Genomic DNA, 161942 nt, shown 5'->3' with positions numbered 1-161942 from the left:
TTGTGCCCGCGTTGGGCCGTTGAAGGGTGATAGTTTCAACAGGATACGCCGCCTTTTTTCATTCAATCAAGAACACGACTTTCGATCATATCTCTCAGTTTCCATCTGGAGAACAAGTCTCGTAGCCACATTCGGATCGTCCCCGAGGTAGTGTGTCCGATGTTTATGGAGGTTAGCATTCTGACTCTAGCGAAAGAGAACTCTCGCGTTTTCACTTCCCTGGTGGCTTCATTCGAGTATGCGATTTGCTGCCGCATTTTGAGCAGCTGGATTGAACAGGGGTTAATCGATGACTACGAGGTTCCAAAGACTGTTTCTAAAGAACTAGACAATGGAGAGTTCGATTTCGATGATGGATTGCTCGCTTTTTTCGACGACTTGATTGCCGCGATTGAACAAAGGGATGAGCGACGTTGGAGAAAAATCTCTAAACGCAAGAAAGAGGTGTACTCGTTTTTGGAGTCGAAATGCGAGACTAAACGCCAGGAGTTTACAATCCTTATCGATAGTATTGACGATTCTTGGGACGGAACAGATGAAGCCGTACTTTTCTTAAGAGCACTTATGCATGCTTGCGTCGAATTAAATGCTAATTCGAGAGCTGCTAGACCGTATCTATTTTTACGTGAGAACATGTTTGATCGCGTTCGCGAAACTGAAACCGAATTCGCTAGGCTCGAAACGTGGGTTGAGTCTCTGGAGTGGAGCAACCCTAGCCTTTTAGCCATGATCGAAAAACGTCTCAACAGGCCTTTGAATACCAAGTTGCCAATCGACGGGACTACCTGGAACCACTTTTTTGAGAAGATTGAAGACGAGCCGTCATGGAAAAAAGTGTTTAGCTTTTGCCAGACAAAGCCGAGGGATGTGCTAGCATATTCGGAATTCGCGATCGAGTTAGCTCAACATAGAAATAATACGCGAGTCAAGATAGAGGATCTCCAGGAAGCCCGCAGGCGATTTGCCGATAATCGGTTAAAGGACTTGGCCGATGAATACTCCGAAAACTTCCCACGTCTCGACTACATCTTGAACTTGTTTTTCGGTCTCGGCGACAAGTATACGATCAATGGACTTGTCTCACTTATTGCGAAAATAGTTGCAGACCCAAAAGTTGGTCATTTGTGCCCCTGGTTCTTCGATTTCGCGACACCAGAACGATTTGCCGAGCTGCTGTATCGGATTGGATTCGCCGGGCTCCTAAACGAAGGAAAGTTAATGTCTCGATCGATGGGATCGTCGGGATCGAAAGTTCCTGAAGTGACATCTTCAACACTTGTCTGTGTTCACGAGACCTTTTCGTTAGCCTTAGGCCTTCAAGAGCTAGTCATCGATAGGTTAGAGGATGAATTTTCACTCAAGCAAACCGGGATTATTACTGACGTGCCCGGAGGAGTTTCGTTTGACGAGTATGTCCGCAGCCTGGATGAAGCCAAGCATAAACTTGAACTAGTTCAGCCCGGCGACGATCACTGCGAGGACTTCGAAGAAGTTGTTGGTGAAATTCTAAAGCTCTGCTTCTTCAGATGGTTAGGAAATCCAGAGCCCAAATGTCGTAACCACAGCGGGCGCGTAATTCGAGATTGGCTTACATCGAACATCGCACGCGGCGGATTCTGGGAAGCGATGCGGCAAAGATACAACGCACTAAGTGTCTTGTGGGAGTGCAAGAACTATGAAAAACTCGCTCCAAGTGATTTTCTTCAAACAGCAGGGTATCTTACCCCAGAGCTCGGTGGACTCGGAATAATCGCCTTCCGTGGTGATCGATCAGAGAAGAAGCACTACTTCGAGCATATCCAGAGAGCCTCACACCAAAAACAAGGGAACTGTATCATTCTCCTGGTAAACGACCAAGACCTGAAGACTTTCGTCCGACAGTCAATTCAGGGGCGATACACAGACAATCACATTCGTGCGATTTATGACGAGGTCGTACGTCATATTTCATGATATCGAACATCGCACGAGAGACTCCGGTTCCATCGCCCAGCTGGTCAGTCACTTGCGAACTTCTGACTGCAGCACGGACACTCGCAGTCGATCCCGCGCAGCGCCCCCGTAAATGCAGAGGCTGAGGAACCTTCATGATTGCCTTGAACGCGAGTGGATCGCGGTCAGCGTAGTGTCTTTACGTGACTTCACCGACGGAATGCCCAATAATTTCGATCGACGACTCTGGCATGTGCTCGTCGTAGTAGGTAGAGCAGGTTTTCCGCAGATCCTTGACGCCCCCGGGCGTTCTTCGCCCGTTTCAACATCTTGTCTTGGCTTGACACCCGCCAAATGGCACAAAAACTGGAACTGCTGATTAGGTCGTGATGTGCCAGCATGGAACACACCACAATCAACGTCGATCGTTTCCGTCCGAATGTTCTTCAAGTGCGTATGCACAACGCAGTTCATTGGCCGATAGAACTGCTTTTGCATCTTGACTCTGCGATAGTACAGCCAGCCATATCGAGAATCCTTGCCCTGGCCATTCGGCGGTTCTGGCCTCCAGGTCACATGTCGCCACAAGATCGGTTCATGGAATCCAGCACATTTGAAAACCGTCCCGGTATCGACGCCGTAGCTGAAGAATACTACAAGCGCCGCTCGCCGGTGGTGGCCAACAGTTGCAGGTTGCTTCCAACCGCGAGGTCTCGGCAATTGGTACGTGGCGAAATACAGGGCGTTCAGATCGGACTTGGTAAGGTAGTGACGACCGGCAACATCGCGTTGCTGTTTTGGTCTCGGAAATCTGGGTAGCTTTTCAATGAAATCCTGCTCCCATGCCCACGAGAGGATAGCCTTGAGATGTTCTCTTGCTTTGTTTGCAGTTCTGCCAGGGTTCGTCCCTCCACTCTCGACAGCGTTCGTGTAAACCTGATCCAGAAATTCCCGAATATGGGTTCGGTCGATTCTGTCAATGTCGACGTGACGGTCCCAGGCAATCCATTTGGTGACCGTAGAACGGTATTCTTTTTGCGTCCCCCGTGAAAGGTTTTTCGCTTCAAGGTACTTCACGACAACGGATTCGAGGCTGCTAGACATGGTGACAACTCCTGGCCGTCGACCAATTGCTTCCTTGCAGGCTCCTTCACTGGCCGATAGCTGGCTGGAAATGGCTTCTTGCTAGGCTTCGTGCCGCTCACGAGACAGACGAAGCAGATGAGGATCTTCACACTTCCCCAAAAATAGCCCAAAATTCCTGCAAACTAAGCCGCAAGATCCACGTGCAAGTCGCGCTGGACGATGCAACCTCGGCGTGATCTGACTCCAGCCAACATGCATCGGTGTGCCGTCAGATGCTTTCGGGTGTCAACCGCCAGAACATTCCCTTGATCACTGGATAAGAGCGGCGGCGTGCCTTCGTTTGGAACGTGCAAAATCCTACGCTCGCAAACGCGATTCTGCTTCAGTCCGCGCCGAACGAGTCAAGCGAATACATTTGGCCATTTACTAGCAAGCGAATTTAACGAGAGGTTCCAGACCCAAACACGTACTACCTAACCACGTTGATTGTATCCCCGCCTTATCTAAGCAGGTTGACGGCAAAGGGAAACTGCGTGACTTTTGGTTGGTGAGAAATGTGCCCGCAAACCGATTGCCAGAACACACATTTAATAGGCGGTTCACGAGCCGTTGCCCGGGATGCAGAGGTGAAACAGCAACGTGTCACGGATGCGAGTCTCAGCATATTCAGCGTTCGCACACTTTGGACACGCTGAGTTTTGTTGCTCGTGAAGCTCAACAACTTCCAAAAAACTGCTGCCGCATATCTTGCAACTGTATAGACGTAATTCACCGACGCGAGGATCACCGATCTCGATGTCATCGATGAAGAACTTAATCGGTGAAGGCGCGCGAGATAAGAGCTCAGCCCTTTCCTTGTAAATGATCACGTCCTTGTACGAATCACCCTCACATTTGGGACATTTCCCGCCCTCGGTCGCCAGATCATCGGCTAGCTCGACGTGTTGGTGTTCACACTTTCGGCAGAGCACAAGGACAAGTTGACCCGAACGTATCTCGGCGTCGTTCGGTGCATCGGCAGCAAATACGCGAATATGTCTCATATGAATAAGTATCAGCGACATCCACCTATACGTAAACCCTCGTCGGTGCTTTCGCCAAAAGGTGTCTCGCCGCTTGATGGCCAAACGTCTGCTAGACGAACCTCAATGACCAACCCGGACTCTGTTAACATATCGAGATTCGTTCTTAGGAGCAAAGATGAGCGTACAAGAAGACCACGAGCGGCGCGAGGCGTATTTCACGTCACGCTACCTGAAGATTGCCGAGCATTGGTTCCACAACAACAATCGTGTCGAGCTTCGCGACCACGAAACGGAGGTCAACCGCCTGTGCCGCTTCTGTGGTCGTGGTAGACCGGAGGTCCAGTTCAGGAAACTCGCACACGCCGTTTCCGACTTCCTCGGTAACCGATCGATAATCTCGATGAACGAATGCGACGAGTGCAACGTGTTCTTCGGCGATGGCTGCGAAGATCACCTTAGTAAGGCCACGATGCTGCACCGCACTCTCGCTGGTATCCCTCGGAAACACGGTGTCGAGTCGACGTTTAAGGACCGAATGCACGACGAAAAGCTCCGTATCGACTCGAAACCAGGTGCGGTGAACATTCGTGTCCCCGAGCCAAACTCAGTCAACGACCTTGTCGTCGACGGCGAGTTGCCTGAGACAATTCCGCTGCGCGGCGACCTACGCTCGCAACCGCACTCTCCGATCGAAGCCGCTAGGGCGCTCGTCAAGTTTGCGTGTTCGATCTGCCCGAAGGGCGAGTTGAGCCAGATCCAGTGTGCCATCGAATGGGTACGTGGCGGCCGAGAGGTTCGATTCTCACAATTCCCGGTCGGTTTCGCATTCACGCCGGGGGCCGAGGCGATAGGAGAAAAGGCGAGTCACGTCATGCTGCTCCTCCGGCGAGACGATGGCCCAGAGCCATACCTGTGGTTCCTCGTTCAGTTTCGGAACTTCCGCTTCCAGATCCCATTACCGTTCTGCCCTGCCGACGACGGCGTTGCACGGTCAAGAATGGAGCATTTCCAGTCGCTATTCCCGCCGTCTTGGCCTCGTGGTGAGACGACTTTCCGGTGGCTCAACTGGTCAGGAACTGAGAAAGTTCGGACCTCGTGGAACGTTTCGCACCACTGCGTAGAGTCGATTTCCATCACTCGGCCAGCGGATCGAGTGTCGTGAAAGTCATCACGAGGGTTTGGTGAGCGAGTTAGCGCGAGAACTATGGCGAAACAGAATGCTTTGATAACGCATCGTGCGCGGTTCACGCATGAAACTCGTTTCGGCTGGACAATTCGCTGTTTCGAGCAGATGGGTAGATTGCGAGCGGGGAAATCGACCGAAGCGGTCCAGGACTGAATATGCGTCGGTGCCGTTGACCTACCTCGATTTCGGCCTGAGCTGAGAGCTGGCGATCGATGCAATCGACGCGAGGACCAGGCATCGTCAACGCGCATCGGTGTCTTGATCTTAGAATCAACAACAACTCTTAACACCTGAGATCTTAAGCATGGAGATCGACGACGCGGAGGGGTCGCGTTCGCTGGGGCAAGTTGATCGAATTCTGGAGAAAGCAGATGCGGCTGATACTAATCGCCGACTCGCCAAGCACCAAAAGGACGAAGAAGACATGAAAGAGTCGGTTTGCCAGCCATGAATGGACGGCTCGAGTTGTTCCGACAAATGGCAACCGTGATGGAGTAATCGCCATCGTTTCACGGCGAGACATACAGCACGAACTAAATTCCATTACGATAGAAATTCGCCTCGTAGCCTGAGACGCTCAGAATTGGTAGAAAAGGACAGAGAAATTTTTGATCAGGGCCCGTATCTGCACGTGAGGTTATCCATGTCGAACATTGAACTGTCAGACATGATTGTAGGACTGAGAAAAGAAATCCAGGAAGCGCAAATCAAAGCGGAAAGTGAGTCGCTGCGATTTCGGATCGAGAGTGTTGACGTGGAGGCTCAAGTTGCGGTCTCTATTGAAGCCGGGGTTGAGGGCAGCGCGAAATGGAAGTTCTGGATTCTAAGCGAAGCCGAAGGTAAACTCGATGCAGGGGTCTCAGAAGAGAATTTGCAAACGATACGTCTCCGTCTAATTCCTGTCCTAGATGGTGGACCGATAGAGGTTGCTCGAATAGGCCACAAGCCAGATTAATCAGGCCCGTTTGGAATGGAGAAGAAAGACCTAATCGTTCAACTGTTTGTGCCCAAGTGTGCCGATAACGGACGGATAGGCACCGCATACCCTGTCGCGAAGAATGTCTTGCTGACCGCAGCTCACGTTGTTGGCGATCAACCAGGGACCAGCGTTGAGGCACGATGGTGGCATCAAGAGAACCCTGAATGGATAACTTGCGGAGAGATCCTTTGGGACGGGCGTATTCAGTCGCCCAGCTTCGATGTCGTACTTCTCCACTGTGATTTTCCGAGGCGCGTTTCCAGCAATTGGGGGCTCTTAATAAATGCTCCACCGAGAGACAATTTGATATGGGCTGGCGAGGGTTTTCCTTTAGTGGGCGGCAAAGCGACCAATGCCGTGCCATTGCAAGGAAGCATGCACTCGATGGGGAACTCGTCAAAGTACTTTCATCTCTCCGTGACCGCAGGTGCCGAAATCGACGAAGGATGGCTAGGGGCGTCCGGGAGTCCCGTCTTTCTGGATGACTATATTATCGGTGTCATCGTACGTGCACCTCGCAACTTCAGTGCCGCTCGATTCGAGGCCGTTCCTTCCTTCAAACTCCTCGAGAATCGTCAGTTTCGAGCACATGTCAACTTCTTTGAGCCTGAGGCGTGCCAAGAGCTTGCCAGGGATTTTGCTCATCCGTATGGGCAGCCTTCGCGACAAGGTTTGGTTGAGAGTGGGAAGCGACTACTGCACACATCAAGGCCCGCATCGGATCAGCTGTTCGCAGATTCAAACGCGTTGGTTGGTTATCTGACACGTGTTAGAAATCGAATGAACTGCGTCCCTTGGCCTTGGTTACAAGATAACGACAGCAATGTATTCTTTCAGAACCTGCATGTACAAGTGCGAGTCAGCGATCAGCCTCGCGATGTTGAGGCAGTTAGTGACGACAAAATCGAATTTGGAGCTCCACTGCGTAAAGAAGCAGAGCTGCGCGACTACGCAAGCAATTCGGATGAGAGCCGTTTTTCAACTTTCCCCCAAACTTGGTCCTCATTACGCTCTCGAATCGGCGAGGCGGTGGTGCTTGGAGACCCTGGTTCTGGCAAGACAACACTGTCGCGATACGAGGCTTGGCTCGTCGCGGGCGAGCAATTGACTCGGATTCAAGATGACCCTAGCTCCGTCCTGAATGCTGAAATCCCAATATATTTGAGACTCGCCGACATCGCCAAGGCGTTGCACAACGATCCCACGATTGACCGCGCAACGTTGATCAGGAATTTGGTCACAAGCGACGTCACGGGCTTTAGCTGTTCCCCAGCTGAGCAGTCGATAATTGACTGCAAACTGCGCGAGCAGCAATTCTGCCTCATTTTGGACGGATTGGACGAAGTCCCATCTTACCACTACGACGACCTAATTCGCTGGCTTGACACCTGGACCACGCGAAGAACTCGTCGCATGTACATAACCTCACGCATCGTCGGCTATCGTGGCCTTCCGTCACATGTGTGTCAGAACGAACTCGAACTAGTTGCATTCTCACCTCTGGAGATTCGAAATTTTGTCGATGGCTATTTCGGTACAACTCGGGATGTCGAAACGGGAGTCCTCCTTTCTCGTTGCTTCTGGAACGACTTGGTAGCTCGTCCGCAACTTGTTGGTCTGGCGCAAACACCACTTATGCTCCAGATGATGTGTCTCGCGTATGTCAATGCCGCAGGTCCGAACCGTATGCCGAATGATCGGATCCAATTATACAAAAAATGTATTGAAGGAATGCTAGGTGGATGGCCGAATGCGCGGCGAACCAATGTTCATCAAGACCTTACGCCCCCGGAGCAGCGACTAGTTAACCTTTCGGTCAAACTGCTCGCCGAACTCGCTTGGATCCTTGGCGAGAAAGATCCCGACCATACGTTGTTTTCGCCGGTGGAGATCTTCCGTGCGCTCGAGTCCGAGCATTGTCTTTCTTTATCAAAGCGGTTGGGCTTGACTACACAACAGTGTCTCAATCATCTCACAATTGAATGCGGCGTTCTGATTCGCAACTCTCTCGGTGATGAGGCTCCATTCTCTTTTCTTCACCGTTCGTTCTACGAGTACCTTTTAGCAGTCGCGATATCAAGCCGTTCAAACTGGCTACAGCTGGCAGTCGAAAGATTCTATGACGACAGATGGAGCGAGCCACTGAGCATACTTGGATCGGTGTTGGAGACAGATGATTTACTTGAGGTCGACCGAAATCCGACTAATCGCGTTGCTCGTTACATTAATACACTTGTTGAAGAGTCGGGTAAGGACATGCTCTTGCGCCCCCTGGTTCTGCTGTGCCGCGTTGCTGAGAATGTTACCTCAATAGGAAGCTCATCACGCACGGATCTCGCAAGCATACTCTTGAACCTAATTCAAGAATCTGCAATCTCGGACGAACGACCTCTTTCCGTAGTTGCTTACGCATCACCCGCGTGGATGGCACTCGGGTTTTTGGATGCTCCACTTGGAACGCATGCATCCAAAGTGTCCGTCCAATTGATCAGTGCACTAGACACAGCCATTGGGCCAACCGCTGGCCAAAATGACGCAGTTATTTCTGCGCTCCGACGCAGTCGAAGCCTTCGACGTGTGTTGATCAATGCGTTCGATTTACCCGATGCTTCTATTCGAGAGCGCGCCGCAAAGTTGTTATTCTTGCTTCCACTGCTTTACGACGACGAATGCGAAACGCTTCAGAGCTTGATGGTGGGTGAAAGGTCAAGGAGTGTCAGGCTTTTTATCGGAGCAGCCCTGGCAAAGCACGAATGGGTGACCACTCCGGTCCTTGACGCTCTTGTGGCTAGCATGCCTTCCGATTCGACGGTCTTGCAGCATGTTGTGGGAGCTCTATCTTTAGCAGGAAGGGCGATCTCTGAATACAGCTCTGCCAGGTCAGTCAACAGTGATCACGACACGCAAATGTATTTGTTTGTGGATAACGCTCATCCGAGGTATAAGAGAGTTCTGATTCGGCTAGTTAGCTGGCTCCTAGAATCAGATGACCTGTCTTCCTGTCGTCTGATTGCGCGAGCGGTGCGAACGATTTCGATCGATGCCAATGACATACACGACATCGCGTGCAATGAGTTCGCCCATGCGATTGTGGGAGACCAGAAGGCCATCGAACGATTGACGCAAATTTCGCCGGCACTCGCTCTTCGAGTTGGGTGTTCCGTCATGCGCAGCGCCGGAGGTTTTTCATATATAGATCTGTACGGCGGCCAATGGTTGATAAGTGGAATCTCCAACGGACCGCAGCCATTTGCAATCGACGATAGGACGGTCGCCCAGCTGGCAAGTCTCTCACAGAATAAACAGAGAGCGGCGCAAGCGTTTGTCGCACAAGCGATCTCATTAGTTTCCTTCGTTGCTGAGCCTCCGACTGACGCCGCTCGTATGATGCTTTCCAGCGTTTCAGAACACGTGAGGTCGGCGATGGCGATGCAATTAGTGCGTCTTCGTGGTAGAGGTGCGCACGTAGATGACAAGATCTGGGATAGTGTTATGCATCTCCGCCAAGATTCCAGCGAAAAAGTAAGGCTTAGCATCGTAGAAACGTATCAGGCGTTCCCTTATGCATCGCAGCTAGATCCTGGCGATTTACAAGATCTGGTAAACGACGATTCACTCTTTGTTAGATCATTGTCCGTATGCTACTTAAAGCGGAGTGGTGTAGAAGTAGGATCCAAGATGGACGAAGTTGTTGCGGAACTTATTGACTGTTTTCTTCAGGAATCGCAACCGAGAGAAGGTATTTCTTATTATTCAGAATTCGATCACTTCGATTTCGCTAAATTTTTTTCTCCTGATTCCGCCGCGTGGACAGAGGAGGAGACGTTCGCGCCTGGGCAGAACGGAGCCTCGCCCAGCCGTTCCGAGTGCGTTGATCTTCTAGGTCAAGTTGCCGTGCATTCGACGCGCGCGGAACAGTTTTTGTGCGATGCACTTTGCAGCGACGATTACAGATGGATGGTCATTGAAGAGCTGGCCGCTCAAGAAAATCTACCATCATCACTTGCGAACATCATGTCGGAATATGAGCACGATCAAAATATGTATGACTTGCTTGTCGAAGAGGAAGACGACTATCGGTTTCCAACACGACCGAGCCTGGAGTTCATTGAAAACTACACGGACCGTGCCTATATGGTGAAGCAGGATCTGTACGAGAATTATCAAATGGATTACGATTCAGACGAAGGTGTAGCTCGAGCACTATTGACACACGAGCAGGGGGCAGTGCGACTGGAAGCCGTGGATTGGCTTTTGCAACGCGAACACATTTCTGATAAGACGGTGAAACAATTGTTGGTTGTTTTTGACAACGAGAATGATGCTTGGGTACGCCGCAACATGTTGGAGTTGATTCGACCGCTCAGCTTGGATCATAGTGAGTTTCTTGATTTGCTATTGGAAAGGGCGAGACATACCTCGTCGGTAGATGAAGTGTTTGAGCATCTGCGAACAGTATTCTATGCAATTCAGGACCCTCTCGAACCTGGGCACCTGTGTTCAGCACTCAGGGATTTGCATTCTAGTACAACGAAGCGTTTGAACGAGCTTGCCTGGTTCCCTCCCAATCCTCATCGCAAAAGTTAGACGGGGCAGCCACTACTTTTTTCGCTTGGTCTCGCCCAGTTCATTCTGTGGTTGATCGGGAAAAGGACTTGGTGCGTTCCCACAATACTTGATATGCATACTATCCATTTTGATTCCAACTGTTGGTGGCGGTTCGCGTCACCCTTTGTGCAGCGCTAGTCGACCACACCGAAGCGAGTTCGCCCCGATTTGGACGACGCGAAGTTGGACAAACCGCTGGCACATTGACAGCATCGCTTTTTGCGTCGGTCTATAACACCGATGCAGTTTTCGCTTGGTTCGCATCACCGTTATCGATTTCGCTGTTTTTGATTCCAGCCGAACTTCAGGTACGCAGCGATCGACTTGCTCCGGCAGGGTTGCAGTGCCTCAAGATTCGTCGCTAAGTGATTAATTCAAAAATCGTCATGACGGCATCGTGGGCTTTTTTTCTGTCAGGCCTCTGTGGTACGAGCGATGGATGTTGTCGCTATCTTCTAATCCTTTTGCCGATGGGTGTTTTTGCGTCGGCGTTCAAGCGGGACTTGAGTGCGTTCGGTTCGCTAGGGATCAATCGTTGTCACCTCGGGTCGCGATTGGTACGGGCGTCATAACACGCTGCGATTGGTATGGTACGCGGCCCTATTTATAGGCCGCGTACGTACCATCGCGTGTGTTTTGGTTTGCCAATGGTACGTACCAAAAATCCGATGCGGCATACCAAAAAAACTACGGAAGAGGATCGTCAGAAATTCGCTCAACACCGTCGACAAAGATGTTCCGATACATCGGGATCTCTTCCCCATTCTTCTTTGGATTCTCCACATCTTTCCGCGAGACCATTTTCTTCTCGAGCAATCGACAAAGAGATCGCTCTATTCGCTGCTGCCCGTAGACTGTATTCCGACGAATCGAACTGACCGACATCCAGTCGTTTTTCCCTGCAAGCACCTCAAGAACTTTGTTTTCAGTTTCCGCATCACTCTTTGCTTGTCGCAACTCGGACGGCGAAGGTTGACGTTTCAGCTTTGGTTCAATCGCTACCGGACGCCAAAGCGGGAAATCGAACTTGATCGTCGTCGGTTCAGGGCTTGGATTTGAACGACAGACCGCCTCAAGCACAGCACATCCGTCTTGCTCGTGAGGACGCAGGATTAGGTGCGAATCACAGGCTCGAGTCATTGCGCCAGCCCCGGCTCCCACGTCGGTCACGTTTTTGGATGATTGGTCACCTTTGCTGGTGTGGTGGTTCAAGATGATCGTCGCGTTCTGTTTTTGCGCGATGGCATCCAGCGTGTTGTAGAGTGACGTCATTTGGCTGTTGCTGTTCTCATCAACGTCATCAGGAATGAAGCGATAAAACGCATCGAGAAAAATGACGTCGTAGTTCTGCTCGTCGTATTCATCATTCAAAATCGAACACAACTTCACCAGGCAGACGAGGTTTCCTCTCAATGGGTCAATGGTGAGATTATCGGAAACGTCGGCAACGGGGATCCCAAGTGCATCAGCTACAGTCTGCAATCGAAAAGCGAGCTCCGTTCGATGGATCTCGTTGTCAAAGACCAACACGCGGGATTTATGAACTTTTCGTCCCAGCCAATCGCGACCTGAACATAGGCAAAACGCAAGCAAGTAGAGAAACCAGCTTTTACCCTGCTTTGGAGAACCGATAATATTGACGACCTCTCCGCGGCGGCAAACTCCCTCGATGATCTCTTCGTGCCGTTCAGGGAAGTTCTCGATCAGTTCGCTGAGCGACCATCCACCCTTCTGCCTTTCCGTTGAAGGCTTCTCACTTTCATCCTGTCGATCTAAATCGATTGGTTCAACCGAAACCGGTTCGGGATCATCGCGTTCTGGATCAGCTTCGTCTCGCTCAATTTCTTGAATCGTTTCGGTCGGGAATTCAATCACCGGAAGAATACACGCCATGTCCAACAGCTCATTCGTTGTCCCGCCCTGCGCGAAATAGTCATTCAAGTCATATCCTTTCACTTCATCGGGATTTGGAACGATCAAATTCCGCGCGGGGGATCCGTGTTGGACAAGCCTCTGACACCATCCATAAAGTTTGTCATCTTCGGCCAATGGGTCACCGATTGCGGATCGCTGTCCTGGCTCGTCGCAGTCATGGATGACGATAGAGTTAACTCCTTGGAACAGGCGAAAAATCCATGGATCGTCTCGATAGGTCGCATTTTGCTTGTCACAGCCGAACGGGTTAGTCCATGGGATCACGTCATCCGAGCGATCATCTCGAAGTAACAACGCGAGATAATCAGAGCAGCCTTCGGTCTTGCAGGCGGTCAACGAACAGAGATCTTTCGAGCGAAGAAGCTCGAACGCATTTTGCGGGATTGCAATGCCGGCGTGAGCACCATGTTCGCGTTTCATCGTCAATGTGGATTTTGGACCTTTGCTAAGCGGCCATTTGAGTCCACTCGCAGGCATCACCATCCAATTGACCGGCGTCCCTTTTTCCAGCGACTCGCCGAAGACTGGAACAGCGATTGCATTTTCCCAACGTTTACCAAACTTGAATTTAGAAAATCGAATTCCGGCATTGATCAATCGATCGACGTTGTCGGGGTTCCAACCTTTCTTCAGCAAAAACATCTGAGCCAAACGTTTTGCGCCATCATCCCAATCCTGAATTTTCAAATCTGGAAATGAAGGTTTAGACGACTTCACATCTTCATAAACTGGCTCTCGTTTTGATTCTCCCTGGAGAGTAATCAAGTTCGAAGAAGCCGAGGGCATATGCCTGCCAGAACCGATTCCAAGAATCGAGGCAACTTCGTTGATCTGAACTCCGTGCAATTTGGCGAAATCAATCCAGTCTTTCCAGTCAATATCCTTGCCATTGACCACGCCTTTGCCGCGTTCGGGATTGAAAAACCGAGCTTTTGGCTTTGTTGTGGGGCAAAATTCTGCAATGAATGGTTGGCCCTGAAGTATCGAGTCGGCCCCTAAGTAACCGAGATAAATCAGCAATGTCTGTCGAGCGGAGATATCTTCAGACAGGCATTCACGAACGAGAGTGAATCTATCCGATCGATTGTTCGATGAGGTGCCTTTCGTTTGAACACTATTGGGCGACGATTCCCCATTCAGTTTTTCCTGTGATTCTTCGATGAGTTTAAGAGTTCTCATTTTCTGCCCTCATTCACAGGGGACTTAAAATATCGAAGAGTGTTGAGATGATCCTGTTGCGACATTTCGGCATTTAAAAACATTCGCGGCGTTCGGTTGAGAAGATTCAACGGTGTCAAACTGGCTGACTCCGAAGGTTCAAAGATCGCTTGACGGCAAAGAAATAGCCGGTCGCCGAATCGAATTTCGATCCGCGATACCGGCTGTTGGTGGAAGCCATCTGTTGTCGTATCTAGAACGGCTGTTACGCGTTGGCAGTTCTGGCCGTGATAAAGCGAGTGAGAGCTTGCCGGCTTGTTAAAATCCGATTTCCAATTCGGACATGTTCAAGACGTGATCCGTTGACGCCACGCAAACACCAACGATAGAGAGTTGTCTTGTCGGGTCTTTTACCCAGTAGTTGCCGGAGTTCTTGGCGGGCATCTTGAAGAGTCAGAACGTCCTCGGTCAGGATCTTCTGAACGTTTTGACTGGCGAAATCGGTATTGCATGACATTGTAAACTCCTGCGTTTGGGGACTCGACTTGCAACGCGTGGGAGTATGTACTGACATTCGAACGCTTTTCCGGAAGCTGCCGAATTCTGCTGAATTTCGCACGTCCTGTGATGAGGCTAGATTCTCTTGATGTCGTTTCGGTATTTCTCCGGAAACTGGTCAATGTTGAAAACGAATCTGTTCGGTCCGATCATCTCGCAGTCGTATTCCCCGGATTCGATCATCACGTTGAGATAGTCTCGTGCTCCTCGTTCACTCGTGATGATTGGTGGCGTCCCAATCAGCTGAATCGCGTCCGCCTTGCTCATTGCGACCGTTCGCTTTTCCCATGGGATCTTCATTTGAAGCGTCGCGAGAGAAACGGTTGGGACAACATCCTGCTTACTCAAGCGACACATGAGATCGAGGAAATCGCTAAACGCACGAAACGCACAGCGGAGGCTAGTGGCTTCTGATTTGCAGTATTGCCAATTCAGATCGCCAGATCGACGCAGGGTTTCTTTGATCCGTATGACTGCCAGGGCAGCTATTCGAAATCCCTGTTCAAAACTTGCGAATATTTGGTAGTTGCGAAAGCCATCCAAGTTTGCGCGGGGGCCATTCTCGCGAGCGATATGATCTCGAATATGACGAAGCTCATCCGCTAGCGTGGTGATCAACTCATTGGCCTGCTTTATCTTCGATGCCGAATCAATCGAGATCTTTGTGGAAGCGAGCTCATCGATCAAAATCGCCGCCGGAAGCAGTTTTTGCCGGCACTTGATTGCAGACTGGATCCGTACTTCATAGTCCAGATCGTTCGGTTGAAATTCCATCGCCGCTGCTTCTCTTCTGTTGGATACCAATGATGTTTTCCAAGATGAACGATATTTCGCGTCTGCCCCGAGCAGGCAAACGGCGAAGTGTCTTCAATCTGGCGATGAATCTAGTTGTTAGAGCTTGGGGGCTGCATTCGCGGCACGCGTCGCTGCTTCTTCGCTTTCACGGGCGTAGTGTTCAGTCATCAATGCGGTAGAGTGCCCCAGCAATGCCTTTGCATCCTCGATGCCAAGTGCGGCCCTGACTTCCGTCGCTGTGAGATGTCGAATTTGATACGGAGTCCATTTTTCGACGTTTGCGACAACGATCGCTCTCGCAATTGCTTGGCGATAGGATGCAGAGTCGTATCGCTCCCGAGGTAGACGCTTCGGAGTCTTTTTTCGATTACTCCCTGGTCGATTCCCTTGGTTTTTCGGTGTCTTCCGTCGCGCTGCTGCTTGCGCATGTCGCCACGCCATCGCTTCCTTGGGAGAGAAGCAATAGCTTTCGGGAGATCGTTGCAGGAACTCGGTCACTGCTTCTCGAGCGTCACCGACAATGGGTATTGCCTTATCCTTCCCGCACCATTGGGTCTTGTGTTCGCTAGGACGGTAAATCCAGACCTCGCCTTTTCGATCGATGTCGCATGGTCTCATCATGCACAATTCCTTTGGGCGCATCCCGGTCGCGACTTGAATCCGCAACATCGCTTTGATGATGGGCGAGAGATGCTCCGTTGTTTTGCGTACCGTTTCGAGGGGCACCGGTGCAGTTCTTTCTTTTTCGGGGGCTATTGTTTGGCCTTTGCGTAGCGGTTCGAGCGTCCGCAACCGTTCAAAGACGTTGACTTCGACGAGCTCGCCCGCGACAGCATGTTTAAAGATGCCAACGACACAGTTGGTCAAGCGATTGATGTATTTCCTAGAAAGCCCTTCGTTGACCAGCATGGCTCGAAACCCCTTCAGCCTTACCGGACCGAATTGATCTGCAAGGATGTCGGCAAACAATTCATCGACCTGATCGCATAGCCGAAGATGCCGATGCTTTTCTTGCTTCGCGTTTTGGTACTTCTCATTGACATGCTCGCGATACAGAGCGGTGACGTGCCGGACGAGCACTGTTGTGTCAGCTTGGTGCTGAGGAGCTGAGATGCCACCGAGAATGACCGCGACCTGAGGATCCAACGAAGCGAGCTCGAATCCAGCAGGGAGTGTCAGATTGCCCTGTTGATAAATGGCGACTAGAGCGGCGTACCTTGCGATCGATTCAGGTGAATCATGCGTGCCGAGGTAGAAATCACGCCCTGCGATCGTGACGACAGATTGGCCGCTCATGTGGTAGCGGCGTGCAGGTGCTTTGGCTTTCGGTCTAGCCATTAGAAGCGTCTCCCGTTTGGAATCCGACCGAGTTTTTCGGTACAGATTCAGATTTGAAACGGGGCCGCACACCAAACAGGTGGTAACGCCGATGGGCGTTCCGGCCGGTAAATTGCAGTGTTATTCTACAGCACGCCCAGGAGGATTCGAACCTCCGACCGTCGGATTAGAAGTCCGATGCTCTATCCAGCTGAGCTATGGGCGCTTGTGGGGATTGCGTGTGCTACATGTCGCTATTGCTGCACCGAAGACGAGCTTTTTTCGGGACTGGGATGCGTATTCCCACTGTTTTGGTGCTCACCTTTCATTCGTCGCACGCTTTGCGAGATTGTATTCCATTGCCACTCTATTGGGAAGCGAACTTTGCGCCCCATGACGGCGGCCTCGTACGACTCGCCCTAACCGTGTATTGATTTTCAGATTGATTTCTCTTACTGTCGCCTTCTTCTCCGCAAAAGCAGACGCATGAACGCTACTTTCGCAGAGCGAAAGGCGACGATAGAAACTTGACAGGCCCTCAACTGCGAACCAGTCCGCCGGAGTGACTCGCGAAGTCCCATTCGAAAGGATTGCCCTGCTGGAGACTTGCCCTACCGACCCTTTGCCCCCCTGACCGATCTGTGGTTGAGTGCCATCAGACGCTCGCGCGGGCTTTAATCTCGCGGTACAGCTTTGCCGTGTGGCCTTCGTCGTCAAAGATCCCGGTCAAGGCTTCTTCAAGTGTGTCGTATCCATTGTCGGCAGGATCGATCGCCTCGAACCACGCCGCCGATCGCATAAAAAGTTCATCAAGTTGATCTTCTGAAATCGGTTGCTCGAAGGCTCGGTCAAGGTCCTCGAATAGTGACGCGGTTTCTCCCCCGTCGCCGTACACCGACTCAAGGTGCTCTCGCTTTTGCTGCGGGCTGAACTCCTCCGGAAACTCGTTGTCGAACCAGGCGCACATCAACGCCAGACGACGCCCGTCGTTAAGAAGGTTTTGCCGGGTTTGGGGGTCAAGGGATGCCATGGGCGTCACCGAAAGACTGAGAATTTGATCCGATTTGGACGGGGGCAGTGCGGATGAATCTTAATCGAGTCGTTCCCAATTCAACACACCCCACCGATTGGCTCCAACGGGTATCGAGACTCGACGCTCGCGCATCGACTTGCAATGGCGATCGAAGTGTTTGGTATCCTCGATTTCGTCCTCTCAAATCGGAATTGATCCGTGTTTGGGCAAGTGGAGACGGGCCCTCGGCGCACGAAAAAACCCGTTTGTCGCGGCCAAGGTAAAACCACGACAAACGGGCAATATCTCGCGATCAAAGGATGATCTCGAGTGGGGAAGCTGACCCATAAGCGTCAGCCCGCCGACTGGGTCTACGGGTTACTTCCCCGTTGGCTAGTACAGCAATAATCCACTTGATCACCTCCTTCACTTTGATGGTTAGACGCGTCCGGCCCCTTGCGCCAACAAGAGTGGTGCCGGCGGCGTTCGGAGTTAGTCCGTCGCACCGCGTTAGTGCGACCCGACAAACAGATTATCGTTGCCAGGCAAGTCGAAGGCAAGTTTGATCTGTTAAGAAGAGGGACACCGGGGTGGCAGATGGGTTCGGAGGGTGGCCGTTTTTTTCCCTGATGGCGTGTAAAGCCAAGCCAGACGCCCGTTCCGGCGGCACGACAATCGCCACGGTCGAGTGTCCGTTGGGGACTCGACACTTGGTACGTCTAAGTAGCGAACGGTGTCTTCGCCCAAAAAAGGCATGTCGTCGGTAGCCGCTCGTGACGAAAGCTCCCCGAATCGATGGCGAACCTGGCGCGAGCGAAGTCGATCGCAGACGCCATTTCGAAACACGACTCGCAGTGTCGGCGCGATGGGGTTCCGGCGCCGGATTAGGTATTCCGTCTAGCCCGGTGGTTCGGCTCGGCTTACCAACCGACGGGCGCTAGCCGGAGACGTTGTACAGGAACCGTGGCAAACGCCATTCGGCTGATTGTGATTTCAGATGTTGATGAGACGCCCGCCCTCCCCGGCCGCTTAAACGTCCGCCCCTCCCGCAAGCGGAAGGGTGATTTCGGAGATGCAGGTGATTCCGAAACCCTTGGCGGCCATCTGATTTAGCTGTAGTCGCCTTTCATTCCGTGAAAGCTGCCTACGTCATCGCTACTTTTGCGGAGCACAACGCGACTATGTTCGTCGCATTTTTGACTAATTCGACAAGCCGTCGGCAAGTTCCGCTACCTTAGTTCAAAAGTAGGCGAAGGGTTAAAACCAGCCCTCGTTTTCGTCTGGTTCCCACCCGGCGAGTGCTTGATCGAAGGCCTCTGGTTCGGCGACCTGCTGACGCGCTAGGTGATTGATCACCCGGAGGGCATCCATCGGTGTGGCAAGCCCGTCACCGTTGACGTCGAAGTACGGCGCGGGGCCAACCTGGTCGGTGATTTCGACAAAGCGACGGGTGTCCGGATCGAAAACGCTTCCCAAGGCAAGCTGGTTGATCACGACCAACGCATCCAGAGGTGATGCCGATTGGTTGTCATCAACGTCGTACTGATTGACCGGATTTTGCCAACCATTGGTGGCATCGAGTCGGATGTTACTGATCTGTACTTGGCTTTCATCTTCGCCAAAACCAATCAAGTCATACATCAACGTGGTGACGTCGCCGCTCGCTTGTTCGGGCAAACTGACGACGACATTAAAAGGTTGACTCAAATCGATCTGGCCGCCGCTTCGGGTCACGCCCTGCACGCGAACTCCATCAGCATAATGAATCGTTCCGTCGGGCTGAACGTTCAGAATCGCATCGCCGCCCGCAAGTGGCTCAATCATGTTCAGCACACTCGATCCTGATGCGCCATCAATCAAACCAACCTCGAACGCTTCGGGCGGATCGACCGCGTCGCCAAACTGAATCCCGGAGTCGAGTTGCAGACCATCTACCGTAAATGAAAGCGTGCTTCGTCCTGTCGGCAGGACGAACGATTGGGAAAGGCTGGCCAACATCCCGTCTGATTCACGCAATGTCACTTCCCCCGAATCGATGACGACCGGAGCCGTCGTTGTCCACGCGAAATCGCTTGACATGGGGTCCGATTGGCTGAAGTTGCGATTTAGCAATCGGTTGTTTACCTGCGGTGGATCGACAACCGGCAATTCGACAAATTCGGGCTCCGCTTGAATTGATCCTCGACCGTTGTTTAACGACGAAGCGTCAGCGAACGTCGACGAATCCGTTGTTCGCTCGAGGTTCCACACCGCGGCGACGGGAACGATATCAGCCTGCGTAAGTCGCTTGACGACACCGGGATCGATCCGCCCGCTCATCACAGCCGACTGGTGAAACGCACTCTCCAATTCGCTGCCATTACGTTCAAGTCGGAATGAACTCGCCAATCCGTTGTAGACCAAGCCATCCGAATCGCTGTCGACGTAGTGGGCAAACTGTGGTGTGAAGGCATCGAATCCGATGGCATGTCCGACTTCGTGCAGCAGCACCGAACTGAGATCGAAGCCATCGAACGACCATCCCAAACCACCGGCATTTTCGTCAATCGAGATTACCGCAGTCGCAGGTCGCCCGTACGAATCCCGCTGTGTGATTTGCGTCGCTCCGAGAGAGTGACCGCTGAGGTCTTTCACCTCGAACGTGATCTCAACCGCCGGTGTGTACCCGATCGCTTGCCCCCAAGTTTGCAGCGCCCAATCGCCACACGCATCGAGATTGGTGATCAAGTCATGCTCGGTACAAGCGGGCGAGTTGACTTGAACAGGATCGAACGCGTCATCAAACATTGCCGGCAACTGCAATGGGCCATAAACGGTCGAAGCCATTACCTGCAACGGTGCGGGGATGAAGTAGTCATCATCGAGAATGATCTTTTTCGTCTCGCCGACGAACGCGCTACCGAGGAACTGAACACGTTGCTTGACCGTGTACTCGGGATTCAGCCGGTTGTAGTGTTTTCCGAGAAAAGTCGAGGAGGTGAGCTGACCGAGTTTCGCGGCGAAAGGGAACGAGAACTTTCGCTTCGTCGTGATGATATAGCCGTGGGCCCCTTTCTTGATCGGATGGCCAGCGTCAAACCCATCTCTGACGAGCAGCTCAAATTCGGCGGTATCTTGTTTATACAACTCCACGAGATCGTACTTGCGATTGGATCGCTCATACGTATCGAAACTTTCACGCAATGTCTGCAATTCGCCGGCCAGTTCGAGCTCGTTTGCTTCGTTCGCGCGTTTAATTCGCAGATCGAGTTGATTCTTTGCGAAGTCATAGAACTCATTGATCACCTCCGCACCGACGATCTTCTTATCGACAATCGCCCCTTTCTTGCCCGTCACATCATCGATCGCATCTTTGTCAAAGACCTTTTCAACTTTCTTCGCGATCAGTTCTTCGTATTGCTTTAGCGTTGCCGTCGTAAAATTTAAGTCGAAGTCACTGAGTGGCCCCAGCGGCGTTTTGAATAGGTCGGAAACGATTCGCCAGGCATACGTGTAACGCTCACCTTGAAGCACACTAAACGGAGTGGCTTTTCCGGTGATAATCTCTGTGACCCAATCGGCACGGAAAAGAAACTGATCGATCGAAGCGCCAAAGGAACCGCGTTCGAAAACGCCGTTGATCCCAAATTTCCCACCGTGCTCCGGAGAGAGCGCGAACTGCGCGGTGATCTCTGTCATGACGGGGTTACGGACTGACTTTTGATCGACGCGACGCACCACTTCCGCAGCCTCCGCGGGCGTCAGTCGTGCGAGTTTTTCGCTGACCGTTCCCTGACCTGGTTTGACCGAGTTGACCGCGTCATTCATGACTTCGTTCAGCTTGTTCCAAACATTGGGAAGTCCGATCCGTCCCTTTTGTCCCATAAATTGGCTAAGTGACTTTGAGAACTGTGCCAACCGTGGATCGAGCGATGAAGAAGCGAGTTCTTCCAGGTGCTTGGCAACCGCACTTGCTTCGCCGATTTGCTTCTGCACGTCGGGATCTTTCAGATCCTTCATGCGTTTGACAAGGCCGTCGGTTTCGTGGAAGAGGTAAGCTTCCGGTCCCGGTGCATCTGGCTTGATGACCTCGTAGTAGTTCGGTCCGATTGGTTCTTTAATAAAACGCGACGACTCGATGGTCTTCGCAACATCCTTGAGACGCTGAATTTCAGCGGGGGTAAAATCTTTCAGTCGATACTTGACATCCGCTCGACCGAAATAGCTTTCCACTTCGATCTCGACTTTGTCGAAGTCGTAGTTTGCGTCCTTGAGTTGATGTTTCAGATCTTCAAATCCGAGCGCGTTCTTTTCGGCGGCCGCTAGGATGTCGAGCGCCTGATGCGTGGTGTAGGGGTTGCCGAGTAGCGAATCGATATCGATCGACCGTGGCCCGCGACTTTCGAACAATCGCAATACCCTGCCTCCCGCACGAACGAGGCCCGCCGTGATGGCTTTGGCACCAGGGGCGGCGACGAGTTCTCCGATCGTTGAGAGCACCTGAGCTTGTTCGGTCGCGTCGTCGGAAACGATTTGACTCGGCAAATCCATGATCGCATCGATCGCAGACTTTGCAACCGCGAGGGCGCCTTGCTGCTGTAGGGCCATCGAAACTTTCGAATAGCGTTCCCGCTGGGCGCGCTCGCTGGGCAATCCATAGCCTTCCATCGAAATCACGGCGGCATCGGCGAGCATCCCGCCGACTTCCATCAATTCCTGGACTACGGTGAGGTACGTCGCCGCCGTGACTGCAGATAAATAACCCAAACGATTCATAATCGCGTCGCCCCAAGGGATGGGGCGGTAGGGATCGTAGAGTTCGACTTCGCGATTGAGTCCCTTCGAGTCAATCGAGATCGCTTTCAAGTCGAGATCGATCAACTTTGACTGCTGATTGGTGTACCGCCCCAACTGGTTGAGTTTTTGATACCCGGCCTGATAAACATTCTCGACCGACAAAGAAGTGACCGACTTGGGCGACGTAAAGACACCGACGGCGAGTGACGCATAGAATCCCGTCAATTCGATCGCCGGCTTCAAATCCTTTGCGATCGCGGCGTTGATGTTCGTGGTGTTCTGGGCGATCGAAAGTTCAAACTGGCGGGCTCCGTTGCCCAGCGGATTGGCGACACCGCTGCCCCAGACACTGGCGACTCGACCGCCATGGGAATTGGAAACCGCACTGGTGACCTCAGAACTACCGACCGGGACAGCTTTTAATCCGTTCGGATCGCGGTTGTTGATTGGATCGCTACCGGCATATCGGTAAAGGTTTACGTCACCGCCCAACAATCCGCTTGGGTCAGTCGATAAGAATCGACCGGTGCTGGGATCATAGAACCGAGCTTGGCTGTAGTAGAGATTGAGCTGCGGATCGAATTCACCGCCTGAATATAGAAAACGTGAGGTAACTTGATCCGTCAACGCCGAAATCACTTCACCATAGGCCCCGTAGTCGAACCGGTTCAGGACTGCGCCATCGGCGTCAACGATCAGTCGCGTTGAATTCTGCCGATCGTGAAGCAACCAATTGAAGTCTCCGCTACCAAAATCCTGTGCATGAACCAAGTCAGTCTCGGCGTCACTGAGATAGACGACGTCGATCGCGGCATTTTCACTTGAGTCGATCAAGATTTCGCCGATTAACTTCGCCCCGTCGTAGATGAAGACACGTTCTTCGGAAATCGCAAGCGGCTGCCCTTGTTCGGACGTTTGAATCGTCTGCTTCACTCGACGATCAAGACCGTCGTACACGTAATCGACCTGCCACAAAACTTGATCACCCGAATCGGTCATCACCACACCGACGAGGCGGTTTCGATGGTCCCAACGAAGTTGTTTGCTTTGGCCGGTCGATTGGTCATCGACACGGATCAAGTTTCCTTCGTTGTCGTAGGTGAGCGACAAATCGCCGTTCGATTCAAGACGATTCCCGTCACCGACCGTGAAACCGTCATCGAGACGGTTACCGGTATCGTCATAGGCATATCCTTCATCGGTCAGATCCGATGCCCCATATTGCACGCCCGTCAATCGATTGGCGTCGTCATACCCATAAGTGACCGTACCGGCCGAGTCGGTCGTCGTTGCGAGTTGTCCGTCGGTGTAAAACGCGTAGGCAAATGACTCCAGGGGCCCACTACCGGATTCATGTGCGATCGATTGAACCAGGCCTCGAGCGTTGCGACCGATGGTTGTCACAATTTCGGCAGACGAACTTGATGAGCGTCGGATTTCCGAAAACGCATTCGGAAGCGTCAGATCGTCTGTCAACGTGATTGTCTTGTCACTTACAAACGTCCCCGTTTGGTCAACCCCGGATAGCCGATGAGTTTCCGGATCGAAGTTGTAGTCATTGACGACAAACGGAGATTCGCTACCGAGTGAAACGGCCGTTTGTGTCACACGCCCCAGCAGATCCGTTTGATGATCGATCTCAAGTTGAAGCGTCCCAATGGCAAGCTGTTGCTGTTTTAAACGGTCTGACGCGTCGTCGGTCAATGACAACTGAACCGAAGTCTCGCCACTATCGATTTTTGTGACGCGTCCGATCGCGTCGATCTGAAACTCGATACCACCAAGCTGATCATCGTTCGAGTCGTACCATGACTCGGCAATCAGGTCGCCAGCGAGGTTATGTTCATAGGTCGAGCGGCGACCATTTCGATCCACCATCTCGATTTGATTGCCTTGGGCATCGTAGGTGTATTGACGCGTTCCAAACTGGGTCGTTTCACTTAGCTGGCGATTTTCGGCATCATAGGTGTAGGACGTGATTTGATCACTAGGATCAATCATTCGAGCCAAATTCCCGGTGGCGTCGTACTCGTATCGGCTTGAATTTCCGATCGGATCGATGACTTCGACCGTTTGATTACGACTATTGAATCGATACTCGGTCGGCGGAGCATTGTCGGCTTCAAAGAAGAATCGCAAGTTGCCGACGGCGTCAAATTCGTAGCGCCGTGTGTTCCCATCGGCATCGGTCGTCTGACTGAGATGGTTTCGCGCATCGTATTGATGTGTTTCGGACCATTCGCCGATCACCTCCGATTTCAGGTTCCCTGATGCATCGTAGGTAAACACTCGATCGGGCTCGCCCGCCGTTTCAATCCTGCTTTGCCGTCCAGCTTTATCAAAGTGCATGACTTGGGCGATCACGCCAGTCGCATCAATGATGGAAATGGTGGGTCCGTCGTCCGTTTGAGCGTATTGCCAAGACTGCGTTAAATCCCCGCCGGCTTCTTCGGAATGGGTTCGTTTTTCGGTTTTTCGACCGACGAAGTCATACGCATAAGTGACCTGATTGCCCAACGCGTCGACGATTTCCAATAAGTCTCCGTTGTCGTTGTACGCCATTCGCGTCACGCTTTCGCGAGGTTGATCCACGGTACCGGTGTTTCGTTTCACCTCAACGACTTGATCGGAATGGTTGTACGCATAGTCAATCGCATAAGCCTCTCCACCGACCGGAACCTCGCGGACGACGTTGCCGACCGTATCGTAGAAGTACTGCGTCACGAGGGCGTCAAAACCTGGAGTGACGGGGACATCCGATTGGAAATCCGGGGTCGCGGCCGATCGGCTTGATTGGGTCAATCGCCCCAGCCCGTCGTACTGCATTGTCGTCGCGAAAAACTCGCCCGTTATGTCTCTTGGGTCTGTCTGCCCGATCTGTCGTCCAAGCAGATCGTATTGGAATGTGATCGTCGATTCGGAATCACTTCCCACTCCGACGGTTTGCACGATCGGTAGCGAACGTGCTTCGTAGGACGTTTCGTGAACATTGCCGACCGCATCGACCAGTCTGATCAGATTACTAACTTCGTCGTAATCGTAGGACGTCACGCCTCCGAGTGGATCCGTGATCGTTTTGATTCGTCCCAGTCCGTCGTACTTGGTGACGGTTTCATTCCCGCGTCCGTCACGCGTCACCGTCGTATTCGGATCGGGGTACAACGTGTATGACGTTTCCCCTTCGCCGTTGGTGACCGACGTTTCACGGTCCATCCCGTTGTAGGTTCGAGTGGATGTTCCAAACTTGTCTGTGGCAATGACCAGATTGCCATAGCGATCGGACGTGTATCGGATTTCATCGCCCACGGCATCGATGATTGCGGCGGGGTAATTGAGATCGTCGTATTCGAATTGAGTGACGTAGTCCGCGCCGCCGAACCCTTGTTCTTCGATCAAGTTACCGGACTTGTCATACGACATCCGCTTCGTCAGTCGCTTCGGATCATCGTCGGTGCCTCCGAGAACAGAGGCTTCGACCAAAAGGCCGCTCGCATCGTAGACGAATGCTTGGCGATACTCGTCCCCTCGAGGATCAACGTAGGAAGCACGATAGCCGGCGGCATCATAAGTCCAGCGTTCGACTTCTCGATCGGAATCGAGAAGCGTTCGACCGCTAAACCGATCCACCGTCGCGACTTGTTGATCGACGGTGTAGGTGTAGACCGTCGCGTAATCCGCACCGCGTGGATCAATCTCGGTCATCGTTTGACCGGCGTTTCCATAGCTGTACTGCGTCGTTGCGATCGGCCCTGGCTGCAGTTCAGTCCCCGTGGGAGTCGATTCCACGACGAGACGCCTGATTCCGTCGTAGAGGTATTCGGTGGTGTAATAGTCACCGCGTGGGTCGGTCATTTTGACGAGGTTACCAGCCCCATCGTACTCGTACCTGGTGACATTGCCCTCTCCGTCACGAGTACTGCGAACGCGATTCGCCGCATCATACGTGTTCTCGAAACGAATCGTTTCACCGGCCAAGTTTAACAACGGTCCGACGGTTGCCGTGACATTGCCGATCGCGTCGTATTCTTTCTCTACCGTGAATCCTTCGGCATTGGTCGTCGAAACCAACCGATCATTCTGGTCAAAGGTATGCAGGATCGTACGTTCGGCCGTGTAGGCATCCGCCGCGTAGCGTTCACGGATGACGTTGCCATTGTCGTCAAAATCAAAGGTGCTCTCGTTGCCGGCCGGATCAATCCGCCGAAACTGTCGCCCCGCAGCGTCATAGTTGTACGTGGTGCGTAGAAGCTCGCCATCGGCCCCTTCCCGTGGTCCTTCGGTGACGATCAGCCGACCGACATTGTCGTAGATATACGATTCGACAGCGGATTCGAGTGGTGCCGAGGGAATGCCACGCGGCATTTCGACTTCGACCTTACGATTGAGTTCATCGAAAGTCGTTCGCGTCGTGAAGTACTCACCTCGCGGGTCTTGCCGAGCAACTTCGTTGTTGTTCTTGTCGTAACTGTAGACCCACGTTGCGACCGGCCCCGGCGCTTCAGGAGTTCCCGTATTCGATGTCCGCGTGACGACGTTGTTCGCGCCGTCGTACGTCGATCGGCTATTGAAAAATTCGCCGCGTGGGTCGTGCGTTTCGACGACATTGCCAGCGGCGTCATAATCGAATCGAGTTGTCAGAATTCCGAAGCCGTCGAATTGCCCTGTTCCATCGCTCGCACCGGGGACGGCAGTTTCCTGATGAATCGCGATCCGACGGTTCAACGGATCGTAGTCGTAGCTGACCGAGACGTCCCGAGGATCCGTTTCAACGGTCAGGTTGTCGTTCAAGTCGTATTGATAGGTTCGTTTGAGCGATTCGTCGTTGCCATTGAGACCAGAAGGTTGAACGACTTCCAAAAGGTTCCCACGGGCGTCATAGCTCATCGTGGTGGTCCAGAGCTGTGGATCGTCTTCGGCCCTTGGGTCGATGATTTCGGTTGTTCGGCCAGCCGCGTCGTAGGCGTAACCGGTCGTATTGCCTTCGGCATCAGTCGAGGCAATCAAACGGTTCGCGTTGTCATACTGCATCAGGCTTGTATGAGTCAGACCAATCGCATCCGAAAGAGTAACTCCAGAACAGAACGTCAGCCCGGCATTCGGGGCAATCTCGGCAGCGACATTCCCGGCACCGTCGTACACCGTGCAGTTGGTGTTTCCCAATGCGTCACTTGATCCGATCAAGCGATTGAGACCGTCGTAATAGAAGGTTTGTTGATGTCCTTGTGGATTCATCACGGACGTTTGGTTATTCGCGTCGTCGTATCCGTAGAACCACGTGTGTCCCTGGGCATCGGTTTTCGACTCGAGACGCCCTGCGGAGTCAAAGGCGTATGATGTCGTCCAATTGGGGTTCCTTGCATCGTATTCCTTGACGATGTTGCCGATTCCATCGTACTCGAACACCGTCGACGCCAATCCGTCGCCCGACGGCGCGATCCGCTGAGTCTGGCGATTGAGCTTGTCATAGACAAATTCTGTCGCGGTAACTTCGGGACGTGGATCCGATTGCAGCACTAAGTTCCCGGTGTCATCGTACGTCGTCGTGACAGAGATCTCCGAAGCGGTTTCGAAAGCTTTGGTCGTCGTCTTGAGGTACAACCGGTCGTCGTATTCGTAGCGAGTGATCGTTCCTTTTGCATCGACAAACATTTCGATCTTGCCGACGTCGTTGTAGTACCGACGTGTCGTCGCTGGACCTTCAGACCCTGCGCCTTCGGTCTGAGCAACCAATCGGTTGAGCTTGTCATACTCCCATTTCGTGTGAACGTTGGTTCCAACCTTGCGTTCTGAGAGTTGATTGCCAAGCGTGTCGAAGGTCTGAACCAATTCAACTTTACGATCGTCACCGACATCGTTGCTAAGCGGAATGGTTGTCGTTTGACGACGTCGATCACTGGACCACGAGTTTGTGACGACATAGGTCGAATCAGAATCACCTTGGTCTTGACCGGGTATCGGACGACGAATGGTGGCGACGGCGTCGTACGCGTCATAGGTGTATTCGGTCTCGTTGCCTTCGGGATCAACGATATTAACGACGCGCCCGATCACATCGTACGTCGTTTGCGTGCTGTATTCGTTTCCGATGGCGAGGGTGTTTCGTGGATCGATGACTTTGGTGCGTCGGCCGAGTTCGTCATATTCATAGGTGGTCGTGCGGCCTTCCGGATCAATTTCCTGAACCAACCGTTTTGCGCCGTCATAGACAAAACGGAAAACGTCGGTCGTCGCACGCGCGTCGTCAACTTCCAGAATTTGCCCTTCGCCACTGTAGGTCGTCTTCGTAACGCCACCCTCGGGGTCAAGCACTTCGACAATTCGGCCGAACTGATCGATTGTATGCGTTGTCGTATAACCGCGCTCGTCGGTCGACGTTCGAAGCTGGCCTTCGGGATAGTAAGTAAACGTCGCTGCTTCCGCGGCGCCACGTTTCTCGCTAACCAATCGATCTCGATCGTCGTACTCGAACTCACTTCGGAATTCCTCTGCGGTATCGGGAGCTAAAACGATTGCCGTGCGGTTCCCGTTGGCGTCATACTCGTAGAGCGTCTGTTGGTCTTCGGCATTGGTCCGGATAGCGACCTGATTGAACATGTTGTACTGGAAACGAGTGACCTGGTTTCCGGTGGTGTTATAGATCGTGGTACTGACCGGTCGATCCGCATGGTCATAGACGGTATCGGTCCGCATGTCTGGCAGCGGTCCCGATTCCGATGTCACGCGTCCACGCGCATCGGGAGTCTTGGTGATCACGCCGCCGTGATGAAGGATGACGGACGTCGTCCGGCCGGCGTCATCGAGGACGTAAGTTGTCTTACGCCCAAGCTGATCGTAACTGGCGACGGCCTCGTTGTAGGCGTTGTAGACCGTTGCGATCGCTTCACCGTCCGGCTGCCGGATGATGTGGACGTCGCCACCGGATTCCCCTGCGATGGCATAGTCGGTACTGAGTTCACCAAGTGCGTAGGCATATTCAGTCTTTAGATCCAACTCTCCGACAGCTTCGATTCGCGTCTTCTGTCGGTCCATGACGTCCCACTGGGTCGTCGAAATCACATCGTCGGCGTCAACCCTTCGGACTTCGTTGCCATGCGCATCGAATTCATAGTGACGTGTGACCTCCGCTTCGCCGGGCAGACCACGTTTGATTTCTTTGGTGATCCGGTTCATCGGATCACGGACATATTCCGTCTCGAAGCCGTTGGCATCGGTGACGGTTTTGACGTGACCCGAAGGATAGTAGGTGTAGCTTCTCACCCCATCTTCAAAGATCATTTGGCTGATCAAGCCTTGGGCGTTGTAGTTTCGGTCGATCTGATTGCCCAGCGCGTCGGTCGCGATATCCGGCAGATATCCGTGAGCTTCGTCGTAAGTAAAGCTTTGCGTCGTCGTCGAAGGGCTTCCCTCGGGTGCACGTGGATCGGTAATGACCGTTTGAAGAATGTTCCCGTTGGGGTCAAGCGAGTGCAGCGTGACGCGTCCGACCGCATCAACGGTTTCCACGGGAATGTTGTACGATTCCGAATAGCCGAACCGAGGGTCATAGTCGTAGGTGATCGTTTCGGTTGCGGCTGTCCCGTCGGGAAAATCGGTTTGTGAGACGACGTTTCCAAATTCGTCGCGGACATAACAGATCAAATTGCCGACCGCATCTTTCTCGACTTCGACCCGACCACCGTTTTCACCACGGCCGACTTGTTTCGTTTTGCGTTCGTCGTCTCGCGAGTCGTGATACTGACCAAACTTCGTCATCTTGAACTCGCGTCGAGTTCCCTTGAAATCCGTGTGGACGGCTTTGGCGGTGTAGCTGGTCTCCGACGATTCCTTCGGTTCGCCACCACATTCGTCGATCAGGTTTTCGCTGAGCTCGGCCGTCGCGGGGCTCGACAAGATGTGCAGCGTCTCCGATTCAAGGGGATCGTGAAGCTTTTCAGGGTCAGCCAAATACAGGAGTTGCGCCGGGGTCAACGTGGTGGTTTTCCCGTCCACCCGCTCTCCACTGATGAAGCGTCCGCTCAGCTCGTGGTATTCGTACTCGTCCTCGAAGGATGCTCCGAAAGAGTCCGTCGGATCGTTCCCACGAGGCAGCCGTTGACCTGTCATCAGGTGCACGCCGATCTCTGGATCTTCCTTGTGCGTATAGTCGTACTCGAACGTGTGTTCGGCGTCGTCGGGATGAGTGATACTGATTAGATTGCCTTCAAGATTCCTGAACCGTGTGATACGGTTGGCGGGATCAACAATCGAGGAAAGGAAGTCACCGGAGTATACCAATTCCGTTTTCAATCCCACCGGGTCGATCACTTCGATGAGCTTGCCACCTTCATGGATGAACTGGGTCGTATTGTCGTTGCGGTCGGTTGACGATTCGAGGTAACCGTCTTTGTCGAAGACCTGGACGGTCCCGTCGCGCATCCGGCGATAGAACCGGTCGTTCTCGAAGCGAAGTTCCGCGTAGTCCTCGACCGTTGCGGTGTATAGATTCGTCCCGTCTTCGGGAGCCAGGTAAATGTGCTCCAGTCCGTTACCATCGACGAGTAGGACGCCGGCATCTCCGGGATACATCCGCATGTACCCTTCGATATTCCAACCGCCACCGAACGGACTGTCCTTCTCGTTCACGACGGCTTCGATCGAGGTCTGCGAAACCACGCGTCCGTCGAATGTCTCGCCGCTGCGGCGCATCAAACCATAGCTGACTTCGAACGTGTAGAGACCTGTCGGTGCGTCGGATAAATCGACCTGCAGCCCGACACCGTAGGTATGCTTGGCTTTCGCTTCGGGCAACTTAAAGACGGCGTAGCCTTCGGGCAAGTCATAGCGATTGGCGGTGTCGAGATCGATCCCTTCGCTGGAATAACGTTTTCCGTCGGCGCCGATTGCGGTGACTTGATACACAAGCCGGTCGTTGGCTTCATCGTAGTTTGCTTCGTCAAGCGCGGTCAGATTCAGGTGATGAATCGGCCGCGGGTCGGCGCGAAGGGAATCGTAGTGCAACACCAGACCGCGATCCGTTTCCAAACTGCGGTAAGTGACCAACGGGACACGCTGCTGCACCGCACCGGAATGGACCTCGACCATGGCATTGATACCCGCTTCGACTTCCAGCGGACGAGCGGGAAAGCCCAGCGCGGAAGGCGTTTGGTTGTACGGCGTTGGCGCGAGCGCAAGTAGGTCACCGGAAGCCGCAGGCTGGACCGATATACCACGCGGAAGATTGCCGCCGGGAAGCGGTGCATACGTGTTGGGAGAATTGCCATCGGGACCAATGTTTGGCACCCCGTAGGCCAGAATTCGATCGCCGCCGACCGGAATCGCATGGAAACGATAGTCGGCTGCTTCGGCAAGTTTTGGATCAACGCGATCGATCGGCAACGTCGAAAGCGGCCCTCGCAGCAAACGCGAAAGCGGGCCGCTGGCAGCAGGGTCTTCGCCAATCTGACTCCAAGTTGGAACGGAATCCCCCTTCGCTTCATCCTCAACGAGCTTGATCATCGAAGAGAGATCATAACCGGTGACGATGTCTTGCGCCTGTTGGGGCGCCAGCACCATTCCGCTTTGCAGGGAGACCGCGACGTCATCGGTAAAACCATTGACGATCGGCGTGGTCGCGGCGATCAAGCGAGGCTTTGTCAACGGATCGTCGAAGCTTCCAAGGGGATTTCGAATCAGTCCGATCGTTCCGCCGGCGGCGATCAATTCAAACTGAGTCAATCCTGACGCGTCGGTCTGATAGGCGTTGTAGGCAAAGAACGGCCCGAGTCCGGGGTCATGCTTTGGGTCCCCTTGGACAAACTGACGAAAGCCCGAGACAACGGCGTACGCAGGGTGCTCACCGATTTTGTCTTCGAACGCGTTGGCGGGAATGTACTCGACGCCTTGCGCGTTGCTGACGCCATGGACCTGCGTCCCGCGGCCTTCGACCAGTCTTGGGATTGCCCCATAGCCTTGGAATTCGACGTTCTCATACTGCCATGGTCCTTCCTTTTGCTCCCGAATTACCGTCAAACCATGAGAATCGGCGACGCGGTCGGCGATTAACATCACCTTGGGATCATCGGTCGCGGAAATCTCGTATGGTCCCGGCCCAACAACGGTCACGGCCTGTTCGTCCTTACTGGGATCGAACACCAGGGTCTCCAAGAAGTTGCCATCCTCGTCGCGCAGCGGTAGCGAGAGGACGACGCCTTCGGTCCCGCCTCGAACGTTGAAGAGATCTTCCTTCGGAGCAGTGACGAAGAGTCGATTTCCGTTGTTGTCGACCGCTAAGCCACGCAAACCGATCAGTCCGACCAAACCGACGCCGGAGACGGATCGTGGAAACGCGATCGTTTGAATCGTCGTGTTGTAGTTTGGTGAGTACGGATCGGTATCGACGACATACACGTTGGCCTTGCGATAGTCGGAGACATACAACCGCCGGCCGGTTGGCGCGAAGGTGAGGTCAAATGGCTTGGCACCTGCAGGCAATTTGATCGCATTGACACCGAGCGTTTCCGGTTTGTCTTGCACATCCGGAATTGTGTCGATTTGCTGTAGCGCGACGGTATCAACAACGGCAATCGCACCTTGCTCGAGTGTGACATAGAACCGCGATCCATCCGGTGTCGGCGTGGTCTTGCGAGGTGTGAGCTTGTCACCCGATTCACCATCGACAAGGGTGATGGCCGCCCTGGTAAATGGATTGAGTTTTGTTTCCGAATCTGGCTCCGGTACTTGACAAGAGAGATCCAATTGCCCATCGGTCAACGTCGCACAGATGTCATAGACGAGGACCTTTCCGTCGGCGCCCGATGCAACCATCGCGTAGCGCTGATCAGGCAGAAACTGAACCGGATTGCTAGTCAATTCTTGGCGTTCGAAAACATTGTCGGTCGGTAAGTCCATCGGGCGAGTGACGGTGATGATCGCACCGGCGACCTGTGCCCCGGCAGGAATCTCGAAGCTCAAGATTTCACCATCGAGCGTTAGCTTGTCCCCCGGAATGACGATATCTTTTCCGCCTAGGACCAACCGAGACCCATCGGTATTGAACGTATCTCTTGCACCGATTTCCAGAGTGACGTAGAGGTCCTCGACTTTGGTCCCAAGTGTCGAACCGTCAAGGAGCGGCGAACCCTTGTAGGGGTTCTCCATGACGAAGTCTTTGCCTTTGATTTCGATTTTGAAGGATTCATCACCCGACGGCGAAACCAATTTCGCATTGGACAGTGACGGCGGTGTGTTTCGGCTTTGAGACCGTGGGACCGATGGCAGAATGATGTTGGGGATCGTCCCGGTCTGGATCGAAACATTTTCGTTTGCCGTTTCGACCAGACCACCCGGTGTCGTTCGGTACTGTGTGAGGACATAATCGATCGAGTAAACCGCGGGAACGAGGAAGGTGCCAAAGGCATCGTTCGCCGCGTAGTACTTCGTCGAACCGTCAGTCGCGTCGTCGATGGCCGCGTCCATACTGACGACGGAATTGCCGAACTGGGCATCACCCGACGTCGTGATCCGAGTGCCCAGATCGGACATGGCGCCCAACGCCGTGAACAAGCCCGGCGCGGCGGCGAACATCATGCCCGATGAACTGAACTGAAACAGGTTGTTGTTTCCATCAAGGATTCGTCCCGATACACCAACGTTCGGGGGACTGGTGGTGTGCATCTGGCCGTCGTCACCGACCTTCATCACGTCCACGATCATCCACGTCGTCAACGTTCCGCCGTCTTCACGCAGCACATCCACTTCACGGAACAAATAGGTCACGTCGCCTTCGTTTAAGCCCGCACCTGCCGGCATCGACAGTTGCAAGGGATGATTTGCTTGATCGGGAACTCCCAGAATCTGAGCCCCGCCGGCGAACGAAAATCCAGGTGGAAGCGAGAACGGCAGATCGGACTCCGTCGCTGAATCGATTGTGATGTCAACGACCTGATCAAAGGCCATCGAGGGAATGCCCACCGTGATCCCATCCTGGCCGGCAATGATTCCTCCGCTCGGTCCGACTTCGGTATCGGTAGAAGGTGCGGTGACGTGGAACGTCGTTTCAAAAGTTTTGCCGCCGCGAACGACCGTGACCTTGGTTGTCCCGGTCGCCAGTGCTGTCAATCGACCGGATTGATCGATCGTGGCAATCGAAGCGTCTTCGACGAAGTAATGTGTTTGATCGTCTGCGGTCACATCAAGCACATCTTGTGCGAGCCGTTGGCGGACGATGAAGTCGCGATCTTGTCCCGGTGAGAGAACATAGCTATCGGGATAGACATCGATAAATTCCCGGGGTGCCCCACCGACGTTGACCGCCGTACCGGTGGAAATGCCAAAGGCACTGACGCGCAGCGCCCCGTTCCCGACACCGCGACCGACCACAAATCCCAAGTCCGTCACCTGAAAAAGATCAGGCGACAGTGACTCGAATTCGATGTCCCCTGGCGACAATCGCTCCCGCGTTCCATCGCTCAAGATGCCAAAGACACCGATTTGAATCGACTGTCCGATCCGTAGTGACGGATCGAGTCGATCGAGAATCAGCGATGTGTAAGCATCCGATTGGACCTCAATGGTTTGGGTTGCGGCAAAAGATTGCAACACCCCGTCATCAGAGGTCATCGTCAGTGTAACGTTGCCTTCGCTTACCGACGGCGTGACGAGAACCAATCCGCCACCGAGTGCCTGAACCGATGCATTGTCCGCAGACGAGATCGTCGTTAGACGTTCGTCGTTCTCAGCGTCTTCCCATCCCTCGTCGATCGTGGCGACAAAGCTCGAGGTAACTCGTCGAGAAGTGAATGCCGGGCCGACAAATTCTGGAGCTTGGTTCAGCTGTGCTCCGAAATTCGCTTCCAATGCGGACCGATCAACGTCGTCGACCAGACCGTTTCGATCAACATCTGCGGCCGCGACATAACCGTTCTCGCCAGTAGCCGTTCCGAAAGCGTTGTTGAGAAGTGAGCTGTCGATCGCGTTTACTGCGCCATCTTGGTTAACGTCGGCAACCAGATAGAAACGCAAATCAAAGGCGGCACCATCACCGCCTTCGATGACGACTTCATAAGTACCTGCAGACTCAATCGTGTAGGTTTGAACCTGATGGCCCGCGTTGTTCGTTGTGGTTCCGGCGACGAGCCCACGGATTTGTCCGGTCGCATTCTGGACATCCATTCCAATGGTTAGACCACCCGAAGCAGGCATTCGCAATTCGCCCTCGGTAATCGTGAAGGCGTAAACGTTCGGGGTCTGGCCCAGTGTGCCTGAGATCGGCGATGCAATCAGCTGGCGGGATCCGCCCAAATGAGATTGCACCTCGTTGACGATGAAGGAACCGTCTTGGTCATATCGGTAGGAACGCCCGGCCGATCCGGTGCCACTGATCGACGTCAATCGATTGGTTGTGTCATAGCCATAAAAGACGCGTTCGTTGCGCTTCGCATCAAGCGTCAGCGTTAACTTTCCGTCGTCGTCATAACGATAGAATCGGTGTTCGCCGTTTGGCCCGACGAGTTCGCTGGTTTGGCCTTCGTTGTTGCGGACGATGGTCAAACGTTCGCCGTTGGGCGCGATGATACCGCTGTCGGTGACCCGGAGTGAGGTCAGGCCGTTGGCAGAGCTGATGCGATGCAAACGATATCCACTTCCCCGTTTGGCTAGCGAGTGGCGTTCGCCGGTCGGTGAGACAAGTGTGAATGCGATATCTCCTTCGGAGACCAGCCCAGGGTTGTACGGCAAGCCACTGCCAACCGAATAGTAACCATCGCCTGCCTGACGTAGATTCGCATCGCGTGACTCCAATTGCCACGCCACACCGCTATCGGCGACCCAACGTGGTGTGAATGTTTCGATGCTACCGACCATTTGGCTGACCGGTGCAAACGTAAATCCGACGCGTTCGCCTGACGGTAAGGTCACGTAAACTCGTCCGGCATCCGTGATCGCCTGGAACTCATTCCCAGCAACTCCGCCGACGTTCAGTGAAAGCTGCGGATCAAGTAGCGGCAACGACCACTTGGTTCCAAACGAGGAACCAACCGACGTCATCAGCAGCGAATCATAGACGCGCGTGATCGGCACATCGATTCCCGCCAAGGTCAACATCATGTCGTCGGCTGTTTCAATCAAGGCCGCCGTTTTCGTGGCGGAATTGATCTCGATCGCATGGTTGTATTCGGACTCAAGACCTCCGAAATCGCTCGCAGTGACGCGGAGGGTATAGAAACCGTTGGCAAACCTGCCGGGATCGATTTCGATGTTCTGCGTGATGCTGGTGGTGCCTTCGGCAATCAACAGCGCACCGCTACCACCGCGCGGCAGCAACTCGATTCTGTAGTCGGCAAGCCCAACGTCAGAAATGTTGACAATGATGTCACGCGGTTCGGTAAAGACGGGCGGTGCGAGTTGGAGGACTTCGATCCTCGGAGCACTCAAGTCCGACGGGTCACGCACATAGAGCGGCCGAGTGACAGTCGTCGTGCGGCCTTCCGCATCGGTGACGACCGCCGTGATTTCGAATCGCCCCGGATGATCGGACACAAATGTCGCGCGTCCGAGAGCGTCAAGCTGTAGTACTCGCCCGTCAATCGAAACGCTCGCGCCGGATAGCTCGACATCACTGTCGGCAATCGGCTCGATCGTGATCGGCTGGCCCGGTGTCGCGGGGAAACTGGGGGTGGTGACGATTTGAACTTGAGGACCGGCGGGTTCGATCGACGCGACGATCGTGATCGGTCGCTCGGTTTGTAAGTCCCCGTCATCGGCCGTGACACGAACGGTGTATGTTCCGGCCTGGAAACTTGCCGCGGTCCAGCGAATCACATTGTCGGCATCCAATGTCGCCCCGGCGGGTAGGTCATCCGCCGAAACCGTGACCGCATCGCCATCCGGGTCGGTCGCCAACAACGGAATCTCAAGCAGCTCACCAATCTGAGCTTGTCGCAGCGACGGTAAGGCGAGCACCGGCGAACGGTTGGTCGAAAGGACGCGAACGTTGACTTCCAACGAATCGCGAGCCCCGATTGGATCGCTGACCTTGAACCGCAGCGTGTACTCGCCCGCTGACTGATAGTCGACGTCCCAAACCACCGTTCGCGAAAGCGGATCAAAATTAAATCCGCTTGGCTTCGTTCCTTCAAAGGAATAGGTCAACGACTCTCCGTCGGCGTCCCCGGCGTTGACGGAAAAGATCAGTTGGTCGCCTTCACGAGTGAATAGTTTCGGAAGCGTACTGAAGGAGGGTACTTGGTTTGTATTGGTGACCGTCACAAAGACGTCTTCGCTGCGTGCCCCGGCCCCATCGGTTGCGGTCACGCGGATACGATACGTCCCCGATTGAGCCAGCGATGGCGTCCATTGAAATTGTCCGCTTGCGCGATCAAAGGTAGCCCCGGTTGGCAAAGGTGCTGACTGACCGCCGGCAATCAATGCGGCTGAATAGGAAACCACATCGCCGTCGCCGTCACTTCCCATCGCGGTGAACGTCAGCGTTTCGCCTTCGGCAACCGTTTTCTGACCGATCGGATCAAGGTTCGGGCGCGTATTGCTTTCACGAACATTTAACGTGATCGACTGTGTCGTGGTGAGCTGATTGGCAAGGTCGCCGTTACCGCTGTCTTTGGCGGTGAACGTGATCGTGTGCTGACCTTGATCGGCGATCGTCGGAGTCCAGGTGAATTGGTATCGACCATAGACGCCGGTGTCGATCAATTGTGCGTTCGCGGGTAAGCCCGTGGCAGTGACATCGAGGGTATCTTGATCATCATCTTCGACGAGGACATTGACGACGAATTGATTGCCGACGACCGCGACGCTTTCAAACAAGGGGGCCAGCTTCGGTGGTTCGTTCTCGCTGGTGACTTGTAGTGTGAACTGCGACTGCGAAGTCAGCGGCAGCGGACCGGTCGTCTCGCTCGCGATGATCGTCACCAGGAGATCGCTTCGATCGCCCGGCACCGGGGCTAGTTCCAACAGCCCCGTTCCGTCGCCGTTGTCGGTGAAATTTGCGAAGTCCGGCAAGACTGTCGATTCGCCAAAGCGAATATCAAGGGAAAGCGGTACACCTTCAAAATCGGAGACACTGACCGGGATTTGCAACGTCTCGCCGACCGCGATCGTTTGGGCGTCGATCGATTCGATGACCGGAGGGAAATTTGCATCGGCAACCTGCAGCGAAACCACCACGGTATCGCTGGTCGGAGTCCCCGTTCCATCGCCGTCGTCGGTTGCCGTGAACGTGATGTCGTAGTTTCCGGAATCGTTGAATCCCGGTGTCCAGGTCAACAATTGGCGTTCTTCGTCGAAACTTGCCCCGCTGGGCAGACCGGTGACCTGATAGGTCAACGTCGGTAGGAATGATTCATAATCAACGTAGAAATCTCCGGTCGTTGCGACAGGACTGGTGGGGGCGACCGGGGATTCTGGATCGAACGCGGCGACACGTAGGTTAAACGTCTGGCCTTCGAAGATCTCCGTCGGATCGATGGTTGGGAAGCGCACTTGCCCATTGATGTTTTCAACCGTGATGGTCGTCGATTGCTGCGTCGTGATTTGACCGTCGTCGACTAAGAAATCCAAGTCGTAAACGCCGTGTTGATCAAAGCCTGGAGTCCATTCGAAGATGCCCGTGTTCGGATCTAGAAACGCACCTGGCGGAAGACTCGGAGCCAGGTAACGCAGCGAATCACCATCTTCATCCTCGGCGAACAGCCGAATCGAAATCTCGTCGCCTTCGTTGATCGTCCTTGGCGAAACCGGTTGCAGTGTCGGCGAGACATTGTTTGCGGCGACCACCATTTCGAAAGTGACGCTGGATTCGACAAAGCCATCGCTTGCGATCAACGTCACGTTTTCATAAACACCGGCGGCATCGCCATCGGGACGCCAGCGTAGTTTTTGGCTGGCCCAATCGAATACGGCGCCGGGTGGAAGCTTGTCAGCAAAATAGATCAAGTCGTCACCGTCGGGATCGAACGCGCTGACCGGCACTTCGATAAGATCGCCTTCGGTCGCAAAGACATCCTCGATCGGGGCGAGTATCGGTGCGTGATTCGCTCCGCTGACGTCCACGATCCACTGTTGTCGCTTGTACGCACCTCGCGCGTCATAGGCACGGACTTCGAATTCGACTTGCGGCGTCGCTTGCTTGCCGGGCGTCCATACGATCTGTCCGGTGTCCGGATTGAACTGTGTTCCTTCGGGAGCCGCCGCCAAGACATAATCGATCGTCGCCCCGTCGGGATCACTGGCTTGGGCAACGTATTCATATTCCACATCAAACGCCGCCGCTTGCTGCGGAGTGGAACTAAACAGCGGCAACTGATTCGGCGGAAGTGTCGCTAGGATTCGCGGATCAAAGTTGAGATCCAACAAATTTGGATTCGCGATCGTAATCGTTTGCGGCGCGGAGCTCGAGTTGGCCTCCAGCACACTTCCGTCGCCGAGAACTTGATAGCCATTGGCGTCTGTCGGCGCCCCATCGTTACCGAAGAAGACAACCGATTCGTCACCGAGTTGGTTGAAGATTACATTGATCGGACCGGCGATATCAAAGTCGGCGTCATTGTGGACGATGACATCGAATAGCACGGTTCCGTCGGCACGATTAATTCGAGTGTTCTCGTAGGAAACCGAGGTCGAGATCGAAACATCTTCGAAGACACGGAAGGTAGTCGCGAAGCCATTGCCGCCGATCGCGATCCCTTGCTCGCTTTCTACTTCAGGCGAAACGGTCAGCTCGTACTCGGCCGGCGATAGCGATTCGAACAGCAAGCTGGATCGTTTCGAAGCCTCGTCATAAGCGACCGCACCGATCGTGACGCTTTCCCCGGTATCGAGGTTACGCAGACCATAGTTCGCGCGGTTGTTTCCGGCCGCCGGATCACTCGTCGATTGCAACAAGGCAACGTCAAAGATCAATTCGGCTTGATTGCTGCCTTCTTTCAAACGGGTTTCGATCACGCGTGGCGCCGCGACGGTGAAGAACACGTCAAGCTGTGCTCCCTGTGTCGCAAGAAAACGCCCGCCAGAAATCGGCTGTAGTCCTTCGACACGTCCGTCGCCACCGCTTGCGACCACGGTTTGTCGCAGCGACAACGGGTCGACGACTGAGATCACACCTCTGGACTCGTGCCCGACCAGGAGTGCGTCTTCGTAGAGTGACCCAGCCGGACCGATGGCTAACGATTCGGCGCGGCCTTCGACGGTGACCAACGATTCCGCGCGGCCGCGAAAATCAAAACGCAACACCTGCCCGCCTTCGGGCCATGCGGTTCCATAAAGTGTTCCGTCACTGGCGACCGCCATCGCATCGACGCGAATGTCACTGAAGGGAATCAAACGCCGAGTCGAGGTATCGAGTCGACTGATTCCCGACGTCGTCGAGACATAAATCTCTGCCGCACCCGGAATGGCGGCTAGTCCCAAGGCGACTCCCGCTCCGATTCGGTCCAATACCGCGCCGGTATTTGGATCGAGTTGCAATAAACCTTCGCCACCGGTCGATGCCCAAAGTTGACCGGAAGCATCGAAAACGAGATCGTAGATTGGTGTCGATGTCGGTAGGGCGGTCAACCGCTGAAGTGAACCAGCCGGATTGTTCACCGACGTGATCTTGTAAAGTTCATTCCGTCCCACGCCGCCGCTGACATAAACCGCACCCGCGGGACCGACCGTCAGTGCAAGCGTACCGATTCCGGCGCCACTGACACCGGGTATCTCGACGAACTTCTCGGCTGCGAAAGGTCGAATGACTCGACTGAATTCGCTGGGTTTCGAAGCGCTCGTTTTCGAAGGAATCCCAAAGGCAGCTTCTTCGAACAAACGATCGGCAACGGTTTCCGGCTGAGCCGTTGCGATCGGCAGGTCAACCTTGGGGACCACCGTGACCGTTGGGGCCGATCCGAGGTTGATTTCGGGAACCAGTCGCGGAACACGTACACCGGCCGGAACCGGCTCGATGTTGCCCGCCGCGTCGATCGAACGAACCAAGAATTGCGGTCGCTGTCCCGGTTCCGCTTCGTAAACGAACGAGGTTTCGTTGGTACGGTACAACACACTGCGATAGCGACTTCCACCATCGAGCGAAACGAGCAGTGAATGTGTTGCGACGCCACTGCCACCGGCATCATCGGTCGCCGTCCATTGAACTTCGTAAGCATCACCACCGAGTGGCAGAACGCTGACCGTACTCGTAGGCGCGACCGCATCGACGGTCGCCGTGATCGTTTCGCTATCGACTGGTGCCGCATCATCGAAGATCGATCGAACCGTCATTTCGATCGGATCGCCGGTTGCAATCGGGTTCGAACCACCAGCAGCATCGACGTCGTTCACCGCAGCCCAGAACCCGACCGTGACTGTTTCTCCGGGTTGTAGCAACCCGATCGCAGGATCGACCGGCGGCAATCCGTCCCGTCCGTCGACCGCTCGCAACAAGTACGATGCGACACGCGTGTTCGCATCAATGCCGGCGGTGACTTGCAGCACATAGCCTTCTGTTTCTGTCAGATCAAATTCACCGACAAAGTTCGGTCGCCCGGCTGGGAGCTGGATTGATTGATCGCCCAGCTGGATATCGGCAAGCTGGAAACTGCGTTCGTCAAGAGTGTCGTCGAGCGGAATGAGAATCCGCACTTGACGGACCGCATCAACGGAAGATGCGTCATACGTTGCTTTGGCGGTGTATGGCAAAGGCGTTTCGATGGGAACAAAGTTGTCAACGCCAACTCCCATCGGACCGGTCAATTCCACCGACTCATCGGCGCCATCACCGAAGCCATTAAAGTCAAACGCGATTTGATCCGGCACTTCGCCGAAATCGAAAAGCGGTGGCGGTCCGGCGCGCAATTCGAAGCTTACAAACGACGTCGGATGACTGGCACCAAGGTCATAGTCGGAACGATCAGGAACCTGATTTCCACCGCTAGTCGCATCGGGCGTGTGCCCATCGAAACGTCGCATCAATTCGACCAACCAAGTCAGATTCTCCCCCGCTTGACTCAGTTGCTGCTCGGCTTCGTCCAGGATCCCTTGACCAGTTTCGCTGCCGAGAAGCCCGCCAATGATCGAAAAGAATCCGCTGATATTTTCTGCCGATGCGTCTGCAACCGGTGGCTGATCTTCCAATCGCAACAAGCCCTGATCGACGAGTGCTTGCAGGTAAAGACCGGTAAAGGAATCTGCATCGCCGGCAAAGGTTTGCAATGATTCGAGGGCGAGCCGTTTAAATGCTTCGCCGGCAACCGGAGTATTCTCGTCGTCATCCTCGTCGCGTTCTTCCTGCAGGATCGCTTCGATATCCGTGGCAAGGATTTCATCGCGCAAACGACTTGCTTGTTCTTGCTGATACGCGATGTATTCGCTCGATGTCATCGGTGTCGCCGCGGCAGCGACATAGAAATCGAATGCGAGGTCATCGAGGTCAAACGGGCTGAGTTTCTTCAGAAAATCCGGATCCTCTTCGATCTCGGCACGCAATCCGGGATAGATGCTGACCGACGATCCGATTTCGGTGACACCTTGATTCGGCAAATCGATCGCGACGCCGCGGGCGGTCAGAACGCCGTCAAGGTTCAATTCGGGAGCGATACTTGACGAATCGAACGTACTGATCGAATCAAACAGAGGCGCGATCGTCGTTGCGTCACCTCGCAAACCCGCCTGGAAGACAATCGCGTCGCCACGGATCAATTCCGGACGTCGGTTTTTGACCTTGGGAAACGCGAATTCGAACACCGTGTAGGGCGTGTCAACGTTCGCCAAGTTTTCGATCGCGAAACCATAATTGCCCGTCGCTCCGAGATCGATTTGGCTAGGACCACCGACACCAACATTAGACTCGAATACGTCGGCCGCTTCGACTTGGAAGCGGTACGGGTCGATCGCCAATCGCCCATCGGGATGCAACACTTGGACGTCATACAATCCATGTGGCGCATCGCGAAGATCAAACACGGCAACGATCTTGGTCGCATCGATGCGTGAAACGCTCACGGGCGCAAATTCGGCCAACGTCGGCCGGATTAAACGCACAGCAGCCTGCTCGGGGAACTCGGCCCCTTCGATGGTCACAGTGACGTAGCGATCGTCACCGCCGGAATCGGGCGAAACGCTGGAGATTCCGAACGGGATTCGTGTGGCATTGAGCTCAACGTCGTACTCCGACCGAAGTGTCGGATCATAGGTCCCGTCTTCGGTGTCGATCCGAACGCCCGCGCGGGCCATGATAAAGTATCGACCGCCCAGGGTTTCCGGGATCACCAAGGTCTGGTCCGGCGCGAGGTAGCCTTCGTAGGCCGCGTCGTAGTCCAACGGCGATGGCAGCCGTTCGTACGCCGCGTACAATTCATGCGATCCGATGTCGCTGAGACTATCGAGTGTCAATTCGATCGTTTGGCCCGGCTCTGTATCGAGCTGAAACAACCGGCTGACACCTTGCGCCAATTGCTCTTGAAGCGGCAGATCCAAACGCAGCAACGGAACCGTCACGCCGACCTGATCGGCAGACGTCAAATTATTGTTTCGGTTGTTTTCGCCTTCGACAACATCGTCAAAGATATCGGTCCGCACGATGATCCGATAATCATCCGGAAGCACGGCGGGGACTTCAAAGTCGAGCGTCGACGTGTAAGAAGCGCCCGGTTGAACCGTTCGTACGCCGGCCGATTCGACTCTTCCGAGCAGACGATCGCCAATGTCCCAAACGTTATCCGCCGAGAGATAGACTGCGTCTGCGATCCTGGCCTGCGCCTTTTCTTCGCCTCGATTTTCAACCGTCCAGGAAACCGTCGCGACATCACCGACGCTTGCCGACAGCGGCGCCACGATGCTGGTCACTTGTAAATCGGAGGGCGGCGGCTGGACGATCAACACCGGCGTTGTCGATATCGTGACGTTATTCAGCTCGTTCGATTCAATGACTTCGCCATTCGGACGCGCATAACGTTCGATGTCCGATTCAACGATCAAGAAGTAGTCGCCCGTGATACCGCGTGGCAACCAAGCCGACGAGTCAATTTTGATCGACTCGCCAGCGGCCAACGGTGTGTTATGCTGAATTTGTTTGATGTAGTGATCGCTTCGTGGGTCAAGCAATCGATCACGCGAGAGATACACACGGTCGTAAAACGGGGTCTGAGAATCCGGGATGACACCGCCGTCGTTGCTGAGTGTGTACGTAAAGTGAATTTGGTTACCGACTTCGATGACGTTTGTTGGCGGCGTGGATTGACTGACATGGTCGATCGTGTCGACCACCAAATCCGGTGCTTCGACAAACTGAACCGACAACTCCGTGATCGCTTGGTTATCACCTTCGTCGTTAAATTCGGCGACCGTATCACTGGTCCCGTACAGCCGCAAACCGCCTTCGGCGATCGGGTAAGGAAGTGTGTAAGCAGCAGACTGCGGTGCGAACACTGCGTCCGTTTCGGCGATGACGTAGAACGTCCCTCCGATGTTGTTCGGCAAACGAACTTGCAATTCCACGTCGTAGCTTTCACCAATGTCCAGACTCTCATCACGGGTGAAGTTTCCGAGTCCGATGTCGTATCCATCGGCCGAGGTATCGGTCGACAAATAAACGCGGTCGGACCATCGGGACTGACGCGTCATCCGTGTTCCACTGTTGGTAACAGTGAATGAGACATCCATCAAAGAACCGCTTTCGGGATCAACGGGAACGGCGGAGAGGTTCGAGATCACCAGGTTCGGTTCGGCATACTCGATCTGAATTTCGTTGGACGTTCCTTGGTTGTTCTGCTTTTGTCCGTCTTCCCAAACGCGTGATTCAAAGTAACTAGGCCAAGCGGGAAAACTGCTTTCTGAGAAAGAGTTAAGAACAGGTTTACCACGATACAGCGCAATGTTGACGAACACGTGCGCGTACCACTTGCCACTGCTTCCAGCCGGTGAGTGGACGATTACACCGTCGTTGTACGTTTCACCGACCTGAAGTGGTTGGTCGAGTACATGCGTTTTCGAAGCGGCAAGGAATGCTCGCGATGCATCGAAGATGGGATCTTTCGAAAGAAAGACATACTGAGCCAAGTTCCGAGTTTCGGCATACGTCGCATCGTTACCGGTATTGCGAATCGTCCAGTTGACGCTGATAGGCTCGCCGGATTGACTCGTCGGCGAAGCGGAAACGGATTGCACCTCCAAGTCGGAGGCCGCATCGTTAACCTCCGCAGCCACCGAACCCACGTTGTTCTCGGTAAACGGACCTTCGTAGACTTGGACGAGCGTGTTCGTCGGTCCGGCAAGGATCGCGCGCAATTCCGATTGTGAAAACTGATTGAGGTCGCCGATTTCCGTGTCCCCGATCGGTTTTCCTGTCGCCGTTTCGATCCGTTTCAGGACCGCCGCGACTTCGGCCAAGAACTTTGCTTCATCGGTCATTGCCAACCGCGGGTCGGCATTCGTGCGAACGAGAAAATGCTGCCCTTCGGCCGACGGTGGTAAGGTGAATTCGGCTTCCTGGCTGTATTCGTCCCCCGAAAGCAATCGACCGGCGTGTGGAAGTGCAAAAACGAGCTGGTCGCCGGAGTCTAAGACGTCGTCATCGGAAAGGTAAATCGCATCGGCCCAATTCTCGCGATCCGTTGCGGCGGGCCCGATATTGTCGACCGTCCACGACAAAGAAACCTTTTCACCACCCTTGATCGGTGTCGCGCTATTGACGTTGACCTCTCGGACACGCAAATCGGCTGGCGGCGTCAACAGGATGTTGATCGGTGTGGTCGCGTAGTTGTTGCCGTCCAGATCGTTTGGTGCGTCCGGATTGGTGTTTTGATCGAATGCGACTTCGTAAACACCCCGATAGCCGTCGGCATAGACCATCAGGAAATACTGTCCGGTCAGCCCTTTAGGAATCCTGACCGTTGTTTCCGCTTCGTACGATTCACCGACTTCCAGGACTCCGCCGTGACGGTGGGTCCCGACCAGGCGATCGCCTCGGCTGCTCTTGGGACCATCTTTGCCAAGCGTTAACCAAACTTGATCGGTCCAGGCACCGGGGTCGGTCACTCCCGTTCCACGGTTGGTCACCTTGTAGCGGACCGTAAACGATGAGTCATCAAAACTATCGGCGGGGCCGTTGATAAAATCGGCGACCAAATCCGGCGGTGGCACCGGATTGGCATCGATCGCGATCGCGGCGGCGGCGCGATTGTTTCCGTCGTTGGGAAATTCATCGACGCGATTCCGCACATCGGTCTCGACCAAGACGAAGTAATTCCCAGCGAGCGCACGTGGCAACAAGAAACTCGCTTGTGTCGTGTATTCGGTGGAACCGCCGTTGGGTGAACCGGCATAGGCAAGCGCCGATCCGTTTTGCAATTCACCAAGAAGGATCGCCCCTGAAGTGCTGCTTGAAGACGACGACAACCAGACTCGATCCGACCATCGACTTCCGCCCGAGGGTGTGTCCGCGGTTCCTGCGTTACGGACGGTGAACTGAACATCAATCGATGTCCCGGCGGTGATCGGATTGGTGTACTGGCTATCAACGGTGACCTGCAAATCCGCTCGAGGCCGAAGATTCAAGTTGAAGGGAGCCGACTTTCCTTCGTTATCATCCTCGATCGCCTCTTCGACCGAATCGTAGTAATCGGTGATCACGACGACTTCGAACAATCCGCTCGCCCGCGGTAAAGTCACCAATTCGGTTCGATCGATCGATAAGCCTGGGCCTAAACTATCGGTCGCGTTGAACGTGCCCAGCAAATAAGACTGTGATTGGTCAGCATGCGAACGCAAGTAAACGCGGTCGGTCCAGCCCCCTTCGGTCGCACCGTTGCCATCGAGTGCATCGTTCTTGATCGTCCAACTCACTTCGATTTGGGTACCGTCGTCAAATCCTGCTGGAGAGTTGGGGATGGTGACGGCTTGATTTTCGACGACCAAATTCGACGTCGGAGGAACATAAGTGACATCGAATGCTTCGCTTCGGCCTTGGTTTCCGCCGAAGTTGTCATAACCACCGTAAAGAAATTCGTACGGACCACCGGTACGGACATAGATGTAGGTTTCACCGTCTAAGTCACGAGGCAACTGCAGTGTTTCCGTTCTGCTATACGAACCATCGACCGGCAGGGCACCCCCATGGGTGCTGTAGCCGATCAGCCGCAAGCCACTGCCATCGTTTGAATCGGAAACGTAGATGTAGTCTGTCCAAGAATCGCGATCGGTCGTCGCGATGCCACGGTTGCCGACCGTCCACGTCACTTCGATCGGTTGCCCCGCGGTGGGAACCGTCTGGTCACTGACGGTCACGTTATCGACGAACAGATCACTGTATGTTGATGTCGCGACGTCAACCGGATGGGCCGGCGCCGCAACGTTGGACGCATCGCCGGCAAGTTCATACACGGCATCGCTGGCATCGGTTTGGACATAAAGCGTGAATCGCCCGCTGGTTCTGGCGGCCAGGGGGATGATCTCGGTACGTGTGTACGACTGGCCGACAGGAACAATGCCATCATGCTGATATTCCCCGATCAGTCTATCGTCGGCATCGCCAAAGGTTTCGTCGGTGGAAAGGTAGACGCGATCGATCCAGGATGACTCTCTGCCGGCACCTTGCCCTACGTTTTCGACCGTCCATGAAACAGTCAAATCGACGGGGTCACCGATCAATAATTCCGGGGCAGTCACATCCGTAACGGTCAAATCGGCATAGGGATAGCCGGCCACTTCGATCGGCAGTGCGAGCGTTCCGGTTTGCTCACCGCTGCCTTCGTCAACTTGATTGGCGGCATCGGGAACGACGATCAGGTGATAGCTACCGGAGATTCCATCGGGAAGTGAAACGACAGTCTGACGTGCGGCGCGATCGGTGACTCCCAGGCTGCCATTTGCGGTGACTTCGCCAAGCAGCACGTCGTCGTTGGAATAAGCGTCATCGCTCGACAAGTAAACACGATCTACCCACGGCGACTCGGCCAGCGCGGCACCTTGATTGACATCTTCCCATCGAACTTCGAGCGTTTCACCGCTCGTCGGGATCGCCCCTGGAGCAAGCGTGATCGCTTCGATAGCTAGATCGGGAAGCGGTTTGACCTCGACAGTGATCAGCGTCGAGCTTGCGGTCACATTGTTGTCTTCCACGGTTGGTTCATAGACAACACGTGTCGCATCGGTTTCAACGAGAACGTACCAGTCGGTAGTGTCGACATGGTTGGGAATCACGAATGATTGCGTGGTGGTGTAGGACGCGTCGGAATCGAGTGCACCTTGGTGTGTAAAGCTACCGAGAAGAACATCGCCGCCACGAACTTGGTCGTTACTCAGGTAAACTCGATCAACCCAAGAGGAGACGGTCGTCGTCGAGATACCGTCGTTGCGGACACGCCACGTCACATCGATCGTCGATCCTCGGTAGCCAAGTGCGGGAATACTGATCCCATCGACGATCAGATCGGCCGGCGGAGAAGCTTCTTCGATCGTCAGCGTGATCGAAGAAAGGTTGTCTGCTTCGTTTTCTTCGAAGACTTGATTGGCACGATCAACCACTACGAACAACGTGTACTCACCGGCGTCGACAAACGGGACTTCGTATTCGATTGTCGCGTTGTAAGTTTCATCAACCGCAAGATCGACGGATCGATTCCGTGTCGTGATGACGATGTCGTCGCTATCGCCGTACACCGTATTGGCCGAGAGCACCAGGCGATCGGACCATGGTTCGATCGCAATCGAAGCGCCGTCGTTGATCACGGTGTAGTCGACGGAAATTGTCTCGCCATTTTGCACCGCCGCGGGGACATCGAGAATTGCAACGGCAAGATTGGGTGCGTTGAAGTGAACCACACCAGAAGACTGGTCGTCGGACGCTTCGCCGCCGATCCCGTCGCCATCTTGGTCCATCAAGTTGCCGACAAGGTCGGTGATTTGGGGACCGAGCAGGAAACTGTATTCTCCAACCGCGGTTTGCTTGGCAAAGGAGACACGGAAAGTGCGAGTCGACATCGCGACAACTTGACTGATCGTGACCGCACCGGTGGGCCCCATCACCATGATGTCCTGCGGCGTGACGGATGCGGGATTGATCGCTTCATCAAACGTAAAGTCGATGTAATCGTACGGCCGATTGACAAAGTCGGGCTCGTAACTGGACAGCATGGGTCCGACCGCGTCGATAACGAAGGAATCTGAATACACATCCTCAGACGCTTCGCCAGAGATTCCGTCACGATCTTGGTCCATCGCCAAGCCGCCGAAGTCGTTGATCGCCGGTCCGATGTCGATCGTGTACTGACCGTCGGTTGATTGAGCCGCGAACGTCAATTCGTAAACACGATTGCCGATCGCTTGAATCGTCTCAACGGCGATCGGACCGCCTGGCCCAACCAACACAACGTCGGCGGGAGTGAAACTAGACAGGCGCACGGGCTCGCTAAAGGTGACTTGAGCAGCGGAGATCCCTGGTGCGATCGTCGCTTGCGGCGAGAAGTCGGTGACATAAGGACCACCGCCTGCCAATTCAAAGGAACCGAAGTAACGGTCTTCCAGTTCTCCGCCGATCGCATCCCGATCACTGTCCATGCGATTGCCGGCGAGGTCGGTGATATCCGGTCCGATCGAAAACTGATAGACGCCGTCCTCGGTGGTGCGTTCGACGACGACGCGAAACTGCGTCGGACTCAGTTGAACAATATCCGTGACAGTGACTTGGCCACCCGGTCCAGTCACCTTGGCGTCGCTGGTCGCAAAACTATTCGGATCGATCGCGACATTGAACGTCACGTCGAACTGGGTCAGTGCGCCATTGATTGCTCCGGTCGGAGATTGGGCGACGACTCGAAGCGGGTCCCGCGTGACGGTGATCCTACTGGAGTAGCGATCCTCGATCGATTCACCACCGTTGCCATCGGCATCTTGGTCCAGCAGGTTGCCTTGGAGGTCTTTGAAGACCGGATCGATGACAAATTCGTACTCGCCTTCAAAGGGTTGCGGGGTAAAGTCAAATCGAAAGCTGGTGTTGGTCGCGTCGGTTGGCGTGATCGCAAAGACCGGCAAATACTGATTGGGCTCGTGCAAGGCCGTCGCGATTGACAAACCACCGCCATCGATATCACCGACAAGTTTGAAATCGTCATCAAAGGCAGCTTTCTCGCCGGCCGCGGCTGACAATTCCAACCCCGTCCCACCGGTGCCTTGGAAATAGATTACCCGCAGCGGATAGTCACCGGGCTGTGGAAAGTCGAATACTGCCAAGTTGGTCGCGAAGGCACGACCATAAAAGTACTGCGTTGTCTGATCACCGATTTCCAAACGGAAACCGTCATCCGATCCGATCGCGAAGGTCCATTGACCGGCGGCCGGAATGCGAATCACTCCGATCGCTTCCAGCGCGACGTAGTTTCCTGAAAAGGCGAGCGTTGAGTCTTCGCTGAAGTTGCCGGCGGCATTGCCAAAGTTCAACGTCGAATGGCGTTCGATGTCGTCTTGCAACGAAATGTCATTCGACTCAAGAACTGCGATCGCTTCGTCGACCGTCGAGACGCCACCGTTTGATTTGACCGTCCGAACGCTGAAGCCCGGTTGCACGTCATTGGGGTCGTATGCATCACGAGCCAAAACCGCGTCAGGCAGATACAGCCGAGCCGCTGTGGCAGAAATCGACGCCGGGTCGATTGGTTCGTCAAAGGTCACTTCGATCGAACTGAGGACTTCCGAACTGGTTCCGCTCGGTGTTTGCCCAATGATTCGAGGACCGGTCTTGTCGACGCCTAGTGAACTAGTGAAGACATCATCGATCGGTTCGCCGGCGATCCCGTCGGCGTCCTGATCCATTTCCGAGGATGCGTTACCGCCGATCGCCGGACCGATCGAGACGTTGTACTGGCCTTCGGTTTCAAAGTCGCGTGACAATGTGACGATCGCCGATCGATCATTCACCGGAGTGACGTCGAGCACCGACAGACTTTGCGGGCCAGTGACCGTCACGTCCTCGATCCCAAACGAGGTGAAATCAATCACGCGATCAAAGTCGACTTGCAGTTGAGCTTGTGGAACGAAGGGATCAACGGTGTTGCTGTCGCGTAGCGTTACCACTTCACTAGCACTGACTGCCCTTTCGACAATTGAGATCGAATCGAGGCGACCGATGAAGTAGTTCCCGCTGTTGTAATACGATCGTCCGATTTGGGTGCTGACCGCCGTCGGCGCATACGCCGTTCCGATATCCACACTGTTTCGCAACGTTCCATCGACATAGACCGACAAGGTGGTCCCTTCTAGCGTCGCCGCCACGTGACTCCAGACGTTTTCCGATGCGGCGACGCCGCTGTCGAGCAATTCGCCGTTTCTATAACGGGCAACGAAATTTCCGTCGTGAATCCCCAGCCCCCAATCGCGTTGTTGCGCTGCTCCGCTGACAATCGCGTGATGGGCTCCCGGTGTGATCGTGGTCGGGTTGACCCAAGCGGACACCGTCCAATCGGTTGCGGGTGCCCAAGCGCCAAGATTGATGTAGTCGCCATCGCCATCAAATTCGAATGCCTGCCCGCCCGATCGTCCTGTTTGGTAGGTTACATCGCCGCCGATCGTTCCGTGCCGTGTTCCCCATTGATCGAGCGCGTTGCCTTCGGCTTCATAGCGATGATGCGGAGGCTCCGTCGTCGGCGCCAAACGCGTCAAACGAACGACTTGGGGACCGATCGCTAGATTAGGCCCCGTCGTCAAGAAATTGGAATAGTCGACGTAGTCGGAGACCGCTTGACCGTCGGGGTTGACGTTGGTGAACCCGTCGGCAGCCGATGGGTCATGGGGACCACCGGCATCGCCCCACCAATTGTTTTGAAATACAGCGTTGGCGGCATTCGTGCCTCCATGACTGACCGCGGTGCCATTGCCCAAGAACGCACTACCGGTCACTGACGCGATCTGCCCCGTCGCGACATAAACACCGACATCATTGCGAATCAGTGCGATGGAGTCGGCGATCAACTCGCCATCGACAACCTCGATCCCCGATCGTGAATAAGGGCTGGTGGTGGCCGATTCAATTCTGCCACCGCTAACCTGGACGATCGCGTCATTCTGAATCGCCAAACCCGCACCGAACGATTGCTCGATCACGACACCATCGAGCGTCATGTCCGAACGGACGATGATCGCGGGGACACCGCCGCCACCGATGCCGTCGCCATTGTTGTCACCGGCGTAGCGGACATGCACGTTGCTAAGTTCGTTGTCAGAACCACCGAGCAACAACCCTTCCCAGTAGCCGGGATAGACACCGGTCGCGCCATCCGCAAGTGAATCACCACCGACGGAATCGTCGGCGAGAGCGGTGAAGAAAATTGGCTCCGCCGGCGTTCCGATTGCTTTCAGTGACCCGTCAGCCACGTTAATCAGAGCGCCACGATCGAGCTTGACGACGGTCCCCGGTGCAATGGTCAGTTCCACCGGATTGGATTCCTGATCCGGTCCGATCCTCAACTCAGCACCACTTAAATGGATCGGCAAATCGCCATAGTTCCAATCACGATCCGACAACAAGGTGCCTGTCGTGACAATAATCCGATCGCCACCATCGTTTCCTTCGCCAGTCAGATTGGTAATGCTGGGGTTGGTATTGAGCGCAAACAGGTATGCCGCACCGACGTTGTTGATCGCACTGACATTTTCGAGCGTCGGAGCCCCGGACGACAGATTGACCGCATGCCAAAAACCATCGCTGACGGTCACGTTGGTCAATCGAGTTTGCTTGTCGACATCCGTTCCGCCGTAATTCAGCTCGATCGCACCGGTCGCCCCGCCGCCGATCCCATCGCCGTTGTTATCGCCCGCGTAGCGTACCTGAACGTGTTCGAGAACGTTTCCCGGACCGCTTAACTCAATCGATTCCCAATATCCGGGATAGGGCACTGAGTTTGCGCCGTCGCCATTGGTATCACCACCGGCGGTGTCGTCGACCGCAGCGGTAAAGATGATCGGATCGAGCGCCGATCCGATCGCTTTCAAGGTCCCGCTAGAACTCCGAACCTGGTACCCGTAGCCAACCTTGACGATCGTTCCGGAAGCGATTTCGAGTGTCGTCGATGTCCCATCGTCAGCTTCGGCGATTACCAGATCACCCGGTGTCAGATGAATCGGCAAGTCACCATAATCCCATCGACGATCGGACTTTAGCGTTCCGGATTGAATTGCGATTCGATCTCCGGCCAGATTGTTTTTCGCGGTCAGTCCGGACGTGATGGGATCTACGTCGAGTTCGAAGTAATAGGGCACGCCGTTGACGTCTTCGACATGAACGTTTTGCAGGGTGGGCTTCCCGGCATAGAGCTCGATTCCATTGCCGAACGCATCCGCGATTTTGACCGCGGTCAATCGAGCCTCTTCGTCTTCGATCCCACCGGGGTAATCAATCTGGACGACGCCCACCGCGCCGGATCCAATCCCATCGCCGTTGTTGTCACCGGCGTTGTGAATCTCGACATGTTCCAAGACGCTGTTGGGACCGGTCAGTTGGATCGATTCCCAGTACCCCGGATATCCGGCGGTCGCCTGACCATCACCGTTGGAATCCCCACCGAATCGATCATCCGTCCATGCGGTGAACACGATCGGATCGGCAGGCGTTCCCACCGCATGCAAGGTTCCGCTGACCGCATCGATCGTCGCGCCGGAGGCGACTTTGACCGTTGTTCCCGGTGCGATATCAAGCGTCACGGGGTTGCCATCACCGTCGCTCCCAATCACAAGGTTTGTCGTGAGGTGCAAAGGCAGGTCACCGTAGTTCCAATTTCGGTTTTCCTCGAGTGAACCGCCTTCGACCACGATGCGATCACCCGATGAATTGCCCAACGCCGTCAACTGGTTCGTTTGTGGATCCGAATTTAAATCGAAATAGAACGGATAACCATAGGAGTCGCCAACATGAACCGTATCCAGAATAGGCGCTCCCGCATTGACGGCTACACCGTGCGAGAATCCGTCCGTGATCCGAACATGTGACAAACGGTTTTGTAGTGCAGGTGTTCGGTCGTCGAAGTTCAACAAGACTCCGCTGACCGCACCAGCTCCCCTTCCGTCACCGTTGTTGTCACCGGCGTAACGAATCTCGACATGCTCGAGTACGTTCTCGCCGGTGCGAAAATCGATGTTCTCCCAGTAACCTGGATACGCGGTCGATGCATCTGCGTCCCCGTTGGAGTCACCTCCCACGGAATCATCGATCGCCGCTGTGAACACGATCGGTTCGGCAGCCGTCCCGGTCGCGTCGAGCGTCCCCGACGACACCCGCAATAGACTCCCAGAGGGCATCTTGACGATAGTGCCTTTGGCGATCGATAAGTCGACCGGATTCGATTCCGCATCGGGACCGACTTGCAGATCAGTAGTCAACGCGATCGGCAAGTTACCGTAGTCCCAGACGCGGTCTTGCTGAAGCGTTCCGCCTTGAATCAAGATTTTGTCACCGTCGGCGTTGCCCGACGCATCAATGTTTGTGACCTGGGGGTCGGCATCGAGTTCAAAATAGAAAGGTGTGCCAAGCGAATCGTTGACGTTGACTTCGGTCAGCTCCGGCGCCCCACCAAGGATGCTGACGCCGGTTGAATAACTTCCAGAAACAGCAACATGATCGAAAGTGTTGCGTTGCGCCGGATCATGATCACTGAAACTGTCACGCAGGGTGGGGACAGCGCCACCGCCCACGCCATCACCGTTGTTATCGCCGGCATAACGAATCTCAACATGCGAAAGAATGTTGTTGCCGGTGTAGAAATCGATGTTTTCCCAGTAGCCTCGATATCCGGTCGTGGAATCACCGTCGCCGTTGGAATCACCTCCGGCCGAATCATCAATCGCCGCGGTGAAGACAATCGGTTCGGCAACCGTTCCGATCGCATTGAGAGTCCCCGAAGACACTCGTAAATATGCTCCCTTGGCCATTTTCACGACCGTTCCTGGGGCGATCGTCAAGTCGATGGGATTTGATTCCGCATCGGGGCCAACTTGAAGGTCACTGGTCAGTGCGATCGGCAAGTCTCCGTAATCCCAAACACGATCTTGCTGAAGCTGCCCACCTTGGATTTCGATTCTGTCACCGGCCGCGTTGTCGGTCGCATTGATGCCCGTGACTTGAGGATCGGCATCAAGTTCGAAATAGAACGGCACACCATAGGAACCTTCGACATCCACTTCGGTCAGAATCGGCGCCCCACCAAGGATGCTGATCCCGGTGGAGTACGAATCAATCACGGAGACATGATCAAGCGTGTTCTGCAGGCTAGGGGCGTGATCATCAAAGCTAATACTGATCGCCGGGGTCGCCCCGCCGCCGACGCCGTTTCCGTCATTGTCGCCGGCGTACCGCACCTCGACATGCGACAGGGTGTTCAATCCGCTGCGAAATTTCAGGCTATCCCAGGCACCGTGGTACGGTGTCCCTTCGCTGTCCGGAGTCAGGTCATCACCGACGGTATCGTCAAACATCGACGTGAAGGTGATCGGCGCTAGGGCCGTTCCGATCGCCTCGACTACCCCATCGGAAAAGATTTCACGACCGGCCGCAAACTTGACGACCGTCCCCGGTTCGATTTGCAGCGTCACCCCGTCGGAGATTACCACATCACCGGTCACATGTACCGTACCGGACCAGACTTCGTCTTCGCTGATCACCCCCGAAACGACTTCGGGCGAGCCGACCGGGGCGTCGGAAACAAGCAACCGACGAGCTTCGAGTTGCTCGGCCAGCGATCGCCGTTTGCGCCGCTTCTGAGCAGCTTTCGAGGGAGACTTTCTATTCCGGAACGGCCACTTCCAGTCGCGTTGATTGCTCATCGATGCAGCGATAAACGAGGTTAGACAACAGATGCAAAAACCTGACGCCCGCCACCGGCGAAGCCCCAACGCCTGAGGGGAGCGAACGAATCTCCTAAGAGTAGCAAGGATGAACGCTTGCAGAGTGTGCAAATTTCCACACCTGTGGGGATTTTTCACCCAGATTGCCAGTGGTTGGCCCCACTCGCCCCTCGCGGGACATCAGCGTCTAAGAAATTGGTCGATTTTCGTCCAGGAGATGTAAAATTCCCAGCGTTCAATCGACGTCGCACGAAAGCAGATCGAGTCACCGCAGAAGCATTCGCGAGCCTCACTAAGCTCGAAGGCGACTCAAGACGAAGTAAACTTGATCGATGGCTTCGCAGTCACTCCCCGCACGGTCACTCCTCGCGCGATTACTGCCTTTTCGGTCACTCGCCGAGTTGTTTGCGGAGCGCCTTCATGCCTCGGTGCAGGAGGCCGGCGATCGCGCCAGTGGATTTGCCTAACTCGTCGGCGACTTCACTCAACTTCATCCCTTCGAGGTAATGCAAACGCACCGCGTCCGCTTGGGGGTCTGGCAACCGTGCGATCGCTTGACTGATTTGCACCACGCTCTCGCCGAGCACTACGTTTTGACTGGGCGTTTGGTCACTGCCGGCGAGCAGGCCTTCCAGACGCATCGAGGACGCAGTCAGTTTCTGCTCCATCGACTGCTCTCGTCGGATGTCACGTTTGTCACGATGCAGGTCACGATCGAGGTGGCAAAGGTGATGCGCCAGAATCTTTCGCAGCCACGCCATTAACTCGGCTTCGGTGCCGCCGCGAAAACCATCGAATCCGGCGACTGCTTGCATCATCGCTTGCTGAACCATGTCCGATGCACCGATCTTCGCCTGATAGGCTTGCCGCATCCGTGTGCGTGCCAACATTCTCAAGTAGGGTTCGTACTTGGCGATGATCGCAGGATCCGAGACGTCGATGGGGGCTGAATTCGCTGAAGATTCGCTCATGACCAAGATTTAATCTGCAAGGACGCGCCGACGAGAATGGAGGTTTCGGGTAAAACAGGGCAGACAATGTAAACCACGTGGAATTGCACGGACGGAAGACCAAATGGCTCGCGAGGCAGTCTACCAACAATCGGATCCCCGAGACCCCGGTGACCAGGACGCAACCCCCGAAAAACTGGGTGGCTCGTCCGCAAAATCGATGGATACCCCCGATCCCCCCGACACGCCGGATGGTTCCGATGGGCTGAACCCTTCGCCGGACGAGAACGACGGCAAATTACGGCCGACGCGTCTGGACGAAATGGTCGGACAACGCGACGTCATCGAACGATTGAAAATCGCCATCGGAGCCGCGATGCGTCGCAGCGAACCACTCGGTCACGTGCTTTTTGACGGACCGCCGGGGTTGGGCAAAACGACATTTGCGACGGTCATCCCCGCAGAGATGGGAACGACGATCCAAATGGCAAACGGCGCCGGGTTAAGCGCCCCCAAAGACCTGCTGCCCTACCTAACCAATGTTTCCTCGCATAGCGTGTTGTTCATTGACGAGATCCACCGCGTCCCCAAGGCCGTTGAAGAATACCTTTACACGGCGATGGAAGACTACCGGATCGATATCGTCCTCGGCGAAGGCGTCAACGCAAGAACTCTGAATTTCGAACTGCAACCGTTCACACTGATCGGCGCGACAACCCGCGCAGGGATGTTGAGCGCACCGCTTCGTGATCGATTCCAAATCCGCGAACACCTGGGCTGGTACTCCGAAAACCAGCTCACCGATCTGGTGCTTCGTAATGCCAAGAAGCTTTCGATCGAAGTCGAGCAAGCCGCCGCGGCCGAAATCGCGCGACGTTCGCGGAGCACTCCGCGACTGGCCAACAACCGTTTGCATTGGGTTCGAGATTATGCCCAAGTCCGCGCCAAAGGGATTGTCACCATCGGCGTCGCTAGAGACGCGTTGGACATGATCGGCATCGATCGTTTGGGGCTCGACAAACAGGACCGAAACTACCTGGAAACCTTGATCCGTGTGTTCGCCGGCGGACCGAGCGGATTAGAAGCAATCGCGCACACCATGAACGTCAGCAGCGATACCCTGGAAGACGAAGTCGAACCGTTTTTGTTGCGAAGCGAATTGATCGTCCGAACGCGAAGGGGACGTATCGCGACGACCAAAGCGTTTGAACATTTGAAAATGCAACCGCCGCTGAACTCGTAAGTTTCCGATTCGACGATGCTTAAGAAAGAACGTGCCGCTCGAGTTCTCGAGCGGCTCGAAGAACTTTATCCGGAAACGCCGATCCCACTTGATCACGCCGATCCATTCACGCTGCTCGTGGCCGTCGTGCTCAGTGCACAGTGCACCGATAAAAAGGTCAACGAAATCACGCCGGAACTCTTCCGGCAAGCGCCCACCGCAAAAGCGATGTGGAAACTTGGCGAACAGCAAATCCTGGAGATCATTCGTCCGCTGGGGCTTTCCAAACAAAAAGCGAAAAGCCTGGCCCGCCTATCCGAGATCATCGAGACCGAACACAATGGCCGCGTCCCGGAAACGTTCGAGGCGCTCGAATTACTGCCAGGCGTTGGCCACAAAACGGCCAGTGTCGTGATGAGCCAAGCGTTCGGTCACCCGGCATTTCCGGTCGACACACACATCCATCGACTCGCACAGCGTTGGGGCCTGACTAATGGAAAGAATGTCTCCCAAACCGAAGCCGATTTGAAGAAACTGTTCCCCGAAACGTCATGGAATAAACTTCATTTGCAAATCATCTTCTATGGCCGCGAGCACTGTACGGCACGAGGATGTGATGGCACGCGATGTGCGATTTGTCGCGAACTGTACCCCAATCGCAAACGGCCGGTCGAAACGAAAAAGGCCTAGTGCTTCGTTCCAAATCGATTTGCAGGTTTAGCCGCATGGCGTTAGCCACAGTTTCGGTGCGATCACCGGGGCTAACGCCCGTCGGTTGATGCCCTGAACCCGTATGTTCAAACGATTGGGCACTCGCCCTGTTCTGTTTACACCAATCACGAAGAACCAATGTCAGCCAACTGGGACGCCGTTGCCACCAAACTTGCCGAAGCCGACACGCCCGACATCGTCGTCCAGATTTTTCGTCAGCACTACGACCATCTTTGTAGCGGAGAGGAAGCGACGATCCGCGAAGCCGACATCGAACCGGTCGACTCGGTCACCGACGCCGATGCCCTGGACGCCTCGTTGGAATCGTTCGGCCGCGACCACCTCGCGTCGACCGCCGTGCTGAAGTTAAACGGTGGGTTGGGAACGTCGATGGGGCTTGATGGTCCAAAATCGCTGCTACCTGTTCGTGGCGACGACACATTCCTGGAATTGATCCTTCGTCAAAATCAATCGCTCGGCATTCCTCTGGTTTTGATGAATAGCTTTTCAACCGAACAACAAACGGCCGCTGCCGTCAACGCATTTAGTGGCGACGTGGACGTGATCTCTTTCCTGCAGCACCAGGTTCCAAAGATTGATGCGGAAAGCTTGATGCCAGCGGAATGGCCGGACGATCCGTCGATGCAATGGTGCCCGCCGGGGCACGGGGATATCTACGCCGCGCTCGTTACTAGCGGGACGTTGCAAACGCTGCTCAAGCAAGGCCGGCGCTATCTGTTTGTTTCTAACGCCGACAACCTTGGTGCGACGCTTGATCTGCGAATCCTTGGTCACTTTATCCGCAGCGGAGCGTCTTTCATGATGGAAGTCGCCGATCGCACCGCCGCCGATCGCAAAGGTGGCCACTTAGCACAGGATGCCGACGGAGGTTTGTTGCTTCGCGAGAAAGCGCAGTGCCATCCAGACGAAGAGGATCAGTTCCAAGACATCACACGACATCGCTATTTCAACACGAACAACTTGTGGATCGACCTGCACCAGTTGAACGAATACCTTGAGCAAGGCGACGGCACCGTCTCGTTGCCGACGATCACCAATCGCAAAACGGTCGATCCCAAGAATGCTCATTCGACCAAAGTTTTCCAATTAGAAACCGCGATGGGCGCGGCGATCGAAACGTTGCCAAACACCGACGCGATCCGTGTGCCACGATCTAGGTTCGCGCCCGTTAAGACCACCGGCGATCTACTCGCCGTCCGTAGCGATGCTTACGAAGTTCACTCGGATCACTCTGTCGGTCTGATCCAATCACGCCAAGGGGCTCCGCCGGAAATCAAATTGGACGATCGATACTTCAAAAAGATCGCCGATCTTCAGGAACGCATTCCCGTTGCGCCATCGCTGAAAAACTGCGAAACGCTCACTGTCGAGGGTAATCTATCTTTTGAATCCGACGTCATCATCGATGGCAACGTCACGCTGACAGGCTCGGAATCGCTCGCAACCGTGAAAGCAGGGACGTACAACGGCAAACACGCGATCTGAGATGCGGTATCATAGTGGTTTGGAATCACTTTCCGAACCGCACGCATTTCCATCGTCTAGATCATGCAGTCACAATGCCCTCCCGCGAACGTTGACTCAGGATTCACCGTCGTACTACGTTGTCTGATTTGTGGCGTTGCGATTTGTGTGATGCTCGAGGGTTTTGCACTGGCTGCCGATTCCCCAACCGATGCTCCGTCGCTCGCCGATCTTGCCGAGCGATCTGAGTGGGTGAATCTCAAGCTAAAGCTGCGAAGTGGAGCCGATCCGAATGTCCAACAACCCGATGGCACGACGGCGCTTCACTGGGCTGTCTACCATCAGGATCAACCCAGTATCGATGCGTTGATCGAGGCAGGCGTCGAAGTTGATGTTCCAAATAAATACGACGTCACGCCACTCGCGATCGCTTGTCGTTACGGGTCGTATGCGACGGCAAAGAGACTCCTCGATGCCGGCGCCAACGCAAAAGGAGCCACCGCGGGCGATGAAACATATCTGATGCATGCGTCACGCCTTGGCGATCATGCGTTGGTTCGAGCATTGATCGATCGCGGTGCCGATGTCAATCAAAGGCAGCGTGACAAACAAACCGCATTGATGTGGGCAGCCGCGGCAGGGCACGAACCGGTCGTAGACGCTTTGTTAATCGCCGGAGCGGAACTTGATGTGAGATTGCGTAGCGGTTTCACCGCCCTGCACTTCGCCGCCCGGCAAGGCCACTCCGACGTCGTGCACCGATTGCTGGACGCCGGGGCGGATGTCAACGACCGCATGAACCCGATAAACGCTTCTGGCCGCGCCCCTCGTAAGGGAATGTCCCCGCTCATGTTGGCCGTTGAAAGCGCGCACTTTCAACTGGCGATCGAACTGATCGACCGTGGCGCCGATCCGAACGACCAACGGAGTGGTTTTGCACCGCTTCACGCGCTCAGTTGGGTCCGTCGTCCTCCGCGCGGTGACAACCCCGACGGTGACCCTCCGCCGGTTGGCTCGGGAACGCTGGGTAGTCTCGCGTTTGCTAAAGAGTTGGTCGCTCGTGGTGCCGACGTCAATCTTCAACTCGAACGTGGGCGATACGCCAAAGCCAAGCTGAATCCCAAAGGCGGCACACCGCTGTTGTTCGCGGCGTTCACCAATGACGTCGCGTACGCCGATGTACTCGTCGGCTTGGGCGCCGACGTAACCCTCGCGAACGCCGATGGCACCACACCGATGTTAGCGGCCGCCGGCGTCGGGGTCTTTGTTGCCGACGAGTATCCCGGTTTCGAAGATGAAACATTGGCGATGATCGATCGTCTAGTCCGTTGGGGTGCGACGATCGATGACGTCGATGCCCACGGTGAAACGGTCATTCACGGCGCGGCGTACCGCAGTTTTGCCCGAGTGGTGGAGCGATTCATGGAACTCGGTGCAGATCCGCACCGGTGGAATCGAAAAAACTCGCTTGGCAGCACCCCGCTGCAAGTCGCCCAGGGGAAGCGTCCGGGATCCTTTAAACCGAACCAATTGACCATTGCCGCAATCTCGCGCGCCCTGGAGTCAGCGGGAATCAAGCCTGAAATGTGGACCCGTTCGGGTCCGGCTTGGTCGGACTGAATCGATTATTCGTCTTGGCGGACGCGATCCTGATTGCCAGTTGATGAAACAATCAATGAATTCGGTCTGGCTAAAAATGCTTGACCGACCGAGCGATTGGCTGCGTGCTACGGTTGGCAACTAGCTTCAAACTTTCTGCCGCCAGAGATTCACTCATGTTACTGATCGGCTTGATCGCAGGATTGATCGTTTACAGTTTCTTTCGTTGCGGGGTAGGCGGATTTTATACCGTCAGCCCCGACCAGCGCGCCGTCGTCACCAGTTTCGGAAAAGCCGAACGACTTCGCGAAGTCGCTTCGACTGAGCTTGGAGACGACGCGATGACTAGCGAAGAACAGCACCGCTATGAATACCCGCAAGTTCGTGTCGTTGGCCCCGGCGGACCTTACTTCAAATTGCCTTGGCAACAAGTCCACAAAGTGAGCGTCGCGACCCAAGCGGTGGACCTGTCGTGGGACCCGTCCAAGGCTCAAGATACGATCGAAGCGGTCACCAAAGACAACTTGACGACCGGCATCAACGGGCAACTACGTTACCGCGTCAGTGAAAGCAACTTGTATCCCTATCTATTTGGCGTGACCAGTCCGCTAGAACATGTGATGGGGTACTTTGTTTCGGTGCTTCGGGAACGCGTCGCAAACTTTGTCGACCCCAAAGGCCAAACCCTTTTGGCCGATGAAGAACTGGAAGCGGCCGACGGTGAATCCTCCGGACCGGCCGTCGACCTTTCCGAGGGTGTCTCGATCAACGACCTGCGTAAGAACTTGCCTCTTCTCAATCAATACATGGAAGAGCAATGTCGCTCGACGACCGCCCGCTATGGTATCGAGCTTGACGCAGCGTTGATCACCGAGATCGACCCACCGACCGAAGTCGACCGGGCTCTTTCGGCAATCAACAGCACTCGCAATCAAGTCGCCGCCGACTTGAGCACCGCCCGTGCCGACAGCGAGCAGCAGATCACGATGAGTGCTCGTGCGGTCGAAATCGCGACCAACAACGCACAAGCGGAAGTCGCGCCACTACGCGAATTGGCCGGCACGTTGAGCGAAATAAAACAGAACGGCGGCTCGCCCGCGCTGAAAGCCTATGTCCGCAATGCGAAGATCCCGTTGTACCAAGCCGCACATCGCGTGGTGCAGACCATCGATAGCAATGCAACAAAGTAACGCCCGGTCGACGGTTTGAATTATCGCAATCACACAGAATATTTATTAGAAGGACGAGACAATGGAATGGTTTGGTGGTGGATTCATTTTGGGGCTGATCGCAATCCCTGTATTTTTGGCGTTCGCCCGTTTCTTTGGGCTTTATGCCTGTGTCGGCGAATGTCAAGCACACGTCTTCACGCTGTTCGGCAAAGTAATTGGAACGATCGATGAACCGGGTCTTCAAGTTCCGGTGATGAAGTTTGGACCGCGAGCATTACTGGTACCGTTCTTTGGAAAATCGTACGTGGTCAGCACGGCACTCCGTCAGCACTATTTGCGAAACCAAATGGTCAATTCCGAAGAGGGCACGCCGATGGGGGTTGGGATTTGGTACGAAATGCGAGTGACCGATCCGGAAAGCTACTTGTTCACCAATGCCAACCCAGATGGCTCGCTCCAAGCGAATGTCACCAGCTCGACAATTTCAACGCTTAGCAATCTCGAAATGGAAAAAATGCTGGAGGATCGTCATTCGCTCAGCCGAACCGTTCGTGCGACCGTTTCTCCGCTGTCAGAAAAATGGGGTTACACACTGGGATCGGTCTACATTCGCAAGGTCGCTTTCACAGACCAAGTGATGGTCGACAACATCACCGAAAAAGTGGTCAAGAGACTGGTCCAGGTCACCAGCGCGATGAAGCAAGACGGCGAGAACCGTGTCGGATTGATCAAGAGTGAAACGGCCTACCGGGTTTCGCAAAAGATGGCGGAAGCTTCGGCGGCCCGCCCAATGATCGTCGGTAAGGCGCTCAACGAGATCTCGGCGGCCGATGACGAAATTCTCGAAACGGTTCTTTCGGTAATGGAGATCGACACGCTTCTAAAGTCTGAAGCCTCGATCGATCTGCTACCTTCATCAGGCAATCTGTTACTGCAAATTGGTCGCTAGAGCTTCGTCAACATTCGAAATTCAGATTAGCCACGCCAAGCCAAAAAGGGGTCAGGACTCAATAACGAGCGCCGAGAGGTCAACAGTCGACAAGTCCGAATGACTCTTCGAGTGCTACACGTTATTGAGTCCTGACCCCTTTTCACGGTTCTTTACCGGCCGCTATATTTCTGATGACCCTAGTTTGTTTGCAAAACCCTTGCAGGATAGTGATCGATGGCCGATTGGTTAGAACCAGGTAGCAAAGCTCCCGCGTTTACACTCAGCGATGACTCTGGCAACAAAGTCAAATTGAGCGACCTGAAAGGCAACCCCGTGGTGCTATTTTTCTACCCCCGCGACGATACACCGGGCTGCACCAAGGAAGCGTGCGCCTTTCGCGATCGCTACGACGAAATGAAGTCGTTGAACGCTCAGCTTTATGGTGTCAGTGCCGATTCGGCTGAAAGCCACACCAAGTTCCGCGAGAAATACTCACTCCCGTTTCCACTGCTCGTCGACGAAAAGCACACCATGATGGAAAAGTACGGTGCTTGGCGTGAGAAGAACATGTACGGCAAGAAGTCCATGGGAATTCAGCGCAGTACCTACCTGATTGATGCGGACGGCAAGATCGTCAAGGTTTGGAAACGAGTTCGCGTCGACGGGCATGACCAGCAAGTGATCGACGCATTGACGGCGCTTCAACCATAGTCATCCTGCGCTATGCCCCGAACGTTTCGTGGTGTCGTAGCATTGCGACGTGTCCGGCTTGACGACCGTGCTCGATTAATGTTTCCGGTTGGGTAAAGTCGTACCAGGGATGATTACCGACGTCAGGACGAATGACGACATCAGCCAACGAGAGTGCTTGCCGGCGACAAATCACCTCGCCGATTTCCTCCATCCGCATCATAACATCGACGGTGGTTCGAAATGAGTCGTGACGACGCAAATCGCTGCTGACATCGATCGCAATGGTTCGGCCCAGCCCGTACGACAGGGCGGATTGAACGGGTATCGAATCCAACACGCCGATATCGGTCAACAACAGATCGTCCCACTCAACGGGTGGGAAAAAACCCGGAATCGACATCGACGCTAATATGGCTTTCCGTAGTGATCCGTTCTCGATGATGATCCTTTGGGCGCTTTTCAGATCCGCCGCAACGATGCTAAGTGGCACTTGCGTCTCGGAAACGTCGATGTCGGGTATGAGCAATTCGATAGCCTCTTCGAGTAACGTGTTGGTAAGCAACGATGGTCCGGCGATCATCCGCGACAACCGATGACCGTGACGCATCATGCGTTCCAGTCGACGATACCACGTTGCAAACCAATCAAATGGCCCTGACGTGCGGTCTAAGCTGGGCGTCTGCTTGGTCATCCTTTCGGCATGCTCCATTAAACTTTCGCACTTGGCAGAAAAGATCGGCGAGTGCAAAAGTCCAATCGCTTTGGCCTGCACCGCTTTGATGCCTGGTTCGAGCGCACAAAGACTACCCACCAGACTTCCGATGCTGACTCCCACGATTCGCTCGGTTTGAACTCCTGCACCGCCGATCGCCTCCATGACACCAAGATGAGCCAGTCCCCGTGCTCCGCCGCCACCCATCGCCACGACCACACCGTTGTCCCGTCCTCTGGAATGAATCGGAATCGAAGTACCGACATTCGTTTCGCGAAACGCAGAGGCATGCATCGTTGACTCCTTGTGGTAAATGAAACTCGGGGCGTTTTCTATTGTCTTCGATGTATTGCCATTTGCGCCGGCTTTTTCTGACTGCGGCCCGGCGCTAGCCCGTTCGGCTCACGGATTACAGTGAACATAGTCGCTTCATGCTCTGCAAACGTTGCGAATACTTACGCGACTTTCACAGAGTGCAAGACGACTAAACCTAAATCAACAAACGCTAGGCGAGATCCGCTCGCGTTGAATCGATCGATGACGCAGGCCTAGTACGACTGAAGAATCGTTGCTGCCACACTTCCGTCGAGTTCGTGCCAACCCTCGTCGGCGATCCGCTGCCCCAGCCGTGTCATCTGCCGGAAGTCGGCGTCCGTGGGATGCCCTCCCACGATGCGTCGCTGTAAATGCCGACAGATCGCATCGGCGGCAATTCGATTGATCTCATCCACTTGATCCGATGCCGCTTGAGCCGTGACGAGGATCGTGATCGCGTCTTGAATCTGGGCGGACAGCGCCGACATACGACACTGTCGGTCTGCCAACTTCAACTGATATTTTCGCATCGCATCACTGATCCGGATGCCACTTGCCGCAAGATACGTCTGTGCGAATCGCAAGTGCTTTTGTAAAGACGCTGGCATCGACGTTGATGAAGGTTCGTTGACCCAATGTGTCGATCGCAACTTCTTTCCGGTGTACCACTTCGCATAGCGAGTCATTGGATCACGAAGCGCCCACAAGTGACTTGGATTGGCCAAGCTGGGCTCGGTGACACCAAGCTCATGAAGCGTTCGACCGATCGGTTCGAAATAGCGTTTTCCGTGATCTTTGACGAGCGATTTGAAAAATGCCATCCCCAGCATCTCGCCTTCGCCTTCGTAAATGCATGGCGCCAAGAAATCATGCACGTTATCACCGAAGAGGTGACCTTGGAGGAACGACCGACCGCCGTGCGTCTTCATGAACAACTCGATCGCGGCCTCCTTCTGGGCTTCGCTACCAAAGATCTTTGCGATGATGCACTCCATCTCCCCGCGGTAGCCTTGATCGAGTAGCCCAGCGCACCAGTTCGTCAACGCATCGGCAGCCACGATCAATCCGGCCATGTGTCCTACCCGACGCTGAACTAATTCGCGCCGATCGATCGCCTGACCATAGGTTTGTCGAAAGGAAGCCCAAGGCAGCATTTCAGACAGCATCATGCGCATGGTTCCCGCGGCGTTCGCACACAACGAGACACGCCCCAAATTCAAGCCGTGATAGGCGATTGTCAACCCGTCTCCCTGTGGCGGGCGAAGAAGATTGGTGGCGGGTACGCGAAAGTTCTTAAAGACCAATCCGTTATTCTCCGCATGCCGTAGAGCGTACAGACCATAACGGTTCAGATGGAAATTCTCCGTCTCTTCGCCGGGAAGCTCAGCGATTAAGACACTTGGCCTGTCGTCGATCTTACAGACCAATCCAACCGTTCGACCAAATGTCGCATTGGTAATGAACAACTTCTCGCCATTGACGATGTAGTGGTCGCCTTCTAGATGAGCGGTAGTTTTCAAGGCCGTGAGATCACTTCCCGCGCCTGGCTCGGTAAGCGCAAACGCTGACAAACGCGAACCATCGGCCAGCCCGGGTAGGAAACGCTGCTTTTGTTCTTCGTTACCAAACGATCGAAGCGGATCGACCGCACCAATACAACCGTGTACCGATGCTAGTCCTGCGACCGTTGGATCGATCATAGCCATACGCGTGATCACTCGGGTAAACTGACGCATGCTCGCGCCGCTACCACCATACTCTTTTCCGACGAGCAATCCCCAATAGCCGGCAGCCGCCAGGGACTGAAAGACGTTTTGACTGATCTTTCCGCGCTCGTCATAGAGCGTCCCATTGTCTCGGGCGTCGCGTACAACCTTCAGCGATCGCATCGAGACCGCGGCAACGTCGGTATCAAGGTGGGCCGCTTTGGCACGAAATAAATCGGTATCAACGGTCGTGTCCCAAACGGCACGGTGCACCGGACTGCTTACCGTTTTGTATTGCTCGGCGAACAAGTCTTCGACCTGATCATCGGCGGTGTCTATCGCACCGGTACGTTTTGCCTCGTCAGCCGACGCGCCCCCAAGACGCAACGCAACTTCGGCGAACGATTCGCCTCCGCTTTCTGTTCCCGCCGCCCCCGTTTCGGTTGAATCTCGTCTGGTTGAAACACTGTTTTCAGCCGCAGGACTTGAAGGGACCGGTGTCTGTGGAACCGAGTTGAATGAAGGTTCAAAGTCAAGACTCATGATCGATCTCCCTGTTTCTGAAGCTGTGAAAATCCTGACGAAGTTGGCGTGATAGCATCCGTGTCTGCAAATCGGTCACCCAATTGCAGGTTTAACCGAGCCAGGTTTGCATGAAAGTGGGCCATGCCGATACTCGATAGCACTTGCATCGGCCCGCCGCGATGTGGTGCGAACCCGGTCCCAAGTACCATGGCCAAATCGATCGCCCAACCCTCTTCGACAACGCCCTCGGCCAAACATCGTTTGGCTTCCAAAAGCATCGGATAGACCAATCGACGTTGCATGGGTTCAAGCCCGTCGTCGATGAAATCAATCGATGGCGGTGGCTGAACAAAATACCGCAACAGCTTACGCCCCGATCGTGGTCGCGGTCGTTTATGTGAGTAGTCGTAAAACCCCTTTCCTGTCTTGTTTCCAAGCTCACCGCGATCGACCAAGTCACTCAATATCCCGATCACCGAGGACACCGCTGGCATTGTCGATTGCAGCGTTCGCGCGACATGCAAAGCGACGTCCAAGCCGACCTTGTCGAGCAATCGCAACGGCCCCATCGGCATTCCGAACGACTTCATCGACGAATCGATCTCTTGAATGCCGTCGCCCTGCTGGACCATCAACATCGCTTCGCCGAGATATGGGAACAGGATCCGGTTGACAATAAAACCCGGAGAGTCCTTCGTCACGACCGGAGTCTTCCCGAGGGCTTTGACGAAGCCCACGAGCTTTGCGACCGTTGCGTCACTGGTCCGTTCGCCACGAACCACCTCCACGAGCTCCATTCGCCCGACGGGGTTAAAGAAATGCAGCCCTGCGAAACGTTCGGGGTGCTGCATCGAACGAGCCATCTCGGTGACTGACAGGGCGGAAGTGTTCGTTGCGACAATCGCCGCGTTCGACACGAATTGCTCAACTTGGTCGAGCACCGCGGTCTTCACATCCATCCGTTCGACGACAGCTTCGACAACACATTCGGCATCTGAGAACGCGATCGAGTCGGTGGTGAACTTGACCGATGAAAGCAATCGTTTTGCGGCATCGGAATCCAAGTGTTTGTGTCGAACATATTCGCCCACCAAGCCTTCGATGCGTTTCCTTGCATGGTCGACGGTCGATGGATCGACCTCTTTGATCATCACATTAAATCCGCGCGTGGCAGCGCAATGCGCGATCCCCGCCCCCATCACTCCTCCACCAACGACACCTATCTTGCGAATCGGATGATCATGAATCACATGGTCTTGCTTTGGTGTCCAGGTATGACGTTGACGAGCTTTTTCACGAGAGAAGAACAATCTCAACAAGTTGCGACACGTCGGAGTGAACAACAGCTTTTTAAACTCTTCGCGTTCGGTGTCATAGCCGGACGAGTCCGAACGGAACGAGTCCGCTATCGCATGGACCGCGGCTTGCAGAGCCGGGTAGTGCATGTTTTGCTTCGTGGTTACCCGACGAGCCACCGCAAAGATTTTGCGTCGTACTAGTTCACTGTGCTGTACCGCTTTGAACAAACGCCTTCGCACGTTCACCCTGCGACGAAGTCTTCGACCGCGAGAAAGTTGATCGATGATCCGAATCAGTTCGTCTCGCCAACGATCGGGATCGATCGCACGATCGACCAACCCGATCTCGGCAGCATCCTTCGCGTCTAAGTGAGTTCCTTTTAGGATCAAGTCCAAAGCCGATTTCAAACCGACAAGTCGCGTCAAACGCTGCGTCCCTCCCCAACCGGGGATCAAGCCGAGACGAATTTCAGGTAATCCTATTTTCGTGCTGCTGTTGTCACGAGCGATTCGGTAGTCACAGGCCAGCGACAGTTCCAAACCGCCGCCTAAACACGGCCCATGAATCTCGACGAGCGTCGGAACAGCCAGCCGTTCGATTCGATCAAATAAACGTTGTCCGGCGAGGATCAGCTGATCGGCCTGATCCTCTGTTTCGATACCTTCGATGATTGAAACGTCCGCTCCGGCGAAAAAGCCGCTTTCTTTACCGCTTTTGAACACCACCAAACGTAAGTCATCGCGATGTTCAATTTCGTCAAGGACATGATCGAGTTCCTTCATGACTTCCGCATCGATAATGTTCAACGGTCGTCCGGGAACATCAATCACGATCCGCATTACGCCGGCATCGTCGCAGTTGACGGTCATTGTTTTAAAAGTTTGCATCGTCATGAGTTAGCCCTCCAGTTCGGTTTCGACCATCATTGCCACCCCTTGTCCGCCGCCGACACACAACGTCGCCAAGCCTTTCCGCAATCCCCGTTTCCGCAGCGACCGCAGTAGCGTCAGTACCAATCGTGTGCCCGTCATCCCTACCGGATGCCCCAATGCGATCGCCCCACCGTGAACGTTCAGCCGATCGTCATCCAACTCGCCAATCGCCATCGATCGACCTAATTCTTCGGATGCAAACCGTTTTGATGCGAAAGCTCTTTGGCAAGCAATCACTTGCGCCGCAAAAGCTTCGTTTAGTTCCACCAAATCAAAATCATCGAGTCGCAATCCGGTCTGGTCGAGTAGCTTTGCCGTCGCGTAGACTGGCCCAAGCCCCATCCGATGTGGATCGCAACCGGCAACCGCGTACGCGCTGATGTATCCAAGCGGCCGATCAAATCGCAGCGACGTTTCGATACTGGTCAGTAGCATCGCCGCCGCACCGTCAGTTAGGGGGCAACTGTTCCCGGCCGTAACAGTTCCCGATCGATCAAAAAACGGACGCAATTTGGCAAGCTGTTCGAGCGACTGTTCGTCACGGGGACCGTTGTCTTTCGAGATCGTTTTCTCGCCGATCATTAACGATGCGATCTCACCGGAAAGGAAGCACTCCTTTCGAGCCGCCGCCGCTTTCTGATGGCTGCGGAGCGCAAACTGGTCCTGTTGTTGACGTGTGATCTCGAATTGTCGGGCCAGTAATTCTGCTGTCTCCCCCATATTCATCCGGCTGACCGGATCGGTCAGACCGAGCTGAACGCCGATGATCGGCTTGAAGTGACTCGGTCGGAATTTTGCGAGTGTTGCGATCCGCTGCTTCCAAGTACGACATTTCGCTAGCCGCATCCAAAGCTTTGCGGCCTTCGGTGAAACCAACATCGGAATCTGGGACATCGATTCGGTACCGCCGGCGACCACAAATTCACTGCGTCGTGATTCAATTCTCTGCCAAGCACCGATGATCGATTCCATGCCTGACGCACAGTTCCGATTAACGGTGTGCGCGATTCGGTCTTTGGGGATTCCAGCAGACAATGCAATCACTCTGGCAATGTTTGCCGCATCGGGTGGTCCGGCGACATTTCCCATGATCACTTCGTCAACTTGCCGATAGTCAAAACCATCAGCTTTGCGCATCGCTCGCTTCAAAAGCGCTCCGACGGCATGAGTTCCTAGTTGCACCGCCGACTGATCCGAAAACGTCGTGAAGGCTTTCGCCATTGGTGTGCGCACGGCATCGATCACGGCGATGGGCGTTTGCCTATTCATCTTCGTCACCTCCGTCAAAGGATTCACTTGATTCGTTTGCCCCCTCGGGTTCACATCGCAACTCGCGCCGGATGATCTTGCCAAGGAAATTGCGAGGCAACGGTTGCTTGCGATGACTAAAACGCTGTGGCCGTTTATGGGCGGAAAGCTCCTGCCGACAAAATTGATCGAGCGCGACAAAATCGGGGGGCGAGCCATCCCGAGTAACGATGACCGCGTGTACAAGTTCGCCCCGACGTTCGTCAGGCGCACCGACAACGGCAACCTCTTCGATCCCCGGATAGCGAGAAAGTGTTTCTTCGACTTCGGCCGGGTAGACGTTGTATCCCGATGTGATAATTAAATCCTTTTTACGGCCAACGATTTCGAAGTACCCGTCTGGGTGCCGGACCGCTAAATCTCCGGTATGCAACCATCCGTTTTCGATCGCATGGCCGGTCGCTACTGGGTCGTTCCAATAGCCCAGCATCACCTGGGGTCCACGGATACAAAGTTCACCAACCATCCCGTCATCTAACGCTTCCCCTACATCCGAGATGATCTTGCATTCTGTTTCTGGAAGCGGCAGCCCGATCCGCCCATACCGCGGTGGCTCAAACAAGTGTCCGACATGGGTGACCGGTGACGACTCGCTCAAGCCGTAGCCCTCGACCACCGTCGGGCCTTCCAGAGAATCATCGTTCGAACAGTTTTCGGTGAACTCAAGCGCAACCGACTCCTCTAGCGGCGCACCACCGGAAATCACCCAGCGGATCGAATCCAATCGTTCACTCGGATAACTCCGCAGACGTTCATTCATCGCGTGCAGCATCGCCGGGACGGCATGAAATACCGTCGGTCGGTGCCGCTCAATCAACTGAATTGTTTTGACGGTCTGGTAGCGGTGGTGCAGTACCAACGTTGCCGCCATCGCCGCGCCTCCCATTACGGTCGCTGACATCCCATAACTATGGAAAAAGGGCAGCACACCGAGCATGATTTCACGCCCGAACGATCGATCGGTCCACGCGTACTGCTGCCACGCGTTGGCAACCATGTTTTGATGACTTAATGTCACCGCCTTGGGGAGCCCAGTGGTTCCGCCGGTCGGTAGGATATAGGCAGGATCATATTGTGGGTCGATGCTGATCGGCTGCCAACTTCGATCGACTTGGTTGATCTCTTCCCAAAACCACCCCACACGGCTGCCATGGCCTCCGGGGCGATGCCGTAGCCACTGATAACCGCGTTTCAGTAGATAACCCAATTGCTGATGGGCCGGCAGATGTTTGCGAATGGAAACGAGAAGCGTCGTTCGGTCCACGCCGTCGGTCGTGGTCCCGTCGGCAAGCAGATGAGAAAGCACGTCCAAACAAATGACATACTTACACTTGGTCTGTTCGAGCAGTGATTGAACTTCGCTAGCGACCATCAGTGGGCTGATCGCAAGCACGATTCCGCCAGCTCGCCAAACCGCGTTAGCGCTGATGATGTATTCCGGTACGTTCGGAAGCAGCAACCCCACTCGATCGCCCGGGCTGACCCCGAGACGCTGAAGCATTGCCGCGGCACGAATCGAGTCCGCATTCAGATCCAGGTACGTCCAGCGGTCATCGCCATAGACAATCGCATGACGCATGGGCAATTGTTCGGCCGCATGTTGAAGCAGACCGAACGCCGGAACATCACGATAGTGATCGAGTCCCTTGGCCGAGCGTTGATCGTTCGCCAAATTGCTACCCTGCGATCGCAAGGATGCTGTTGACCTTGGAGATTCAACCGAGCTAACTTCGCGATTGAAGTTTACCTGAGGATTCGAACCTGACTGGCTGGCAAATCGCCACCAACGGTTGTTTTCAGGACGCGAAGGTCGGTTTTCAGCTGGCTGTACCACGGGTGGTCTCCGAGCAGAAAACGTACGCCATCCATGATCGGATTCGCGGTATCGACCGAGAGGCCGAGACGACCGCTCCAACAAACCAAGCCGAACCGGTCGCCCGATTGGGATCGCCAATCGTCGACCGAAATTGACCGGTCGCTAAGGCTCGAAGAAGAGGGTTCGCTTCGCCCGCTCCCAGCGGGGCGATCGCTCGCGATCCGAAACGAAACCTGGCGAGTAAAGGATTACATGCGCACGGTACACGCACGCCAGCCAGCAGTTGGCTGGTGCCTTGCAATGGTCGATCCGACGCCTACCGAGCCGAAGACGCCGATCACCGATTGCACTCTATCTTACCCTCAAAAGCCTCGAAGGCAAGTCATTTTCACTTTATTAGCAAATAAAGGGCTCGATCCACCCCTTGAGCGTTTTCGGACAAACGCCTTGCCCCAAGAGCGTTGATCATAAGCCTGGCTTTCTGGCTTACACTCACTGTCTGCTCAAAGCGACCGTTGCCCCTCATCGCGATCGCTTCACCGTCGGCGTCAGCATCCGGCTAAAGCGACTCATTTGCCTGGTCGATACGAGCCAAACCCGGTCGGTTGCATTGCGACGAGCGGTGCAGGCGTTGGGGAATGATCGTGACAGCTGACTTGAGGTGGCTCGGTGGGAACGAAACGAATCGGTATCATGCAGCCGTACTTCTTCCCGTACATCGGCTACTTTCATTTAATCAGTGCTGTCGATGTCTTCGTGATCTATGACAACGTGAAGTACACCAAACGTGGTTGGATCAACCGCAACCGTTTTCTTGAACAAGGTGCGGCGAGCACTTTTTCGGTGCCCGTTAAGAAAGCGTCTGATTCGCTAAACATTGACCAGCGTGAAGTCGCCGATTCTTTCGATCGTCAGAAGCTACTTCGGCGGCTGTCCCAGGCCTATCGAAAAGCGCCACAGTTCGACACCACTTTCGCTCTCGTGCGAGACGCAGTTTTGCATTCGAACTCGAACCTGTATGACTATATCGAGAACTCGCTGCGGTGCCTGCTAGAGTACCTGTCGATTGAGAAAACGATTCTTCGCTCGTCGTCGGTTGAGATCGATCATTCGCTACGTGGACAAGACAAGGTCATCGCGATTTGCTCGGCACTCGATGCCACCTCTTACGTTAACGCAATCGGCGGGACCGAACTGTACGACACAGACCACTTCCAAGATCATGCTATTGAACTTCGCTTTGTCGAATCCCATCTGCGAGTGTATGAACAGTTCGACCAACCATTTGTTCCTTGGCTTTCCATCTTGGACATGCTGATGTTCAACCCAGTTAATGTCGTTCGAGCCGATGCGTTGGAAGGATATTCGCTGATCCCTAAGCCAGCTGCAGTCGTATGAGACAAGCTCCGTATCGATGGACCAAGTTAGGAGTCGTTTTTGATCCGACTCGTTCGGCAGTTCCCGGCGCGAAATGGATCAAGGAATTCGCCCAAGCGCCTTCGGTCATCCTTAAAGACGACGTCGTTCGCATCTACTTCTCATGTCGCCCCGCACCGGACGAACGCGGGCAGTACACCAGTCACTGCACCTTTCTAGATGTCAATCCCGATGACGTCACCGAAGTCATTCGCGTTCACCATCGCCCGATCCTGCCGCTCGGCGAGCCCGGAACGTTTGACCAATTTGGTACGTATCCAATTTCCGTAGCCGCGTTCGAAGATCGCTTTCGTGCTTACTACGCGGGATGGACACGTTGCGAATCGGTACCGTTTAATACCGCGATTGGCGTCGCCGAAAGCAACTCCGATGGTGAGCAGTTCGAGAAACTCGGGCCGGGACCGGTGATCCCGTATACGCCCGATGAACCGTTCGTCCTCAGCGGTCCGAAGATCCGCCGATTCGAAGACCGTTGGTTCTTATACTACATCGCCGGACGAAAATGGATCATTGATCACGGACGCCCCGAACCGGTTTACAAAATTCGCGTCGCAACTTCAGACGATGGTTTGCAGTGGAAGAAAGAAAACCGTGATTTGATTCCGCCTCGCATCGAAGATGACGAAGCACAAGCGAGTCCCGACGTTATCTTTTCGAATGGCCGGTACCACATGTTCTTCTGCTATCGGAGAAGCAGGGATTATCGTGGCCACGCTGGTGGCTACCGGATAGGCTATGCTTCATCGCACGATGCGCTTCACTGGGAACGTGACGACACCCGTGCCGGGATCGATGTATCTGAGACAGGCTGGGACAGTGAAATGATCAGCTATCCTCATCTCGCCGACATCGACGGAACGACCTACATGTTTTACTTGGGAAACCAAGTTGGAAAACATGGTTTTGGGGTAGCGAGATTGGAGGGTGAACTATGACGCGGCTTGCACCAATCTGGAAAAAACGCGGCCTGATCTTTGATCCATCGGAACACGCGCTACCGTTGGGTTGCGAACAATTCGCTCAGTCGCCGCAGGCGCTGATTGGCGAAGGCTACATCCGCATTTACTTTTCGACTCGATCCAGAGATACCAAAACCGAAAAGTACCTCAGCCATGTATGCTACGTCGATTTTTCGAACGACTTTCAAGACATCTTACGAATCGCCCAGCACCAGGTGATACCACTTGGCGAACTGGGTTGCTTTGATGAGCACGGGATCTTCCCAATCAACGTCGTACCGGTTGGCGATCAAGTCTATGGTTACACGTGCGGTTGGAGTCGGCGTTCCGCGGTCAGCGTCGAAACGGGGATCGGCTTGGCGGTCAGCCATGATGGCGGGCGAACATTCCAGCGACGCGGGTCCGGTCCGGTGCTCTCGGCATCGCTGAACGAACCCTGCCTTGTCGGCGATGGATTCGTCAGACACTACCAAGATCGATACTATATGTGGTACATCTACGGGTTGCCATGGAAGCACTTCGAAGGCACTTCGCAAGCCGAGCGGATTTATAAGATTGCATACGCGACTAGCCATGATGGTTTGACTTGGAAGAAGGCATCGCGGTCCCCCTTGATCTCCGATGCGATTGGCGAAGACGAATGCCAAGCGTTGCCGACAGTTATCGAATACCAAGGGCGATACCACATGTACTTCTGCTTCCGCTACGCGACTGACTTTCGTACGAATCCCGATCGTGGCTATCGGCTCGGATACGCCTATTCCGATGACTTGCAAACATGGACTCGTGACGATTCATTGGTTGGAATCTCAAAATCCGGCAATCCGAATGACTGGGACAACGAAATGATGTGTTACCCCCATGTTTTTAGCCACTCGAATCAGCTGTACCTGCTCTACAACGGCAACCAGTTTGGTCGGTACGGCTTCGGTCTCGCAGTTGCCGAGTAACGTTCGATGCAGGATTCTCCCGTCGCCCCCATCATCGTCAGGTGCAATACGTCGACTGAGACCGCGATTTACACGCATTTGCTCGAATGTTCCGATCAGTTCATTCCCCCGCTTGGTGACCGAGTCGACCTTGGCCGGTATGCGAATAAACTCTATCGACTTGCGTTCCGTCACGAGGCATGGCACAAGAAGAGCCTCGTTGGTCTGGTCGCCGTTTACCTTCCTGAGGAAGGCCAAGTCCCAACCGCTTTCGTCTCAAACGTCAGCATACTCAGCTCATACCGTCGTTATGGAATCGCCAAACAGCTTTTGGCAGATGCACACATTAATGCGGCAACGGCTTTAGTCGAGAAAATCTGCTTGCAAGTCTCTTGCGAAAATACAGCTGCCATCAATCTTTATCAGTCGATCGGGTACCGCCAGAGCGAACGCTCCGATGACCAATTCACCCTCTGCCTTGACCTAGGAAGTAAAGATGTCACACGAACGTGACGGTGCGATCGACGCGACTCGCAACTACGACGCCGAACTCCGGGACAATGCGGGTCGCAAATATGCATACAACTTTGACTTGGACGTCATGCACCCTTTCATGGTGCGATCATTTATTCCATTTTTCCAAACTGGCAATTGTCTGGAACTGGGCAGCTACCTCGGCGACTTTACAAAGCGGTTGCTGAAACATTTCGACCAAGTGACCTGCGTTGAAGCCTCCGGTGATGCGGTCGCTCATCTTGAATCCACACTCGGTGATGCGGTGCGATGCGTCCATGCGACTTTCGAAGATGTCCAACTCGACAGACATTTTGAGAACATTGTTCTGACACACGTCTTGGAACATCTCGACGACCCCGTTCTTGTTTTGCGACGTATCAATGAGGAGTGGCTGACGGACAACGGTCGACTGCTGTTGGTGTGCCCGAACGCCAACGCCCCTTCACGCCAGATCGCCGTCAAGATGGGTTTGATTCCTCACAACGCTGCGGTGACAGATGCCGAACGACAACACGGGCACCGGATCACCTATTCGCTTGACACCCTTGAACGCGACGCCCGCGCCGCAGGATTGAAAGTGATCCACCGTAGCGGGATTTTCTTTAAAGCGCTCGCCAACTTTCAGTGGGATCGTTTGCTCGCGACCGATATCATTTCGCAAGATTACTTAGAAGGTTGTTACCAATTGGGACAACTGTATCCCGACCTTTGCGCGAGCATTTTCTTGGTCTGTGAGAAGGCAGGGTAACGGTAATGACTTCTTTCGCTGCATGACTCAAGCCGGGAAGCAGTTTGACCCTGCCGGCTAATACCTTGCCGCTCCGCAACCCTGACGCCGATTACTGTGTAGAAGCCGTACACCGGCGGCTACCGAATTCATTGACAGATACCCATTTTGCTTTGGTTGATGGTGTTGACCACGGTATCAATGCAATCACGGCGTCTAACGCCCGTCGGCTGATGAGCCAAACCTCGCTTCCTGGGCGTGCCCTGACCGATGCGCTCCAGATGAGGGAAAACATTCAACGTGTTCGGCGGTGTCTAACGACAAAGACGGTTTTAACGTCCAGGAGCTTCTCGACGACGGTCGAATAAAGGGGAACCGAATCGCCTTGCAAGTGAAGAGCTGGAATGTCAACCGCGCACCCCACACATCATCTGAAATCAAACGACAGCGTCTCCGGCCGCATGCTTCACGTGGGAGCTCCAAATGTTGGCGACCGACGACGCTTCAATGAACTCGTCGACGAGATTTTCCAAAGGCGTTGGTTTACCAACAACGGCTGTGTGGTTCAGGAACTCGAACGCGAGATCGCTGCATACCTTGATGTCAAACACTGTATCACGGTTTGCAACGCAACTGTTGGCTTGCAACTCGCCTGCCATGCACTCGACTTATCAGGCGAAGTTGTTGTCCCATCATTCACTTTTGCCGCAACGCCGCATGCGGCCCAGTGGGAAGGCCTGACACCGGTCTTTGTGGATATTAGTCGCCAATCGCATTCGATTGACCCAGAAAGCATCCGAGCATCGATAACGTCCGAAACGAGTGCAATTCTAGGGGTCCATCTTTGGGGAATCCCTTGCCAAACCGATGCCATTGATGAAATCGCGAAGCAGTATGGTCTCGCCGTCATCTACGATGCCGCTCACGCATTCGGGAGCCAGAACGGTGACCGCATGATCGGTAACTTCGGCAATTGCGAAGTGTTCAGCTTTCATGCGACGAAGTTTTTCAACACCTTTGAAGGTGGTGCGATCACAACAAACGACGACGCATTGGCCGAGCGACTGAAGCTAATGCGGAATTTTGGTTTTGCGGGAATGGACCACGTGATCCATCTTGGCACCAACGCGAAGATGCCAGAGATCTGTGCCGCGATGGGGTTATCGCTATTGCCTTGCCTGGAAAAAATTCAATCTGCCAACCAGTACAAGCATTCGCTTTACCGAGCTCACCTCGATACTGTCGACGGACTTCGCGTGCTGTCATACGATCACTTGGCAAAAACTAACTGGCAATACGTTGTCCTTGAAGTTGACAGTCAAGTGTTTGGCCGAACCCGCGATGAGCTAATGGAAGACCTGCACCGGCAAAACATCCGTGTACGGCGATATTTTTATCCGGGATGCCACCGGATGGAACCGTATCGTTCGCAGCCCCAGAATCAATCGCTAGAGCTGCCAAATACAGAGCGTGCCTGCCAGCGAGTTTTATGCCTGCCCACAGGAAGTGATATCGATGAAGGCGATATCGACCGTGTATGCCAGGCGATACGCGGCTATTGATGCCGTGATAAAAAGATCGGGCTGTCGCTGGCTCCAGCGAAACGCCCTTTGAAATATTGTCTCTTTCGGACACGGCGGACGGCAACGTTGGGAAGGACGCCCTCGACCAAACGTACGATCAAGTCTTTCGCCTAAGCCAAATGTTCGGGGGCGACTCATCAGCCGACGGTCGTTCGCCCCGATGACTGCGCGGAAACCGAGGCTAACGCCAATCGGCTAATCCTCTTTTCAGATAAACATAGCACTCGCCATTAAGCGATCGATTGAAACGAATCGGAGTCTGGCATCGGAGAGATTTCTCCGTTGCGTTCCATTTCGTTTGCCTGATCAGCGATTTGCGCAAAGCTGTTTCGGATCTGTCCGAGAATTTTCTGACACGAATCGAAGTGACGCTCGTCGAACGAGAAAAGGACGAATTCCAGCAATCTCGCGATGTTGTAAGCGACTTCGTCTTCATCGGGCTGAAGCCCTGAGATGATCGCAACGAGTACTTTGCGAGCCTGGATCTCATGCTTGCGAAAAAGTGCGTCATCACCGACTTCGTTGGCAATCTGACAGGCCTCGACCGATGCAAGTGCTTTGTCATATAGCATCAACAGCATTTCGACGCGTGTCATTCCGCTGCTGATACTTTTGCGTTTGTACTGATCGAGTTGCTGCATCAAATTGCCCCCGCAGTGTGATGATTAGTTAGGTGTGTGGTGTGAATCTCTCGACCGAAAGACCGATCTCGTTGTTTTGGTGACCCGACGAATCGCCGGTCTATTTCCCGCCATTGCTCTTGAAGGCGCTCAGCGAACTCAGCTGGCTGGAAATAAAGTTGCCAGTATTTTGTAGCTCATTGATAATCGATTCGAGCGCGGCGAATTCTTCGAGGAGATATTGCCGTTTGCTTTCGGTGATCTCTTCAACCTTTTCGATGGATTGATCGATCGCTTCGAGTCGCGACGTGAAACTATCGTTGACCGTTTTTAGTAAACCGGTTTCGGCGTCGAGCACTTCACGGATGTAGTCATTCAGTTGCCCCGTGATCCCTTCGGTCACGGTCAACTCCGCCTCGGCACCGGCAACGACATCGCCCGGCCCCAGCGTGACTTCAACCCGCAGGTCGGCGGTGTTTTCGTTGTCAGCGTCACCGGTCAAGATGCGCCCGATTCCTTTGGCGACTTCTTCGACACCGTCGACGACAAAACTACCGGCGACATTGACCCCGGCAGCGGTTTCGGAGCTATCGAAGCCGAGAACCGATGCCGCGGTTCCGTTTAGATTCGAGAGGTTTGCCGCAGTCCCGTATGCTTCGGTCTGAATAACGAAGTGGTTGCTGCCGTCGACACTTACCGATACATCGTGAACGCCCAGTTCGGACGAGTTATTGATGACGCTCTGCAGCTCGGCGGCAAGTTCTTCAGTGGTGTAGGTTCCTTCGGCCAGTGTCAACGTTTCACTGGTTGTGCTATCGACCGTCAACTGAAACTCGTTGTTCGAAGAATCAATCACAATGGATGCCGCGGCGGCATTGGTCGCGGTAATTCGTGCCTGCTCTGCAGCCTGCGTGATGTTGACTTCGTAAGACGAATTATTCGATGGCTGCGTTCGCAGCGTCCCACCGAGATAACGGACACTTGCATTACTGGATTCGCCGTTGAGCCCGAACAGCTTTCGCACATCACGGGCGTCGACATTGTCAAGTTCACCGCGAAGCGCCTGTTCCAGTTTTGTCCCATCGACCGACAGTTGGCCTCGCGAATCGAGGTCGACGCCGATTTGGCTTAGTCGAGCCACGTCGACTCCCGGGACGTTCCCTGACACCAACGTCAACAACTGGTTTTTGATGGTGCTAACCGAACGATCACCGAGCAGCGGACTGGATTGATTCGTTTCGGGGTTGAAACGAGTCTGCTCGTCGATGAAAGACATGATCGTGTTGAAATCGTCCACAAAGCTGTTGACAGCTTCCTTTGCAGATTCAACATCTTCCTGCACGTTAATCGTGATCGTGCTTCCCGGATCCGCCTTGTGCAACTCTAACGTCACATCTTCGATCAAGCCATCGACGGTGTTTGATTGATACTCCGCCTGGATGGCCCCTACCCCAGACCCTAACGTGACAACGGCATTCAGCGGAGGCTGCACCGCCGGTCCGGTGAAGTCTGGGAGAACACCTTCGAGGGGATTGAGATTGTTCGTGACCGTGATCGCGTTGTCTGCACCGGTGTGCTTGGATGTCAGCAGAATCCGATGGGAGTTCGACGCTTGATCAAATACCAAACTGGCATTCAGATCATCCACTTGTTCGTTGATCGTGTTGACGAAGCCCTGCAGCGTGTTATTGCTACTGTCGATTGTCAGCGTTTGCGCTGCGCGATCGCCGACTTTGAAGGTGATATCGCCGGTACCGATTTGTTCGGAAGTCGACGCAAATCCCTGGGAGGCGATTTGATGGGAGGTCGCCAGTTGGTCGACGCTTAGCTGATAGTTGGTCGCAATCGCACCGTTCCCGGCGGTCGCGGTGATGACATCCTCGTTGGTCGATGACGCCGTTCGCGCGTCAAAAACGGAGTTGGTCGCACTATTGAGCCGACCTAGCGAAGATTGCAGCGTGATTAACTGAGCTTCGATGCCCTTAAAGGACGTCTGCTTGGTGGTAACTTCAGCTTTGCGAGAGTTGAAGGAATCAATTTGCTGCTGCTGAAAGCCTAGCAGACTTTCGATGATATTGGTCGTATCGAACCCTGATACGAGCCCGTCGATACTAGCCATTTGCGTTGCCCTGCCACTTAAATTGCGCCTAACCCTATGTCCCGACCCTCGCCATTGAAGACTCTACGACTATCGCTTCGGAGACGTCTACTTGATCACTTCTCAAAGTCGGTAAACCCTCACCAGACTTACTCGTCACCATGCCAAACTATGAGGTATTGGGATGACTTAGGCTAATGGTCTCGAGTCAGTTCCCATCTGGATTCCGTGAGTCGAACGCGCTCGCGCCCGACCGACGGCCGGTGCCATTGGCTTCAAAGCCGACGGACATCGAATTCCAGAGAGGTTTTCACTGAGACCTAAATTTCCGGGGCAAGCATCGGAGCGGATCCGACTACTTCGCTAGGATTTCTAATCGCAATAAATCCAGGCGAAGGAATCGTCGCACTGACACTCTGACCGAAAAAAGGCCGTCGAAGCGACCCAAAATCAAGACCAACGGAAAGGGCGAAGCCAACGCCCGCCCTCTCCGGGTCCGATTACTTTGTCGACGCTTACTGCAGCAAGGACAGAATCGACTGCGTCGTCTGGTTGGCACTCGAGAGTACCGACGTACCGGCCTGAACCAGAATCTGGTTGTTGGTGAATCGCGAGATTTCTTCGGCGAAGTCCGTGTCACGGATGACCGACTCGGCGTTCACGGTGTTTTCCAACGTCGAACGCATGTTGCTTGCGATCGATTCCAGCGTGTTGGACTGGAACGCACCGAGTTCACCACGAATGTTCGACAGTTCGTCGATCGCGGCGTCGATGACTTTCAACGCATCTTGAGCGTTATCGAACGAGGTCACGTCGATTTCGTTCAAGCTGTTGAACTTCGTTCCCGTCACTGCGACGCCCAACGCATCCGCGTTGATGTTCTGCATCGCAATCTGAGCCGTTTGGTTTTGGTTCGCACCGATCTGGAAAACCAACGCGTTGTTCTGGATCGAAACGTTACCTTGAGCACCGGTTTCGGTCAGAGCTGCATCGGTACCAAGTTCACCAACGCGAACAACAGTCCCTTTCGATGCACCAGAAATACTCGTCAGCGTGTTCCCTTTACCGGAGGCGGCGACTCCATCAATTTCACCGGCAATATTCACACCCGCGTCGGTATCAAGGGTCGTGCCGAAACCGGACGAGCTAGCAGCGGCGGCGGTATCGGAAACCACGGTGACTTCGGCATCCGATCCATATTCGATCGAACGCAGGCGGGTACCGCCGTTGATATCTTCGGCGACGACACCGGTTTGGTCCGTGAATTCGTTGATTCGGGCGACAACGCCCGCTCGCGACAGTCCGGAGTTCAAGGTGATGCTGACGCCATTGACAGACAACACTTCGTCGGCGGCCAGACCAGTGTTTTGCGACGTGCCGGCGGTGATGTTAGCTCGTTCACCTTGAGTGGTGACTTCAACGGTGTAGGTTCCGTCGCTGGTGTTGCTGCCACCCTTCAGGAACGTGACGTCCGCATCGTCCGTCGTGCCAGTCACGCCGGCCGTACCATCGAGGAGCGACTTTTCACCGAACTGGGTGTTGGCAGCGATTCGGTTGATCGTGTCCAACGCGTTGTCGATTTCAGCTTGGTTGGCAGCAAATGCGTCGGCGTCGTTGACACCCGAGTTAGCCGAATCCAGAGCCAATGATCGCACTTTGATCAAGATACTGTTGACCTCGTTCAAAGCACCTTCAGCCGTTTGAACGACCGAAATAGCCTTGTCCGTATTGTCAATCGCAGTTTTCAGGCCGGCGATCTGAGCACGCTGCTTTTCCGAAATTACGAGGGCAGCAGGTCCGTCGGCACCACGATTGACTTTGAAACCGGTCGACAATCGTTCGATCGACTTGTTCAAAGCATTGCTAGAACGGGCGAGGTTGTTGCGGGCGTTCAATGCACCGACATTGTTTTGTATTGTTAAGCTCATCTCTTGCTTACTCAGTGTTTTAGGGGATCAACGAAACGTCCATGTCAATCAGTGCATCCGTGGTGCCTCGGCGAAAATCGAGATCACACGAGATCTACAAATCGAGAATGGACCTGGCCGTATTGAGTGCAGCCTCTTTGGTCAGGTATTCACCGGTTTGTATTTTCAGTTTGACATCCTCTACCACGGACTCTCGTACATCAGCTGCTTGCTCGAGGACCTGTGACAGTTCGCGAATGGAATCCAATTGAATCGAAGTCGCCGATGTCGAAACATTGGCGGCGGACGCATCGGCTCGCGAGACCGATTGCCCATTGGGACCTTTGGAATCGAGCCGCTTAATATCAGACGGCAGCGAGTTACCAGTTGGATTGATTCTCATTTGGATTTCTCCGCAGGTGAGTGACTGCAAGTGGTTGTCGAAAGGTCCAGTACCAACTTGCGTACAAAATCTTCAAGCCCCAAAGCTTTTTTCGTCGATACACCCGTAGCGATTACAGGGACCAGGAAAGATATTCCGATTACGACGGTTCCGAGGTGATCGCAAGGTTCGTCAACTGTGAAACGAACAGTCTTCAAACGGGGCTTTTACTGGTGTTTCGAGCAGAAATCGTCTGGATAACCGTGTTTCTCACGGTCGGTGCGATCGGAGGCCTGGTCTATAACTGGCCGTCGAGTACCGAAGATCCTGCCGCACAATCGATCGACGAAACCATCGATCCGGCCGACGTGTTGGCCGAGCAAGGTGACGAAATCGACGATACATGGCCTTTCACAGACGAAACGAGGGAAAACCCCCAGTCGCCGACCGTACAAGAATCAGAGTCACAAACCGACCTTGCTGCCGACCCAATCGATGACGTTTGGAGTGAGATCAGTCCGCCGATGAAACGCACCCAAAAAATAGACTCGGCGGTTGTCGAACTCGGCGACCGTTTGTTGCTCGGTGGGAACTACGAAGGTGCGATGAAGCACTATCAGAAACTATTGCAGACAGCCGATGTCCCCACCGACAACGGCATCCTAATACGACTCGCGCTCGCATCTGAATTGGCACATGAACACGATGATGCGATCAAACATTACCGCAGCGCGATCCGCGTTGTTGAAAAAGGTTCCGTCGCTCAAGCGAATTGCCTGCTTGGGATCGCGCGTGTCTGGGAGAATCGCGGACAATTCAATGATGCCGCTTCGTTGCTCAGTGAACTGTATTTGATCTATGGCGGAACGAAGTATCCGCAGTTACTTCGGGCACAACTAGTTTCGCAACTTTCTGACTGCCTTCAAAAGCGTGTCCTTTCAAGTCAGATCGTCATAGACGCGTTGCAGAACGAACCGATGGAATATTACTGGCCAGCCGTTACAGTTGATCATGTGCTTGAACTCGTCGACTGGGAAGCACCTGTCGATGGTCTGTCGACGCCGCCGAGCCAACTTCAAGTTCTGCAGTCCCCCAACAAAGACGCGTCGGTCGTCTTGGTCGGAGCGAACGTTCGTGGGCTGAGTGTTCTGGGCCTGCTAACCGAAATCGAACGTGGTTCGGGTATGGTGTTCAACCTCACCGAAAAGGCGAAGACAGACCTTGTCGGCCGAATGACGAACGTTCAGACGACGGCGATGCCGGTGTCATTCTTGCTTGATAGCGTTTTGGAGTCGATGGCGCTGACCTGGAGCCAGTCCGAAGGCGAAGTCTCCGTCATGCATCGCGAAGAACTCGCCGATCGTGACTTGGCTTCTTACGACCTTGCCCGGACCCAGCGCATGTTGCGTCAGGTTCAACTGGAGGTCGAACCGGGGCCACGGCGCACGGCAGCGATCATGAATGAAGGCAACAACTCACGTCTCGCCGGTGGCTGGGAAGAAGCTCGGACGAAATATCAGATGGCACGGGAACAAACCCCGATGCATGAATTGAGTGCAAAGCTGTATTTCAACGAAGCCTCGCTGCAGCTCGCCGATGGCGAAAAACTTGATGCGCTCAATGCTTGTTATATGGCACTTGACCAGACGCTCACCGCTTCTCTTGAGGGCGACGTCTACGCCATGATTTCTGAGCTTGAACTGGAGCTCGGCCAAACCGACAAAGCGATATTGGCGGGCTCGCGTGGACTTCGACGTGCCACGGAACCGGCCGTCCTCAGCCGCTGTGCGATGATGCTCGCACGTGCATACCTACTGACAGAAGATCCCGATTCTGCTAACCAAGTTCTCTTCGATCAATCGCCCCACATCGTAGGAGATGCGACTCAGCGAGTCGCTAGCGTTTTCTCTTCATTCGCCCGTTTCCAGCGCAACCCGTCGCGTGGAGGACTCCAAGACGAGGGGCAACGATTAGTGATGGCCCTCGCGACGCTAAAACCCAATGATCCTGCGGGTTTTGCCGATGCATTGATTGTCTCGCAGGCCTATGCTTCGGTCGGCATTCGAAACAAAGCTGTTGAGAGCCTGAAAGAATCCCTGGCGAAAGCCCCAAAAGGATTTTGGTCCGAACGAATTCGCCTTGAACTCGCCCGAGCGCAGTATGGTGCAGGACACTTCGATGCGGCAGACGAAACGATCAGTAACTACGGACAGGTATCCATCGATTTGCTCCCGACGGTGTTACTACTTCATGCCAAGATTAAGTTTGATGCCGGCAAGCTAGAACAATGCGAATCCATTTGCCGGCGTATCGCCCGCCTGGAAGTTGACCAAACGGTCCAAGCCGAAGCGCTCAACACGCTCGGCATGGTGCTAAACGAAAAGGGTCAGCACTATGCGGCGACGCTTTGCTTCGCTGGCGTGCTCCCCGAGCCAGTCGAGACAACTTCGAGTCATGCTAACCAAGGAGTCGTTGTTCCATGATTGAACAAGCTCGATTCAGCCCTCTCACTCTCTCAAAAACACAGAAGTGGCCAAGCAAGAGCAGCCAAACGATGCTTTTGATGATGGCCGCTCTTGTTGTGTATTGTTCCAAGCCGGCATATTCGCAAGATGCCGTAGCGATATCGGACGCGCCCGCAACCACACTTGAGCAGTTGCCCGGCGACCCGGCCAACGAGCTCGAGTCACGGCTAAAGTCGCTGATGGATGCTACCGAACGCCTGCGACGGATGCGAAACTTAGATACGACCGAAAAGACGAACCCGAATTCCAACAGTACGGCCGGCGCGCGAGCACTTGCCCAAGGGTCGGAGTCTGGAGGAATGGCGGGGGCCCCTAACGAAGTCCTTGACGTGTTGACCGGACTTCAACCCGACCCCGCGAGTGAATTGAAAGAGATTCGTGAGCGCATTCGCGTGCTGCAGAAGCTTCGCCGCGATCCGCAGCGATCGATACCCTCGGCTGCGGCGAACACTGATACGCCACTCCATCCGCTTCCGGCTATGGAAACTGTTACGCCTGCACCGACGCAGCCTCCTAAAGTTCACCCTGCCGTTGACCAATCTCTTGCCGCCGCGGATCAGGTCTCTGCGAATAACCAAACTGATTCCGGCGATCCTGAATTTGGCAACCCAGACGTCACCGGGACACAGCTTCTTCCCGTTCCCGTCAATACGCTGGCGTTAGGGGAAAGCCTCTATCGCACAGGCAATTACAAGGCAGCGCTTCAGGCGCTGCAAAAAGTCGATACCCAGAGCATGCCACAATCAGACCGGATGTGGTTGGATTTGTTGCTCGCGCTCTGCCAGCAAAAACAAAAACAGTTCGAATCTTCAATCGGGACGTTGCGAGACATCGCGAATGAGACGTCTCCTGACTACCCGGTTCAAGCCGCTAAGTGGTACTTGAAATACGCCGAAACGGAACAAAAAAACGTCGAAGCGTTGGATCAATTAAGTAAGGAAATCGAGTTGATCGTGGAGAGGGTTGAAAATCATGTCGGAAACAAATGAAACACAGCTGCTCAGTTACACCAGCGAATTGAAGCAACACTATGAACGATTGAATCAAATCATCGAACAGTATGCCGATGATTCTCATCACGCCGTCGATCCGATACGCGAGCAGATGGCGTTGGTCAAACAAACCGAAGATAAGCTACGACCGCTGCGCCAGAGCTACCTGGATCAGTCGAATGAGCTATCAGGCCCGTTAAAGACCCTTACCGATGAGACGATCGAACTGGTTCAATCCTTGATGCCGAAGCTTGCGCAGCTGGAAAAGTCTTCCGTTGACTCACTGAGGCGTCTGTTCCCACGGATCCAGGGCAGCGTTCGAGGGATCCAAATGCAAAATGCCTACCGTGTTAACAATCACAGTTAAACGGTAAGCCAACAACAATTCTAGCAACGTTCGCCGCAATCCGCTTTCAGGATCCCGGCGAGTTTGATCCGTCTAGCATCCTTGGGGCAAATGGGGATGATCATCACACAATCACCAAAGGTTGAGGCGTTAATTCAGTTCGCAAAACGTGCAGCCCGATCAGCGGCTCCCGTGTTACTGACCGGCGAAAGTGGAACTGGAAAAGAACTTTTCGCCCAATTGGTGCACCAATCGAGTCCTCGTGCGACGCAACCGTTTATTCCAGTCAATTGCGCGGCGATCTCGGAAAACCTTTTTGAAAGTGAACTCTTTGGCCACGAAAAAGGCGCTTTCTCGGGAGCGATCGCGACACGAGAAGGTCGTTTCGAAGCGGCCAAGGGCGGCACCCTGTTCTTAGACGAAGTTGGTGAGATCCCACTGTCATTGCAGTCGAAATTGCTTCGTGTTCTCGAATCGAAAACGTTTGAACGAGTCGGTAGCAGTACCTCGATCGAACATGATGTACGTATCGTCGCAGCCACCAATCGTGACCTGAAACAAGCCGTTGATGACGGCGACTTTCGCCTGGACTTGCTGCATCGTATCAACGTGCTCACGCTCGACATTCCACCGTTGCGTCAACGCGTCGCTGATATCCCCGTATTGGCATTGCATTTCGTTGACGCCTTCCGAAATGAAAGCGAGATAGCGATTGAAGGCTTCGATTCAGCGGCGATGAAGCTTCTCGCCAAGTACGATTGGCCGGGTAACATTCGAGAGCTTCGCAATGTCATTCACCGCGCCTGCGTCCTCACCGATCAACCCCGGATCTCAACGGATCATCTTGGGATTGAATTGGAACGCAAAGGTGATTCGCCACAACAAGGCCCTCCAAGTGAGAACGCACGACTTCCCAACCAATGGCTACACATGAACTTGGATGAAGTCGAACGCCAAATCATCACTGCCGCGATTAAGGCGTTCGGAAATCGTCAAGTCGTCGCCGAAAAACTTGGAATTTCGCCACGGACGCTTACCAACAAGATGCGTCGCTATCGCGAAATCGAATCTGAATCCAAAGCGGCTTAAAGCTTAGCCGATCTCTGAACGTTGAATACGCGGCGTGTGGCATTCACACCCGTCTTCTCTCGATGAGCGGGGAATTTCTGACCGCCCTCTTCTTCTCTGCTAGCGTCTTTCGGTCGATGCTCAACTCGCCCAAATGATCGCAATCAACTGTGACTCAATCAGTGGTTGCAAGTGGAAAGCGACATCGATGTGGGAAAGAGTTGCTCTGCTTGCAAAGCAATTCTTTCCTTCGATGGACTTGAGTCTTCTTCGAAAAAGTCCGGTTGTCGGACTTGTAGAATTAGGTCCATCTGAAAACCGCTAAATGAGACGCGGCGTGCAATTGGCACGGCGTTTGCCTAAGTGGCGGGAATCGATTTTTTGAGACCGATTCCCATACATTCACCCCCATGTCTGATCCATTCGCTTTGTTGCTCGGTGCTACCGGCGGGGCAGGTAGCCTTACCTTTACCCACTCCGACACCAACAGTCATTCCGGTGGTATTGGAGGTGACGTAACTCAAACATTCGAGTCCTTCATCGCACAAGCGTCGACCGGCGAAACCGATGGACATGCCGCTGCCGCTTTACAAAGCAACCATGTCGGTGCAGATATCGAGACGTCCCTCAAGACAGCCGATGTTGCATCAGACGACGTTGCACCGTCGCCATTGACCGAAGCCGAACTCCAGTCTGACATAGATGCTGTTGATGCAGCGGCGACGCTTCTAAACGCAACGTCGAGCGCTGACGCAAATGGCACTAACAAAAATGCGACGCTAAATCCACTGATAGAAACCCTTCCTCAAACGAACCCTGAGTTAGACGAAGAGTCATTGTGGCTTGAGAGTGAGACTTCAACCGCACTGCAAACTCACCAATTGCAAACCTCGCTGGTTTCACAAACAGCCGATGCCGATGCGATTGATTCTCACCCGATTGATACCAACTTGGTGAGCGAAGCAGTCAAGGATTCGACACTTCAGTCGACGGTGACGATCGACATTTCGGCGGACAACAATTCGCCAGAAACGATTCAATCGATCACCGATCATACGCTGCGTCAACACGTCGGCCGAGCAGTGACGAACACCGCTGCCACCGAGAACATTGCAGTCACAGAAGTTACTGCTCAACAGATCGCGAACCCAACCGAGCCGAGCGAATCTAACGCGAACAGTTCGTCACCCAATGATCCCCAATCCGATCGGTCTGTATCGTTAAGCGAAGAACTCAGTTCAGCGAATGATCATTCGACTTCCACATCTTCAATCGGGGTTTCTGCCGAGGTTGCCGAGCCTGCGAATTTGACTCCGGCTGTTACTGATCCAAATGCGTTGAATGACCATACCGAAGCTTCTCAGGAACTAGATGATCACGGTATTTCAGAAGATGCGCCGAATCTTTTGGTCGACTCCATAAACGATTCCCCCATCGCCGAAAGTCCGGAAGCCACCGCTGTCGATTCCGAAAGCCACCCCCATTCAAAGCGCAGCGGAATTGACTCGGCAACGAACAGTGCTGAAGCGATCTCGTCAGAGCTGACGAACGACGCTGCCATCGACACAGCGCGCCCGGAGGTTGATGCACCGGATGCAAGAAATGAATCGAACGGTGACATTGATCTGGTAGTGGACCAAGCGATTGATCTCCACAACGGTTTTCATCGAGATTCCGGCGATGTCGCCACCGCTGAAGTTAGCGAGCAGCCAACGCTTTCGGTTGCCGCAGCAGTCGAAGAAGCTGACAAGTACCGATTAGCACGAGAAGCAAACCTAGAAACAGCCGCCACTGAAGGCGACACAGCTGCCGACGCAACGGCCGATCTCGCGAACAGCGATCTAAACCAAGATACCGGTAGTAATTCGAATACCTTTGGGACCACCTTGGCTTTAGAGACGTTGCGACTTCAGTCACGTCAAGGCAACAAACCCGGCTTGGGATTCGAAGTACAGGTTGATCGTGCGTCATTGGAATCCGATCAGGTAGCCGCGATCAATGCCAGCGGGACATCACTTGCTGCGGCGGAGATACCGACGGAGTTTGACGGAAGCATTTCTCTTGAAGATCTGCTGACCGGAACTGCCGATGCGACTGCCGTTGGCTTGGTCAGCGAAACGATCGGTGAGGCAGTCGAGAGTGCCGTCACTGACAACAAGTCGGTCTATTTGGAAATTCATCCGCAGGAATTGGGATTTCTGACGATCGAAGTCTCGCATGTCGAAGATGCGGTCGAAGCAAAAATCATTGCCAGCGAGATGGTGACCAGCGAGCTATTGATGAGCCACCGAGATCAATTGGTTCAAAGCCTGCAAGAGCTGGGTTATGAATCATTGGACGTCGACATCTCGTTTGACCAGCATGCATCGAACGACGCCCAATCGGAACAACAAAACAATCGCCCTTCGTTCGGACAACCACGAATGGCGCAAGCGACCATCCCCATGAACACTGACCGCACGGACCGACCGAGCGGTTTAGATATCGTTGCCTAGAGGAGAAGAGTGTGGACGGAATCTCATCGTCAACTGCAAGAACTGACTACCTGCAACTACTGACGGTTTCGTTGAAGAACCAGGATCCAATGGATCCGGTTGACCAGGAAAAGATGGTCAACGATTTAACTCAGTTTTCGATTCTTGAAGGCATCGAGAATCTGAATTCTTCGTTCGGCCAATTCATGCAAATGCAACAGTTGTCAGAAAGCGTTGGAATGATCGGGAAGTCGGTTGAGTACACGCATCCGATTACTGGCGAATTGCAATCCGGAACCGTTTCGGAGCTTTTCACTTCTGGTAACGAAGTCCGCTTGATGGTCGACGGAGCCACCGTCGGCATGGACCAGATCACCCGAATTAGTGAAGCGGCCGCCTAGTCAATTTGCCATTCCCACCGGCGACGCCGTGGCGTCGTCACCACGACGAACCAATAAGTGTTGCTCATCGGCATAGCGTTGCCGAATGAATCGGCGCTAATGCTGCTGATCGGCAGCGTCCATCAGACATAACACCTATCGACAACTTCACTCAATTTAGAGTTTCCATAAGGGGCAAAACGAATGTCACGAGCTTTGATGACCGGTATTACTGGACTTCGTACTCATCAAACTAAACTTGACGTGGTGGCCAACAATTTGGCCAACATGAACACGGTCGGTTTCAAGTCACAATCGACCGTGTTTAGCGACTTGGTCTACAACGTCGACCGAAGTGGTTCGGCATCATCAGACACCGCCGGCGGTATCAACCCTCAGGCGATTGGAACCGGTGTTCAAACCGCCCAAGTCACACGAAACTTTAGCCCAGGTACACTTGAAACGACGACAGGCGATTTTGATTATGCGATTCAGGGTGAAGGCTTCTTCACACTCATGACACCGACCGGCGAGCCGGTCTTTACACGTGCGGGTGCATTTGCCCTGGATGATCGAGGACGATTGGTCGATCCGGCAACCGGATACCTCGTTCAACGAATCGGCAACCTGGGCGAAGCGAGTGACGGTGGAGTTCAATTCCAAACCGAAGGCGACGACACGATCTACATTCCCATCGGTTCCGCCATACCGGGTACGCAAACTGCCAACATCGATTTCACCGGTAACTTGCCCTCCACTTCTTCGCCGCCCGAAGCCGAGGTGCTATCGTCTTTCCGTGGGTTCGAAGATGGTGGCGGAGCAGCCACCGGTGCGACCTTGATCAACGATCTGACGATCAACACGACGCCTTACGCACCAGGCGATACGATCGAACTGGTCGGAACCAATCCCGATGGATCATCGTTTACCGCGACTCTGCCTGCCGACACCGCAACGATGCAAGATGTCGTTGACACGCTCAATGCAAACCTTGTCGACGCTGCCGCAGCACTACAACCCGATGGAACGCTCACCGTGACCGCGGATGACACCGGCGAAGCGCTGTTGAGCCTGACGTTCCGAGACGTGGCGGGAAACACGGGCGCGACGAATTTCTCCGGAAATTCGATGTTCGTCGACACCGAAGGCTCGAACGGTGATTCGTTTGATGTCTCGATGGACATGTTCGATGAGCGGGGCGAAAGCCACCGAATGACATTTTCGTTTACGAAAGACACGATCAATACCTGGTCGGTTACCGCGAGCATCCCAAGTTCTTCCGGAACGATGATCGACGAACAAGTCCTCAACCTAACGTTCAACGAAGACGGTAGCTATGCGATTGCCGGCATCAACGGGGTCGGCGACGCTAATATCGAAATTCAGATCAACGGAATCACCAACCCTCAGACAATCGAACTCGATTTCAGCGACATTAGTCACCTCGCGGCCGACTACACGATGACGCAAGTCCAAGACGGGATTCCGCCGGGAGCTTTGTCTTCAGTCGCCGTATCGACATCGGGGGAATTGACCGGACTTGCGTCAAACGGTCGAGCACTCCCACTTGCTCAATTGGCCATTGCGAGTTTTCCCAACTCCGCAGCATTGGAAGCCGTTGGAGCCAACTACTTCCAAAAATCAATCAGCAGTGGCGACCCGGCTTTGGGACTGGGCGCAACCGGTAGTCGAGGCCAGATCATGGGTGGTCAGCTAGAACGATCGAACGTTGACATTGCGTTGGAGTTTACCCAACTGATCGTCGCCCAACGCGGTTTTTCTGCCAATGCGAGAACCATCACTGTCGCTGACGAGATGCTGGAAGAACTGACCAACATCATCCGATAGCGTTAAAAACCCGCAGTAAGTTCGTCCACCTTCCCGCTCGCGGGAAGGTGTTTTTGTTGATTACCATCCGTTCGATCAGTTTTGCGGCAACCACAGCGAGTGCCACTGACCGCCCTCGGTCTATCTGACATGTGAAAAAAGACGATGTCGGACAGACACTATCGATTGGCGCAGACGAAACGGCACGGACGCTATTGAACTCGTGGAAGATACCAACTCGAATTCAATGGCGTCCGTGCCGTTCATGACAACCCATGAGCTCGACCGGAACGTGATGCCAGTTCCGGCAGAAACTCTGGCTTTCTCTTCAAGCACACCCGTTCAGAAGCAAAGCGTCTAAACGCAGATGCTACATGATGCCGCCGTGTGTACGGATCGGCGTCAAGTGACTTGGTTGGTCCAAGAACCAGAACCGCTCCCATTCATCCAAGATGGATCGCATGTCTTCTGACGTGTAGAGCAATTGCTGAACACGGCGTTCGGGTTTTGGCGAGTAGATCGGCAACATGCAACCAACGGTGCTGCCGACGCAAACCGCGAGCATAGTAATCTGGAATAGACGACGCATGGGACGTTCCTCCGTGAACGTTTCTCGTTATTGCAGTGCCGGTGTTCGGACGCTGTTCAATCCTCGTCCCAGCGACCGGAAATTTTGTTGGAAGGGTTCGTGGATCCCAGCGGTGCGGCAGGCTCCTCAGCCGAGCCCAGTGTTTCTGGGTGGTCGAGATCAGCTTCCTGCACTCGGGCTTCCATGTATTTTCCTGGCTTGAAGGTCACAACGTGCTTTTCGGGCACGATCACCTCGTCACCTGTCCGCGGGTTTCTCGCTCGGCGAGCCGCCCGTGGCTTGACTTCGAACACGCCAAAATTCCTCAGCTCGATCCTTCCGTCACGCACAAGCGTATCGATGATGGAATCGAACGTCCTTTGGACAATCTTCTTGGTCTGTTGCTGTGTGAGGCCTACTTCGTCAGAAATGGTTCGGACGATGTCTTTCTTGGTCACTCCCGACTCCCGTTATCGCTACACCTGTTCCCATTGGGCACGGGCGAACGATGTAACCCTTTGCCGCCCTTAAGGTTAAGGATGAAAGCATAGGTTGACCGAAAGCCGTCGTCAAGCCACCGCTACGGCAGACTTCAACGACGGAGAACCAAGGCCAAAGACCTCTCACGGTTCTTTCATCGACGATCGAGGCCGGTTTCTTGATACATTCGGAAGAACCCGCAGAATTTGTCGAACCGAACCCGGGCCCCAGCGATGCCCGAAAACGCAAACAAGGCCGACGCGGTACGTCGACCTTGAATGCTCATCGGATGATTGCACGCCTAGTGCTTCGTTCCATTTGAGAATACGGGTTCGAGTCATCAACCGACGGGTGTGAAGCAGTTGAACACGAAAGATTCGGCTTAAGTCATTTCACTCTCCCACTGGGAGAGTCGGGCCTTCAGGCCCGGAGAGGGCACCCTCCCCGGCCGTTTGCTCGTCCGACCCTCCCGTAAGCGGGAAGGTGTTATCCAGATGTTTAAACCCAAAGACTCGTGTTTGCCTGCTTAGCCCGGTTATTGCATCGCAACCGTGGCTAACGCCATGCGGCTAATCCTAAAATCGCTTTGGAACGAAGCATCATGGCGCCGAACGCTTAGCGAAGGGCGCTGTACAGACTGCGTTTGCTGGCTTTCGGTACGGCGATCGGTGCCGGCTGGACGTCAAATGGGATCATCGCGACATGGTTGGCCATGTAGGCCTTGCCGCCGTTGAGCGATCTCGAATTGGGTGCGTTCAAGGCGCTGAACTCCGTCATCACTCGCTTGATTTCCGGGCTGTACTCGAAGTGGCCACCGATTTCTCGGCCAAGTGAATCAAAGCTGCCGATCGTGACAATCGACCGATCACGATCATGGTACTGATATGCTTCATGGCCCTGCTTTCGAAGCGCTTTGACCATCTTCCCTGCCTGCCTAGCGAATTGATCCATCCGTTCGGCACTGGGCTTGAACTTTTCCGAATTCTTTGCGCCGGCGATTGTCCCGCACGCACCAAACGTACGAACCACCACGGTGAACTTTCCTTTGCTTTCGAGCAAGCTGTAATCCATTCCTTCGTTGAGTTCCTGGACGAAGGAATCGACTTCCGGCTGTTGGAAGAAATCTTCCGGCAACATCGGATTGCGAGTCAAGAAGGCAGTCGCCATTGGATTGCGAGCCTTCCCTTTGGCATTCATGAACAGCTTTTGACCGAAGGCCTTGATCACCGATGCAGGACTTTCGGTGTTGTATTCATCTGCCATTTCATTGGGGTCTTTGAAGACATCCAACTGAACGGTTTTTAGTTTTTCCAAATCACGATCAATGCTCTCGTGATTGACCGAATCGTATTCGCCAACCAAGACCGCGTAAGCTTCATACTGATGTGGGTTGGCATACCGCATTCGACGCCCGGTCTGCGCATCGCGGTCGACAGTCCCGGTGAAATTGAAGTCTTCCTGGTAGATGAAGGCTGGCAGCCGCAGTTTCGAACGAATTTCTATCGCTGCCTTTTCCGCTCGCTGCTTTGCGTTTTCGCCAACAAACGTTGTCGCCAGCAGCAACCAGGGACCATCTTCTTCGGTCAGCACATACGAATCAGCTTTCTCAATCGGCTTGGCCTTCCCGAACAGACGCATCAAACTGGGCGGAGCGGCAACGGCGGCTGGCCCAGCGAAAACGGCGCACAGACACGCCAGCGTCATAAGGGTAAGCGTTCGTCGTGAGGGACGTAGCATCGGAGGATCCCCGAAAACGAGTTGAAGGATTGGCAACTCGTTCACGCAGTACCAAATCGAGAAGGTACTGCGAAAGACCGTTCCGAAGAAATCGCCACCGGCTCTTTCCCCACACGGTGCTCTTCACCCACACGGTGCGACGACACGATATCAAACCGGCGTTTCCGCGGCCAATCCACATGCCGCCAGCGATCGAAAACCGCTTTTCCGGCGTTGTCCCACTTGGAAGTATGGGTGCGAGTCTTCATCCGACGGGCGTTCGCACCGGTCATTGCTCCGAAGCCGCGGCAAATGCCATTCTGCTGTTGCAAGGACTAAACTGAAACAAAGCACAAGGATGGCGTTGGGAGGAACATCTCACCAAGCCTGGCTACAGTTTTGGAATCGGCCGCTGGGGAGCCTTCTTTTCGAGCATTCGTTTTTCGTCGTCGCGCGGCGGGCGTGGATTGTTGTTGTTGTTCCCTGGGCGTCGTTGCGGCGGGGGCGAGAGGTCCGTAAACTTCTCAGTCCACTTCCAACCGATCGGCACTTCCAATTCTTTCGATGCCAGTAGTGCCCACGGTGTCCCCGGGTGATCACTGACGACGGACTCGAGCAACATTCGAGCGGTTTCGGCTTCTCGTTTCCACTTACTCCCGACAGACACTTCGTCGCTCGGTTCGAGTAACCACGTGTTGTTTTTCTCTTCTTTGAAGGCCATGCCTAACTTCGCCTTCGCCAGCATTGCGTTGTAGGTCTCGGTGCGAACCTTTTGCGCGAGTACTCGGCCCATTGCGAGGTCGTAGCCCGCTTTCCAGCGCGGGCTATCTTCTTGATCGCGGAACTCCATGCCGGGCTGAAGCGTGAACGCCATCTGGACCAGCGGCTGCTCCAACCGCGCGGCTTGCTGCTGTGCTTGCGTTAACAACGTCGACAACCGCGCTTGATCGACGCCGAGAAACTCCAATCGTGGTTTCGTGATCCCGGTGGTGGGTTTCATTTGAGCCGCAGCGACCAGTGATTTACGAAGCGGGCTGGACTGGACCTTCGTCATGTAATCGCGAGGCGAAAGATAATCGGGGCGATACCTCGACATCGCGACTGGATCGAAGAAGTACTCCATTTCCGAAGCGTAGGCGGCGACTTCGCGACGACGGACTTTGCGGGCGACATTGCGATTGGGGTGAACGTTGAAATAGATTCCGCCGGTTTCGTAACTCAGTCGTGTCAGGGCATAGGGACCGAAACCGCTATCGATCGTTGGCTCTTGACTAAAATCAGCGGTGAATGGCAACTGAACCCGCTCGGGCATGAACGATTCGGGACCTTGGTCGACCGACGCCCAACGTGGCGTTTGATCGTATTCGGGGTCAGGATCGACATATTTGACCAACGTTTCGGCTCGCCCAAACGGTGCCGGAACTCCGATCACGTGCACTGGCATGCCGTACTTACGACAGACTCCGATCGCGTCCTCGACGTGCATGTCGTCGTCCCCTTTCTCGTCGGTCACAACGATCAACAGTACATTGCGTTGCGGACCATTTCCTCCACGACTGACTCGCAACGACTTGTACTCATCGGCCGCACTCTTAACAGCTGTAAAGACACGTTCAACGCCGGACGTGTCGGTTTCGATCTGATCGACAATCGATTTGATCTCAGCGATATCCTCGGTCGGAGTCTCGGTGTAGAGCGTGATTTTTTCGCCGAATCCAATCACGGAGTTGAGCAACTGAGCGTCATGATTCATTCCGCGAGGCTTTTTGGAGGCAATTTCGTCGTCTGCGCTGCTTTCAGAATCCCCCAGAATCCCCAGCTCATCATAGATCCGGTCAAATCGATCACGAATCTCTTTGCGCTGGCGATGAAGTGAACCGCTTTGGTCAAACAGCCAAACCACCAGTGTGGGGCGTTCTTCCATCGACTGTAGAATTTCGTAGGTCAAACGGTCGACAGCCCCCGAAGCTCCTGTGGTTCCCTCACCGACGTTTCCTTTGCGATCCACCAAACGGTCCATCGGAGCCATCGGCTGGGAAAAGATCCGGTTAACCTCGATGTCGCCGAGATCAGATTTTTCCAGCTCCACCGGGCTCGGAATCTCGGCCATTTCAGCGAACATTTCCGCCGAGGCCTCCGCCATCTCTGCTTCGGCAGTGCTGTTTGCTCCCGGCGCAAGTTCTGGAATCTCGCTATAGACGACTTCCTCGATGATCGGTTCGGTTTCCGATTCGACCGGAGGCGACACGATGACGACCGCTTCTTCTTCCTCAAAGAGCTGGGTCGGCATGATCGCTAATGCGACAATGATCAGAATGTGGACGGCCATGCTACCGAACAACGCTGCCGATTCATCGGTCTGTAAAACCGCCTCCTCTTCCAGCTCTTCTTCGCTCCACGCGTCGACGTCACCGTCGGCAGCGTCAGACGGCCCCTGATGACCGGCAAGTGACCGAGAATCGTTAACCGAACGTGGCCGGGACGCGGCAGAATCAAGTGTCTTTTGTTCGGGCGAGTCCAGATCGGTCGAATCCGATTGCGAAAAACTCATTGTTGTTCCGACCTCTGATGTCCTTCTTAGGCGACTCGCATGACACGTCGGCGATCGTGGCGGCGTTTTTCGACGCGTACATCGTCAACGGTAACTATTCTAGCTTAACGGGTAAACGGAGACGACCATTCGCATGAGGTCGCTGTTAGCGTAAAAGCCACCGAAACTCAACTGAGAAACGACCTTACGCCGGATCGCGTGCCACCGACCAACCATCCCCTTGGGGGGAATCGTTGGGTCGACAGTGGGCCCGAATTCCGGCCGTTCACCCGCCTATCCCCAAAACGCGGGAATTGTTCCAATTGTACACAGCGGCTGTGCATGCTTTCGAGACTTCGCTTCAGACAGCCCGAACAGACATCAAGCTCCCCACCCTGTTGGCTAGGTTAAATCTGTGAGTGAACGGCTCATTGCGATCGGCGATATCCACGGCTGCCGATTGGCACTGGAACGGCTGATCGAGGCGATCAATCCTCAACCCAGCGACACCGTTGTGACGCTCGGTGACTACATCGACCGTGGCCCCGATTCGCGCGGAGTCATCGATGTGTTGATCGAACTGGCCAATCACACCCAATTGGTCGGCATCCTCGGCAATCACGAAGAAATGATGCTGGAGGTTCTCAATCACGGTGGCGCACATCACGCATGGCTACGGCACGGCGGCGTCGAAACGCTTGAAAGCTATGGATTTGACGGCGACTTGGATTTCCTTCCCGAACCGCACAAAGAGTTCCTCGATTCCCTCGGCGACTTTTACGCCCACGGCGAGTTTTTCTTTACCCACGCCGCGTACGATCCCGAGGCCACGTTCGAAGAACAAGAGATCGAGATGTTGCGATGGTACTCGTTGACTAACGGGATCCCGTCAAAACACATCAGTGGAAAAACTGCGGTCGTGGGTCACACCGCCAATCGCGACGGCGAAATCCTTCACGCCGGACATCTGATCTGCCTGGATACCTATTGCTACGGCGGCGGATGGTTGACGGCAATGGAAATGAACACTCAAAAGATTTGGCAAGCTGATCGCCAAGGACGCCTCAACGAACAGTTCGCATAGCCGCCAAAATTAATCGAGTGCTTCGTCGACGGATGAAGTGACGATGAACCGTATGACGTTTGCCACGGTTACTGGCTCAACATCGATGCGGCGAAAAGCGTACGGCTGATCATTGCAATCGACTGGGAATGACAGGATCAGCCCAATGGCGTTAGCCACGGTTTTCGCGTAGTCAGGGACCTACCGGCTGCCGCCGCGTTCCGCGACGTGAAGCTCGATTCGAAAAAGCTTCAATGACGTCTTCGACGTAAGACAAACCCCGTGGTGGCAATTGCCAATAGCCCTAACGTGCTTGGCTCGGGGATTGCGGTGATCGTCACCATTCCCGAAGTCGTACCGGCAAGATCGACAAAGACAGGATCGCCGGCGGCGTTAAAGAACTCGGTGAAGTCCGTGTTCACTGCAATTTCAAATTCATCGCCGATCACATTCGCAATCGATTCACCGCCGAGCAGGTGTTCCAACTGAATCGTTGCCAAGACTTTCCCTGGAGATGCTAACTCATTGTTAAAGTCGAATGTCAAATCAAAGAATTCAACGACCTGACCAAACGGACCAACAGTCGCGACAGGGTCGCCGGGATTTAATACGACGTCACTGTTGTCAAAAAACACGTAGTCGGCTTCTTCCAAGTAGGCCTCTGATTGTGGATTCACAAAGTTCAACGAAGAATCCCCGACGTCGGTCAGTGGTGTGATCTCTAGAACGAGCGCCATCTCCGCTATCCCTTCCGTTGGCGAAGTGTCTGAAACAACGACGTCCAAGGAGAGTGCCCCGCCGGCTTGCATCGAGCCACTGTTGACCGACAAAATCACGTCCGCCGACGCCCGTTCGGCCACTAATCCGATGAGGCAAGCCGCCGCCACCCCGGCAATCCGCAATACTACATTCGTCATCGCACCAACTATCCAGAAGAGAAGACGCCCAGGACTGAGCGGCCCGAGCGCGGGGATACATAACTGCTAGAATACTCCAACGTCTGTCGAATTGGAGTTTTTTCCGAAACGCCCCTCACCATGCCCTCTCGCATCATGCCATTGAACCTGAGCCGTTTTCTAAAGCAAAGCGGCATTCCGCTTCTGTTCAGCCTTGTGATCGCTGCTTTGATGGTCCCGCCGGCGCGGGGAGGCCTGAGCAGCGAAAACGTGATCGTGGTCGTCAACGGCGACTCGACAATTTCAAGAACGATCGCCAATCATTACGTCGACCTGCGACAGATTCCGCTTCAAAACGTTATTGTCCTCGATGATGTGCCTACCGACACGGCGATCGAACTGGAGACATTTCGCGACAAAATCCTCAAACCGGTGCTTGCCCAACTTGATGCTCGAAAGCTCTCCCCGCTCGCTCGCGTGATCGCATACTCGGCAGACTTTCCTCACGCGGTCAAAATCAAAGCCCATGCCGATCAGCTCCCCGAAGGTACCGAAAAAAAATACCAGCGTCCCACCGCATCTCTCAATGGGCTGACCTACTTCTATCGCTTTGTTCTCACCGACAACCCAGGCTATTTAAGCTTCGGGTCAAATCTATACGCACGGGGTAAATTTGATCGCCACTTTCGCAATCCTTTCTCTGGTGAGCTGAAAGAGATGTTCGAAGCCGCCAGCAAGCTCGATCAAGAACAAAAGCCTGCCGAGTCGGCAAAGGTCTGGGAAGAACTTCAGCAAAAGCATCCCGAGATGCCGGCACTTGCACTCAACGCGGCCAAAGCGTTTTCGTTGTCTGACGAAGACGACAAAGCCGTCGAAATGATCAAAGCAGCGATCAAAGTTGGCTGGTGGTCATCGAGCTATCTCAAGGACACGCCCGAACTCGACAAACACCTTGATGATCCGGAGCTTCAAAAGGCGTTACCGTTGATGGACGACAGCCCGATTGCATGGCAGGGCCCGATCGGATTCTCGGGCGCCGTTGGTTGGGCGACCACCGGTCGGCGCGTCAGCATTCAACAGGGTGGCACGCCCTACATGATGTCGTGCATGTTAGCCGTGATCCACCAACGTGGTTCGACGACCAGTGATGCGGTGCGAATCCTCGAGCGAGCCAGTCAATCCGATCGAACGTTTCCGAAAGCACGCTTCACCTTCGGGGCCAACTCTGGCGTTCGCGCGAAGACACGTTTTAGCGGAATCGCTGACGCATCCGTTTACCTACAAGAACACGGTTTCGAAACTGAGATTTTTCGCACCGTCATCCCGGAGCGTCCCGGAAAAATCGCCGGTAGCATGGTCGGTGCGGCAACCGTCCCGTTCAATCGCACGCCGCTGAATTTGGTGCCCGGGGCGATCGCCGAAAATCTAACCAGTTACGGTGCCGCGTTCGACAACGCCTCACAAACGAAACTGACCGACTTTCTCACTGCCGGTGCCGCGATGAGCAGTGGCACCGTCGCCGAACCGTATTCTTTGCCTTTCAAATTTCCGTCGCCGATGATGTACGCCTACTACGCCCGCGGACTTTCGGCGATCGAAGCGTTCTATCAATCTGTACTCTCACCGTACCAATTGCTGATCGTCGGCGACCCGCTCGCACAACCGTTCGCAAAAGCGCCCGCCGAAATCGTTGACATCGAATACCTTGAAGGCGAAAAGGGTAAGCTTCGGATCAGTCGACGTCCCTTAAATTTGGACGTGCCGAAAAGTCCGGCAGCGACGGTTGAGCTATCGATCAACGGAAAACCAATTCGTACCATCCCGGCCGCTCAAAACATCGACATCAATTGGCCTGCCGATGCGTCGGGCGTCTTTGATATTCGTGCGACAATCACCGGCGTGGAGCGGACCGAACCGAGGATTTCGTTTGCGGCAGAAATCGAGACCCCGGGACCACTTGCCACCCCGAAGGCAACGATCGTTCAAACACGCAAAAACGTCGACGGACTAGCCAACGATGGATCACTCGCGACGCCAATCAAAATGAAAGTCGAATGCGAAGGTGCCGATCGCATTGAAATCGAACACTTCGGATCCGTCGTGGCCTCGACTGACCAAACGAGTGCGGAGCTTACCATCGAAGCGAATAAGCTTGGTGGCGGCCCACTACGATTTCGCCCCGTCGCGGTTTATGGCGAGCAGCGTGTGCAGGGAAAGGTCTTAGTCGATCGGCCGTAGTGACCGCGCCGATGATCCGTGGGGCGTCGAAGGATGATTCCCTCGGGCGAATTCTTTGGACTACGCTACCCGCTTTGACATGCGGCGTAATCAGCGATCGCCGATTCAATTTCCGCAGTGACCGATTCGACCGGTTGGTCAGCATTAATAACAACGGTCGCGTCACTGGACTGAGGCAACTGCTCTAAAAATGCCTGACGGACTCGCTCCAGGTAGCCTTCACCGCGCGATTCCATTCGATCACGTGGGCCTTTAATGCGTGCAAGTGCCGCGGCCGCGGGCATGTCCAGCAAGAGAGTTAAATCGGGCTGAATACCACCGTTGGCCAATCGCCCTAATTTCCAAAGCAATTCTGGATCGACCATCTCTGCTCCCCCGTCGCCGATGCTCTGATAAACCACATTGGCGAGTAGAAATCGATCAGAGATCACAGACACCCCATCGCGAAGGGCCGGACGGATGGTGGATTCAACCATCTCACAGCGACTGGCCATGAATAGCATGGCCTCGGTACGTCGGTGCATCGTGAGGTCACTTTCCAATAACAATGCCCGCAATCGCTGTCCAATCTCAGAAGTCCCCGGATCTCGGGTTAACAAACAGCGATGCCCTCGGTCGGTTAATAGTCCGCTCAGAGAGGCGATTTGCGTAGACTTGCCGACGCCATCGATGCCGTCAACGGTGATAAAAAGCGGTCTGTGACTGGACATAAAGCGGACTTGCAGGAAAATTCCTACAACTTTCTGAACGACGGGGAGGTCGGATCGACCCCGCAAAACACGGGGTCTAAAGCAGCCTGCCTGGGCATGCGTATAGCCACCGATTTGCGATTTGGTAATTTTAAGCTTGATAAAGGGCAATTGTAGGGATAGATTTTTGCCCTAACAGCCTTCTTTGCGACGGATACTAAAATAGGAGTGGCTGATGCAATCTAACAGTCTGATTCGATTCACGCGATCGTGCCCAACCTGCGGGCGGCGAATTCAGATCCGTGGGTCTCTGCTGGGACGCGAAGTCTGCTGTCCGCACTGTAACGCGAGATTCGTTGCCATGGCAACCGACGATTCGGCTGGCAAAGTTGACGACGCACAACGGTTACTCGACCGCGTCGACACGATGCTCTCCAAAGTCAGCCAACCGCCGGTCACGTCCTGACGCTCGGCAGCGCTGTCAAGACGAGTCTTAAGACATCCCGGACGCTAAAACCGTGGTCAATGCCCGGAAATTGGTTCAGCCCAATTGGCGTCGTCCACGTTCACCGTATAGGAACCGTGGCTTAGGCCAATCGTCTGATCGGCAAGTGAGAACCACGGTAGACGCGAATCGGCTGATCAGGCGCGAGAGAGTCCTGGGGTGTCATGTCGCGTTTCGGTTTCGAACTTGGTCACTAAAATGCGACGATTTCGCTTTAAGCGGCCTCACCTTCGCTAATCTCGCCGTCCTCACTGACATCTTCGAATCGGATCGACACCCGTTTACTGACTCCGGATTCTTGCATCGTGACACCATACAAGGTGGTCGCGGCTGTCATCGTTTTCTTACTGTGTGTGACGATGACAAATTTGCTGTGATCGAGGAACTCATTGAGCACCATGACAAATCGGCCGATGTTGGCCTCGTCAAACGGCGCATCGACTTCGTCCAACACACAGAACGGACTTGGGCGATACTGAAAGATCGACATCAACAGCGCGACTGCCGTCAGCGCCTTCTCGCCACCGGACAGCAATGAGTTGCTGAAACTCGGCTTGCCGGGCGGCGTCGCGACGATCTCCACGCCGGCTTCGAGCGGATCATCGGACTCTTCGAGCACCAAATCTGCGTGTCCGCCACCGAACGATTTTCGGTAGAGCTTCTGGAAGTTCTGCCGAATCGCTTCGAGCGTGTCGAGGAACAACCGTCTGCTATCCGCATTGATTCGACCGATGATACGCTGCAACGAATCCTTCGCGGCCGCGAGATCCTCGTATTGACCGCTAAGGTGATCGTAGCGTTCTTGCAGACCTTCGAGTTCCGCGAGCGCTTCCATGTTGACGTTACTGGTGCGCTGCAGTTGCTCGCGTAGTCGATTGATTTCCTCGTCCATTTTGGCGCGGTTTTCAATCTCCGCCAGTTCCTCGGGCGGCTCGTCGTTTTCAAGATCGATCTGGTAATCCTCGGCAATCCGCTCTGACAACGTTCCGCGTTTCATTTTGGCAGCGTCACGCCGACTGGTGACCGCATGAACGCGTTCGTTGGTTTCGGCAGCGCTCTTGATCACCGCTTCACCGGCTTCTGCGATCGCACGATTGGATTGACGCAGTTGCTGCGCCTTTTCGGCGAGCGAGTGCAGTTCGATTTGCTGTTGATCGGTTTGCCGTTTGAGATCGGCAAGCTGAGTGACCGTTTCTTCGATCCGCTGCTTGAGTTCGGCTTGGCGGGCGTAGCCGGACTGTGCCGTCACACTTGCGTTTTCGACCGAAGCTTGACGCTCTTCTTGCTCACGGCGCTGCGATTCGATTTGTGCGGCGAGGGCTTCTTGCCGCTGCTCGGCGCGGGCAAGTTCGACCGACGCCGTCATGACCGCACTCGATGCAGACTGCAACGCCTGCTGCGTTTCGGACAACATTTCTTCTACTTCCGCCGCATCACTTTCAAGTCTTTCGATAACTTGACGCGATTCCTTGATCGACTCAGATAGCTCGGCCGCTTCCTGCTTAGCCCTATCGCGCTCCATTTCAGTGGACTGAAAATCGCTCGTCAACTGATCGTGTGCCGACTGCCGAGCCTGGTTCCGCTCGATCGCGTGACGCAAATCTGCTTCGGCCGCCGCCTTTTCGGTCTCTAAGTTTCGGTGGCTGATCTCCATCCGCCCCAATGTGTTGGAACACTCATCGACCAATGCCGCCAACTCACGAATCGCTTCGTCGTTTTCAGAAATTTCAAAAGTGAACTGTTCGATCTCTTCGGCGGCGGCGTTCATTTCGCTTCGTCGGCTAACCAACGCCGCGGTGGCACCAGCGGGACCGACGATCATACTGCCGTCGCCCATCAGCACTTCCCCGTGACGGGTCACGATCTGCTGATCGGGTCCGCAGAGTCGACGCACGCGGGTGGCCGTCTCCAGATCTTCGACCAACCATGTTGAACTCAGGAGATGCCCAATCAGTTTCGCACCTTCGCCTTCGCTTTCGATCACACGATCGGCGCGACCGATCACCCCCTGAAAACCGTCCAATTGAATTCGGTTTTCACGAGGGGGCTCGGGAAGATGATCCATCCGAATGATCCCGACGCGGCTATCGATTTCGATGTCACCGCTAACGATCGCATCGGAAAGTTGGCCGTCACGGGTGACAATGAATTGCGATCGCTCACGAAGTGCGGCGTCGATCATTGGAGCCTTATCAACGTCCACGTTGACCAGTGTCGCAACCATCCCAAGCACGCTATCGGCCAACGGATGGTCCGGGTCGGCGACGTGCTGCAATACCGCGCGCACGCCACCGGCGACGCCTTCGTGCCGTTTGACCAAATCTTCCAATACCAAGTAACGCTGCCGAACACCTTCTAGCCGTGTCCTCAGCGTTGCCGTTTCTCCGCTGCGTTTGTCCAGCACATCGCGGTGCTGTTCTGTTTTCGTCTTTTGAACCTGCAACTCGGCATCGGAAGCTTTAATTTGCCCTTCAAGATCATCCAAGCGTTCCTGCGCGGCTTTCGATTCCGACTCTGCCTTGGCAAGCAATTGCTGTGAATCATCTAATCGTTTTTGCAGGCTCTGTAGTTGCCGATCCGACTCGGACAATTGCGTTTCCGATCGCTGGATGCGAACCTCCATTTCGGACACACGGCGGATCGCATCGAGGTGCTGCTTGGAGATCGCCTCGCGTCGCTGCAGGATCTCATCCGTCTCTGCTTGGACTTGGTTCCGCTTTGCTTCCAGTTCTTCGTTGCGGACCCGAATCTCTTTCAGTTCGGTCGCACCACGGGCGTGATCGGCGACGGCTTGCTCAAGATCCTCGTCTGCCTTTCGAGCTTGGCGTTGAAGCGTGCGACTACGACGCAAAGCATCGGCGATCGACATTCGTACTTCGCCGACCGATCCATCGTCCGCGTCTTTCCGGCCGGTCAACGTTGCCGCCTGGGCAAGCAACTCGTGCCGCTGCTGCTCTAGTTCACGCGCCTGATCGGCGATCGTTTGAAGCTCTAAATCGGCGGCTTGTCGTTTCGCGTTGATCTCTTCCCGTTCACTTTCCAGTTCACGGAGACGCTTGTTCGACTCAGCAAGTTCGGTCTCACAGGCCTCAAGTTCTTCGTTCAAATTCGCCCAGTCATTCCAGGCGATCACGGTCCGCAATTCCTTCAAACGCTCCGTGGCTTGTCGATAGCGTTCCGCCTTAGCGGCTTGACTGCGAACACTACGCAATCGTGTTCCCACCTCTTCGACGATATCACTCAGCCGCGTCAGATTGGTTTGAACACGAGCAAGTCGACGTTCCGCTTCGAGCTTCTTCGCCTTGAAACGGCTGATCCCAGCAGCTTCTTCAAAGATGGCTCGGCGGTCTTTCGCGTTCGCCTGCAACATCCGATCGACCTTGCCCTGTTCGATCAAACTGTAGGCATCGATCCCGATTCCGGTACCGCGAATCAAATCGCGTACATCTTTCAAGCGAACGGATTCACCGTTAATCAAGAACTCGCTTTCGCCGCTTCGATAAACCCGACGTGTGACGTGAACTTCGGGGGCGTCGATGGGCAGGTTGCCCTGCGAATTGTCGAACACAATCGTCGCTTCGGCGGCACCGGCTGGCGGTCGCGTCTGCGACCCTTTGAAGATGACATCTGACATCTCCTTCCCGCGTAGACCTTTCGGACTTTGCGAACCCAGCACCCATTTCATCGCGTCAACGATGTTCGACTTTCCACTACCGTTGGGACCAACGACGACGGTAATCCCATCGGGAAAATCGAAACGCGTCCGATCCGCAAAGCTTTTAAAGCCGGCCAGTTCGAGAGCTTTCAGCATGCGAGGGATCGGAACAACGAACGAGGGGGAGTGTCAATATGCCGACACGGATGGTTGAACAATCAGAGCGTCGGTGCAGCGTCTCGCCCCACTTTTCGGGATCGGCTTATCAGCCGACGGGCTCTGGCACCCATAATCGCACTGGCCCCGATGATCGCACGGATTCCGCTCTTGCACGGAAAACGTGGCTGACGCAAATCGCCTGATCTCAAATTAAAAACGAAACACCGCACAAGGCGCAAGCTGTTTGAACTCAGTTTCACGCAGTTTCGGCAGACCTCTAGCCTAAATGAAACGCCTGCCAGCGGGTAGCTGCTTTTATTGTCAAACAGCGGGTTCTGCGGGCCCTGGGGAATTCCCCAGGCTCGATTCTGGGCCGTCAAGACAGCGTCTCGGCTTGCGACCGAAACGACTTTTCCGGTAATTCAGGTTATTCCGATTTTACCGGCCTGTCATGCACGAACTTCAAAACAACCGCTTCCCCCAAACGAAGTCCGAGCCGTCCCCGGAACACGGGGCTTGTCCGCCCTGCTCTCCGGCGACTGGTCGTGATGGCGGCTGCGCTTCGAATCAGGACCGCTATTGGCGCCCAAGTGACTGGCCAGAAAACAGCCCCACAAGAGACGGGATCGGATTGGAGATGCGAGATTCGCTGTCTCATCACTGGGATCAATCGATCCCATTCCCGTCGAGCCCCACCCCGCTACCGGCGCTCTCGACGCTGTTGACCCTACTCGCCTGTATCGCAATTGCCGCGACACTTGTATTTGCGCCGCGGCTATCGGCGGCACCGCAAGAGCCAAGCAAGACCAACAACACCGAGGACGAACAACCAGCCGCCCACCCCGCGGCCTCGTTGGACGTCAAAGAAACGATCTCTGAAATACGGCGTCTGCGGCAAGCGAAGGAATTTGCCTCCGCGGCTAACTTACTGCGAAAACTTGACGGCTTCGTCACCGAGCATCATCCAGGGATCATCCAGCTCGCCGCTGACTACGTTCTGCTCGCTCGTGGCGGACAAGGCGACCTCGACCAACAGGACATCGACGAACTCTTCGCCGCGGCATACGACTGGCTATACCGGGACGATGCGCCACCGATCGAACTGCGACAGCGCATCGTACTCGCGACTGCAATCGCGACTCACGACGCGGCCGGTGGACAAATAAAGCTCGCAGCCGACAAGCTGTTGGAAATTTGCGAGCACTTCCTCTCTGCCGCCGCAGATTCACGCGAAACGATCACACCAGAAATTCTTCTGCCGGCACAGTCGTTAGCGATGCGAACCGCCTGGAGTGCGATGTCATCCGGACTGGCCGAAGACGCCGAACGGTTGTACCAAACACTGCTCGAAACCCACGCTGATGAACGCATCGACGAAACGCTAAAACTCTCCCCCTCACACCTCGCGTTATGCCGACTTGGTCTCGGCTGGTCCATCGCCCTCCAGCCGTCTCGGAACACCGATGCCGCAGAAAAGCTGACGCAGTTTCTTGATCAACACGATGACCACACGGACGCACCGAAAGCCTCTGCGTTGCGAGTCCGGTGCTTAATTGATCAAGCCAACACCGAGCAGGCGGTCGACGAACAACGCCGTTCATCCATCGAATGGCACTTTCAGCGCTATCCCGATTCAGATGAAGCTCCAACGCTCGCACTCGAGATACTAAGATCGAGTGACGCGATTGAGCTACCGCTGAAGGAATGGCTGATCGCGAACATCGATTCAACTAACTGGCCAAACGAATTGCGATCGCGCGTCATTGTCTCGTTTGGAAACGAACTCCCCCCTGCCGACTTTGATCAGTTGGTCACTCGGTTGACGTCACTTGATCGCGGCGGATCTTGGACAGCCCAAACGCTGGAAGAGTGCGATCGGAACGACCAGTCGGCAATTTCCGAACTGATCGCCGCGGCAGTGATCGGCGGACGCATCGACGAAGCAACCGAACGATCGGTTGAGGCGGCCGCACGATGGGCAGGCCGGACCGAGCGATGGTCGATGCTACAATTGGCGGCCGAAGAAGTCGACTTAGACACCGATCCTGAGAAACGCACGATTCATGTCGACCGCTTATTCGCCGAAGCGATCTTTCGTTCCGGGCGAAAAGAAAAGGCACTTCAATTCTGGAATCACGTCGTGGACCGACGCGGTGCCGAGGACTTCACCACGCTCTTGCGCTGTGCGGAATGCGCCGTCCAAGTCGACGAAATTGCGAAGGCCGAACGTCGACTTGGTCGCGTGCGTGAACTAATTGACCAAGACGAATCGCTTTCCGCTCAACAGAAACCGCTCGTCGACCTGCTCGAAGCCGACCTCGCGATTCGCAAGTTGGAATTCGATCGAGCCCGCACACAACTCGAATCCGTCGTCCGTTCGGCAGAATCGTCCGCGATGCTGCGAGCACGCGCCCAATGGATGATCGGCGAAACGTATCTTCTACAAGAAAACTATGGCGATGCAATCGATGCCTATCGGTTGGTCGAAAACCTTGACCCGGGTGGGCCTTACGCTGCCGCGGCGTTGGTCCAAGCCGGGAAAGCTTTCGAACAATTGGGGCGGACACGCCAAGCCAGCGTTTGCTACGGAAGCCTATTAGAGCGATTTGCGGACAGTTCCTACGCCAAGGAAGCACGTCACCGTCTGTCCGCACTCCCCGACCAAACGACACCGAGCACACGACGCTGATCCGTCACGGTGCGATCGCCCTCATCCGAATCATAATACGATGTCACACGAGAAGCCTCACGTTCGCTCCTCCATCAAACTACAACCCGCTCGCCCGCGACGGCATTTTTTGGGCCTGATGTCGCGGATGCTGCCCGCCTTTGTACTGGCCATCGGGATGCTGGTTTTGATGAGTGTTCTCGACCAGGCCCAAGCGCAGTACCCGCCCCAGCAACAGACCTATCCACAGGGCTTTCCCGCCCAATTTTCGCCCGCCCCCTCGGCTCAACCCGAATACCGCGTGGCGGATGCAAGCAGTCAGATCGGCGCGCAAAACTACCAAAGCGGCATCCCCGAAGTACCGGCACAACCTTCAACGGCGACCGATCAGATTGGCGGCGAGGCAGCGAATCCTGGCAAAGACGAAGCAAGTGGTGGCAGTTGGTTTCAAACGCCGGATTTTGTGACCAAGATCATGTCGGGCGGATGGCTGATGCTTCCGCTAGCGATTTGCTCACTTGTCGTCCTCTCGTTGTCACTTGAACGTTTGATCGCGCTAAGACGCAGTCGCGTCATCCCTAAACCGTTTGTACTTCGCTTCACCGAATGCGTCGAAGACGGCGTACTCAGCTATGACGAAGCGACTGAACTTTGCAAAGAATTCGACTGCCCGGTTAGCGAAGTTTTTCGCGCCGCCTTGAGGCGCTGGGGACGGCCGATGTTTGAGATCGAACAAGCGGTGATGGATGCCGGTGATCGTGTTGCCGAAGGCCTTCGAAAATACCTTCGTGTCTTCCATGCGATAAGCAATGTCGCTCCACTTATTGGGCTGCTGGGAACCGTAATCGGAATGATCGATGCGTTTGAGATCATTAGCGATCAAGCTTCCTTGGGCCGTCCTGAACTTTTGGCCAGCGGCATTAGTATGGCGTTGATGACCACCGCCGGAGGGCTATCCGTCGCGATTCCCGCCTATCTAGCCTACATGTACTTCAGCAGTAAATCCGATCGTTACTTAGTAGAGATCGAAAAACTGTGCCAACGCGTGATCGATTGCATTTCTGCCGAAGGACTTGAAACGACCAACGCATCACGAAGCAAAAGGCGAAAGGCGGCGTGATGGGAAAACGCAATCGATCCAACGAAGACGTCACGATTAATTTGACGCCCATGATTGATGTGGTGTTCTTGCTGGTGATCTTTTTTATGGTCGGCAGCAAGTTCAGTGAATCGGAAAGTGCGATCGATGTGTCGGTCCCCGCGGTAGGGCCGGCCAATCCGATTTCACGCGTGCCCGATGATCGCGTCGTTTCGTTGACCCGAGACGGACAAATCATGCTGAACGATCAACCGGTCACCAAGGACCAATTGGTCCAGCAACTTACCAACGAATTTTCACAGTACCCTGCGTTGAATGTCATCGTCCGCGCCGACAGTGACACGCCGATTCAACAATACGCTTCGATCGCCCTACTCGTCCGCCAATCGGGAGTCAAAAAGATTGCCATGGCCGTCAAAGTCGATCAAAGCGGAGGCGTCCATCGTTGATCTTTGCCAGCAGCATTGACACTATCTGGTCGGATCCCAAAGTCGTCTATGCGGTCGCCGTGGCTGCGGTGGTGCTGCTGGTCATCACGATCTGGCTTTTTCGCCGCGCGAAACGCGAGGGCCGCGCCGCCGGAACAATCTGCTTGGTCCTATCGGTAATCTTGCATGGGGTGCTGATTTGGTTGGTTCCCTATAAACCAGAATCCTCGGGCGGTGGGCAGTCCGATAGCGATGACGACACAATGATCGGACTCGAATCGATCGAGATGTCGACCTTTGATCCGAACCTGGACTTTGACTCCAACGCCGGCACCGCAAACGAAACTCCCTTCCTGCCACTGCCCGTCGATGACGTTGCCGACATCATTGACACGGCCGAGTTAGCCGACGCACCGCTCGACGAACCCGAAATCACGATGGACGAGGCGGCCCCCGAATCGCCGGCCGTTCCCGAGTCGCTCGATTCGCCGATCGAAGATCACTCCAGTGAACTGTTCGCCGAAATCGAATCTGCTCTCGACGCGAACCTGGATGACCTGCTCGTTTCCGAGCTGGCAGCCGAAGATGGCGAGCTGCAATCGAAGCCGGAAACCGATGTTGCGAATAAAGCCCCCACCACCGAACCCGCCGGGCCATCGCCCGCGGAAACCGTGATGGAGGAACAACCGACACAACCACCGGTGACGCCAAAAGCTCACACCGCAAGCGTCCGAAGCTCGGCCGCGCCGCAATCGCCCCCGGCGGCATCGAACACAAAACCAGCAAACATTGCCGGTCCCGTCGCGGCCAATTTTGCCAACCGTGTTGGCATGGCTAAACGGATCGCGATTGAACAAACCGGAGGAGACGCGCAGACGGAAGCGGCAGTCCGAGCGGCGCTACGATTTCTGGCCGACGCGCAGAACGAGGACGGAAGCTGGGACCCACAATCGTCCGGTGCCGGCGAAGAACGACGCCCACTTGGCGAAGAACGTTTCGGTGCCGGGAAACGGTGTACGACCGCGCTGACAGGTTTGTCACTGCTTGCGATGATCGGCGCCGGCAACACACATCAACGCGGCGAGTTCTCTGAAAACGTTTACCTCGGATTGTCGTATCTGATCCAAAACCAGCATCCGAACGGGTCACTTGAAGGCAACGCGACGCTCTATGCGGCCAGCTATTGTCATTCGATGGCAGCCCTCGCCGTCTGCGAAGACGCCGTAATGACCGGCGATCCGTCGGCCGTCGAATGCGCCCGTCGGGCACTCGCGCATACCAAACGAATGCAACATCCAGTGACTGGGGGCTGGCGATACACACGTGGCGATCCGGGCGACCTTAGTCAACTTGGCTGGCAAGCGATGGTGCTGCATGCGGGAAAGAGAGCCGGCGTCCCTGTCGAGCAAGAAACATTTGCCGGCGTCGATCGATTTTTGCGAAGCGTTCGCGTCGGCCGAGGTGGGCTGGCGTGCTACCGTCCGGGCGAACAGATCAGTCGCACGATGACCGCGGAAGCATTGGCCATCCGATTACTCAACGGTGAAGCCGTTCCGCCGGCCGAAGTCGACGAAGCCGAACGCTATCTGCTTCAGCGTCCACCGGGTGTCGGGCAAGACAACTATTACTATTGGTATTACGCCACGATGGCACTGCATCAACTGCAAGACGATGCCTGGTCGCAATGGAATACGGCGCTGAAACAACGCGTACTCAGCACCCAACGTCCTGACGGTAGCTGGCCCAACACCTCGTTGTGGGGCGGGTATGGGGGGACGGTGTATTCAACCGCAATGGCAACGCTGTGTTTAGAAACCTACTACCGACATACCATCGTGCGTTAGCCTTGGTTCACATCAGCCGAATGGCCTTAGCCACGGTTAGCAATAAACCACCTGCCGACTTCCGGGATACACAAACGTCATCTGCGCCAAATCCGCAGACGTCAAACCTGTCTTCCCTCGCCGGGTGAAACGCGGGTCCAATACAAAACACAGGACTAGCCGGCACCGTCGGCTAAAAAAAATCTGAACGCTTCGTTATAGAAAACGTTCGAAAAGCGACTTCGTGGTTCCGTTTAGTGCGTCAACACTGAACCGGCCGAGTGAATATACCGGCCGCAGGGGGCAAATGCGGCAAGGTTTGTCGTGCGTCATCGTGATAGCCGGGTCGCTGGAATAGCCGTCTGGCGATTGCCACGGTTCACCCACACCCGCCGGGGCAAATGCCCATCGGCTAGCTGAACGAACCCGACGATCAATCACAGACCAAATACCTGGACGTACTGGTCTTAGAGCAAGCCTTCCTTTTCAAGGATCTCGCGGTACTGATCGCGTTCACGGCGAGTTGCCTCGAGATCAAAGACCAAGTACTTCATGTCCAATCGCAATTGCGAGAGCGCTTCTTGGACCAAATTCAGAATTCGCCGCCGGCGAGTGCTGCACTCAACCGCCCGTTTCAAGGCCGGTGCGACGGTGTCACGATAACGAGCGGGGAGTGCGTCGATCGCGTTGCTCAGCTCACGCAATTCTTGAGGAACTTCGTCGTGCTGTTTGTTGTTCGATCCGATCGTCGTCTTTTGCATGCGCCAGGGCTCCGGAGAGTGAAACTTGGGGTGATTTGGTTGATAGCCCTCCATTGCATTCACGATGCCAGATCCTCGTGGCCCGTTTCCAACCGACAACGTAAGTGTTTGCTGTCTTTCGACTTAGGTTGATCGAAACTCTGATGATGTCAAAACAAAACGGTGCAAAAAAACCACACCATTTCGCCTAGCCTTCCGTCTCTAAATCTTGTTATAGCAACACCTTACGGTTCGAGTTGCGGGTTGCGACGGGATGTTGATTTTTTTACACATCGTCGCGTCAACCGCACACTCTTATGACGAGTTCCCGGCTGGTCGTCGGTTCAATCGCCGACGACACCGATGCCTTCCCCGTTGCTGCTGTGATTGTTTTGCCAGAACGGTATTGGGTCAATCATTGATGAGTCAGTTCAACCGCGTCCGACAGTTTTTCCCCGCAGTCATTCGCTTTCGGCAAACCTTTCCGCTTCGGTTCTCGATCACGAATGGTCCGGCGATTCACGGCTTCGCCGGTCGTCTGGCTTGGATGATCGTCGTCGCGATTGGGATGACCGCCAATGTTTTCCTGCGCGCCGAATTCTACGATCGTCTGGATGCCTTTCCGCCCCGTTGGCAACTGGACACTTCTGATTGCGATGCCCGCTTCATCGAACACAAGGTCTTGCCATCGAGCGGACACGATAACGGTGGTTGTGAAACGATCACCTTTCGGGCCGCCCTTGGAAGCGAAGCGGTGATCGCTTATCAGATCGAACCGGTCCACGCGATCGACGACTTGAACGCCAACGTTTATGTCCTCAGCGCACGACGTGGGGCACGTGTTGGGTTACGGGTTCGGTTTCCCTATCAGCGTGATCCGGAAACACGCCGCCCGCTTTCGACGGTGCTCTACGGCGCAACCTACGAACGGCCCGGAAAGTTCCAACGTCTTGGCGTCGGCAAAATCGAAAGCGACCTGCTGGTTCGGATCGCGAAACTGCGACAACAGCTCGGAACGGAAGCGAACCTAGCAGACCCGTATGTCGATGCGGTCGCGATCAACGCCTACAGTGGCGCGGGATTGACGACGCTACGGCTCGACGATCTATCGGTTTCCGGCATGGTCAACGTCGGCGAACATGCGCGTCTCAGCGGTGTGCCACCGGTAACATTGTCGACAAAACTTGGCGATTCCGAAATCACGCCCAGACGACAAATGTTGTCCGCACCGAAACTCGTCCGATCGCTGCCCTCGGTGCAATCGCCCGCGACCGTCGGAGAGGTTGAATCGGCGCGATCGGCGTTTCCTCAAACGTCCATCGTTCGCATCCTTGAGCATCGTGGTGAACCACTGACGTGGCTGCGTTCACTCGGTTTTGACGCAGTACTGCTGGCCAAACCTCCCAGCGCGGACATTTTACGGGAAGCGATTCGCACGGGAATGATGATCTACGCACCACCGCCGATCGCCCCAGACCCGGAGTTGCAATCGCTGCTCGATCCGGTGATGGCATGGTACCTTGGCGGAGGCGTCGCGCTCGACCAACAACGGATCGAGCAGACCGATCGAACCGTTAGCCGGCTGCGGCGATTTCCGTCGGTTTGGCAACGCCCAATTGTCATCGCCCCTGTCGAAGCGATGAACCGCTACGCGGCCTTTGCCGATGGCATCGTCTTCGACTCAGCTACTCGGTCGCGGGGTCTAACGGCGACCGAACAAGTACAATCCTATTCGATCGCTTGCTCACGGATCGTCGATCGAATCGATGTCGCGGTCTCGCTGGAATCGTCGGTGCCGCAACGTCTGTTAGAAATGAATCGTGCGATCGCAGATCAAAACGGTGCGCCGGAAGCCAACCTGTTTCGTTGGCATAGCTTACTCGTCCAACTTTACCAAACACTCGAACATTCGCCCGCGGCGATTGTCTTTCATTCCCCCGAGGCGCTAACATCGGGGACAGCGATCGCGCATCAGCGTTCGCTCGCCTTGAGCTATATCAACCGCACCGTTGCGATGCTCGCTCCCTGGATGGCCTGGGCAGAACGGAGCAATCCTTACACCGTATCCGGTGCACCCTACCACTGCGGTGTGTTGCAAAGCGATCGCGCTCAGTTGCTTTTACTTACCAGCAATGTCGGTGTTCGCGATCAATTGCTTGCCGGCGACGGTTCATCAATCGAAATTCAACTTCCGCCCGAAATGGCCAGCTACACCGCGTGGAGGATGACGGATTTTTCGACCGAGCGAATTCCGATTCAAACAATCAACGGTCTGACGCAACTCCAAATCGTCTCTCCTGATGTCGCCGAGTTCATCGTGATCAGTCCTGACGCGCGATTGGGGGCACAGCTCTCTCAAGCGGCACGCACCCAAGTCAAACGCGCGGCCGCCGATCGTTGGCAGCTCTCCGGGGAACAAGTTCAACACGCACAAGCGGACTGGCAATACGCGGTAAGTTCAGGTGCGACCGAGGCATTAATGCCGGTCGCCCTCGTCAACGCTGCCGTCGACACCCACTCGCGTGCCGAAGATGCCTATCGGAGCGGTGATTTTGAAACCACGCTACGACTCGCCCGACGCGCCGATGCCTGGGCGACCCGAGCTAACGTTCAACTTGGCCAGAGCTTGCTTCCCAATGACCTGCGTCAAGACATTCGCTACCTTAGCGTGCCGCCACTAGACGAAGGAAACCTGCCGCTACAAACCGTCTGGCGACCGCTGATGGATGATCGCGGCTGGAGTCGTAACTTGATCGCCCTCGGCGGCCTTGATCAGCCCCAAGCGATCGGCCCTGACAATTGGACGTTCGGCAAACGCAAGCTCGACCGAGCCGAAAGCGATCTTGCCTGGATCTCTCGCGGTTTTTTCAGTGGAGCAGGCGCGATTAGGATGTCAGCGGCATCAACGACGGGCGAACCGCTCGGCGGAGGCTATGCCGGTACGATCGCCATGCTCTCTAGTCCGGCGGTCAGGATCGAAGCACAGCAGACGGTTCGGATCGACGTCATGGTTCGCACTCTCGGGTTCGGCCAACCACATCAAGGACTGCTGGTTTACGACAACTTGGGCGGTCAAGAAATGGGTGTGTTGGTCAACGATGCGACGCAATGGAAACGCGTGCGACTTTACCGCCACAACTCAAGTGACCGACAAGTCAAAGCGATGTTTGAAATTATCGGTGATGGGGAAGCCGTCATCGACGAAGTCACCATCCAGGTCTGGGAACCAGATGAGCTCGCAAAGCTTCCCGACCTCGACGTTCGGTAAGCTAAGCAGGCAAACACGAGTCTTTGGGTTTAAACATCTGGATAACACCTTCCCGCTTGCGGGAGGGTCGGACGAACAAACGGCCGGGGAGGGTGCCCTCTCCGGGCCTGAAGGCCCGACTCTCCCAGTGGGAGAGTGAAATGACTTAAGCCGAATCTTTCGTGTTCAACTGCTTAGTCCCGGTTGGTGCACCGAACCCGTGGCTCATGCCGATCGGCTAATCTAAATTTCAGATGTTGACGACGCAGAAGTGTTTCGGCCCCATTGCAACTAGATTGTGCGGATTTAAGGTCGAACGATCTCCTGTGTATACATCCTTCTTCCCCTTTCAGAATCGGGTATAGCTCACGAAGGCACGGTCTCTCGATCGGAAAAGTCAAGCAGAACACACGTGTTCAAAACTGATACGTCGGCTCAAGATTGCCTGTTTGCTCTTGCTCGCGATCAGACCTTTCAGACTCTCAACTAGACATACGATTCGACCAACCATACGACACGGCTGATGCGGTCTTTGATAGGATAAATATCTTCTGATCGCCTTCCTCTTTCCCCGCGGGGCTCGCCATGGTCACTCGACGAACCGTTATTAAATCCGCTCTCGCTGCATCGACGTCTGCGATAGCCGTCCACTCGGGATTGTCACCGCAAACCGTATCGGCGGCGGCAAATGAACGTATCCGGCTTGGGGTTGTCGGCATCGGACCTCGCTGCCGCTACGTGCTTGGCGGAATGCTCAAGCATGCCGATGTGCAATGTGTTGGAATCGCAGATGTCCAATCATCACGGCGGGAAGAAGGCAAACAGCTAGTCGATTCGATGGCTGGCAACGCAAACTGTGAAACGATGATCGATTTTCGCCGCCTGCTCGATCGCAAGGACATTGATGCGGTATTGATCGCGACCGGCGATCGTTGGCATGCAAGTGCGTCAATGCTGGCGGCGGAAGCTGGCAAAGACGTATATAGTGAAAAGCCTTGCGGAATCACGATTGATCTTTGTAAGCGACTTTCCGAAACGATCGAACGGACCGGACGAGTTTTTCAAGCAGGCACCCAACGACGAACCGTCACGAATTTCCGCCAAGCCGTCGAACTCGTCCACACGGGAAAGATCGGTAAGCTGAAACAATTACACGCAACCGTCTATCTCCCTGAGATCAAAACGGAATGGCTGCCCGGTCAACCGTCTCCCGATCCACGACAATGCGACTGGAACCTGTGGCTCGGCCCCGCTCCCTGGCGGCCTTACAACGAAGCCTACGTGAACGGGCGATGGCGAGGTTACTTTGATTTTGACTCCGGCGCTCGTCTGCTTGATTGGGGTGCCCACACGGTCGACCTCTGCCAATGGGCCAAGAACGCCGACGACACCATGCCAGTAGAATACACGGCCGACGGGAATGGCATTACCTGCAAGTATGAAGACGGAATTCCGCTACGGATTCATTTTTTGGAAACCCCTTTCGGTGACCGTCCCGGTTGGATTCAGTCGCTCGGGACCTGCCCGGTGCGATTCGAAGGGACAGCCGGTTCGGTCGAAGTCGGAGACAGCGGAGGTTTAGTTGCGAAGCCGGAATCGATCGCCGCCGACTTGCCAGAGTTGCCTAAAAAGGAACGCGGGTTGGATGTCGAAGCGCACTCACGCAACTTCTTGGACTGCATCAAGTCTCGCAAGATGCCCAACGCGAACCACGTCGTGATGCGCCGTTCGCACACCGCATCGCACGCCGCCGCACTCTCGTGGATCCTCGGACGGACGCTGCGACTGGATCCAAAAACGGAGATGTTCGTCGGCGATGAAGAAGCCAACCGGCTGCGCGAACGTCCGGAAAGAGATTGGTCATAGACGACCGGCCAGTTCAATTGGTTGTAAGCCCCGTGTTCCAATCGGAATGCGTGGTTCCAATCGGATTGCGTGTGCGGCACATTAACGTGAGGTGGCGATCCGAATCAAGACTTCGCCGCAAACGTGACGGTCACCGCCTTACCGCCTACCTGACCAGCGGTTGTGTTACCTGCTGCGGCAAAACAATCGTTTGATGCAACGGTGCCGACGCGCACCATTGATTCCAGATTTTGCGATAGGCCTTCTCGACTTCGGTCACAAAACGCTGTTCGTCGGCGATCGTCCTTCGAGTCTGCTCGCGCAGCGTTTGACGTAGTTGAACGAGCCGCTCTTGGTCTGAAGCGAGTGACCTTACTTTTTCGGCATACTCCCGTTCGTCATGGGCTACCCAATCCGGATATCCCAGGTGGTGCACGATACCAGCGGTACCACGGGAGGGCCGGTTGTTACCGTAGATCGCGATCACCGGAATGCCCATCCACAGTGCCTCCATCGTCGTCGTTCCGCCGGCCCACGGCGTCGCATCGAGACCGATGTCGATTTCGTCGTATACACTCAGATACGAATCGCCCCGATAAGTATTTCGAATCTCAATCCGATCACTTTCTATCCCACGGTCCACCAACGCGGCACGCAGCTCGTGCTTGGTACGATCGTTGAACCATGTGTTAAAGGCAATCAACGTCGCCTCCGGACACGCGTGAAGTGCCGCAGCCCAATGGTCGTGTGTTTTCGATGAAACCTTGAAAGGCCGATGAAATGATCCGAAAGTCACGTGTCCTTTCTTGAGCAACGGCGAAGGACTTAGTTCGGGTGCATTTTCCGGCGGACGAAACGAAAACGATCCCCCCGGTAACCGCAGCAACTGCTCGGTGTGATAACTCGGCTCGTCAGGCGGGTTCATGATATCGCAACTGAAGGTATAGTCGATCGCCTCGACCCCGCTTGTGTTCGGATAACCCAGCCATGAAATTTGAATCGGCGCGGGCTTCATCGACCATGCGACGAGGCGATTGCCCGAGGTGTGTCCCGACAGATCCACCAGAATATCGATCTCGTCATCGATCACCTGCTGATTCAGTTGCTGGTCGGAATAGCCAAGGCTTTGTCGCCAATGATCCGCCATCGAACGCAGCTTCTGCGTCACACGATCGTTGATGCCACATTCGTAATAACAGAATGTTTCGAATCGATCTTTATCGCGCAACCGCACCAACGGTTCAAAAAAGACCGCGACGGCGTGTTCACGAAAATCGGCAGACGCATAGCCGATTCGTAGTTTTCGATTCGGGTCGCGATTGTTCGCATGATTGACCTTGGGATGCCGACTCGAATGACGCTTCCCCCATCGCACATGAGCTTCATACAACTCCTGTGGGTTGATACTAGGGTCACCGGTCATAAGGTACAACAAACACTCATCCGCTTCACTGAAAGTCGGATCGATGCGTACCGCCTTCGCCATGCACTCTAATGCGTCGGCACGGCGGTCAGCGGCGATATGTGCAAAGCCCATCGTGCACAGCGTGTGAGGATCGTCGGGTGAGAGCCGCAACGATTGTTCGAGTTGAACCTCGGCTGCGGAGACGTTCCCGATCTTCATCAGCGTCTCCCCGAGATAATGATAAGCTTTGGCGCAGTTTGGAAAGTCTCGTACGATGGTTTCCAAGGCCGACTTGGCTTCTTCGAGGCGATCGAGTTTCGAAAGTGTCCGAGCATGGGTCAGGCGTGCGACTTGATCAGTAGGGCAGCCTGCAACTACTTTTTCTAGTACCTCGAGTGCTTCCTCCCAGCGACCTTGCCGGCGCAAACACTCACCCAGATTTCCCATCACGTCAAAAGCCTGTGGGTTCTCGCGAATCAATTCGCGATACAACGGTTCGGCGTCATGCAGGCGATTAAGTCGTGAAAGCGCATTCGCCAAATTCATGATCGCTTGTCCATAACCGGGACGCAGTTCGATCGCTTTCTCGAAACATTGTTGAGCTTGACCAGCGTCACCGCTTTCGAGCAACAAAACACCAAGGTTATTGAGAGCCTCGGCATCGGTCGGATCTGCTTCGACGACCGCCGCCATCAACTTCACCGCTTGCGCGGACTGTCCGAGGGCATGGTGAACGAGAGCAAGATGTCCGATCAAGTCAACGCGATCTTCGCCAAACTGACGAGCCTTCTGCAGGCATTCGAGAGCCTCATGGTACGACGCGCCACTATAAAGCGTCATGCCCAGCAAGTGCCACGCATCTGCATTGGTCGGGTCCTGAGCCAGAACCTCGCAATAGATTCTCTTCGCGGCTTCCAGTTGCCCACCACGCTGGTATCGCAACGCAGTCTCGATCCGCCCCGCGAGATTGCCTGACGCTCGCGATGTCGGAGTCGTTTGCCGGTCGGAATATCGCTGCGTGGATTTATCTTTGGCGCGCGTTGACTTGGAGAGTTTTCGTCGACGTTGCTTTGCAGAGGAATTTTTGGACATGACCTAGTTCTATGAACGATGACTCGGACCGTTTCTGAATCCATTCGGTAATTCGGTATGACCTATCAGCCGACGGGCGTTCATCCCGGTTACGAATTTCCATCAACCGTGGCTAACGCCATTCGGCTAAACATCCGATTCGACCGGTCTCCCGAACGTCCGTGCTTGAACAGTTTCGGCAACCGGTCGCATTGGAATCCAAACGATTGAACACGGATGCCTGCGATCGCATCGATTCGCCTAGACCATGACTCCGGCAACCTTGTCTTCCCTCAACCTTGAGTCAGGCTGGAGAGGAGACGCGACCTAGCCTGGAGGGTTTACCGTCACATCGTTCGCGGAACGGACTATCGCGAGAGATTGTGGCAGAGACGCCGGATCGATCTCGCGGCAGCCGAATCCATGGCCAGTCCCTGCACAGGAAAAAACTTTTCAAATTCCCTTCAGGTGTTTTCTGCGGTTCTACACAGGTACTGGTGAGAAACGAAATCGGCAAATTAGCCGACCCAACCTCCACCTTCCCAAAAGGGAACTCACCATGTCGCTGCTTCAGAAATTCGCCGTCGTCGCACTTGTTGTCGCTATCAGCCAAGGCATCACCTCATCCGCAAATGCAAATCCACTCGAAAAATTATTCGCAAACGCAGGTCGCAAGGTGGTCGGCGGGGTAAGCAAAACGGTCCAATCCAACGTGAAGCAAAGCACTCGCCTGATTCTCAAAACAGCTCCATACGCGTTGCTACAGGGCAACCGAACGCAGGGGGCTCGCACCAATCTTTCCGGATCGACCCTGGGCAGTGGAACAAAATTTGGCGCCTCGAATATCAGCAACAAGTTCGTGCCGAGCAAAGGCTCCAAGAACAATACATGGCAAAAAACGCTCCAACGCTCGATGCCGAGCCGGCGCTCGATGTCTTTTCGCCCTTCCTTCCGTCGCTAGGTCGCGTTGTTTCCCGCGGGTAATGCGGACTGGAAGGCGACTTTGCGAGAGATCAAACCTGAAAATCAACAGGTCGCCAATGGAAGCGACCTCGCCGACACTGCCTGAAATCCGTGCTGAAGACCGTCTCTCAGCGTTTCGACCAGACTGGCGAATCGCAGAAAACGGCGGAAAACTCAGAACAGTGACTGTCCCGGGCCGAGAAATCCGTGTTTTGAGTGCGAAACAGCGCGGGACCATCTTGCCATGCCCTCTTGCCATATTGATAATCATTCGCAATAAAGCCTAGCAAACTGACTTCGAGTGATGCTCAGTCTTTTCCGCCATGAAAGGTTGGACTGCTCGCAGGTCCCCCACTACCGAAACAGACGTGGAGACGGCGACCATCTCCCCCCGTGCGGCGAAAGCCAACACGGTGGTGCCTTGGTTCTCCGCTCTCTGCCGATTGAATATGCCGCAGCTGCGGTACGACCCAACAATCCGAACCGGAGTCGATCGTCAAATGCCGTCAACCGTTCGAACAAGCCCCCGCAATCGCGGCTTCACGCTGGTCGAATTGCTCGTTGTCATCGCGATCATTGGAATTTTGGTTTCGTTGCTTTTGCCAGCCGCTCAAGCCGCTCGCGAAGCGGCGCGGCGGATGACATGCAGCAATAACGTGAAGCAACTGGGCTTGGCCCTGCAGATGTACCACGGGACCTTTAAAAAGATCCCGCCGAGCACACTCAAGTACGTGGTGGGGCGTCGGCGAGGGCAGCCTCTTTACGAAGCTGGCCTCTCTGGCTGGCCGACGCTGCTCCCTTTTCACGAGGAGCAAGCGCTTTATGAAAGGCTTGACTTCAATCGAGGATTTGGCGAGGAACCTAACGCAGACCTAGTCAGCAATCCTCCTTCAGTCCACCTTTGCCCTTCCATGCCGGTTCCCAACCCCGAAAGCGGCGACTCAAGCTACGCGATGTCGACGGGCACGGAGTACTACCGTAGTGAGATGCACAATGGCGTTTTTGTCGACGGCTTAAACGCATTACATACCTGGCGAGTGATGGCACATAGCACGGTGCCTCAAGAAGAACTGCTGATGTCAGTAATTTCTCTTCGTGACATTACCGATGGGCTGTCCAATACCGTGTTCGCCGGTGAATATGGATTACAAGAACGACAGTCGACCGATCCTTCGTCGGCGTTCTTTTCCAGCGGTCCAGCGACGGCTCAATGGGCGGTCAGCTATCCGTATCACTCGACCGCATCGTCACGAGGCATTTTCAACGGAACACGAATCGAAGTCCTCGACTTCCCCTCATGGGAAGCATTTCGCAGCCAGCATAGTGGCGGGGCTTACCTTGGACTAACCGACGGCAGCGTTCGGTTCCTAACCGGATCCGTAGATGCGGTCACACTCGATCGGCTCGTCCAGCGAAATGATAACGAAACGATCTCCCCACTCCCATGGTGACTCTTAAAATCACTTTGTCCCATAGGAAAGTTCGGATGTGTTTGATCAGTCGGCGGGCGTTTGCCCCAGTTCCATCGATTGAATCAACCTAGATAGAAACCCGACCGAAACATCAGCAAGCTCTGCCGAAATCAACGTACTAGAAATGCACTCATGAAATCGTTTCTATTTAGCCCAAATGCAAGGCCACGCTTCGAACGACAATGGCAATCATTAAGATCGCTGCAACGCCTGAGTTTGATTTCCGCTGGGCTAGTATTAGCGGTCACAGGATGCAACCGTGAAGAACGTCCCGTCGCGACGGGGTCAGGGTCAGTCAAAGCGGACGAGAAGCCGGTGTCGGGAATCATCATCTCGCTCCAGCCGTTGCCTCCTACGACAGGTCCCAAGGCGACAGCTCCCGTCTTCAATGGAAAATTTGAATTCGGTGAACAGGCAAACCTACATGGCGGTAAATACCGGGTCCGGTTTACCGCATTGCCGTCAAGCTTGCTCTCCCAAGTTCCGCCTGAATCTTCCGAGGGAATCATCGCCCCCGGACAGAGCATTCACCCCGACTACGATGTCAATAGCACCGAGACCTGGGAACTAAAGCCAGGCGAAGAAAACACTGCCGATTTCGAAGTCGAATTTCAATAGTCGTATTCGCTACTTATCCGCCTGTTAGTTTCGCACGAGGCTTCATTGCAGGTCAAACAATCTAACTCGATCGACACACTACAGATTTCCGAAATATCCCATAAGATTCCTTGCTAGCCGTCCGATTCGAAGGCTTGCATCAACCTCACACCCACTTTAACATGCCCGCTTAGCCAGCCATTGCGGTTCCGATCAAGCACCGCAGCCAGCCAGCCAATTCGCATCGTCGGGAGCTGTCGCCTAAGTCACATTGACGACCAACGACAGCCTTTCTTGTAGCCGACACTGCAAAGCGAGTTTTCACGCTGTCTCTCTTTAAGGCTTTCACTGCAATGGTGATAAAAAAACTGGCACTCATAGCGATCGTGGCGTTCGCCGGATCCTCTTCACACGCTGTTTCGGCAGCAACGCTCAGCCCAACCGAAGACGCCATGACGTCCGGGTTCTTTATGGGAACCGATACCGTTCGAGGATACGCCGGCGATAGTCGCTCGACGTTTCGAGTTGCCAACGACAACGCCTTTGGTCTTGGGCCGGAGACAATCTACATCGGATTTGATCCCAATGACTTTAGTAGTTTCACCGGCCCCGTGGCGTCGGCAATCCTGACGGTCCAAAGCGTCTCCGGCGGCTTCGGATTTGATGCAGGTCCGGGATCCCCTTTCACGGTTTCTGCGCACGGTGTTGATGCCGATCCATTTAGCACCATAATCGATGATACAAATCCAACCGGCACGACAAGCTGGATTGATTATTTCAACAACCATATTCTGACTGCCGATCCCGCAGCGATTACATCTGTCGATAGTTTTGGCACGGTCACGTTCGATGTAACGGCGCTGGTCAATGACTGGGTGTCTGGATCGAACAACGTGTTCGCCTTGGCTTTGACGGGAACAAACGACACGTCGGGAACCGACTTTCTACACGGCTTCCTCAATAACACCGAAGCCCCTGGATCAACATTCCTAACGGTCAATCCGGTCCCAGAACCGGCGACCTTTGCGATGTTAGCTTCGCTCGCGATTCCGTTTGCCTACCGACGCGTTCGTAGGCGACCGAGAGCGGTTGCGTAACCCGGTATCGGTCGACCAACGGCAGACAATAAATCCTGGGTTGCCGTACCTTTGCTGCGGCTTCCCGGCGGTGAGTTGGCCGCGAATGACGCCGCGTATGGTGCGTATTGCTTGAATTAAATTTCAACGCATTGCACCCAAAGCAAAACGCCTTTCGAGTAAACGTCGCCCCAGCACGGGGCCATTCACCAGGCCGTTCACAGCCAGCCGTGACTTCGCGTTTGCGGCAAACCACTTTGATCGCGAGTCACAACTGCTTGACGAGCACCGTATGTACGTGGGTTTCGAATTCGATGTTCGTTCGCCCCTAGACGCAAGCATCATCGGTCTAACACCAAGAACGATTTAGTTCGATGCCAACATCGACATTCAATGAGGCGTTGGATTGCGTCCGAACAGCCTCGATTGAAATTGCCAACACCAATCACTGCTACACAAATCACTGCTACACAAATCACTGCTACACAAATCACTGCTACACCAATCACTGTTGAACGATGGCTGTCAGCGATCGACACATTTCGCCAATGAGACTCGAACGCACTGACCAGCCGACAGCTGAAAAGCTTTATCAAACAACGCTAAGGAACATAAAAGTGCATCACCTATTTACTGCGAAGACGCCTGCCGCTCGCCGCCACCGATCAAGACGCCGGCGTCGCAATCTGTTGGAGCAACTTGAAAATCGCCACTTGATGGCCGTGCTCTATAACGCCGACTTCAGTGAGCCGGTAAGCATCGACCATCCGGGCAATACGATTGATCTGGCCAGCACGATGGACGCCGGTAGCTACCTTCAAGAAACCGCCCCCAGTGGATCGACACCCCAAACGGATGCTTTCGGGCGTATCGGCCTGGGAGATGGATCGCTGGGTCCGCAAACCGCACCGCTTCTGCGCGCATCGGTCGCTGGGGGCGGTGATGCGGATGCAATCTATGCGAACGCAAACTTCAATAGTCCGGCCCAAGCGGGGACCTATGGCGAAGCGATGGATTTGTTTCCTCGTGAACAGAATTTCCAGTGGGGATCGTTGACGTACGATGACTCAACTTACACGGGATCAGGTGTCGAAGTTCTACCAGTCACCGACATCGACCTTTCAGAATTTTGGAAAGCGGATGCCAACCGGTCCAGTGGCAATCCAAGTGCACAACCAACCGTGATTAGCGATATCTCCGATCATGCTTTGGGTCTTTGGATGTTCGACTCCGAAGGCGATATTGTGTTCGGTGCCCTCGACTCCGCTGACTCCGTTACCTTCACTGACGGCGTACTGACCAGCATCGACGTTTCGATCAGCACTTCGATACGATTCGTTGATCTTACCTCGAACACAATCAGCTTTGATGGAACATTGTCGATTTCCGGCGGTGACATTAGCTACCAAATCAACGACACCGAATTGATTAATTTGGCCAGTGTCGACTTGTCGACTTGGATCGTCGATTTGACAGGTAATGTCTTGGCCGTCGATGAATTCACACCCAACGGCCTAGAAACGTCGCCACAAGCTGGTGCCAACTTCAGCCTTTCCTATCCGAATGTCCCGGCATCGGACTCGACCCGCAACTTTGTTGAAACCGATCCAAACGCCGGAATCAACGGGATGCTGGAAAGCGAAGACTTTGGCGGTGAACATGAACTGCGAAGCGATCCCATTGACGTCTCCGGTGCCACTATCGTGGACATCGAGTGGATCGCCGGGACTGTTGGCCTAAATTCGTTCGGCGATTCGGGGGAGTTTTTTGAGTGGTTTTATGAATTCGACAACAACGGCCGGGTAACTCAGCAGACGACCGCAGACGGTTCACTCAACCTTCTACTTGACGACATTCCTACGGGAGGTGCGTCGAGCTTAGTCGTCGGTGTCCGTGCGAACGTCGAAGGTGAAGGAACCGGCTTCGATCTAGAATCGATTACCGTTCACGACAATGTTGCCGGCGTCGCACTTAGTGGCGAACAATTTCGGGACGCACCACTTGACCTTGAAGCGAGTGAAGACTCCAGCATCGACAACCTGGATAACTTCTGGGTCACGCTACAGTCAAAACCAACTCACGACGTCACGGTGACCTTTACACCTAGCAATGTCTTTCGGGGAGTGGTGGTCAGCGATAGCTTCTTTGCCACGCAGTTCTACTCCACATTCGACTTAACGTTCACACCTGAAAACTGGCTGATTCCACAGCAATTGGTCGTTCGTTCCGTCGATGACTTGTTCGTTGAAGGCACGCATAGCGGGATTGTCGACTGGGTTACCTCAAGCACTGATGCCGCCTATAGCGGTACGCTCTCGGGGGATACCACGGTTAAGCTTTTTGACAACGATACCGATGGTGATCTGCTGGTCATCAACGAATTTGTCAATAACCATGACGGAACCGACACGGACGAATTCGTAGAGTTGATTAATCTCAACGATGCCGGTCTCGGTCCGACATATGCCACATTTCATTTGCTACAAATTGACGGCGACGGTGCCGACCAAGGCCAGATTGATTCGATCACAACGATCAACCCGGGCGTGGCGATCGGCGACTACGTCACGTTCAACTTCAACGACGAGGTCGAAGACGGCTCGTCTACCTGGATCTTGGTCGAAGGCTTGGATCCGAGCATCACGGTCGGCGATGACTTAGACACAAATAACGATGGCGCCCTCGACACGCCATACCCCTACACTACGGTCAACGGGCTGCCGCGAGACGCTGTGGGAGTGGATGACGGAGACGCCGGCGACGCGGTGTATGCCGTCACCGTTCTCGATCCGAACTTTGACGCGGAACATCCCGGTTCTGGGTCCGTCGTCGGCGGTGCCTCTCGCGTCCCAGACGGTTTTGCCTCCAGCTTTGGCGATCTCACTGCTTCTATCTACGACGATCGTTTTGGTTGGGACTACGGCGACTTCGGATCGATCAACGCGAAATGGGATCAGTTCACAGACCCGCAGGGAACTCCCGGCAACTCCCCCGACGCGAGTGACTTTGGGTCAGGCGAAAACAGTGTCCTAATTCAAAATGCTGGTTCGGCGTTTCTCACCTCGGGACAGAACATTTATTCGTTTGCGGAACCAACCGACTTTGACGTTACGATCGACACCAGCGACTTGTCAGGTTCGTTCACGCGAATCGTCGTTCAGTGGAAAACACTCGGAAACACGATCGACAACAATTCCATCAATATCGATGGCGTAACGCCGGTTTATACTCAAACACAAAACTCTCTGATCAGTGCCCACGGAGGTTCGGCATTCTCTACCGATCTCATGGCGGTCTTCGATTTCCAGTCGGCCCCTGATGCGTCATATGATCTAGCGTTTACCGCAGCGGGTAGCAGCATGTCGCTCGAAACGGTTCAAATTGATGCGTTCGCTCAGGACACCGCCTTTCCGGCCCCTGCTCCCTACAGACCCTGGGTCCGCAACAATCCACTTGGACTTCCCAATCCCGGTTCAGATGTAATTCCCGGCTTCGCTGAAAACACGAATGATGCAACTAATATCCAAATCCCAGGACTCCTGATTGGCGAAAGCGGCGGCTCAACCGATGTCAGTGAAGCCGACTCAACGATTGATTCCTACGAGATTTACATCGGCACCGACCCGACTTCGGATGTCACCGTCGATATCACTTCCGATACACAACTAGAAATCGCTGTCGACACCGACGAAGACGGCGACTTCACCGACGAGAATTTTGGTGCGGTCGCGTCGATCCTATTCGATGTCATCTCCGGAGGCACCTCGCGAACGATCTTCGTCCGAGCGATCGATGACGTCGCAACAGAAGCCAACCCTCACACGGGGATCATCACGCACACCGCGACAAGTAGCGATCCGAACTACAACGGCAGTGTTGCGTTTCCCAAGGTGCTGGATAATCAATTTGGCACTGCAGGTGATACCGTCCATGTTTCAATCGAAGACAATGATGGTGATTCAATTTCACCGACGGTCACTGACATCAAAATCGCGGGGTCGACTTGGTCGTCCGTCGGCCCATTATTCGACTTTCTTGGTGCAATCGATCCCGAGGCAGGTGAAGGCTATTCGCTGACATCAAACTCATCACGAGTCCTGCCGTGGACAAATCTCGACACAATCCTAATCAACTTTAGCGAAGACATTGTCTCGTTTGATGCGACCAACTTCAGCCTCGGAGGAGTCCCAGTATCGTTCCCGCCCGTTGGCGGGCCAGTGGGTGACTATCAGCTCGCCGATCTGATTTCAAATGTCTCCTACGACCCGACCACGTTCCAAGCTTCGATCACGCTGTCGTCGCCGTTCCAAGGGGACAAGCTGCTCTTTAGCTTGTTCGCTTCATCAATTCTCGATGCCGCCGGCAATCCACTAGACGGAGATGCCGACGGGGTGGGCGGCGATGATCTAGTGACACCTTTCGAGGTCCTGCCGGGAGACGCCGCCGGTGGTGGATCCGTAAATTCCAGCGATGTCAACGAGGTGCTTGCTGCATCCGGTCAGATCGCCGGGTTCTCGCCTTTCAACGTTTTCGCCGATCTCGACGGAAGCGGCGCAGTGAACTCATCCGATTTTGGGGCGGCTCTAGCGGCAAGTGGCACACTACTGCCCCTCAACAATCCGACTGCCCCGCCACAGCTCGCTTCAAGCGATTCCCTCAGTCACAGTGGCTCACTTCAGAGCACCTCCACTGGAGATGACGAGGATGAAGCAGAATGGGCCGAACTCGTTGACACGCTCTTTGACAGCTTGGCGTCGTGACTCCGGGGGCATTCGAAACGAGCGTTGCGTTCGTTTGGCCCCGCTTGATTGATAGTTTTTACTCCAAAGGAGATTCAGATGAAAATAGCTTTGATGACGTGCCTGCTCGTCGGTATGACGAGCCTTTCACATGCAGCGGTCGTGCTACAAGGGACCGATGTTACGTTTAACGGTGCTGGTGTCTACAACTTTGAGTTCACCGCAACTGCGGTCGGGCAAACGGAGACGATCAGTGGATTCACCATGCCACTGCAACTGGCCAACGGCGCCACGTTTCAATCCGAAATTCCTGACTCATCATTGTCAGATATTGAGTTTACACCGAATTCGTTGCTAGAGACCAAAGGTGCCAGTAGCGACTTTACATTGAGTGGTTTCGGATTTTCGATTACATCGGTCGATGCCAACGGATCACCATTGGTCCTTAACGATGGAGAATCGGCGGTGCTATTCACGATCCCGATGAATGTGTTCGTTCCGGGAGAGGTCCTGGTGGAGAACACCGCGTTGGCCCAATTGTTCGCGCTCACCGGAGCAAGCAGTGTCCAACTATCTCCTGAATTTAGTGCAGCAGCCCAAGCCGTGCCGGAACCGGCTTCGATTGCCGGTGCTGGATCGCTCTGTCTTTTGGGAGGCGGAATGATTTATCGCCGTCGCCGACGGATCTAATCCGCAGCCGTCAATTGATTGTCGCATCGATCCACCTGCATGTTCGGTATACGCACGCACGTGCTCGGAGCGTAGCGCTGGCATGTGTCCACCGCTCCTGCAGAAAGAACAGAAAGATCGTATCGTCAGAGTGCTTTTGAGGCATCAATGCCAACCTTCTGCTGCGTCAACCTTTGATTTTAGGATTTGCCGTATGGCGTTAGCCACGGTTCCGGTGCAATCACCGGGGCTAACGCCGTCAGCTGATGAGCCGAACCCGAGCATTTGGTGTAGACGGAGCACTGGAGTCCGGCAGTGTTTCTGTACTAAGCAGGTAAACACGAGTCTTTGGGGCCAAACCTCTGGATAACACTCTCCCGCTTGCGGGAGGGTCGGACGAGCAAACGGCCGGGGAGGGTGCCCTCTCCGGGCCTGAAGGCCCGACTCTTCCAGTGGGAGAGTGAAATGACTTAAGCCGAATCATTCATGTTCAACTGCTTACTACGAATGATCAGCAAGAAAACGGAAACGGTGACTAAGACATCACACGACACATAGAATTCCTGTCCGACAACATCGACAGACGATTCGAGTTACGACTAAAGACATCACATTTTGCGAGAAAATCACATCATTATGAAAAGTTCAATCCTACGTTCGATGGCGTTTGCAACGTCGATGTTTCTGGGAAGCGTAGCGAACGCCGCAATCGTCATGGAGTTTGACGACGTTTCATTCTCCGGACCTGGACTCTACACATTCGACATGACCGTAACCGCGGTAGGTCAGACCGAGTCAATCAGTGGATTCACGATGCCACTACAGGTCGCAAACGGCACGACATTCGTGCCGGAGACTCCGGACACTTCCCTATCGGATATCCAGTTCACACCAAACGCATTACTGGAAACGAAAGGGGCCAGTAGCGACTTCACGGCAAATGGTTTCGGTTTTTCGATCACCTCTGTCGATGCAAACGGGTCTCCACTCGTACTCAATGACGGTGAGTCTGCGGTGCTCTTCAGTATTCCCATGAACGTTTTGACGAGCGGAGATGCATTAGTTGAAAGCCCAGCCCTATCGGCTTTGTTCTCTTTAACCGGAGCTTCCTCAGTACAATTCGGCCCCGGCTTTAGCGGGAATGTGGTGACTGCGATTCCAGAATCGGGCTCCACAATCGCTCTCGGATGCCTTGGGATTGGACTGATGTACCGTCGAAAACGCCGATAATAATCTTTCGATGACGGCCCGCATGCTCAGCATTTCCCGTCGATCTCAATCCTGCATTTGCGGGCTGTGAAACAGACTCTTGCAGCCCGCAACTGACCGACGCTCTATCGGCGGACCGATCTCACATCACCACTTTGATCGTAGAAAGGTTTCGAGCTTTTGCTCTGCCGGTGCCTGAGTGTGCTGACGAGATTTTCCGGCGGGAATCGCCGACCTCGCTGGACGGACCAGCATCACGGCCGACGCTTTCTCAACGGACATGTCATCCAGCGGAGCCATCGCACTGGTGGGAATCAGCTCAAGAGCGTTTGTCTTTTGCGGAGTCACCGTTTCACGAGCGGCGGGATCTTCGTAAGAAGTCGGATCGCCGAGATGTAGGACTTCACCGGGCTCAACAACGTTTTCGCGGATGGTGGGTGCGTTAGCGGCATCTTCAAACGTCACCCGACCGCCAACCTGAAGTGCGGGCAGCTCCCCTACGACTGAAGCACTGCACTGCCCACAAACTGGATTGCCACAGTGTGCTCGACCAACACACCCAAACTGCTCGGGGCTATTCCAAGTCGTTTCGTAGTATCCGAGATAATTTCTCGGCCGGCAGTAACCTTGCTTTCCATGGCCAGTGACAACCATCGGCAAGACGCGTTTGTAATGAGGCCGATGATGCTCACCACGATTGACGCATCCGCCGATCGCGACCACCACCAGCGCCAAGCAGCATGGGAGGCCCCCACTGAATGCCTTGGCAAATTGAGTGACAGACATGAGTGTGCTTCTTTGTAGAAAATGTAGATGCGGGCGTTGAGGAAGATGCTGGTTAAAAGCGTCTGCCGAGTGGATTGCCGCCGCCGTTCAAGACGGGACCAGAAAGACGTGTTGCGGTTTCCGCGCCGAGGATGCCGAATCCGAGAATCCGCTCAAGCGGTGCGGTGAATTTTGCCAACTTTGTATCGAAGGCCAAGAACGGATCACGTCGGACATAGAGCCTGTCGCCCGGTAGCAATTGATAGTTCGTACTAGTTTCTGCAAGCGACGTCACTTTGTCCCAGTCGACAGGCATCACGCTATATTTTCCGCTAACGTGATTGGGCCGAGCCACCCACATCTCAGTACTCGCACCTTGTGGTAAGCCATTGATTAACGACAGTGCGTCCAAAACCGTTTCATTTCCGGTGATCGGAAACCGAAACACACCATCGCCGACACCCGCACCCTGGGTGATGATGTAAAACTGCTTACTGTTGTAAGCTAAGACCGAGGTTGCCACCTTCGGTTCATCCAGCACTCTGGACAGCACATCTGCGATCGCCTGATTTGCTTCATCAAGTGTCATCCCAACCACTCGCACAGAACCGTAAGCACCAAGTGTGACGAACCCATCCGGACCGACCATGTGTTCGCCGACAATCTGCTGAAGGGCACTCGATTGGATCAGACTGAACGTGACCGTTGGTTCGGTGAAATGAGTTTCGAAATGAGCTTGCAAAGCTTCCCGAGCTTCGATGACATTGAGACCATCGAGGGAGACACGTCCGTAGGGATGACCAAAATCCACCGTCCCATCAATCTCGATCGCGAATTCACCATCGACCGGGATGCCAGCCTGCGCGAGGGCGACATAGGTTTCCGATGCGACTAACATCTGTGATAGTGATGACTCGATCGCGTCGGCGGCCTGCTCAAGCGTCATATTGACGACTTTCACAGATCCGTACGGTGTCCCTAAGCTAACCGTGCCGTCGGGTTGAACGATGAACGTTCCGTCGATCGGGGAAACAGCGGGCGCACCGGGGACTCGTACCGATATCACATCCCCGGCAACCAAACGATCGAGCGAGTTTCGAGTGACACTGACACGAACTAAGTCCGACGTATTGAATCGATAGGATGCGTTGGGCACCAATCGCACCACGTTGATATTAAGAATATCGGGTGGCTCAACGCGGTATTGCGGGAGTGTCGTCTTGCACAATTCACGCGGCGTGCTTACCGGTCGCAGTGGCGTGACCGGAGGCTGATGATGCTGGACAACCGCGCAACCAGCATTAACTGCTAGTAACAAGAGCATGCACCAGGAATTATATCTAGAGTTTGGCAAAGTACCGAACCTCAAGTCTATTCGTAGTCTGCGCGCCAAAGACGGCGGCAGTAGTAACCGAATCGGCAGGCACGATCGGCACTGTCATTGAATTTGAATTCTGCGGCAGACTTGAGTTGACCCGCAAACTTTGCCAAGCCGTCGATGCGCCTTCAAGCCGCACAGATTCCGAGGCGTTGGGTTCGGCTGATCAGCCGCAGAACGATCGCGCGCGGTCACGATCAGCCGCAGAGCGATAGCTCACGGTTACGTGACTCAGCTTCATTCAAAATCAGTCGCGGGAGCAAACCACTGCAACAACCGTGGCTAACGCCATTCGGCTGATTGGTTTTGATCAGCCGCAGAGCGATAGCTCGTTGTTACGTGACTCAGCTTCATTCAGAATCAGTCGCTGGAGCAAACCACTGCAACGACCGTGGCTAACGCCATTCGGCTAATCCCTTTCAGTCGAACTCGACCGCAACACTAGCGTCTCTGCAAACCCGGATAAAACGTTGAGTAGTTCAGAAAACGGGTGCTTGTCCCTGTCTCCGTCCCGCGAACGGTCGGCTGTGTGACTCGTTGATTGATCGATCGAATTGCTCGACTTTGACGATCGAGTTGCTGTGCCTGCGATTGCAATTGCTGCTGCAACTGCAATCGGGGACGTACGAATTGCTGGTAGTTTGGCAACACGCCCGAATCAGTGCGTAATAGATCCAAGTACGGCGACAGAGTCGGTGTCCGTGTATAGGTTCCCAGCGGAGACTGCGATTGGACGATCGCAGGCGAAAAGAAGACCGCCACCAGAATGAAAGCTATCCGTCTTGCGGCGAGCATGGTTATTCTCCGTGTCAATTCGATTCAACGATCACAGTTTACGTTATTCTGATCGTCGGTATGACATTTCGAAAGTGAAGCAATCCAAACGTCAATGCTTCGGAAACCGCCTGCGATACTTCACCACCGGTAATCTGTAACAATCATAAAAAAAACGCGGGTCGGTCATCTCCGACCCGCGTTTGCTTTCATTGGGACGAATCCGATGCTTTAGGGTTGCCCCCGATCGGAAGCGTCGGCCGGACGCCCAATCCGGCCAATCCGCATCAGCGACGCCGCAACTACGAACGTCGACGGCGTCCGGAGAAGACACCGAAGACGCCTAAAGCCGCGAGCGAAGCCATCGCCGCCGGCTCTGGGACGGCCGCTGGTGTCGCGAAAGCAACGCTTTGCGAAAAGGCATCGACTTGCAATTGATCCAATGACAGGTGCGGACCGGTCGCGTTAAAGTCCAAGCTATAACTCGTTGCCGGACCACCGGAAGTAGCCAAATCCCAAATCGCCATGTAGCCAGCCGCTGAACCACCGAATCCAGCGATGGTCGGTGCGATTCCATCGAGTAATACAGAGCTTAAATCCATCGCGGTGCCCTGAGTGACGATCTGAGCGACGACACGGGTGTAATCGCCAGCCAAGTCCGACGTGTCAATGGTGGCGGTGAAGTCGGGCGTACCACTGAAAGAGTAAATATTGCCGGAACTGACGATGAACGCTCCGGGTGTATTCCCGGTCAGAACGCTGTTGGCACCCGACCCAAAATGAGCGACGTCGGGCAGGTTCCCCGGTGCACCAACGGGGGTAGTGAACGAATCCCACTCCGCGTTGATCGAACCGGCCTCACCAAAGTCCCAGCCAAATCGAGGGTCCGATGAACTAGCGGCGGTCAACGGAGCAGCAACGGCAGAAACAGACCAAGCCGACATCGCAGCTAAACAGGCAACAAAGACGAAAGTCTTGCGCATCACAGACATGTGTGTTCTCCAAAAAAACGAAAGGGGGCAAACATCTCGGAAGGTCAACGTTGCTGGCTGAGCCGCTGCTTTCGAGCAGGCGTTCGTCCGAATCGTCTTTCTGGCAATCGCTGGCTAGTATCGATACCTTGTTGAGAATTACTCTCAGTAAAAATAACAAGTGTCCATGGGGACGTAAAGTCGTCACAAGCGGGAAAAGCTGCATAAAAAAATCGCGAGCCATTGACTGCTCGCGATTTCGTATGGTCATACCGACCAATTGTGCTTGAGTGCACCTAAGGAAAAGCCCGGACTTCACGCACGACGACGACGACGACGCGAAAATGCTCCGATGGCCCCCAGCGCCCCCAGCAATGGGAGCGTCGCCGGCTCGGGAATGGCCGACGGAGTCGTGAAAGCGAACGCCTGGGAGAACGCATCGATCTGCAACTGATCCAAGGACATGTGCGGCCCGTTAGAACCGAACTCCAAAGTCAAGTTGGCGCCCGGCCCGCTCGTCGTTGTCAGATCCCAAATAGCGAGATAATCAACCGCAGCCCCGCCGAAACCACCCAGTGGCTGAACGTCAACCACGCCGCCGATTGACGGCGCGATCCCGCCGAGCAGGAGCGAACTGGGATCCATTTCAGTTCCCTGAGTCTTGATTTGAGCGACCACGCGCGTGAAGTCTCCGGTCAAATCCGAGGTGTCGATTGACACATCAAAGTCAGCCGGCCCACCCGAGACGTAAAGGTTCCCCGAGCTGGTGATGAACGCCCCTGCCCCGTTGGACGTAAGGACGCTGAATTCCCCCGATCCGAACGAACCAGCATCCGGCAAGTTACCCGGCGCACCCGCCGGAACTGTAAAGGCATTCCAGGCAGAGTTGATCGAGCCTGTGTCGCCGAAATTCCATCCGAAACGAGCATCCGACGCCGTCGCAGGCAGCAGAGGGGCGGCAACCGCAGAGGCGGCAGTGCCAGCGATTGCGGTGACGCAGGCGGCAATGACAAACATCTTCCGCAGTGAAGTCATGGTGGGTTCTCCAGTAAATCGTAAATGGTGGGTCATCCGCCGGAACCATGATTTGCGGCGGTCGTATTTGATAATGAAAATATCTCGCAAGTAGAGAAAAAGCAGCCCCCTAGAACTCGCGAAGTCCGCAGAATTGGTCGGGTCGGGGCAACCGACCAACGATCACCGCCCGCCGCACCCCTCCAAAGGACAAAACGAAACTTCCTTCAGGACTGGTTCTTTAAGAACTCGGAAAATCTCGGGACGAATCACCGTACTGGCTTCGCCTGCTATTGCGACGGATTCTCACTGCAATAAATTTGAAACCCATGGGTCGGATCAGAACTCGCAAGCCTTCTTGATCCAACAGGCCCAGCTAGACTCCCGGCCATTTGACCTGCGGCCCGCTTGACCGTGCGGCAACGAACGACCGTGCGGCAACGAACGACCGTGCAGCAACGAACGACCGTGCAGCGACTTTCGCCCACAAACGAACTTGTCGGAAGCGGGCGATCGTCGTACCGCCACCTGATCGGCCGGTTCCCAACAATCCCATCGCAGCGAATACCAGTGCAACACAATCCTTGCTCAATCATCGGTGCGGGTGGGCACGGAAAAGTGATCGCCCAACTCCTCCGCGACCTTCGAATTCCGATCGCAGGCATATTTGATGACTGCCAACAACTTTGGGGCAAGTCTGTGCTTGGTGTTCCGATCACCGGACCTCCGTCTTCGATCCCAGACGGCGCGCCAGCGATTATCGCGATTGGTGACAATCGACAACGCCAGACATTGGCGGCAACGCTCGCGCTCGACTGGCAGACACTTATCCACCCTACCGCTTATGTTGCCGATACAGTCCAGATCGGCAATGGGACTGTCGTGCTGCCGCACGCAGCAATTCAAGTTGATGCTCGACTCGGCAGCCATGTGATCGTCAATACATCTTCGACGATTGAGCATGACTGTTCGATCGGCGACTTTGCACACCTGGCTCCGCGAAGCGTGCTTGCCGGAACGGTCGAACTTGGCGACGGCGTCCTGATGGGCACCGGGGCCTCCACGGTGGTCGGTATCAAAATCGGTGATTGGAGCGTGATTGGGGCGGGAGCAACGGTGGTCAATCAACTGCCACCTGGAATCACCGCCAGCGGTGTGCCTGCCCGGTGCCATCCGCCCCTCTAGCCCAGCCGCTCGCTTCACTGACGATGTGTTCGATAGAGTTTCCCCCTGTGCATTCCTCCCACACAAAGCCAAAACACGATGGGACAAACGCCGAATCGATCAACGGATCGAATTTACCTTTCGCCACCACACATGGCAGCCGAGGCCCGTGCGAACCTTTTGCGTGCATTTGATTCCAACTGGGTCGCACCAGTCGGCCCGGACTTGGATGCTTTTGAACGTGAGTTTGCGGAATACGTCGGCTCCCAATATGCCGTGGCCGTCTCCAGCGGCACCGCGGCACTTCACCTTGCCTTGCGACTTGCCGGAGTCGGTCCGGGCGACTTCGTTCCCGTTTCTACGCTGACGTTTGTCGCCCCGGCAAACGCGATTCGATACACCGGGGCGACACCTATCTTTGTCGACAGTGAGTGGGAAAGCTGGAATATGGATCCGGCCAAACTCCGACAAACACTTGAGTTTCTGCGTCAAACTCACCGAACGGCTAAGGCCGTGGTCGCTGTCGATGCGTTTGGCCAGTGCGCCGACTACGCCCCCATTCGCCAAGTTTGCGAAGAATACGATGTCACGTTAATTGAAGACGCCGCAGAGTCGCTCGGGGCGACCTACGGGGATCGGAACGCTGGGTCACTAGGTGACATCGGTTGCTTTTCATTTAATGGCAACAAGATGATCACGACAAGCGGTGGCGGAATGCTTGTAACTGACCAACAAAACTGGGCGGAGAAGGCGAGATTTTGGTCGACCCAAGCACGAGACCCGGCACCGCACTATGAACACAGCGAAACAGGTCACAATTATCGATTGAGCAACTTACTTGCCGCGGTCGGCCGTGGCCAACTGAAAGCACTCAAATCACGCGTCAAGCGTCGACGCGAAATCTACGCGTGGTATCGCGAACACCTCGGCGGGCTTCCGGGACTGCAGTTCATTCCCGAGGCGGCATTCGGTCAGTCAAGTTGCTGGCTCACCTGCGTGTTGATCGATCCTGAACTGTTTGGTGTTACGAACGAACAAGTACGCCTTGCCCTCGAAGATCAAAACATAGAGTCACGGCCATGCTGGAAGCCGATGCATTGGCAGCCCCTCTTTGCCGACTGCGAGGCGACCGGCGGTAAAGTCTCCGAAAAGATATTCGAGAGAGGTCTCTGTCTGCCGAGCGGTTCGCAGATGACGCCGCACGACCTCCAACGCGTCGCTCAGGTCATTCGTTCGATGGCGAGTCAAACCGTCGTGAGCTGAGCACGACCGAATCGTACGAAATGAAAAGCCGCGTTTATTAGGATGCAAACGAGGCCGATGTTGCCAACGAAGAACTATAGGGAACTACGGTCAATGATGACCGCCGAGCAACGGCGCGGCAGAAGCCAAAGCCCAAACAATGCTCGTCGCAGATTGCGGCGGGGGTCCTGCTGCGCCTGGCGGCAGAGCTCGGGGCCGGACGAATACTTAAGCTCTGACGGAGAACTCACACATGAGTTCCGCTTTGAAACCTATGCTTCCTGCAAGGATTCGAACCAGCGACGTTCACGCTTTCCCAACCCTTGTTGATTTAGCCCGGCCTGAATGGCTGTCTCAAATGACTCGCGTGCTTCCGCTTCACGTCCAAGCTTGTGCAGCGCCGCCGCTCGGTGAAATAAGAACACGGCAGGTCCGGCATTCCCGGCTGGCAGCGCTTTAGAAAGCCACTGAAGTGCTTGTTCTGATTCACCCTGTGCGATCGCGATCGTCGCGCGGGTGTCAAGCAACGCAGGCACCGGCCCGGCACTGGCAATCGCCTTGTCGGCGAGTGACGCCGCCTCATCAACACGCCCCTCCTGATCGAGCAACTGAACGGCCAGGTTATTGAGCGCAACCGCGTTCTCGGGTTCTCGCTCTAGGATCCCCCGATATATTGCCTCGGCCGCTTCGAAGTCCCCCGCAGCTTTCTTAGCCGATGCCTTGATCCCCAGTAGCGCAAACGACTCACCATACTCGTTAATAAGTGAATCCACTCGAGAATCGATCGTCGCAAGCTGGCCATCGGAGAGCTTCCCAGAGACCACGAATGCGTCGATTGTGGGGACAGCGAGGCTTAACTCCTCGGTTTTCAACGGAGCATCGCCAAGCAACCGAATCGCCTGGTCTATTTGATTTCTTCGCAGCAGTGAACGCACCAAGTAGTAGCGAAGCGAATCGTTCTGTTCGGCGACAAGGCGTAGTTGCTGATCTTCAAATTCTTCGAAATCGGGGACCGGATTTTCAGCCGTCGCTTGATCGCCCAACTTCGCCAACTGACTGGCCAATCTTGCCGCCTCGATCCGACGTCCCGTGACGCGGTTGGGATCATCCTCGGCGATAATCCATTGTTTTAGGTTGCCGATCGCTTCGGCGTGGCGCCCTCGGCGAGCGTTCAATCGTGCTCGCAACGTCAAGTAAGCCCCCGTTCCGTCATCGATTTCTTCGAATCGATCAATCCAAAGCTCTGCCTCGGAGAGTTCATTACGAGAGAGCATCCATGAGACGTAGGTACCGATAAAGAGACGTCGCTGTGCGTCAAGATTTGTTTTCGAGATAGCAAGACGAATTTGTTCGGATGCTCGACTCCAATCCTCGGTCGCAAACGATGAGATCGCATACTGGTAGTGATCGTCAGCTCGACTCGACGGTGACTGAGCAACCTGCTTCCAACTCTTGACGGCCTGCCGCGTCTCACCATTAACTTGATACAGCAACGCTTGAAGCCGCAGATCTTCGAAGCTATCGGGGTCATCATTCAAATTCTTTGAAATCAGCGTGATCGCCGCTTCGCGTGAAGAGAGATTGCCGGCCGCGATGGCCAAGGTTGCCCTCGTCCGTCGCTCCCACTTTTTGGCGGGTTCGCTAACGTCACCGCGATCTGCAAATTCTGCTAAACGCTGTGACGCCAGTTCGTACTTACGGTTAGACATGAAGTAATCAATCGCCAATTGGTATTGCGACTCCGTGACGTCTTGCGTCTGGTCGATCGCATTTCCAAACCACTCAATCGCTCGCTCCGTCTTGCCTAGCGCGTCAAGTGATTGGGCGATCAAGAACGGATCGGAATCACCGATCGCTTGACGGAACGCCTTGAAGGCAGCCTCGGTTTCGGAGGCGTCGGCATAGCGGTTGAGAAACGCTAGTTGTCCGATCCAAGCTAAACCATTTTTCGGATCGAGCTTAAGCGCTTGGCGATACGCTTGCCGGACCTCCGTTTGCAGCGTCTCGGAATCCTCCGGATTTGCATCGGAAAGTAAACTTTCGGTTAGCCGCGCGAGCCACAAGTGATCCTTCGCATCGGTCGAATCGGCGGCCGTCCGTCGCGCCATTTCGAGGGCGGCTTGGTGATCCTTTTCGCCGATCGAAAGCAGCGATGCGGTCCGCCCTAATCCTTCAAACTTTGTGATTTGATCGGCGTCGATTAACTGCAACAGTTCACTCGCTCGGTCATAATCCTTTGCCTCGTAGGAAAGGGCTACGGCGGTGCGAATCGCACTCGGCGTTCGAACTCCTTGATCGATCGCCGTCGTCACAGCGTGCAAGGCTTTTTCGTTCTGTTTTTGGCTTAAGGCGACGTCTGCCTCCAAGAGATAAGGCAGAGGCCAATCGGATCGCTTCGTTTTCGCTTGCTCAAGATGAGACTCAATCTGTTGCAGTTCTGATTCACTCGGTTCACGGTTTTCGTTTTTGACAACCAGCCAGGTGGCCTGGGCGATTGACAAGTGCCACGTCGCCGATTCACCTTCGATCGATTTTAGTTGCTCGGTCGCTTGCATTAACCAGGGAATGTCTCGTGATGAAACGGCGAGACTACATGCGATGTTGCGGAGCGATACGTCTTTGGGAAAACGTTGGCACGCGGTCTCGACGACAGACCGAGCGAGATCCCATTGCTCGAATCGACCGGCCAAGGCACTCAGTCCGCCTAGCAACGATCGCTGGCTTGCCGATTCCATCGACGAGGACTGATCGACGACCCGCCGGAAGGTTGCATTGGCTCCTTGAGGATCCTGAGCAATCGCTTTCGTGCATTTCAGCAAATCGATCGTCGGTTTTCCTGGAAATTCGTTTTCGGCTTGAGCGATGATCGAAGCGGCACGATCCCAATTCTTCATTTTGATCGCGAGGTTGGCTTCGCTAATGAAGACGACCAATTTTTGCTCGGGCGCGTCGGCTTCCGAGCGTACTTCTTGAAGCAGGTCAGCTGCCGCCGCGGTATCTCCCTGCTGACTGAGTACCGACGCTTTCAGCGACGCGATCTGCGCATCACCTGGTAATCGCCTGGCCGCGGCTTCGAGTACCGCCTCCGCCTTGGCCCAGTTCCTGCGGTTGCGATTTTGCACGAGTGTTTGCCGCACCGTCGCTTGGGCATAGGCCAACCAGGCTGCGGCAGGAACACCGGGCAGCGACACGGCTTTTTCGAGGGCTTGATAGGAAGCCTCCGTCTCATCGAGCAAGCTCAGTGTTTCGACCAGTGCAAGCTGTGGGTCAACCCAGTTCGGATCTGTCGAAATCGCCTGCCTAAAAGCATCTTCTGCCGATCGATAGTCGCCCGTTTGGCGAAACGCCATCCCTTGCACGTAATGCAACTGCTTCAACAACAACGGTCGATCAACCGATTTAAGGATTGCCTCCTTCGACTTCGCGATCGCCGATTTAAAATCCTCCTTTTGCAGCCCCAGACGTGCCGCCAGGTATCCTTTTTCGGCTTCTGCGCCTTCAAACGTCTGGAGTTGCTTGATCACAACATCGGCCTTGTCCAGCTGCTGACTGTCGAGTTGTAAGTTTGCCAAGGCGATCAGCATCTCCCGCTTCCCGGGGCCCTCGACATCCTTTATTCCCTGCTCCAAGCTCGACGCGGCGCCTTCTGCACCGGACTTGATCGCGTAGACTTTGGCGAACTGCAAATGAGCCTCGGCCGCACTCGGATGCTGTTCAACGGCATTGCGAAGCAGCGTCAACGCGGAATCCAAATCTCCTAATTTCGATTCACAACTGGCATGCAATAGAAGGTACGGCAGCTTATCGGGATCCAGTTCGGCAGCTCGCATCGCGTGCTGCCGCGCGATTGACGCCGCTTCACGCGCCCGCTCGCGCTCCCCGCTCGCCTCGGCGACGTCTGCTTCGCGGATGTGATAGCCGCTTTTCAAAAAATGGGCGCGTGCCGAAGAAGGATTCAGCTCGGTCAGCTCCTCCATCACGTTCTGGGATTCCGATTCCCTTCCGGGTTGGCGCCTGTAGGCAGCCGACAGCATCGGATACACGTCGATTCTGTCGGGTTCGATTTCTAATGCCGCGCGAAAGCGATCGGAGGCCGTTTCGTAGGCTCCTTCGCCTAACGCACAGCGACCGAGCCATTCCTGAAGCTCTGCGTCCTCGTCGCTCTCATCGAGTCGATCGATGTGATCTTTTACATCGGAATATCGCCCGGTTAGCAACAAAGCCTTCGCCACCATTCGGCGAGACTCTCGATCGTCTGGCTTAATGATCAGCAAGCGCTCGAGCTGCTCCGCTGCCGAACTCGGTTCACCGATTTTTAGATACAGTTCACCGAGTTCACGGAGACCTTCCGTCGAATCTGGATCGAGTCGCAGATGCGACTGATAGCTGCGCAAGGCTTCTGCGTACTCTTCCTCTGCGGCCGCATCACGGGCCTCGTTGAGAAATAAGCCGGCGGTCCGGCCGGCCTGCATGCGGTGCAAACTAAAGACGGAGATCACCGCGATGGCCACCAACACGGAGAGTGCGATGACAAGTTTCGAGTTGACGGTTCGTTTCATGAAAGGCTTATGAATCCGAGCGGGAAAATGTCTTCACCGAGGTCGAGAGTGCAAGTAGAACTATCGCCGAGATTCAGTCATTCGGGCAACCCCCAATTGCAACTCGACTGCAATCACACTTCAATATCACCACAGCGACTAGGTTCGTTGGAGATCGCCTAAGCGTAACCGTCACATGGGATGGTCGAGAGCAGATCCGATGAAGTCTGTGCGAAGAATTACTTTCGCTTTGCACCCTTTCGCCAAGTGATATCGAGAGTACCATACTGATAGTGATTCTCATTAACAACCCAATCCAGGGATCGTTGACTCAGATTGTCACCGACGGTGGCGAAGCCGCAGCCGCACGAAACGAAGCCGCAGCCGCACGAAACACTGCTTTATCGCTCCCCCCCTTCCCCCGCGCCGTAGCCAACCACCCACCTGAACCTTCTCCCTAACGCGATCGCCATCAAACCTGATCATTCGGCCATTCAGATTCAAATCGAGCCATTTCAGACAGAGCCATGACAAACACACCGTCATCGGTTGCGACGACGCAGCCCTCCGGCAAGCCAACGATGGGCGACCGGTCATCCGACCAATCGCCCCCGTCAGCAACTTCGAATCCGCTTGCGGCGCGATGGCTTATCGCCACCGCGATCATCTGCATCGCGGTGCTGCTGACCTATTGGTCCGTCCTCCTTCAGCTCGCCGGTCGTTGGTGGGGGAACCAGGACTACATTCATGGCTTCTTCGTCGTGCCGTTTGCGATTTATCTCGCCTGGTCCCGACGAGCCTTGTTTGCCAACCAAGAGCTTCGCGGCCAATTCTGGATCGGCCTCCCGCTGATCGTTCTGTCGGTCGTGATGCGTGGGTTTTCCGCGTACATGTCCGATCCGGTTCTCTCTCCCTTGTCACTTCCGATTTGCTTGGCAGGGATCGTACTAATCATCGGCGGAATCCCGATGCTGAAGTGGCTTTGGCCTTCATTGATCATCCTTCCGTTCATGATTCCGTTGCCCGACTTTATGGCCAGCTGGGGCAACCTCGCGCTGCAGCGGACGGCAACGATTGCCAGTACTTTCATCCTTCAGACGTTGGGCATCCCGGCCGCGTCGTTCGGCAATGTGATCGTACTAACCAATACCGAGCTGGGAGTCGAAGAAGCCTGTTCGGGACTTCGATCGACCGTGTTGTTCCTGGCTGTCAGTGTCTCAGCGGCGCTCATGCTCGATGACAAGCTCGAAGGTGCGCTCGCGGTCATGATGGCAATCCCTGCCGCCGTACTGGCGAACATCATCCGAATTGTTGCGACCGGAATCTTGTACCAATATGCAGACTCCAGTCTCGCCGAAGCGGTCTTCCACGACTTCTTTGGCTTCCTAATGCTTCCGCTCGCGGCCGGAATGGTCTGGGGCGTGATCACGCTCTTTCGCCAGCTACTTCCTGCCGAACACGATGAATACGTTCCCATCGGGACCATCAAGTCAACGACCGCTTGAATCACTCATCGAACGTCGCAGTTACATCATCTCAGTTTTGTTGAGAATGCAGAATGATCGCCCCTGTCACTGAAGAAAAGCAACTTTCGCTCCCACCGAGTTGGAATACGAGTGATGTTGTTCCCTCCGACAACGACGTCGCTCAACTTGATCCGAAGGACTTCCTGCACACACTTCGCCGAAAGGGTGTGCTCGCCGCGATGATCGGCTTTCCGATCGGCGTTGCGGTCGCGATCGCAGTTTTCACGTCACTGCCGGAGAAGTACGTCGCATCCGCAATCCTTCGCCTCTCGGCGACGGAAACCAACTTGGTATTCGATGGCGCCGAGCCGGTGGACTTTGAAATTTTTCAGGGAACTCAGCGGGAAATGGTTCAAACTCACATGGTGATGACGGCGGCCCTGCGCAACCAGGCGTTGTCGGACTCGAGTGTCCTTCATGAAGAGCGTCCGATCGAATGGATGCTCGATAACATTTCAGTAACGACCCCCAAAGACACAGAGATCATGAAGATCTCGACGGTCGCGCCGCTCGAAGCAAATCCCATTGCGATCGTCAACTCGACCGTCGAAGCCTACCTCAATGAAGTTGTCAATCGCGAGAAGTCGTTGCGTCTTTCAAAGTTGACCGGAATTGAAAAGGTACTCGACGAGAAACTCAAACAGTCGGTTCGCCAACGCAACGATCTCAAGAACTTGGTGGAGCAATTCGGGACCGGTGATTCAGCCACCCTGGCGATTAAGCAACAAATGCTGGTCCAAGAACTTGGTTACGTTCGCCGAGAACTCATCAAGCATCAGTCAGAAAAACTTGCAATGCAGGGACAACTCACCGCGCTGCGGGCCTCACTTTCGACCCTGCGGCGGGAGGGTCGAGGCGATGCCTTGGCCGAACCGGGTGATGAATTGGCAGACGGGCGGCGTCCCGGCGAGGACCTGCCTTCCGAGGAGACTGTGTCTCAGGAGCCGACCGAGTCCTGGTTGGAAGAATCGGAGATTGACCGCCTGATCGCACAGGACCGGATCTATAACGAGCTGGTCCGTGACAAAATGAGTTCTTTTCGCGCCCAGACCGAAGCGGAAGCAGCGTTTCGCTCGGACGCCAAATCCCCCTACCGCCAAGTCCAAGCGGAGATCGACAAAGCGCTGAACGAACGGCGCGAACAAATCATCGAGGAAGCTCTCGCGGTTGCGCCCATCCGCGAGCGAGCCCGGATGCATTTGGCGAAGAAAGAAACGGAGGAGCGGGTCGCTCAACTCGAAGCGCAGCTTCCAGTGACGACAGAATTACTGGCTCAACTGACACAAGAAGAGTCACGGCTAATGCAGGAGTTCCGAAAGGTTGGCAACAGTTCAATTGAGGTGGAAATGGAGCGTGCCGAACTCGCCCAACTCGATCGCGTTATCGAATCAATCGGGCGGCAATGCGAGGAACTTCGAGTCGAGCTTGAGTCCCGTCCACGGGTGGAAAAAATCCAATCCGCGGAGGAACTGCAGCCCGCCGGCTTTTTAAAACGCGTCGGGATGTCTGGGGCAAGTGGGATGTTAGCCTTCCTTGTTCCGTTCGGTCTGATTCTCGGCCTGGACTTCGCCCAGCGACGTGTCGGCTGTGCCGGAGGTCTTGACGGAAAGACCGGGATCCCGGTGGTTGGCACCCTACCGGTGATTCCCCGATCGGCACTGAAAAACATTGGCAATACCAAGAGCCGCAAAGGTCAACAATGGCAGAACCGACTGCACGAAGCGGCCAAGCGTGTCGGCGCAACCATGATCGGAACCTACGACAGCCGCGATGCCGATTGCTTGGTATTGCTAGTGACCAGCACGGTTCGGGGCGAAGGAAAATCGACTGTCGCCGCTCAGCTTGCCCGTGGCTTGGCCTCGAAATCTCGTTCCGTCATCCTTTGCGATTTTGACTTACGCCGGCCCCGACAACATCTAATGTTCGGTGCTGATAATCAGATTGGACTGTCGGAAATATTGCGTGAAGAAGTCGAGGTCGAAACGGCAATCCTTGAATCGACCATTCCCGGATTGAAAATTGTCTCCGCCGGACAGTGCAATTCGCAGACGATCGACTCGCTCGTCGAAGGGAACGCGGGGCCACTGCTTAGCGAACTTCGAAGCCATGCCGACGTGATCGTGATCGACGCAGGTCCGATCTTGACGTCTGCTGACGTGGGTTACCTCTGCCCTCATGTCGATCGAATTTTGTTTGCCGCACGCCGGGACGTCAGTCGGATTCCGTCAATGCACCGCGCCCTTGACGCAATTCCCGCATGGGAGCATCAGATCGCCGGGACCGTGTTGATCGATAAATGTGACGACCGTGCGGACGCGTCTTTTTAACTGCCACCTCGTGAGAACATTGGCGAAATGAACAGAAGGATTGTTTCGAAAAGCGTTTTCGTACTCGTCTTGTTGGTCGCCAGCAATTTTGCGGTTGCCTACATCCGCGAAGGATACGAAATGGGATCGGTGGTCCCCCCAAAAAAGGACCTCGCCGAAATGCCGTTGACGCTCGGTAGTTGGTCCGGGACGAACCTGCCGGCGGACCCCAGACTTCGCGAAATCCTTTGTGCGAAGTCTGGTGTTGATCGAGTTTATCGTAACGAGGAAGCGACCGATGTTTTGGTCCATGCCGTTTGGACCGACGACTATTTACGGCTTCACTTTCCCCAGCAGTGTTACCGCGAAAGTGGATGGGAGTTGATCGACACCAACGACATTCAAATCGAACGATCGCCGGAAAAATCATTTCCCGCGAAGATCCTGACTTTCAAGCAGGATGGCAGACAAATTCAAGTGCTCTACTGGTTTCAATTGGGCGAGCATGTGTTTTTAGATCGTGTTCAACACCGTCTTTTGAGACGTAAAGTCTGCTGGGGCAAAACGGAATGGCCACCGCTGATGAAATTCATGCTCGAGACGGAAGACACCGGGCTGGAACGCTCCGAATCATCATTGATCGAAGTCGCATCGTTACTCGATCAACAAATTCAAAACAGCGAATCGGATCAATAGCACCGACGGCTCTGACAACCCGGACACCTCCAATCGCAGACATCCATTGTTGCGATTGAGCCTCCGATGCGTTGCCGGGGTGAAGCATTTTTGGCGGCATCTCATGCGATCAACCGAATCAACGTCTTTGAAATCGAGATTTCGACGGTTCCTTCTGTCCAATCGAATATGGATTTTGGGCATCGTTCACTTGGTGCTATTTTCGGCAATCTATACGTTCGCGTTCGCTTTACGCTTCGACCTAAAAATCCCAGATACCTATCGGGTCAGATTCTTTGTAACACTTCCGGTCATCGTCGGAATCAAGATCATCATCTTTGGGATCGGTGGTCAGTTGCATGGATGGTGGCGGATGGTCAGCTTCCGTGACCTTATCGGCATCGCTCGGGCATGCTTGATTTGTTTCTTGGTTTTGCTGGCGGCAGACTACTTTAGCCACAACGTTCGCATTCCCCGCTCGGTCTTGATCTCTGACATGCTATTAAGCCTACTCGTGATCGGTGGGCTACGATCGAGTTGGAGAGTCTTTGACGAAGTGTTGCGACCGGTCTGGCGTCCCGATCAGTACCAAGCGACCGCACTCGTCGGTATCGACACCGAAACGATCTTTCTGGCCGGCCAAATCCAATCTCACGGACGCCTACCACTTCGAGTTGTGGGATTGATCTCGGTCAACCCCATCTCCAAAAAGCAAAAGAACCAAACTGCCGGCGGATTCCAGGTGCTCGGTGCGCTCGATCATCTTGAACAGATCGCAACTTATCACAACCTGTCAAAGGTTCTTGTCCACACAGAGTTGTTGCCTGGCAAGGTAATGCGAGAGTTGATGGATCAATGCAAGAAAACCGATATTGAATTGCAAATCGTCCCGAAGTTCGAACAGCGGATGGATGGCACGAAAACGATCCCGACTCGAAGCATCAATATCGAAGACTTGCTTCGGCGCGAACCGGCCGAACTTGACCTCGGCGACATCCGTGATTTGATCACCGGAAAGACTGTCCTCGTGACAGGGGCCGGAGGGAGTATCGGATCAGAAATTTGCCGACAGGTTCATCGCTTCAACCCAGAACGACTCGTGTTATTGGGGCGTGGAGAAAACCGCATCTTTCACATCGACAATGAGTTAAATCGACTGGGCAGACAAACGATCCAAGAAACCGTCATCGCCGACATTCGCGACCGCGAGCGAATTGACGAAGTGTTCGATCGCTATAAACCTGCCGTTGTTTTTCACGCCGCCGCTCACAAACACGTTCCCTTGATGGAAAAGAACGTCCGCGAAGCCGTCATCAACAACGTGCTGGGAACGAAGTCAGTCGTCGACGCAGCGGATAGACACGGTTGTTCTAAGTTTGTTTTGATTTCAAGCGATAAGTCGGTTCGCCCGTCAAGCGTCATGGGGGCAACCAAACGCGTCGCGGAAATGTATGTCTCGGCCATCAGTTGCCGATCAAAGACACAATTCATGAGCGTACGTTTCGGAAACGTCCTTGGTTCCGCGGGCAGCGTCGTCCCTTTGTTCAAGCAGCAAATCGAGCGTGGTGGCCCCATCACGGTCACCGATGAACGCATGACGCGATTCTTCATGACGATTCCCGAAGCGTCCCAGCTCGTAATCCAAGCAGCCTCGATGGGCACCGGCGGTGATCTGTTTGTTTTGGATATGGGGTCGCCCGTCAAAATCGTCGATCTTGCCCGCGACCTTATCCGACTTTCCGGTCTTCCCGAGAATGCAATTGACATCGTCTTTTCTGGTACCCGACCGGGCGAAAAACTCTATGAGGAGCTCGCCGATGATGAGGGAGATATTCACGCGACAAAACATCCCAAAATTCTGTCAGTCGAACGGTTGCCTTGTGACGAAACCGCCGTGGAAAACCTAATCGCATTCTTGACATCCCCTGAAGCAGATGTCGAAGAGATTCGTTCGCGACTGCTATCGCTCGGCAAAGGATCTACCGAGTACCTGCAAGGGGCAGCTTCTTCACTCGCCAGCCGAGCACAGATGGCGCAAGAGACGTCGTGAGCCGTGTACGCAATGCGTCGATTGGTACAAGAATCGAAGAGCCATTTAAAACCGTTTCCCACCGCGCTAGCGACGGATCTTTGTCGCCCAACCACTACGAAACAGTTTTCTGGGCCAACGCCGTCAGTTCGATGTACCGACCATTCATGACCAACTTCGATCAGCCGCAGTCTTTCGAGAGCTCCGTTTCATTAAAGCTAAACTTAAGATGACGATGGCTTCGACCAAATCACTGTCGAAGAGGCCTCTCCGTGTCATTTGGTTTACCAACGTCCCGCTGGACCCATTGAATCAAAGGTTTGGCAGACCGACCGTTGGAAGCGGGTTCTGGATGAGTTCGCTGGTCCGACCGCTCCTCGATTCGGGTGAAGTACAACTCGCAATCGTTACGTCACTTCCCGGATACCCCGACGTCGAGTTCGCAGACGACGAAGTGACCTACTTCAACATTGGTGCAAACCGTGTCTTGGAAACCTACGGAGCGTTTCGGAAAACGCGAATCAATCGGCTGCTCCACAAGGCAACTCAAATTGCCAAACGATGGGCGCCCGATTTAATTCACTTTCACGGTAGCGAGCGGATCTTCGGACTGGTGCGTTCTCGTGGGATGCTCAACGTGCCTTCGGTCCTTTCGATCCAAGGAATTGTCGAAGAGATACACCGTGTCTACGACCACGGAATACGGTCGTCGGATCGCCGGTTGGCGTGGACGGTATCGGATCTACTGCGTTACAGTACTCCGGCCACAATTCGTCAGAAATACGCGGCTCAGATTCCACTGGAACGCGAAATCTTGGCCGGTGTCGACGCCTTGATCGGACGAACGGCGTGGGATCATGCACACGCGTTATTTCGCAATCCGTCAGCGTCCTACTTTCATGTCGACGAAATGATCCGTCCGTCGTTTCGGCAAGCCTCAGCTTGGTCGCTCGATCAATCCAGTGCTTTAACGGTGATGAGCACCTCCGGCGCCTCGCCGATTAAAGGCCTACCTGTCCTTCTCGAAGCGATCTCAAACTTACGCCAAGTGGATATCCCGGTTCGATTAAAGCTTGCCGGAATCTCACCACAACCGGGAAGGAGCGGTCTTAACCGTCTCATCCATCGGCGCATCGCCGAACTAGGGCTCAATGATGCGGTAGACATTCTTGGCTGGCTTCCGGCAAAGGACCTCGTTTCTCATCTGCACACGTCACGATGTTTCGTCACCCCATCTTTGATGGAAAACAGCAGCAATGCGCTCTGCGAGGCCCAACTTGTAGGAGTCCCGTGCGTCGCCAGTGACACGGGCGGTCTGTCATCGATCGTCAGCCATGGACAAACAGGATTGCTGTGTAGCCCCGGTGATTCGACGATGCTTGCTGCACGGATGAATGACGTCCTTTCCAATTCCGACCTTGCCCAATCGCTCTCCTCGAATGGCCGAGCAGCGGCACTTCAGCGACATGCCCCCGAGCAAATCGTCCGTGACCTTCTTCGGTGCTACCGAAACGTCGCCGAGTCGTCATCAACACCAAGCAATCAAGTCAAGCAAACGTCAGCCCCTCTGCTGGCAACCTAGTGCTTCGTCAACCTTCGAAATTGGGATTAGCCGTATGGCGTTCGCCACGATTTCGGTGCGACAACCGGGGCTAACGCTTGTCGGCTGATGAGCCGAACCCGAACGAATCAATCTCATTTCTTTGTCCCAGTTCAGTTGTCCTCTTTAAGTCGTTTTCCGCTTCCGAAGTTTGTCATCAATCGTCTTTCAGCGAAGGACGAAAAGGCCCGCATTTTATCGAACGTTGGCTGGTTACTGAGCGACCGTTTGTTGGGCGCGGCGATTTCGTTTTTTGTCGGTGTCGTTGTCGCAAGGTATCTTGGCGTTGAAGATTTCGGATTACTCAACTACGCGATGGCGTTTGTCGCGTTGTTTCGTGTCGCGGCGACGCTCGGACTCGAAGAAGTGCTAGTCCGAGACTTAGTGCGACATCCCGATGACCGCTATGCGATCCTTGGATCAGCATGCTTCCTTCGATTCATTAGTGGTTGGTTGACAATTGGTGTGATCAATATGGCAATTCGTATCGTCCGACCGGACGACACGATCGCACAAAACCTCGTCGGCATCGCATCCCTGGTTCACGTTGCGAACGTATTCATCCTTTTACAACGCTGGAATACCTCTCAGGTACTCGCCAAGCACAACGTCATCGCGGTTCAGACCGCGACCGTGGCAGCGTCGCTGGCGAAGATCGTCGCAGTCTTCCTCGGTGCGACGATGGTCTGGTTTATTTGGGCCAACGTTGCGTTGGTTTGGGTCAATGCCGCGTTATTGGTTTACTTCTATCTCGCATCGGGACAGTCGATTCGCCAATGGACTCCCAGCGTCGATTGGATGGCGCGACTGATGCGGGATGCTTGGCCGCGAATTCCCTCCGGAGTAGCCTCCACCATCCAGACTCAAATTGGGGCGTTGGTCGTCGGAGATCTGCTCGGCGAACGTGAATTAGGAATCTACTCGGTCGCGTTACGCGTGTTCTTGCTCTTGACACTGCTGCCTAACGTGGTTTGCCAATCCTTGGTTCCGACTCTCGTAAAAGCAGCTCAGACCGGCCGAGATACATTTCTCGAATCACTTACGAATCTGTATCGGCTTACGATCATCGTTTACCTATCAGCCCTATTTGTGATCGCGTTCTTCGCGTCATTCGGCTTTGCGTTCATCTTTGGCCCGGACTACCGGGAATCCGGATCAGTATTGATGTGGATGTCGATTCCGCTGTTTGTCCTGTTCACCAGCAGCGTTCGAATGTGGTTCATCATCACAGAAAACCTGATGAAATATGCGATGTACTTGGCGTTCATTCAGGCCGCCGTAACGGTCATCGGCTACACGCTGCTGATTCAGTCATTTGGGCTTTACGGTGCTGTGGTCGGCCTGACCATCAGCGGGGTGATTGGCATCGTCGCGGACCTGTTTCATCCAATCGCTCGCGACAGCACCCATTCGCTGGTCGCTGCCATCACGAGTTTTTGGAAAATTCAAAATCCGTTAGGCCGCTAGCCCATCCATCGTTTCAGCGAATTTCCCAGATGGCAAACAGCCCACTCGTTTCGATCATTATCCCGGTTTACAACGCAGCACACTTCCTACCCGAAACGCTGCGAAGCGTTTCCGAGCAACGGTTTACTGACTGGGAGCTGATCCTTGTTGATGACGGATCGAGTGATGATTCGCTTTCGATTGCCCATCGATTCGCGGTCGATCATGGGAACACGAAAGTGATCGGCAACTCATGCAATCAAGGACTGCCCACGACACTCAACATTGGCCTTGCCCAAGCCCGTGGTGACTACATCGCGCGTTTAGACGCTGACGATCAAATGCTACCGACGCGACTACAAGAGCAGGTAGATTTCTTGGATTGCAAGCCCGAGATCGGTTTACTTGGCAGTTCGGCGATCACAATTGACGGAGACGGAAATCCGCGCGGCACTCAACAAATGCCGCATAGCGATGAAGACATTCGTTGGCACGAAACGACGGGTCGAGCATCATCGTTCTTACACCCTTCCGTGATGATGCGTGCGGCGGTATTGCGTGATCACGGATTGACCTACGACACAATGTTTGCCGCTTCGCAAGATAAACAGCTCTGGTTTGAGATGCTGCAACATTGCAAAGGCGCAAACCTGAAAACCCCGCTCATCTACTATCGCCGGCACGGGGGTTCGATTTCGGAAACCAAACGCACGCAACAGTCGGCCAACGCCGAACGGGTCTGTCATCGCTGGGTCGAACAGCTTCTCGGCCGGCCGATTCCATCATCAGCCGTTTGCAATTTAGTTCGATCGTTGCGCCGTGAAGTTCCAGTCGGTGAGCAAACGCTGGCTCTGATGATGGAGTTACTCGATTCACTAACGAGGCAACCAAACTGCGACCCCAAAAACATGAAATCGCTTCGTGTCCGAGTATTGATGCGGCTCCTGCGATTTCATCCACTTTGGCGATGGCCGGAAATGATCCGCAACGGCCTGCTAAAAATTGCGACCGATGAGTCGGGGGCAAGTTCTCTTGTACAAAGTCCGCGGCCATGAATTGTTCGGCATCGCAATGAACCACATTCATTTCTCCGATACGATGCCCGGCTCTCGGCGCGCAAAAGAGTTTCAAAGATCAAGGTCCCGGTCCCAGTTTGGGCGATTGCTGATTTTGCTCGGCTTTACGATTTTGTTTTTTACTGCGATTCGAAAGCTGTTTTTTGTGATGGGGGTTCCGATCCCAATGCGTCTCGTGTCACAACTCGGCGGCATCAGTGCATTTTTCAGTTTCGTAGTCGGCATGCGGCTTTACACAGCGAATTCGACCGCCCGACTTCGCACCATTCAAGTGGTCAAAATTCGACTTTGGCAGGTTCTTCTAGTCGCATTGTTTGCGTATGGAATCGCGCGAGGTAACAGCCCCACGGGAGCCGGTAAAGAGTTGATCGCACTGTGGTTCTTTTCGACGCTGTGGATCACCGGTATCGATGATGAAATCTGGACCGTGGCGACGAAGTCACTGACCGTGGTTTTCTACGTCGCAGCGGTATTGATTTTCTTGACGACAGATATCGTGGCCCCGGTGACGACGGAAGCGGGAACGGCAGACGCGGACTACCAGTTCATTGGTTCACGGCGAACAAACACCCTCGCATTTCAATTCCGCCCGCTCATCAGTTCGGGGATATTCCTCGGAATCTGGGGGATGCTGCATCGTGGCGGGAAAGGCTGGAAAGTCCTTCAAGTCGTCGCGTTCTTTGTCGCCTTTGCGATCCAGGTCGGACTGTTCAAATTCCGCTCGTCCTCTGGAATGTTCGCACTTCTCATCCTCTCGTTCATCATTCTCAGACCACTGTTTGACTCTAGACGCCGAATTGTCTTGACCGCGTCACTCGCCGCAACCTCCGCGGTCGGCGCGATAGCGTTTTGCTTTACAGAATCAGGAAGGCAGTTGCTGTTTCGATTCCTAGACCCGGAGGGGCATCCGATCCTTGGGTCTCGATTTGACGAAATCAAAGTCTATTTCAAGCAAGTCGGTATTGAAGCATTCATCGGCCGCGGACTTGGCGGATACTTTGATGCCAGAGAAGCGATCAAAAAAGAATCTGCCGCACAATGGCTGACACTGCACTTCGGCATTTTGGTTTTTTCGTTGAAGGGCGGCGTTGCGATGCTTTGTCTGTTTGTTTCAATTCTGATGGCGGCTATTCGAATCCGACCTAAATCCTGGTTTGCTAACCCCTGTAATTTGACGGCAGTCGTCTATTTCCCCGTGCTGATTGTCCAGTTCATGACAGTTCCGTTTGGATTGTCACCCGATTCGTTGCTTTCCTACTTTCCCCCGATGTTAGTCCTTTCGCGATTCGGGGGAACCGATCAGCGTGGCTAACCGAACCGTCCTTCAAACGACTAGGCTGATCCTTTTTGTGATCACTTCTAGGGCGTCACTTCTTTTCTGGTCCCCGCTTTCACGAATCCGACTTTGGTATTGGGGCGCACGATGCGGAAAACGACTTCGTGTTCGCGGATGCCTTCGGATTTTCAATGCCGGAACGTTTTCGATTGGCGATCGCGTTCGGATCAATTCCGGGAGCGCGAATTTCGTCGGTGCCGATCGACGAATGGCTTTTTGGATCGGGCGTAATGGCAGACTACGCATTGGCGATGGTTGTGCAATTTCAAACACCACGATCATCTCACAGCAGACCGTGGAAATCCACGACAACACCTTCATCGGTGGCGGATGCGAAATCTATGACACCGACTTTCATCAGCTTGATCCGGTCGCACGCAGAGAGAACGTCGGACCGATTACAACCGGTTCGATCGTCATCGGCCCGGACGCGTTTATCGGTTCCGGAACCATTATTTTGAAAGATGTCACTATCGGGAAAGCTTCGATCGTTGGTGCAGGCAGCGTCGTCACCAAATCGATCCCGGCGAACCAAGTTTGGGGCGGTGTCCCAGCTCGCTTCATTCGAGATCTTCCCTCTTCCGAGAACTCCCCTCAGATCTCGAACGACGCACAATGAACGTCCTTATTGTTCTTCCGGTCGACTATCCCACCGGTGGCGCCGCCGCGAATCGAATTGAGAAATTCGCTCGGGGACTGGCATCGTGCGGCGCTAAACCTTATGTACTTGCCGCGAAACTTGTCTCGAATACAGCGACACCAACCGATTCGTCAGAGCGATGGGAAACCGACAGACACGGAATCAAGTTTCTCAACATCGCATGGTCTCGTCCGCTGCGAATCCTGCCGTTTTATCTAGCCCGAGCGATTCGGCTTCGCCATTCTTTTCGGCAATACGCGAGGGAAACGATCGCTCGCGAGCGCATCGACGCGGTCATTCTTTACGGACATTCCGGAATCATTAGCGGTCCGATTGCGTCACACTGCCGGCAACTTAACATTCCCTGCATCATGGATATCACCGAATATCACCCGGTGACGTTCAAACGCGTTCTCATGCTTCAGTCGCTCGACCAATGGCTTTGTCTTCACCGCCTGCTTCCCAGACTTGACGGCGTGATCGCAATTTCAAGTTGGCTTGAAGCATTCGCAACGTCGAAGCGAACGCCGACCTTGAAGGTCCCCGTTCTCGGCGATGCTGACGACGATCGATTTCCGACTTCGGATTCGAGACCCAATGTTCGGCCCCATCGATTTCGAATGCTGTACCTAGGTCAGTTGGCGGAGCGTGACCTTCCAGAAACGATGCTCGCCGGACTAAAGCAAGCGATCGAGAACCGGATCGATGCGGAACTTGTCATCGTTGGTTCAGTCCACTCTCGAAGTAACGGCAGAAACGTACGTGCGCTAATCGACAAAGATCCGATCCTAAAAGAACGTGTCATATTGACCGGTTGGGTTTCCGACGAGGAGCTTCGGCAATACCTTCAGTCAAGTGATTGCTTTGTACTGCTTCGTGAAGACGAGATCCAAACTCGTGCCTGCTTGCCGACCAGATTGCCGGATTATCTCCTAGCCGGAAAACCTGTGATTCTGTCCGACGTAGGCGATCTATCGGTTTACTTTCGGCACCGTGAAAATGCGTGGACGATCCCGCCAGGGGATCAACCAGAACGTGTCGCAAACGCACTCGCAGAACTCAGTGAATCGGCAGACGAGTCACGCCGGATCGGGCAATCGGGCAAAGATACTTGCCGGTTGCAATTCTGCCACAAAAAACATGGACGCGCCATCATGCAGTTTCTTGAACAACTTTCCGCAAGCAAAAATTGATTCGCGATCTGACATGCATTCCAAGTTTGTTCGCAAGTCTAAGTTATTGCTTTACCATGTCATTCGTCTTTTTGGCGGCGGCGTCGCGGCGGCGAGATTCATGGGGGTCAAGGTGGGCGACGATTGTCGTGTTATTACGACGCGAATCAGCACCGAACCATGGCTTATTACGATCGGCAACCGGGTCACGATCACGGCCGAAGTATTCTTCTTAACGCACGATGGCGCTACTTCGCTTATTGCTGACGAGCGCGGTCGGCGTCACAAAGTCGCTCCCATCGTCATCGGCGATGACGTATTCATCGGTGTTTGCTCGATCATTCACCCCGGCGTCCGCATCGGCGACCGTGTCATCATCGCGGCCGGAAGCGTGGTCACGAAATCCGTGCCAAGTGGAAGCGTCGTTGGTGGTGCACCGGCACGAATCATCGGAAACTTTGATGACTATAAGCGGAAGGCACTCGAACGGTTTCCGGCTTCTTCGGACATGGTCGGCGATACGTTCTTAGAACGGACGGATAGCATCGTTGATCGAACGTTTCGCCCCGATCTGGTCCCCGGTTGCACCAAACGGGAAACGACGGAACAGGAATCCGACGAGCAATGACCGAGTAAGCGCGAAAATGAAGATCACGTTCTTATTAAGTAATCCAGGTCTCGGCGGGATTGAACGCCGACTAAGCTGGGTCGTTCCCGAACTGAATGCTTTGGGACATGATGCGAACATTCTTAACCTCCGATCACACAGTAACGCCGCCCCGCTCTGGGAACAGTCGGGTGTCCCCGTTCACAGTATCCCGCACGAAGGTGTCAACCGCTGGCTAGTCGCTCCCCGGCTGTATAAAACGCTTCGCAAACGACGCCCCGATGTGATTCACATCTACGGCCTTCGCGCAAACTTGGTCGGCCGAGTGACCGCAAAGTTGGCCTGCGATGCATCTATCATTTCGGGTCAGGTCAGTACAGACGACTGGCGAAAGTGGTACCACGTCTCACTCGACCGAATGACATCGCCTTGTGTCGATCGCTACATGACAAACGCAGATGCGGTCAGTCGTGCGTTCGCGCGGCGCGAGAAGATACCGGATGAAAAATTGGTGACGATTTACAACGGTATTGATGTCAACCGATACTGCTGCAACGGTGGTGCCCGTACGGCGGCTAGGGAAGCACTCAAACTGACCGGTAACGACGTCATCTTCATGATGATTGCCAATGTACGGCCCGCGAAAAACCACGCCATGCTTCTTGACGCGGTCGCACGCCTACGGTCGATTACATCGGGTTTCAAAGTGGTGCTAGTCGGAAAGGACTTCACCGGATCGTTCGAGGACGAAATTCGATCGCGAAACCTTGACGACTCGGTTCAGTACGTCGGCTACCAGTCTGACGCCGGGCGGCTTTGGCCCGCCGCGGATGTTGCCGTACTCACCTCTCGCTGGGAAGGGTTTCCGTTTTCGCTTCTTGAAGCGATGGCGTCCGGACTACCCGTGATTGCAACGGACGTCGGTGGCGTTAGCGAGTTGATCGCCGATCAAAAAAGTGGCTTTGTGGTTCCCCCAGACGCCCCGGATTCACTTTGCGAATCGATGCGTCTGCTGGTCGAATCTCCCGACAAACGATCACTCATGGGACGACGAGGCCGTGAGCGCGCGAAAACAGAATTCGGTCTGTCAACAATGCTTGATCGGCTTGTTCACCTCTATCAGTCGGTCACCGAAGCCCGCTGAAACCGCTGTTATGACTTCGCGTGAATCAAATCAATCGCACGAGAACGGTTATCCGAAGCAACGTCCAAAACTTTTCCAAGTCATTACGTCGCCGATGTCCGCGAACATCCTACTCCGTGGGCAGTTGGCGTACATGCGAGAAGCGGGCTTTGATGTCACCGTTATTTCGGCGCCAGGCGATCTACTTGACCAAACAGCCGAACGTGAACGGGTCTCAACGATCGGTTTGGAAATGGATCGCAATCCCAACCCTTATAAAGACATTGTCGCCCTGCTCAAGCTAATACGAATCCTGCGACGGCACTCACCCGACATCATACATTACAGTACTCCCAAGGCTGGATTCATTGGCAGCATCGCAGCTCGAATCGCCGGGGTGCCGATTCGGATCTATACGCTGCGCGGGATGCGAGCTGACGGCTTAAGAGGATTCGCGGCATCCGCGCTGCTTGCAATGGAAAAAGTCGCTTGCCGATTCTCTCATTTCACCATCTGTGTTAGCCAAAGCCTCCGTGAGCGAGCGGTCGAGCTTGAACTTGATCGCCCAGAGAAGCTATTCGTGCTCACCCCACAAAGCTCGAATGGCATTGACGTCGCTCGCTTCAGCCGAACCGCCGACACTGCCGAACAAGCGATGCGACTTCGAAAGACGCTCGGACTTCCGGATAACACAAAAGTCATTGGATT

The 161942-nt window shown here is 54.6% G+C and carries 89 protein-coding genes and 1 tRNA gene (1 of these 90 only partly in view); 56 read left to right on the top strand and 34 right to left on the bottom strand.

The features are described 5' to 3' along the window. Positions 1-159: 159 nt before the first annotated feature. A complete protein-coding gene (locus tag FYC48_RS20500; protein WP_160149664.1) occupies positions 160-1953 on the top strand; it encodes a P-loop ATPase, Sll1717 family in 1794 nt (597 codons plus the stop codon). A gap of 132 nt (positions 1954-2085) precedes the next feature. On the opposite strand, the gene FYC48_RS20495 is transcribed toward FYC48_RS20500, so the two are convergent. Both FYC48_RS20495 and FYC48_RS20490 read right to left on the bottom strand, forming a co-directional pair. Further along, complete coding sequence (locus tag FYC48_RS20495) at positions 2086-3009, bottom strand: site-specific integrase (protein WP_160149663.1); 924 nt, start codon at positions 3007-3009, stop codon at positions 2086-2088. A 608-nt stretch (positions 3010-3617) separates the two neighbouring features. Beyond that, entirely contained in the window at positions 3618-4082 is a 465-nt protein-coding gene (locus FYC48_RS20490; RefSeq protein WP_160149662.1) for a hypothetical protein, read from the bottom strand. 136 nt (positions 4083-4218) lie between these two features. Between FYC48_RS20490 and FYC48_RS20485 the strand changes: the two genes are divergently transcribed. The 4 genes from FYC48_RS20485 (at position 4219) to FYC48_RS20475 (ending at position 10795) form a co-directional block, all read left to right on the top strand. Then, positions 4219-5205 carry an HNH endonuclease gene (locus FYC48_RS20485; RefSeq protein ID WP_149498655.1) on the top strand — a complete coding sequence of 329 codons (987 nt, stop codon included), beginning with the start codon at positions 4219-4221 and terminating at the stop codon, positions 5203-5205. A 328-nt stretch (positions 5206-5533) separates the two neighbouring features. After that, positions 5534-5680: a hypothetical protein gene (locus tag FYC48_RS27905; RefSeq protein ID WP_160149661.1), complete on the top strand. Its 147-nt coding sequence runs from the start codon at positions 5534-5536 to the stop codon at positions 5678-5680. Between the two features lie 192 nt (positions 5681-5872). After that, entirely contained in the window at positions 5873-6184 is a 312-nt protein-coding gene (locus tag FYC48_RS20480) for a trypco2 family protein (RefSeq protein WP_149498654.1), read from the top strand. A 15-nt stretch (positions 6185-6199) separates the two neighbouring features. Further along, positions 6200-10795 carry an NACHT domain-containing protein gene (locus tag FYC48_RS20475; protein WP_149498653.1) on the top strand — a complete coding sequence of 1532 codons (4596 nt, stop codon included), beginning with the start codon at positions 6200-6202 and terminating at the stop codon, positions 10793-10795. Positions 10796-11503: 708 nt separating this feature from the next. Here FYC48_RS20475 and FYC48_RS20470 read toward each other — a convergent pair. From FYC48_RS20470 to FYC48_RS20435, 8 genes are all read right to left on the bottom strand, one after another. Beyond that, positions 11504-13930 (bottom strand): AAA family ATPase, encoded by a 2427-nt coding sequence (locus FYC48_RS20470; protein WP_149498652.1) that lies wholly within the window; start codon positions 13928-13930, stop codon positions 11504-11506. Positions 13931-14174: 244 nt separating this feature from the next. Then, positions 14175-14426 (bottom strand): DUF1580 domain-containing protein, encoded by a 252-nt coding sequence (locus tag FYC48_RS20465; protein ID WP_160149660.1) that lies wholly within the window; start codon positions 14424-14426, stop codon positions 14175-14177. A gap of 116 nt (positions 14427-14542) precedes the next feature. After that, a complete protein-coding gene (locus FYC48_RS20460; protein WP_149498650.1) occupies positions 14543-15241 on the bottom strand; it encodes a hypothetical protein in 699 nt (232 codons plus the stop codon). Positions 15242-15358: 117 nt separating this feature from the next. After that, the gene (locus tag FYC48_RS20455; protein WP_149498649.1) at positions 15359-16600 is read right to left on the bottom strand and encodes a tyrosine-type recombinase/integrase; all 1242 of its coding nucleotides are present in this window, start codon (positions 16598-16600) and stop codon (positions 15359-15361) included. Positions 16601-16731: 131 nt separating this feature from the next. After that, positions 16732-16805: transfer RNA gene (locus tag FYC48_RS20450), tRNA-Arg, on the bottom strand. Between the two features lie 429 nt (positions 16806-17234). After that, on the bottom strand, positions 17235-17609 hold the full coding sequence (locus tag FYC48_RS20445) for a hypothetical protein (protein WP_149498648.1): 375 nt from the start codon (positions 17607-17609) through the stop codon (positions 17235-17237). Positions 17610-18848: 1239 nt separating this feature from the next. Beyond that, the gene (locus tag FYC48_RS20440) at positions 18849-56135 is read right to left on the bottom strand and encodes a putative Ig domain-containing protein (protein ID WP_149498647.1); all 37287 of its coding nucleotides are present in this window, start codon (positions 56133-56135) and stop codon (positions 18849-18851) included. A gap of 410 nt (positions 56136-56545) precedes the next feature. Then, complete coding sequence (locus FYC48_RS20435; protein WP_149498646.1) at positions 56546-57127, bottom strand: sigma-70 family RNA polymerase sigma factor; 582 nt, start codon at positions 57125-57127, stop codon at positions 56546-56548. Positions 57128-57230: 103 nt separating this feature from the next. On the opposite strand from FYC48_RS20435, the gene ruvB reads away from it, so the two are divergent. The 7 genes from ruvB to bcp all read left to right on the top strand — a co-directional run bounded on the left by ruvB (position 57231) and on the right by bcp (position 64937). Continuing rightward, positions 57231-58349 carry a Holliday junction branch migration DNA helicase RuvB gene (gene ruvB / locus FYC48_RS20430; protein WP_149498645.1) on the top strand — a complete coding sequence of 373 codons (1119 nt, stop codon included), beginning with the start codon at positions 57231-57233 and terminating at the stop codon, positions 58347-58349. Between the two features lie 15 nt (positions 58350-58364). Continuing rightward, a complete protein-coding gene (gene nth, locus FYC48_RS20425; RefSeq protein ID WP_149498644.1) occupies positions 58365-59018 on the top strand; it encodes an endonuclease III in 654 nt (217 codons plus the stop codon). Between the two features lie 159 nt (positions 59019-59177). Beyond that, positions 59178-60545, top strand: a complete 1368-nt coding sequence (locus tag FYC48_RS20420) for a UTP--glucose-1-phosphate uridylyltransferase (RefSeq protein ID WP_149498643.1) — start codon at positions 59178-59180, stop codon at positions 60543-60545. Between the two features lie 63 nt (positions 60546-60608). Beyond that, positions 60609-62144, top strand: coding sequence for an ankyrin repeat domain-containing protein (locus FYC48_RS20415; protein ID WP_149498642.1), 1536 nt, complete (start codon positions 60609-60611; stop codon positions 62142-62144). Between the two features lie 155 nt (positions 62145-62299). Next, on the top strand, positions 62300-63313 hold the full coding sequence (locus tag FYC48_RS20410; protein ID WP_149498641.1) for an SPFH domain-containing protein: 1014 nt from the start codon (positions 62300-62302) through the stop codon (positions 63311-63313). Positions 63314-63374: 61 nt separating this feature from the next. After that, entirely contained in the window at positions 63375-64244 is an 870-nt protein-coding gene (locus FYC48_RS20405; RefSeq protein ID WP_149498640.1) for an SPFH domain-containing protein, read from the top strand. Positions 64245-64460: 216 nt separating this feature from the next. Further along, on the top strand, positions 64461-64937 hold the full coding sequence (bcp, locus tag FYC48_RS20400; RefSeq protein ID WP_149498639.1) for a thioredoxin-dependent thiol peroxidase: 477 nt from the start codon (positions 64461-64463) through the stop codon (positions 64935-64937). 10 nt (positions 64938-64947) lie between these two features. Here the strand turns inward: bcp and FYC48_RS20395 are convergent, their stop codons facing one another. The 5 genes from FYC48_RS20395 to FYC48_RS20375 all read right to left on the bottom strand — a co-directional run bounded on the left by FYC48_RS20395 (position 64948) and on the right by FYC48_RS20375 (position 73550). Continuing rightward, entirely contained in the window at positions 64948-65925 is a 978-nt protein-coding gene (locus tag FYC48_RS20395; RefSeq protein ID WP_149498638.1) for a patatin-like phospholipase family protein, read from the bottom strand. A 254-nt stretch (positions 65926-66179) separates the two neighbouring features. Next, positions 66180-68195: an acyl-CoA dehydrogenase family protein gene (locus FYC48_RS20390; protein WP_149498637.1), complete on the bottom strand. Its 2016-nt coding sequence runs from the start codon at positions 68193-68195 to the stop codon at positions 66180-66182. After that, positions 68192-70369, bottom strand: a complete 2178-nt coding sequence (locus FYC48_RS20385) for a 3-hydroxyacyl-CoA dehydrogenase NAD-binding domain-containing protein (RefSeq protein WP_149498636.1) — start codon at positions 70367-70369, stop codon at positions 68192-68194. The genes FYC48_RS20390 and FYC48_RS20385 overlap by 4 nt, the downstream gene beginning before the upstream one ends. A 3-nt stretch (positions 70370-70372) precedes the next feature. After that, entirely contained in the window at positions 70373-71677 is a 1305-nt protein-coding gene (locus FYC48_RS20380; protein WP_149498635.1) for a thiolase family protein, read from the bottom strand. Further along, a complete protein-coding gene (locus tag FYC48_RS20375) occupies positions 71670-73550 on the bottom strand; it encodes an AMP-binding protein (protein ID WP_149498634.1) in 1881 nt (626 codons plus the stop codon). Before FYC48_RS20375 ends, FYC48_RS20380 begins: the two co-directional genes overlap by 8 nt. 651 nt (positions 73551-74201) lie before the next feature. Here FYC48_RS20375 and FYC48_RS20370 point away from each other — a divergent pair. From FYC48_RS20370 to FYC48_RS20345, 6 genes are all read left to right on the top strand, one after another. Continuing rightward, positions 74202-74930, top strand: a complete 729-nt coding sequence (locus FYC48_RS20370) for a WbqC family protein (RefSeq protein WP_200836656.1) — start codon at positions 74202-74204, stop codon at positions 74928-74930. After that, the gene (locus FYC48_RS20365; RefSeq protein ID WP_200836655.1) at positions 74927-75904 is read left to right on the top strand and encodes a glycoside hydrolase family protein; all 978 of its coding nucleotides are present in this window, start codon (positions 74927-74929) and stop codon (positions 75902-75904) included. The genes FYC48_RS20370 and FYC48_RS20365 overlap by 4 nt, the downstream gene beginning before the upstream one ends. Then, positions 75901-76878 (top strand): glycoside hydrolase family protein, encoded by a 978-nt coding sequence (locus tag FYC48_RS20360; protein ID WP_149498632.1) that lies wholly within the window; start codon positions 75901-75903, stop codon positions 76876-76878. Before FYC48_RS20365 ends, FYC48_RS20360 begins: the two co-directional genes overlap by 4 nt. Positions 76879-76884: 6 nt before the next feature. Further along, positions 76885-77370, top strand: a complete 486-nt coding sequence (locus FYC48_RS20355) for a GNAT family N-acetyltransferase (RefSeq protein ID WP_149498631.1) — start codon at positions 76885-76887, stop codon at positions 77368-77370. Then, complete coding sequence (locus FYC48_RS20350) at positions 77354-78121, top strand: class I SAM-dependent methyltransferase (RefSeq protein ID WP_200836654.1); 768 nt, start codon at positions 77354-77356, stop codon at positions 78119-78121. The genes FYC48_RS20355 and FYC48_RS20350 overlap by 17 nt, the downstream gene beginning before the upstream one ends. 383 nt (positions 78122-78504) lie before the next feature. Continuing rightward, entirely contained in the window at positions 78505-79662 is a 1158-nt protein-coding gene (locus FYC48_RS20345) for a DegT/DnrJ/EryC1/StrS family aminotransferase (protein WP_149498630.1), read from the top strand. A gap of 251 nt (positions 79663-79913) precedes the next feature. Here FYC48_RS20345 and FYC48_RS20340 read toward each other — a convergent pair whose 3' ends face one another. The 4 genes from FYC48_RS20340 to FYC48_RS20325 all read right to left on the bottom strand — a co-directional run bounded on the left by FYC48_RS20340 (position 79914) and on the right by FYC48_RS20325 (position 84711). Continuing rightward, on the bottom strand, positions 79914-80324 hold the full coding sequence (locus FYC48_RS20340; protein ID WP_149498629.1) for a flagellar protein FliS: 411 nt from the start codon (positions 80322-80324) through the stop codon (positions 79914-79916). 100 nt (positions 80325-80424) lie between these two features. Further along, positions 80425-82422, bottom strand: a complete 1998-nt coding sequence (gene fliD / locus FYC48_RS20335) for a flagellar filament capping protein FliD (protein WP_149498628.1) — start codon at positions 82420-82422, stop codon at positions 80425-80427. A 494-nt stretch (positions 82423-82916) separates the two neighbouring features. Then, a complete protein-coding gene (locus tag FYC48_RS20330; protein ID WP_149498627.1) occupies positions 82917-84329 on the bottom strand; it encodes a flagellin N-terminal helical domain-containing protein in 1413 nt (470 codons plus the stop codon). Positions 84330-84423: 94 nt separating this feature from the next. Beyond that, the gene (locus FYC48_RS20325; protein ID WP_149498626.1) at positions 84424-84711 is read right to left on the bottom strand and encodes a flagellar biosynthesis anti-sigma factor FlgM; all 288 of its coding nucleotides are present in this window, start codon (positions 84709-84711) and stop codon (positions 84424-84426) included. A 212-nt stretch (positions 84712-84923) separates the two neighbouring features. Here FYC48_RS20325 and FYC48_RS20320 point away from each other — a divergent pair, with 212 nt between their 5' ends. From FYC48_RS20320 to FYC48_RS20290, 7 genes are all read left to right on the top strand, one after another. Continuing rightward, positions 84924-87173, top strand: a complete 2250-nt coding sequence (locus FYC48_RS20320; RefSeq protein ID WP_160149659.1) for a tetratricopeptide repeat protein — start codon at positions 84924-84926, stop codon at positions 87171-87173. Further along, a complete protein-coding gene (locus FYC48_RS20315; protein ID WP_160149658.1) occupies positions 87170-88204 on the top strand; it encodes a tetratricopeptide repeat protein in 1035 nt (344 codons plus the stop codon). The genes FYC48_RS20320 and FYC48_RS20315 overlap by 4 nt, the downstream gene beginning before the upstream one ends. Then, positions 88188-88574, top strand: a complete 387-nt coding sequence (locus FYC48_RS20310) for a hypothetical protein (RefSeq protein WP_149498623.1) — start codon at positions 88188-88190, stop codon at positions 88572-88574. Before FYC48_RS20315 ends, FYC48_RS20310 begins: the two co-directional genes overlap by 17 nt. A gap of 96 nt (positions 88575-88670) precedes the next feature. Then, on the top strand, positions 88671-89642 hold the full coding sequence (locus FYC48_RS20305) for a sigma-54 interaction domain-containing protein (RefSeq protein ID WP_160149657.1): 972 nt from the start codon (positions 88671-88673) through the stop codon (positions 89640-89642). 389 nt (positions 89643-90031) lie between these two features. Then, positions 90032-92116: a flagellar hook-length control protein FliK gene (locus tag FYC48_RS20300; RefSeq protein WP_149498621.1), complete on the top strand. Its 2085-nt coding sequence runs from the start codon at positions 90032-90034 to the stop codon at positions 92114-92116. 11 nt (positions 92117-92127) lie between these two features. After that, a complete protein-coding gene (locus FYC48_RS20295) occupies positions 92128-92496 on the top strand; it encodes a flagellar hook assembly protein FlgD (protein ID WP_149498620.1) in 369 nt (122 codons plus the stop codon). A 183-nt stretch (positions 92497-92679) separates the two neighbouring features. Beyond that, entirely contained in the window at positions 92680-94323 is a 1644-nt protein-coding gene (locus FYC48_RS20290; RefSeq protein WP_149498619.1) for a flagellar hook protein FlgE, read from the top strand. Positions 94324-94672: 349 nt separating this feature from the next. Here the strand turns inward: FYC48_RS20290 and FYC48_RS20285 are convergent, their stop codons facing one another. From FYC48_RS20285 to FYC48_RS20270, 4 genes are all read right to left on the bottom strand, one after another. Beyond that, on the bottom strand, positions 94673-94891 hold the full coding sequence (locus FYC48_RS20285) for a hypothetical protein (RefSeq protein WP_149498618.1): 219 nt from the start codon (positions 94889-94891) through the stop codon (positions 94673-94675). 56 nt (positions 94892-94947) lie between these two features. Beyond that, positions 94948-95328 carry an HU family DNA-binding protein gene (locus FYC48_RS20280; protein ID WP_149498617.1) on the bottom strand — a complete coding sequence of 127 codons (381 nt, stop codon included), beginning with the start codon at positions 95326-95328 and terminating at the stop codon, positions 94948-94950. A 637-nt stretch (positions 95329-95965) separates the two neighbouring features. Next, positions 95966-97087 carry a hypothetical protein gene (locus FYC48_RS20275; protein WP_149498616.1) on the bottom strand — a complete coding sequence of 374 codons (1122 nt, stop codon included), beginning with the start codon at positions 97085-97087 and terminating at the stop codon, positions 95966-95968. 370 nt (positions 97088-97457) lie between these two features. Then, positions 97458-99617 (bottom strand): vWA domain-containing protein, encoded by a 2160-nt coding sequence (locus FYC48_RS20270; protein ID WP_149498615.1) that lies wholly within the window; start codon positions 99615-99617, stop codon positions 97458-97460. 394 nt (positions 99618-100011) lie between these two features. On the opposite strand from FYC48_RS20270, the gene FYC48_RS20265 reads away from it, so the two are divergent. After that, positions 100012-100680 (top strand): metallophosphoesterase family protein, encoded by a 669-nt coding sequence (locus FYC48_RS20265; protein WP_149498614.1) that lies wholly within the window; start codon positions 100012-100014, stop codon positions 100678-100680. Between the two features lie 230 nt (positions 100681-100910). Here FYC48_RS20265 and FYC48_RS20260 read toward each other — a convergent pair whose 3' ends face one another. Then, a complete protein-coding gene (locus FYC48_RS20260; protein WP_149498613.1) occupies positions 100911-101576 on the bottom strand; it encodes a PEP-CTERM sorting domain-containing protein in 666 nt (221 codons plus the stop codon). Positions 101577-101696: 120 nt separating this feature from the next. Here FYC48_RS20260 and FYC48_RS20255 point away from each other — a divergent pair, with 120 nt between their 5' ends. Next, the gene (locus FYC48_RS20255) at positions 101697-103793 is read left to right on the top strand and encodes a hypothetical protein (protein WP_149498612.1); all 2097 of its coding nucleotides are present in this window, start codon (positions 101697-101699) and stop codon (positions 103791-103793) included. Between the two features lie 65 nt (positions 103794-103858). On the opposite strand, the gene tmk is transcribed toward FYC48_RS20255, so the two are convergent. After that, positions 103859-104503 carry a dTMP kinase gene (tmk, locus tag FYC48_RS20250; RefSeq protein ID WP_149498611.1) on the bottom strand — a complete coding sequence of 215 codons (645 nt, stop codon included), beginning with the start codon at positions 104501-104503 and terminating at the stop codon, positions 103859-103861. Between the two features lie 214 nt (positions 104504-104717). Between tmk and FYC48_RS20245 the strand changes: the two genes are divergently transcribed. Next, on the top strand, positions 104718-104948 hold the full coding sequence (locus FYC48_RS20245; protein WP_149498610.1) for a response regulator: 231 nt from the start codon (positions 104718-104720) through the stop codon (positions 104946-104948). A 253-nt stretch (positions 104949-105201) separates the two neighbouring features. Here the strand turns inward: FYC48_RS20245 and smc are convergent, their stop codons facing one another. Next, on the bottom strand, positions 105202-108798 hold the full coding sequence (smc, locus tag FYC48_RS20240; RefSeq protein WP_149498609.1) for a chromosome segregation protein SMC: 3597 nt from the start codon (positions 108796-108798) through the stop codon (positions 105202-105204). A 640-nt stretch (positions 108799-109438) separates the two neighbouring features. Here smc and FYC48_RS20235 point away from each other — a divergent pair. The 4 genes from FYC48_RS20235 to FYC48_RS20220 are packed head-to-tail and all read left to right on the top strand — an operon-like array spanning position 109439 to position 114840. Then, positions 109439-111490 (top strand): tetratricopeptide repeat protein, encoded by a 2052-nt coding sequence (locus tag FYC48_RS20235; RefSeq protein WP_160149656.1) that lies wholly within the window; start codon positions 109439-109441, stop codon positions 111488-111490. A gap of 40 nt (positions 111491-111530) precedes the next feature. Further along, a complete protein-coding gene (locus tag FYC48_RS20230; RefSeq protein WP_149498607.1) occupies positions 111531-112589 on the top strand; it encodes a MotA/TolQ/ExbB proton channel family protein in 1059 nt (352 codons plus the stop codon). After that, entirely contained in the window at positions 112589-113017 is a 429-nt protein-coding gene (locus FYC48_RS20225; RefSeq protein WP_149498606.1) for an ExbD/TolR family protein, read from the top strand. Before FYC48_RS20230 ends, FYC48_RS20225 begins: the two co-directional genes overlap by 1 nt. After that, a complete protein-coding gene (locus FYC48_RS20220) occupies positions 113014-114840 on the top strand; it encodes a squalene--hopene cyclase (RefSeq protein ID WP_200836653.1) in 1827 nt (608 codons plus the stop codon). Before FYC48_RS20225 ends, FYC48_RS20220 begins: the two co-directional genes overlap by 4 nt. Positions 114841-115286: 446 nt before the next feature. On the opposite strand, the gene FYC48_RS20215 is transcribed toward FYC48_RS20220, so the two are convergent. Beyond that, the gene (locus FYC48_RS20215; protein WP_149498604.1) at positions 115287-115580 is read right to left on the bottom strand and encodes a transcriptional regulator; all 294 of its coding nucleotides are present in this window, start codon (positions 115578-115580) and stop codon (positions 115287-115289) included. A 400-nt stretch (positions 115581-115980) separates the two neighbouring features. Here FYC48_RS20215 and FYC48_RS20210 point away from each other — a divergent pair, with 400 nt between their 5' ends. Continuing rightward, complete coding sequence (locus FYC48_RS20210) at positions 115981-118827, top strand: hypothetical protein (RefSeq protein WP_149498603.1); 2847 nt, start codon at positions 115981-115983, stop codon at positions 118825-118827. Positions 118828-119391: 564 nt separating this feature from the next. Continuing rightward, positions 119392-120672 carry a Gfo/Idh/MocA family protein gene (locus FYC48_RS20205; protein ID WP_149498602.1) on the top strand — a complete coding sequence of 427 codons (1281 nt, stop codon included), beginning with the start codon at positions 119392-119394 and terminating at the stop codon, positions 120670-120672. Positions 120673-120817: 145 nt separating this feature from the next. Here the strand turns inward: FYC48_RS20205 and FYC48_RS20200 are convergent, their stop codons facing one another. After that, positions 120818-123148: an O-linked N-acetylglucosamine transferase family protein gene (locus tag FYC48_RS20200; RefSeq protein ID WP_149498601.1), complete on the bottom strand. Its 2331-nt coding sequence runs from the start codon at positions 123146-123148 to the stop codon at positions 120818-120820. Positions 123149-123686: 538 nt separating this feature from the next. Between FYC48_RS20200 and FYC48_RS20195 the strand changes: the two genes are divergently transcribed. The 7 genes from FYC48_RS20195 to FYC48_RS20165 all read left to right on the top strand — a co-directional run bounded on the left by FYC48_RS20195 (position 123687) and on the right by FYC48_RS20165 (position 133873). Then, the gene (locus FYC48_RS20195) at positions 123687-124088 is read left to right on the top strand and encodes a hypothetical protein (protein ID WP_149498600.1); all 402 of its coding nucleotides are present in this window, start codon (positions 123687-123689) and stop codon (positions 124086-124088) included. A gap of 502 nt (positions 124089-124590) precedes the next feature. Next, complete coding sequence (locus FYC48_RS20190) at positions 124591-125541, top strand: DUF1559 domain-containing protein (protein ID WP_160149665.1); 951 nt, start codon at positions 124591-124593, stop codon at positions 125539-125541. 153 nt (positions 125542-125694) lie between these two features. Next, positions 125695-126180, top strand: a complete 486-nt coding sequence (locus FYC48_RS20185) for a hypothetical protein (RefSeq protein ID WP_149498598.1) — start codon at positions 125695-125697, stop codon at positions 126178-126180. A gap of 332 nt (positions 126181-126512) precedes the next feature. Further along, entirely contained in the window at positions 126513-127256 is a 744-nt protein-coding gene (locus FYC48_RS20180; RefSeq protein ID WP_160149655.1) for a hypothetical protein, read from the top strand. A 596-nt stretch (positions 127257-127852) separates the two neighbouring features. Beyond that, entirely contained in the window at positions 127853-131995 is a 4143-nt protein-coding gene (locus FYC48_RS20175) for a hypothetical protein (RefSeq protein ID WP_149498596.1), read from the top strand. Between the two features lie 78 nt (positions 131996-132073). Continuing rightward, a complete protein-coding gene (locus FYC48_RS20170; RefSeq protein ID WP_149498595.1) occupies positions 132074-132664 on the top strand; it encodes a PEP-CTERM sorting domain-containing protein in 591 nt (196 codons plus the stop codon). A gap of 615 nt (positions 132665-133279) precedes the next feature. Next, positions 133280-133873 (top strand): hypothetical protein, encoded by a 594-nt coding sequence (locus FYC48_RS20165; protein WP_149498594.1) that lies wholly within the window; start codon positions 133280-133282, stop codon positions 133871-133873. A 126-nt stretch (positions 133874-133999) separates the two neighbouring features. On the opposite strand, the gene FYC48_RS20160 is transcribed toward FYC48_RS20165, so the two are convergent. From FYC48_RS20160 to FYC48_RS20140, 5 genes are all read right to left on the bottom strand, one after another. Then, positions 134000-134638 carry a hypothetical protein gene (locus FYC48_RS20160; protein ID WP_149498593.1) on the bottom strand — a complete coding sequence of 213 codons (639 nt, stop codon included), beginning with the start codon at positions 134636-134638 and terminating at the stop codon, positions 134000-134002. A 52-nt stretch (positions 134639-134690) separates the two neighbouring features. Then, entirely contained in the window at positions 134691-135941 is a 1251-nt protein-coding gene (locus FYC48_RS20155) for a polysaccharide biosynthesis/export family protein (RefSeq protein ID WP_149498592.1), read from the bottom strand. Between the two features lie 495 nt (positions 135942-136436). Further along, positions 136437-136790: a hypothetical protein gene (locus FYC48_RS20150; RefSeq protein WP_149498591.1), complete on the bottom strand. Its 354-nt coding sequence runs from the start codon at positions 136788-136790 to the stop codon at positions 136437-136439. A 281-nt stretch (positions 136791-137071) separates the two neighbouring features. Then, positions 137072-137752 (bottom strand): PEP-CTERM sorting domain-containing protein, encoded by a 681-nt coding sequence (locus tag FYC48_RS20145; RefSeq protein ID WP_160149654.1) that lies wholly within the window; start codon positions 137750-137752, stop codon positions 137072-137074. A gap of 303 nt (positions 137753-138055) precedes the next feature. Next, positions 138056-138775: a PEP-CTERM sorting domain-containing protein gene (locus FYC48_RS20140; RefSeq protein ID WP_160149653.1), complete on the bottom strand. Its 720-nt coding sequence runs from the start codon at positions 138773-138775 to the stop codon at positions 138056-138058. 549 nt (positions 138776-139324) lie between these two features. On the opposite strand from FYC48_RS20140, the gene FYC48_RS20135 reads away from it, so the two are divergent. Further along, on the top strand, positions 139325-139939 hold the full coding sequence (locus tag FYC48_RS20135) for an acetyltransferase (protein ID WP_160149652.1): 615 nt from the start codon (positions 139325-139327) through the stop codon (positions 139937-139939). A 78-nt stretch (positions 139940-140017) separates the two neighbouring features. Then, positions 140018-141181 (top strand): DegT/DnrJ/EryC1/StrS family aminotransferase, encoded by a 1164-nt coding sequence (locus tag FYC48_RS20130; protein ID WP_149498587.1) that lies wholly within the window; start codon positions 140018-140020, stop codon positions 141179-141181. A gap of 251 nt (positions 141182-141432) precedes the next feature. Here the strand turns inward: FYC48_RS20130 and FYC48_RS20125 are convergent, their stop codons facing one another. Further along, the gene (locus FYC48_RS20125; protein ID WP_149498586.1) at positions 141433-145719 is read right to left on the bottom strand and encodes a tetratricopeptide repeat protein; all 4287 of its coding nucleotides are present in this window, start codon (positions 145717-145719) and stop codon (positions 141433-141435) included. Between the two features lie 506 nt (positions 145720-146225). Here FYC48_RS20125 and FYC48_RS20120 point away from each other — a divergent pair. The 13 genes from FYC48_RS20120 to FYC48_RS20060 all read left to right on the top strand — a co-directional run. Beyond that, positions 146226-147203, top strand: a complete 978-nt coding sequence (locus tag FYC48_RS20120) for an exosortase/archaeosortase family protein (protein ID WP_149498585.1) — start codon at positions 146226-146228, stop codon at positions 147201-147203. 53 nt (positions 147204-147256) lie between these two features. Further along, positions 147257-149551, top strand: coding sequence for a polysaccharide biosynthesis tyrosine autokinase (locus FYC48_RS20115; RefSeq protein WP_149498584.1), 2295 nt, complete (start codon positions 147257-147259; stop codon positions 149549-149551). A 27-nt stretch (positions 149552-149578) separates the two neighbouring features. Further along, positions 149579-150226: an exosortase C-terminal domain/associated protein EpsI gene (locus FYC48_RS20110; RefSeq protein ID WP_149498583.1), complete on the top strand. Its 648-nt coding sequence runs from the start codon at positions 149579-149581 to the stop codon at positions 150224-150226. Positions 150227-150419: 193 nt separating this feature from the next. Further along, positions 150420-152255, top strand: coding sequence for a polysaccharide biosynthesis protein (locus FYC48_RS20105; RefSeq protein ID WP_160149651.1), 1836 nt, complete (start codon positions 150420-150422; stop codon positions 152253-152255). Positions 152256-152586: 331 nt separating this feature from the next. Further along, on the top strand, positions 152587-153816 hold the full coding sequence (locus tag FYC48_RS20100) for a glycosyltransferase family 4 protein (RefSeq protein ID WP_160149650.1): 1230 nt from the start codon (positions 152587-152589) through the stop codon (positions 153814-153816). An 87-nt stretch (positions 153817-153903) separates the two neighbouring features. Then, the gene (locus FYC48_RS20095; RefSeq protein ID WP_149498580.1) at positions 153904-155301 is read left to right on the top strand and encodes a flippase; all 1398 of its coding nucleotides are present in this window, start codon (positions 153904-153906) and stop codon (positions 155299-155301) included. 29 nt (positions 155302-155330) lie between these two features. Then, a complete protein-coding gene (locus FYC48_RS20090; RefSeq protein ID WP_149498579.1) occupies positions 155331-156335 on the top strand; it encodes a glycosyltransferase family 2 protein in 1005 nt (334 codons plus the stop codon). Between the two features lie 169 nt (positions 156336-156504). Beyond that, a complete protein-coding gene (locus tag FYC48_RS20085; RefSeq protein WP_160149649.1) occupies positions 156505-157668 on the top strand; it encodes a hypothetical protein in 1164 nt (387 codons plus the stop codon). A gap of 232 nt (positions 157669-157900) precedes the next feature. Next, entirely contained in the window at positions 157901-158311 is a 411-nt protein-coding gene (locus tag FYC48_RS28665; RefSeq protein ID WP_149498577.1) for an acyltransferase, read from the top strand. Beyond that, entirely contained in the window at positions 158308-159525 is a 1218-nt protein-coding gene (locus FYC48_RS20075; RefSeq protein WP_149498576.1) for a glycosyltransferase, read from the top strand. The genes FYC48_RS28665 and FYC48_RS20075 overlap by 4 nt, the downstream gene beginning before the upstream one ends. Positions 159526-159538: 13 nt before the next feature. Beyond that, positions 159539-160132, top strand: coding sequence for an acyltransferase (locus tag FYC48_RS20070; RefSeq protein ID WP_149498575.1), 594 nt, complete (start codon positions 159539-159541; stop codon positions 160130-160132). Positions 160133-160148: 16 nt separating this feature from the next. After that, positions 160149-161255 (top strand): glycosyltransferase, encoded by a 1107-nt coding sequence (locus FYC48_RS20065; RefSeq protein WP_149498574.1) that lies wholly within the window; start codon positions 160149-160151, stop codon positions 161253-161255. Between the two features lie 94 nt (positions 161256-161349). Continuing rightward, on the top strand, positions 161350-161942 hold the 5' portion of the coding sequence (locus FYC48_RS20060) for a glycosyltransferase family 4 protein (RefSeq protein ID WP_160149648.1). The gene runs 544 nt beyond the window's last position; only the first 593 of its 1137 coding nucleotides appear in the window; it begins with the start codon at positions 161350-161352; its stop codon lies beyond the right edge, outside the window.

Source organism: Roseiconus lacunae (genome assembly GCF_008312935.1).
GTDB classification, from domain to species: Bacteria; Planctomycetota; Planctomycetia; order Pirellulales; family Pirellulaceae; genus Stieleria; species Stieleria lacunae.
Note: the sequence above shows the minus strand (reverse complement) of the source record. Positions and strands in the feature narration are given on the sequence as shown.

Coding starts and splice junctions, on each gene's coding strand:
- FYC48_RS20500 (WP_160149664.1), top strand. CDS start 160: ATGTTTATGGAGGTTAGCATTCTGACTCTAGCGAAAGAGAACTCTCGC.
- FYC48_RS20490 (WP_160149662.1), bottom strand. CDS start 4,082: ATGTCGCTGATACTTATTCATATGAGACATATTCGCGTATTTGCTGCC.
- FYC48_RS20485 (WP_149498655.1), top strand. CDS start 4,219: ATGAGCGTACAAGAAGACCACGAGCGGCGCGAGGCGTATTTCACGTCA.
- FYC48_RS27905 (WP_160149661.1), top strand. CDS start 5,534: ATGGAGATCGACGACGCGGAGGGGTCGCGTTCGCTGGGGCAAGTTGAT.
- FYC48_RS20480 (WP_149498654.1), top strand. CDS start 5,873: ATGTCGAACATTGAACTGTCAGACATGATTGTAGGACTGAGAAAAGAA.
- FYC48_RS20475 (WP_149498653.1), top strand. CDS start 6,200: ATGGAGAAGAAAGACCTAATCGTTCAACTGTTTGTGCCCAAGTGTGCC.
- FYC48_RS20470 (WP_149498652.1), bottom strand. CDS start 13,930: ATGAGAACTCTTAAACTCATCGAAGAATCACAGGAAAAACTGAATGGG.
- FYC48_RS20465 (WP_160149660.1), bottom strand. CDS start 14,426: ATGTCATGCAATACCGATTTCGCCAGTCAAAACGTTCAGAAGATCCTG.
- FYC48_RS20460 (WP_149498650.1), bottom strand. CDS start 15,241: ATGGAATTTCAACCGAACGATCTGGACTATGAAGTACGGATCCAGTCT.
- FYC48_RS20455 (WP_149498649.1), bottom strand. CDS start 16,600: ATGGCTAGACCGAAAGCCAAAGCACCTGCACGCCGCTACCACATGAGC.
- FYC48_RS20445 (WP_149498648.1), bottom strand. CDS start 17,609: ATGGCATCCCTTGACCCCCAAACCCGGCAAAACCTTCTTAACGACGGG.
- FYC48_RS20440 (WP_149498647.1), bottom strand. CDS start 56,135: ATGAGCAATCAACGCGACTGGAAGTGGCCGTTCCGGAATAGAAAGTCT.
- FYC48_RS20435 (WP_149498646.1), bottom strand. CDS start 57,127: ATGAGCGAATCTTCAGCGAATTCAGCCCCCATCGACGTCTCGGATCCT.
- ruvB (WP_149498645.1), top strand. CDS start 57,231: ATGGCTCGCGAGGCAGTCTACCAACAATCGGATCCCCGAGACCCCGGT.
- nth (WP_149498644.1), top strand. CDS start 58,365: ATGCTTAAGAAAGAACGTGCCGCTCGAGTTCTCGAGCGGCTCGAAGAA.
- FYC48_RS20420 (WP_149498643.1), top strand. CDS start 59,178: ATGTCAGCCAACTGGGACGCCGTTGCCACCAAACTTGCCGAAGCCGAC.
- FYC48_RS20415 (WP_149498642.1), top strand. CDS start 60,609: ATGCAGTCACAATGCCCTCCCGCGAACGTTGACTCAGGATTCACCGTC.
- FYC48_RS20410 (WP_149498641.1), top strand. CDS start 62,300: ATGTTACTGATCGGCTTGATCGCAGGATTGATCGTTTACAGTTTCTTT.
- FYC48_RS20405 (WP_149498640.1), top strand. CDS start 63,375: ATGGAATGGTTTGGTGGTGGATTCATTTTGGGGCTGATCGCAATCCCT.
- bcp (WP_149498639.1), top strand. CDS start 64,461: ATGGCCGATTGGTTAGAACCAGGTAGCAAAGCTCCCGCGTTTACACTC.
- FYC48_RS20395 (WP_149498638.1), bottom strand. CDS start 65,925: ATGCATGCCTCTGCGTTTCGCGAAACGAATGTCGGTACTTCGATTCCG.
- FYC48_RS20390 (WP_149498637.1), bottom strand. CDS start 68,195: ATGAGTCTTGACTTTGAACCTTCATTCAACTCGGTTCCACAGACACCG.
- FYC48_RS20385 (WP_149498636.1), bottom strand. CDS start 70,369: ATGACGATGCAAACTTTTAAAACAATGACCGTCAACTGCGACGATGCC.
- FYC48_RS20380 (WP_149498635.1), bottom strand. CDS start 71,677: ATGAATAGGCAAACGCCCATCGCCGTGATCGATGCCGTGCGCACACCA.
- FYC48_RS20365 (WP_200836655.1), top strand. CDS start 74,927: ATGAGACAAGCTCCGTATCGATGGACCAAGTTAGGAGTCGTTTTTGAT.
- FYC48_RS20360 (WP_149498632.1), top strand. CDS start 75,901: ATGACGCGGCTTGCACCAATCTGGAAAAAACGCGGCCTGATCTTTGAT.
- FYC48_RS20355 (WP_149498631.1), top strand. CDS start 76,885: ATGCAGGATTCTCCCGTCGCCCCCATCATCGTCAGGTGCAATACGTCG.
- FYC48_RS20350 (WP_200836654.1), top strand. CDS start 77,354: ATGTCACACGAACGTGACGGTGCGATCGACGCGACTCGCAACTACGAC.
- FYC48_RS20345 (WP_149498630.1), top strand. CDS start 78,505: ATGTCAACCGCGCACCCCACACATCATCTGAAATCAAACGACAGCGTC.
- FYC48_RS20340 (WP_149498629.1), bottom strand. CDS start 80,324: ATGCAGCAACTCGATCAGTACAAACGCAAAAGTATCAGCAGCGGAATG.
- fliD (WP_149498628.1), bottom strand. CDS start 82,422: ATGGCTAGTATCGACGGGCTCGTATCAGGGTTCGATACGACCAATATC.
- FYC48_RS20330 (WP_149498627.1), bottom strand. CDS start 84,329: ATGAGCTTAACAATACAAAACAATGTCGGTGCATTGAACGCCCGCAAC.
- FYC48_RS20325 (WP_149498626.1), bottom strand. CDS start 84,711: ATGAGAATCAATCCAACTGGTAACTCGCTGCCGTCTGATATTAAGCGG.
- FYC48_RS20315 (WP_160149658.1), top strand. CDS start 87,170: ATGATTGAACAAGCTCGATTCAGCCCTCTCACTCTCTCAAAAACACAG.
- FYC48_RS20310 (WP_149498623.1), top strand. CDS start 88,188: ATGTCGGAAACAAATGAAACACAGCTGCTCAGTTACACCAGCGAATTG.
- FYC48_RS20305 (WP_160149657.1), top strand. CDS start 88,671: ATGATCATCACACAATCACCAAAGGTTGAGGCGTTAATTCAGTTCGCA.
- FYC48_RS20300 (WP_149498621.1), top strand. CDS start 90,032: ATGTCTGATCCATTCGCTTTGTTGCTCGGTGCTACCGGCGGGGCAGGT.
- FYC48_RS20290 (WP_149498619.1), top strand. CDS start 92,680: ATGTCACGAGCTTTGATGACCGGTATTACTGGACTTCGTACTCATCAA.
- FYC48_RS20285 (WP_149498618.1), bottom strand. CDS start 94,891: ATGCGTCGTCTATTCCAGATTACTATGCTCGCGGTTTGCGTCGGCAGC.
- FYC48_RS20275 (WP_149498616.1), bottom strand. CDS start 97,087: ATGCTACGTCCCTCACGACGAACGCTTACCCTTATGACGCTGGCGTGT.
- FYC48_RS20270 (WP_149498615.1), bottom strand. CDS start 99,617: ATGAGTTTTTCGCAATCGGATTCGACCGATCTGGACTCGCCCGAACAA.
- FYC48_RS20260 (WP_149498613.1), bottom strand. CDS start 101,576: ATGACGAATGTAGTATTGCGGATTGCCGGGGTGGCGGCGGCTTGCCTC.
- FYC48_RS20255 (WP_149498612.1), top strand. CDS start 101,697: ATGCCCTCTCGCATCATGCCATTGAACCTGAGCCGTTTTCTAAAGCAA.
- tmk (WP_149498611.1), bottom strand. CDS start 104,503: ATGTCCAGTCACAGACCGCTTTTTATCACCGTTGACGGCATCGATGGC.
- FYC48_RS20245 (WP_149498610.1), top strand. CDS start 104,718: ATGCAATCTAACAGTCTGATTCGATTCACGCGATCGTGCCCAACCTGC.
- smc (WP_149498609.1), bottom strand. CDS start 108,798: ATGCTGAAAGCTCTCGAACTGGCCGGCTTTAAAAGCTTTGCGGATCGG.
- FYC48_RS20235 (WP_160149656.1), top strand. CDS start 109,439: ATGCGAGATTCGCTGTCTCATCACTGGGATCAATCGATCCCATTCCCG.
- FYC48_RS20230 (WP_149498607.1), top strand. CDS start 111,531: ATGTCACACGAGAAGCCTCACGTTCGCTCCTCCATCAAACTACAACCC.
- FYC48_RS20225 (WP_149498606.1), top strand. CDS start 112,589: ATGGGAAAACGCAATCGATCCAACGAAGACGTCACGATTAATTTGACG.
- FYC48_RS20215 (WP_149498604.1), bottom strand. CDS start 115,580: ATGCAAAAGACGACGATCGGATCGAACAACAAACAGCACGACGAAGTT.
- FYC48_RS20210 (WP_149498603.1), top strand. CDS start 115,981: ATGAGTCAGTTCAACCGCGTCCGACAGTTTTTCCCCGCAGTCATTCGC.
- FYC48_RS20205 (WP_149498602.1), top strand. CDS start 119,392: ATGGTCACTCGACGAACCGTTATTAAATCCGCTCTCGCTGCATCGACG.
- FYC48_RS20200 (WP_149498601.1), bottom strand. CDS start 123,148: ATGTCCAAAAATTCCTCTGCAAAGCAACGTCGACGAAAACTCTCCAAG.
- FYC48_RS20195 (WP_149498600.1), top strand. CDS start 123,687: ATGTCGCTGCTTCAGAAATTCGCCGTCGTCGCACTTGTTGTCGCTATC.
- FYC48_RS20190 (WP_160149665.1), top strand. CDS start 124,591: ATGCCGTCAACCGTTCGAACAAGCCCCCGCAATCGCGGCTTCACGCTG.
- FYC48_RS20185 (WP_149498598.1), top strand. CDS start 125,695: ATGAAATCGTTTCTATTTAGCCCAAATGCAAGGCCACGCTTCGAACGA.
- FYC48_RS20180 (WP_160149655.1), top strand. CDS start 126,513: ATGGTGATAAAAAAACTGGCACTCATAGCGATCGTGGCGTTCGCCGGA.
- FYC48_RS20170 (WP_149498595.1), top strand. CDS start 132,074: ATGAAAATAGCTTTGATGACGTGCCTGCTCGTCGGTATGACGAGCCTT.
- FYC48_RS20165 (WP_149498594.1), top strand. CDS start 133,280: ATGAAAAGTTCAATCCTACGTTCGATGGCGTTTGCAACGTCGATGTTT.
- FYC48_RS20160 (WP_149498593.1), bottom strand. CDS start 134,638: ATGTCTGTCACTCAATTTGCCAAGGCATTCAGTGGGGGCCTCCCATGC.
- FYC48_RS20155 (WP_149498592.1), bottom strand. CDS start 135,941: ATGCTCTTGTTACTAGCAGTTAATGCTGGTTGCGCGGTTGTCCAGCAT.
- FYC48_RS20150 (WP_149498591.1), bottom strand. CDS start 136,790: ATGCTCGCCGCAAGACGGATAGCTTTCATTCTGGTGGCGGTCTTCTTT.
- FYC48_RS20145 (WP_160149654.1), bottom strand. CDS start 137,752: ATGCGCAAGACTTTCGTCTTTGTTGCCTGTTTAGCTGCGATGTCGGCT.
- FYC48_RS20140 (WP_160149653.1), bottom strand. CDS start 138,775: ATGACTTCACTGCGGAAGATGTTTGTCATTGCCGCCTGCGTCACCGCA.
- FYC48_RS20130 (WP_149498587.1), top strand. CDS start 140,018: ATGGGACAAACGCCGAATCGATCAACGGATCGAATTTACCTTTCGCCA.
- FYC48_RS20125 (WP_149498586.1), bottom strand. CDS start 145,719: ATGAAACGAACCGTCAACTCGAAACTTGTCATCGCACTCTCCGTGTTG.
- FYC48_RS20120 (WP_149498585.1), top strand. CDS start 146,226: ATGACAAACACACCGTCATCGGTTGCGACGACGCAGCCCTCCGGCAAG.
- FYC48_RS20115 (WP_149498584.1), top strand. CDS start 147,257: ATGATCGCCCCTGTCACTGAAGAAAAGCAACTTTCGCTCCCACCGAGT.
- FYC48_RS20110 (WP_149498583.1), top strand. CDS start 149,579: ATGAACAGAAGGATTGTTTCGAAAAGCGTTTTCGTACTCGTCTTGTTG.
- FYC48_RS20100 (WP_160149650.1), top strand. CDS start 152,587: ATGAGTTCGCTGGTCCGACCGCTCCTCGATTCGGGTGAAGTACAACTC.
- FYC48_RS20095 (WP_149498580.1), top strand. CDS start 153,904: ATGAGCCGAACCCGAACGAATCAATCTCATTTCTTTGTCCCAGTTCAG.
- FYC48_RS20090 (WP_149498579.1), top strand. CDS start 155,331: ATGGCAAACAGCCCACTCGTTTCGATCATTATCCCGGTTTACAACGCA.
- FYC48_RS20085 (WP_160149649.1), top strand. CDS start 156,505: ATGGGGGTTCCGATCCCAATGCGTCTCGTGTCACAACTCGGCGGCATC.
- FYC48_RS28665 (WP_149498577.1), top strand. CDS start 157,901: ATGGCTTTTTGGATCGGGCGTAATGGCAGACTACGCATTGGCGATGGT.
- FYC48_RS20075 (WP_149498576.1), top strand. CDS start 158,308: ATGAACGTCCTTATTGTTCTTCCGGTCGACTATCCCACCGGTGGCGCC.
- FYC48_RS20070 (WP_149498575.1), top strand. CDS start 159,539: ATGCATTCCAAGTTTGTTCGCAAGTCTAAGTTATTGCTTTACCATGTC.
- FYC48_RS20065 (WP_149498574.1), top strand. CDS start 160,149: ATGAAGATCACGTTCTTATTAAGTAATCCAGGTCTCGGCGGGATTGAA.